Source organism: Pseudomonas arsenicoxydans, assembly GCF_006438915.1.
GTDB lineage: Bacteria > Pseudomonadota > Gammaproteobacteria > Pseudomonadales > Pseudomonadaceae > Aquipseudomonas > Aquipseudomonas arsenicoxydans_A.
In genome coordinates this window covers 56,538-266,416 of sequence record NZ_RCZE01000011.1, presented here as the reverse complement: position 1 = coordinate 266,416, position 209,879 = coordinate 56,538, and the positions used below count along the sequence as shown (strand labels likewise).

The 209,879-nt window shown below is 59.6% G+C and carries 196 protein-coding genes and 1 pseudogene (1 of these 197 only partly in view); 110 read left to right on the top strand and 87 right to left on the bottom strand.

Annotation, left to right across the window (positions count from 1 at the left end; genetic code table 11):
- Window positions 1-185, top strand: a pseudogene (locus EAH78_RS32465) (IS110 family transposase); the annotation flags it as partial.
- Window positions 186-376: 191 nt separating this feature from the next.
- On the opposite strand, the gene EAH78_RS23005 reads toward EAH78_RS32465, so the two are convergent.
- The 4 genes from EAH78_RS23005 to EAH78_RS22990 all read right to left on the bottom strand — a co-directional run bounded on the left by EAH78_RS23005 (window position 377) and on the right by EAH78_RS22990 (window position 3,599).
- The gene (locus tag EAH78_RS23005) at window positions 377-895 is read right to left on the bottom strand and encodes a DUF3299 domain-containing protein (protein ID WP_140669567.1); all 519 of its coding nucleotides are present in this window, start codon (window positions 893-895) and stop codon (window positions 377-379) included.
- Between the two features lie 11 nt (window positions 896-906).
- Window positions 907-2,172: an ABC transporter permease gene (locus tag EAH78_RS23000; RefSeq protein WP_140669566.1), complete on the bottom strand. Its 1,266-nt coding sequence runs from the start codon at window positions 2,170-2,172 to the stop codon at window positions 907-909.
- A gap of 1 nt (window position 2,173) precedes the next feature.
- Window positions 2,174-2,884, bottom strand: coding sequence for an ABC transporter ATP-binding protein (locus EAH78_RS22995; RefSeq protein ID WP_140669565.1), 711 nt, complete (start codon window positions 2,882-2,884; stop codon window positions 2,174-2,176).
- A 136-nt stretch (window positions 2,885-3,020) separates the two neighbouring features.
- On the bottom strand, window positions 3,021-3,599 hold the full coding sequence (locus EAH78_RS22990; RefSeq protein WP_140669564.1) for a DUF2796 domain-containing protein: 579 nt from the start codon (window positions 3,597-3,599) through the stop codon (window positions 3,021-3,023).
- Window positions 3,600-3,734: 135 nt separating this feature from the next.
- On the opposite strand from EAH78_RS22990, the gene EAH78_RS22985 reads away from it, so the two are divergent.
- The gene (locus tag EAH78_RS22985) at window positions 3,735-4,082 is read left to right on the top strand and encodes a hypothetical protein (RefSeq protein WP_140669563.1); all 348 of its coding nucleotides are present in this window, start codon (window positions 3,735-3,737) and stop codon (window positions 4,080-4,082) included.
- Window positions 4,083-4,152: 70 nt separating this feature from the next.
- Here EAH78_RS22985 and trxA read toward each other — a convergent pair whose 3' ends face one another.
- From trxA to EAH78_RS22970, 3 genes are all read right to left on the bottom strand, one after another.
- Window positions 4,153-5,025 (bottom strand): thioredoxin, encoded by an 873-nt coding sequence (gene trxA, locus EAH78_RS22980; protein ID WP_140669562.1) that lies wholly within the window; start codon window positions 5,023-5,025, stop codon window positions 4,153-4,155.
- Between the two features lie 197 nt (window positions 5,026-5,222).
- Complete coding sequence (locus EAH78_RS22975) at window positions 5,223-5,879, bottom strand: class I SAM-dependent methyltransferase (RefSeq protein ID WP_140669561.1); 657 nt, start codon at window positions 5,877-5,879, stop codon at window positions 5,223-5,225.
- Window positions 5,876-6,340, bottom strand: coding sequence for a YbaY family lipoprotein (locus EAH78_RS22970; protein ID WP_140669560.1), 465 nt, complete (start codon window positions 6,338-6,340; stop codon window positions 5,876-5,878). The genes EAH78_RS22975 and EAH78_RS22970 overlap by 4 nt, the downstream gene beginning before the upstream one ends.
- Window positions 6,341-6,467: 127 nt before the next feature.
- Between EAH78_RS22970 and nrdR the strand changes: the two genes are divergently transcribed.
- The 12 genes from nrdR to EAH78_RS22910 all read left to right on the top strand — a co-directional run bounded on the left by nrdR (window position 6,468) and on the right by EAH78_RS22910 (window position 15,269).
- Window positions 6,468-6,932, top strand: coding sequence for a transcriptional regulator NrdR (gene nrdR / locus EAH78_RS22965; RefSeq protein ID WP_003228656.1), 465 nt, complete (start codon window positions 6,468-6,470; stop codon window positions 6,930-6,932).
- Window positions 6,929-8,062 (top strand): bifunctional diaminohydroxyphosphoribosylaminopyrimidine deaminase/5-amino-6-(5-phosphoribosylamino)uracil reductase RibD, encoded by a 1,134-nt coding sequence (gene ribD, locus EAH78_RS22960; protein ID WP_140669559.1) that lies wholly within the window; start codon window positions 6,929-6,931, stop codon window positions 8,060-8,062. Before nrdR ends, ribD begins: the two co-directional genes overlap by 4 nt.
- 47 nt (window positions 8,063-8,109) lie before the next feature.
- Window positions 8,110-8,775: a riboflavin synthase gene (locus tag EAH78_RS22955; RefSeq protein WP_140669558.1), complete on the top strand. Its 666-nt coding sequence runs from the start codon at window positions 8,110-8,112 to the stop codon at window positions 8,773-8,775.
- A 30-nt stretch (window positions 8,776-8,805) separates the two neighbouring features.
- On the top strand, window positions 8,806-9,897 hold the full coding sequence (ribBA, locus tag EAH78_RS22950) for a bifunctional 3,4-dihydroxy-2-butanone-4-phosphate synthase/GTP cyclohydrolase II (protein ID WP_007944233.1): 1,092 nt from the start codon (window positions 8,806-8,808) through the stop codon (window positions 9,895-9,897).
- Between the two features lie 91 nt (window positions 9,898-9,988).
- Window positions 9,989-10,465: a 6,7-dimethyl-8-ribityllumazine synthase gene (ribH, locus tag EAH78_RS22945; RefSeq protein ID WP_003185938.1), complete on the top strand. Its 477-nt coding sequence runs from the start codon at window positions 9,989-9,991 to the stop codon at window positions 10,463-10,465.
- Window positions 10,462-10,962: a transcription antitermination factor NusB gene (gene nusB, locus EAH78_RS22940; RefSeq protein ID WP_123433383.1), complete on the top strand. Its 501-nt coding sequence runs from the start codon at window positions 10,462-10,464 to the stop codon at window positions 10,960-10,962. The genes ribH and nusB overlap by 4 nt, the downstream gene beginning before the upstream one ends.
- Before the next feature lie 21 nt (window positions 10,963-10,983).
- Window positions 10,984-11,949: a thiamine-phosphate kinase gene (thiL, locus tag EAH78_RS22935; protein ID WP_140669557.1), complete on the top strand. Its 966-nt coding sequence runs from the start codon at window positions 10,984-10,986 to the stop codon at window positions 11,947-11,949.
- Window positions 11,946-12,449: a phosphatidylglycerophosphatase A family protein gene (locus EAH78_RS22930; RefSeq protein ID WP_123433385.1), complete on the top strand. Its 504-nt coding sequence runs from the start codon at window positions 11,946-11,948 to the stop codon at window positions 12,447-12,449. The genes thiL and EAH78_RS22930 overlap by 4 nt, the downstream gene beginning before the upstream one ends.
- 21 nt (window positions 12,450-12,470) lie before the next feature.
- Window positions 12,471-13,199 carry a substrate-binding periplasmic protein gene (locus EAH78_RS22925; protein WP_140669556.1) on the top strand — a complete coding sequence of 243 codons (729 nt, stop codon included), beginning with the start codon at window positions 12,471-12,473 and terminating at the stop codon, window positions 13,197-13,199.
- A 236-nt stretch (window positions 13,200-13,435) separates the two neighbouring features.
- The gene (gene ribA, locus EAH78_RS22920; RefSeq protein WP_027924335.1) at window positions 13,436-14,053 is read left to right on the top strand and encodes a GTP cyclohydrolase II; all 618 of its coding nucleotides are present in this window, start codon (window positions 13,436-13,438) and stop codon (window positions 14,051-14,053) included.
- Complete coding sequence (locus EAH78_RS22915; RefSeq protein ID WP_140669555.1) at window positions 14,050-14,469, top strand: MFS transporter; 420 nt, start codon at window positions 14,050-14,052, stop codon at window positions 14,467-14,469. The genes ribA and EAH78_RS22915 overlap by 4 nt, the downstream gene beginning before the upstream one ends.
- Entirely contained in the window at window positions 14,469-15,269 is an 801-nt protein-coding gene (locus tag EAH78_RS22910) for a cobalamin-binding protein (RefSeq protein ID WP_140669554.1), read from the top strand. Before EAH78_RS22915 ends, EAH78_RS22910 begins: the two co-directional genes overlap by 1 nt.
- Before the next feature lie 120 nt (window positions 15,270-15,389).
- Here the strand turns inward: EAH78_RS22910 and EAH78_RS22905 are convergent, their stop codons facing one another.
- The 5 genes from EAH78_RS22905 to EAH78_RS22880 all read right to left on the bottom strand — a co-directional run bounded on the left by EAH78_RS22905 (window position 15,390) and on the right by EAH78_RS22880 (window position 21,967).
- On the bottom strand, window positions 15,390-17,273 hold the full coding sequence (locus EAH78_RS22905; protein ID WP_140669553.1) for a TonB-dependent receptor domain-containing protein: 1,884 nt from the start codon (window positions 17,271-17,273) through the stop codon (window positions 15,390-15,392).
- A 153-nt stretch (window positions 17,274-17,426) separates the two neighbouring features.
- Window positions 17,427-19,325: a 1-deoxy-D-xylulose-5-phosphate synthase gene (dxs, locus tag EAH78_RS22900; RefSeq protein ID WP_140669552.1), complete on the bottom strand. Its 1,899-nt coding sequence runs from the start codon at window positions 19,323-19,325 to the stop codon at window positions 17,427-17,429.
- Between the two features lie 92 nt (window positions 19,326-19,417).
- Entirely contained in the window at window positions 19,418-20,305 is an 888-nt protein-coding gene (gene ispA, locus EAH78_RS22895) for a (2E,6E)-farnesyl diphosphate synthase (RefSeq protein WP_140669551.1), read from the bottom strand.
- Window positions 20,302-20,544, bottom strand: a complete 243-nt coding sequence (locus EAH78_RS22890; RefSeq protein ID WP_007894317.1) for an exodeoxyribonuclease VII small subunit — start codon at window positions 20,542-20,544, stop codon at window positions 20,302-20,304. Before EAH78_RS22890 ends, ispA begins: the two co-directional genes overlap by 4 nt.
- Window positions 20,545-20,821: 277 nt before the next feature.
- Window positions 20,822-21,967 carry a Fic family protein gene (locus EAH78_RS22880; protein ID WP_140669549.1) on the bottom strand — a complete coding sequence of 382 codons (1,146 nt, stop codon included), beginning with the start codon at window positions 21,965-21,967 and terminating at the stop codon, window positions 20,822-20,824.
- 278 nt (window positions 21,968-22,245) lie between these two features.
- Here EAH78_RS22880 and EAH78_RS22875 point away from each other — a divergent pair, with 278 nt between their 5' ends.
- Genes EAH78_RS22875 through EAH78_RS22850 form a run of 6 tightly spaced genes read left to right on the top strand, consistent with a single transcriptional unit; the run spans window position 22,246 to window position 32,423 of the window.
- Window positions 22,246-23,037 (top strand): YfaP family protein, encoded by a 792-nt coding sequence (locus EAH78_RS22875; RefSeq protein WP_140669548.1) that lies wholly within the window; start codon window positions 22,246-22,248, stop codon window positions 23,035-23,037.
- Window positions 23,038-23,073: 36 nt separating this feature from the next.
- A complete protein-coding gene (locus EAH78_RS22870; RefSeq protein ID WP_140669547.1) occupies window positions 23,074-24,786 on the top strand; it encodes a DUF2138 domain-containing protein in 1,713 nt (570 codons plus the stop codon).
- The gene (locus EAH78_RS22865; RefSeq protein WP_140669546.1) at window positions 24,771-25,421 is read left to right on the top strand and encodes a DUF1175 domain-containing protein; all 651 of its coding nucleotides are present in this window, start codon (window positions 24,771-24,773) and stop codon (window positions 25,419-25,421) included. The genes EAH78_RS22870 and EAH78_RS22865 overlap by 16 nt, the downstream gene beginning before the upstream one ends.
- Complete coding sequence (locus EAH78_RS22860; RefSeq protein ID WP_140669545.1) at window positions 25,418-29,983, top strand: alpha-2-macroglobulin family protein; 4,566 nt, start codon at window positions 25,418-25,420, stop codon at window positions 29,981-29,983. Before EAH78_RS22865 ends, EAH78_RS22860 begins: the two co-directional genes overlap by 4 nt.
- A 1-nt stretch (window position 29,984) precedes the next feature.
- Window positions 29,985-31,604, top strand: a complete 1,620-nt coding sequence (locus EAH78_RS22855; protein WP_140669544.1) for a DUF2300 domain-containing protein — start codon at window positions 29,985-29,987, stop codon at window positions 31,602-31,604.
- Window positions 31,605-31,607: 3 nt separating this feature from the next.
- Window positions 31,608-32,423, top strand: a complete 816-nt coding sequence (locus tag EAH78_RS22850) for a YfaP family protein (RefSeq protein WP_140669543.1) — start codon at window positions 31,608-31,610, stop codon at window positions 32,421-32,423.
- Window positions 32,424-33,124: 701 nt separating this feature from the next.
- On the opposite strand, the gene EAH78_RS22845 is transcribed toward EAH78_RS22850, so the two are convergent.
- The 9 genes from EAH78_RS22845 to exaC form a co-directional block, all read right to left on the bottom strand.
- Window positions 33,125-33,871, bottom strand: coding sequence for a S24 family peptidase (locus EAH78_RS22845; RefSeq protein ID WP_140669542.1), 747 nt, complete (start codon window positions 33,869-33,871; stop codon window positions 33,125-33,127).
- 228 nt (window positions 33,872-34,099) lie between these two features.
- Window positions 34,100-34,627: an inorganic diphosphatase gene (gene ppa, locus EAH78_RS22840; protein WP_140669541.1), complete on the bottom strand. Its 528-nt coding sequence runs from the start codon at window positions 34,625-34,627 to the stop codon at window positions 34,100-34,102.
- Window positions 34,628-34,740: 113 nt separating this feature from the next.
- Window positions 34,741-35,553, bottom strand: a complete 813-nt coding sequence (locus tag EAH78_RS22835; protein ID WP_140669540.1) for a zinc-dependent peptidase — start codon at window positions 35,551-35,553, stop codon at window positions 34,741-34,743.
- Between the two features lie 6 nt (window positions 35,554-35,559).
- Window positions 35,560-36,216: a DedA family protein gene (locus tag EAH78_RS22830; protein WP_140669539.1), complete on the bottom strand. Its 657-nt coding sequence runs from the start codon at window positions 36,214-36,216 to the stop codon at window positions 35,560-35,562.
- 279 nt (window positions 36,217-36,495) lie between these two features.
- Window positions 36,496-36,957 (bottom strand): GNAT family N-acetyltransferase, encoded by a 462-nt coding sequence (locus EAH78_RS22825; RefSeq protein ID WP_027924319.1) that lies wholly within the window; start codon window positions 36,955-36,957, stop codon window positions 36,496-36,498.
- Between the two features lie 114 nt (window positions 36,958-37,071).
- The gene (eutC, locus tag EAH78_RS22820; RefSeq protein WP_193560095.1) at window positions 37,072-37,896 is read right to left on the bottom strand and encodes an ethanolamine ammonia-lyase subunit EutC; all 825 of its coding nucleotides are present in this window, start codon (window positions 37,894-37,896) and stop codon (window positions 37,072-37,074) included.
- Between the two features lie 8 nt (window positions 37,897-37,904).
- Window positions 37,905-39,299 carry an ethanolamine ammonia-lyase subunit EutB gene (locus tag EAH78_RS22815; protein ID WP_140669537.1) on the bottom strand — a complete coding sequence of 465 codons (1,395 nt, stop codon included), beginning with the start codon at window positions 39,297-39,299 and terminating at the stop codon, window positions 37,905-37,907.
- A 260-nt stretch (window positions 39,300-39,559) separates the two neighbouring features.
- The gene (gene eat / locus EAH78_RS22805) at window positions 39,560-40,930 is read right to left on the bottom strand and encodes an ethanolamine permease (RefSeq protein WP_027924316.1); all 1,371 of its coding nucleotides are present in this window, start codon (window positions 40,928-40,930) and stop codon (window positions 39,560-39,562) included.
- 217 nt (window positions 40,931-41,147) lie between these two features.
- The gene (gene exaC / locus EAH78_RS22800) at window positions 41,148-42,668 is read right to left on the bottom strand and encodes an acetaldehyde dehydrogenase ExaC (protein WP_140669535.1); all 1,521 of its coding nucleotides are present in this window, start codon (window positions 42,666-42,668) and stop codon (window positions 41,148-41,150) included.
- Between the two features lie 458 nt (window positions 42,669-43,126).
- Between exaC and EAH78_RS22795 the strand changes: the two genes are divergently transcribed.
- From EAH78_RS22795 to EAH78_RS22780, 4 genes are all read left to right on the top strand, one after another.
- Window positions 43,127-45,040: a sigma-54-dependent Fis family transcriptional regulator gene (locus tag EAH78_RS22795; protein ID WP_140669534.1), complete on the top strand. Its 1,914-nt coding sequence runs from the start codon at window positions 43,127-43,129 to the stop codon at window positions 45,038-45,040.
- A 213-nt stretch (window positions 45,041-45,253) separates the two neighbouring features.
- The gene (gene mpl / locus EAH78_RS22790; protein ID WP_140669533.1) at window positions 45,254-46,603 is read left to right on the top strand and encodes a UDP-N-acetylmuramate:L-alanyl-gamma-D-glutamyl-meso-diaminopimelate ligase; all 1,350 of its coding nucleotides are present in this window, start codon (window positions 45,254-45,256) and stop codon (window positions 46,601-46,603) included.
- A complete protein-coding gene (gene ubiX / locus EAH78_RS22785; RefSeq protein ID WP_027924312.1) occupies window positions 46,600-47,232 on the top strand; it encodes a flavin prenyltransferase UbiX in 633 nt (210 codons plus the stop codon). Before mpl ends, ubiX begins: the two co-directional genes overlap by 4 nt.
- Window positions 47,225-47,509 carry a YceK/YidQ family lipoprotein gene (locus EAH78_RS22780; protein WP_140669532.1) on the top strand — a complete coding sequence of 95 codons (285 nt, stop codon included), beginning with the start codon at window positions 47,225-47,227 and terminating at the stop codon, window positions 47,507-47,509. The genes ubiX and EAH78_RS22780 overlap by 8 nt, the downstream gene beginning before the upstream one ends.
- A gap of 128 nt (window positions 47,510-47,637) precedes the next feature.
- Here EAH78_RS22780 and EAH78_RS22775 read toward each other — a convergent pair whose 3' ends face one another.
- From EAH78_RS22775 to EAH78_RS22765, 3 genes are all read right to left on the bottom strand, one after another.
- The gene (locus EAH78_RS22775; protein ID WP_140669531.1) at window positions 47,638-48,279 is read right to left on the bottom strand and encodes an oxidoreductase; all 642 of its coding nucleotides are present in this window, start codon (window positions 48,277-48,279) and stop codon (window positions 47,638-47,640) included.
- A gap of 27 nt (window positions 48,280-48,306) precedes the next feature.
- Window positions 48,307-50,025 carry a C13 family peptidase gene (locus tag EAH78_RS22770; RefSeq protein ID WP_140669530.1) on the bottom strand — a complete coding sequence of 573 codons (1,719 nt, stop codon included), beginning with the start codon at window positions 50,023-50,025 and terminating at the stop codon, window positions 48,307-48,309.
- A 101-nt stretch (window positions 50,026-50,126) separates the two neighbouring features.
- Window positions 50,127-50,582: a MaoC family dehydratase gene (locus EAH78_RS22765; protein ID WP_140669529.1), complete on the bottom strand. Its 456-nt coding sequence runs from the start codon at window positions 50,580-50,582 to the stop codon at window positions 50,127-50,129.
- A 195-nt stretch (window positions 50,583-50,777) separates the two neighbouring features.
- Here EAH78_RS22765 and EAH78_RS22760 point away from each other — a divergent pair, with 195 nt between their 5' ends.
- From EAH78_RS22760 to EAH78_RS22750, 3 genes are read left to right on the top strand one after another with little or no spacing between them, the layout of a single operon-like run.
- A complete protein-coding gene (locus tag EAH78_RS22760; RefSeq protein WP_140669528.1) occupies window positions 50,778-51,140 on the top strand; it encodes a CidA/LrgA family protein in 363 nt (120 codons plus the stop codon).
- Window positions 51,141-51,142: 2 nt separating this feature from the next.
- Window positions 51,143-51,853 carry an LrgB family protein gene (locus EAH78_RS22755; protein WP_193560097.1) on the top strand — a complete coding sequence of 237 codons (711 nt, stop codon included), beginning with the start codon at window positions 51,143-51,145 and terminating at the stop codon, window positions 51,851-51,853.
- Between the two features lie 10 nt (window positions 51,854-51,863).
- Entirely contained in the window at window positions 51,864-52,454 is a 591-nt protein-coding gene (locus EAH78_RS22750) for an LON peptidase substrate-binding domain-containing protein (protein WP_140669526.1), read from the top strand.
- A 2-nt stretch (window positions 52,455-52,456) separates the two neighbouring features.
- Here EAH78_RS22750 and EAH78_RS22745 read toward each other — a convergent pair whose 3' ends face one another.
- The 5 genes from EAH78_RS22745 to EAH78_RS22725 all read right to left on the bottom strand — a co-directional run bounded on the left by EAH78_RS22745 (window position 52,457) and on the right by EAH78_RS22725 (window position 62,104).
- On the bottom strand, window positions 52,457-54,103 hold the full coding sequence (locus EAH78_RS22745) for a hypothetical protein (RefSeq protein ID WP_140669525.1): 1,647 nt from the start codon (window positions 54,101-54,103) through the stop codon (window positions 52,457-52,459).
- Window positions 54,104-54,371: 268 nt separating this feature from the next.
- On the bottom strand, window positions 54,372-56,195 hold the full coding sequence (locus EAH78_RS22740; RefSeq protein WP_140669524.1) for a hypothetical protein: 1,824 nt from the start codon (window positions 56,193-56,195) through the stop codon (window positions 54,372-54,374).
- Between the two features lie 73 nt (window positions 56,196-56,268).
- Window positions 56,269-59,730, bottom strand: a complete 3,462-nt coding sequence (locus tag EAH78_RS22735) for a calcium-binding protein (protein WP_240051923.1) — start codon at window positions 59,728-59,730, stop codon at window positions 56,269-56,271.
- Between the two features lie 266 nt (window positions 59,731-59,996).
- The gene (locus tag EAH78_RS22730) at window positions 59,997-61,313 is read right to left on the bottom strand and encodes a bifunctional DedA family/phosphatase PAP2 family protein (protein WP_140669523.1); all 1,317 of its coding nucleotides are present in this window, start codon (window positions 61,311-61,313) and stop codon (window positions 59,997-59,999) included.
- A gap of 92 nt (window positions 61,314-61,405) precedes the next feature.
- Window positions 61,406-62,104, bottom strand: a complete 699-nt coding sequence (locus tag EAH78_RS22725) for a DNA-3-methyladenine glycosylase (protein ID WP_140669522.1) — start codon at window positions 62,102-62,104, stop codon at window positions 61,406-61,408.
- A gap of 177 nt (window positions 62,105-62,281) precedes the next feature.
- Between EAH78_RS22725 and EAH78_RS22720 the strand changes: the two genes are divergently transcribed.
- From EAH78_RS22720 to EAH78_RS22660, 13 genes are all read left to right on the top strand, one after another.
- On the top strand, window positions 62,282-63,553 hold the full coding sequence (locus EAH78_RS22720; RefSeq protein ID WP_140669521.1) for a glutamate-5-semialdehyde dehydrogenase: 1,272 nt from the start codon (window positions 62,282-62,284) through the stop codon (window positions 63,551-63,553).
- 1 nt (window position 63,554) lies between these two features.
- The gene (gene nadD / locus EAH78_RS22715; RefSeq protein ID WP_275671738.1) at window positions 63,555-64,244 is read left to right on the top strand and encodes a nicotinate-nucleotide adenylyltransferase; all 690 of its coding nucleotides are present in this window, start codon (window positions 63,555-63,557) and stop codon (window positions 64,242-64,244) included.
- A gap of 71 nt (window positions 64,245-64,315) precedes the next feature.
- Complete coding sequence (gene rsfS / locus EAH78_RS22710) at window positions 64,316-64,810, top strand: ribosome silencing factor (protein WP_133837580.1); 495 nt, start codon at window positions 64,316-64,318, stop codon at window positions 64,808-64,810.
- A 9-nt stretch (window positions 64,811-64,819) separates the two neighbouring features.
- Complete coding sequence (gene rlmH, locus EAH78_RS22705; RefSeq protein WP_007937439.1) at window positions 64,820-65,287, top strand: 23S rRNA (pseudouridine(1915)-N(3))-methyltransferase RlmH; 468 nt, start codon at window positions 64,820-64,822, stop codon at window positions 65,285-65,287.
- A gap of 10 nt (window positions 65,288-65,297) precedes the next feature.
- Window positions 65,298-67,193: a penicillin-binding protein 2 gene (gene mrdA / locus EAH78_RS22700; RefSeq protein WP_140669519.1), complete on the top strand. Its 1,896-nt coding sequence runs from the start codon at window positions 65,298-65,300 to the stop codon at window positions 67,191-67,193.
- 31 nt (window positions 67,194-67,224) lie between these two features.
- Window positions 67,225-68,328, top strand: coding sequence for a rod shape-determining protein RodA (gene rodA, locus EAH78_RS22695; RefSeq protein ID WP_170219154.1), 1,104 nt, complete (start codon window positions 67,225-67,227; stop codon window positions 68,326-68,328).
- A 17-nt stretch (window positions 68,329-68,345) separates the two neighbouring features.
- Window positions 68,346-69,356 (top strand): lytic murein transglycosylase B, encoded by a 1,011-nt coding sequence (gene mltB, locus EAH78_RS22690; RefSeq protein WP_140669517.1) that lies wholly within the window; start codon window positions 68,346-68,348, stop codon window positions 69,354-69,356.
- Window positions 69,356-70,369, top strand: coding sequence for a septal ring lytic transglycosylase RlpA family protein (locus EAH78_RS22685; RefSeq protein ID WP_140669516.1), 1,014 nt, complete (start codon window positions 69,356-69,358; stop codon window positions 70,367-70,369). The genes mltB and EAH78_RS22685 overlap by 1 nt, the downstream gene beginning before the upstream one ends.
- Window positions 70,370-70,550: 181 nt before the next feature.
- Window positions 70,551-71,708 (top strand): D-alanyl-D-alanine carboxypeptidase family protein, encoded by a 1,158-nt coding sequence (locus EAH78_RS22680; RefSeq protein WP_027924295.1) that lies wholly within the window; start codon window positions 70,551-70,553, stop codon window positions 71,706-71,708.
- An 87-nt stretch (window positions 71,709-71,795) separates the two neighbouring features.
- On the top strand, window positions 71,796-72,071 hold the full coding sequence (locus EAH78_RS22675; protein WP_077045559.1) for a DUF493 domain-containing protein: 276 nt from the start codon (window positions 71,796-71,798) through the stop codon (window positions 72,069-72,071).
- Window positions 72,071-72,718 (top strand): lipoyl(octanoyl) transferase LipB, encoded by a 648-nt coding sequence (gene lipB / locus EAH78_RS22670; protein WP_140669515.1) that lies wholly within the window; start codon window positions 72,071-72,073, stop codon window positions 72,716-72,718. Before EAH78_RS22675 ends, lipB begins: the two co-directional genes overlap by 1 nt.
- Window position 72,719: 1 nt before the next feature.
- Window positions 72,720-73,745 (top strand): lipoyl synthase, encoded by a 1,026-nt coding sequence (gene lipA, locus EAH78_RS22665; protein ID WP_140669514.1) that lies wholly within the window; start codon window positions 72,720-72,722, stop codon window positions 73,743-73,745.
- A 174-nt stretch (window positions 73,746-73,919) separates the two neighbouring features.
- On the top strand, window positions 73,920-74,870 hold the full coding sequence (locus EAH78_RS22660) for a S66 peptidase family protein (RefSeq protein ID WP_140669513.1): 951 nt from the start codon (window positions 73,920-73,922) through the stop codon (window positions 74,868-74,870).
- A gap of 129 nt (window positions 74,871-74,999) precedes the next feature.
- Here the strand turns inward: EAH78_RS22660 and EAH78_RS22655 are convergent, their stop codons facing one another.
- The 5 genes from EAH78_RS22655 to leuS all read right to left on the bottom strand — a co-directional run bounded on the left by EAH78_RS22655 (window position 75,000) and on the right by leuS (window position 81,186).
- The gene (locus EAH78_RS22655) at window positions 75,000-76,322 is read right to left on the bottom strand and encodes a lytic murein transglycosylase (RefSeq protein WP_140669512.1); all 1,323 of its coding nucleotides are present in this window, start codon (window positions 76,320-76,322) and stop codon (window positions 75,000-75,002) included.
- A gap of 61 nt (window positions 76,323-76,383) precedes the next feature.
- A complete protein-coding gene (gene arfA / locus EAH78_RS22650; RefSeq protein WP_003176285.1) occupies window positions 76,384-76,548 on the bottom strand; it encodes an alternative ribosome rescue factor ArfA in 165 nt (54 codons plus the stop codon).
- A gap of 260 nt (window positions 76,549-76,808) precedes the next feature.
- Entirely contained in the window at window positions 76,809-77,846 is a 1,038-nt protein-coding gene (holA, locus tag EAH78_RS22645; RefSeq protein WP_140669511.1) for a DNA polymerase III subunit delta, read from the bottom strand.
- Window positions 77,847-77,885: 39 nt separating this feature from the next.
- Entirely contained in the window at window positions 77,886-78,491 is a 606-nt protein-coding gene (gene lptE / locus EAH78_RS22640) for an LPS assembly lipoprotein LptE (RefSeq protein ID WP_140669510.1), read from the bottom strand.
- Between the two features lie 88 nt (window positions 78,492-78,579).
- Window positions 78,580-81,186 carry a leucine--tRNA ligase gene (gene leuS, locus EAH78_RS22635; RefSeq protein ID WP_140669509.1) on the bottom strand — a complete coding sequence of 869 codons (2,607 nt, stop codon included), beginning with the start codon at window positions 81,184-81,186 and terminating at the stop codon, window positions 78,580-78,582.
- 279 nt (window positions 81,187-81,465) lie between these two features.
- Here leuS and EAH78_RS22630 point away from each other — a divergent pair, with 279 nt between their 5' ends.
- Window positions 81,466-81,786: a hypothetical protein gene (locus EAH78_RS22630; protein WP_140669508.1), complete on the top strand. Its 321-nt coding sequence runs from the start codon at window positions 81,466-81,468 to the stop codon at window positions 81,784-81,786.
- 116 nt (window positions 81,787-81,902) lie between these two features.
- Window positions 81,903-82,664, top strand: a complete 762-nt coding sequence (locus tag EAH78_RS22625; protein ID WP_140669507.1) for a YdcF family protein — start codon at window positions 81,903-81,905, stop codon at window positions 82,662-82,664.
- A gap of 134 nt (window positions 82,665-82,798) precedes the next feature.
- Here EAH78_RS22625 and lnt read toward each other — a convergent pair whose 3' ends face one another.
- The 5 genes from lnt to miaB all read right to left on the bottom strand — a co-directional run bounded on the left by lnt (window position 82,799) and on the right by miaB (window position 88,238).
- A complete protein-coding gene (lnt, locus tag EAH78_RS22615; protein WP_140669506.1) occupies window positions 82,799-84,322 on the bottom strand; it encodes an apolipoprotein N-acyltransferase in 1,524 nt (507 codons plus the stop codon).
- Window positions 84,323-84,330: 8 nt separating this feature from the next.
- Window positions 84,331-85,170, bottom strand: a complete 840-nt coding sequence (locus EAH78_RS22610; RefSeq protein WP_027924283.1) for an HlyC/CorC family transporter — start codon at window positions 85,168-85,170, stop codon at window positions 84,331-84,333.
- A 5-nt stretch (window positions 85,171-85,175) separates the two neighbouring features.
- Window positions 85,176-85,670 carry an rRNA maturation RNase YbeY gene (ybeY, locus tag EAH78_RS22605; RefSeq protein ID WP_140669505.1) on the bottom strand — a complete coding sequence of 165 codons (495 nt, stop codon included), beginning with the start codon at window positions 85,668-85,670 and terminating at the stop codon, window positions 85,176-85,178.
- Window positions 85,663-86,667 carry a PhoH family protein gene (locus EAH78_RS22600; RefSeq protein ID WP_140669504.1) on the bottom strand — a complete coding sequence of 335 codons (1,005 nt, stop codon included), beginning with the start codon at window positions 86,665-86,667 and terminating at the stop codon, window positions 85,663-85,665. The genes ybeY and EAH78_RS22600 overlap by 8 nt, the downstream gene beginning before the upstream one ends.
- A 242-nt stretch (window positions 86,668-86,909) precedes the next feature.
- Window positions 86,910-88,238 (bottom strand): tRNA (N6-isopentenyl adenosine(37)-C2)-methylthiotransferase MiaB, encoded by a 1,329-nt coding sequence (gene miaB, locus EAH78_RS22595; RefSeq protein ID WP_170219150.1) that lies wholly within the window; start codon window positions 88,236-88,238, stop codon window positions 86,910-86,912.
- A gap of 135 nt (window positions 88,239-88,373) precedes the next feature.
- On the opposite strand from miaB, the gene EAH78_RS22590 reads away from it, so the two are divergent.
- The gene (locus tag EAH78_RS22590; RefSeq protein ID WP_007894425.1) at window positions 88,374-88,703 is read left to right on the top strand and encodes a DUF1820 family protein; all 330 of its coding nucleotides are present in this window, start codon (window positions 88,374-88,376) and stop codon (window positions 88,701-88,703) included.
- 159 nt (window positions 88,704-88,862) lie between these two features.
- Here the strand turns inward: EAH78_RS22590 and EAH78_RS22580 are convergent, their stop codons facing one another.
- The 4 genes from EAH78_RS22580 to EAH78_RS22565 all read right to left on the bottom strand — a co-directional run bounded on the left by EAH78_RS22580 (window position 88,863) and on the right by EAH78_RS22565 (window position 92,396).
- Complete coding sequence (locus tag EAH78_RS22580) at window positions 88,863-89,417, bottom strand: tetratricopeptide repeat protein (protein ID WP_123433439.1); 555 nt, start codon at window positions 89,415-89,417, stop codon at window positions 88,863-88,865.
- Between the two features lie 224 nt (window positions 89,418-89,641).
- Complete coding sequence (gene hemL, locus EAH78_RS22575) at window positions 89,642-90,925, bottom strand: glutamate-1-semialdehyde 2,1-aminomutase (protein ID WP_140669502.1); 1,284 nt, start codon at window positions 90,923-90,925, stop codon at window positions 89,642-89,644.
- A gap of 17 nt (window positions 90,926-90,942) precedes the next feature.
- A complete protein-coding gene (thiE, locus tag EAH78_RS22570; protein ID WP_140669501.1) occupies window positions 90,943-91,566 on the bottom strand; it encodes a thiamine phosphate synthase in 624 nt (207 codons plus the stop codon).
- Window positions 91,567-91,598: 32 nt separating this feature from the next.
- Complete coding sequence (locus EAH78_RS22565) at window positions 91,599-92,396, bottom strand: hydroxymethylpyrimidine/phosphomethylpyrimidine kinase (RefSeq protein WP_027924276.1); 798 nt, start codon at window positions 92,394-92,396, stop codon at window positions 91,599-91,601.
- A 326-nt stretch (window positions 92,397-92,722) separates the two neighbouring features.
- Here EAH78_RS22565 and EAH78_RS22560 point away from each other — a divergent pair, with 326 nt between their 5' ends.
- The 4 genes from EAH78_RS22560 to EAH78_RS22545 all read left to right on the top strand — a co-directional run bounded on the left by EAH78_RS22560 (window position 92,723) and on the right by EAH78_RS22545 (window position 99,231).
- Entirely contained in the window at window positions 92,723-95,107 is a 2,385-nt protein-coding gene (locus tag EAH78_RS22560; protein WP_140669500.1) for a hybrid sensor histidine kinase/response regulator, read from the top strand.
- A gap of 74 nt (window positions 95,108-95,181) precedes the next feature.
- Window positions 95,182-96,831, top strand: coding sequence for an acyl-CoA dehydrogenase family protein (locus EAH78_RS22555; protein ID WP_140669499.1), 1,650 nt, complete (start codon window positions 95,182-95,184; stop codon window positions 96,829-96,831).
- Window positions 96,832-97,018: 187 nt separating this feature from the next.
- The gene (gene amn / locus EAH78_RS22550) at window positions 97,019-98,518 is read left to right on the top strand and encodes an AMP nucleosidase (RefSeq protein WP_193560094.1); all 1,500 of its coding nucleotides are present in this window, start codon (window positions 97,019-97,021) and stop codon (window positions 98,516-98,518) included.
- A gap of 71 nt (window positions 98,519-98,589) precedes the next feature.
- A complete protein-coding gene (locus tag EAH78_RS22545; RefSeq protein ID WP_140669498.1) occupies window positions 98,590-99,231 on the top strand; it encodes a pseudouridine synthase in 642 nt (213 codons plus the stop codon).
- Here EAH78_RS22545 and EAH78_RS22540 read toward each other — a convergent pair.
- Together EAH78_RS22540 and EAH78_RS22535 are read right to left on the bottom strand one after the other, a co-directional pair.
- On the bottom strand, window positions 99,226-99,435 hold the full coding sequence (locus tag EAH78_RS22540) for a DUF2788 domain-containing protein (protein ID WP_027924271.1): 210 nt from the start codon (window positions 99,433-99,435) through the stop codon (window positions 99,226-99,228). The two genes, EAH78_RS22545 and EAH78_RS22540, sit on opposite strands and share 6 nt — an antisense overlap.
- A 219-nt stretch (window positions 99,436-99,654) precedes the next feature.
- Complete coding sequence (locus EAH78_RS22535; RefSeq protein ID WP_007894448.1) at window positions 99,655-100,134, bottom strand: Lrp/AsnC family transcriptional regulator; 480 nt, start codon at window positions 100,132-100,134, stop codon at window positions 99,655-99,657.
- A 435-nt stretch (window positions 100,135-100,569) separates the two neighbouring features.
- Between EAH78_RS22535 and EAH78_RS22530 the strand changes: the two genes are divergently transcribed.
- Window positions 100,570-101,634 carry a DUF6515 family protein gene (locus EAH78_RS22530; RefSeq protein WP_140669497.1) on the top strand — a complete coding sequence of 355 codons (1,065 nt, stop codon included), beginning with the start codon at window positions 100,570-100,572 and terminating at the stop codon, window positions 101,632-101,634.
- Here EAH78_RS22530 and EAH78_RS22525 read toward each other — a convergent pair.
- Both EAH78_RS22525 and EAH78_RS22520 read right to left on the bottom strand, forming a co-directional pair.
- Window positions 101,619-102,524 carry a cation diffusion facilitator family transporter gene (locus tag EAH78_RS22525; protein ID WP_140669496.1) on the bottom strand — a complete coding sequence of 302 codons (906 nt, stop codon included), beginning with the start codon at window positions 102,522-102,524 and terminating at the stop codon, window positions 101,619-101,621. The two genes, EAH78_RS22530 and EAH78_RS22525, sit on opposite strands and share 16 nt — an antisense overlap.
- Before the next feature lie 29 nt (window positions 102,525-102,553).
- Window positions 102,554-102,973 carry a polyribonucleotide nucleotidyltransferase gene (locus EAH78_RS22520; RefSeq protein ID WP_140669495.1) on the bottom strand — a complete coding sequence of 140 codons (420 nt, stop codon included), beginning with the start codon at window positions 102,971-102,973 and terminating at the stop codon, window positions 102,554-102,556.
- 263 nt (window positions 102,974-103,236) lie between these two features.
- Between EAH78_RS22520 and EAH78_RS22515 the strand changes: the two genes are divergently transcribed.
- The 3 genes from EAH78_RS22515 (at window position 103,237) to hrpB (ending at window position 107,571) form a co-directional block, all read left to right on the top strand.
- Window positions 103,237-104,238, top strand: coding sequence for a hypothetical protein (locus tag EAH78_RS22515; protein ID WP_140669494.1), 1,002 nt, complete (start codon window positions 103,237-103,239; stop codon window positions 104,236-104,238).
- On the top strand, window positions 104,232-104,984 hold the full coding sequence (locus EAH78_RS22510; protein ID WP_140669493.1) for a nucleotidyl transferase AbiEii/AbiGii toxin family protein: 753 nt from the start codon (window positions 104,232-104,234) through the stop codon (window positions 104,982-104,984). Before EAH78_RS22515 ends, EAH78_RS22510 begins: the two co-directional genes overlap by 7 nt.
- Before the next feature lie 70 nt (window positions 104,985-105,054).
- Window positions 105,055-107,571 carry an ATP-dependent helicase HrpB gene (hrpB, locus tag EAH78_RS22505; protein WP_140669492.1) on the top strand — a complete coding sequence of 839 codons (2,517 nt, stop codon included), beginning with the start codon at window positions 105,055-105,057 and terminating at the stop codon, window positions 107,569-107,571.
- Window positions 107,572-107,759: 188 nt separating this feature from the next.
- Here the strand turns inward: hrpB and EAH78_RS22500 are convergent, their stop codons facing one another.
- The gene (locus EAH78_RS22500) at window positions 107,760-108,680 is read right to left on the bottom strand and encodes a LysR substrate-binding domain-containing protein (RefSeq protein WP_140669572.1); all 921 of its coding nucleotides are present in this window, start codon (window positions 108,678-108,680) and stop codon (window positions 107,760-107,762) included.
- 225 nt (window positions 108,681-108,905) lie between these two features.
- Here EAH78_RS22500 and EAH78_RS22495 point away from each other — a divergent pair, with 225 nt between their 5' ends.
- The 5 genes from EAH78_RS22495 to EAH78_RS22475 all read left to right on the top strand — a co-directional run bounded on the left by EAH78_RS22495 (window position 108,906) and on the right by EAH78_RS22475 (window position 114,819).
- Entirely contained in the window at window positions 108,906-110,396 is a 1,491-nt protein-coding gene (locus EAH78_RS22495; RefSeq protein ID WP_140669491.1) for an aldehyde dehydrogenase, read from the top strand.
- A gap of 33 nt (window positions 110,397-110,429) precedes the next feature.
- Entirely contained in the window at window positions 110,430-111,800 is a 1,371-nt protein-coding gene (locus tag EAH78_RS22490; RefSeq protein WP_140669490.1) for an aspartate aminotransferase family protein, read from the top strand.
- Between the two features lie 395 nt (window positions 111,801-112,195).
- Window positions 112,196-113,182: an ABC transporter substrate-binding protein gene (locus tag EAH78_RS22485; protein WP_140669489.1), complete on the top strand. Its 987-nt coding sequence runs from the start codon at window positions 112,196-112,198 to the stop codon at window positions 113,180-113,182.
- A 9-nt stretch (window positions 113,183-113,191) separates the two neighbouring features.
- A complete protein-coding gene (locus EAH78_RS22480) occupies window positions 113,192-113,995 on the top strand; it encodes an ABC transporter permease (RefSeq protein WP_140669488.1) in 804 nt (267 codons plus the stop codon).
- Entirely contained in the window at window positions 113,983-114,819 is an 837-nt protein-coding gene (locus EAH78_RS22475; RefSeq protein ID WP_140669487.1) for an ABC transporter ATP-binding protein, read from the top strand. The genes EAH78_RS22480 and EAH78_RS22475 overlap by 13 nt, the downstream gene beginning before the upstream one ends.
- 117 nt (window positions 114,820-114,936) lie before the next feature.
- Here EAH78_RS22475 and EAH78_RS22470 read toward each other — a convergent pair whose 3' ends face one another.
- Window positions 114,937-116,016, bottom strand: coding sequence for an endonuclease/exonuclease/phosphatase family protein (locus tag EAH78_RS22470; protein WP_140669486.1), 1,080 nt, complete (start codon window positions 116,014-116,016; stop codon window positions 114,937-114,939).
- Window positions 116,017-116,082: 66 nt separating this feature from the next.
- Entirely contained in the window at window positions 116,083-116,757 is a 675-nt protein-coding gene (locus EAH78_RS22465; RefSeq protein ID WP_140669485.1) for a YciC family protein, read from the bottom strand.
- A 179-nt stretch (window positions 116,758-116,936) separates the two neighbouring features.
- On the opposite strand from EAH78_RS22465, the gene EAH78_RS22460 reads away from it, so the two are divergent.
- The 3 genes from EAH78_RS22460 (at window position 116,937) to EAH78_RS22445 (ending at window position 119,036) form a co-directional block, all read left to right on the top strand.
- A complete protein-coding gene (locus EAH78_RS22460; RefSeq protein ID WP_140669484.1) occupies window positions 116,937-117,707 on the top strand; it encodes a DUF2076 domain-containing protein in 771 nt (256 codons plus the stop codon).
- 215 nt (window positions 117,708-117,922) lie between these two features.
- A complete protein-coding gene (locus tag EAH78_RS22450) occupies window positions 117,923-118,402 on the top strand; it encodes an NYN domain-containing protein (protein ID WP_007990686.1) in 480 nt (159 codons plus the stop codon).
- Window positions 118,403-118,424: 22 nt separating this feature from the next.
- A complete protein-coding gene (locus tag EAH78_RS22445) occupies window positions 118,425-119,036 on the top strand; it encodes a 3'-5' exonuclease (RefSeq protein WP_140669482.1) in 612 nt (203 codons plus the stop codon).
- 124 nt (window positions 119,037-119,160) lie between these two features.
- Here EAH78_RS22445 and EAH78_RS22435 read toward each other — a convergent pair whose 3' ends face one another.
- Window positions 119,161-119,619: an Lrp/AsnC family transcriptional regulator gene (locus tag EAH78_RS22435; protein WP_027924256.1), complete on the bottom strand. Its 459-nt coding sequence runs from the start codon at window positions 119,617-119,619 to the stop codon at window positions 119,161-119,163.
- 163 nt (window positions 119,620-119,782) lie between these two features.
- On the opposite strand from EAH78_RS22435, the gene yedA reads away from it, so the two are divergent.
- Together yedA and EAH78_RS22425 are read left to right on the top strand one after the other, a co-directional pair.
- Window positions 119,783-120,709: a drug/metabolite exporter YedA gene (gene yedA, locus EAH78_RS22430; RefSeq protein ID WP_140669480.1), complete on the top strand. Its 927-nt coding sequence runs from the start codon at window positions 119,783-119,785 to the stop codon at window positions 120,707-120,709.
- A 78-nt stretch (window positions 120,710-120,787) separates the two neighbouring features.
- On the top strand, window positions 120,788-122,122 hold the full coding sequence (locus EAH78_RS22425; protein WP_140669479.1) for a DEAD/DEAH box helicase: 1,335 nt from the start codon (window positions 120,788-120,790) through the stop codon (window positions 122,120-122,122).
- 123 nt (window positions 122,123-122,245) lie between these two features.
- Here EAH78_RS22425 and EAH78_RS22420 read toward each other — a convergent pair whose 3' ends face one another.
- Window positions 122,246-123,487: a TIGR03862 family flavoprotein gene (locus tag EAH78_RS22420; RefSeq protein WP_193560093.1), complete on the bottom strand. Its 1,242-nt coding sequence runs from the start codon at window positions 123,485-123,487 to the stop codon at window positions 122,246-122,248.
- A 194-nt stretch (window positions 123,488-123,681) separates the two neighbouring features.
- Window positions 123,682-124,602 carry a histone deacetylase family protein gene (locus EAH78_RS22415; RefSeq protein ID WP_140669477.1) on the bottom strand — a complete coding sequence of 307 codons (921 nt, stop codon included), beginning with the start codon at window positions 124,600-124,602 and terminating at the stop codon, window positions 123,682-123,684.
- A gap of 74 nt (window positions 124,603-124,676) precedes the next feature.
- Here EAH78_RS22415 and EAH78_RS22410 point away from each other — a divergent pair, with 74 nt between their 5' ends.
- From EAH78_RS22410 to EAH78_RS22400, 3 genes are all read left to right on the top strand, one after another.
- Window positions 124,677-125,246: a GNAT family N-acetyltransferase gene (locus EAH78_RS22410; protein ID WP_140669476.1), complete on the top strand. Its 570-nt coding sequence runs from the start codon at window positions 124,677-124,679 to the stop codon at window positions 125,244-125,246.
- A gap of 109 nt (window positions 125,247-125,355) precedes the next feature.
- A complete protein-coding gene (gene tesB / locus EAH78_RS22405) occupies window positions 125,356-126,225 on the top strand; it encodes an acyl-CoA thioesterase II (protein WP_140669475.1) in 870 nt (289 codons plus the stop codon).
- Window positions 126,222-126,815 carry an HAD family hydrolase gene (locus tag EAH78_RS22400; protein WP_140669474.1) on the top strand — a complete coding sequence of 198 codons (594 nt, stop codon included), beginning with the start codon at window positions 126,222-126,224 and terminating at the stop codon, window positions 126,813-126,815. Before tesB ends, EAH78_RS22400 begins: the two co-directional genes overlap by 4 nt.
- 114 nt (window positions 126,816-126,929) lie before the next feature.
- Here the strand turns inward: EAH78_RS22400 and EAH78_RS22395 are convergent, their stop codons facing one another.
- Complete coding sequence (locus EAH78_RS22395) at window positions 126,930-127,889, bottom strand: alpha/beta hydrolase (RefSeq protein WP_140669473.1); 960 nt, start codon at window positions 127,887-127,889, stop codon at window positions 126,930-126,932.
- Window positions 127,890-128,786: a KPN_02809 family neutral zinc metallopeptidase gene (gene ypfJ / locus EAH78_RS22390; RefSeq protein ID WP_140669472.1), complete on the bottom strand. Its 897-nt coding sequence runs from the start codon at window positions 128,784-128,786 to the stop codon at window positions 127,890-127,892.
- A 263-nt stretch (window positions 128,787-129,049) separates the two neighbouring features.
- Here ypfJ and EAH78_RS22385 point away from each other — a divergent pair, with 263 nt between their 5' ends.
- Together EAH78_RS22385 and EAH78_RS22380 are read left to right on the top strand one after the other, a co-directional pair.
- On the top strand, window positions 129,050-129,826 hold the full coding sequence (locus tag EAH78_RS22385) for an IclR family transcriptional regulator (protein WP_140669471.1): 777 nt from the start codon (window positions 129,050-129,052) through the stop codon (window positions 129,824-129,826).
- Window positions 129,827-130,056: 230 nt separating this feature from the next.
- Window positions 130,057-130,935 (top strand): DMT family transporter, encoded by an 879-nt coding sequence (locus EAH78_RS22380; protein ID WP_140669470.1) that lies wholly within the window; start codon window positions 130,057-130,059, stop codon window positions 130,933-130,935.
- Window positions 130,936-130,984: 49 nt separating this feature from the next.
- Here EAH78_RS22380 and EAH78_RS22375 read toward each other — a convergent pair whose 3' ends face one another.
- Window positions 130,985-132,241 (bottom strand): MFS transporter, encoded by a 1,257-nt coding sequence (locus EAH78_RS22375; RefSeq protein ID WP_240051924.1) that lies wholly within the window; start codon window positions 132,239-132,241, stop codon window positions 130,985-130,987.
- Between the two features lie 508 nt (window positions 132,242-132,749).
- Between EAH78_RS22375 and quiC the strand changes: the two genes are divergently transcribed.
- The gene (gene quiC / locus EAH78_RS22370) at window positions 132,750-134,651 is read left to right on the top strand and encodes a 3-dehydroshikimate dehydratase QuiC (RefSeq protein WP_140669468.1); all 1,902 of its coding nucleotides are present in this window, start codon (window positions 132,750-132,752) and stop codon (window positions 134,649-134,651) included.
- Window positions 134,652-134,753: 102 nt separating this feature from the next.
- Entirely contained in the window at window positions 134,754-135,431 is a 678-nt protein-coding gene (locus EAH78_RS22365) for a TetR/AcrR family transcriptional regulator (RefSeq protein ID WP_140669467.1), read from the top strand.
- A 48-nt stretch (window positions 135,432-135,479) separates the two neighbouring features.
- Here the strand turns inward: EAH78_RS22365 and EAH78_RS22360 are convergent, their stop codons facing one another.
- From EAH78_RS22360 to EAH78_RS22350, 3 genes are all read right to left on the bottom strand, one after another.
- Window positions 135,480-136,334, bottom strand: a complete 855-nt coding sequence (locus EAH78_RS22360) for a shikimate dehydrogenase (protein ID WP_140669466.1) — start codon at window positions 136,332-136,334, stop codon at window positions 135,480-135,482.
- Between the two features lie 5 nt (window positions 136,335-136,339).
- A complete protein-coding gene (gene aroQ / locus EAH78_RS22355) occupies window positions 136,340-136,780 on the bottom strand; it encodes a type II 3-dehydroquinate dehydratase (protein ID WP_140669465.1) in 441 nt (146 codons plus the stop codon).
- 141 nt (window positions 136,781-136,921) lie between these two features.
- Window positions 136,922-137,833, bottom strand: a complete 912-nt coding sequence (locus EAH78_RS22350) for a LysR family transcriptional regulator (protein WP_140669464.1) — start codon at window positions 137,831-137,833, stop codon at window positions 136,922-136,924.
- 116 nt (window positions 137,834-137,949) lie between these two features.
- Here EAH78_RS22350 and EAH78_RS22345 point away from each other — a divergent pair, with 116 nt between their 5' ends.
- From EAH78_RS22345 to EAH78_RS22335, 3 genes are all read left to right on the top strand, one after another.
- Entirely contained in the window at window positions 137,950-138,153 is a 204-nt protein-coding gene (locus tag EAH78_RS22345; RefSeq protein WP_140669463.1) for a tautomerase family protein, read from the top strand.
- 215 nt (window positions 138,154-138,368) lie between these two features.
- Window positions 138,369-138,797 (top strand): DUF4160 domain-containing protein, encoded by a 429-nt coding sequence (locus tag EAH78_RS22340; protein WP_140669462.1) that lies wholly within the window; start codon window positions 138,369-138,371, stop codon window positions 138,795-138,797.
- Complete coding sequence (locus tag EAH78_RS22335; protein ID WP_140669461.1) at window positions 138,794-139,240, top strand: DUF2442 domain-containing protein; 447 nt, start codon at window positions 138,794-138,796, stop codon at window positions 139,238-139,240. Before EAH78_RS22340 ends, EAH78_RS22335 begins: the two co-directional genes overlap by 4 nt.
- 54 nt (window positions 139,241-139,294) lie before the next feature.
- Here EAH78_RS22335 and trmA read toward each other — a convergent pair whose 3' ends face one another.
- Both trmA and EAH78_RS22325 read right to left on the bottom strand, forming a co-directional pair.
- On the bottom strand, window positions 139,295-140,374 hold the full coding sequence (gene trmA / locus EAH78_RS22330; protein ID WP_140669460.1) for a tRNA (uridine(54)-C5)-methyltransferase TrmA: 1,080 nt from the start codon (window positions 140,372-140,374) through the stop codon (window positions 139,295-139,297).
- A complete protein-coding gene (locus tag EAH78_RS22325; protein WP_140669459.1) occupies window positions 140,371-141,666 on the bottom strand; it encodes an NCS2 family permease in 1,296 nt (431 codons plus the stop codon). Before EAH78_RS22325 ends, trmA begins: the two co-directional genes overlap by 4 nt.
- A gap of 214 nt (window positions 141,667-141,880) precedes the next feature.
- On the opposite strand from EAH78_RS22325, the gene EAH78_RS22320 reads away from it, so the two are divergent.
- Window positions 141,881-142,336, top strand: coding sequence for a DUF4879 domain-containing protein (locus tag EAH78_RS22320; RefSeq protein ID WP_430539946.1), 456 nt, complete (start codon window positions 141,881-141,883; stop codon window positions 142,334-142,336).
- 80 nt (window positions 142,337-142,416) lie between these two features.
- On the top strand, window positions 142,417-142,968 hold the full coding sequence (locus tag EAH78_RS22315) for a DJ-1 family glyoxalase III (protein ID WP_140669457.1): 552 nt from the start codon (window positions 142,417-142,419) through the stop codon (window positions 142,966-142,968).
- A gap of 7 nt (window positions 142,969-142,975) precedes the next feature.
- Here EAH78_RS22315 and EAH78_RS22310 read toward each other — a convergent pair whose 3' ends face one another.
- On the bottom strand, window positions 142,976-143,263 hold the full coding sequence (locus EAH78_RS22310) for a HigA family addiction module antitoxin (RefSeq protein ID WP_059182122.1): 288 nt from the start codon (window positions 143,261-143,263) through the stop codon (window positions 142,976-142,978).
- A gap of 102 nt (window positions 143,264-143,365) precedes the next feature.
- Window positions 143,366-144,604 carry an MFS transporter gene (locus EAH78_RS22305; protein ID WP_140669456.1) on the bottom strand — a complete coding sequence of 413 codons (1,239 nt, stop codon included), beginning with the start codon at window positions 144,602-144,604 and terminating at the stop codon, window positions 143,366-143,368.
- A 484-nt stretch (window positions 144,605-145,088) separates the two neighbouring features.
- Here EAH78_RS22305 and EAH78_RS22300 point away from each other — a divergent pair, with 484 nt between their 5' ends.
- The 3 genes from EAH78_RS22300 to EAH78_RS22290 all read left to right on the top strand — a co-directional run bounded on the left by EAH78_RS22300 (window position 145,089) and on the right by EAH78_RS22290 (window position 147,772).
- Window positions 145,089-146,525: a cytochrome ubiquinol oxidase subunit I gene (locus tag EAH78_RS22300; RefSeq protein ID WP_140669455.1), complete on the top strand. Its 1,437-nt coding sequence runs from the start codon at window positions 145,089-145,091 to the stop codon at window positions 146,523-146,525.
- A 3-nt stretch (window positions 146,526-146,528) separates the two neighbouring features.
- Window positions 146,529-147,536 carry a cytochrome d ubiquinol oxidase subunit II gene (gene cydB, locus EAH78_RS22295; protein ID WP_109786316.1) on the top strand — a complete coding sequence of 336 codons (1,008 nt, stop codon included), beginning with the start codon at window positions 146,529-146,531 and terminating at the stop codon, window positions 147,534-147,536.
- 68 nt (window positions 147,537-147,604) lie between these two features.
- Window positions 147,605-147,772, top strand: a complete 168-nt coding sequence (locus tag EAH78_RS22290) for a DUF2474 domain-containing protein (RefSeq protein ID WP_140669454.1) — start codon at window positions 147,605-147,607, stop codon at window positions 147,770-147,772.
- A gap of 68 nt (window positions 147,773-147,840) precedes the next feature.
- On the opposite strand, the gene EAH78_RS22285 is transcribed toward EAH78_RS22290, so the two are convergent.
- The gene (locus EAH78_RS22285; protein ID WP_140669453.1) at window positions 147,841-148,965 is read right to left on the bottom strand and encodes a methyltransferase; all 1,125 of its coding nucleotides are present in this window, start codon (window positions 148,963-148,965) and stop codon (window positions 147,841-147,843) included.
- A 175-nt stretch (window positions 148,966-149,140) separates the two neighbouring features.
- Window positions 149,141-149,851 carry an autoinducer binding domain-containing protein gene (locus EAH78_RS22280; protein ID WP_140669452.1) on the bottom strand — a complete coding sequence of 237 codons (711 nt, stop codon included), beginning with the start codon at window positions 149,849-149,851 and terminating at the stop codon, window positions 149,141-149,143.
- 356 nt (window positions 149,852-150,207) lie between these two features.
- Between EAH78_RS22280 and EAH78_RS22275 the strand changes: the two genes are divergently transcribed.
- The gene (locus EAH78_RS22275; RefSeq protein WP_140669451.1) at window positions 150,208-150,984 is read left to right on the top strand and encodes a ferredoxin--NADP reductase; all 777 of its coding nucleotides are present in this window, start codon (window positions 150,208-150,210) and stop codon (window positions 150,982-150,984) included.
- Between the two features lie 45 nt (window positions 150,985-151,029).
- Here the strand turns inward: EAH78_RS22275 and mscL are convergent, their stop codons facing one another.
- A complete protein-coding gene (mscL, locus tag EAH78_RS22270) occupies window positions 151,030-151,443 on the bottom strand; it encodes a large-conductance mechanosensitive channel protein MscL (RefSeq protein WP_140669450.1) in 414 nt (137 codons plus the stop codon).
- A 285-nt stretch (window positions 151,444-151,728) separates the two neighbouring features.
- Here mscL and katB point away from each other — a divergent pair, with 285 nt between their 5' ends.
- Genes katB through radA form a run of 3 tightly spaced genes read left to right on the top strand, consistent with a single transcriptional unit; the run spans window position 151,729 to window position 155,285 of the window.
- Window positions 151,729-153,270 carry a catalase KatB gene (gene katB / locus EAH78_RS22265; protein WP_140669571.1) on the top strand — a complete coding sequence of 514 codons (1,542 nt, stop codon included), beginning with the start codon at window positions 151,729-151,731 and terminating at the stop codon, window positions 153,268-153,270.
- 59 nt (window positions 153,271-153,329) lie between these two features.
- Window positions 153,330-153,872: an ankyrin repeat domain-containing protein gene (locus tag EAH78_RS22260; protein ID WP_140669449.1), complete on the top strand. Its 543-nt coding sequence runs from the start codon at window positions 153,330-153,332 to the stop codon at window positions 153,870-153,872.
- 45 nt (window positions 153,873-153,917) lie between these two features.
- Window positions 153,918-155,285: a DNA repair protein RadA gene (gene radA, locus EAH78_RS22255; protein ID WP_140669448.1), complete on the top strand. Its 1,368-nt coding sequence runs from the start codon at window positions 153,918-153,920 to the stop codon at window positions 155,283-155,285.
- Between the two features lie 132 nt (window positions 155,286-155,417).
- On the opposite strand, the gene EAH78_RS22245 is transcribed toward radA, so the two are convergent.
- The gene (locus tag EAH78_RS22245; protein ID WP_140669447.1) at window positions 155,418-155,786 is read right to left on the bottom strand and encodes a PilZ domain-containing protein; all 369 of its coding nucleotides are present in this window, start codon (window positions 155,784-155,786) and stop codon (window positions 155,418-155,420) included.
- 160 nt (window positions 155,787-155,946) lie between these two features.
- Here EAH78_RS22245 and EAH78_RS22240 point away from each other — a divergent pair, with 160 nt between their 5' ends.
- From EAH78_RS22240 to yjiA, 3 genes are all read left to right on the top strand, one after another.
- Window positions 155,947-158,013, top strand: coding sequence for a carbon starvation CstA family protein (locus tag EAH78_RS22240; protein WP_140669446.1), 2,067 nt, complete (start codon window positions 155,947-155,949; stop codon window positions 158,011-158,013).
- 15 nt (window positions 158,014-158,028) lie between these two features.
- The gene (locus EAH78_RS22235; protein WP_007895266.1) at window positions 158,029-158,226 is read left to right on the top strand and encodes a YbdD/YjiX family protein; all 198 of its coding nucleotides are present in this window, start codon (window positions 158,029-158,031) and stop codon (window positions 158,224-158,226) included.
- 161 nt (window positions 158,227-158,387) lie between these two features.
- The gene (yjiA, locus tag EAH78_RS22230; protein ID WP_140669445.1) at window positions 158,388-159,362 is read left to right on the top strand and encodes a GTPase; all 975 of its coding nucleotides are present in this window, start codon (window positions 158,388-158,390) and stop codon (window positions 159,360-159,362) included.
- Between the two features lie 96 nt (window positions 159,363-159,458).
- On the opposite strand, the gene EAH78_RS22225 is transcribed toward yjiA, so the two are convergent.
- From EAH78_RS22225 to EAH78_RS22200, 6 genes are all read right to left on the bottom strand, one after another.
- On the bottom strand, window positions 159,459-160,148 hold the full coding sequence (locus EAH78_RS22225; RefSeq protein WP_140669444.1) for a GntR family transcriptional regulator: 690 nt from the start codon (window positions 160,146-160,148) through the stop codon (window positions 159,459-159,461).
- A gap of 24 nt (window positions 160,149-160,172) precedes the next feature.
- Entirely contained in the window at window positions 160,173-160,877 is a 705-nt protein-coding gene (locus tag EAH78_RS22220; protein ID WP_140669443.1) for a FadR/GntR family transcriptional regulator, read from the bottom strand.
- 57 nt (window positions 160,878-160,934) lie between these two features.
- Window positions 160,935-162,248, bottom strand: coding sequence for a C4-dicarboxylate transporter DctA (locus tag EAH78_RS22215; protein ID WP_140669442.1), 1,314 nt, complete (start codon window positions 162,246-162,248; stop codon window positions 160,935-160,937).
- 245 nt (window positions 162,249-162,493) lie between these two features.
- Window positions 162,494-163,057, bottom strand: coding sequence for a hypothetical protein (locus tag EAH78_RS22210; RefSeq protein ID WP_140669441.1), 564 nt, complete (start codon window positions 163,055-163,057; stop codon window positions 162,494-162,496).
- 245 nt (window positions 163,058-163,302) lie between these two features.
- Window positions 163,303-164,556, bottom strand: coding sequence for a serine hydroxymethyltransferase (gene glyA / locus EAH78_RS22205; protein ID WP_140669440.1), 1,254 nt, complete (start codon window positions 164,554-164,556; stop codon window positions 163,303-163,305).
- A 239-nt stretch (window positions 164,557-164,795) separates the two neighbouring features.
- Complete coding sequence (locus EAH78_RS22200) at window positions 164,796-168,644, bottom strand: bifunctional diguanylate cyclase/phosphodiesterase (RefSeq protein ID WP_140669439.1); 3,849 nt, start codon at window positions 168,642-168,644, stop codon at window positions 164,796-164,798.
- A gap of 285 nt (window positions 168,645-168,929) precedes the next feature.
- Between EAH78_RS22200 and ettA the strand changes: the two genes are divergently transcribed.
- Window positions 168,930-170,594, top strand: coding sequence for an energy-dependent translational throttle protein EttA (gene ettA / locus EAH78_RS22195; protein WP_140669438.1), 1,665 nt, complete (start codon window positions 168,930-168,932; stop codon window positions 170,592-170,594).
- Window positions 170,595-170,776: 182 nt separating this feature from the next.
- Here the strand turns inward: ettA and EAH78_RS22190 are convergent, their stop codons facing one another.
- The 4 genes from EAH78_RS22190 to EAH78_RS22175 all read right to left on the bottom strand — a co-directional run bounded on the left by EAH78_RS22190 (window position 170,777) and on the right by EAH78_RS22175 (window position 174,386).
- Complete coding sequence (locus tag EAH78_RS22190; protein WP_140669437.1) at window positions 170,777-171,271, bottom strand: GreA/GreB family elongation factor; 495 nt, start codon at window positions 171,269-171,271, stop codon at window positions 170,777-170,779.
- 70 nt (window positions 171,272-171,341) lie between these two features.
- On the bottom strand, window positions 171,342-171,698 hold the full coding sequence (locus EAH78_RS22185) for a hypothetical protein (RefSeq protein WP_140669436.1): 357 nt from the start codon (window positions 171,696-171,698) through the stop codon (window positions 171,342-171,344).
- Between the two features lie 253 nt (window positions 171,699-171,951).
- A complete protein-coding gene (locus tag EAH78_RS22180; protein WP_140669435.1) occupies window positions 171,952-173,805 on the bottom strand; it encodes a DUF4105 domain-containing protein in 1,854 nt (617 codons plus the stop codon).
- Between the two features lie 92 nt (window positions 173,806-173,897).
- Entirely contained in the window at window positions 173,898-174,386 is a 489-nt protein-coding gene (locus tag EAH78_RS22175) for a DUF3015 domain-containing protein (protein WP_123433504.1), read from the bottom strand.
- Between the two features lie 278 nt (window positions 174,387-174,664).
- Between EAH78_RS22175 and EAH78_RS22170 the strand changes: the two genes are divergently transcribed.
- Window positions 174,665-177,103, top strand: a complete 2,439-nt coding sequence (locus EAH78_RS22170; RefSeq protein WP_140669434.1) for a Lon protease family protein — start codon at window positions 174,665-174,667, stop codon at window positions 177,101-177,103.
- Window positions 177,104-177,411: 308 nt separating this feature from the next.
- Window positions 177,412-177,741 carry a hypothetical protein gene (locus EAH78_RS22165; protein ID WP_027924208.1) on the top strand — a complete coding sequence of 110 codons (330 nt, stop codon included), beginning with the start codon at window positions 177,412-177,414 and terminating at the stop codon, window positions 177,739-177,741.
- 4 nt (window positions 177,742-177,745) lie between these two features.
- On the opposite strand, the gene EAH78_RS22160 is transcribed toward EAH78_RS22165, so the two are convergent.
- On the bottom strand, window positions 177,746-179,575 hold the full coding sequence (locus EAH78_RS22160) for a hypothetical protein (protein WP_140669433.1): 1,830 nt from the start codon (window positions 179,573-179,575) through the stop codon (window positions 177,746-177,748).
- A gap of 171 nt (window positions 179,576-179,746) precedes the next feature.
- Between EAH78_RS22160 and EAH78_RS22155 the strand changes: the two genes are divergently transcribed.
- The 3 genes from EAH78_RS22155 to EAH78_RS22145 all read left to right on the top strand — a co-directional run bounded on the left by EAH78_RS22155 (window position 179,747) and on the right by EAH78_RS22145 (window position 181,496).
- Window positions 179,747-180,235, top strand: coding sequence for a TIGR00645 family protein (locus EAH78_RS22155; RefSeq protein ID WP_027924206.1), 489 nt, complete (start codon window positions 179,747-179,749; stop codon window positions 180,233-180,235).
- Window positions 180,236-180,445: 210 nt separating this feature from the next.
- Window positions 180,446-180,757, top strand: coding sequence for a DUF6482 family protein (locus tag EAH78_RS22150; RefSeq protein ID WP_140669432.1), 312 nt, complete (start codon window positions 180,446-180,448; stop codon window positions 180,755-180,757).
- 121 nt (window positions 180,758-180,878) lie between these two features.
- Window positions 180,879-181,496 (top strand): FKBP-type peptidyl-prolyl cis-trans isomerase, encoded by a 618-nt coding sequence (locus tag EAH78_RS22145; protein ID WP_140669431.1) that lies wholly within the window; start codon window positions 180,879-180,881, stop codon window positions 181,494-181,496.
- Between the two features lie 117 nt (window positions 181,497-181,613).
- Here EAH78_RS22145 and EAH78_RS22140 read toward each other — a convergent pair whose 3' ends face one another.
- From EAH78_RS22140 to EAH78_RS22130, 3 genes are all read right to left on the bottom strand, one after another.
- Entirely contained in the window at window positions 181,614-181,871 is a 258-nt protein-coding gene (locus EAH78_RS22140; RefSeq protein WP_140669430.1) for a PA4570 family protein, read from the bottom strand.
- 206 nt (window positions 181,872-182,077) lie between these two features.
- Window positions 182,078-182,419: a zinc ribbon domain-containing protein YjdM gene (locus EAH78_RS22135; protein WP_046028563.1), complete on the bottom strand. Its 342-nt coding sequence runs from the start codon at window positions 182,417-182,419 to the stop codon at window positions 182,078-182,080.
- 227 nt (window positions 182,420-182,646) lie between these two features.
- A complete protein-coding gene (locus tag EAH78_RS22130; protein ID WP_140669429.1) occupies window positions 182,647-183,615 on the bottom strand; it encodes a polyprenyl synthetase family protein in 969 nt (322 codons plus the stop codon).
- Between the two features lie 240 nt (window positions 183,616-183,855).
- On the opposite strand from EAH78_RS22130, the gene rplU reads away from it, so the two are divergent.
- The 5 genes from rplU to EAH78_RS22105 all read left to right on the top strand — a co-directional run bounded on the left by rplU (window position 183,856) and on the right by EAH78_RS22105 (window position 187,616).
- The gene (gene rplU, locus EAH78_RS22125; protein ID WP_003176051.1) at window positions 183,856-184,170 is read left to right on the top strand and encodes a 50S ribosomal protein L21; all 315 of its coding nucleotides are present in this window, start codon (window positions 183,856-183,858) and stop codon (window positions 184,168-184,170) included.
- A 34-nt stretch (window positions 184,171-184,204) separates the two neighbouring features.
- A complete protein-coding gene (gene rpmA, locus EAH78_RS22120) occupies window positions 184,205-184,480 on the top strand; it encodes a 50S ribosomal protein L27 (RefSeq protein ID WP_007943982.1) in 276 nt (91 codons plus the stop codon).
- A 193-nt stretch (window positions 184,481-184,673) separates the two neighbouring features.
- The gene (gene cgtA / locus EAH78_RS22115) at window positions 184,674-185,897 is read left to right on the top strand and encodes an Obg family GTPase CgtA (protein WP_027924200.1); all 1,224 of its coding nucleotides are present in this window, start codon (window positions 184,674-184,676) and stop codon (window positions 185,895-185,897) included.
- Between the two features lie 123 nt (window positions 185,898-186,020).
- On the top strand, window positions 186,021-187,139 hold the full coding sequence (gene proB / locus EAH78_RS22110) for a glutamate 5-kinase (RefSeq protein WP_027924199.1): 1,119 nt from the start codon (window positions 186,021-186,023) through the stop codon (window positions 187,137-187,139).
- Between the two features lie 12 nt (window positions 187,140-187,151).
- The gene (locus EAH78_RS22105; RefSeq protein ID WP_008022496.1) at window positions 187,152-187,616 is read left to right on the top strand and encodes a CreA family protein; all 465 of its coding nucleotides are present in this window, start codon (window positions 187,152-187,154) and stop codon (window positions 187,614-187,616) included.
- 184 nt (window positions 187,617-187,800) lie between these two features.
- Here the strand turns inward: EAH78_RS22105 and rpsT are convergent, their stop codons facing one another.
- Window positions 187,801-188,079, bottom strand: coding sequence for a 30S ribosomal protein S20 (rpsT, locus tag EAH78_RS22100; RefSeq protein WP_007942340.1), 279 nt, complete (start codon window positions 188,077-188,079; stop codon window positions 187,801-187,803).
- A 252-nt stretch (window positions 188,080-188,331) separates the two neighbouring features.
- On the opposite strand from rpsT, the gene murJ reads away from it, so the two are divergent.
- From murJ to ispH, 6 genes are all read left to right on the top strand, one after another.
- Window positions 188,332-189,870, top strand: a complete 1,539-nt coding sequence (murJ, locus tag EAH78_RS22090; protein WP_140669428.1) for a murein biosynthesis integral membrane protein MurJ — start codon at window positions 188,332-188,334, stop codon at window positions 189,868-189,870.
- Between the two features lie 128 nt (window positions 189,871-189,998).
- Window positions 189,999-190,949, top strand: coding sequence for a bifunctional riboflavin kinase/FAD synthetase (gene ribF / locus EAH78_RS22085; protein WP_027924197.1), 951 nt, complete (start codon window positions 189,999-190,001; stop codon window positions 190,947-190,949).
- Window positions 190,950-193,781 (top strand): isoleucine--tRNA ligase, encoded by a 2,832-nt coding sequence (ileS, locus tag EAH78_RS22080; protein WP_140669427.1) that lies wholly within the window; start codon window positions 190,950-190,952, stop codon window positions 193,779-193,781. It begins immediately after the preceding gene.
- Window positions 193,774-194,286, top strand: coding sequence for a signal peptidase II (gene lspA / locus EAH78_RS22075; RefSeq protein WP_140669426.1), 513 nt, complete (start codon window positions 193,774-193,776; stop codon window positions 194,284-194,286). Before ileS ends, lspA begins: the two co-directional genes overlap by 8 nt.
- A gap of 7 nt (window positions 194,287-194,293) precedes the next feature.
- Complete coding sequence (fkpB, locus tag EAH78_RS22070; protein ID WP_174602658.1) at window positions 194,294-194,731, top strand: FKBP-type peptidyl-prolyl cis-trans isomerase; 438 nt, start codon at window positions 194,294-194,296, stop codon at window positions 194,729-194,731.
- A 191-nt stretch (window positions 194,732-194,922) separates the two neighbouring features.
- Entirely contained in the window at window positions 194,923-195,870 is a 948-nt protein-coding gene (gene ispH / locus EAH78_RS22060) for a 4-hydroxy-3-methylbut-2-enyl diphosphate reductase (RefSeq protein ID WP_140669425.1), read from the top strand.
- On the opposite strand, the gene EAH78_RS22055 is transcribed toward ispH, so the two are convergent.
- Window positions 195,839-196,396 carry a GspH/FimT family pseudopilin gene (locus tag EAH78_RS22055; protein WP_140669424.1) on the bottom strand — a complete coding sequence of 186 codons (558 nt, stop codon included), beginning with the start codon at window positions 196,394-196,396 and terminating at the stop codon, window positions 195,839-195,841. The two genes, ispH and EAH78_RS22055, sit on opposite strands and share 32 nt — an antisense overlap.
- A gap of 130 nt (window positions 196,397-196,526) precedes the next feature.
- Between EAH78_RS22055 and EAH78_RS22050 the strand changes: the two genes are divergently transcribed.
- The 7 genes from EAH78_RS22050 to thiO are packed head-to-tail and all read left to right on the top strand — an operon-like array spanning window position 196,527 to window position 203,274.
- On the top strand, window positions 196,527-197,000 hold the full coding sequence (locus EAH78_RS22050; RefSeq protein WP_140669423.1) for a GspH/FimT family pseudopilin: 474 nt from the start codon (window positions 196,527-196,529) through the stop codon (window positions 196,998-197,000).
- Complete coding sequence (pilV, locus tag EAH78_RS22045; RefSeq protein WP_140669422.1) at window positions 196,997-197,446, top strand: type IV pilus modification protein PilV; 450 nt, start codon at window positions 196,997-196,999, stop codon at window positions 197,444-197,446. Before EAH78_RS22050 ends, pilV begins: the two co-directional genes overlap by 4 nt.
- The gene (locus EAH78_RS22040) at window positions 197,443-198,156 is read left to right on the top strand and encodes a PilW family protein (RefSeq protein ID WP_140669421.1); all 714 of its coding nucleotides are present in this window, start codon (window positions 197,443-197,445) and stop codon (window positions 198,154-198,156) included. The genes pilV and EAH78_RS22040 overlap by 4 nt, the downstream gene beginning before the upstream one ends.
- Window positions 198,153-198,623, top strand: coding sequence for a pilus assembly PilX family protein (locus EAH78_RS22035; RefSeq protein WP_140669420.1), 471 nt, complete (start codon window positions 198,153-198,155; stop codon window positions 198,621-198,623). Before EAH78_RS22040 ends, EAH78_RS22035 begins: the two co-directional genes overlap by 4 nt.
- Entirely contained in the window at window positions 198,610-201,702 is a 3,093-nt protein-coding gene (locus tag EAH78_RS22030) for a pilus assembly protein (RefSeq protein ID WP_140669419.1), read from the top strand. Before EAH78_RS22035 ends, EAH78_RS22030 begins: the two co-directional genes overlap by 14 nt.
- Window positions 201,703-201,716: 14 nt before the next feature.
- Window positions 201,717-202,118 carry a type IV pilin protein gene (locus tag EAH78_RS22025; RefSeq protein ID WP_140669418.1) on the top strand — a complete coding sequence of 134 codons (402 nt, stop codon included), beginning with the start codon at window positions 201,717-201,719 and terminating at the stop codon, window positions 202,116-202,118.
- Between the two features lie 55 nt (window positions 202,119-202,173).
- Entirely contained in the window at window positions 202,174-203,274 is a 1,101-nt protein-coding gene (thiO, locus tag EAH78_RS22020) for a glycine oxidase ThiO (protein WP_140669417.1), read from the top strand.
- A 113-nt stretch (window positions 203,275-203,387) separates the two neighbouring features.
- Here the strand turns inward: thiO and EAH78_RS22015 are convergent, their stop codons facing one another.
- The 4 genes from EAH78_RS22015 to EAH78_RS22000 form a co-directional block, all read right to left on the bottom strand.
- Window positions 203,388-204,734, bottom strand: a complete 1,347-nt coding sequence (locus EAH78_RS22015; RefSeq protein WP_140669416.1) for a sigma-54-dependent transcriptional regulator — start codon at window positions 204,732-204,734, stop codon at window positions 203,388-203,390.
- Entirely contained in the window at window positions 204,731-206,320 is a 1,590-nt protein-coding gene (locus tag EAH78_RS22010; protein WP_140669415.1) for a sensor histidine kinase, read from the bottom strand. The genes EAH78_RS22015 and EAH78_RS22010 overlap by 4 nt, the downstream gene beginning before the upstream one ends.
- Window positions 206,310-206,543 carry a PP0621 family protein gene (locus tag EAH78_RS22005; protein WP_027924182.1) on the bottom strand — a complete coding sequence of 78 codons (234 nt, stop codon included), beginning with the start codon at window positions 206,541-206,543 and terminating at the stop codon, window positions 206,310-206,312. The genes EAH78_RS22010 and EAH78_RS22005 overlap by 11 nt, the downstream gene beginning before the upstream one ends.
- A 122-nt stretch (window positions 206,544-206,665) precedes the next feature.
- Entirely contained in the window at window positions 206,666-207,688 is a 1,023-nt protein-coding gene (locus EAH78_RS22000; protein WP_123433526.1) for an outer membrane protein assembly factor BamD, read from the bottom strand.
- A 151-nt stretch (window positions 207,689-207,839) separates the two neighbouring features.
- Between EAH78_RS22000 and rluD the strand changes: the two genes are divergently transcribed.
- The 3 genes from rluD to clpB form a co-directional block, all read left to right on the top strand.
- Window positions 207,840-208,802, top strand: coding sequence for a 23S rRNA pseudouridine(1911/1915/1917) synthase RluD (gene rluD, locus EAH78_RS21995; protein WP_007942311.1), 963 nt, complete (start codon window positions 207,840-207,842; stop codon window positions 208,800-208,802).
- Complete coding sequence (pgeF, locus tag EAH78_RS21990; protein WP_140669414.1) at window positions 208,799-209,524, top strand: peptidoglycan editing factor PgeF; 726 nt, start codon at window positions 208,799-208,801, stop codon at window positions 209,522-209,524. The genes rluD and pgeF overlap by 4 nt, the downstream gene beginning before the upstream one ends.
- Window positions 209,525-209,654: 130 nt before the next feature.
- On the top strand, window positions 209,655-209,879 hold the 5' portion of the coding sequence (clpB, locus tag EAH78_RS21985) for an ATP-dependent chaperone ClpB (protein ID WP_140669413.1). The gene runs 2,340 nt beyond the window's last position; only the first 225 of its 2,565 coding nucleotides appear in the window; it begins with the start codon at window positions 209,655-209,657; the stop codon falls past the right edge of the window.

The following is a 209,879-nucleotide window of genomic DNA, read 5'->3' as shown; positions in this document are numbered from 1 at the left end:
GCGCGATGTACATGGCCTGTTGGGTGGTGATCCGGCGACAGCCTGAGTTCAAGGCTCGGTATCAAGCATTACGCCAGAAAGGTAAATGCGCCAAAGTAGCGCTGATCGCCTGCATGCGAGTGTTGTTGATACGGCTGAATGCCATGATTCGAGAGAAAACTGAGTGGCGAGAACAGGCAGCCTAAACAGGCTGCGTGTTTTGTAAGGAATTTGCATGGCCTGGAGCCGTGGGAGTTCAGCTGTCTTCCGATAAGCCTTAAAAATAAAGTCATCAAGACAGTTGCTCCCACATTTGATTTGTGCATTAACGCAACACGAATGTGGGAGCGGGCTTGCTCGCGAAGGCTATAGAACAAACACCACATGACTACCGGTTTCACTCCGGCAGTTCATACACATAAATCTTGTCCGCCTCCATCTGATACCCGGCATCCGCCAGCTCGCTGGTCGACGCCTTCACCTGCATCGCCCCCTCGATCCAGTACGGTTGATACAGCTCATCCAGCTTCACGCCGACTTCGCTTTTCACATGCACGATCTGGTTCGACGGCGGCGGTGGCACGTGGATGCAGGCGCCGAAATATGGCACCAGCAGAAAATCCGTGGTCCGTCCGTCCTCACTCACTTCCAGCGGCACGATGTAGCCCGGCAGGCGAATGTTTTGGCCATCCAGGCTTTTCACCACCGGCGCATTCGGCATGTCCTGTTTGGCGGCGGGTGCCGACTCGGCCGCCAGCGTGCTGCTCATCTGCGACAAGTCGTGCAGCGGCGTCATGTTCGGCACTTCTGGCGCGGCGTCCGGCGGGATCATTTCTGACCAGGTCAGGTCTTTCGGCTCGGCCGCCCACAGGGGCAAGGCGACCAGCATCAGCAGCGCAAGGATGGCGCGGGGCATGTTCAACGTCCTCATAGTCGGATCGACAGGCCATCGGCCAATGATTGGCGATACGCGCGCCAGGCCGGCACGCTGCCCATCAGCAAAGCGGCGATCAGGATGCCACCGAGCAGCGTCCATTCATACTCGCTCGGCCACGCCAGCGGCAGGTACAAGCCGTAATTGGCTTGCACGTAACCCTGGGCGGCGGCGATGCACACGTACAGTAGCGCCACACCGGCAATTACTCCGGACAGCGCAAGGGCGAACGCTTCCAGCACCAGCAACGTCGCGATGTGCCATGGCCGGGCGCCTACCGAACGCAGAATCGCCATCTCCCGGCGACGTTCGTTGAGGCTGGTGAGAATCGCTGTGAGCATGCCGATCAACCCGGTCAGCACCACAAACAGCGAGACCACGAACAAGGCTTTTTCCGCCGTGCTCATCAGGCTCCACAGCTCTTGAAGCGCCACGCCCGGCAGGATCGCCAGCATCGGCTCGCCACGGAATTCATTGATTTCGCGTTGCACTGCGAACGTCGAAATCTTGCTGTTGAGACCGAGCATGAACGCGGTGATCGCTTGCGGCGTGAGGTCCATGTTGCGCGCCTGATCGGCGCTGATCCGACCTTCGCCCCTGGCCGGAACGCCGTTGTGCCAGTCGATGTGAATCGCTTCCATGCCGCCGAGGCTGATGTGCAGCGTGCGGTCCACCGGGGTACCGGTTCGCTTGAGAATGCCGACCACGGTGAACGGTTTATCGTCGTGCTTGACCAGGCTGATCACCGCCACGCCGTGGGCCAGCACCAGTTTGTCGCCAAGTTTGTAATGCAACGCATCGGCGACTTCCGCACCGAGCACCACTTCAAACGGATCGGTGGCGAAGGCACGGCCGTCGGCCAGTTCAAGGTGTTGCTGATGGCCGTACTGGTAATGCTCGAAGTACGCCTCGGTGGTGCCCATCACTCGATAACCGCGATGGGAGTCGCCAAGGGACATCGGGATCGCCCACTTCACTTTCGGGTTGTTGGCGAAGTGTTCGAAGCTGTCCCAGCGGATGTTGTTGGTGGCGTTGCCGATCCGGAACACGGAGTAGAGCAACAGGTTCACCGAACCCGAACGCGCGCCGACGATCAGGTCGGTGCCGCTAATGGTGCTGGCGAAACTGGCTTTGGCTTCGGTGCGCACCCGTTCTACCGCCAACAGCAGGCACACCGACAGGGCGATGGCGAATGCAGTGAGGATCGCGGTGAAGCGCCGGTTAGCCAGACTGGCCATGGCTAGACGAAACAAATACATCTCAGACCTCGGACGGGTTGGCGGCGCGATTGAGCTCGGCCAGCGACAGGTTGCGATCAAACAGCGGCGCCAGGCTCTGGTCGTGGCTGACAAACAACAGACTCGACCCGGCTTCCCGGCATTCGGCGAACAGCAATCTAATGAAGTTTTCCCGAGCGTCGTAGTCCAGCGCCGACGTCGGTTCATCGGCGATGACCAATTCCGGCTGGCCGATCAGGGCGCGCGCGGCGGCCACGCGTTGTTGCTGGCCGATGGACAACGAGTCGGCGCGACGGCCGAGGATGCTTTCATCCTTCAAACCCAAGTGGGCGAGGAGGGTGGCCGCGGCTTGATCGACGCTGCCGTGGCGCTGCTTCGCCCGTTCGGCGCGCAACTTGGAGAAGTGGCAGGGCAGTTCGACGTTCTCGCGTACCGACAGGAACGGCAGCAGGTTGAACTGCTGGAAGATGTAGCCGGTGTGGTCGACGCGGAAACGGTCGCGCGCGCCGGCACCGAGTTCCGTCAGTTCCTGGCCAAGCAGGCGAATGCTGCCGCGATCCGGCTTCTGCACGCCACCGAGCAGGCCGAGCAGGGTGGTTTTGCCACTGCCGCTGGGGCCTTTGAGGAACAGGGTTTCGCCGGGCTCCAGGCGAAACGCCGGGATGTCCAGCAACGGCGGGTGACCGGGCCAGCTGAAGCCCAGGTCGGACAGTTCGATGAGTGCTTGGGTCATGTGAAACCGGTCAGGTGATAGGTGAACCCTGTGGGAGCGGGCTTGCTCGCGAAGGCGGTGTGACAGGCAACATTTCTGTTGAATGTGACGGCCTCTTCGCGAGCAAGCCCGCTCCCACATTGGATCTTTGGTGAACTCAGAATTTAAGGGCGGCCGCCTTGGCGGTCACTTCAACGCCTTGCTGCCCGCTCGGGCCGATCAGTTGTACCTGAATTTTCTGGGTGGCCGGGAACGTGTTGAAAATGTTCGCCAGGTCCAGGGTTTTCAGTGCACCGGGCGCTGCGCAGGTGAATTGATAGTGCGCGTGGATTTCGCTGTGGTCGTGATGATGTTCGTCTTTGGCCTCTTCATCGTGATCATGGTCGGCGTCCGGCTTGTCACCGAACAGCGGGCTTTCCAGTTCCTGCATGGCAACTACGCAACCAGCGGCTTTCGGCAGATTGAACAACGCCTGCGGTTTCTCCAGCAGCGCGCGGGTGGCGGCGACCTTGGCTTTGTCGGCATCCGTGGTGGCGGCGTGTTCGAAACCCACCAGGTTCATCGCCGGGCTTTCCAGTTCCAGCTCCAGAGTCTGGCCGTCCAGCGCTGCGTTCAAGCGGCCGACGCCATGTTCGTGGGCGCCGAGGCTGCCGTGCTCATGATCATGTTCATCGGCAGCGTGGGCGACGGCCAACGGCAACAAGGCAAACGGCAAAGCGAGCAGCAGACGACGCATGGCGGGGCTCCGGAAAGTAAAGTGAAGAGTTTGTTATGTAATCTTATAACGTAAGTGCGGAGAGTTTGACCGCCTGCTTGGCGTTGCACAAGTCCCATGGGAGCATGCAAGTCAGAAATGTGCAGGAGCAGAGCTATGTTGCGAATTCGCGGAAGCATCGGCGACTGGCCGGTGGATTTGACGCTGGAGATGGATGACGGCGACTGGGCAAAGCTCGGCGCGCAGTTGCAAGTAAGCAAGCCCGAGGCCAGTGTCGCCCCGGCCAAACCGGTGACTCAGGATGAGGCGCTGTGGCAGATCGCCAAGGACCTGCTGCGCCAGGCCGGGCAATTGAGCGGGCCGGATTTGCTCGATCAGCTGGAAGGGCTGACGGGCAGCGCGGCGTCGGGCAAACGCCTGTTGGTGCGCTTGCGCCATTGCGCCGATGTGAAAGTGTCGAGCAGCGGGGATACGCCGCTCTACAGCTGGATCGAACCGGCGTAGGAGCATAGCTTGCTAGCGATGGCGATTTCAGAGACGCCATCGCCGGCAAGCCGTGCTTCTACAAGGTGGCTTAGTACAGCGCAGCAAACAGCTTGCGGCGGTACGTGGTCACCAGCGGATGGTCATTGCCCAACAGTTCGAACACCTGCAGCAAGGTCTTGTGCGGCAAACCTTCGCTGTAGCTGCGATTGCGGATGAACAGCTTGAGCAACGCATCCAGCGCCGCATCGTATTGCTGGCGAGCCAGCTGCTGAATCGCCAGTTGATACACCGCTTCATCGTCCTGCGGGTCTTTCGCCAAGCGCGCTTTCAGGTCTGCCGCATCCGGCAAATCCTTGGCCTGACCGAGAAACTGGATCTGCGCCTTGGCGCCGGCCAAAGCTGCTTTGTGTTCATCGCTCTTGACCGCGTCGAGCACTGTTTGCGCTTCACCCAACTCGCCGCGTTCGGTGAGGCAGCGGGCGTAAAGGATCAGCGCCTTGGCGTTGGTGTTGTCCTCGCCCAACAGCACTTTGAGAATGGCTTCGGCGTCGGCAAAACGACTTTCGTCAAACAGTGCCTGAGCCTGCTCGAACGGGTCGGCGGCGGCCGGTGGCGGCATTTGAACGTGCGGCTCAAGCATCGCTCGAACAGCGGATTCCGGTTGCGCACCGGCAAAGCCGTCGACCGGTTGACCGTCCTTGAACAGCACCACGGTCGGCAGGCTGCGAATCCCGAAACGGGCGACGATGTCTTGTTCCAGGTCGCAGTTGACCTTGGCCAGCAGCAACTCGCCCTGATAACTCTCGGCGATGGTCTGCAGCAAGGGCATCAGCACTTTGCAGGGCGCACACCATTCGGCCCAGAAATCCACCAGCACCGGTTTGTGGAAAGAGTTCTCGATCACCGACTGGTCGAAATCAGCAGTCGTGGCGTCGAAGATGTACGGCGTTTCCTGACTCATGGGGGATCTCTTGGAAGCGTGGATGGGGCAACTATACGGCTTGGCGGGGTACGGCTGAAAGCGGGGTGGTGGTTAGGGATGTGTTGTCTGACAGGACGCCTTCGCGAGCAAGCCCGCTCCCACACTTGTTTTGTGTCGACCACAAAAGTTCGGTGCGCCGCAGAGCCAATGTGGGAGCGGGCTTGCTCGCGAAGCTTTTAGCCGCGCCGCGCATGATAGAGGCTCACATGCCGAAACTCTTCAGGCTCAGCCAGATCCGGCAAGGTCATCGCTTCCAGCATTTCAATGCGCTGGTACAACGGATGGCGGAAATCCCTCACACGCGAATCCGCCACCAATGCCTCTTTACCTCGGGTCAAAAATTCATCAAGCAACGGCAGGTTCGCCCGGTCGTAGAGCACGTCGGCAACCAGGATCAGATCAAATCGGTCCGCCTCGGCGAAAAAATCGGTCGAGTAGTTGAGCTGGACGTCATTGAGTTCGGCATTCGCCCGACACGAGGCAATCGCCAGCGGGTCGAGGTCACAGGCCACCACTTCCAGCGCGCCGGCCTTCACCGCGGCTATTCCCGCCACACCCGAACCGGCACCGAAATCCAGCACCCGTTTACCTTTGACCCACTCCGGGAATTCGGCGAGATAACGCGCCACCGCCAGGCCACTGGCCCAGCAGAAACTCCAGTAGGGCGGTTCATGCAGAATTCGTCGGGTTTCTTCGGGGCTGAAGGCGCGGTCCATCTTATCGCCGTCGATCAGCCAGAGTTTCAGGTCGGTCTCGGGCAATGCGACAGGCACCAGCTGCGCATCACCGAGCAGTTCACCCAAGGCTTGTTGCAGGTCGAGCGGTGCAATCATGGCGCTTTGACGAATTGCAGCTGACCCAGGGCCTGCGTGGTGGGCTGGGAGATGACTTGCGACGGCAGATGCAAAATCAGCTGGCCGGACTGGCTGGCGCGGCCGCGCAGTTCAACGCGGGCACCGTTCGGGAACGATTCCGGGTTGAAGCGCAGGTGAAACGGCAGCACTTGATTAGTGCCGATCAAGGTGGAACTGGCGAGCAATTGTTGTGGGCGATCTTTTTCGTCGATCACCAGCAGCGCCAGTTCGACCTCGGCGCCAGCCGGCACGCCTTGCAAGGCGCCACTCAATTCACGCTGGTACGCGGGCAGCGGCCCAAGATTGGCCGACTCCTGGGCTTTTTTCTGCGCAGCCTGCGGGGCGGGCCCGGGCGTCGGCGGCTGGGGCTTGGGCGCATCGCTGCCACAGGCCACCAGCAGGCTGAAAAGACTGAGCAAAACGAGCGGTCTTAAGGACATTTACGGCTCCAGCAAGGTGAAATCCATGGATCAAGCACTATAGCCGTCTGTATACCGCAAACCCTATGGCTTGTCTTGCCACCGGGATGCGCTACCATGGCCCTCCCTTTTTTTGTTGCCTGCCACCATGCACTGTCCCTTCTGCGGTGCCAACGACACCAAGGTCATCGACTCGCGTCTGGTCGCCGAGGGCGAACAGGTGCGCCGCCGGCGTGAATGCCTGGCCTGCGGCGAGCGTTTCACGACGTTCGAGACCGCCGAACTGGTGTTGCCGCGCCTGATCAAAACCGACGGCAGCCGTCAGCCCTTCGACGAAGAAAAACTGCGTGCCGGCATGCAGCGTGCGCTGGAAAAGCGCCCGGTGAGTGTCGAACGCCTCGAGTCGTCGCTGGTTCACATCAAACACAAACTGCGCGCCACCGGTGAGCGAGAGGTCAAATCCCTCGTGGTCGGTGAACTGGTGATGGCCGAGCTGCAGAAGCTCGATGAAGTCGCCTATATCCGTTTCGCTTCGGTGTATCGCCGCTTCCAGGACCTCAACGAGTTCCGCGAAGAGATCGATCGCCTGGCCCGTGAGCCGGTGAAAGAATGAATACGCCCGCGGAACACGCCGTCCTCGACGCCCATTACATGGCCCGCGCGCTGGAACTGGCGCGCAAAGGCCATTACACGACCCACCCCAACCCTCGGGTGGGCTGCGTGATTGTGCGGGACGGGCAGATTGTCGGCGAAGGCTGGCACGTGCGCGCCGGCGAGCCGCATGCCGAAGTCCATGCCCTGCGCGCCGGGGGCGACAAGGCCCGAGGCGCCACCGCCTATGTGACGCTGGAACCGTGCAGCCACCACGGCCGCACGCCGCCCTGCGCCGATGCGCTGGTGAATGCCGGAGTCGCCCGTGTCGTTGCGGCGATGCAGGACCCGAACCCGTCGGTTGCCGGACGTGGCATGCAACGACTGGCTCAGGCCGGGATTGCTACCGAAAGTGGCGTGCTGGAAGGCGAAGCGCGCAAGCTCAATCAAGGTTTTCTCAAGCGCATGGAGCACGGCTTGCCATTCGTGCGGGTCAAGTTGGCCATGAGCCTGGACGGTCGCACCGCGATGGACAGTGGCGAAAGCCAATGGATCACCGGCTCGGCCGCGCGTTCGGCGGTGCAACGCCTGCGTGCTCAGGCCAGCGTGGTGCTGACCGGCGCCGACACGGTGCTGGCGGACAACGCCCGGTTGACCGTGCGCGCGGACGAATTAGGCCTGGATGCGGAGCAAACTGCTCTGGCCATGAGCCGTCCGCCGCTGCGTGTGTTGATCGACGGCCGCCTGCGGGTGCCGCTGAATGCACCCTTCTTCAAGGCCGGCCCGGCGTTGGTCGCCACTTGCGTGGCGGTAGAGGAGCAGTACGCCAATGGCCCGGAATGCCTGATCGTGCCCGGTGTTGACGGTCAGGTCGATCTGCGCCAATTGCTGGTTGCGCTCGCCGCCCGTGACGTCAACGAGGTGCTGGTCGAAGCCGGGCCGCGCCTGGCCGGTGCTTTCGCGCAGCAAGGCCTGGTGGATGAATTCCAGATTTTCATTGCCGGCAAGTTCCTTGGTTCATCGGCGCGGCCGCTGCTCGATTGGCCGCTCGCGCAAATGAAAGATGCGCCCGAGCTCAAAATCACCGAAATTCGCGCGGTTGGCGATGACTGGCGGGTCACTGCCATTCCTTCGCCAGCCGCGAGCGTATAATTCCCGGCCATCGCTACAGCGCTGGCTTTGTTCTCGAGGAGAACCTCATGTTTACCGGCATCATCGAATCCATCGGCAGTATTCGTGCATTGACCCCAAAGGGCGGTGATGTGCGGGTCCACGTAGAAACCGGCAAGCTCGACCTGAGCGACGTCAAACTGGGCGACAGCATCGCGGTCAACGGCGTGTGCCTGACCGCGGTTGAACTGCCGGGCAACGGCTTTGCCGCCGACGTCAGCCGTGAAACCCTCGACTGCACCGCCATGAACGATCTCAAGAGCGGCAGTCCGGTGAACCTGGAAAAAGCCCTGACCCCGACCACTCGCCTCGGCGGGCACCTGGTCAGCGGTCATGTCGATGGCGTGGGCGAAGTGGTTGCCCGTACCGAAAACGCGCGTGCCGTGGAATTTCGCATCCGCGCCCCGAAAGAACTGGCCAAGTACATCGCCCATAAAGGCTCGATCACCGTCGACGGTACCAGCCTGACCGTGAACGCGGTCGATGGCGCCGAGTTCATGCTGACGATCATTCCGCACACCCTGAGCGAAACCATCATGGCGTCGTACCAGCCAGGTCGCCGGGTCAACCTGGAAGTCGACTTGCTGGCGCGTTATCTGGAGCGTTTGTTGCTGGGCGACAAGGCTGCAGAGCCGACTGCCGGCAGCACCATTACTGAAAGCTTTCTGGCCCAAAACGGCTACCTCAAATCCTGAAGCTCAAATTTCAAAGAAAGGGGGTGCCTTGTGGCGCTCAATAGCATCGAAGAACTGGTTGAAGACATCCGCCAAGGCAAGATGGTCATCCTCATGGATGACGAAGACCGCGAGAACGAAGGCGACCTGATCATGGCCGCCGAGTGCTGCAAGCCCGAGCACATCAACTTCATGGCCAAGCACGCCCGTGGCCTGATCTGCATGCCGATGAGCCGCGAGCGCTGCGAACTGCTGAAGCTGCCCTTGATGGCGCCACGCAACGGTTCCGGCTTCGGTACCAAGTTCACCGTGTCGATCGAAGCGGCTGAAGGCGTGACCACCGGCATTTCCGCCGCCGACCGTGCGCGCACCGTGCAAGCGGCCGCCGCGAAAGACGCCAAGGCTGAAGACATCGTCAGCCCCGGCCACATCTTCCCGCTGATGGCTCAGGCCGGCGGCACCCTGGCCCGCGCTGGCCACACTGAAGCCGCTTGCGACTTGGCGCGCATGGCCGGTTTCGAGCCGAGCGGTGTGATCTGCGAAGTGATGAACGATGACGGCACCATGTCCCGTCGCGCCGAACTGGAAGCGTTCGCTGCCGAACACGACATCAAGATCGGCACCATCGCCGACCTGATTCACTACCGGATGATCCACGAACGTACCGTTCAGCGGATTGCCGAACAGCCACTGGACAGCGAACTGGGCCAATTCAACCTGGTGACCTATCGTGATTCCGTGGAAGGCGACGTGCACATGGCCCTGACCCTGGGCACTGTCTGCGCCGAAGAACCGACGCTGGTTCGCGTGCACAACATGGACCCGTTGCGCGACCTGCTGATGGTCAAGCAACCGGGCCGCTGGAGCCTGCGCGCCGCGATGGCTGCGGTCGCCGAGGCCGGCAGCGGTGTGGTGCTGTTGCTTGGTCACCCGCTCGATGGCGATGTATTGCTGGCGCACATTCGCGAAACTGCCGACCAGGCGGCCGTGAAAAAACCGACCACCTACAGCATTGTCGGTGCCGGTTCGCAAATCCTTCGGGACCTGGGCGTACGCAAAATGCGCCTGATGAGTGCGCCAATGAAATTTAATGCGATATCCGGTTTCGATCTGGAAGTTGTAGAATACGTGCCCTCCGAATAATGACCGGTTGTTTCCAGTCCTTGATTCGCGGCTAACAAATCACTGAGGGACGCGTAGAAAGCGCGTCCCGGCTCTTTAAGAGATCTAACGAATGACCCTGAAGACCATCGAAGGTACCTTCATCGCCCCTAAAGGCCGCTACGCTTTGGTAGTGGGCCGTTTCAACAGCTTCGTCGTTGAAAGTCTGGTCAGCGGTGCAGTGGATGCCCTGGTTCGCCACGGCGTGAGCGAAAGCGACATCACCATCATCCGCGCACCTGGCGCCTTCGAAATTCCGCTGGTTGCGCAGAAGGTCGCTCAAAAAGGCGAGTACGCGGCAATCATCGCCCTGGGCGCGGTCATTCGTGGCGGCACTCCGCACTTCGAATACGTGGCAGGCGAATGCACCAAGGGCCTGGCCCAGGTGTCCATGGAGTTCGGCGTTCCAGTCGCTTTCGGCGTGCTGACCGTTGATTCCATCGAGCAAGCCATCGAACGTTCCGGCACCAAGGCCGGTAACAAAGGTGCCGAAGCTGCCCTGTCCGCTCTGGAAATGGTCAGCCTGCTGGCGCAGTTGGAGGCCAAGTGATTAGCGACGATAGCGATCGTTTCAACCCGCGCGATCCAAAGCCTGCGGATGCCGGCAAGCCATCGAAAAGCGTCAAGCGTCGTGAAGCCCGTCAGCTCGCGACTCAGGCGCTGTACCAATGGCACATGGCCAAGCAGTCTTTGAACGAGATCGAAGCGCAGTTCCGGGTCGATAACGATTTCAGTGATGTCGACGGTGCCTACTTCCGCGAAATCCTTCACGGGGTTCCGGCACAGAAGGACAAGATCGATGCAGCCCTGACGCCATGCCTGGACATCACCATCGACGAGCTGGACCCGGTTGAACTGGCCGTTCTGCGCCTGTCCACCTGGGAATTGCTCGAGCGTGTCGACGTTCCTTACCGCGTTGTGATCAACGAAGGTATCGAGCTGGCGAAAGTCTTCGGTTCCACCGACGGCCACAAGTTCGTCAACGGTGTACTCGACAAGCTGGCCCCGCGTCTGCGTGAAGCTGAAGTGAAGGCGTTCAAGCGCTAATTTGCGCTTGATAGCTGCCGCATGGGCGAGTTTGAGCTGATCCGCAATTTCTTCGCCGCCGCGCCCTGTGCGCAAGGCGGCGAAGGCGTTGCCCTCGGGATCGGCGATGACTGCGCCTTGCTGGCTGTTCCCCCCGGGGAACAGTTGGCCATTTCCACTGACACGCTGGTTGCCGGCGTGCATTTCGCAGACCCCTGCGACCCGTTTCTGCTCGGTCAGCGCTCGCTGGCTGTGGCGGTCAGTGACCTGGCTGCCATGGGCGCCACTCCCATTGCGTTTACCCTTGCCCTGACCTTGCCGACGGTGACCGCCGATTGGCTGGAGGCGTATTCCCGTGGTTTGAACCGCATGGCGCAACGCTGCGGCGTGGCATTGGTGGGCGGCGATACCACCCGTGGGCCGCTGAGCCTGACCATGACTGTGTTCGGTCGTGTACCGGCCGGTCAGGCGCTGACTCGCGGCGGCGCGCAGCCCGGCGATTTGCTGTGTGTGGGCGGCGAGCTGGGCAATGCTGCGGGGGCTTTGCCACTGGTGTTGGGTCAGCGAACCGCTGACGCAGCCATCGCCGAGCTGCTGCTGGCGCATTATTGGTCACCACAGCCGCAATTGGCGTTGGGGCAGGTGTTGCGCGGCAAGGCGACCTCGGCGTTGGACATCTCCGACGGCCTGCTCGCCGACTGCGGCCACATCGCGCTGGCGTCGAAGGTCGGCATTCAGGTTGAGCGGAGTAAGCTGCCCGTGTCAGCCGCGTTAGTGGCCTTCCTCGGTCAATCCGCTGCCGAAACCGCAGCCCTCAGCGGCGGCGACGATTATGTACTCGCCTTCACTCTACCGTCCGTCGAGTTGCCGGCATTGCTGGCAAGCGGCTGGCCGATCCATGTGGTCGGACGTGTCGTGACAGGGCTGGGCGTATCGCTGCTGGATGCCGATGGACAAGACATCACCCCGCAAACCCGGGGCTATCAACATTTTCGGGAGACACCGTGACAGATCATCCCAAACAGGTCCCGGCGGAGTTCGTACCGCCTTCGGTCTGGCGCAATCCCTGGCATTTCCTGGCGTTCGGTTTCGGTTCGGGCACCCTGCCAAAGGCGCCGGGCACCTGGGGTTCTTTAGTTGCGCTACCCTTCATCCCGTTGTGGCAAATGATGCCCGATTGGGCCTACTGGCTGATGCTGGGCATCACCATGCTGTTCGGCTTCTGGCTGTGCGGCAAAGTAGCCGACGATCTGCGCGTGCACGATCACGAGGGCATCGTCTGGGACGAAATGGTCGGGATGTGGATCACCTTGTGGTTGGTGCCGGAAGGTTGGTACTGGTTGCTCGCGGGTTTCCTGATGTTCCGCTTCTTCGACATTCTCAAGCCATGGCCGATTCGCTGGATCGACCGGCATGTGCATGGCGGCGTCGGAATCATGCTCGACGACGTGCTGGCCGGCGTATTTGCATGGTTGGCGATGCAAGGGCTGGTAAGGATTTTCGCCTGACGGGCGAAGCAGGGGACTGGGATGGCTCGGCGCTGGTTGGCGGTTTTTTTCGCAATGGTTTGTTCCCTCGCCCTGGCGGGGGAAGCAGCGCCGACGCCATCGGTGATTCATCTGGCCAGCGAAGAATGGGAAGACTACACCGCCGCTGACGGGCATGGCCTGGGCTGGGACGTGTTGCGGGCGATCTTCGAGCCGGCCGGAGTCAAACTGGACATCCGCACCGAACCTTATACCCGCGCCGTGGGCCTGGCCCAGCGCGGTGAAGTGGATGCCTGTGTCGGTTCCTATCGTGACGAAGTCAGCGAGGTGCTTTATCCACGCTGGTATTTCGATACCGATCACATCTACGCCCTGGGCCTTGCCAGTAATCCGGCACCGAACCCGCGGACTCTCGGCAGCTATCGACTGGCCTGGGTTCGCGGTTATGAGTACCAGAAGTACCTGCCTGACGTGCAGCGCTATAACGAGGTCGTGCGGCGCACCGGTATTTTGTCGATGCTGACCCACAACCGCGCCGACTATTACATCGACGCGCTGACCGAGATCGATTACGTCCTCAAACGGGCCAAGGATCCTGCCCAGTTCCGTCGCACGCATATCGCTGAATTGCCGCTGTACCTGTGCTTCGCCAATACGCCCAAGGCCCGAACGTTGATGGCGTTGTTCGACCAGCGCATGGACCTGTTGGTAAAAAACGGCGCACTGAAACCCATCTTCGAACGCTGGAAACAGCCTTACCCGTTCGATTGACTGACACCGATCCCCTGTAGGAGTGAGCCTGCTCGCGATGAGGCCGTGTCAGTCAACACAGATGTGGGCTGTGACACCGCTATCGCGAGCAGGCTCACTCCTACAGGGACAGGGTGGGGCTGAGATCTAACATTTTGATCGTTATGCCCCACAATTCAGCCTAAGCGTCTGTAGGAACCTGCTGTTACAATGCCGCGTCTGCGAATCTCCAGTACTTATTGATCAGGAGCACACCGGTGCCTGTCGTTTTCGTCGCCGCTTCCAAGCTGCCAACGCCTTTTGCGCAATTCACCATGCACGGCTTTCTCGATGAAGAAAACGGGCGCGAGCACGTGGTGCTGAGCCTGGGTGAGTTCGCCGACGGTGCCCCGGTGCTCGGCCGGTTGCACTCCGAATGCCTGACGGGCGATGCCTTGTTCAGCCAGCGTTGCGACTGCGGCTCGCAACTTGAAGCCGCGTTGCAGGCCATCGCCCGTGAAGGCCGTGGCGTGTTGCTGTACTTGCGTCAGGAAGGCCGTGGTATCGGCTTGCTGAATAAGATCCGTGCCTATGAGTTGCAGGACGGCGGCGCCGACACCGTTGAAGCCAACGAGCGCCTGGGCTTTGCTGCCGACCAGCGTGATTACGCCATGTGCCTGCCGATGCTTGAGCACCTGGGCGTGAAATCCCTGCGCCTGATGACCAACAACCCGCGCAAGGTCAAAGCCTTGACCGACATGGGCATCGTGGTCGCCGAGCGCGTGCCGCTGCACACCGGCCACAACCCGCACAACAAACTCTACTTGGCTACCAAGGCCAGCAAGCTCGACCACATGATGGGCAACGAGCATCAGGGCGAGGCGGATCGGGCGTGACCCGCGGTCAGGTTCGGCGGCGGTTGTCGTTCAGTTGGTGGCAATACCTGGCGCTGGCCTTGTTGCCGCTGTTCGTGATCAATGGCGTGTTCGGCCAGGGCGAGGCGATTCTGCCGGTGCTGGCGATGCCGTTGTTTATCGTCGGTGTGGCGTCGATGTTTGTCAGCCTGAAGTTTTTCGGTGGCTACAAGCACGCGCTGATCGCTACGCAAAAAGCCCTCGATACACCTGAAGAACCCGCCGCCTGGATCGTCCTGGCCGCCAAGCGACGTACCGCGTTCCTGGCGGCTGCATTGCCGGCCTGGATTGGTGCGCTGGCGGTGTTCGTCGGCCTCGAAGCCGTACCGTTGGTGCTGCTGGCGTTGTCGACCACGGTGCTGTTCTACCTCTACCGTATTCCGCGTCAACTCGGCTGATGCGTCGGGCCTGGCTGGCGGTTTTACTGTTGGCCGCCAGCGGCTCGGCGGTGGCCGTCGAACGGGTCGTCAGTCTCGCGCCGTCTCTCTCTGAAATCGTGGTTGAACTGGGTTCAGCCGACCTGCTGGTCGGGGTGCTGGATGCCGGTGAGCGTCCGGCCGAACTCAAAGACCTTCCTTCCGTTGGCCGCTATGGTCAGTTGGACATGGAGCGTTTGCTCAGTCTCAAACCCGATTTGCTGCTGCTCTGGCCGGGCAGCGTTGGCCCGGCTCAACGTGAGCAGCTCAAGCACTTGAACATTCCCACGTTCGTCGCCGAACCGCACACCCTCGACCAACTTGCGGCACAAATCGAAGCCATCGCCACGCAACTCGGCCGGCCCGAACGGGGCGTGACGTTGGCTACCGGCCTGCGGCAAAAACTCGATAACCTGCGTCAGCGCTATCGAAGGGATGAGCCGTTGCGGGTGTTTTATCAGGTCTGGGATCGGCCGCTGTACACCGTGGGTGGAGGGCAGATCATCAGTGATGCGCTGGAAGTCTGTGGGGCGCGCAACGTGTTTGCCGACCAGTCATTGCCGGCGCCGCAGGTCAGTGTCGAGGCAGTGTTGCAGCGTAATCCCGAGGTGATTCTGGCCAGTGATCAGGCGCAGCTCGAGGCGTGGAAGGCGTGGCCGCAGGTGGCGGCGGTGGCGCGGGGGCAATTGCTGCTGGTGACGGACAAGGGGCTGGAACGGCCGAGTGGGCAGATGGTCGAGGCGACGGCCAAGCTTTGCCAGCTTATCGCACCGGACCAGTGATACCCAGGTGCGGCCTTCGCGAGCAAGCCCGCTCCCACATTGGATTTGTGAGCGCCACAACACCCCTGTGGGAGCGGGCTTGCTCGCGAAGAGGCCGGCCCAATCACCACAAATTTCAGATCAGATTTCGGGTGTCCAGGTCACCCCAACCATCAACGCCCGACCTTCCTCGCGATACCCGTACTCACTGCCATCATGGCTATACAGCGCCCGGCTATAGCCTTTATCCAGCAGGTTATCGAGCTTCAGCTCCAGCTTGATCTCACGGTCTAGCTCCCAGCTGCTGCGCAACCCCAACAAGGCATAGCCACCCAGCGGCTGTTGATTGTTCAAGTCGTCATAGCTGCTGCTGACCGCTTGCCAACTGGCGCCGAGGCCCAGGCGATCAAATTGTCGATCCAGATCCAGGCTCAACGTCCTTCGTGCACGACGGGCCAGGGTATGGCCAGTATCGCGGTCGCGCGGGTCGATGATCGCCACGCCAAGGTTGCTCTGCCAGCCGAACAGCTCCTGTTTCAGGGCGGTTTCGAAACCGTTGATCCGTGCCGACGCCACGTTCTCTGGCCGCGAGTTGCTGCCAAAAATAATCGCGTCTTCGAGGTCGGTACGGTACAGCGAAGCTTCCAGGCGACTGTTTTCGGTTAGTTGGCTGCGCCATTGCAGTTCATAGCTTTTCGAGGTTTCAGGTTTCAGGTCCGGGTTGCTGAAATCCGGGTAGTACAAGTCATTGAAGGTTGGTGCGCGAAAGCCTTCGCTGTAGGTCAGCAGCACGTCGTTGTCCGGGTTCACCGGCAAGGTGAGGGTGCCGCTCCAGCTGTTCTGGCCACCGAACTGCTGATTCTCGTCGTGACGAAGACGCAGCTCAGTGGAAAAACTGTCCGCCCGATAGTGATGCTGGATAAACGCTGCACGGTTCCAGCGGCTGTCTTCATCGAACGCTGTGCTGCTGTTGATTCGGTCTTCGTACCAGTCGCCGCCCACAAGCAGGCTATTGCGGTCGTTGAGCGTCAGGTCGTTCTGCCAGTTCACCGAGTCGCGGTAGGTGTTGAAGACACTGCGTTCATCGCTGAGCTTGTCGAGGGTCTTCTCGCGGTTTTCGCTGTGGCCGAATTCGACGCGAGTCTTCCAGATATCGTTAACCCGCGCATCGACATAGCTGCTGACGCTGCTCACCTCGAAATCACTGTAAGGCTGCTGCTGGACAGACTCGAAGGTGGTGGTGTCGAAGCGGCCGAACGGATTATCGAACTCGCTCTTTCCCCGGTTATCCAGGACATTGGCGCCGATTTCCAGGTCATCGGTGAGCGCGTGGCTGACGCTGAAACTGACCGATTGGTTGCGGTATTCATCATGATCGCTGTCGCTGGGATAGGACTCGTGCGTGCGATTGATCCCGGCGGTTTCATTGAGGCTGGCGCCAAGGTTGAAGCGGGTTTTCTCATCACCGCCGGACAAGCCAAGGCTGCGCTCCCAGGTCTGGTTGCTGCCAAACCCCACGTGCATCCGTGGTTGCAGACCTTGCTCGTCGCCACGGCGGGTGAAGATCTGAATCACCCCGCCAATCGCATCGCTGCCATAAATCACCGAACGGGAGCCGCGCAACACTTCCACGCGCTCGACCTGTTCGATGTTGATGTGCTGCAGGTTGCTGTCGCCCGAGGTCGAATTGCCGATGCGCTGGCCATCAACCAGTACCAGGCTCTGCGCCGACTGGGTGCCACGGATGTAAACCCCCGGCAGACTGCCGCGCCCACCGGTTTGCGCGACTTGCACGCCCGGCACCCGGTTGAGCAGGTCGGTGATGCTGTTCGGTTGCAGACGGTCGATGTCTTCGCGGGTGAACACTGTGTTGGCGGCGCTGCTGTCGTTGCGCGCTTCGACCTGGCGGTTGGCGGTGATCAGCACGTCGGGCAGTTTCAACGCTTGATCGCGTTCGAAGGTGTCGGCCAGCAACTGGCCGGCCGGCAGCAGGGTCAGCGTCAGGGCGAGGGGGGAGAGTTTCATCGGGAAGTCCGTGGTATTTCGGGGTAAGCACAAATCAAATGTGGGAGCGGGCTTGCTCGCGAATGCGGTGTGTCAGTCAACATTGATGGCGACTGATCTACCGCATTCGCGAGCAAGCCCGCTCCCACAAGGGGGTTTGCATAAGTCTGAGGTTTAGAGGTTCAGCAGTTGCAGGCGCTCACGCACCGCCGCTTCGATCCCGGCCTCGTCCAGCCCGCACTCGGCCAGCATCTGCGCAGGCTTGGCGTGTTCGACGTAGAGGTCTGGCAAGCCCAGGTGCAGTACCGACTTGAGGATGTTCTCGCGGGCGAGGAATTCGCTGACCGCGCCGCCGGCGCCGCCCATGATCGCGTTTTCTTCGACGGTCACCAGTAGCTCATGACTTGCGGCGATCTCGCGAACCAGCGCTTCATCCAGCGGTTTGACGAAACGCATATCGACCACCGTCGCATCCAGCGTCTCGGCGACTTTCAGCGCTTCGGCCAGTTGTACGCCGAACACCAGCAAAGCGACTTTGCTGCCCTGACGACGAACAATGCCTTTGCCGATTTCAATCGGTTGCAGGTCTTTCTCGATAGTCGCATTTGGACCCGCGCCGCGCGGGTAACGCACCGCCGCCGGGCCGTTGTACAGATGACCGGTGGTGAGCATCTTGCGCAGTTCGTTTTCGTCGCTCGGGGTCATCACCAGCATGCCGGGGATGCAGCGCAGGAACGACAGGTCGAAGCTACCCGCGTGTGTCGGGCCGTCTTCGCCCACCAGCCCGGCGCGGTCGATTGCGAACAATACGTCGAGATTTTGCACCGCGACGTCATGAATCAATTGGTCGTAGCCGCGTTGCAGGAACGTCGAATAAATCGCCACCACTGGTTTCGCGCCTTCGCAGGCCATGCCGGCGGCGAGGGTCACGGCGTGTTGCTCGGCAATCGCCACGTCGAAGTAGCGCAGTGGGAAACGCTCGCTGAACGCTACCAGGTCGGAGCCTTCCTTCATGGCCGGTGTAATCCCGACCAGGCGCGGATCGGACGCGGCCATGTCGCACAGCCATTCGCCGAACACACCGGAATACTTCGGTCCGCTGGCCTTTTTCGGGGCGGCGGCCGGTGCGTCCAGCGGTTCGAGCTTGGTGATCGCGTGGTAACCGATCGGGTCGACTTCCGCCGGGGCGAAGCCTTTGCCTTTCTTGGTGACGACGTGCAGGAACTGCGGGCCTTTGAGGTCACGCATGTTACGCAACGTCGCGATCAAGGTCGGCAGGTCGTGGCCGTCGATAGGACCGATGTAATTCCAGCCCAACTCTTCGAACAGCGTGCCGGGAACCAGCATGCCTTTTGCGTATTCTTCAGTGCGACGAGCGATTTCCCAGGCGCCGGGCAGGCGCGACAGGACCTTTTTGCTGCCTTCACGCATGCTGGCGTACGTGCGGCTGGAAAGGATCTTCGCCAGGTAATTCGACAGACCACCGACGTTGCGCGAGATCGACATGTCGTTGTCGTTGAGGATCACCAGCATGTTGGCGTTCACTTCCGGCGCGTGGTTCAGCGCCTCGAAGGCCATGCCGGCGGTCAACGCGCCGTCGCCGATCACGGCAATCGCCTTGCGATCACTGTTTTGCAGGCGGGCGGCAATGGCCATGCCCAGCGCAGCGCTGATCGAGGTGCTGGAGTGGCCGACGCCAAAGGTGTCGTACTCGCTCTCGGAACGGCGCGGGAAGGCGGCGACGCCGTCCTTCTGGCGCAGGGTGCCCATGCGCTCGCGACGGCCGGTGAGGATTTTGTGCGGATAAGCCTGATGACCCACGTCCCACACCAGCCGGTCGTCCGGGGTGTCGAAAACGTAATGCAACGCGATGGTCAGCTCGATGACGCCCAGGCCGGCACCGAAATGCCCGCCGGTCTGACCGACCGTGTAGAGCAATTCCAGGCGCAACTCATCGGCCAGGGTTTCCAGCTCGGCTTCGCCTAACCGGCGCAGGCCGTCCGGCGTGTTGGCACGGTCGAGCAGGGGCGTGGTCGGGCGCTTGCGGGGAATCTCATGAAACGTCGTGGGCATCAGGCGAATCGTTATAGGTATAAAAGATGCGGCAGTTTACCTGATGCATCGTCCCCTGCCCACGCGTTGCTTTTAACTTGGCCGATACGCTGTCAGCTACGCCGGTCGACGATGTAGCGGGCGAGGTCGCGCAAGGGCTCGGCGGCCGCGTCAAACGGTCGCAGCGCGTGCAGGGCCTGATCGCGCAGTTCCAGGGCGTAAGCCTTGGCCGCGTCGAGGCCGAGCAGGGCCGGGTAGGTCGGTTTGTCGCGAGCGATGTCGGCACCCTGGCGTTTGCCGAGGGTTTCGGTATCGCTTTCAACGTCGAGAATGTCGTCCTGCACCTGAAACGCCAGGCCGATGGCCCGTGCATAGGTCTGCAACGCCTTCAGCTCGTCCTTCTCCGCGCGGCCGCTGGCCAGGGCGCCGAGTTTGACGCTGACTTCAATCAGCGCGCCGGTCTTGTGCCGGTGCATGTACTCAAGGGCTTTTTGATCGAGCTTGAGGCCGACCGAACCGAGGTCGATGGCTTGACCGCCGACCATGCCCGCCGGGCCTGCCGCAACGGCCAGGGCGCTGACCATCTGCAGGCGGATCTCGGCGTCCGCCCCGTTCAGACTCGGGTCGAGCAGGGCGCTGAACGCCAGGCTCTGCAAGCCGTCACCGGCGAGGATGGCGCAGGCTTCATCGAATTTTTTGTGCGTCGTCGGCTGACCGCGACGCAGATCGTCGTCGTCCATGGCCGGCAAGTCGTCGTGCACCAGGGAATACGCGTGAATCAGCTCCACCGCGCAGGCCGCGCCGTTGGCTTGCTCGGCCTTGCCGCCCAGCGCTTCGCAGGCTGCGTAAGCCAGCAATGGACGTACGCGTTTGCCGCCATTCATCACGCTGTAGCGCATGGCTTCGTACAGACGCGCCAACTCAGGGCTCGGTGCGTTGAACAGGGTCTCCAGTGCCGCGTTGACACGGGCCTGACTGGTCGCCGAATACGCTGCAATCATTCTGGCTGATCCGCGTCGAAGGGTTCCTCGGCCAACTCGCCATCACGCTCGAGCAGCACTTGAACCTTTTGCTCGGCCTGGGCCAGCGCCGCCTGGCAATCACGGGTCAGACCGATGCCTTGCTCGAAAGCGGTCAGCGAGTCTTCCAGCGACAGTTCGCCGTTCTCCAGACGCTCCACCAGCGTTTGCAGGTCAGCGAGAGATTGTTCGAAATCCAGTGCAGCTTTTTTGCGGGCCATGGCGGCTATTTCCGGTTGACGTTAAACCGGCGCGACACTAGCAGACATGGGGGTTATGGGCAAATGAGCCGGGCATTTCGGCCAGTGAGTTGCAGGCGTGAGCACCGTCTCTGTGGCGAGGGGGCTTGTCGGACCGCCGCATCGCCCCGTTCGGCTGCGAAGCAGTCGCAAATCGCTGAATGCGGTATGCCTGAAGACATGCGGTGTCTGGATTTGGGGTCGCTTCGCAACCCAACGGGGGCAAGCCCCCTCGCCACAGGTAGGTGTTGACGCAGATTTATTGTATTGAGTCATCGGGATAGCTGACTTGATAGCGAGTACTACGCCCACCGCCAGGCAGGCGATGCAGGCAACCCTTCTCCAGCAACTCTGCCAAATGACGGGTCGCGGTGGCTTTCGATACTTTTGCCACGGCTTGATATTGAGCCGCGCTGATCCCGTCCACGAAGCCTCGCTCCCCACCGTCCAGCAAGCGGTTCAGTACCTTGATCTGCTCGGCTGACAGTTTTGCCTCCCGGTGCGCCTGCCAGAACCGCGCCTTGCCCAGTACCGCTTCGATCCGTGTCATGGCCTGCTGCATGCTGCGCAGCAGGGTTTGCAGAAACCATTGCAGCCACTCGGTAATGTCCGTGGAGCTTTTCTGGCTGGTTTCCAGCACGCGGTAATAACCGGAGCGATCCTCAAGGATGCTCGCCGACATGGCGTAGAACCGGATGGCCTGCGCCTCCCCCTGAGCCAGCGCCAGATCGGTGAGGGTTCGCGTGAGGCGACCATTGCCGTCGTCAAAGGGGTGCAAGGTGACGAACCAGAAGTGTGCGATGCCGGCCCGCAGCAATGGGTCGAGCCCGTCCTGCTTCTGGCTGGCTGCAAACCAGGCAAGAAATGTATCGAGCTGCTGTTCAAGCCCAAGGCGTGGCGGTGCTTCGAAGTGAATGGTCGGTTTGTCCAGCCGCCCGGACACCACCTGCATCGGTTCATCGCCACGCAACTCGCCGACATGGATCGAGCGGGCGCCGAAATTCATGTCCTGATCTGGAAACAGCCATGTATGCCATTCCAGCAATCGCGGCAGAGTCAGCGGTTGTGCAAAGCGTTGCGTGACGTCGAGCATCAACTGCGCCAGCCCTTCGCTGCGTTGGCTGACTTTATCGCCATCGACGACCTCCAGACCCAGGCGCCGCGCCAGCGATGAGCGGACCGAGCCCACATTGAGCTGCTCACCCTCGATGGCTGAAGACGTCACGATGTTTTGTAAGAGTGCATCCAGTTCGCTCTGTGCGCTGAGTGAGCTGTCCACGGAACTGGCCATGCCCATCAACCGGCCTTGCGCCTGCACGCACTCACGCAATAGTGGCGTCAGGCGTTCGGATTGCCAGGTGAAATTCGGCCAGTCGGGCTGTTGCCAAATCCAGTGAGGTGCCATGACCACGGGTAACTCCAGAGTGAATGAGCCGAATAATAGTCTTATTCGGCTCATCTTGTGAGCCGAATAAGATCGCTATTCGGCTCACGCCCAAACTTCTTCGTGATGCTCGCAGCAAATCAAGATGTATCCGATTGTTAAAATTCCACCAAATGGCTAACCTTCGCGCCTTCCAGGACCCACTATTCACGGGTCTTTCTGACGAAACGCAGTATTTGGATCTGTAACGCGCCGAGGATCGGGCGCAAGGTTTCGTTATGCATGGCAGGAGGCGTCACATGCGTTCATTTCTTTTGCTGCTGATGGGGCTGGTCTGCGCGAGCGCTGTCTGGGCCGAGCCGACGGCTGAGCTGTCGGAACCGGTGGGGGGCTGGCGCTATAACGGCCTGCTCGACCGCAGCGAAAACCCGCAAGTCGCCTATCCCACACCGCCCATCGACCGCGGTGTGCAGCGCAATCGCACGATGATCGAAGGCCAGCTCAAGGCCATCGGCACGCAACGCGGGCCGCACACCCTGGCGGTCAACGGCAATCCACTGAATCTGTACACCGACGATGAAGGGCGTTTCGCCCGGCCGTACGCGTTTGGCGCGGGTTCCAACAGCGTCGAAGTGCGCAGTGCCGAAGGCAAGTCGCTCAAGCGCGTTCAATTCTATGAAGCCAATGACTTGCGCACGCCGGCACGGATTCGCGTGGTGCTCGGTTGGGACGACCCGAAAGCCGAGCTCGACCTGCACATCATCACCCCCGACGGCCAGCATGCGTTTTTCGCCCACACGGCGTTGACCAATGGCGGCGGCCTCGACCCGGACGGCGTCGATGGCCCCGGTCCGGAAATGTTCACCATGACCGCGCCGCTGCATGGCACCTATCTGGTTTACGTGAACTATTGGGGCAACTTCGGCAGCGAAGGCTATAACTTCGATGAGACCAGCAACCAGAACGAGGTCATCACCTCGCAGATCAACCTGGTGCTCAACGAAAACACCGTCGACGAAAAACGCGAGACCTTCATCGTGCCCCTGCGGGCCATCGGTGACCTGTTGCTGGTCAAGACTTTCAACTATTAAGCATCCCGCACCACGGATGAATTGGGCGTTGTGAACATGAGCGATAACACAGTATCTCCGGCTGCGGAAACACCAGCCGCCAAAACTCCTCGCCGCTGGCCGGCGCTGCTGGTCGGCCTGGCCCTGGTGGCCGGCGTCGCGGGCGGATTGGGGTGGTTCATGCACAAACCCAAGGCTCCGCCGGCGCAATTGGCCAGCGACAAACTGGGCATGAGCCGGCCGGACGGTCTGCTCGAAACCCACTCCTTGAGCCAATTGCCCAAGGACCTGCTGGCAGTGCCGTTCCTCAAGGAAACCCTGACCGAGGATTTCGTCTTCTATTACGAAGCGCACGTCGATCGCCTCGGCTTGATCGGCAGTCTGCGGCGGATCATCTACGAGCATGACTTGAAGTTGCAGGACAGCCTGATCGAACAACTCTTCGATCAACCCGCCGACGTGGCGCTGTGGCGCGGGGCGGATGGCCGGCTCAAGGATTTCCTGTTGGTGATGGATCGCGGTGGTTTGGCCAAGGTGCTGGAACCGCTGGCCAAAGTGGCGCTGGACGATTCGCAGCTGACCCAACTCAGTGAGGTGAAAGTCGGCGCCGACGACGTGGCGCTGTATCAGCTCACCTACAACAACAGCAAAGCGCTGGTGTTCGCCTCCCATGGCGACAAACTGGTGGTGCTGTCCAATCCTTCCAAGCTCTACGACCCGAGTAACGGCCCAAGCGATGAGCGCGGCACTGTCTCAACCACGGCCATCGCCGCGTTGCTCAACGGCGACAAACTGTTCCCCGAAGCCTTCGGCCTGCCACCCCGTGCACCGGAAGTGAAACAACGCCTGTCGGTCAATTCCAGCGTCCTGGCCATGGGTTACCAGCGCTTCATCCCGAATTTCGCCGGGCTGCGTTTCGACATGGACGACAAGGGCTGGCACAGCTTCCTCGCCATGGATGAACTGGACGATCAACCGGACTTCGATTTCAAACCGATCTGGCAAGCCATGCCGATGGGCGCCAGTGCTTGCGTGGCCTTGCCGCTAGCCGCCGAACAACAGAAACCACTGCTGGTGAAACTCGGCGCCGAAGAACCGGTAGCCCAGGCATTGACCGAACACATGGCCGGCGCGGCGGGCCTGTGCTGGTACGCCGATTCGCGCCTCTACACGCCGTTGCTGGTGGCCAGCCTGAACGACAAGGACAGCGCAAAGCTGGATGGCGACCTCGGCAGTTTGTTCAGTTCGATGGTCGGCGCCTATGAGCCCAATGTCGAAGAACACGCGTTCCCGGTGGTCGAGAAACAGGACGGCCCGACTCATCAGTGGCAGCGTCAGGTCAGCTCCAACTTCGGTCCTTACAAAGCCAAGGAGGCTGAAAATCCGGACGCAATCTCCGGCAAGGCCTTCATGAAAGTCAGCCTGGCCCGTCACGGTTCGACGCTGCTGTTTTCCCTTGACGACAAGCTCGTGGACAAGGCCCTCGGCACGCTCGACAAGCGCTTCCCGCCGATGGCTGACGTGGTGCCGAAAGACCTGCTGATGCCGGTGTATTTCGGCCCGGATGCGATGGCGCAACTGATGCAACAGGAAACCCTCGACAGCCTGCCGCAGGACATGGAGCCGGTGTTTTACAACGCCGCGCAAACCTACCTGATTCCGAAACTGCGCAAGCTCGGCGGCTACGGCAAGTACGCCCTGACCTTGCCCGAAGGCAGCGAGCCTGACGGCCACTGGCAATGGCTGCCGCTGGAATGGAAAGCCCTGTGACCGCACTCATCCGCGGCCTCGGCCTGCTGGCGATGTTGCTGGGCAGTCGCGCCTTTGCCACTGAGGCCGCGCCGCTGGATCCGCAGCAATCCCAGGTATTCCGCGCCTGGTTCGTGCGCATCGCCCAGGAACAGCTGACCCAAGGCCCGAGCCCGCGTTGGTATCAGCAGGACTGCGCAGGCCTGGTGCGGTTCGCCGCCAACGAAGCGCTGAAAGTCCATGACGATAAATGGCTGCGCAGCAACGGGCTGTCCAATCGCTACCTGCCGCCGGAGTTGCAATTGAGCGAGGCGCAACGCGGTCTTGCCCAGCAGTGGCAGCAGGGCGGCGGCAAGGTCGGGCCGTACGTCAATGCGATCAAACTGATTCAGTTCAACAGCCATCTGGTGAGTCGGGACGTGGCGCAAGCCCGGCCCGGGGACCTGATGTTTTTCGATCAGGGCGACGACCAGCACCTGATGATCTGGATGGGCCGCTACATCGCCTATCACACCGGCACCACCACCCCCACTGACAACGGCATGCGATCCGCGAGCCTGCAGCAACTCATGACATGGAAGGACACCCGATGGATACCCGACGCAGCCAACCCCAACTTCATCGGCGTCTATCGACTGAACTTTCTCTCCCAATGATCGGTGCCCGCATGCTGCGTTTTCTGCCTTTGCTGTTGGTTATGGTGCTGCCGTTTTCAGCGGTCAACGCCGAAGACACCGTCGAGCCGAGCGGCTACACGCCGATGGCTGGTGAAAGCTTTTTCCTGCTGGCCGACAGCAGCTTCGCCAGCGACGAGCAGGCGATGGTGCGCCTCGAAGCACCGGGTCGTGACTATCGCCGGTTCCGCATGGAGCCCTACGGCGGCGCCGATATTCGCGTGTACCGCATCGACAAGCCGCTGGATTTCCTCAAGCGTCAGAAGAACCTGCACCGCGTGGTCAGCGACGGCCAGTTCAAGGGCGAAGGGCTGTCGAATACCCTCGCGTACCTGTGGGACAACTGGTACCGAAAATCCCGTCGCGTGATGCAACGGGCGTTTTCCTACGAGTCCCGTCAACAAGTCACCGAAGAGGTGCCGGAACTGAAGATGGGCACCGCCATCTCCGCGCCAACGCCTTACGACGCACAGCCGCAATTTGCACTGATCCCGGGCCTGCCGGTGGTCAGTCAATTCCGCTACCCGCTGTGGCAAGCCAAACCGATCCAGCCGCCTGAAGGCGTGAACCTGGCGGGCTCTTCCAGCGAGTTCGTCAGCGTCGCGCCGGGTAACGTCTACATTCCGTTGGGCAACCTGAAACCGGGTCTGTACCTGGTGGAAGCGCTGATCGGCAAGTACCGCGCGACCACCATGGTCTTCGTCTCGAACACCGTGGCGGTGAGCAAGATCGCCGGTGATGAATTGGTGGTCTGGGCCGCGCGCAAACACGAAGGCAGTTCGGTGCCGAAAGTGAATGTGCTGTGGACCGATGGCCTCGGCGTGATGAGCAGCGGAGCCACCGATAGCGATGGTTTACTGCGTCTGAAACACGTCAGTCCCGAGCGTTCGTTTGTGATCGGCGAGGATGAAGAGGGCGGGGTGTTTGTCTCCGAAAACTTCTACTACGACAGCGAAATCTACGACACCAAACTCTACGCCTTCACCGACCGACCGCTGTACCGGCCGGGGGATTGGGTGTCGCTGAAAATCGTCGGGCGCGAATTCAAGAATGCCCGGGATTCCGTCGCGCCGACTGCGGCCGACGTCAACGTGACCGTGCTCGATGCCACCGGCACGGCGCTGCAATCGCTGGCGCTGAAACTGGATTCCAAGGCCGGCACCCAAGGCCGATTCCAGTTGCCGGACAATGCGGTGGCGGGCGGTTACGAACTGCGTTTCAGCTACAAGGATCAGGCCTACAGCAGTGCGTTCCGTGTGGCTGAATACATCAAGCCACACTTCGAAATATCGCTGAACCTGGCCAAGCAGGATTACCGCACCGGCGAACCGGTGAAAGGCAGCCTGGTGCTGCTGTACCCGGACGGCAAACCGGTGGCGAACGCCAAGTTGAGCCTGAGCCTGCGTGCCCAGCAGCTGTCGATGGTCGACAACGAACTGCAATACCTCGGGCAATTCCCGGTGGAGCTGACCAGTACCGAACTGACCACTGACGCCAAGGGCAACGCGACCCTCGACTTGCCGGCCGCCGAGAAACCGAGCCGCTACATGCTCACCGTGTTTGCCAGCGACGGCGCGGCGTATCGGGTCAAGACCACCAAGGAAATCCTCATCGACCGTGGTGCGGCGAGTTTCAGCTTGAGCGCGCCGCAACGGTTCAGTGCGGTGGGCGACAAGGTTGCGTTCAGCTACGTCAACGAGGGCGCCAACGAGCAGAGCAAAACCGTGACGCCAAGCAGCTACAGCTGGGTGCGTCTGGAAGATCAGACCTCCGGCGACGGCAAACTGGCCGCCAAAGATAAAGGCTTCACCGTGGCCTTCGACCGTCCCGGCACTTACAACCTGACGTTGAAAGATGACCATGGCCGCGTGGTCGGTGCGACCGGTCATTCGGTCACCGGCGATGGCGTCAAAGCCGTGCCGGGCACCGTGGAAATCGTCCTCGATAAACCCGAGTACAAGGCCGGTGATGAAGCCCTGGCATTGATCACGTTCCCGGAGCCGGTCAGCGATGCATTGCTGTCGCTTGAGCGTGACAAGGTCGAGGCCACCGCGCTGCTGTCCAAGGGCGGCGACTGGCTGAAGATGGAAAAACTGAGCGACACTCAATACCGCGCGCGCATCCCGGTGAAAGACAATTTCGCACCGAACCTGACCTTCTCCGTGCTCTACACCAAGGGCGGCCAATACAGCTTCCAGAACGCCGGGATCAAGGTCGTCGCGCCGCAAATCGACGTGGCCATTGCCACCGATAAAGAGACGTATCAACCGGGCGATACCGTGTCGGTCGACCTGACCACGCAGTTCGCCGGCAAGCCGATTCCGGCGCACCTGACCGTCAGCGTGGTCGACGAAATGGTCTACGCGCTGCAACCGGAAGTCGCGCCGACCATCGACCAGTTCTTCTACCACCCGCGCCGCAACAACGTGCGCACCAGCGCCAGCCTGTCGTTCATCAGCTACGACGTGGCACTGCCGGGCAGCCCCGGCGCACCGGGCAAAGCCAACCGCAGCGAGCGCGGGGTGAAAGTGCTGGAGCGACCGCGTCGTGAAGACGTCGATACCGCCGCGTGGCAGCCGGAATTGATCACCGACGCCAATGGCAAAACCCGCTTTACCTTCAAGATGCCGGACTCGCTGACCCGCTGGCGCATCACCGCCCGGGCTATCGCCGATGACGGGCAGGTCGGGCAGAAGAAGCAGTTCGTGCGTTCGGAAAAACCGCTGTACTTGAAGTGGAGCGGCCCGACCAAATTCCGCAGCGGCGACAAGCCGAGTCTCGGGGTGTTCGCCTTCAGTCAGGCCGAGAAACCGGTCAAGGCGGAGCTGGTGATTCATGTCGGCGGCGCCGATCAGCGTGTGCCAGTGACCCTGAACAACGGCATCAACTACATCGCGCTGCCGGAGTTCCCGTTGGCCAGTGGCGAGTGGGCCGCCGAACTGGTGCAGGACGGCAAAACCGCTGACGCGCTGGCCGTGCGCCTGACTGCCACCGGCGATGGTTGGCAGGTCACGCAAAGCCAAAGTCTGGACGTGGCCAGTGGTGATACGCCGCTGAGCTTGCCGGCCGATGCGACGGATATCCGCCTGCGTCTGGATGACAGTCCGCAAGCGCTGTTCCGTTCGGCACTGGATGATCTGCTGAGCTATCCGTACGGCGGCGTCGAGCAGACCGCCAGTCGTTTGCTGCCGCTGAGCATTGCCTATCCGACCTTGGCGTCTAACCCGCAGATTCGCGACCGCTTGCGCCTGATCATGCAAAACAGCCGTCTGCGCCTGGTGCAAATGGCCGGGCCGTCCGCGAGCTTCACTTGGTGGGGCATGGACGGCGAGCCGGATGCCTTCCTCACGGCTTACGCTTATTACGCCGACTGGAACGCCAGCAAGGTGCTGGATCTGAGCTTGCCGCCGGAGCATTGGCAGCGGGTGCTGGAGGTGTATTCGAAACAGGCCAAAAACACGCCGCTGTTGCAGCGGGCGTTGATCCTGTCGTTCGCCAAACAGATGCAATTGCCGGTGAACACCTTGCTCAGCGGCTTGATGGATGACCTGGCGAAAGCGGGCGAGGGTAATGCCGCGAACCTGATGGAGGATGGCGAAGACAGCCTCGTCATGAGCGACCCGGACTCAGCGCTCGGTCTGGCCGCTGCGCGCGTGTTGACGGCATCGCTGGCGCGGCAGTCCAAGGTGACGTTGCCGGAGGCTTTCAATCGTCAACTGGCGGATGCGCAACAGCGTTTGGCAGTCAGCTCGCAGCCGTTCGCCGAAGCGCTGAACCTGTCGCTGCAACCCTTCGATCAGGCCCACGCTCAAGCGTTGTTGCAACGCTTGCTGCCACAGCAATCGACGCTGGAACGCGCCCTGGCGCTGACCTGGTTGCAACGCAGCATCGAACAAGCTTCACCGACCATGGCACTGGCGCCGGGTGAAGGCTGGAAGAAACAGTACGGCGATACCGGTGAGATGTATTGGACGTGGCAGGGTTCTCCGTCGGTGCCGGCCGTATTGTCGTTGACCGGAACGCAGGAGCGGCCATTGCGCGCCGCGTTGAGCTACCAGACCAAACAACCTTCGGTTGATCCGATGGCCGTGACCATCACTCGGCGCTTGTCTCGATTGGTGCCGGGTGACGAAGCCTTCACCTTCAAACTCGAAGCGGTTGGTACCCAGCCGTTGTCCAGCGACAGCCTGTACCTGGACGAAGTGATCATCACCAGCAAAGCGGCGAAACCACTGCGCTACGGCATGCTCGAAGTGCCGTTGCCGCCGGGCGCCGATGTTGAGCGCACGACGTGGGGCATCAAGTTGATGGGCAAGGCCGGCACCGAACCGACGGCGCTGGAGAAGGCGCGTTTTGAGCCGGGTCAGATGGCTTATGCGATTCCGGTGGATGCCTTGAGCGGTGAGTTGCGCCTGCGTCATCTGGTGCGCTTCTCGCAGAAAGGTCAGTTCAATCTGCCGCCGGTGCGCTTCACTCAGGTCTACGCGCCGCAACATCAGGCGCAGGAACAGAAACCGGCCCTCGGTCAGGTCACGGTCAACTGACATGACCCGGCCTCTGGTCTGGCTGCTGTTATGTTTGATTCCTGCGCTGGCGACAGCGCAGGACGAACCGTTGCGGCTGGGCTACAAGGGTGAATTGATTTCGTTGAACCGGACTCAGGTGATTTCACGCGAGCCCTTGCCTGCTGACTTGCAGGCACCGTTGGGCAGTTTGTGGAAGTTGTTTGTGTTCGGTTGGCTGGTGGATACCGGCGCCCGTGAACCTGCTTATGAATGTCGTGGGCAATCGAAAGACGAAGTTTATTGCTGCACGGCCGGCGGCAAGATTGAACGGGATCAGGCGTTGGTGAAATCGTGTGGTTTGTATTTTGAGCCGGCACGTTTGGGCATCACTGCCGCCGACTGGCGCACGTATTGGCAAGCACGACAGGCGCCGCAGTGGTTGCTGGACCTGCCGTCGTTAAAGCCCTCTACGCGAGTGTCCGTCGCTGAACTGCTCAAGGTGTTGGCCGAGATGCCGGCGCAGGATCAGGCGCGGCGGGTGTTGCTCGATGTGGTACTCAATGCCGCCGACGGCAATGTTGTGGGTGAACTCGGTGGCCGGTTGCGGGTGAAAACCTGGAGTTGGCTGGGGGATCAGGATCGGTCATCGCGTCAGGGCGGTTTTGCCGGTTGGACGGCGGATGGCACGCCGATCTGGGCCGGTGGGCGCGGGACCAGTCAAATGGTGCTGCGTCATTACGGTGAGGCGTTGGCTTCAGTATTGCCGACTGAATGGCCGGCGGATGCGGGGCGCTGTGTCGAAGTCGGACTGTTTTCTCGATATCCGATTGCGCGGGTTCTGGCGGGGGACCGTGTTGTCTATTCCGGGCCATTGCAGGGCGACTACCGCGTCGAGTTTGCAAACGGCAACCAGCTCGATATCCACAGCGGCGGCGAACTCTTCTTGCTCAAGGATCAGCTCGTCGCGCGCCTGGATCGCGAAGAATACGTCGCCCGCGTCCTCCAGCGCGAAGCCAAGCCTGAACCCGCCGAAGCCGCCAAAGCCCTGGCCATCGCGATCCGCACCTACCTCCTGCAAAACGCCACGCGCCACGGTGACTGCCTGAGCATCGACGACAGCAGCAGCCGTCAACGCGTCGCCCCACGCCCGGCCACCAGCGAGTCACGCCAAATCGCCGCCTGGACCAGCGACCTCGTATTGGCCGGCAGCACCGTCACCTACCACTCCGATCAACCCGGCCCGGACAAACTCTCCTGGCAGCAAGCCGTCGAACAAGCCAACGCCGGCCAGCGCTACGACGCCATCCTGCTGCACGCCTACCCGCGCGCCAGCCTCAGCCGCTGGGACAACCCCGTCGCCTCCTGCGAAGCACTGCCCGCCGCGCAAGACTGGCTGCAAACGCAACGCCGCGGCTGGCGTGCACGGTTGGAAAGCGAGGTCGGCTACAACGAAGTCAGCACCTTCGCCGTCTGCCGCCTGGCCTTCGGCCGCCCCTACGTCGACCGCGAACGCCAGCGCATCTACGTGCGCGGCGTACTGTCGCTGCAAGACCGCCTCGACCTGACCCACGAATACCTGCACCTGGCCTTCGAAGCACACCCCAACGGCCAGGATGAAACCTACATCGAAGGGCTCGCCCGCCACTTCTTGCTGGAATAGGCCATGAAACTCCGTTATCCACAGGTCTTCCTGTTCCTTTGTACTTTTTGCGTGATGCCGACAATTTTCGCCGCAGACGCCGCCGTCAAACTCGACACCCCCGTCGGCGGTTGGCGTACGGGCGCGGTTGAAGGCGAAGGTGAAAACTTCCGCCAGACCGTCAACTATCCCGCTTCATCGGTGAACACCCCGGTGGGGCAGGCCAATACCGCGCGTATCAGCGGCCAGATCAAATCCACGCCCAAGTCGACGGAGCCTGGTCGGTTGATCGTCAACGGCGTGAGCATGCCGCTGAAGATCGATCCGGCCGGGCGCTTTGATCGCCCGTTCTCGTTTCCCAATGGCAGCAACAGCGTCGAAGTGCGCAGCCCTGATGGACAGCAGCGGCATCGCACGCAGTTTCTTAATGCCAGCGGTGGCGCGACGCCGGCGAAATTGCGAGTGCTTTTGTCCTGGGACAGCGATAACACCGACTTGGATTTGCACTTGATCACGCCCGATGGTGCACACATCTGGTACGGCGACCGAGTCGCACCCAATGGCGCGGCGCTTGATGTGGATGTGACGACAGGGTACGGCCCGGAAATCTTCGCCATGCCGGCGCCGATCAAAGGGCAATATTTGGTGTACGTGAACTACTTCGGCGGCGGGTATCGGAGTGATGAGGAAGGGCAGGAGGATGCGGTTCAGCCGCTGACGACGGCGCAGGTGACGGTGATTACGGAGGAGGGGACGCCGAGCGAGAAGATGGAGACGTTTTTGGTGCCTATGCGGGCGGTGGGGGAGTTGACGTTGGTTAAGTCGTTTAGTTATCCGTGATAGGGGGAATTTCGCGGTACTGCAGGGGCTTTCCAATTGGGCAGCAGCTTGCTGCACAATTGCAGTCAGGCAAAATTGGTCAGCAGGCTGCTGACCGATTTCGGGCGATTCAGACGTTTTCTGAGGCCCTGGCTGAACTGTCGAGATCGTCCAGACTGACTCTTACTCGCAATGGCGCTTCAAGTCGTTTCGAAACCACCGCTACAAGCACGTAATCTTCTTCGTTGAACATCTTTTGCTTTGTTGGGGGGCGTTGACTTGAGCCTTTTTCGGCTAGGGGCTTGAGGGGGGCGATGAGGAAACTACCTCCAATAATGGCTTTCTTCCAGACAATTAAAAAGCCGGCTTGTGGCCGGCTTCTCGGGGACTGGCTTGGTTCATTTTTGGTAAACCGCGCCAGCCTTCAAAACGTACACCCGGATCTTGCGTCCGGCTGTGGGACTTGGCGAGAAAATCATCTGCCGTGTCGGTGCGATCTGAGCCGCGGGGCGGGTCGATGCGCAAATGTGGGGCGCAGCATACTGATTTTTTGGGGAGATTCCCAGCTTGGTGTGCGTCTTCTTAGAGCTGTCCGGCTCGGGATTCAGTGACCCGTCCGGATTTTCAGGTGAATGTTCCATTGCTTTCGCGGGCAAGCCCGCTCCCACAGGGATAGTGTGATGCCTGTGGGCGTGGGCTTACCTGTAAAAATGCTCAGGTGTTTACAGGAACGGCACCGCCGGCCGCCGTTTGTTAAGTGTCGACCACCAAAACACCCACCCCAGCACCCTGATGTTCTGCTTATCAATCTGCTCGGCACTGAAGATCTCATCCGGGTGCTCGGTTTTGTTGTAGCTGCGCAACCGCAGCGCATTCCCCGGCATCCGGTGCAGGTATTTGATGCGCAGCATCCCGTCGTGGTCGATGGCGTAGATCTCCCCATCAATCACCTTGGTCAGTCCGCGATCGATGGCGAGGGTGGAGCCATCCTCAATCCTCGCGCCCATGCTATTACCGAGCATGTAAACGCAGATCACATCGGCATGGTTGATCTCCAGGGAGTCGAGGTGGTTTTTGGGTAGGCGGATGAATTGGCCGGTGTCTTCCACGATGTGGGTTTTGTAAGAGCCCGGGGCGATGGGTGTTTCTTTGTAGAGGGGCAGTTCGACGTCGGTCCGCTCGATGACCGTGTAGATGCCACGAATCGCCTGGGCGTCGAAGGTGTTGCCGGACTCGTCGAGCAGGCGCAGGTGTTTGGCGTCTTCCGGACCTTCGCCGGTTTTGAGCCAGTGGCTGTTGACCGAGAGTAATCTGGCGACCTCTTCCATGCGGTAAGCGGGTACACCGCGGGTGTACCAGTTGTGGATGTTTTGAGCTTCCGTGTCGAAAAAAGCGGCAAATCCTGTCGTCGTGATCTTGGCTTTTTCAAGCAATGCTTTGAACCGTGGGCCGCTAGTGTTCTTTTTCATAAACACGAGTCTACGGGCGCAGGGCGGGGCTTTGAATAAACGAACCGTTCAAATTTCGAGGGAAATTTACGACCGGATGTAAGACGTATTTGGAACAAATTAAACAGAAAAAAACCGCATCATTGAAAAGATAAACGCGTTGTTTAAAACCCTTTATGAGCGCCCACAAAAAACCCCGGATCAACCGGGGTTTTTTCAAGTCGTCAGTGGCGCAAGGCCATTGGCGTCTTAGCCTTTATAGGCAGCAACCGACTTGGTGATCGCTTCGCGGGCGGCATCGGCGCCGGCCCAGCCTTCGATTTTTACCCACTTGCCTTTTTCGAGATCTTTATAGTTCGCGAAGAAGTGCTCGATCTGCTGGATCAGCAGTGGAGGCAGGTCGGTGTATTCCTTCACGTCGACGTACAGCTGGGACAGCTTGTCGTGTGGGACTGCGATGACTTTGGCATCGCCGCCGCCGTCGTCGGTCATGTTCAGGATGCCGACTGGACGAGCGCGGATGACCGCGCCTGGAGCGACCGGGTAAGGGGTCACAACCAGCACGTCGAGGGGATCACCGTCGTCAGCCAGGGTGTTCGGGATGTAACCGTAGTTGGCCGGGTAGAACATCGGGGTGGCCATGAAACGGTCAACGAACAGGCAATCGCTGTCTTTGTCGATTTCGTATTTGATCGGCGCGTGGTTGGCCGGGATCTCGATCGCGACGTAGATGTCGTTCGGCAGGTCTTTGCCAGCCGGAATCTTGCTGTAGCTCATTGGGCGGTGCCCCCGTTAGTTGACCAAAAACACTTGGCCGGATTGACCAAAAAGTGGCGGCGATTATAGGCATATTCCGCCGATGACGCCATGTGCCAGAAGTCGTGTAGACCTTAGTCGCGTGCCTGATAGACCGGGTCTTCGGCCAGAAGTTGCCGCAACCGGGCCAGCGGATCCTGTCGGTAAAACAACTTCAGCTGTTCATACACCTTCGGATAAGCCTCGTGCAGCAAATCCGGAGCGCTGAAGAAGTATTCACTGGTGACGGCAAAAAACTCGGCAGGGTTTTCCGCTGCATAAGGATCAATCGCAGTTTCGGCGTCCGGATTGCGCTCCAGTTGCCGGTCGAGGTCATCGTAGGCCTCTTGCATCACCTTGGCCCAGTCGCTGACCCGCATGTCCGGGTGCAGCGGCGGCAGGCCGTTGGCGACGCCATTGAGCATGTCGAGTTTGTGCGCGAGTTCGTGGATGACCAGGTTGTAGCCTTCCCAGCCACCACTGGCCATCACGCCCGGCCAGGCGAGGATGATCGGGCCTTGCTGCCACGCCTCGCCACTGTGTTCGCCGTCCCACTCGTGCTCGACGCCGCTGGCATCGCGATGGCGCTGGGGGCTGAGGAAGTCGTCGGGGTAGAGGATGATTTCGTGGAAACCCTGGTACCAGTTCAAATCGCCTAGATTCAACAGCGGCAGTTGCGCTTGCGCGGCCAGCAACAGGCGCTGCTCCTGGTGCAGCTCGACACCGGGCAGTGCGGTCAGGTGTTTGTCTTCGAGGAACAGCACGCAGGCTTCGCGCAGCCACTGGTCTTCAGTGGCGCTGATGCCGTCAAGAAAGCTCAAGTGATGGCGCACCCGTTGCCACATGTCGTCGGCAATCGGGTGCTTGGCCAGGGTGCGCCGGCGACGCCAGGCGCTAAGCGACCACATCGCAGATCAGCGCGATTGGGCTTTGGACGCGGCGTTGCCGAGGCGGCTGCGGACCATGCCAATGATCATCGGCACGAGTGACAGCAGGATGATACCCACCACCAGCAACGACAGATTTTTCTTGATGAACGGTACGTTGCCGAAGAAGTAACCGAGGGTCACCAGGCCACCGACCCAGAGAATCGTACCGAGCACGCTGAAGAAAAAGAAACGCGCGTAAGGCATATTGCCGACACCGGCGACGAACGGTGCAAAGGTGCGGATGATCGGCAGGAAACGCGCCAGCGTTACGGTTTTGCCGCCGTGCTTGTCATAGAAGTCGTGGGTTTGTTGCAGGTAGTCGCGGCGGAAGATCTTCGAGTTCGGGTTGCTGAACAGTTTTTCGCCTGCCGTTCGACCAATGAGGTAGTTGGTGCTGTCGCCGAGAATCGCCGCGAGCATCAGCAGGCCGCCCAGCAATACCGGGTCCATGCCGCCACCGGCCGCAACGGCACCGGCGATGAACAGCAAGGAATCGCCCGGCAGGAATGGCATCACCACCAGACCGGTTTCACAGAAAATCACCAGAAACAGGATGGCGTAGATCCAGGTTCCATAGTTGGTAACCAGCATGTCGAGGTAAACATCGAGATGCAGAATAATGTCGATCGGGTTGAAATCCATGGGGGCACCTGTGGTGACGGCCCGACTCAGCAGGCCTGTGCGGATGACTGCGCATAAGACTACACGGGGGTGTAGTTTTTCTTACAAGTCGGAAAGATCGGGATTATACGGACTGAAAAGTGAAAAGAGCGTTCAGTTTGTAGCGGGGGATGTCGCAGTAGACCGATGGTTGATGCAGGGCTTTTGTAGGCGTTCGCCTGCTCGCGATAGCTTCACCCAGGTATGACTGACACACCTAGGTGAGGCTATCGCGAGCAGGCGAACGCCTACAGAACGGGCTCAGAGCTCGTCGCTGATCGGCAGCACGTAGTTCTTGAACTCGGTATCTTCCTTGAACCCGATGGATTCATAGGTTTTACGCGCAACTTCGTTGTTGCTGCTGGTGGAAACGCGCATGCGCACGGCATTGGTTTCCTTGGCCATTTTCTTCGCGGTACGGATCAGGTTGTCGGCCACCAACTGGCGGCGAGCGTCTTCGGCGACATAAATGTCGTTGAGGATCCATACACGCTTCAGCGAAAGGGACGAAAAGCTCGGGTACAACTGACAGAAACCCATCAGTTTGTTGCTGTCGTCATCGGACAGCGCCAGATAAATCACCGATTCCTTGCGGCGCAGGCGTTTTTCGAGGAACGCTCGGGACGAGTCCGGGTACGGCAGGGATCCATAAAACTCACGATATTTCACGAACATTGGCGCCAATAGGTCCAAGTGTTCGAGGGTCGCTTGAATAATCCGCATGGTAGGTCTCGTCTTCAAGTGGCTGTCTTACTGCATTGACGGCGATGGGAAACCCGTGGCGGCCGTTCGTCGATCCTGCCTGAAACTGGTTCGCAAACGCAATGCGGAAACGGTTCAGGCATCTGTCTGACCCAACAGAAAGTTTCGTTTCATGTCCGTTCCGGCGTCAGATTCCAGTGTCTGAAGCTGCGCCTCGTCCTTGAGATTGACCCCCGACAGCTGTCTACGACAGGCCTCGCGCATCAAATACAACAAGCGATGGGCCGCCATTCCATAACTCAGGCCTTCAAGTCGAATATTGGAGATGCAATTGCGATAAGCATCCGTCAGACCGACCTTTGGATTGTAGGTGAAATATAAACCCAGACTATCAGGGGAACTGAGCCCGGGGCGTTCACCGATCAGGATGACCGTCATCTTCGCGCCCATCAGTTCACCGATTTCGTCGGCCACCGCGACGCGGCCCTGTTCCACCAGCATCACCGGTGCCACGGACCAGCCTTCGGCCAATACCTGTTCCTCCAGACGCGCGAGAAACGGCAGGGTATGGCGATGCACCGCCAGTGCCGACAGCCCATCGGCCACCACGATCACCAGATCGACACCGCCGGGATTTGCGGCCGCATAAGTGCGCAGGGTCTGCGCCGACTCATCGCTGAGCTTTCGCCCCAGATCAGGGCGCTGCAAATAGCTGTCCCGGTTCGTGGCGGCACTGTGCAGCAACAGACTGTCGCGTCCGATCTCGGTCAGTTGAGCGCTGAGCCCCGCCGAGTCGAACGGCAAATGCACGGCATCCCGCGCCTGCGCATGGGCGTACTGGAAATCCAGTTGGGCGCTGGTCGGCATGCTGGTGCCCGTGCGACCCAAGGCAATGCGCGCGGGTGTCAGCCGGCGCAATTCCAGCAACGGATTTTGTGAATCAACGGGTGGTTTTTCCATGAAAGCACTCATCCCAATTGCGCCATCGCCTGGCGGAAGGCCGGGGGCAGGCTGTCGCCGAAGTGAATTTTGCCGTCCGCCTGGGTAAAGATGCCCATTTTCGTCAGCCACTGCTCGAATTCCGGCGCGGGTTTCAGGCCCAGGGTCTGGCGGGCATAGAGGGCGTCGTGGAACGAGGTGGTCTGGTAGTTGAGCATGATGTCGTCGGAACCGGGGATGCCCATGATGAAGTTGATCCCGGCCACGCCCAGCAAGGTCAGCAGGGTGTCCATGTCATCCTGGTCGGCTTCGGCGTGGTTGGTGTAACAGATGTCGCAACCCATCGGCACGCCCAGCAACTTGCCGCAGAAGTGGTCTTCGAGGCCGGCACGAATGATCTGTTTACCGTTGTAGAGGTATTCCGGCCCGATGAAGCCGACCACCGTGTTCACCAAAAACGGTTTGAAATGCCGGGCCACGGCATAGGCGCGGGTTTCGCAGGTCTGTTGGTCGATACCGTGGTGGGCGTTGGCTGACAGCGCGCTGCCCTGACCGGTTTCGAAATACATCAGGTTCTGGCCCAGCGTGCCGCGATTCAGGCTCAAACCGGCGTCGTAACCTTCCTTCAACACATTCAGGTTGATGCCGAAACTGGCGTTGGCCGCTTCGGTGCCGGCGATCGACTGGAACACCAGGTCCAGCGGCACCCCGCGATTGATCGCCTCGATCGACGTGGTGACATGGGTCAGCACACAGGCCTGGGTCGGGATTTCGTAGCGCTGGATGATTGCGTCGAGCATTTCCAGCATGGCGCAGATCGAGGCGATGCTGTCGGTGGCCGGGTTGATGCCAATCATCGCGTCGCCGTTTCCGTACAGCAGGCCGTCGAGGATGCTTGCCGCGATACCGGCGGGCTCGTCGGTGGGGTGATTGGGTTGCAGGCGCGTGGATAAGCGCCCGCGCAAGCCCATGGTGCCGCGAAATTTGGTGACCACGCGGATTTTCTGCGCCACCAGCACCAGGTCCTGGACGCGCATGATCTTCGACACGGCGGCGACCATTTCCGGTGTCAGGCCGGGGGCGAGCGCGCGCAGGCTTTGTTCATCGGCGGCATCGCTGAGCAGCCAGTCGCGGAAACCGCCGACGGTGAGGTGGCTGACCACGGCAAAGGCGTGTGGGTCGTGGGTGTCGATGATCAGTCGGGTGACCTCATCGGCTTCATAAGGAATCAGTACTTCCTGCAGGAAGTGGGTCAGCGGGATATCAGCCAGGGCCATCTGCGCGGCCACACGCTCGCCATCATTGAGCGCGGCGACGCCCGCCAGGAAATCGCCGGAGCGCGCCGGACTGGCTTTGGCCATGACGTCTTTAAGGCTCTCGAAACGGTAGGTCTGAGCGCCGACGGAGTGGGCAAATGCGGCCATGGGATGGTGTCCTCCTGATTCTCTGAATAACTAAAATTCACCACTTACCCCTTGTGGGAGCCTTTGTGGCGAGGGGGCTTGCCCCCGTTGGGCAGCGAAGCGGCCCCAGCATTTCGGCGACAAACCGCGTTAATTGCGTTTACGGCTGCTACGCAGCCGAACGGGGGCAAGCCCCCTCGCCACAAAGGCTCGCTCCCACAGGGGGCTGCATGCACTTCAATAGCGCAGGCGCCAGGCTGCAAGCCCGGCGCCGGTGCAACTTAAATGCCTTCAAGCATCGCATCGGCCGGCGCGTCGGCGCGTTGCTTGGCGGTCAACTGGAAATACAGGTAGCCGGCGGCCATGAAACCGAGAAACACACAGCCGATCAGCGTGTTGAACCAGGCCATGGCCACCAGGCACACCACCGCCAGGAACAGCGCGATTCCCGGAACAATCGGATAACCCGGTGCACGGAAGGTGCGTTCCAGGTTCGGTTCGGTTTTACGCAGTTTGAACAGGCTCAGCATACTGATGATGTACATCACGATGGCACCGAATACCGACATGGTGATCATCGCCGCCGTCAGGGTCATGCCTTGCAGGTTGACCAGGCCATCGCTGTAAATCGCTGCGATGCCGATCACGCCGCCGGCCAGAATGGCGCGGTGCGGGGTCTGGAAGCGCGAAAGTTTGGCCAGGCCGCTCGGCAGGTAACCGGCCCGCGCCAGGGCGAAGAACTGGCGCGAGTAGCCGAGGATGATCCCGTGAAAGCTCGCCACCAGACCGAACAGGCCGATCCAGACCAGCATGTGCATCCAGCTCGAATTGTTGCCGACCACGGCTTTCATCGCTTGGGGCAGTGGATCGTTGATGTTCGACAGTTGGCGCCAGTCGCCGACGCCGCCGGCCATCACCATCACGCCGATGGCCAGGAACACCAGGGTCAGAATGCCGCTGACGTAAGCCTTGGGAATCGTGCGTTTCGGGTCCTTGGCTTCTTCCGCAGCCATCGCCGCACCTTCGATCGCCAGAAAAAACCAGATCGCGAAGGGAATGGCGGCAAAGATCCCGGGAATGGAGGCGATGGTGAATTCGTTGGAACCCGACCAGCCATTGAGCACGAAGTTACTGAAGCTGAAGCCCGGCGCCACGACGCCCATGAACACCAGCAACTCGGCGACCGCCAATACGGTGACCACCAGTTCGAAGGTGGCCGCGATGCTGACCCCGAGGATATTCAGGCCCATGAACACAAAATACGCGCCAACCGCCGCGATCTTGGGGTCAAGTTCCGGGTATTGCACGTTGAGATAGGCGCCAATCGCCATTGCAATGGCTGGGGGCGCAAACACGAATTCGATCAGGGTGGCGATGCCGGCGATCAATCCGCCTTTCTCGCCAAACGCTCGCCGGCTGTAGGCAAACGGCCCTCCAGCGTGGGGAATTGCAGTCGTCAGTTCGGTGAAGCTGAAAATAAAGCAGGTGTACATCGTCGCCACCATCAGGGCGGTGACGAGAAAGCCCAATGTGCCTGCGGTGCCCCAGCCGTAACTCCAGCCGAAGTACTCGCCGGAAATCACCAGGCCGACGGCAATACCCCATAAATGCAGGGTGCCGAGTGTGGGTTTGAGCTGTGTAGAAGAAGTCATAAGTCCTCGCTGTCTTTTTTATTGTTTGATCTTCTGGACTTGCGGTACGACGTTTCAGGTGTGAAGCGGGCACGCAAAGCCCGTGCCAGAGCGGCCAGGGCGATGTTGGTGTGTCATGGAGGGCGCCATCGCTGGCAAACCATGCTCCTACAGGTACAACGCAATCCTGTAGGAGCCGAGCTTGCTCGCGATGGCCGTTACTCGATATCGCGCCGGGTTAGAAGAAGCCCAGCGGATTGATGTCGTAGCTCACCAGCAGGTTTTTGGTCTGCTGATAGTGGTCGAGCATCATCTTGTGGGTTTCACGGCCGACGCCGGACTTTTTGTAACCGCCGAACGCGGCGTGCGCCGGGTACAGGTGGTAGCAGTTGGTCCACACACGACCGGCCTTGATGGCGCGGCCCATGCGATAGGCGCGGTTGATGTCGCGGGTCCAGAGGCCGGCACCGAGGCCGAACTCGGTGTCGTTGGCGATGGCCAGGGCTTCGGCTTCGTCCTTGAAGGTGGTGATGCTCACCACCGGGCCAAAGATTTCTTCCTGGAACACGCGCATTTTGTTGGTGCCCTTGAGCAGGGTCGGCTGGATGTAATACCCGGTCGCCAGGTTGCCCTCGAGTTTTTCGATTTTACCGCCGGTCAGCAGCTCGGCACCTTCGCCCTTGGCGATTTCCAGGTACGAAAGGATTTTGTCGAATTGCTGCTCGGAGGCCTGGGCGCCGACCATGGTGTCGGTGTCCAGTGGGTCGCCACGTTTGATCGACAGCACTTTCTTCATCACGACTTTCATGAAGTCGTCGTAGATCGACTCTTGCACCAATGCACGGGACGGGCAGGTGCAGACTTCGCCTTGGTTGAAGAACGCCAGCACCAGGCCTTCGGCGGCTTTTTCGATGAAGGACGGTTCGGCCTTCATGATGTCTTCAAAGAAGATGTTCGGCGATTTGCCACCCAGCTCCACGGTGGACGGAATGATGTTTTCGGCGGCGCATTTCATGATGTGCGAGCCGACCGGGGTCGAGCCGGTGAAGGCGATCTTGGCGATGCGTTTGCTGGTGGCCAGCGCTTCGCCGGCTTCTTTGCCGAAGCCTTGCACGATGTTCAGCACGCCCGGTGGCAGCAGGTCGCCGATCAGTTCCATCAGCACGGTAATGCCCAGTGGGGTCTGCTCGGCGGGCTTGAGCACTACGCAGTTACCGGCGGCCAAGGCCGGGGCGAGTTTCCAGGCGGCCATCAGGATCGGGAAGTTCCACGGGATGATCTGCCCGACCACGCCCAGCGGTTCATGGATGTGATACGCCACGGTGTTGCCGTCGATCTCGGCGGCGCTGCCTTCCTGCGCACGGATGCAACCGGCGAAGTAGCGGAAGTGGTCAGCCGCCAGCGGGATGTCGGCGTTGAGGGTTTCGCGAACGGCTTTGCCGTTGTCCCAGGATTCGGTGATTGCCAGCAATTCCAGGTTCTGCTCGATGCGGTCGGCAATTTTCAGCAGCACCAGCGAGCGCGCCTGGGCGGACGTGGCGCCCCAGGCATCGGCGGCGGCGTGGGCCGCGTCCAGGGCCTTATCAATGTCTTCGGCGGTGGAGCGTGGGAATTCGGCAATCGGTTGGCCATTCACTGGCGAGGTATTGGTGAAGTACTGACCTTTGACAGGCGCGACGAACTCGCCGCCGATGTAGTTACCGTATTTGCTCTTGAACGAAACGATAGCGCCTTCAGTACCGGGGTGAGCGTAACGCATGGTGATGTTCTCCTTGGCTTTGTACTTATTAGAGAAACGCGCAAGTGCGCTTGCTATAAGCGTAGAGCAAAGGTCGGGCCACTGCCTTGCAGGTCAGGCAAATCAAGGTCTTGCGCGCTTTTTGTCGGACCGGCGGATGCGTGCTGTGACGCTTTCGGTACAGCCCCTGTGACACTTTGTACCGCTTGTGGCACAGCGTGTGACTGGCGGGTCTTGCCAGCATTGCAATGCGTCGATGGCTGGAGGATGCTGGGCCTCAATTTGCCATGCATGGATATCTTTGTGGCGAGGGGGCTTGCCCCCGTTGGGCTGCGAAGCAGCCTCAATCCTGTCACCTCGATGTACCAATCAGGCGACGTGCTCAGAATTTGCGACTGCTGCGCAGCCGAACGGGGGCAAGCCCCTCGCCACAGGAATGGCCACGGTAAGTACTCACCTTTCGGGGAGAATAATAAGAAATGCACGACAACCATTTGAGTCGCCATGCCCGACAAGTCCTGACCGTTACTCAGGGCAAATCGCACCTGCACGGTCCCGGCAGCGATCCCTCCATCGCGCGCTCCTGGCTGCGCTGTCTTGAGGACTATCACCTCGACCCGGCCCTGAGCATCGCGCCCACGGTGCTGGAGCATGGCCGAGTACTGGAGAGCCGCGAACGCTTGCAGCAAGTGCTGCACATCGCTGGCAACGAAATGACCAGCCTCCATCAGCAACTCTCCGGCGCCGGGCATGCGGTGCTGCTGACAGATGCCCGTGGCGTGATCCTCAATTGCGTCACCGCCCCCGCCGAACGGAAGATTTTCGAGCGCGCCGGCCTCTGGCTGGGTGCCGACTGGAGTGAAGCCTGCGAAGGCACCAACGGCATCGGCACCTGCCTGGTTGAGCGTCAGTCGCTGACCATCCATCAAGACGAACATTTTCGCGGTCGCCACACTGGCCTGACCTGCTCGGCGAGCCCGGTGTTCGACCCCCATGGCGAACTGCTGGCGGTGCTCGACGTGTCATCGGCGCGCCACGATGTCTCGCGCCAGAGCCAGTTTCACACCATGGCCCTGGTCAATCTGTCGGCGAAGATGATCGAGAGCTGCTATTTCCTGCGCTACTTCGACAATCAATGGCTGCTGCGTTTTCACTTGCAGGCCGAATCGGTCGGGCTGTTCAGCGAAGGGCTGCTGGCGTTCGACGGGGAAGGGCGGATCTGTGCGGTCAATCAAAGCGCGCTGAACTTGCTAGGGCACATTCGTGGCGGCTTGCTGGGCAAACCGGTGGAAGCGTTTTTCGACTGTTCGCTGGATGAGTTGCTCGGTCGCGCCAGCGTGAACGCCAGCGCCAGTTGGCCGCTACGCACCCGTGACGGTCGTAGCCTGTTTGCCGTTTTACGCGGGCAACCACGCAGCATCCCGATGCCGGTGGTGCAAAGCCCGGCCATTGCCGAGCGTCCGCGGCTGTCGGGCATCTGCATCGGTGATGCCGCGCTGCAGGAAGATTTTCGCAAGTCGCTGCGGGTGTTCGAGCGCGATGTCCCGCTGCTGATCAACGGCGAAACCGGCTCCGGCAAAGAGGCGTTCGCCAAAGCCGTGCACCAGGCCAGTCAACGGGCGGAAAAAGCCTTCGTTGCCCTTAACTGCGCGGCCATTCCCGAAAGCCTGATCGAGAGTGAACTGTTCGGTTATCGCGGTGGCAGCTTCACCGGCGCGCGCAAGGAAGGCATGCGGGGCAAGTTGCAGCAGGCCGATGGCGGGACCCTGTTTCTCGACGAAATCGGCGACATGCCCCTGGCGTTGCAGACCCGGCTGTTAAGGGTGCTGGAAGATCGACAGGTGGTGCCGATCGGCGGGGAGCCGGAGGCGGTCAACGTGCGGATCATCAGCGCGACTCACCGTAATTTGCTGGATCGGGTGCAGGACGGCAGCTTCCGGGAGGATTTGTATTATCGGCTCAACGGGCTGGAAGTCGCGTTGCCGGCATTGCGTGATCGCAGTGATAAATCCCAATTGCTCGATTTCTTGCTGTCGGAAGAGGCGGGCGGGGAAACGGTTGTGATCGACGGGCCGGCGCGGGAAGCCTTGTTGGGGTTTGCCTGGCCGGGCAACGTGCGGCAGTTGCGCAATGTGCTGCGTACGTTGGCGGCGCTGTGTGACGGTGGGCGGATCGGGCTGGAGGATTTACCGGCGATGATTCGTCAGGCGCGGCCGGCGGTTGCATTGACGGTCGAAGAACCTTCCGAGCATCCGTTGGACGATGCCGAGCGGGTGGCGTTGTTGAATGCGCTGGAGCATACGCGTTGGCACATGACTCATACGGCTGAGCAGTTGGGCGTCAGTCGTAACACGCTTTACAGAAAGCTGCGTAAACACGGTATCGAGCGCTAAATCTGCTTTTTGTGGCGAGGGGGCTTGCCCCCGTTCGGCTGCGCAGCAGACGTTATCCAGTCACCACATACTGCCGGAATGAAATCCTAGGGCCGCTTCGCAGCCCAACGGGGGCAAGCCCCCTCGCCACAGAGGTCGCGGTGAGTCTCAGCTAAAGGGTGCGATTTTCCCCTCCCTACGCTAACCTGCGGCCATGTTTTACGAGGTCGACTAATGCACATTCATATTCTGGGTATCTGCGGCACCTTCATGGGTTCGATGGCGGTTCTGGCCAAGGAACTGGGCCATCACGTGACGGGTTCCGACGCCAACGTCTATCCGCCAATGAGCACTCAGCTTGAGGCTCAGGGCATTGAGTTGACCCAAGGCTACGATCCTTCCCAGCTCGATCCGGCCCCGGACCTGGTGGTCATCGGCAATGCCATGTCGCGCGGCAACCCGGCCGTCGAATACGTGCTGAACAAAGGCCTGCCGTACGTCTCCGGCCCGCAGTGGCTGGCGGATCACGTGCTGCAAGGTCGCTGGGTGCTGGCTGTCGCCGGTACTCACGGCAAGACCACCACCAGCAGCATGCTGGCCTGGGTCCTGGAACATGCGGGCATGAGCCCGGGCTTCCTGATCGGTGGCGTGCCGCAGAACTTCTCGGTGTCGGCACGCTTGGGCGGCACGCCGTTCTTCGTGATCGAAGCCGACGAATATGACAGCGCCTTCTTCGACAAACGCTCCAAGTTTGTTCACTACCGCCCGCGCACGGCGATCCTGAACAACCTTGAGTACGATCACGCTGACATCTTCCCCGATCTGCCAGCCATCGAGCGGCAATTCCACCACTTGGTGCGGACCATTCCAAGCGAAGGACTGGTGATCCATCCGACCACCGAGTCGGCGTTGCTGCGTGTCATCGAAATGGGCTGCTGGACCCCGGTGCAAACCACCGGTGCCGGCGGTCAGTGGCAGGTCAAACTGCTCAGCGAGGACGGTTCGAAGTTTGAAGTGATGTTCGAAGGCGTGGCCCAAGGCGTGGTCGAGTGGGGCATGACCGGTCAGCACAACGTCGCTAACGCCCTGGCCACTTTGGCAGCAGCGCGTCATGTTGGCGTGGTGCCTTCCATGGGCATCGCCGCGTTGAGCGCCTTCAAAAGCGTGAAGCGCCGTATGGAAAAAGTTGCCGAAGTGCGCGGCATCACCATCTACGACGACTTCGCTCACCACCCGACTGCCATTGCCACGACCCTCGACGGTCTGCGCAAACGCATCGGCGATGCGCCGTTGATCGCGATCATCGAGCCGCGCTCCAACTCCATGAAGCTCGGCGCGCACCGCGACGGTTTGCCGGAAAGTGTGGTCGATGCCGATCAGGTGATTTGGTACGCACCCGCCAACCTCGGCTGGGACCTTGCCGGCACTGCCGCGCTGTGCACCGTTCCGTCGATTGTCAGCGATTCACTGGAAGGCATCATCGAACGCGTGAAGAGCCAGGCCCAGCCCGGCACCCACGTGGTGATCATGAGCAACGGCGGCTTCGGCGGCCTGCACGGCAAACTCGCCGAGGCGCTGCAATGAGCAGCGGCCCGGATCGGATCACGCTGGCGATGACCGGCGCTTCCGGCGCCCAGTATGGTTTGCGTCTGCTCGATTGCCTGGTGCGTGAAGATCGCGAAGTGCACTTCCTGATTTCCAAGGCTGCGCAACTGGTGATGGCCACCGAGACTGACGTTACGCTGCCGCCCAAGCCGCAGATGATGCAGGCCTTCCTCACCGAATACACCGGCGCCGCTGCCGGGCAAATCAAGGTGTATGGCAAGGAAGACTGGATGTCACCGGTGGCCTCGGGTTCCGGTGCGCCGGCGGCGATGGTGGTGGTGCCGTGTTCCACGGGAACACTGTCGGCCATCGCGACCGGTGCCTGCAACAACCTGATCGAACGTGCGGCCGATGTGACATTGAAGGAGCGTCGCCAGTTGATTCTGGTGCCGCGTGAAGCGCCATATTCGAGCATCCATCTGGAGCACATGCTCAAGCTGTCGAACATGGGTGTGACGATCTTGCCGGCCTCGCCGGGCTTCTATCATCAACCGCAGACCATCGATGACCTGATCGACTTTGTCGTGGCGCGGATTCTCAATCTGCTGAACATCCCGCAAGACATGCTGCCACGCTGGGGCGAACACCATTTGAGCAGCGATGAATAAGCTACTGACCCTTCTGCTGGTATTGCAACTCACCGGCTGCGCCACGGCGCGCACCCTTGATGCCGCCAAACCCGGTGCACCCTTGGTGTATGCGGGGACGCGTCTGGATGTGTATGCCATGAACGGCGGGTGCTGTGCCAAGGACCACTTTGGCGCCGAGGCGCCGAGTTACCCTGGCGTGGACCTGCCAGCCAGCGCGTTGCTCGATACGCTGCTGTTGCCGTTGTCGCTGTTGACGGTGCTCGGGGTGAGTTTTCAGGCGACGGGCGGGTTGTAGCGTTCGGCTAATGTGGCGAGGGAGCTTGCTCCCGCTGGACTGCGCAGCAGGCCCCTGCTTTTTGGGTGAAGAGAGGGCCGCTTCGCAGCCCAGCGGGAGCAAGCTCCCTCGCCACAAGGGTCAGCAGTCTATTTACCTAGTTTGCGCAACTCATCCGACTCAACAATCCGCACCCCATCCTGCTCTTCCAGCGCCAACCGCCACATCGCCCGGGCCAGTTGGCAGGCTTCGATGCCGTGGTATTTGCCCGGGATCAGGCGTGACAGCGGGCCGGCGACTTTCTCGCCCATGCGCGGCTCGATGCGATCGCCCAGCAACAGAGACGGGCGGCAAATGGTCAGTTGCGGCCAGTCCTGCGCGCGCAATGCGTATTCCATCTCGCCTTTGACCCGGTTGTAGAAAATCGAGGACCTGCGATCAGCGCCCAGGGCACTGATCACGATCAGGTGGCGTGCGCCCATTTCCCGCGCACGTTTGGCAAACGCCACAACCATGTCCAGATCCACGGCACGAAACGCTTCTTCGGAACCGGCCTGTTTGATCGTGGTGCCCAGGCAGCAATAGGCGATATCGACGCGGCCGTTCAACTGTGGCAGAAACACCGCCGGGTCGCCAACCGGGTTTTCCAGGTGCGGGTGTTTGGCGAGTGGACGGCGCGAGGGGGCCAATACCCTTGAAATCGTAGGCTCGTTCAACAGGCGATCAAGCAGACGTTCACCGGTCAACCCGGTAGCTCCGGCAAGCAATACATGCTGAGGCGTCAAGTACATAGTGTTTCTCCCTTGATACTGTTCAGCTTAGTTGCTCTTTAAATCCTTGCTGTCGATCGAGACACTTTGTAGTGCTTTTCGTGCCTGCTGCTTGCGTAACAACTGCCAGTGCGAGATGACCGTTTTCGGTGCCCAGATCTGCGGTTCAGAGGCTTCGAAGCCGTCCGCCAACTCGCGCTCGGCAACGGTGGCCTTGGCCAGTTTGAAGGCTTGCTCCAGGTCGTCGGTCTGGTTCAGCGCCTGGGCAAACAGCGCGTCGCCAAAGTAGGTGAAGTTGGCTTCTTCAGAGCAGCCGAAGGACACACGGTCCGCCCGCGAGGCGGTCATGATCAGCGTGCGTTCGTCTTTCAACGCCGGAATGAAGCCGCCGGAATAGCAGGACGAAATCACGATGATCTTGTCGCGATTCTTCAACGGCGCCAGTACCGCGGCGAGTTCATCGGCCTGCAGGTCGGACAGTTCCATGCGCGGCTGGTCGAGCACCAGTTCGTGCTCGCTGGTGCCGTGGCTGGTCAGATAGATGAAGATCAAATCTTCCGGGCCGCTGCGTTCAGCCAGTGTCAGCGCAGCGCGGCGCAGGTTTTCGCGGGTGGCCATCGGCCGGTCGACCATGTGGTCCCGATGATTTACCAGACGGATCTGGCCAAATGCACCGAAGCGGCTGCTGAGCATGTTGCTGACGTAATCGGATTCGCGCAGGAACACGCTTTGCTTGCCGTCACCGCCTAAGGTCAGGGTGTACAGCTCGACGGCCGGAGTGGAGGTCGGCACGTTGAACAGGGCGTCCTCGAGCAAGCGGCCCTGAGCCAGCAAACCGAGCTCCAGGCTGTCGGGCAGCAACTTGCCATCCGCGTCACGCACACGCTGGCCATTGTTCCACGTGCCGCTTTGCACGGTGCCGTCAGTCAGCACCAGTGTGCCGCGTCCCGAGTAACTGTCGCTGTCGAACTGGCCGATGTAGAAGCTGCCATCCGGCAGGTTCAAGCGGCCCTGGCCGGTGAAGCGCCAGTCACTGAACTGGCCGACGTAGTGGCTGCCATCCGCGCCGATCAACTCGCCCTTGCCGTTCAGCGAGCCTTCCTTGAACTGACCGAGCCAGACATCGCCGTCGGCATTCTCGTAGCGACCCTTGCCGTGCAATTGATTGTTCTTGAAGCCGCCCACGTAGATGTCGCCGTCAGCGCTGTTGAAGGTCCCGTTACCTTCCAGTTGCCCGTCGACGAAATGCCCGGTGAACTGATTGCCGCTGGCGTCGCCGCGCTGGCCTTCACCGTTGGGTTTGCCATGGGCGAACTGGCCCTGGTACGAGCTGCCGTCTTCGAGTTCGAGATGGCCGAGCCCTGAATATTGATCGGCCTTGAATTCGCCGCGATAGGTCATGCCGTTTTCTTTGAGCGTGCCTTCACCCTCGCGCCGACCGAGTTTGAAACCGCCGGTGTAACTGCTGCCCGATGTGGTCAGCGTGCCCTGGCCGTCGAACAGGCCCTGGTTGAAATTCCCGCGAAAGACTTCGCCGTTGCTGCCATGCCATTCACCCTGGCCATGCCATTGACCCTTGTCGAACTCGCCGGCGTACCAGCTGCCGTTCGGGTAGTCGATGCGCCCCTGACCTTGCAGCAGGCCGTTGACCAGATCACCGCGATAGCGCCCCCCGTCCGGCAGCCGGGCATCGGGAGGCAGCAGCGATTCGCCATCGCCGCAAGCGGTGAGTAACAGGGTCAAGGCAAGGAGTGCAAGTGAGCGCATAGCGGGATCCGGGCAATTAGGCGACCGAGTATGCCGCAGCTATGTGTCGTATATATAGAGAGGGTCGCGAAACAGCGTGAGCTGCTTCGCATCCGGATGAGTTACACGAAACAGAGGGACAGGGATTCAGCGATATAGGCCGGTTTGTCCGAGCCGTCTATCTCAAGGGTGCAGGTGGCCTTGAGCAGCCATTGGCCAGGTTTTTTCTCGGTAGCGTCACTGAGTTCGACCTTCAGCCGCACGTTCGAATCGACCTTGACCGGTTGAATGAAACGCACGCTGTCGAGACCGTAGTTGACCACCATCTTCGCGCCTTCGGGGAGGATGAGGATGTCTTCCATCAGTTTCGGGATCAGTGACAGCGACAGGAATCCATGGGCGATGGTGCTGCCAAATGGCGTTTGCGCGGCTTTGACCGGGTCGACATGAATAAACTGATAATCACCTGTGGCTTCTGCGAACAGGTTGATGCGCTCCTGATCGATGGTGAGCCATTGGGAACGTCCGAGTTCCTTGCCGACATAATCTTTGAGCTCTGCAACGGGAACATAGGGCATTGAGACTCTCCTTGGGTTTCATCGGATTTATAGTTTTTCGAGTGGGGGGATTTCACCTCCCTGTGAACCACTTTAGATCAACATGGCAAATGGCTCCGGTCAACTGTCCATGCTTTTGGCGAATGCCGATCCATAGCGCTGACGTGCTTATAATGCTCGGCCCCTGCTTTGTGGGGCGAGTGCGGGAGATGCCGGATGTTGTTACGTGGCCTGACCTGGCTGGTGCTGTTCCAATTGCTGGGCACAGCCATCAACCACTTGTTTCTACCGGTGCTGCCGGGGCCGATTATCGGTTTGCTGTTGTTGCTGGTGTACCTGATTTCACGCGGACAAGTCGGCGAGCCGCTGAGCCTGGCCGCCAGCAGTCTGCTGCGTTACTTGCCGTTGCTGCTGGTGCCGCCGGCCGTGGGCGTGATGGTGTACTTCAAGGACATTGCCGCGGATTTCTGGGCCATCGTCGGCGCATTGGTGTTGTCGCTGCTGCTGTCCATGGCCTTCGCCGGGGTACTGATGCAGCGCATGGTCAAGCGCCACGCCCCTCGCGGAGATGACCAATGATCCTGGATTGGCACGGCGCGCTCGACTCGGTGATTCATCATCCGTTGTTCGGCATCGGCATTACGTTGGGCGCTTATCAACTGGTGTTGGCGGCCTTCGAGAAAACCCGTTGGATCTTTTTGCAACCGGTGCTGGTCTCGATGCTGGTAGTGATCGGAGTTCTGGTGACCTGCGGCCTGACGTACGCCGAGTACCGCAAGAGCACCGAGATCCTCAGCATCTTGCTCGGGCCTGCAACCGTTGCGTTGGCCGTGCCGCTTTACCTCAATCTGCGACGGATTCGGCAGTTGTTCTGGCCGATATTTACTACGCTGGTGATAGGCGGCGTGGTCGCCACGGGCATGGGCGTGTTGCTGGGCTGGTGGTTCGGTGCCGAACACATGATCCTGATGACCATGGCGCCCAAGTCGGTGACGTCACCGATTGCCATGCTGGTGGCCGAGCAGATCGGTGGCGTCGCGGCGCTGGCCGCGGTGTTCGTGTTGATCACTGGCGTGATCGGTGCGATCTTCGGCCCGAGCCTGTTGACCCGGCTGGGTGTGCACAGTCCCGAGGCGCGCGGTATGGCACTGGGCATGACCGCCCACGCGGTCGGCACCTCGGTGGCCTTGCAGGAAAGTGAAGAGTGCGGCGCGTTTGCGGCGCTGGCGATGAGTCTGATGGGCGTGGCCACGGCGGTGTTCCTGCCGTTGGCGGTGTCGATGGTGGTGTAAGGAAATGTCTATGAGCTTGCCGCTTTTCCCGCTGAACACAGTGCTGTTTCCTGGCTGCATCCTCGACTTGCAGATCTTCGAGGCGCGCTATCTGGACATGATCAGCCGTTGCATGAAACAGGGCGGCGGCTTCGGCGTGGTGTGCCTCCTCGAAGGCGAGGAGGTCGGCATCGCGCCGGCAGGGTATGCCCTGGTGGGATGCGAAGCGCTGATCACCGATTTCAAACAGCAGGACAACGGCCTGCTAGGTATTCGGGTGCAGGGTGGGCGGCGCTTTCATGTCTTGAGCACCGAGGTGCAGCGCGATCAGTTGACCGTCGCCGAGGTTGAGTGGCTGGAAGATGAACCGGAGCAACCGTTGCAGGATGAAGACGCCGATCTGGTTGCACTGCTCAAGGCGTTGGCCGAACACCCGATGGTTGAAGCGTTGAACATGGGCACCGAGGCGACCGGCCAGCAGTCGCTGGCCAATCAGCTCGCGTATCTACTGCCGTTTGCCGAAGTGGACAAAATCGACCTGCTGCAACTCGATGACCCGCAACAGCGACTGGATGCGATCCAGGCGCTGCTCGATGAGTTGCAAGGTGAGTTGTTTGCCTGATTTCAGGTGATTGATTGCGGGGGCAAGTCGAGCGCCGCGTTAGTGCTGATTTCCGACAGTGAAGGCCAGACGATATCGTTGGCAAACCACTCCTTGTCGCCACTGAGCGAAAGGACCGGTTTGCCAGTCGCTGCCACTTCAGCAATCAGCCGGTCATACTCATCTTTGTTGTCGACGCCGGAGTGTGTTCGTTCTTCTACTCTTCTGGCGTAGGCGTCATCTGTGTCGTCGGCGTGATCCTGGAGATCTTTGACTCGCACCGCTTTTTGATGGCTGGAATCAAATACCCAGATCCGATCGGCGCTGATGCCTCGTCTCGAGACTGACAGCAGTGCTTCCAGATCATCCTCGGGGAACCAGTTCGGGCCGTTTGCTGCGCGGTTGAACGCATGGTTTTCTTCGCCCAGTACGATTTCCATGTTTCGGCTGTCGATTGCATAAACAAACTGAATTTGTTGTTTGTGCCTGGTCGTTTCGTAGTTGCGCTCCAGGTCGAGTTGCAGCGAACTGTCCGACTCTGAGCCGCTGCTGGCGATTTTCGAGGTAGTGGAAACATCGGAGGCATCGGAGGCATCGGAGTCGCCACTGGCGTCATCGGGTTGCTTGCCCGGGTATTTATTGGTTTGACTGTTGTAAAGCAGATACTCCGGATCCGGCTCGTCTTCGCCATACATTTTTGCCGCCTTCAAACTCACTGTGACGCTCATGGCTTTTTGGGTGGTTGCATAGGGTTTGTGGTTGTAGCGGGGCAGCATCCAGCCATCATTTGCCAGTTCAAATGGCGTGCGTTCATCGCCCCTGAATACAGCAGGGATGTCGGTCCGGTACAGGCAGTTGTTTCTGTTTCGCGAGTATCCAGCCTTTACCAGAAAGCTATCGAGATACTCGTGGGTCAAACTGAGATGAAGCTCATAGAGGCCGGTAGTTGCTGTTCCGTTCCTCAGGTGACGCAGGTTTGGCTCTATCTCGCTATACAGCAGGTCGTGTCGACGAGGATTGCCAGTATCCCTGCTCATCTGCTTATGCTGTTCAGCCCATTCGGGAATCTTGAGATTTTCCAGCATGTCCTTGTGCAGACGCGTTTGCTGTCCCGGGGATAAATTGTAAGACCTTAGAAATGTTTCCAGCTCGTTGGCTGTTTTGTCTGGATAGAGCGACTGGAGCGGACCGTCGATCAATTGAGCCCGTAGGTTCTGACTCAGTTCCGGGCGTGGGCTTGCAGGGGGGGGCTCAACGCTCCGTTGCGGACCTGGAGACTGGACTCTTGGGTGTTTGCCGGGGAGGGTTGTCTCAGGCACTGGCTCATCGGCCAAGGAGCGTTTCAGCGTGACGGTTTCTCTCGCCTGAGGCCGCTGACTCCAGGTGGCTTCCCCATCGTTTTTGTAAAGCGCAGGTCCTTGCGGGTGCTTTTTGTAAAGGTCTGTCGCGCGATAAGCCGCCGTCGCGTCATCGAATTCCACATAGACGGTTCCTTCGTTTTTAACGTCCACAAATTTGCGTGCGACGATTGTCCGAAACCCCTGTTCGTCAGGCCGCGGCATGGTTCGCAGCATGGCAGGGCGCAATAGATAGGCGGCCAGGTTCGAGTCTGCCGAGGGTTGTAAAAGTTGTCTTACGGGGATTTCCGTAATGTCCAGTTTCGTAGGCACTGGAACCCCTCTGTCGAGGGTTATTGCGACAGGAGCGCCGCCCCCGTATTCAGGCCTCGCCGGACTTGGCGATTGCCCATGATGAAAAACGGAGCTGCCTGGCATCGCAGGTGTCGGAAGTAGGGCGTCTGGCCGTAAGCGCGGCGGATTGACGTTGATTGTAGAGATGTCAGTAGCAGGAAATTTTGTAGGCGGTTTTACAGGCATGGTAGAGGTGCTCAAATCCGTTTAAGCAAAGAAGTTTTATAGGGTTTATGTAACAAATGACTTACGCAGTGGATTCTACGGTCGGCCAAACAATATCGTCGGAAGAGATTGCCTGGTTTTCCGGGAGTTTGATCCCCCAGCCTTTGTCCACGACTTGATCGACCAACTGATCATAACGATCCCGGTTATAAGTACCGATCCAGGTTTCATGTTCTATGGCATCAGCGTTGTTACCTGCCTGTTCGTAAACAGCATTGACGGGGGCGGCACGTGTCAGATCGGAATTGACCAGCCATACGCGGTCGGAACTCAAACCTCTTTTCGAAATAGAGATAACGCCTTCCAGCGCGTCGGGCTGGAAGCTTGCCGAGCCCTCACTATTGAGATAGAGGTTTTCTCGTCCCGGCACCACCTCAATACCTCGGGTGTCGATCATGTAGATAAAACCAACATGCTGCCTGTATCTGATGGGTTCATAGTCTCGCGACTTATCAAGTGTAAATGAGCTGTCGGAATCCGAATTCGACGACTCGTTACGGTAGTCCTCGTCAGAATCATCATCATTCCTGCCTTTTGGAAGCTTTCGCACTCCAGGAAATAGATTGGCCTGTGCGTTGTATCGCAGCTTGTCGTTTTTCGCGTGCCCTCCCAGGTTGCTTGCATATTCCTTCGCATCCGACAGCAGAAAGGTAGCGCTTTGTGCTCGTTGTGTGACCGTTTCGGGAAGCCCTTCGCGCGCGATCATTCGCCGATCCCTTGCCAGTTCGAACGGCGTTCGATCATCGCCCCTGAACATGGCGGGAATATCGGTACGGTATAAAAGACCGTGGGTGTTGCGCTGATAACCGATCGACGCGGAAAAATGCTCGAGAAACTCACTGGAGCAATATAAGTCGTGAGGAGAATAATCGTCTTGCGGTTGACGTCTTAGTTGGGGGATAACCAGAGCAACCTGTGCAGCGATGAGGTCGAATCTTTGAGCGTTGTCCGCTTGTGAAGATAAGCGCTTATGACTTTCCGCCCACGCAGGAAAAGTGCGAGTTTCGTTCATGTCTCGATGTAAACGTGTCAGTTGGCCGCTGCTTAAGTTGTACGATTCAAGTAACTCGTAGCGTTCGCTGCTCGTCTTGCTCGGGTATAGCCTTTTCAATGGCCCATCGATTAACAGCCTTCCCGCATCAATAGAGTCGACGGTATCAGGTGTGTTCGACTGAACGGTCACGCCAGACTCTGTTTTTTTTGTACCGGGTTGGGAGGCTAGTGATTCTTGCTCCAGGGAGTCTGAGCGACTCCTGCTGTGTCCGGGTTGCGCCTCGACAACCGGACGTTGATGCACTGCAGATTGATCAGGACTGCCTTCGGTGATCGTTTCTTTTTGACGCCAGGTCAGTGCTCCCTCATTTTTGTACAGGGCGGGACCGGAAGGGAGCTTCCGGTAGAGATCAGTCGCACGGTAGGTTCCGGTTCCGATGTCGAATTCCACATACGCGGTTCCCTCATTTTCGATATCTACAAACTTGCGCCCTTTCATCCACCGCAACCCCTGGCCATCGGGTGGTTGCATGCCGCTTAGCAGGGCAGGTGGCAGCAAGTAAGTCTCCAGGCCGTACTGGGCTGCCAGTTCACCGGAGCCCAACCCTGGAGTATCCGAGATCTCGACCCCCGACTCGGACGCTGATACGCCTTCGACACTGGTTGCTGCGCTGATATTTCTTTCATCTGGCAGGAGTGGCTGCCGACCTTGAAGATGAAAATCATGTGGGTTGACGATGTTTGAATGTTGCCTCGTGGGCGCTTCGTTTCCGGGCAATCTGGGTGGCTCCAGCGAGTCAGGTGATAAGTTGACTCCGTCTGGTTTTAATCGATGTGGCGGTTTTGGACGCATGTTGGCGCTCCTCAATGTTAATACTTTGGGGGAATTGAATAAGCGTGGAATGAAGGTTTAAGACGGGGCCAGGTTATTCCACAATCTCCAGGTTTTCGATTCTGAAGCTGCGCGACCAATCCGTGTCGATAGTCCAGTTGTCAATTTCTGTGTCGTAATAAATTTTTCCTTGCGTGGCGTCATTCGTTCGAAGGTTTTCGATGCTGATCAGTTCGGCGACCAAACCGTCATTTCGTTTGTGTTTAATGATATCCGCTACAACAGCGGCAATGCTTGGGTAGCTTTTTGCATTAATGGCGTGCAGGACTGAAACTTCGAACAAGGGGTCGATGCGATAGCGACTCCCTGTAGAAACAATAACGTTGATCGTTTCCAGCGGTATGTCAGACGCTTCGGTATTTGGCAGTTGAATATGGACACTTCCAATTTTCAGGAAGTTGTTATTAATGTTTATCCCTTCCCGAGTGATGTTCTCTGCAAGGCGAAGTGTGTAAATGTTCCAGGTCGAGCCGCTGGAGGTTTTGGCCGCGGCACCGGGAGTCGACAGCCGCAGGGATGTATTGTCTGTCGGGTAGAGGTCATAGGATGAGGCTTGCCCTTCCAGCGAATAAACGGAGCTGTGGGCCACGGAATCGAATTCGACACGCTGCGCAACCGCTTTCAAAAGACGTCTATCGAAAGCAGGTTTGGCGAACACGTATTTTCCCGGTTTTTCACGCAATGAGCCGGTGCTGTCGATGACTCGGTACCCGGGATGTTTGTTGTCATCGAGGTAGGCGTTTTTTGGGAAGTCCAGCCAGTAGGATTTACCGTTACGCATGACCAGGGTGAACGGGTGGCAGGTCCTCCAGCCCGAGGACATGATGCCAGCGCCCCTGTCGGTTTTTTTTCCAGAATGCTCTTCGACACTGCCGTGAATAAGAAGAGCGCTACCGTTCTTGAACGAAATCTGGAACTGCGTATTTGAGTAACTCAGGTAGCTAACGCTGTTTCGAGGCGTAGAGGTCACTGTGTAAATGGCGTCGACCGCTGTGATTTCGTCACTGTCAAAGTCTATGTATAAAACGCTAGGCGTATGGCTTCCTGGCTTGTCAACAAAGAAGACGGTTGTGTAAGTCTCACGGGCCACAAAATAGGATGAAAGGCTGGCGCCGGGCACTCGTTGAACACGGCTGTTGACAATGAAGGGCGGTGTTTTTGGTGTTCCCATCACCACCACAATGACGTTGACACTCTGTTCGGTCAGACCGTTTATCTGGGCGGGGAGATCGACCTTTAGTTGGTACCCATCCTCGGTGACAAATAAAAGGTTGGGGTTTCGTAATGAGCGTTTGTCCGTCAGCGTTTCATACACGTCACTAATGACCAGCTGTCTTTCCGGCTGGAAAGACTCCGCGTTTTGCAGGGATGAAATGACCAAAGCGTTATCGCGGATACGCCAGTCCTGCACAAACTCAAGCGTTACACCAAGATGAATGACACTAAGATCTTCGCCATCCTCTGCAATGGATACCGTATGCGTCATGCCATTGAGGTAGTAGGTATCCGCACCGCTACCGCCATTGACGCTGCAGTCGTTGCCTCGAACGACGATCTGATCGTTGCCCGCGCCAGCATTGATGCGGTCGTGGCCGTTCGCAATGATGTAGTCAGCCTCGTCGGAACCCGTAACAAGGTTATGCGCGCCGGCCAGGGTTTCGACCTTTTCGATAGAGTGGATGTTTGAGTGCAGGACTGGAGCGGTGGCGTTATCGGGTGAGCGTAACCCGAGCTTTCCACTCTTCAGATTGATGTCGTACCCAACATATACCGTGTCATCCGGCCCATGGCGAACCGGAACATGCTTACCCTGAAGCGATAACGTGTCTGTGCCGGCTCCGCCTCGTAATGTATTGACCTGCCCGGTTGACGGCGCTTTCTTTAGGCTTTGAGCGGCGGACTGGAAAAGGAAAGAATCGTTCTTGTCGCCTCCGTTCAGCGTTTTAATACCGAAGGAATAGTTGAAGTAGTTCGGTTTGCTTCGAACGCCAATGATGCTGTCGTTACCGCCGCCCAACTGCCAGAGGACGCCTTTGGAAGGACCCGTTTCGCCGACAAGGGCATTAGGAATGCCTGTCGGAAGGCCGTCGGTGGCGTCGTAGACGTCATCGGTCTCTTTGATCACGGGGACGTTGACCGTTACAAAGGAGGATTCACCGTTGGCTTCATCCCATTGAAACTTATGGTGCCGGGTGGATTTTAAATGAACTTCAAATCGCCCGTTCACCACCGCTTCGACACTGTCCTTCAGTTCATTTTTGAGCCATTCGGTGCCGGTGCTATCGAGCGCCTTGGCATAATCGCTGTAGGTTTTGGCGACGGCAAATCGGTCCAGAACCTCTTGGTCCTGATTCTGACCGGTAAAGGCAAACCAACCCGACCGCCAGCGTTCATGCATGCTCAACTCGATGTAATCGTCGATGTCGTCAACCGTCCGCGCGGCACCATAAATTCTGGCGCCGACAATCAATATTGCAGCAGCGGCGATGCCCACGGGGCCGGCGGCTTTGAAGCCGAGTAGCGCGGCGCACCCCAGTATTGTGGAAAGACCTGCACTGGTCAGGCTGAGGGCGGCATTGAAGTAATGGTCCTGCGCTTCTTTTCCCTTGGCATCGGCCGCATCGTTGAAAGATTTGATGGCAGTGTAGAGATCGAAGGGCAGCGTCAGGACGCTGGCCATCAGGCCGGCTCCTTTGCTCAGTACCTGTCCAACGGTTGTTCTGCTGAAATGTTCAAAAGTTTTTGCTCCACTGCGAATCATGGCCTCGCCGGTTTTCGCCAGGCCGCGTTCAATAATCAACGAGCCGATTTCTGCTGTGCCGCCGCCGATATTGATTGCCGCTTCGTCCCAATGGCCTTTTTTGATCGCTTCCGCTGTGCCGACAATCGCGCTGTAGAGTCCGTATGCCTGAAGACCGACGCCCATGGAGCTCATGCCATAACTCTTGGTCCTGTCGATCCAGGCAGGCAATTGATCGGGCAATGGATTTTTGTGGATGTCCAGGCGCTGGGTCGATTTCAACAAGCTACCGATTTTCTGGACGGGGCCTGTCGAGGTGTCTGACTCTTTTAACAAGGGAGCTGCCGTGGTTGAGCGTTGTGTGGCGATTTCGAAAAGCAGAATGGCGGGAATGTGGCTCTGGTGTCCTTCCACCGTTTTGATACGGTGTTCGACTTTGGCAGGATCAAACTCCAGTGAATCGATGAAAGCCTGATCAGGTAGTGCAAAGTAAGTGTTGGTGCTGGTGATAAATTCACCGTTAATCATGGCGCCCATCGCATGAAGTTCTACGCGACTGACTGAAAGCTCTCCGATGTGCAGAAAACCAAATAATGCGTCGAGATCTTGAAGGTTGGGTTTTAGTACGGGGGATTTGTTGGCTGAAGTTTGCGTAGTATGACCGGATTCAACCAGGGGGGGAGTGGAGAGGGGCGTTAATATATCTGTGATGTTTACCGCGTTGTTTCTATTTGTCAGCGTGACGGGTAGGGGCATGATTTTTTATCTTTCGTGATTTGTTTTTGATTGATGAGTGCTCCGTGAGTGGCAATGAATATTGCATGGTGTTATGTCTATTTCGATAGTATTTGTTTTGCTGGATGTTTGTTGTTTTTGATAGTTGTGCGAGGTGCTGTTTAAGAAAATACCGATAACGGTAGATGATCCATTAGATAGCGGTGAATGCGATAGGATATGGGCGTTTCAATACTGGTCGCGTCCAATAAAACCCGAGCGTTGCGCCCGGGTTTTTGTAGTTGCACTCAGTAGGCATACCGCAACATGGCAGCCGGCAAATGTCGCAACGCAAAGAACCCGAACAGTGCCACCATGGGAGGCAATACCAGCCACCAAACCTTGGGTGGCATCGGGTTCAGCGGTGTCTGGCGCTGGCTCAGCCACAGGCTCGCCGCGCACACGCACGCCGCCAGCATCGCCCCGGCCAGCACATCCGTCGGCCAATGCGCGCCCAGATACACCCGGGAAAGGGAAATCGCCAGCGCCGGCAAGCAGCCGAGCAGCAACCACGTCAGGCGCATGCGCGACGGTTGGCCGCGACCGGCCAGCACGGCGAGGGTCAGGAACAAGGCGAATGACCCCGAGGCGTGACCGCTAGGCATGCTGTAGCTGGTGAGCGGGTCGCTAAGTATTTCCGGGCGCACGCGGGCGAAAAACTGCTTGGTGAACGTATTGCCAAGAGCGGTGAAGAGCAGGGTGCCGCCGGCGAAGATAGCCTGGCGCCATTGCCGGGTGAGCAGGAGCAAACCGGTCAGCAAGGCACTGAACACCAGCATATTGCGGAACTCGCCGATCAGCGTGAAGAGCACGGCCACTTCATCAAGCATCGGGCTGCGGTGTTCCTGTACCAGAGTCATGACGCCCTGATCGAGCGCGGTCAGGTGCGGATAACCGATAAACAGTCCCAGCAGAATCAGCAAGCTCATCCCGGCAATCAACATCGTCGCCTTGCGATGGCGGCGCATGCTGCTGGTGATACTCAGACCGACCATGGCTGCAATGGCGCCAGCGAAGACACCCGCCTCGGGCCAGAAACCTTCCGGCAACGGCAAACGAATCGCCGCGCCCGTGGCCCAGCCGGGCAGCAGGTACGCCACACTCCAGCCTGCGGCAGCCAATAGACTGACGGCAAAAAATCGCGGGAAGGGCATGTCGAACATCCCGGCGACCATCGGCAGCATCGGGCGCAGTGGTCCGATGAAACGCCCGACCAACAGGCTGGCAATACCATAACGCTGGAAATACGCCTCGGCCCCGGCAATCCATTCCGGATGATGGCGCAAGCCGGGCAGGCGCCGGATGTTCTGGTGGAAATGTCGACCGATGAAGTAGGACACGACATCGCCCAGTACACCGGCGATGAATCCCAGCAGCAGCGTTTCGCTCAACGACAATGCACCGCTGCCGGCCAGTACCGCCACGGCAAACAGCAACACCGTGCCGGGCACGATCAACCCGGCAATCGCCAGGCATTCCACAAAGGCCACGATGAACACCGCCGCCGCCAGCCATTGCGGGTTAACCGTCAACCAACCGGTCACGCTATCGAGCCATGGGCCCATAAAAACAACTCCATCGAATGTTCATTGGTCCCATGGGGGACGAGTGCAATCTTCCAGACACCACAGAAAACCTGTGGGGGAAATATCCATCATCAAGGCAGCAAAATATAATCGCGTCCTTCGACCTGCCCCCGTCGCAGCGGGTTCCGCGTGCAATACGGCGCATAAGCGGCATCGACGAAGCGATACATCAAGTGTTCATCGCGCCCATGGGGGATGCCCAGGCGTGTGGTCTGGATGATATGAGCAGGCGCCGGACCGACGTCCTCAACCAGCAACACCTCATGGTCGAAACGCTTGGCATCCCACACCGGTACTTTCAAGCCCAGCGCCTTGCACAGCAATGTCTGCCCGGCGCACAGCTTTTGCGAAGGGCGAGGGCGACCTTGGGCGTCGGGATTGTTCAATAACATCTGCGCCAGGCTCGCCGGCCCGCTCAATTCATCGACCCACGGATAGGCGGATTTGATCAATACCGCATTGCCCGGACCTTGAGCGCTGAAGTTCAGGGAGTCGCCGCCGCGGGCGTAATACATATAGATGTGGCCGCCATCCAGAAACAAAGCCTTACGCTTTTCTGTGTAGCCGAGGGAGGCGTGGCTGCCTTTTTCTTCGAAGTAATAGGCTTCGGTTTCGATAATCCGGGCGCTGAGCCACAGGTCGCCGACCCGGTGACGGATGACTTTGCCGAGTAATTCCCGGGCCAGGGTTTGGGCGTCGCGGTTGAAAAACGCATCCGGGAGCCCCGTGGGCAGGCTCGCAGCGGACGCTCGAACAGTCAGGTTGGACATGATGAACGGCGTTTATCAGGGCTGATTGAGCGGTGATGATAACAATCTGCAGCTTAATCACGGCTGAACGTCGGCAAATTGCCCTCGATTTCGACCATCCGCCCGTCACCGCTGTTAGTCGGGAGACGCGACAGCTATAATCTGCCGCTTTCCTCTTTACCAAGACCACAGCAGACAATGACTGAGTCCGTTCTTGACTACATGACCCGCCTGGGACGCGCTGCCCGCGAAGCCTCTCGCGTCATCGGCTGTGCCAGCACCGCGCAGAAAAACCGCGCCTTGCAGGCCGCTGCCAATGCGCTGGACGCTGCACGCGCCGAGCTGACGGTTGCCAACGAACTGGATTTGGCCGCAGGTCGTGCCAATGGTCTTGAACCTGCCTTGCTGGAACGTCTGGCGCTGACCCCGGAACGCATCGACGGCATGATCGTCGGCCTGCGCCAGGTGGCCGCATTGCCGGACCCGGTCGGCGCGATTCGCGACATGAGCTTCCGCCCGTCGGGTATTCAGGTTGGCAAAATGCGCGTGCCGTTGGGCGTAATCGGGATCATCTACGAATCCCGGCCGAACGTGACCATCGATGCCGCCAGCCTGTGCCTGAAGTCCGGTAACGCGACGATCCTGCGTGGCGGTTCCGAAGCTATTCATTCCAATCGTGCCATTGCCGCCTGCATCCAGCGCGGTCTGGCCGAAGCCGAACTGCCGGCCGCCGTGGTGCAAGTGGTCGAAACCACCGACCGTGCCGCCGTTGGCGCGCTGATCACCATGCCGGAATACGTCGACGTCATCGTGCCCCGTGGTGGCCGTGGCTTGATCGAACGTGTCAGTCGTGACGCCCGCGTTCCGGTGATCAAACACCTGGACGGCATCTGCCACGTTTACGTGAGTGAACATGCCGATCTGGCGAAAGCCCAGCGCATCGCGTTCAACGCCAAGACGTACCGTTATGGTATCTGCGGCGCGATGGAAACGCTGTTGGTGGATCAATCCGTTGCCAAGGATTTCCTGCCGTCGATGGCTGCCCAGTTCCGCGAAAAAGGCGTTGAGCTGCGGGGTTGCGCACGCACGCGGGCAATCATCGATGCGGTAGCGGCTACTGAAGAAGACTGGACCACCGAATACCTGGCGCCGATCCTGTCGATCCGTGTGGTCGACGGGCTGGACCAGGCCATCGAACATATCAATAAGCACGGCTCCCATCACACCGACTCGATCGTCAGCGAAAACCTCGCCGACACGCGGCGTTTCGTCGCACAAGTCGATTCATCCTCGGTGATGATCAACACCCCGACGTGCTTCGCCGATGGCTTCGAATACGGATTGGGTGCCGAGATTGGCATTTCTACTGATAAGCTGCACGCCCGCGGCCCGGTGGGTCTCGAAGGTCTGACCTGCGAGAAGTACATCGTGGTCGGTGATGGCCAGTTGCGCGGCCAGGCGTCGGTCTGACTTGGGCGACCTCGATCCGACAGCCCCAGCCACCGCAGACGAGCCTAAACCTCGGCGCATCGGCATGCTGGGCGGCACGTTCGACCCGGTGCACATCGGCCATCTGCGTGGTGCGCTGGAAGTCGCCGAATCGCTGGCGCTCGATGAATTGCGCCTGACACCCAGTGCCAGGCCGCCGCATCGCGGTACGCCGCAGGTGTCGGCAAAAGACCGTCTGGCGATGGTCGAGTGCGCGGTGGCCGGTGTGGCACCGTTAGTGGTGGATGCCCGCGAATTGCAGCGGGACAAACCGTCCTACACTATCGATACCCTGGAACTGATGCGTGCCGAACTGGCCGCCCAGACCCAGGTTTTTCTACTTTTGGGCTGGGACGCATTTTGCGGCCTGCCCACTTGGCACCGCTGGGAAGAGTTGCTCCAGCATTGCCACATCCTGGTGCTGCAACGCCCGGATGCCGACAGCGAACCGCCGGATGCCTTGCGCAACCTGCTGGCAGCGCGCTCGGTGAGCGACCCGCTGGCCCTTCAAGGGCCGAGCGGACAGATTGCATTCGTCTGGCAGACACCGCTCGCGGTATCCGCCACCCAGATCCGTCAACTGCTGGCCAGCGGTAAGTCGGTACGTTTCCTGGTGCCCGACGCGGTCCTGGCCTACATCGATGCGCACGGACTTTACCGTGCGTCGAACTGAAAAGAGGCGCGCTTCAAGCACGTGATCACGTGTATCGAAGCCCCCGAACATACGAGCAAAACGAGTTTTATATGACGAACAAAGACGTAACTAAAGTAAAGCGCAAAGGCACGTTCAAAAGCGCCCCGCTGCCTGAGCCGGTTCTCACCACCGAGCCACTGAAAGGTGATGAGCTGGTCAAGGTTGCCGTAGCTGCCCTGGAAGACGTGAAGGGTCAGGATATTCAGGTCATCGACGTTCGCGAGAAGCAGAGCATCACTGACTACATGATCATCGCGACCGGTACCTCCAACCGCCAGATCGGCGCGATGCTGGACAAGGTTCGCGAAGCCGTCAAAGCCCTGGGCGTCAAGCCGTTGGGTGAAGAAGGCAAGGGCGACAGCGACTGGGTCCTGCTGGATATGGACGATGTGATCGTACACATGATGACGGCTTCGGCTCGTCAGTTCTACGACCTGGAACGTCTGTGGTCCGGCGCTGAACAGAGCCGTGCGCTGAACGCGGCTCACCACAGCCCGGAAAACACCCACGAGCATTTCATCAAGCTCAACAAAGACCAGCTATAAGGGCCCGCTGTGCGACTGCGACTGATCGCCGTCGGTTCACGGATGCCCAAGTGGGTGGAAGAAGGCTGGCATGAATATGCCAAGCGTCTTCCGTCCGAGCTGGCGCTGGAACTGGTGGAAATACCGCTCAACACCCGTGGCAAGAACGCCGACGTGGCGCGCTTCATCCGTCAGGAAGGCGAAGCCATGCTGGCCAAGGTCGGGCCGAATGAGCGTGTTGTCACCCTCGAAGTCCATGGCAAGCCCTGGAGCACTGAACAGCTGGCGGTCGAGCTCGATCGCTGGCGCCTGGACTCGCGTACGGTGAATTTCATGGTCGGCGGCCCCGAAGGGCTGGCGCCGGAAGTCTGTGCCCGAGCCGATCAGCGCTGGTCATTGTCGCCGTTGACGTTGCCGCACCCGCTGGTGCGTATTCTGATCGGCGAACAGCTGTATCGTGCCTGGACAGTCTTGTCCGGCCACCCTTACCACAAGTAGTTCTGCCCTCATGTCTCAGCCGATCCGTATCAAGGACCACGAAAAAGACGCCCGTCTGGTGCGTGGCCGTGTCGTGTTCGGTGCCATTGCGGTCGTGACGCTGATTTGTGTGCTGATCGCGCGCCTGTATTTCCTTCAGGTCATCCAGTACGAGTACCACTCGACGCTGTCGGAAAACAATCGGGTGCATGTGCAGCCGATTCCGCCGCCCCGTGGGTTGATTTACGATCGCAACGGTGTGGTCATTGCCGACAACCGGCCCAGCTTCAGCTTGAGCATGACCCGCGAGCGCTCTGGTGATTGGCAGCAAGTGCTCGATGTGATTGTCCAGGTGCTGGAGCTGACGCCCGAGGATCGGGTGATTTTCGAGAAGCGCATGCGCCAGGGGCGTCGGCCGTTCGAGCCGGTCCCGATCATGTTCGAATTGACCGAAGAACAGATTGCCCGTATCGCGGTGAACCAGTTCCGTCTGCCGGGTGTGGAAGTGGTCGCGCAGCTGGTTCGTCACTATCCGCAGGGTGCGCACTTTGCGCACTCGGTGGGTTATATGGGACGGATCAACGAGAAAGAGCTCAAGTCTCTGGACCCGGTGAGTTACAGCGGCACCCATCAAATTGGCAAAACCGGCATCGAGCGCTTCTACGAGCCGGAGTTGCACGGTCAGGTCGGTTACGAGGAAGTCGAGACCAACGCCCGTGGCCGCGTACTGCGCGTGCTAAAGCGTACCGACCCGATTCCCGGCAAGGACATCGTCCTGAGCCTGGACATCAAATTGCAGGAAGCTGCTGAAACCGCATTGGGCGGTCGCCGTGGTGCGGTGGTGGCGCTGGACCCGAAAACCGGTGAAGTGTTGGCGATGGTCAGTCAGCCGAGTTTCGATCCCAACCTGTTCGTCACCGGTATCAGCTTCAAGGCCTATTCCGAGCTGCGCGACTCCATTGATCGGCCGCTGTTCAACCGCGTGCTGCGCGGTCTGTACCCGCCGGGTTCGACCATCAAGCCGGCGGTGGCGATTGCCGGTCTGGATTCCGGCGTGGTCACGGCCTCGACCCGAGTCTTCGATCCCGGTTACTACATGCTGCCCAACTACGATCACAAATACCGTAACTGGAACCGTACCGGTGACGGCTATGTGGATCTGGACACGGCGATCATGCGATCCAACGACACCTATTTCTATGACCTGGCCCACAAGCTGGGGATCGATCGGTTGTCGTCCTATCTGGGCAAGTTCGGCATTGGCCAGAAGGTCTCGCTGGACATGTTCGAAGAATCGCCGGGCCTGATGCCGTCCCGCGAATGGAAGCGTGCGACCCGTCGCCAGGCCTGGTTCCCGGGTGAAACCCTGATTCTGGGGATCGGCCAGGGCTACATGCAGTCCACGCCGCTGCAACTGGCCCAGGCCACGGCGCTGGTAGCCAACAAAGGTGTGTGGAACCGTCCGCACCTGGCCAGGACCGTCGAAGGCGAGAAGCCGAAAGATGAAAACCCGATGCCGGACATCGTCCTGCGCGATCCGTCGGACTGGACCAAGGTCAATCACGGTATGCAGCAGGTGATGCACGGCGCTCGCGGTACGGCGCGCAAGGCATCGATTGGTGCGCAATACCGGATCGCCGGTAAAAGTGGTACGGCCCAGGTCGTTGCGATCAAGCAGGGTGAGAAGTACGACCGCTCCAAGGTTCAGGAACGTCACCGCGACCACGCCTTGTTTGTCGGCTTTGCGCCGGCGGACAACCCGCAAATCGTGGTGTCGGTGATGGTCGAGAACGGCGAGTCCGGTTCCGGGGTCGCCGCGCCAGTGGTGCGTCAAGTCATGGACGCCTGGCTCCTGGATCAGGACGGACGCCTTAAAGCCGAGTACGCCAGCCCTATCAGCGCAGAGGCTACAGCCCGTGATGAATAATTTTGATCGCATGCTCTCCAGTGAGGATGTGATGCGTCGCCGTGCCACGCTGCTGCAGCGCCTGCACATCGATGGCCCATTGTTGATTCTGCTGCTGACCCTCGCGGCCGGCAGCCTGTTCGTGCTGTATTCGGCTAGTGGCAAAAGCTGGGACCTGCTGGCCAAGCAAGCCACGTCGTTCGGCATCGGCCTGGTATCGATGGTCGTCATCGCGCAATTCGAACCGCGATTCATGGCGCGCTGGGTGCCGGTCGGTTATGTGCTCGGTGTGCTGTTGCTGGTGGTGGTAGACGTCATGGGCCACAACGCCATGGGCGCGACGCGCTGGATCAACATCCCTGGGGTGATCCGCTTCCAGCCCTCGGAGTTCATGAAGATTCTGATGCCGGCGACCATCGCCTGGTACCTGTCCAAGCGCACCCTGCCGCCACAGCTCAAGCACGTCGCGGTCAGTCTGTTCCTGATCGGCTTGCCGTTCATCCTGATCGTGCGTCAGCCGGACCTGGGGACATCGCTGCTGATTCTGGCTGGCGGTGCGTTTGTGCTGTTTATGGGGGGCTTGAAGTGGCGCTGGATCATCAGCGTGATCGCCGCCGCCGTGCCGGTGGCCGTGGCGATGTGGTTCTTCATCATGCACGACTACCAGAAACAGCGAATCCTGACCTTCCTCGACCCGGAGAGCGATCCGCTGGGGACTGGCTGGAACATTATTCAGTCGAAAGCTGCCATCGGTTCCGGTGGTGTATTCGGTAAGGGCTGGCTGCTGGGCACCCAGTCGCACCTGGACTTCCTGCCGGAAAGCCACACCGACTTCATTATTGCGGTGATGGGCGAAGAGTTCGGCCTGGTGGGCATTTGCGCGTTGCTGCTGATCTACCTGCTGTTGATCGGTCGAGGGCTGGTGATTACCGCTCAGGCCCAGACATTGTTCGGCAAATTGCTCGCGGGCAGCCTGACCATGACGTTTTTTGTTTACGTTTTCGTCAACATCGGTATGGTCAGTGGCCTGTTGCCGGTGGTGGGGGTGCCGTTGCCGTTCATTAGCTACGGAGGAACTTCGCTGGTAACGCTGCTGTCAGCGTTTGGGGTTTTGATGTCGATCCATACCCATCGTAAGTGGATCGCACAAGTTTGAATAAGGTGAAGATTTCAATGCAAGTAATGCGTGGCTGGGCGACTCGATACGCGCCATGGGTCGGCCTGGTAAGCATCCTTGGCACAGCGCAGGACGCGCTGGCCGGCGATTACGAAGGCTCACCCCAGGTGGCCGAATTCGTCGGTGAAATGACCCGCGACTACGGTTTCGCCGGTGAACAGCTGATGGGCGTGTTCCGCGAAGCCGAGCGCAAGCAGTCGATTCTGGACGCTATCTCGAAACCCGCCGAACGGGTCAAGCAGTGGAACGAATACCGGCCGATGTTTATCACCGACGCGCGCATTGCCCGTGGTGTGGACTTCTGGCGTCAGCACGAAGCGGTGCTGGCGCGTGCCGAGCAGGAATACGGCGTACCGGCGCAGGTGATTGTCTCGATCATCGGTGTTGAAACCTTTTTCGGCCGCAATACCGGCAATTACCGGGTGATCGATGCGTTGTCGACCTTGGGTTTCGACTATCCTCCCCGTGCCGAGTTTTTCCGCAAGGAATTGCGTGAGTTCTTGTTGCTGGCCCGGGAAGAGCAGGTCGATCCGTTGACCCTCAAGGGCTCCTACGCCGGTGCCATGGGCTTGCCGCAGTTCATGCCGAGCAGTTTTCGCGCCTATGCCGTGGACTTCGACGGCGACGGCCACATCAATATCTGGAACAACCCGGACGATGCCATTGGCAGCGTCGCCAGTTACTTCAAGCGTCACGGCTGGGTGGCCGGCGAGCCGGTGGTCAGCCGTGCCGATGTTCGGGGCGAGCAGGTGGACGAAGGTTTGACCACGGGCATCGAGCCGGTTAAAACCGTCGGGGAGTTGCGGGCGCTGGGGTGGTCAAGTCATGATGCGCTGCGCGATGATATGCCGGTCACGGCTTTCCGCCTGGAAGGTGACAATGGCCCCGAGTACTGGATGGGCCTGAAGAATTTCTACGCGATCACGCGTTATAACCGCAGCGTGATGTACGCCATGGCCGTACATCAACTGTCTGAACAGCTGGTCCAAGCACGGGGCGTCAAGTAATGCGGGCATTGCCTATGAATAAACCCCTGAAGCTCATGGCTTTCGCCGCGTTGGCGGTGCTGCTTGCCAGTTGCTCGACCAGTCGCGCGCCGGCTCAGAAATCTTCGTCCACTGCCGTGCGCTCGACGCCGGGGCTGGACATCAACCGCGCCCACAAAGATGGCGCGCCGTGGTGGGATGTCGACGTATCGCGCATCCCGGATGCCACGCCGACCCTGCACAGCGGTCCTTACAAGGCCAACCCGTACACGGTGCTGGGCAAGACCTATTTCCCGTTGCAAGAATCCAAGACCTACGTCGCCTCGGGTACGGCGTCCTGGTATGGCACCAAGTTTCACGGCCAGAACACCGCCAATGGCGAGGTGTATGACCTGTACGGCATGAGTGCCGCACACAAGACATTGCCACTGCCAAGTTACGTTCGGGTGACCAACCTGGACAACAACAAGAGCGTGATCCTGCGGGTCAACGACCGTGGGCCGTTCTATTCGGACCGCATCATCGACTTGTCCTATGCCGCCGCCAAAAAGCTCGGTTACGCCGAAATCGGCACGGCGCGGGTCAAGGTCGAGGGGATCGACCCGCAACAGTGGTGGGCACAAAAAGGCCGTCCGGCGCCTTTGATGCTCAACGAGCCGCAAGTCGCGCAAAATAGCGCCCCGGTGATTACGGCCTCGGCCGGCACCGTCGAGCAATGGACGCCGCCGCCGCAGCAACACGCCGCGGCCGTAGTGCCTGTTCAGCTTGATGCAAAAAAAAACGCTTCTGTACCAGCCTCTGGCCAGTATCTGCAGGTGGGCGCGTTCGCCAACCCGGACGCTGCAGAACTCCTGAGATCGAAGCTCAGCGGGATGGTGAGCGCTCCGGTGTTCATCAGCTCGATAGTGCGCAACCAACAGACACTGCATCGGGTGCGCCTGGGGCCGATCGGTTCTCCGGGTGAAATCCAGCAAGTGCAGAACAGCGTGCGCATGGCCAATCTCGGTTCGCCGAGCCTGGTCACCGCCGAGTAATACGTAGTACTTGATTGACGGTTCGCTTGCGGTTTGGGGGGCGGACCTGGTTGTTGGCTCATGAAGAACAAAAGCCCGGCAAGGGTTACAGAGTGAACGACTGAACACGCGATGGCCCGTCAGAAGGCCATCTGATTAGTTTTGCCCCCGGGCAGTTTCCATTAGCGATTTCGAGAGACGGATGAACATCACCACCTTTGCCAAACGCCTGTTCCTGTTAGTCCCGCTGCTCCTCTCGCCCGCAGCGTTCGCGGTCGAGGTGATGCCATCACCGCCACAACTGGCCGCCAAGGCCTATGTGCTCATGGATGCCAGCAGCGGCAACGTGCTGGTCGAGAACAATGGTGATCAGCGTCTGCCGCCGGCCAGCCTGACCAAGCTGATGACCGCGTACATTGCGACCCTGGAAATCCGTCGTGGCCAGATCGGCGAAAACGACCCGGTAACCGTCAGTGAAAACGCGTGGCGTACCGGCGGTTCGCGGATGTTCATCAAGGTAGGCTCGCAGGTTACGGTCAGCGACCTGCTGCACGGCATCATCATTCAGTCGGGTAACGACGCCAGTGTTGCGCTCTCCGAGCACATCGCCGGCAGCGAAGACGCTTTCGCCGACGTGATGAACAAAACCGTGGCCGACCTGGGCATGACCAACACCCACTTCATGAACCCGACCGGTCTGCCAAACCCTGAGCACTACTCGTCGGCTCACGACATGGCCGTGCTGGCTCGCGCGATCATCCACGAAGACCCGGCTCACTACGCGATCTACTCGCAGAAAGAGTTCTTCTGGAATGGCATCAAGCAACCTAACCGCAACCTGCTGCTGTGGCGCGACAAGACTGTCGACGGTCTGAAAACCGGTCATACCGACGAAGCCGGCTACTGCATGGTGTCTTCGGCTGTCCGTGATGGCATGCGCCTGATCGCCGTGGTGTTCGGCACCAACAGCGAAGTGGCTCGCGCCGCCGAAACCCAGAAGCTGCTGACTTACGGTTTCCGTTTCTTCGAAACCCAGACCTTCTATCAGAAAGGCGCCGAGCTGGCTCAGGCCCCTGTCTGGAAAGGCGCGACCAATCAAGTCAAGGCCGGCCTGGCTGAAGACCTGACCATGACCCTGCCAAAAGGCCAACTGAAAAAGCTCGCGGCCAGCATGACCATGAACCCGCAACTGGTTGCGCCTATCGCCAAGGGCGACGTGATCGGTAAAGTCGAAGTGAAACTGGACGACAAAGTGGTGCACAGCGCCGATCTGATCGCTCTGGACGCTGTCGAGGAAGGTGGTATCTTCCGCCGCATGTGGGATAGCATCCGTCTATTCTTCTACAGCATCTTCAACTGAATACAGTGTGCACCTGCATGACTCCGCGCTGATCCGGCGCGGGGTCATGCCCGTCGCCACGGCTTACGCTTACGAGGCCGTTACGCCATGACCGATACCGAAGTAAAGGCGCCAAAGATCGAATTCCCTGCCAATGATTACCCGGTTAAGGTGATCAGCGACACCGGCGTGGGGAATAAGGACAAGATCATCGACATCGTCAGGAAGCACGCAAAAATCAATGATGAGCGTGTAGACGAACGTCAAAGCAGCAACGGCAAATACACCACGATTCAATTGCACATCGTCGCCACTGACCAGGACCAGCTGTACAACATCAACAGCGAACTGCGGGCTACCGGCTTCGTGCACATGGTGTTGTGATGTCTGGCACGCTGGGCTTTCGTGAGCTCGGCCAGATGGCTTACGAGCCGGTCTGGCATGCCATGCAACGCTTCACCAACGAACGCGGCACTGATGCCGCCGACGAGATCTGGCTGGTCGAGCACCCGCCGGTGTTCACCCAGGGGCAGGCCGGCAAGGCCGAGCACCTGTTGCTCCCGGGGGAAATTCCGGTGGTGCAGGTCGACCGGGGCGGGCAGGTGACTTATCACGGGCCCGGCCAACTGGTGGCTTATCTGCTTCTGGACGTACGCAAACTCGGGTTTGGTGTGCGTGACCTGGTCACCCGCATGGAACTGTGCCTGATCGAACTGTTGGCGAGTTACGGCGTCACTGCCGCCGCCAAGCCGGACGCACCGGGTGTCTACGTCGACGGGGCGAAAATCGCGTCTCTGGGTTTGCGGATCCGCCACGGTTGTTCCTTTCATGGCCTGGCCCTGAACGTGGACATGAACCTGGAACCGTTTCGACGGATTAATCCCTGCGGCTACGCCGGGCTGGCGATGACCCAGCTAAGCGATCACGCAGGACCGATTGAATTTGCCGAGGTAAGTGCCCGGCTGCGCGCGCAGCTCGTCAAACACCTCGACTATGCTGAGCAGACGACCCTAATGGGCGGAATCGACTGATATGACTACTGATGCAGTGCAAACCATGATCCCGACGCTCGATGTCACTGAGCGTCCGGCCCCGCGTGCCAAGGTTGAAGCCGGCGTCAAGCTGCGCGGCGCCGAGAAGGTTGCACGTATCCCGGTGAAGATCATTCCGACCACCGAACTGCCGAAGAAACCCGACTGGATTCGCGTGCGCATCCCGGTTTCCCCGGAAGTCGACCGCATCAAGGCCCTGCTGCGCAAACACAAGCTGCACAGCGTGTGCGAAGAAGCGTCCTGCCCGAACCTGGGCGAGTGCTTCTCCGGCGGCACCGCGACGTTCATGATCATGGGCGACATCTGCACCCGTCGCTGCCCGTTCTGCGACGTCGGCCATGGTCGTCCGAAACCACTGGACGTCAACGAGCCGCAAAGCCTGGCCATCGCCATCGCTGACCTGAAACTCAAGTACGTGGTGATCACCTCGGTTGACCGCGACGACCTGCGTGACGGCGGTGCCCAGCACTTTGCCGACTGCATCCGCGAGATCCGCAAGCTGTCGCCGAACGTGCAGCTCGAAACCCTGGTCCCGGATTACCGTGGCCGCATGGACGTGGCGCTGGAAATCACCGCCGCCGAGCCGCCAGATGTGTTTAACCACAACCTGGAAACAGTACCGCGCCTGTACAAGGCTGCCCGTCCGGGTTCGGATTACCAGTGGTCGCTGACCCTGCTGCAACGCTTCAAGCAGATGATGCCGCACATTCCAACCAAGTCCGGCCTGATGCTGGGCCTGGGCGAAACCGACGAAGAAGTCATCGAAGTCATGAAGCGCATGCGCGAACACGACATCGACATGCTGACCCTGGGCCAGTACCTGCAACCGTCCCGCAGCCACTTGCCGGTGCAGCGTTTTGTGCACCCGGACGTCTTCGCCTGGTTCGCCGAGGAAGGTTACAAGATGGGCTTCAAGAACGTCGCGTCGGGCCCGCTGGTACGTTCCTCGTACCACGCCGACGAGCAAGCGAAGCTGGTTAAAGCCGAGCTGATATCGTCCCTGTAATCTGGCGATGACTTAAAAGGCGCCCGCATGGCTTTTCAGCCTTTGCGGGCGTTTTTTTGCCTGGCCTACGCCAGCCAGTGTGTTTTCCTGCAATCTGCGGGCGACTGACCCTCTTCTGTTTGTCCCCGTTCCTGACTACTGTGTGCTGAAGATTTCGCGCAGGGAGATTCATGGATGACCGTTCGACCGACCCACACGCTGTATCCGCATACACCTGTTCCGGCCTTGCCGTCGGAAGGGTTGATCGGCGTGATTGCACCCGCCGGCCCTGCCGGGCTGGACACTGACAAAGCCATCGCCTGGATGCGCGCCCGCGGCTATGCGTTGCGGGTGTTTCCCGGGGTGTATGAGACGGAGGGTTATCTGGCCGGCAGTGACGAGGTGCGACTCAATGATCTGCACGCGGCGTTCGCTGACACCGAAGTGGATGCCATCATTTGCCTGCGCGGTGGTTACGGCACGCCCCGGTTGCTCGACCGTATCGATTTTGAACTGCTGCAAAACAACGCTAAACCGTTCATCGGCTACAGCGACATCACGGCGTTGCACCTGGCGATCAGTCGTTATGCCGGTTTCGTGACCTTCCATGGTCCGCTGCTCAATGCCGATTTGCTGGGCGACAAACAGAAGCCTACCGAGTCGTCGTTTTTCAACATGCTCAGAGGCCAGGTGAAGGCCGGTAGCGTTATTTCGCACCCGGTGGCCTGGCCGCTGACCACGATCGAGCCTGGCATCGCTCACGGGCGTTTGCTCGGCGGCAACCTGTCGATGATTGCGGCGACCATGGGCACGCCCTACGAATTGGAAGCCGAGGGCGTGATCCTGTTGATCGAGGACGTCAACGAGCCGCTGTATCGCATAGACCGGCTCCTGACCCATCTGCGGCTTGCTGGCGCGCTGGGCAAGCTGCGCGGGGTTCTGGTAGGGGATGTGGCGGGGGTTGATGCGGTTGCGCTGGAGCGGTTGCTCAAGCAGACGTTCGAGCCGTTGCGGATTCCGGTGCTGGCCGGGTGGCGCAGCGGGCATTGTGATCCGAACCTGACATTGCCGATGGGGGCTTTGGTTCGATTGGATGCGGGGAAGAAGGAGTTGGTGTTGGAGCAGGATGTGGTGGTCAGGCGCTAGAGTTTCGTTGCCTGATAGTCACCATTCGCGAGCAAGCCCGCTCCCACATTCGATCGAGTTCTTCCATGGAAATACGGTCGAATGTGGGAGCGGGCTTGCTCGCGAAGGCGGCATCAGCCATACGGCTATCTAGCGGCTACGCAGTCCTTCCAGCAATTTGTGCGTCGGATACCCATCCGCCGGCCAGCCAAACGACTGCTGTGCGCTGCGAATCGCCTTACGCGTGTTGGCGCCGATAATGCCATCCGGTGTGCCCGCGTCGTAGTTCTGGGCACTCAGCAGGCTTTGCAGTTCCATGCGCTCGGTGCGGCTCAACGGCAAATCATCTTTGGGCCAGGTGCCGCTGATCAGCCCCGCACCATTGAAACGTTCTGACAACAGACTGACCGCCAACGCATAGGACGACGAGTTGTTGTACTTGAGAATCGCGCGGAAGTTGTCGAGCACCAGGAATGCCGGACCGCGATAACCGGCCGGCAGCAGCAGGGCGGCGGAGAGGTGTTCCGAGCCTGCTGGAACCCGAGCGCCAGCGGGCAGCGAAACCCCGAGTTGCATCCACTCGGCGACACTTTTGCGAATCGTGCCATCGGCCAGGACGTAGTTGAAACTGCCCGGCAGTTGCACTTCAAATCCCCACGGCTGGCCTTTCTGCCAGCCGGAGCTTTGCAGGTAGTGCGCGGTTGAGGCCAAGGCGTCGGCGGAGCTGTTCCAGATGTCACGGCGACCGTCGCCATCGAAGTCGACAGCGTGGGTGTTGTAAGTCGTCGGGATGAATTGGGTCTGGCCCATGGCGCCGGCCCAGGAGCCGAGCATCTTCTCGGGCGTGATGTCGCCCTGTTGCAGGATTTGCAGGGCGGCGATCAGTTGATCGTGGGCAAAGCCCGGGCGCCGGCCTTCGTAAGCCAGGGTCGCCAGCGAGTTGATGACCGACTTGCTGCCCTGGAACTGACCGAAGTTACTCTCCATGCCCCACACCGACACCAGTGCCTGGCGGTCGACGCCATAACGCTGTTCGATGCTTTGCAGGAGGGCCGCGTTTTCGCTGAGCAGCGCTTGGCCTTTACGTACTCGCAGCGGAGAAAGGGCGCCGTCGAGGTATTCCCATACCGGACGGGAAAATTCCGGTTGGCTGCGGTCGGCCCGGATCACGCTCGGGTCGAAGCTGACATCGGCAAAGGCGCGGTCGAACAGATCGGCGCGGATACCGGCGGCCAGCGCGTCTTTGCGGAAACCCGCTTGCCACTCGGCGAACGTCTGGGTGGGCTGGATGTCGAGGTTTTCTCCGGCCGGCACCACGGGCGGAATGACCGCAGGGGCTGTCGCGACGGGAAGGGTTTGCAGCGGCTGGGCGTCGGCGGCGGTCGGTTTTTCCGCGCAGGCGACAAGCAAAATGAGGCTGGAGGCAGCGATCAGTTGGCGAACGGGCCAACGACGGGAAAGACTAAGGGGCATGCACAGGTCCAGAGGATACGAATCAGGTACAGACCTTAACATGTAGAAGGGGGGTTCTGCTTTACGCAGCCAGAAAGTAAGAAGCCTCCCAGCTATTAGACTGGAAGGCTTCGCGGCGGTAGCTGCCTTTGCCCTTGCCGGCTCGTTCCTGACGGCTGCGGAACAGTGGCTGGGCGATGATGGACTTGGCCTTGTTCGGGCCATGCTTCGATGGCTTTTTGCTCATGATGATTCTCGCGAGTAAGTGGGTTTTGCGGGGCAAATCATCGGCCGAAGTTGGGGTTCTGTCTAGTCCCCACATTGTGTAGGACCTTTCGCGATTGTCCCGGCTGAACGCTATCTTGTGGCGAGGGAGCTTGCTCCCGCTCGGGTGCGCAGCAGCCGCAGATCCGTTGAATGCGGTCTACCTGAACAAGTTGTGTGACTGGTTTTGGGGACGCTTCGCGACCCAGCGGGAGCAAGCTCCCTCGCCACAGAGACTGCGGGTTATTCGGCGGGTAAGGACAGGCGTTGACCGGCCATCAGCAAGGACAATCGACTGAGACTCATCCACGGCGAGCCCGCCGCCTGACCCTTGATTTGCGCGTCAATGCGCTGTGCTTCCAGCAACAACTGCGCCCAGCGTTGCGCCGAGTAACGTTGCAGCGCCTTGCTCATCAGGGGTTTGCGTTTGTCCCAGACTGGCGGTCGGGCCGAGCTGAAGGCTTTGTCCAGTGGCACGCCCTGGCTGTATTGCAGCGACAGGTTGGCCAGCAGACGCAGTTCCCGGGCCAGCGCCCAGAGAATCACCGGCGGTTCGACACCCTCGCCACGCAGCCCTTCGAGCATGCGCAGCGCGTGGGCCGCTTCGCCATTAAGGATGGCGTCGGTCAGGCCGAATACGTCGAAACGTGCACTGTCGGCCACGGCGGCCTGAACGGTTTCGACGGTGATCTGCCCACCTTCGGCCATCAATTTAAGCTTTTCGATTTCCTGTGCGGCGGCGAGCAGGTTGCCCTCGACGCGGGCGGCAATCAGTTCGACAGCGTCCTGGCTGGCTGACAACCCGGCTTGGGACAGACGCTGGCGAATCCAGCTTGGCAGCTGGTTGGCATCCACCGGCCAGATTTGCACGAACTGCGTGTACTGACCTTCGACCAGCGCCTTGCCCCACTTGGTCTTCTGCGCACTGCCATCGAGCTTGGGCAGGCTGATCAGCAATATCGTGTCTTCAGCCGGGCGCGAGCAGTATTCGATGAAGGCCGCGGCACCCTTGTCACCGGGTTTGCCGGAGGGCAGTCGCAGTTCCAGCAAGCGCTTTTCGGCGAACAACGACATGCTCGCACCCGCCTGCAACAACGTGCCCCAGTCGAAACTGGCATCGGCGGCGAAGACCTGACGTTCATCGAAGCCTTGTTGGCGAGCGGCGGTACGAATGGCATCGGCCGCCTCCTGGCACAACAATGGGTCATCGCCGCTGATGATGTAGACGGGCGCGAGGACACCTTGCAGGTGTTTACCGAGTTGGGCGGGGGCAAGTTTCATAAGAGAGGGCCAACGGGGCGCTGGAGCGCCCCGAAAGTCTTACTGTTGCGGGATCTGGACAGGCGACTGGCGCGGCGTATTCGCTTCAGCCTTCTGTGCAGCTTCCAGCGCCTGGGCTTCGGCCTTGGCTTTGGCTTCGGCGGTCTGCTGCAACTGGTCCAGTTGCGCCGGGGTGATTTGTTGGAGACGCAGCATCATGCGCTGAATCAGCTCGCGACGGGTTTCTGTGCGGGCAGTGACGGCGTCTTGGTCGGAACCCGCCAGGTTGTTGCCGTCATGCATGTAGATCTTTTGCACTTCGATCTTGTCGCTCAACAGCGGCAGGTCATGAGCCCCACGAATGTCGTAGTTCAGAACGGTGTTGAGCTGATACTCGCCAGTATGGCCGCCGCCTGCGTAGCTGATGATGCGCTGGCTTTCCTGCTCATCGGTCAGCACCAGTTTGTAAGGTGCACCGGCGTAGACCTTGACGCCATTGCCTTCCAGCACCTGACGCATTTGCTTCACGGTTTCGCCGTAGGCGTTACGGGCGCTCAGGTCGAGTTCCTTGATCGCCAGTTCAGTGGTGCCGGTGCCGCGCAGCTGGAAACCGCAGGCGCTCAACAGGACCGCAAGGCCCATCACCAGCAGATTGCGTTTGATCATTTTGTTGCTCCCCTTGAAACCATGTGGGCCGATCGTGCGGCCCGAAAGGTTTTACTCGGCGCCGGGCATGGCCCGGCGCCTGATCCAATTAGCTGGCGACGATGTTGACCAGTTTTCCAGGCACGACGATCACTTTGCGAATAGTCAGGCCGTCGACAAAGCGCAGCACGTTCTCATTGATACGGGCCGCAGCTTCGACTTCTTCGCGCGTTGCGCTGGCCGGCATTTCAATCTGGCCGCGCAGCTTGCCGTTGACCTGGATGACCAGCGTCAGGCTGTCCTGCACCAACGCGTTCTCGTCCAGCACCGGCCAGGCGGCGTCGATCACCGGGTCAGCGTGACCCAGTTGATTCCACAGCTCGTGGCTGATGTGCGGGGTGATTGGCGCCAGCAGCAGCGTCACGGTTTCCAGACCTTCATGGACCAGTGCGCGATCCTGTTCGGTGCCTTGCGGGGCTTTTTCCAGCACGTTCATCAGCGTCATCACCTGGGCGATGGCGGTGTTGAATTTGTGGTTCTGGCCGACATCGTGGCTGGCCTGCTTGATGGCCTGGTGGATCGAACGGCGAATGACTTTCTGCTCATCGTTCAGGCCGGCGACGTCCAGTTTGCCCGGCAGGCCCTGAGTGACGTGGGCTTGAGCCAGACGCCAGACGCGCTTGAGGAAACGGTGCGAACCTTCTACGCCGGAGTCGGACCATTCCGCGCTCATGTCGGGTGGCGAGGCGAACATCATGAACAGGCGGCAGGTGTCGGCGCCGAACTGATCAATCATCGATTGTGGGTCAACGCCGTTGTTCTTCGACTTGGCCATTTTCTCGGTGCCGCCGATTTCCACCGGCAGACCGTCTGCGATCAGCTTGGCGCTGATGACCTTGGCCTTGCTGTCACGCTCAAGTTCGACGTCAGCCGGGTTGAACCAGGTGTAGGCGCCATTGGCTTCGCGACGATAGTAAGTCTCGGCGATCACCATGCCTTGGGTCAGCAGGTTCTTGAACGGCTCGTTGGAGCTCACCAGGCCTTCGTCACGCATCAGCTTGTGGAAGAAGCGCGCGTACAGCAGGTGAAGAATTGCGTGTTCGATACCGCCGATGTACTGATCCACCGGCAACCAATGGTCGGCTGCGGATTTTTCCACCAGGCCGCCTTCATAGTGTGGCGAGGCGTAACGGGCGTAGTACCACGAGGACTCGACGAAGGTGTCCATGGTGTCGGTTTCACGCTTGGCAGGCTGGCCACATTTAGGGCAGCTGCACTCGTAGAACTCGGGCATGCGCGCCAGTGGCGAACCGGCGCCGTCGGGTACGACGTCTTCCGGCAGCACAACAGGCAATTGGTCTTCCGGCACCGGCACATCACCGCAGGTCGTGCAGTGGATGATCGGGATCGGGCAACCCCAATAGCGCTGGCGGCTGATGCCCCAGTCGCGCAGGCGGAACTGGGTGCGCGAGGCGCCAAGGTTTTTCTTGATCAGCGCGACTTCAATGGCGTCGAACGCGCCGGCGAAATCGAGGCCGTCGAACTCGCCGGAATTGATCAGCGTGCCGTGCTCGCCATACGCGTCCTGCCACGGAGCCGGGTTGGTGTCACCGGAACTGGTGCGCACCACGGATTTGATCGGCAGGTTGTATTTGGTGGCGAACTCGAAATCGCGTTCGTCGTGCGCCGGGACAGCCATCACCGCGCCATCGCCGTAGTGCATCAGCACGTAGTTGGCGACCCACACCGGCAGTTTCTCGCCAGTCAGCGGGTGCTCGACGAACAGCGAGGTCGGCAGACCTTTCTTCTCCTGGGTGGCGACGTCGGCTTCAGCGACGCTGCCGCCCTTGCATTCCGCGATGAACGCTTGCAGCTCAGGACTGTTCTGCGCGGCCAGGGTGGCCAAGGGGTGTTCGGCGGCCACGGCGACGTAAGTCGCTCCCATTAAAGTGTCCGGACGGGTGGTGAAGACTTTCAGCGCGCCGGCTTCGCCGATGGAGTCGACGTTGTACGGGAACTGCACTTCCATGCCGCGGGATTTGCCGATCCAGTTGCGCTGCATGGTCTTGACCTGTTCAGGCCAGCCAGTCAGTTCGTCGAGGCTCTCCAGCAGCTCATCCGCGTAGGCGGTGATCTTGAAGTAGTACATCGGGATTTCGCGCTTTTCGATCAGCGCGCCGGAACGCCAGCCGCGACCGTCGATCACCTGTTCGTTGGCCAGAACGGTCTGATCGACCGGGTCCCAGTTCACGGTGCCGCTTTTTTTGTAGATCACACCTTTTTCGAACAGGCGAGTGAACAGCCATTGTTCCCAGCGGTAGTAATCCGGCTTGCAGGTGGTCACCTCGCGCGACCAGTCCACCGCCAGGCCCAGGCTGCGCAGCTGGCTCTTCATGTAGGCGATGTTTTCGTAGGTCCACTTGGCGGGCGCTACGTTGTTCTTCATCGCGGCGTTTTCCGCCGGCATGCCGAAGGCGTCCCAACCCATGGGTTGCAGAACGTTCTTGCCTTGCATGCGCTGGTAGCGGGAGATCACGTCGCCGATGGTGTAGTTGCGCACGTGCCCCATGTGTAGCTTGCCGCTGGGGTAAGGGAACATCGACAGGCAGTAGAAAGTCTCCTTGCCTGGCTGTTCACTGACTTCAAAGGACTTTTGCTCGTCCCAGAACGACTGGGCGGCGGCTTCGATTTCACGGGGCTGATATTGTTCGTGCATGGCTACTTTTGAACTGAATAGGGGTGGCCTAATCCTCTTCAATGCAACGCTGGACGGTGATCACGCCAAATCGGCGTTTCGGTGCCCAGCCGCGCTGGAAGTGGAGTTACAGGAAGCGCCGTAGCATACATGACCGCACTCTACCGAGGGAAACCCTGATTACGCCCGCGCGTCTCGCAAAAACGGCTGCGAGGGCCGTTGGTCGCAGTGTTCAGCCGGTTTGTTCATGGAAGCTAAGCTCTAAATGGGGAGCGAGTCTTATCTTCAATGAGGTGAGGGATGGTTGAGTCACAGCAAAAAGTCACAAAACCGGAGCTGTATGAAAGACTGATCGATCGTCTGGGAATGGCCTTGGACGCTGCAAAAACCGCAGGCCGGCTGCGCGATGAGCGTCCCCTGGAGCTGGAATTGCGCGGCCTGAGCCCCGCAGAGTTTGAATTGGTCAAAGCCTATCTGGATCGCAGTGAACGTGAGACACACGGATGCTTGTCAGCAGCAGTGAAGCAACTCGACGCACCACGTTCGGCCAAAGTCATCTGGCTCAAGGACAAAGCACCAGGCAGGGACGCGGTAAAGGTCCGGTCTCTGCAATTCAAGTAAGGGCACTTGAGGTCATGACGCGGCTTCTTATTAACTCTTGTGAAGCATAGTCCTTCCATATCTGTTGTCGCATTGCGTCAACCCACTTAGGCTTCGGGCATCTCTGGAGATGCTCGATGCCTTTTCGATATTTTGTGAAACAACTTCTGTTACCTCCTGGCATTCTTTTGCTGCTGCTGGTCCTCGCGTGGTGGTTGCGCCGCTCAAGACCAAGGCTTGCGAGTGTGTGCTTTGCCTTGGGATTTGGTGGTTTCTGGCTGATGAGTTTGCCCGTGGCGGTGCAGTGGAGCGCCAAGGCGCTTGAACGCGAACCGCCGCTGTCACGCGACGAATGGGCGACCTTGGACCAGCGCGCGGACGCCATCGTGGTGTTGGGTTCCGGGCGCGAGCGCGGCGACGTGGCGTGGGGCACCGACCAGCCGACTGGCGTGGGGTTGGAGCGTGAGCGCTATGCGGCGCGTCTGGCCAAGGCTTCCGGTCTGCCCGTGTTGACCAGCGGTGGCTTGCATTACGGTACGCCACCCACCGAAGCGAAGTTGATGGCGGACTCGCTGCTCGATGATTTTGGCGTGACGGTACGCTGGCAGGAAGGGCGCAGCCGCACGACGTGGGAAAACGCGCAGTTGAGTGCCGAAGTGTTATTGCCTCAGGGCATCAAGCGGGTGGTGGTCGTGACTCAGGCGTGGCACATGCCGCGGTCGGTCTGGAGCTTCCAGAAGGCAGGGTTTGAAGTGGTGCCCGCGCCAGTGGGGTTTTTAGGTGTGGACAATGCCCGGCCGCTGGGCGGCTGGATGCCGGAATTCAAATCGATCTGGCAGTCCGGGCAATTGATGAACGAGGCGGTGGGGCAGATCGGGTATTCGCTTTTCTACCGATAAATCTGTCGAACGATACCCTGTGGCGAGGGAGCTTGCTCCCGCTGGGTCGCGAAGCGGCCCCTCATTCTGAAAAGTTTGGGACTGCTGCGCAGTCCAGCGGGAGCAAGCCCCCTCGCCACAAAAGCTCAGCAGGGTCAGACGGTTTTTGCCATCCGGCTGGCAATCAACGCCCAGCCAAACAACAGCACACAAACGATAATCAGCGGCCACGAACGCCATTGCAGGTACGGCGTCAGGTTGTGCATCGGCACCACTTCGCCGTAGAGGATGCCGCGTTCGAATTGCGGGATCTGCGCGGTAATCTGGCCAAACGGGTTAATCAGCCCGGACACGCCATTGTTGGTGGCGCGGATCATCCAGCGGCCTGCCTCAAGTGCGCGCATCTGCGCCATTTGCAAATGTTGCAGCGGGCCGATGGAGGTGCCGAACCAGGTGTCGTTGCTGATGGTCAGCAGCAAATCACTGCGGGCCGCGAGGCTGGCGGCAAATTCCGGATAGACCACTTCGTAGCAGATGAACGGCGCAATCTGATAACCCTTGGCCTGCAGCATCGGCTGGTCGGCCGGTCCACGGGCGAAATCAGACATCGGCAGGTCGAAGAACGCGATCAGCCCGCGCAGTACATCCTGCAACGGCACGTATTCGCCGAACGGCACCAGTTTCTGCTTGAGGTAGGTGCCATCGCCTTCACCGACGACCGTAATGCCGTTGAAGAAGCGTTTCTCGTGACGCACTTCCTGGCGGATCGGCACGCCGGTAATCAACGCCGAATTACGCTCGGCGGCGAAGGTACCCATCATGTTCAGGTAGCCCTCGGCGGACGACTTGAGCACCGGCACTGCGGTTTCCGGCCAGATCAGCAGGTCGACGCGTTTGGAGCTGAAACTCATGTCACGGTACAGCTCCAGTTGCGCGTTGAGCTGCGCCGGGTCCCACTTCATGCTTTGTTCGATGTTGCCTTGAATCGCTGCAACGCTGAGCGCTGGGCCTGCCGGGCTGGTCCAGGCGTGTTCTTTCAGGGCCATGCCAGCCACCCACGGGCCGACCAGCAACAACGCGCCTGCCGCGATAAACCCTTTACGTCCGGTGCGCACCAGACGCAACCCGTTGCAGATCAGCGCGGCCGTCAGGGCGAGCGTGAAGGAGATTAGCCACATCCCGCCCAAAGGTGCGAGCCCGGCCAATGGGCCATCAAGTTGGCTGTAGCCGGAATAGAGCCACGGGAAACCGGTGAGGAACCAGCCGCGAAATGCTTCCTGGCCGACCCACAATGCTGCAAACGCCAAGGCATCTGCCAGCGGTGCTTCATTGCGACGCAACCAGCGCGCCCAAATCCAGGCGGGCAGGGCAAAGAACCAGGCAATCGCTGCGGTGAACGCCAGCATCAACAAGCCTGCCAGCAGCACCGAAGCGCCGCCGAAGTTATGAATGCTGTAGTAGATCCAGCTAGTGCCGGCGCCGAACAGACCAAAACCGAAACACCAGCCACGACCCAGGGCCTGACGTGGGCTCAGTTCGCGTAAACCAGCGTAAAAGAAACCGACCGCCAGCAACGCCAGCGGCCAGATATCGAACGGCGCCAGCGCCAGGGTGGTGATTGCACCGGCCGCCACGGCCAGCAGATTACCGGGCCAGCCGGGACGGGTCAGACGGTGCATTTCAATCCTTAGCGTGCAATTGGTGTCAGGCGCAGCAGATGAATCCGACGGCTGTCGGCGTTCAGGATGCGGAAGCGATAAGGGCCGATTTCAGTGATTTCGTTGCGTTTTGGCAAGTGCCCGAACGCGCTCATCACCAGGCCGCCAACGGTATCAAACTCGTCGTCGGAGAATTCACTGTCGAAAAACTCGTTGAAGTTTTCGATCGGCGTCAGCGCCTTGATCAGGAAGTCACCGCTGGGCAGCGGCTTGATGTAGCTGTCTTCCTCGACGTCGTGCTCGTCTTCGATGTCGCCGACGATTTGTTCCAGCACGTCTTCGATGGTCACCAGGCCAGCCACGCCGCCGTACTCGTCAATGACGATGGCCATATGGTTGTGGTTGGCGCGAAATTCGCGCAGCAGCACATTCAGGCGCTTGGACTCGGGCACGAACGTGGCCGGGCGCAGCAGGTCCTTGATGTTGAAGCTGTCGCCGTTCTCCTTGAGGATCAACGGCAGCAAGTCCTTGGCCAGCAACACGCCCATCACGTCATCGTGGCTTTCGCCGATCACCGGGTAGCGGGAGTGGGCCGAGTCAACCACGGCGGGCAGGAACTCGCGAGGGGTCTGGGTCGCCTTGATGCTGACCATTTGCGAGCGCGGGACCATGATGTCCCGTACTTGCAGGTCCGCAACCTGGATGGCGCCTTCGACGATGGCCAGCGCTTCGCTGTCCAACAGTTTGTTCTGGTGTGCATCGCGCAGCAGCTCCAGCAGCTCCTGACGGTTTTTCGGCTCGTGGGCAAAAGCCTGGGTGAGCTTACCCAGCCAAGACTTCTGCCCGTTGCTCGATCGATCTTCGCTCATAGCGATTACTCTGAATCCTTTGTTGTAACGATAGGGGATGTTTCGGTTTCGTCGTCCGCATACGGGTCGGGATAGCCCAACTCTGCAAGCAACGTTCGTTCCAGTGCTTCCATTTCTTCGGCTTCGTCGTCATCTATATGGTCGTAACCCAACAGATGCAAACAGCCGTGAATCACCAGATGTGCCCAGTGCGCCTTCAGTTCCTTGCCTTGTTCGGCCGCTTCGCGCTCGACCACGGCCACGCAGATCACCAAGTCGCCCAGCAGCGGTATATCCAGAAACTCGTCGGGCACGTCGGCGGGGAACGACAGAACGTTAGTGGCGTAATCCTTTTGCCGCCAGGTGTGATTCAGTTCGCGGCCTTCTTCTTCGTCGACCAAACGGATGGTCATTTCGGAGTCGGCGGTGCGCTGGCGCAGGGCGAGTTCGCACCATTGGCGGAACTCGGCTTCGCTGGGGGCGGACGCTTGTGTAGCCAGTTGCAGATCAAGCTCAAGCATCGCGGCGGTTGTCCTTGGGTGCTTCTTCGGTCACGCGATTTTCGAAACGCTCGTAGGCTTCGACAATGCGCTGCACCAGTGGATGGCGCACAACGTCCTTGGGCATGAAATGGGTGAAGCTGATGCCCGGCACGTCCTTGAGCACCTCGATCACATGGTGCAGCCCGGACTTGGTGCCTTTCGGCAGGTCGACCTGGGTAATGTCACCGGTGATGACCGCATTGGAGCCAAAGCCGATACGGGTCAGGAACATCTTCATTTGTTCGACGGTGGTGTTCTGGCTTTCGTCGAGAATAATGAAGCTGTTGTTCAGCGTGCGACCGCGCATGTAAGCCAGCGGTGCCACTTCGATGACCTGACGCTCGATCAGCTTGGCGACGTGTTCGAAGCCGAGCATTTCATAGAGCGCGTCATAGAGCGGGCGCAGGTACGGGTCGATCTTCTGCGACAAATCGCCGGGCAGGAAGCCGAGCTTCTCGCCGGCTTCAACCGCCGGACGAACCAGCAGGATGCGGCGAATCTGCTCGCGTTCGAGCGCGTCTACCGCGCAGGCCACGGCCAGATAGGTCTTGCCGGTACCGGCTGGGCCGATGCCGAAGTTGATGTCATTACCGAGAATTTCCTTCACATAGCGCAGCTGATTCAAGCCGCGAGGGCGAATCATGCCTTTTTTGGTGCGCAATGCGACGGAGGGTTCGGAAGGGGAGACGTTGTCCATCTCTTCGACGGCCGATTCCTGCAGGAACAGGTGCACCATGTCCGGCGACAGCTCGGTACCCTTGGTTTCCCGGTACAGACGGCGCAGGAGGTTTTCCGCGGAGGAGGTGTGTTTAGGCTCGCCGATCAATTCGAACTGGTTTCCGCGGTTGCGGATCTCGATGGTCAGGCGCTGTTCGATCAAGCGCAAATGCTCGTCGAATTGCCCGCACAGATTGGCGAAGCGGCGAGCCTCAAAGGGCTCGAGGATGAAACGATGCGGTTCTATGGGTGCGTTCAAGGTCGTATTTAGCCGCCCTGGGGCAATTAAGATGAAATCAAGGATAACGCCAGTGGCGCGGGTGCGAAAGCTCTTAAATAAGATGCCGGATTTCGGCACTTAATCTGTGGCGAGGGGGCTTGCCCCCGTCCGGCTGCGAAGCAGTCGCAAAATACTTGGGACCGCTTCGCGATCCAACGGGGCGATGCGGCGTTCCGACAAGCCCCCTCGCCACAAAGCTCGGCTCCTACAGGGATGTGGTGTTACGAGATCAGCGAGCCTCGCAGCGAGTGCGGTTGTGCGGCATCGATGTGCACGTCGGCGAACTGGCCAATCAAGTTTGGATTGTCGCAGCGGAAGTTGACGATTCGGTTATTTTCGGTCCGGCCTTGTAGCTCGCCGGGGTCTTTTTTCGAATAATCGGTCACCAGGATCCGCTGAATCGAACCGACCATTTGTCGGCTGATTTCGAAACCTTGCTGATTCAGGCGATGTTGCAGGGCGTTCAGACGCTCTTTCTTCAACGCTTCCGGTGTCTCGTCAGCCAGGTCGGCCGCCGGTGTACCGGGGCGTTGGCTGTAGACGAACGAGTAGGAGAAGTCGAAACCGACGTCTTCGATCAGCTTCATGGTCTGTTCGAAGTCTTTCTCGGTTTCGCCCGGGAAGCCGACGATGAAGTCCGAACTGATGCAAATACCCGGCACGGCGGCCCGCAGCTTGCGCAGTTTGGATTTGTATTCCAGCGCGGTGTGGTTGCGCTTCATCGCCGAGAGAATCCGGTCCGAACCCGACTGCACCGGCAAATGCAGGTGTTTGACCAGTTCCGGCACATCGGCGTGGGCCTGGATCAGGCTGTCGGAGAACTCCAGCGGGTGCGACGTGGTGTAGCGAATCCGGTCGATGCCATCGACGGCGGCCACGACGCGGATCAGTTCGGCCAGATCGGCCAGGCGGCCGTCATGCGTGGTCCCGCGATAACCGTTGACGTTCTGCCCCAGCAGCGTCACTTCGCGCACGCCGTTTTCGGCCAGGTGGATGATCTCCGCAATGACGTCGTCGAACGGGCGGCTGACTTCTTCACCGCGGGTGTACGGCACCACGCAGAAGGTGCAGTACTTGCTGCAGCCTTCCATCACCGACACATAAGCGCTTGGGCCGTCGATACGCGGCTCGGGCAAATGGTCGAACTTTTCGATTTCCGGGAACGAGACGTCCACTTGCGGCAGCTTGGTGGCGCGGGCGGCGTCGATCATTTCCGGCAGGCGGTGCAGGGTTTGCGGGCCGAACACCACGTCAACGTACGGGGCGCGATCGCGAATCGCCGCGCCTTCCTGGCTGGCCACGCAACCGCCGACGGCGATCACCATGTCCGGATTGGCGAGTTTAAGTTCGCGCCAGCGGCCGAGCTGGGAATACACCCGGTCCTGGGCGCGTTCGCGAATGGAACAGGTGTTGAGCAAGATCACGTCGGCATCTTCAGCGCGAGCGGTGACTTCCAGGGCCTGGTGTTCACCCAGCAAGTCGACCATGCGCGAGCTGTCGTACTCGTTCATCTGACAACCGTGGGTTTCGATGTAAAGCTTCTTGGCCATGGACAGAGTCATCACGTGATTCAAAGAACCGCGCATTATAGGGAACATGTCCCAAGGTTCCTACCGCTGTGCGTCCGGTGGCTATGCTATAGTTCGCGCCCTCATTTTTATCCCCAAATGTGTTGCTCGCCCACCATGACCAAACGTGAAGCTCCAATCTACAAGGTGATTTTCCTCAACCAGGGCCAGGTGTACGAAATGTATGCCAAGCAGATCTATCAAAGTGATCTGTGGGGCTTTCTGGAAGTGGAAGAGTTCGTCTTTGGCGAGCGCACGCAAGTGGTCGTCGATCCGAGCGAAGAGAAGCTCAAGGCTCAGTTCGAAGGCGTGGTGCGCAGTTTTGTGCCGATGCATTCGATTGTGCGCATCGACGAGGTGGAGCGTCTGGGTACACCGAAAATCAGCGAAGCTCGTGGCGCGGTCGGCAATGTCATGCCGTTTCCGATGCCGATGCCTGAGAAGTAGGCGCGAGCCCCTGTGGCGAGGGAGCTTGCTCCCGCTCGGCTGCGAAGCAGTCGCAAGCCTGCCACCGTGGTATGTCAGAAAGAATTCTATTGAAGGTTTTGGGGCCGCTTCGCGCCCCAGCGGGAGCAAGCTCCCTCGCCACAGGGGGCCTTGTGCGGTTTAGGGCAGCGGTGCAAACGGCGTTCGCCCATCCGCACTCTGCAACTCCATCAGGTATTTACGAAAGATTTGCCCCAGCACCTGAGTCGCCACTTCCAGCTCTTCGCGCGGCATTTTCTCGGTGACTTCGTCGGCAGTGTCCAGCGCATCTTCAGCACCGTTGACCGCAGCCATTTTCAGCAGAATGTAAGCCTGAACGTTATTGGCCTGAACGCCTTCGCCTCTGAAGAACATCGTGCCCAGCTTGAATTGCGCCTGGGCGTGGCCTTGCAGCGAGGCTTTTTCGAAATAGCTGAGGGCCTGATTGAGATCGCGTGGCGCGTTTTTGCCTTCGTAGTAGAACTCACCCAACTCGTATTGCGCTTGCGCATCCCCTTCATCCGACGCTTTCTGGCAGGCGGCGAGCGCTTGCGTCAGATCTTGCGGCTGAGTATTGAGGGTGCAGCGACCCATCGCTGGGATTAACAACGAGTTGCCGCCCGCTTGTGCGTGCGCGAGCAGGGGCTGAAGGAGCAACAGGCAGCCCAGTGCAAGGGCGCGGCCGGTGCGGTTCATGAGAATCGACTTACCTCTGAAGGGCGCGCGGACCCATCGAGGGATCCAATAAGCGCGCATTATGAAATAAGCAGGGCCAACCTTACAAAGTCTTTACTCGTTTTTCTGCTGCGCGGGGAATATATCGCCCGATTTGCGGGAGATTATTGGCAGAAGCGTAGGAATAACGATGTGTATGTAGGTAAAAGCTGACGCTGGCAGTCGCCAACGTCAGCGGCACTGCGTTATTTCAATGCTGCGAATGCGCGTTCGGCGGCATCCAGCGTCAGTTTCAACTCGGCTTCGCCGTGAGCGATCGAGGTGAAGCCGGCTTCGAATGCGCTCGGCGCCAGGTACACGCCGCCTTCGAGCATCAAGTGGAAGAAGCGGCCGAACAAGGCTGCGTCGCTGGCCATTACGTCATCGAAGGTCACGATGTCGTCGGCGCCACTGAAGTACAGGCCAAACATGCCGCCCGCCTGCGTGGTCACGAACGGAATGCCTGCCGCATCGGCGCGTTGTTGCAGGCCGTCGAGCAGTCGGCTGGTGTAGTCGCTCAGCTCGGCATGGAAGCCTGGACGGCTGATCAGGCGCAGGGTGGTCAGGCCGGCAGCCATGGCCAACGGGTTACCCGACAATGTACCCGCCTGGTACACCGGGCCCAGTGGCGCGATGTGCGACATGATTTCGCGTTTGCCGCCGAAGCAGCCGACCGGCATACCGCCGCCGATGATCTTGCCAAAGGTGCTCAGGTCCGGCTTCACGCCGAAGTGCGCTTGTGCACCGCCGAGGGCGACGCGGAAACCGGTCATCACTTCGTCGAAAATCAGCACCACACCGTGCTTGTCGCACAGGGTCCGCAGGCCTTCGAGGAAACCGGGGGCCGGCGGTACGCAGTTCATGTTGCCGGCCACTGGCTCGACGATGATGCACGCCACGTCCTGACCGACTTCGGCGAGCATGGTTTCCACCGCGTCGATGTCGTTGAACGGCAGGGTCAGGGTGTGTTTGGCGAAGTCCGCCGGAACGCCGGCCGAGCTCGGTACGCCTTGGGTCAATGCGCCGGAGCCGGCCTTGACCAGCAGGCTGTCGGAGTGACCGTGGTAGCAGCCTTCGAACTTGATGATGTTGTCGCGACCAGTGAAGCCACGGGCCAGACGGATCGCGCTCATGGTCGCTTCGGTACCGGAGCTGACCATGCGCACCATTTCCATCGACGGCACGATCGAGCAGACCAGGTCCGCCATCTCGGTTTCCATCGCGGTCGGGGCGCCGTAGGACAAACCGTGTTCCAGCTGTTTACGCACCGCGTCCAACACGTCCGGATGGCTGTGGCCGAGGATCATCGGGCCCCAGGAACCGACGTAATCCACATACCGCTTGTCGTCTTCGTCGGTGACGTAGGCGCCTTCAGCGTGTTTGAAAAACAGTGGGGTGCCGCCGACGCTTTTGAACGCGCGCACAGGCGAGTTCACGCCACCGGGAATATGTTTCTGGGCATTGGCAAACAGGGTTTCAGAACGAGACATGATCGGGCTCTCAAAAATCAGGATTTGAACAACTCGTTAAAGGCGCGCGCGCGGCGGGTCACTTCAACCGCGCTGTCGGCGCCGAACAGGCCATGCACCACGGCCAGCAGATCGACCCCATGGGCCACCAGCGGCGCAGCGTTCTCCAGGGTGATGCCACCAATCGCACAGATCGGCAGGTGCAATTTGCTGCGGGCCTGCTCGAGCAGTTCGAGGCTGCACGTCGGGGCGCCGGGTTTGGTGTTGGAATTGAAGAAACGACCAAACGCGACATAACTGGCGCCTTCCTTGGCCGCTTGTTCGGCGAGTTCGAGTTGCGCGTGGCAGGTCGAACCGATAATGGCTTTGGAACCGAGCAGAGCGCGGGTCGGCGACAACGGACCATCGGTCTGGCCCAGGTGCACGCCGACGTTCAGGCGTGCGGCCAATTCGGCATCGTCATTGATGATCAGTTGGGTTTTATAGCGGTCGCACAGATCGCGCAAGGCTTCGGCCTCACGCAGGCGCCGGGCCTCGTCGCTGCTCTTGTCGCGGTATTGCAGCAGGGTGACGCCGCCTTCCAGCGCCGCCTCCACGTACGAAAGAAATTTACCGGCCAGCAACTGGCTATCGGTAATGGCGTACAGGCCACGTAGTTTCATCGGACAAGCCTCGGCGCTTTACGCATCAAAAGTTACGAACAGAAATCCAGCGGCAGGCGGCGCGGCACAAACTGGCCTTTGCCCAGTTGCTCCGCATCACGCAGGGTGCGCCATGTGTAGTTAAGCGCGGTCTGTACGGCGCTGGCGAGGTTTTCACCCTGGGCCAGACGACCGGCCAGGGCGCTGGCCAGCGTACAACCGGAACCGTGATAGCTGCCGGGCAAGCGCTGGCAGGTGAAGGTTTCGCGGCGACCGTCGCGGCTATAGAGGCGGTTGTGGATTTCGTGTTCGTCGCCATGGCCGCCGGTGATCAGCAGGTGTTTGACGAACGGCAGCAGTTTTTCGGCGCATTCGTCGGCCGTGCCTTCTGGCAGTTCGGCGAGGATGCGCGCTTCGGGAAGGTTAGGGGTCGCGATGATGGACAGGGGCAGCAAGCGTTCGCGCATGGCGTAGCCGACTTCGTCCTTGCCCAGTCGTCCGCCGCCGCCGGCGCGCAGCACCGGGTCGCAGACCACGGGCAAATGCGGGTGCGCCGAGAGCAGTTCGACAACGGTGTCGACCATTTCCAGGGAACCGAGCATGCCCAGTTTGACCGCGGCGACTTCGGAATCGTTGAGCACGGCATTGGCCTGGGCCAACACCCACTCACGGTCGAGGACGCGAAAGTCAGTGACGTTGACCGTGTCTTGCACGGTCAGGGCGGTGACGGCCGGGGCCGCATGACAACCCTGAGCGAGCAGGGCTTCGATATCTGCCTGCAAGCCGGCGCCACCACTTGGGTCGTGGCCGGAGAGACAGAGGACAACGGGGCGAGAGCTGTAGATATTCATGGTGCGCGAGCTTACCACCAGTCGACCAGCGAGTCATGAGACGGACCCTGTAGCCGCTGGCGAAGCTTGCGTCCGGTTGCTACAGGAATGTGCAAAACGGCCGATGCATTGATACAACCTGACCAATCAAGTTGTTTTTACGTGAAATTTGTCGCTGGAACGCCCGTACTAGAGCCTCCACAGTAAATTTTTCAATGGTGTTCAATGGCCATCAACGGCTATGCTAGAGTGGATCCAAACCAATAACAGGTAATACCGGTTTTACGTCTACTCAAAGGGAATGAGGGGCTTCCTGAGATAACCGGACAGGCCACGCTGGGGCTTAAATGCGCTATTTGCTGATGTTGCTGCTTTGCTTGCCCCTCATGGCGAGCGCCGTCGAGTTCGACGAATTCACCCAGAGCCTTCCCCTGGGCCGAGTCATGCAAGTGTACGAAGACGCGGGTGGTCAGGCGACCATCGCCGATGTTCGTGCCCAAGCCGCGGCCGGAAACTTCAAACCCCACGACAAAGCCACGCTCAACGCCGGGTACTCGCGTTCGGTGTTCTGGCTGAAAATCGAGCTGCATTACCGCCCGACCAACCCTGCTGCGCAACGCACCTGGTTGCTCGAACTGGCCTATCCGCCCCTCGATCATCTTGATCTGTATTTGCCCGATGCAACCGGCAGCTATCAATTGGTGCGGCAGACCGGCGATGCCTTGCCGTTTGCCACTCGCGAAATCCGCCAGAACAACTACCTGTTTGATTTGAACTTCACCCCTGACCAGGCCCAAACCGTCTACTTGCGCCTGCAAAGTGAAGGCTCGATCCAGGCGCCGGTCACCTTGTGGTCGAGCACCGCGTTCCTCGAAGAACAGCCGGTGCGCCTCTATGTGTTGGGGCTGATCTACGGTGTGTTGCTGGGAATGCTGGTGTACAACCTGTTCATCTACCTCAGCGTTCGCGACACCAGCTACCTCTATTACATTTTCTATATCGCCTCGTTCGGGTTGTACCAGTTGTCGGTCAACGGTGCGGCTGTGGAATATTTCTGGCCGGACAACCCGTGGTGGGCCAACGCCGCTACACCGTTCTTCATCGGTTGCGCAGGACTGTTCGGCAGCCAGTTCGCCCGTAGCTTCTTGCAGACAGGGTCTTACGGACGCTGGCTCGATCGCTTGCTGCTGGCGTTGATTGCATTCAGCGCGGTGGTGATCGGGCTGTCACTGATGGCCAGTTACGCCCTGGCCTTGCGCCTGGCCACCGCGTTGGCCTTGACCTTCACCGTGGTGATTTTCGCCGCCGGGTTGTGCGCCTGGCTTCGGGGCCTGCGGGTGGCGCGCTACTTCATCATTGCCTGGTCGGCGTTTTTGCTCGGTGGCATCGTCAATACCTTGATGGTGCTGGGATACCTGCCCAACGTGTTCCTGACCATGTATTCGAGCCAGATCGGCTCGGCGATCGAAGTCGCCTTGCTGTCGCTGGCCCTGGCCGATCGCATCAACGCCATGCGCGAGCAGCAAGCGCAAACGCTGTTTGATGCCGGTCAAAAGCTGGAAGTGCTCAACCAGCAACTGGCCCACAGTAACAAGCTCAAGGACGAGTTCCTCGCGACACTGACCCACGAATTGCGCACCCCCATGAACGGTGTGATCGGTTCGCTGGAATTGATGCAGACCGTCGAGATGGACCCCGAACTTGAGCAATATCAGCAAACCGCCGCGGGTTCCGCGCGGGACATGATGCGCATGGTCAACGGCATCCTGACCCTGACCGAATTGCAGGCCGGCAAGCTCAAGGCCACCCCGGCAACGTTCAGCTTGCGCGGTGTGGTCGATGCCTTGCGGGCGCAGTTCGAGGGTAATGCCTCGAGCAAGTCGCTGGACTTCAAAGTCGACGTCACGTCGGGGCTGCCGGACCGCTTGCACGGCGACAGCGTCAAACTGGCGCAGTGCCTGGAATGCCTGCTGGACAACGCGATCAAATTCACCCGGGTCGGTGGGATCGCGCTGCGGGTGACGGGTAAACCGGTGGAAAACGGGCGACTGTCGTTGTCGTTTGCGGTAATCGACACCGGCATCGGCTTTACCGATTTGGGGGAGGCGACGATGTATCAGCGTTTCTTCCAGCTCGACGGTTCGATGACTCGCGAATACGGCGGTTTGGGTGTGGGCCTGGCGATTTGTCGGCAACTGGTCGAATTGCTCGGTGGGCGCCTGACGCACCGGTCGGAGCCGGGCAGTGGCAGTCGCTTCCAGCTGGATGTCGACTTTGAAGTGCCCGTGGTAGAACGCTCGCCCGTGCCGTTGATGAGTGGCGATCCTGCGCGTTTGCGCCTGCCTCAGGATTGCAGCGTGTTGCTGGTCGACGATAACAGCGTCAACCAGTTGGTGATGCGCGGCATGTTGCTCAAGCTCGGGTTTCGGGTGCGCTCCGCGGAGAATGGCCTGGCCGCGCTCGATCAGTTGCAGCGTGAAACCTTTGACGCGGTATTGCTCGACTGCCAGTTGCCACCCCAGGACGGCCTCTCTTTGTGCTGCCGGATCCGCGACTTGCCAGGTTGCGCCGAGTTACCGGTGTTCGTGGTCGCCCTCAGCATTGATCGTGAACGCTGCCCGACCGGTGACATGATCGATTACCTGAACAAACCGGTGAAATTTGAAGATTTGCAGGCAGCGCTCTATCGTCGCGTATTGTGCCCAAGGCATGGCGAAAGCGCCGACAGTTAGGCGGTTATGCCACTTTTTTCAGCCTCGGGGCAGTGCTTAACTGAATCCCTTGGCTGACCTAAAGGAGCCCCGTCATGAACCTGCATCAGTTCGCCGAAACCCACGAAGTCACCAACCAGCCACCGTCGCTGGACGGCACCAACCTCTACCGCATCGACCTGCCGCTGCAAGAATGGTCGCGGCGGTTCGGGGCTGGTTGGGCCGAGTCGCGGATCGATGCGTATGGCGCACTGGCCGGCGGACCGCTGATGGAAGCCGGGTTCCTCGCCAATCAGAACAAACCGGTGTTCGTCAGTCATGACCGTTATGGCCATCGCATCGATCTGGTGGAATTCCACCCGGCCTATCATCAATTGATGCGCACCGCGGTCGAACACGGGCTGACTTCGTTGCCTTGGGCGCATCCGCAATCCGGTGCGCATGTGGCCCGCGCGTCCATGAGCTATCTGCACAGCCAGGCCGAGGCCGGCAGCGGTTGCCCGTTGACCATGACCTTCGCCAGCGTCCCGGCGATGCGCCTGCAGCCGGATCTGGCCGAGCAGTGGCTGCCGAAAATCCTCTCTACCGAATACGACCCGCGCAACGTCGGCATGGCCCACAAGTCCGGTGTGACCATCGGCATGGCCATGACCGAGAAGCAGGGCGGCACCGATGTGCGCGCCAACACCACCAAGGCTTATCCGGTCGGCGCCAGCGGCCCGGGCCAGGCTTACGAATTGGTGGGGCACAAGTGGTTCTGCTCGGCGCCGATGTGCGATGCCTTCCTGACCCTGGCACAGACCGACAAGGGCCTGACCTGTTTTTTGCTGCCGCGCCATCGCCCGGACGACACGCGTAATCAGTTCTACATCCAGCGCCTGAAAAACAAACTGGGCAATTGCTCCAACGCTTCCAGCGAAGTGGAATTTCGTGGGGCGCTGGCGTGGATGATCGGCGAAGAAGGGCGGGGCGTGCCGACCATCATCGAAATGGTCGCCATGACCCGCTTCGATTGCATGGTCGGCTCCAGCGCGCTGATGCGTCAGGCGCTGACCCAGGCCAGCCATCACTGCGCTCACCGCAGCGTTGGCGGCAAGCTGCTTAGCGAACAACCGTTGATGCAAAACGTGCTCGCCGATCTGGCGCTGGAAAGCGAAGCCGCCCTCGCGTTGAGCCTGCGCATGGGCAAGGCGCTGGATCATCTGGACGACAGCCATGAAGCGAAATTCGCCCGGCTGGTGACAGCGGTGGGCAAATACTGGATCTGCAAGCGCGCACCCGCGATGATCAACGAAGCGGCTGAATGCATGGGCGGCGCCGGGTATGTCGAAGAAAGCATCCTGCCGCGGCTGTATAGAGAGGCGCCGGTCAATTCGACGTGGGAGGGTTCCGGCAACGTGCAATGCCTGGATGTGTTGCGTGCCTTGTCGAAGGAGCCGGGTGTGCTGGATGTGTTGTTCAGCGAACTGGGTGATGGTCATGGCGACAAACGCCTGGCCGCGCACATCAGCCAGTTGCAGGCGGCGTTCAAGGACACCGGCGACATTCAGTACCGCGCGCGGCAATTGACCGAAGACATTGCATTGGGGCTTCAGGCCAAGCTGTTGCTGGAGGCGGGGAATGCGGCGGTCAGTGATGCGTTTATTGCCAGTCGCCTCGGCTCGGCGGGGCGGGTGTATGGCGCGTTGCCGCGTGGGCTGGATTTAGAGGCGATTGTGGTCCGGTCGACTCCGCAAGGTTTTTGAACACAGCTTGATGAACACCACAAAACCAATGTGGGAGCGGGCTTGCTCGCGAAAGCGATTTAACATTCAGCATGGATGTCGGCTGACACTCCGCTTTCGCGAGCAAGCCCGCTCCCACATTGGATCTGCGCTGGACTTGGCATTTGTGTAGCCACCACTGTTCCCGTGAAGCGACGATGCAGGCAAGATGAAGGTCTGCAAGTCAGAACACAGGATGCTGATCGTGACCGAAGCTTTTATTGTCGTTCAAACCGCCGAGCAAGCCGTGGACCGGCTTGCGCTCTTGCACAATCGTGCAACCACCGCGCTGAATCAGGCGCTCAAGCGTTACCTCAAGGATCGTGTCGAGCCGGACGCCGAGCAGCGTGCGATGTTTCGATATCCCGAACTGCGTCTGACCTATCACTGCCAGGGCGAAGTCCCGCAGACCACGCGTGCCTACGCCAAGGTTCAGCTGCCGGGGACCTACAGCGTCACCGTCACCCATCCAGCCGCTTTCCGTAAATACCTGCTGGAACAACTCGTGCCATTGATGCACGACTTCACCGTGACCGTCGAAGTCGGCATCAGCCAGCAGAACATTCCTTATCCGTACGTGGTCGAGCAGGGCGATGAACTGGCCGGCTCCGGCGTGACCGCTGCCGTGCTGGCGCGGGTGTTCCCGAGCACCGATTTGTCGGCCGCCACCGATGGCATCGCCGATGGCTTGTACGATTGGGAAAACACCGACCCGCTGCCGTTGGCACTGTTCGACGCCGCGCGGGTGGACTTTTCCCTGCGCCGACTGGTGCATTACACCGGCAGCGACTGGCGTCATGTACAGCCGTGGATCCTGCTGACCAACTACCACCGCTACGTTGACCAGTTCATCGTCCATGGTTTGGAGCAATTGCGCAGCGACCCGCGTTTTGTGCGCATGGTCTTGCCGGGCAACGTCATCATCGAAAAAAGCATGGACCATGGCGAAGCCTCGGCGATTGCGGCGGGTGTGGTCTGGCACCGTTACCAGATGCCGGCCTATCACCTGATCGCCAGCGATGGCCACGGCGTGACGCTGGTGAACATCGGCGTCGGTCCGTCCAACGCCAAGAACATCACCGACCACCTGGCGGTGTTGCGTCCGCATTGCTGGCTGATGATCGGCCATTGCGGTGGCTTGCGTCAGTCGCAGACCATTGGCGACTACGTGCTGGCGCACGCTTACATGCGCCGCGACGGGATTCTCGACCGGGTCGTGCCGCCGAACATTCCGATTCCGGCCCTGGCTGAAGTGCAGATGGCGTTGCAGCAAGCGGCGGCCAACATCACCGGCGAAAAAGGCGACGAGCTGAAAAAACGCCTGCGCACCGGTACGGTACTGACGTATGACGACCGTAACTGGGAACTACGCTGGGCGCAGGAGCGTCCGTTGATCAACCTGTCTCGCGCCGTTGCAGTGGACATGGAAAGCGGCACCATCGCCGCCCAGGGCTATCGTTTGCGGGTGCCTTACGGCACGTTGCTGTGTGTTTCGGACAAACCGTTGCACAGCGAAATCAAGCTGCCGGGCTCGGCCAACGCCTTCTATGAACGCGCGGTCAGCCAGCACTTGAAGATCGGTATCGAGGCGGTGGATCTGTTACGCACCGAACTCAACTCGCTGCACTCGCGCAAACTGCGCAGCTTCGACGAGCCGCCGTTCCGCTAACGGTTGTCATGGTCATTTGGCGGTCAGGGCACTAGCATTAGCAGCCCTGACCGTTAGATGTTCCTTTTCCCATGTCTCGTCCACCACGTCCCGTTTCTCGCCGCCCTGGCGCGAAGCCTGCGCCATCCCCCTCAGCCCTGCGCCGTGTCGCCAAGGCGCCGCCGGCCGAGCCGAAGTTGATCCTGTTCAATAAACCGTTCGACGTCCTGACCCAGTTCAGCGACGGCGAAGGGCGGGCGACGCTCAAGGACTACATCGAGATTCCCGGAATCTACCCGGCAGGACGGCTGGACCGCGACAGCGAAGGCTTGCTGCTGTTGACCAACGACGGCCAGCTTCAGGCGCGGATCGCCGACCCGAAACACAAACTGGCCAAGACTTATTGGGTGCAGGTGGAAGGCGAACCGAGTGCCGAGCAATTGCAGCGGTTACGTGATGGCGTTGAACTGAACGACGGCATGACGCTGCCAGCCGAGGCGCGACAGCTTGAAGAACCGCAGCTGTGGCCACGCAATCCGCCGGTACGCTTTCGCAAAAGCGTACCCACGAGTTGGCTGGAGTTGGTGATTCGCGAGGGGCGAAACCGTCAGGTGCGGCGCATGACGGCGGCGGTCGGCTTGCCGACATTGCGTCTGGTGCGGGTCAGAATCGGCGACTGGACGATCGAAGGGCTCGATCAGGGCCAGTGGAAGGAAGTACCGGCGCGTTTATAACGTGCCGGATTCGATCAGGCCGATCACCACGCTTTTGATCACGAACGCGGCCACGCCCAGACCCAGCACAAAGAACAGAATCATCGAGCCAAAGCGCCCGGCCTTGGACTTCTTCGCCAGATCCCAGACGATGAAACCCATGAAAATGATCAGGATGCTGACCAGGCCAGTCATCATCCACTCTTCAAATACTGCAGGATCCATCGAACATCTCCAGCGCAGGCGCGGCTAAAAGGGCGCGACGAGTATACGCCATGCTTGGTTGGCGCAGCATTGACCTGCGTCGGATTGTGGCGAGGGGGCTTGCCCTCGTAGGGTTGCGAAGCAGCCCCTAAAGCAACCACTGAGTTTTACCTGATGCAGTGCATATTCTGGTTTTACGACCGCTGCGCAGCCGAACGGGGGCAAGCCCCCTCGCCACAATCAGCTGCGCAGATGAGTCAGCGGTAACTCAGTACTATTGAGCACCTGATTCAACACAAAACTCGACCGCACACTCGTCACCCCTTCAATTCGGGTCAAATGCCCCAGCAGCAATTTCTGGTAGTGATCCATGTCCGGCACCACCACCTTCAACTGATAATCCGCATCCATCCCCGTCACCAGGCTGCATTCCAGCACCTGTGGCAAGGTACGAATCGCCGCTTCAAAGTTCTCGAACCGCTCGGGTGTGTGTCGGTCCATGCCGATCAGCACGTAGGCCGTCAGGCTCAAACCGAGCATTTTGCGGTCGAGCAGGGCGACCTGACGGGTGATGTAACCGTCGTCTTCCAGCTGCTTGACCCGGCGCGAGCATGGCGAAGGCGACAGGCCAATGCGTTCGGCCAGTTCCTGGTTGGAGATGCGCGCGTCACGCTGCAATTCCGCCAAAATGCTCAAGTCGTATCGGTCGAGTTTGCTCATCAATCAGGCCTTTGTCGTAACTATTGCGGCAGATTATCTATCCAGGGTTAAAAATTGCGCAAGTTATGTTTATTTGAGCAATCTTCGCAATCCTCTGCCGACGCCCCAGGCCTATTCTTATCACCAGAATCACTGCTCGGACAAACAGTCCACAGCGACTCGCCCAATCAGGCCAGTCGCGGCCGCCACCCCCACCGGGGATGTGCCGGCCCCCGAGCTACACACTGTCCAGAAGACGGCGTGAGGTGAGCCGGCGTCATAAGCGTCGAGCACGGACGAAGTTCTCAAAGGGAGGCCGACGGGTCTCCCTTTTCTTTTGCGTGCGATTTCTGTTCTGCCCTCAATAAATAAGTTTCGCGACTGATAACCTGTTGCAGAACCGGCCTGTGCTTTTCCAGTCTTACGTACAGGCCCTAACCCGCAGTGAGGAAAAGCATGAAGTCGCGCATCTGGCGTTTGGCCGGTGTTGGTTTGCTGTGTGTCAGTGTCGCTGCGCAATCGCTGGCCGATGATCAGCAAAACCGTGGAAACGATGGCGGGCAGCAGGGGTCGAATGGCCATCAGGGCAACGGTCAGGGGCATGGCAACAATCAGCAACGTCCGCAGAGCGATCAGCAGAATAATCAGCCGCGCCCGCAGAACAACGAGATCATTCGTGGCGAAAACAGCCGCCAGTTCGAACATAACGGCCAAAACCAAAACAACGGCCAATGGCAGAACCAGAACCAGCCACGGCCACAGCACGACTACAACAATCCGGTTCGCTCGCCGCCACCACCACCGCAATTACCCGCCAACGACCTGCCGATCCAGGGCCGGCCCGATACTGTGCGCCAGACCCAGCAGCCGCAGCGTGGCTACTATCAGGACAATCCGCGCAACAACGGGTACAACCAGCAGTGGCAAACCGGCGGCATGGGTGCACGGCCCAATGATCATTACTGGGCCGGTCGCCCGAATGGTCACGGCAACGGTTGGGGACCCGGTCCGCAGTATCGGCCTGGTCAGGTGATCGATCGCTTCCCGGATCGCGATTACCGCGTGCCTTACGGCGGCCGGGATTATTTCTATTCCGGCGGCTACTGGTATCGCCCGCAAGGCCCGCGTTACGTGGTGGTGCAGCCGCCGCGCGGGATTCGCGTCAGCTACTTGCCCGATTACGCCCAGGAAGTGTGGATTGGCGGGTCATTGCTGTTCCTCGCCGCCGGCTCGTATTACGCCTATCAAGAGAACAGTCAGGATTACGTCGTGGTCGAACCGCCGGGACAACCGCTGCCGCAATCGTCCAGCAATGGCTATGACGTCGAGGCGTACCCGGCCAACGGCCAGTCGCCGGAACAGGTCAGTCAGGACGGTTACGAGTGCTATCAATACGCGGTGCAGCAGAGCGGTTTTGATCCACGCGCCGACACTTACCAACCTGACCCTTCGGTGGTGCAAGCCTACCGTCAGGCCCAAGGCAATTGCCTGGGCAGTCGCGGTTATCAGGTCAAGTTCTGAGCCGTGGCGGCTTTCACCACTTCCTGCGGGTCGGCGTGCACCAGCACTTCGGCTCGCGGGTACGCGGCGTGGATGGCATCGGCGGCTTGATCGCTGATGCCGTGGGCGACTGACAACGTCAGATCCCCCGGCAATTCCAGGTGCAGCTGCACGAACCACTGGTTACCGGAAATCCGCGTGCGCAAATCATGCGCCCCCAGAACACCCGGCACGCTGCAGGCCAGTTCAAGCATGTGCTGACTGACATCCGTCGGCAGTTCCTCGTCCATCAGCACCGTGAAGCTTTCCCGGGCGATCTGAATCGCGCTCCAGAGAATGTACGCGGCAATCCCCAGGCCGAACCACGGGTCGACCTGATGCCAGCCAAACCCGGCCAGCACCAGCGCCACCAGAATGCTGCCGTTGAGCAGCAGGTCCGAGCGGTAATGCAGCGAGTCCGCGCGCACCGCGTTGGAGCCGGTGGCTTTGACGACGCGATGTTGCAACATCAGCAACGCCAGCGTCAGCACCAGGGAAAACACGATCACGCCGATGCTGATCCACGGCGCCCCCACCGGTTCCGGATGTCGCAGCCGGTCAATCGCCTGCATGGCAATCAACGCTGCACTGCCGCCAATGAACAACGCCTGAGCCATGCCCGCCAGCGACTCGGCCTTGCCATGCCCGTAACGATGGTCGTCATCGGCCGGGCGCAAGGCGTAATGCACCGCCAGCAGGTTGAGCAGCGACGTGACGCCGTCGAGCGCCGAGTCGGTCAACCCGGCGAGCATGCTCACCGAGCCGCTCAACCACCAGGCGATGGCTTTGGCGACGATCAGCGTACACGCCACCGCCACCGAGGCACGGGTCGCCAGCCGCAGCAGGCGGGCGTGTTCGGAGCTGGAAGTCATAGGGGCAGCTTTTCCTTTGGGTGCACCGATTACGCGGCGGGCTGCAGGCCGAGCAGGGCCAGTTGCTGGGTGCTGCCTTTGTGTTGGATCAGGCGCGGGTCGTCCAGCGGGAAGCTGCGGCCCAGCTCTGTTTCGAGAATAGTCTGCAACTTGTGGTTATCGACTTTGCCGTCGGCACCGATCGCTTCCTTGAGTTTTTCCGGGTCTACCTGGGCAGTCTTGCCTGGCTCGAAGTAAATCGCGCCGGTGGCGAAGTCGACCGCAAACGCGATCAGGCCGGGGATGATGTAGAACAACAGGCCCACGGCATCCAGCGCGGCGATGGCGGGGTCGATCTTGCCGTCGATTTGCCCACGGCGGTCGGGGTAGAAAATCGAGCCGCAAGCGCTAACCTGGGTCAGCAGGGTTGCGACCAATACACCGCCAATCAGGCGAAAGGGAACACGCATATGAAATCTCCTGGGTAATTTCAAAACGAAAAGGCGTCGGTATGAATTAGGACCCTGACGAACGCCTGGCAGTTCGCCGTTATACCCGGCCCTCTGTTCGGGGGCTAGTAGATTGATGTTGTTTTACCAGATCAGCGTGAAGCGTTGACGACACGTGAAGAAACGCGGCTGAAACCATGCCGGAATCCACGTCGTGTAACGTGATTATTGCACGGTAACATTATGTGCGTTACTGTGCGTTAATCGTGTTATTGGGCGCCGATGTGAATACTAACAGACAAGACATTCAAGATTACTTCGAATCGGTTTTCGGGGCGAAACCCGAGATCAGGCGCTGGGCGAAGTCCAAGGGTTTGCCCTTTTTTCTCCTGGATGAATACACCTTCGACACCGTGACGCTCTTTGGCTGCCAGTGCCTTTTACTGCTTGCTCACGAACCCTTTGAAAACGTCGCGAAGATTCGCAAGCACCTCGATGTTTTGAAACCGATGGTGGATCACCCGATCCTCTATACCACCGACGCCCTCAAATCCTACGAGCGCAAACGCCTCATCGAGGCGGGGATTCAGTTCGTGGTGCCCGGCAATCAACTCTTCGCGCCACAGCTTGGAATGGATTTACGCGAGTACTTTCGCGGCAGGCATGTCCAGAAAGCAGTTATGGGGCCTGCAAGCCAGGCATTGCTTATCGCCGCCATTGTTCGTGGATGGGGCAAGGATTTTACTTTTCGAGGTGTGGACCTGGCGGATGGAGCGTTGTATTCCAAGATGACGATGTCCAGGGCGATGAAGGAGTTTGAATCGTTCGGATTGATAGAGCCGGCCTCGAATGAAAAATCACCTCGTTGGCGATTTGTAGCGACGCCAGAAGCCACGTGGGAAAAAGCGCTGTCGGCGTTGCAAAACCCGGTCAAACGCGTGGTGTACGCCGACCGCCATCCCTTGTTACAGCGAGCAGCTGGACAGTCTGCCCTCAGCAAAGTATCGATGCTCGCGGAACCCTTGATCCCCGTAATCGCGTTCTCCAAAGACGAATGGGATCAGGAAGTCCAACGCTCTGGCTGCAAGGAAGTCGGTCAATTTGACGAGCCGGTTTTTGAGGTCGAGATCTGGAGTTACTCCCCTGATCATATCGGCGGCAACAACGGTCTTCCAGCGTTGAGAGAAGGCGTCGACCCGCTTTCTCTCTACCTCAGCTTAAAGGACGACGTTGATGACAGAGTCCAGATCAGCCTCGATGAAATGATGGAGAAAATTGAATGGTAAAAGGACTGGATACCTTTCGCGCAGCCTTCGCCGGCCATGCGGATCGATACGTGCTTATTGGCGGCGTTGCTGCGAGCCTGACGCTTGAAGAAGCAGGTATACCCTTCAGGGCTACCCGCGATTTGGACATTGTCCTGATCATCGAAGCGCTGGATGACGTGTTCGGTAGCGAGTTCTGGGAGTTCGTAAAGCGCGGAGGTTACACCGAGCGTCACGAACTTGATGGACCGACGAGGCGCTACAGATTTGGCAATCCCGTCGATGACAGCTACCCGGCACTGTTGGAGTTATTCTCTCGGGCTCCTCAAGGCTTATCGCTGCCCGAAGGTGCTCATCTGACTCCGATCCCCGTAGGCGCAGAGGTGTCAGATTTGTCTGCGATTCTGCTGGACGATACTTATTACGATTTCATCGTCGAGGGTCGCAACGACACAGAGGACCTGTCCTGCATTGGTGTCGATCGATTAATTCCGCTTAAAGCACAGGCATGGACCAACCTCACTCATCCTGAGTGCCAGGAACCGAACGCTGGCCGCAAGAGCAATAAGCATCTGAAGGATGTTGTTGTTTTGTCCCGTCTTCTTTCCGAGGAACCAGCATTTGATCTGCCAACGAGCATTGCAGAAGATTTGCGAAGGTTTCTGGAAGTCATGCCTTCGCTGGATGTCGACATGAAGGCCATCGGGTTACGTGGAGTTACCATCGCTGAAGTAGCGGAACGCATCCGCATAGCATTCAAAATCTAGATTCTGAACGTCCGGTTGCATTGAGCCAGGTGCTTCGCCGTTATACTTCCCGGCTTGCCTGGGAGCCAGCATGATTTCTTTGCCGATTGATGAAGTTTTACCCGCGCTGCGTGAAGCCTTGGCGACACGCCACGAAGCCGTGCTCGAAGCACCGCCCGGCGCCGGTAAGACCACCCGTGTGCCATTGGCCCTGCTCAACGAGGCCTGGCTGGCCGGGCAGACCATTCTGATGCTTGAGCCGCGCCGGTTGGCTGCGCGGGCGGCGGCGGAGCGGTTGGCCAGTGAATTGGGTGAGAAGGTTGGCGAAACGGTTGGCTATCGCATTCGTCTCGACAGCAAAGTCGGCCCCAAGACCCGTATCGAAGTGGTCACCGAAGGCATCCTTACCCGTCGTTTGCAGGATGATCCGGCGCTGGAAGGCGTTGGCCTGCTGATCTTCGATGAATTCCACGAGCGCAGCCTCGACGCCGACCTGGCGTTGGCCCTGAGCCTGAATGGCCGGGAGCTGTTTCGCGACGATCAACCGCTGAAAATTCTGCTGATGTCGGCAACCCTGGAGGGCGAGCGCCTGGCCGGGTTGCTCGACGATGCGCCCATCCTGCGCAGCGAAGGCCGCATGTACCCGGTGGCGATGCGCTGGGGACGGCCGTTCCAGCCGGGTGAATTCATCGAGCCGCGTCTGGTGCAAACCATCCTCGAAGCCTTGAATGATGAAAGCGGCAGCATCCTGGTATTCCTGCCGGGACAAGCGGAAATCCGGCGTGTGCATCAACAATTGGCCGACGCCTTGTGCGATAGCCCGCAGGTGCTGCTTTGCCCGCTGCACGGTGAGCTGGACCTGAATGCCCAACGCGCGGCAATTGATCCGGCGCCGGCCGGCCAGCGCAAAGTGGTGCTGGCAACCAACATCGCCGAGACCAGCCTGACCATCGACGGCGTGCGCGTGGTGATTGACGCCGGGTTGGCGCGGGTGCCGCGTTTCGACCCCGGCAGCGGCATGACCCGCCTCGACACCCAACGCATCTCCAAGGCCAGCGCCACGCAGCGCGCGGGCCGGGCGGGGCGTTTGGAACCGGGTGTGTGTTATCGCTTGTGGTCACAGGATCAGCACGAACAATTGGCGGCTTATGCCAGCGCAGAAATACTCTCGGCGGACCTCGCCGGCCTGGCGTTGCAACTCGGTCGCTGGGGCGTGACGCCGGGTCAGTTGGTCTGGCTGGATGTCCCTCCCGCCGCCGCTTATGCCCAGGCTCAGGATTTGCTGGATCGACTGGGCGCGTTGGAGGGCGAAGCGCTGACCCGTCACGGTCAGGCCATGGCCGAACTGCCGGCGCACCCGCGTATCGCGCATTTGTTGTTGCGCGGTCAGGCGCTCGGTTTGGCCGACATGGCCTGCGATGTCGCGGCGTTACTCGGTGAACGCGATATCTTGCGCGGCGCTGGCGCCGATCTGCACAGCCGCTTGGTGTTGTTGTCCGGCGAAGAACGCGCCGCGCGAGGGGCTCAGGGTGGCGTTCAGCGTGCCCGGCAACTGGCGCGGCAATATCGTGGTTATCTGCGCGGTAAAGCCTCGGAGCCGGTCAGCGATCCGGATCACCCGCGCTGGCTCGGCGCACTGCTGGCGTTGGCCTATCCCGACCGCGTTGCCCAACAGCGCCGTGCCGGTGGCGCGGAATACCGCTTGGCCAACGGCCGCGCCGCGCTGTTCGCCGAAGCCGACAGTCTGATGAAACAGGCCTGGCTGGTGATCGTCGATCTCGGCAGTCGACAGGGTCAGCGCGAGGAACGAATCTACCTGGCGGCGGATTTCGATCCGGCGCTGTTCGACTCGGTGCTCGCCGAGCAAGTGCGCGTCGTCGATCAACTGGATTGGGATGAGCGTGAAGGTGTGTTGCGCGCCGAGCGTCAGCGCAAGGTCGGTGAACTGATCCTCAGCCGCGAACCGTTGACCGGTCTCGATGAAACCGCGCGCAGCCAGGCCTTGGTCAATTTGGTCCGGCGAAAAGGTCTGGAGCTGTTGCCGTGGACCCCGGAACTGCGACAGTGGCAAGCGCGAGTGGCCTTGTTGCGTCAGTTGGATATGGCCGGCAAGGGCGAAAGTGAGTGGCCGGATGTCAGTGATGCCGCGCTACTCAAAAGCCTCGAAATCTGGCTGATGCCGTATCTGGGCAAGGTCTCGCGGCTCAGCCACTTTGCCAACCTGGACCTGTCGAGCATCGTTCATAACCTGCTGCCGTGGCCGCTGCCGCAACGGCTCGATGAACTGGCGCCGCATCATCTGAGCGTGCCGTCGGGGTCGTCGATTCGTCTGGATTACAGCGAACAGCCGCCGATTCTGGCGGTGCGACTACAAGAGTTGTTCGGCTTGGCCGAAACCCCACGGATTGCCGGGGGCCGGCAGGTGGTCAAACTGCATTTGCTGTCCCCGGCACGGCGGCCGGTGCAGGTGACCCAAGACCTGGCGAATTTCTGGCGCAGCACGTATGCCGAGGTGAAGAAGGATTTGAAGGGGCGGTATCCGAAGCACTACTGGCCGGATGATCCGTTGGTGGCCGAAGCGACTGCGCGGATCAAACCCCGCAAATAATCCCCAAGACTAAACACAAATCTTGTGGTGAAGAGGTTTACCTGTGGCGAGGGGGCTTGCCCCCGTTGGGTGGCGTAGCCGCCCCAATGCCTGCAACAGAGGTGTGTCAGGTACACCGCATGCAAAGGTTTTGCGACTGCTGCGCAGTCGAACGGGGGCAAGCCCCCTCGCCACAGGGGGCATCAGACTCAAACGCTTGTCGCAGCCTTGGCAGTTAACTGCTCCCGGCAATAATCCGCAAACAACTGCGCCGGCTTGGTCAACTGCCCGCGCTTGAGCCACGCGGCCACCAGTCCTGATCCGGTGACGTCTTCGACAATGTCCACGCACACCACTTTCTGCCCGTCGTAGGTGCACTCCGAATGCGGTCGCGTGACCAGGATCGAGAAGCCGAACCCTTGCCCGACCATGCCACGGACCATCTCGATGGACGGTGAGCTGAAGGCAATGTTCGGCGACAGGTTCAATTCCTCGAACAGGCTGACGAAGTACGTCCGGCTCGGTTGCACGTCCAGCAGGATCATTGGCTCCAGGCACAGATCGCGCAGCGACACCTGCTTGAGCTGGGCAAAGCGATGGTCCGCCGGCAGCAACGCATAAGGTCGCTGTGCCGGCATCAGCGGTTCGGTCTGGATGGTGGCGTCGAGGTCGTGTTCATACAGGATCGCCAGGTCGAAGGTGCCCGACGTCAGGCCTTGCACCAGCTCTTGCTGCTCGCCGTCGCGGATGCGGATTTTCACCCCCGGATACAGCGCCGAGAACCCGGCAATCAATTGCGGCAGGTACAGCGGCGCGACCGTTTCAAAACAGCCGATGTCGATCTGTCCGCAGACCACGTCATTGTCGGCCAGGGCGTTCTGTTCGAACTCCTTGGCCATTCGCAGCAATTCCTGGGCCTTGCGGTAGAAGCGCGCGCCGCTTGGCGTCAAGGACACCCCCTGGGCGTGATGACGGATCAGCAGTTGCACGCCGAAGCTGTCTTCCAGGCCTTTGATCGCCGTGGAGATCGCCGGCTGGGCGATGTACAGCTTGCGCGAGGCCTCGGCGACGCTGCCGCATTCGACGGTGGTGATGAAGTATTTCAGTTGACGCAAGTTGTAGGCAGCCACGGCAAACCTCGGGGTGGATGATCCAGGCATCCAGGCAAATTTCGCGCCGACGGCGTCCGTTCTGACGACGGTGTTGTTGTGCTTGAACAATAACCACATACCGCGCCACGGGGGAGGTTGGCTGCCCAGTTTTTTCATGGTCTGCGAAAACATTTTTACTATTTTTCCTGGACACGGGCGTGGGCCACCATCCAGTCACAAGAAAAGCCCTTGGAGCATCTGAACGTGTTCGAGCTTGCATATTGGCAAAACAAAGCCGCAGCGCTGCAGTTTCCTGTCCAGGCCGTGATCGACGGTAAACGCCGTTCGGCGCAGTCCGGCCAGACGTTCGCCGCGATCAACCCGGCCACCGGGCAATGCCTGGCCAACGTGACTGCGTGTGGCGATGAAGAGGTCAACGCCGCCGTCAGCAATGCGCGGCAGGTATTTGAAGCCGGCACCTGGTCGGCGCGTTCGCCCGGTGAGCGCAAACAGGTGCTGCTGCGCCTCGCTGAGCTGATCATGGCCAATCGCGAAGAACTGGCACTGCTTGACTCACTGAACATGGGCAAACCGGTCATGGATGCCTACAACATCGACGTGCCGGGCGCCGTCGGGGTGTTTCGCTGGTACGCCGAAAGCCTCGACAAACTCTACGACCAGATTGCCCCCAGCGCGCAGAACGTCCTGGCGACCATCACCCGTGAAGCCCTCGGCGTGGTCGCTGCCGTGGTGCCGTGGAATTTCCCGCTGGACATGGCTGCGTGGAAACTCGCACCGGCCCTGGCCGCCGGCAACTCGGTGATTCTGAAACCCGCCGAGCAATCACCGTTTTCCGCCCTGCGTCTGGCCGAGCTGGCGCTGGAAGCTGGCCTGCCAGCGGGTGTATTGAACGTGCTGCCGGGCCTCGGCGAGCAGACCGGCAAAGCCCTCGGTTTGCACCCGGATGTCGATTGCCTGGTGTTCACCGGCTCTACCGAAGTCGGCAAATACTTCATGCAGTATTCCGCGCAATCGAACCTCAAGCAGGTGTGGCTGGAGTGCGGTGGCAAGAGCGCAAACCTGGTGTTCGCCGATTGTCAGGACCTCGATCGGGCCGCTGAAAAAGCCGCGTTCGGGATCTTCTTCAATCAGGGCGAAGTCTGTTCGGCCAACTCGCGTTTGCTGGTGCAGCGCTCGATCCACGACGCGTTCGTCGAGCGCCTCAAAGCGCACGCCGAACGCTGGTTGCCGGGCGATCCACTGGACCCGTCGAGCAGCGCCGGGGCGATTGTCGACAGCCGCCAGACCGCGCGCATCATGAAGTTCATCCAGCAAGCCGAGCGCCAGGGTGCGACCAAAGTGTGCGGTGGCCGGCAGTCGATCTTCAACGGCTCTGACAACTTCATCCAGCCGACGATTTTCACCGGCGTGACCCCGGACATGCCGCTGTTTCGCGACGAAGTGTTTGGCCCGGTGCTCGCGGTTACCGCATTCGATGACGAGGCCCACGCCTTGCAACTGGCCAACGACAGCGTCTACGGTCTGGCGGCTTCGCTGTGGACCGATGACCTCAACCGCGCCCACCGTGTGGCGCGGCAATTGCGAGCGGGGACTGTCTCGGTCAACAGCGTCGATGCACTCGACGTGACCGTGCCTTTCGGCGGCGGCAAGCAGTCCGGTTTCGGCCGTGACTTGTCGCTGCATTCATTTGATAAATACACCCAGTTGAAGACCACCTGGTTTCAGCTGCGCTGATAACAGCCGCTAATAAAAAACGGAGAACTGGCGATGACCACACCACGTGAAACCCGCGACTACCAGGCCGCCGACGCTGCGCACCACATCCACGCATTCGTCGATCAAAAGGCACTCAACGACGAAGGACCCCGGGTGATGGTTCGTGGCGAACGCCTGCACCTGTGGGACAACGACGGTCGGCGCTACCTCGACGGCATGTCCGGGCTGTGGTGCACCAACCTCGGTTACGGGCGTAAAGACCTGGCGGCGGCAGCGACTCAACAACTTGAACAGCTGCCGTACTACAACATGTTTTTCCACACCACTCACCCGCAGGTGATCGAGCTGTCGGAGCTGTTGTTCAGCCTGCTGCCGGGGCACTACAGCCACGCGATCTACACCAACTCCGGCTCTGAAGCCAACGAGGTGTTGATCCGCACTGTGCGCCGTTACTGGACGATTCTCGGCAAGCCCGAGAAGAAAATCATGATCGGTCGCTGGAACGGTTATCACGGCTCGACCCTGGCTGCGACGGCGCTCGGCGGCATGAAATTCATGCACGAAATGGGCGGCATGATTCCGGACATCGAGCACATCGACGAGCCGTATTTTTTTGCTCACGAAGGCAACCTGACCCCGGCCGAATTTGGCCTGCGGGCGGCGCAGCAACTGGAAGCGAAGATTCTTGAACTGGGCGCGGACAAGGTTGCAGGTTTCATTGCCGAACCGTTCCAGGGCGCGGGCGGGATGATTTTTCCGCCAGAGAGCTACTGGCCGGAAATTCAGCGCATCTGCCGCAAGTACGATGTGCTGCTGTGCGCTGATGAAGTGATCGGCGGCTTTGGTCGCACCGGCGAATGGTTCGCCCACGAGTACTTCGGTTTCGAGCCGGACACCTTGTCCATCGCCAAGGGTTTGACCTCGGGTTATATCCCGATGGGCGGGCTGATCCTGTCGAAGAAAATGGCCCAAGTGCTGGTGGAGCAGGGCGGGGTGTTTGCCCATGGCCTGACCTATTCCGGGCACCCGGTGGCGGCGGCGGTGGCGATTGCCAACCTCAAGGCGTTGCGTGATGAAGGCGTGGTGACGCGGGTCAAGGATGACATCGGCCCGTACCTGCAACAGTGCTTGCGCGAAGTGTTCGGTAATCACCCGTTGGTGGGTGATATTCAAGGCGTCGGCATGGTCGCGGCGCTGCAATTGGCCGAGGACAAAACCAGCCGTAAGCGCTTTGCCAATGAGAACGACATTGCGTGGCGGTGCCGCACGATCGGCTTTGAAGAGGGGGTGATTATTCGCTCGACGCTGGGGCGGATGATCATGGCGCCGGCGTTGATTGCCAGTCGGGAGGAGATTGATGAGCTGGTGGGCAAGACCTTGAAAGCGGTTGATCGTACGGCGCAGGAGTACGGCCGGCTCTGATCTTTTAGCGCTCTTGCGGGCCTCTTCACGAGCAAGCCCGCTCCCACATTAGATCGGTGTCGTACACAAATTCTGTGACCGGCATAGATCAAATGTGGGAGCGGGCTTGCTCGCGAATGCGGTAGCCAATTCACCGCACCTCTCATCTTTTGCACCCACCTCGAGCACCCCCGCCCACACCGCCCTTTTCCAGTGCGCGCTACACAGCTTTTTCATCATTCGCCTCGACATATTTCCTAATTTTCCTTCTCCCCGCACTGGGCCAACATCGACTTCGCCAGTCAGCCCGATACTGCCCACCGCAAGGTCCATCAGAGACCTGAGGTGACAGCTGATTTCAGGGCCGCTGGCCGTACTGCCCATCAAAACTAAATCAACAGCTTTGGGAGTGCTCCATGATCAAGTCCTTGCTAACCCGCATCGCTCATCCATTGGCGATCACCGCCATCGCCGCCACGGTCGCCACCAGCGCCCAGGCCGGCACCCTGTCCATCGGTCACACCACCTGGGTCGGCTACGGCACCCTCTACCTCGCCCAGGACCTGGGCTACTTCAAGGAAAACGGCTTGACCGTCGAATTGCCCGTCGTTGAAGAGGCGTCGATGTACATGGCCGCCCAAGCCTCGGGCGAGTTGTCAGGCTCGGCGTCGACCATTGATGAAGTGCTGAAATACCGTCCTCAATTCTGCTTCAAGGCTGTGGCCGCGCTGGATGACAGCCATGGCGGCGACGGCGTTCTGGTGGGCAAGGACGTCAAGAGTCTGCAGGAGCTCAAAGGCAAAGCGGTGGCGGTGAACGAAGGGTCGACCTCGCAGTTCTGGTTGTCGTATTTGCTGAAGAAACACGGCATGAGCATGAGCGACATCACCGTGCAGAACATGACGGCCGACGATGCTGCCACCGCGTTCATCGCCGGTCGCGTGCCGGCCGCCGTGACGTGGGAGCCGCACCTGTCGATGGTGCGTGACAAGAAACAGGGCAAGGTGCTGATCGACAGCAGCAGCACGCCGGGCGTGATTGTCGACGTGGTTGCGCTGAACTGCTCGGTCATCGAAAAGCAGCCGGAAGACGTCAAGGCGTTGGTCGCCGGTCTCTACAAAGCCGTGAAATACACCCAGGACCACCCGGAAGAAGCCTACAAAATCATGGCCAAAGGCGTTGGCGGTTACCTCGCCGATCCGAAGGAACTGGCCGCCGCCGCACAAGGCGTGCGCTTCTACGATCAGGCCATGAGCGAAAAACTCCTCGGCTCGCCAGGCAAACCGGGCGACAGCGAACCGCTGATCAAACTGGCCAATGAAACCGCCAGTGAATTGCAGGGCAAACCCTACAACGTCAGCAATGACGACCTGATCGACAACCGTTTTGTCACCCCGCTGTAGGAGGTTTGCATGTTCAAGCGCAATTCATGGCTGAGCCGCTGCATCACGCCCAAGACTGGCCTGCCGGTGCAGGTCATCTGGAGCGCGAGCGGTCTGGCCTGGGTACTGTTGATCGGCCTGTGGGCCGGTTTGTCTTACGGTGGCGTGGTGCCGGGCATGTTCTTGCCGACACCGGGCGCAGTGGTCGAGGCCGCCGTGCGCCTGGGTCGCGACGGCACCCTTGGCCTGCATGTGTGGGCCAGTCTGGAAGTAGTGATGGTCGGTTTCATTGTCTCCTCGCTGGTGGCGGTGCCGCTGGGGTTGCTGATGGGCAGCTTCCGTATCGTCCAGGCGTTCCTTGAGCCGATGGTCAATTTCATTCGCTACTTGCCAGTGACCTCGTTCGTGCCACTGTTCATTCTATGGATCGGTATCGGCCTGGAGCAGCGGGTCTCGGTGATCATCTTCGGTGTGTTCTTCCAGCAACTGGTGATGATCGCGGACGTTTCCAAAGGCATCTCCAAGGATTTGATCAACGCGTCCTACACCTTGGGCTCGACCCGTCGCGACGCGGTGCTGCATGTGATCGCCCCAGCCTCCTTGCCGGGTGTGCTCGACACCTTGCGCGTGACCATGGGCTGGGCCTGGACCTACCTGGTGGTCGCCGAACTGGTCGCCGCTTCCAGTGGCCTTGGTTACTTGAGCCTTAAAGCCATGCGTGGTTTTCAAGTGGATGTGATTTTCCTGGCAATCGCGATCATCGGCCTGTTGGGCCTGGTCACCGATCAACTGTTCCGTTTCCTACGTCTGAGGATCGCCGCATGGGCTCAGTAAGCGCCGTCAACCCTCGCTTCGTCACACCTTTGGCCACCCCGGTGCAGGCCGCTCCAAGGCTGCAAGTGGACAAGGTCAGCCTGCGCTATCAGAAACCTGACGGCGGCATGTTCACAGCGCTGGAGCAAGTGTCGTTCGAGGTGCCGGACCAACAATTCGCCGTGCTGGTCGGACCTTCGGGTTGCGGCAAATCGAGTTTGCTGTACCTCACCGCCGGCCTCAACGAACCCACCGAGGGCGAGATCTACGTCGGTGGTCAGCAAGTGCAGGGGCCGGGTGCGGACCGTGGCATGGTGTTCCAGAGCTATACGCTGTTCCCGTGGCTGACCGTGCGCCAGAACGTCGAGTTCGGTCTCAAGCGTCGCGGCATGGCGGCTGCCCAGCGCAAGGAGATCGTCGACTACTACGTCAATGAAGTGGGCCTGACCGGGTTTGCCGACAACTACGCCAAGCAGCTGTCCGGCGGCATGATGCAGCGTGTGGCGATTGCCCGAGCGCTGGCCAATGATCCGCAAATCCTGCTGATGGACGAACCTTTCGGCGCGCTCGACAGCCAGACGCGCCTGCAAATGCAGCAGCTGTTGTTGCGGGTCTGGGGCAACAGCAAGAAGACCGTGTTGTTCGTGACCCACGATATCGACGAGGCGGTTCTGCTCGGCGATCGGGTCTACGTGATGGGCGCGCGGCCTGGGCGGATCAAGCAGATTCTGGATGTGCCGATCGAACGCCCACGGACCCTGGACATGGTCATGGAGCGCTCGTTCATCGACATGAAGCGCAAGATCTTCGGGCTCTTGCATGACGATCTGGAAGAGGTGCATTGAGTTGCACCCAATACCTGTAGGAGCCGAGCTTGCTCGCGATGAGGCCAGCATATTCAGCATTGATGTGGCTGACACAACGCCATCGCGAGCAAGCTCGGCTCCTACAGGTTCCAGTTGTTAAGGAGTTGCAGGCAACAGGAACCGCGCAATCACCGGCAAGTGATCGGAGATGCGCAACGTATCGTCCTGCCTAACCATCGCCTCGACCCGTTTGATGCGCGCACTGTAGAACAGGTAGTCAACCGTGCGGTCCGGGCCGTTCAGCCCCGGATCATTCGGGTAATGCGTCAGCCACTGGGCCCGATCCGCGCCACTGGCTTCGTTGTTGGTCGGGATCATCGGGTACTTGTCCCACAGCACATGCAGCGCGCTGTCGGCCGAGTAGGGCGTGCGTTGCTCTTCTGGCAGTCGGCGAAACTGCCCGAGCGGCAACAAATTGAAATCGCCACCGATCAGCCACGGCGTGCCGCGGCCTTCGAGTTTGTCGAGCACTTTGGCGACGGCCGTCACTTCGGCTTGCAGCGTTTCGTCTGGCTGGATGACGCGGTCCAGATGGGTATTGAGCACCGCCATCTGACCGCCGTCGTTCAACGGCAGATAAGACACCAGCAAGGCGTTTTTCGGTTTGAACTGGCGGCTGATCAGGTTGGCCGGCGCGACCGGCAATTGCAGGCGTTCGGCGTGTTCGATCTGGTAGCGGCTGAGCGTTACCAGTTGCCGGCCAACGCTGCCGAAGATGTGCGGATCCGGCACGAAGTCGGCCTTCCAGTCGAAGGCTTGAGCACTGCACGGATACAGGTCGGCGACCCGCTCTTGCAGCAGTTTGAACTGGTGTTGGTAATCGCTGGCCTTGGCGTTGTCATCGAGTTCCTGCAGCATCACGATGTCGGGGGATTCATCGCGAATCACCCGTGCCACTTCGTCGAGGCTGAAGGCCATGTCTTCGGGGGTGGGGGTTTCATCGGTGCCCTGCGCAAGGTCGTTCCAGAACACATAACGTTTACCGGCCAGGTACTGGACATTCCAGGTCATCACTTTCAATGCCTGACCGGGGACCAGGGTGGGCGCTTGAGCCGAGCAACTGACCGGCAACACTTCCTTGGAGTCGGGGCGCCAGGTCAGGTTGTAGATCAGTAATGCGATCACGCCGGTCGCGATCAACAGGCTCAGCAGGGTGTAGCGCAGTAGACGGGTCATGGCTCGGCTTATAGCGTTACAAAAGATGACCCCGAGCATAACCGAGACTAGAGCTGAAGCCCACGGTCAGCGCGGCCCCTCAATCTTCTCGGGTGTATCGCCGATCAGCATGAACAAGCGGAACAACACCACGCTGGTGAACAGTTGCAGGAAGCTGTGGGCACTGTCGATCAGCAGGGAAATCACCGGGTTCTGCGGGTCCGGGTACACCGCGAGCGTGGCGCCTTTGAGCACCCACAGCGGACCCATCACACACAGGATGCACACCAGAATGCGCATGAAGTGGCCGCGGGTCAGGCGCAGGCTTTCTTTCATGGCCGCCAAGGGGGCCATGCCACGCAGCACCAGCAGGTACTCTGCGAACGCCAATGTCACCATCAGATAGATACCGGGCAGGAAGTACAGCGACAGACCGAGCAGGATCAGCAGGGTATTGAGCGCCGTGAGCAGGGCGAAGCGCGGCCACAGGTACGCCGACCGTGTCAGCAGATCACGGTTGCGCGGCGACTCACCGCGGCTGCGGGCGTCGAGGAACAGAATCAGGGCGGCGGTGTACAGCGGATAAACCAGCAAGCCAACGATCACGCTGACGCCGGGAAAACTGTCCGGCTCGGTGGAGTGGTCGACAATTTGTTGCAACAGCGCCTCAAAGATCACCAGTGGCAGGCACAGTTGCACGATCTGTCCCAGATTGCGCTTGAAGAAGTACAAAGAGTCACGCAGTACATCGAACGGATTCATCAGTCGGTATCGCAGGTTGGAAGCAGTGGCCCACTTTAACCGATGAAACACTTGGAAACGCAAACGTAAACGTTAGGTAAAGCTCATTGAAACAACTTGTTTCAGCCTCCATTAAGGTCGAGCACCTTATCCTCTTTGGAAAAGGACAACGATTTCCCCCGGCAATCTACGAGGTCGCCATGAACAGCGAAGAACAAACCCTGATCGATGGACTGTTTTCCCGGCTGCAACAGGCCGAAACGGACTCAGCCCCGCGCGACGCCCTGGCTGAGGCGCGGATCAAGGAACACCTGACTCGCCAGCCTGCGGCCGGCTATTTCATGACCCAGGCAATCCTGGTTCAAGAAGTCGCCATCAAGAGCCTCGACGAACAAAACAAGCAACTGACCCGGCAAGTGCAGCAATTGCAGGCCGAACTGCAAGCGGCCAAGGCGCAGACAGCGGCACCGGCGCCGAGCGGTGGTGGCTTTTTGTCGAGCATCTTCGGTGGCAGTGCCCGAGACGCGCAATCTGCACCGACCCCCAGTGCTGTGCCCGCAACGGGCGGCTGGCGTGAATCGGCGCGGCCGTCGTTCAACCCGCAACCGGCGCCGCAAAACTTCGGCGCGGCACCGCCTCAACAAAATTACGCTCCCCAGCAGCAGGCGCCGGCAGCGATCGGCAGCGGTTTTCTCGGCGGTGCGCTGAAGACCGCAGCCGGTGTCGCGGGTGGCGTGATGCTGGCACAAGGCATCAGCAGCCTGTTCCATCACAATCAGCAGCCGGAAGTGGTTGAAGTGATCAAGGAAGAGCCGGCTCAGGTCAACGATCAGAGCGACAGCGGCAATGGCTGGGGCGATGAGCAGCGCATGGCTGACAACTCCAGCAATCAGGGCGGTTTTGCCGACACTGATTACAGCGATGACAGCTCGTCATACTTCGGCGGCGATGACGACGACTCCTTCGTCTGACACCCTGTGGCGAGGGAGCTTGCTCCCGCTGGACTGCGTAGCAGGCCCCTCGGCTTCGAATTTCAGGGGACCGCTTCGCGGCCCAGCGGGAGCAAGCTCCCTCGCCACATGGCCGATTATTCGCGGAACAATCCTTCGGGCTGGCATACTGGGCGACTTTTCGGGCCAGGTGCCCGATCTCGCCTGCGCGCCTGTGCGCCAAGAGGAAACCCGCGGTGAAAAAAATCGCAGTGTTCGCCGATGTTCAAAACCTCTATTACACCGTGCGTCAGGCCTATGGTTGCCACTTCAACTACGCCGCGTTGTGGGCTGACATCAGCAAACAGGGCGAGATCGTCGAGGCCTATGCCTACGCGATCGATCGTGGCGACAGCAAACAGCAGCAGTTTCAGCAGATCCTGCGCAACCTCGGCTTCACCGTGAAGCTCAAACCCTACATCCAGCGCAGCGACGGCTCGGCCAAGGGCGACTGGGACGTGGGCATCACCCTCGACATCATGGACGCCGCCGATCACGTCGACGAAATCGTGCTGGCCTCCGGTGACGGTGATTTCGACATGCTGCTGGAACGCATCATCAGCAAGCACGGGGTGCAAGCGGTGGCCTATGGCGTACCGGGGCTGACCGCCAACTCGCTGATCCGCGCCGCCAGCCGCTACGTGCCGATCGAAGGCGCGTTGCTGCTCAAGAATTGATTTTTACGGAGTTGAAACAGGTTTGGAACGCATAGCAGTCATCGACTTTGAAACCACCGGGATCTCCCCGAGCAGCAGCTGCCGGGCCACGGAAATTGCCGTGGTGATCCTTGAACAGGGGCGCATCGTCGAGCGTTACCAAAGCCTGATGAACGCCGGCGTGCGCGTGCCGGCCTTCATCGAGCAACTGACCGGCATCAGCAACGCCATGCTGCGCACCGCGCCGTCGGCGGAGCAGGTGATGAACGAGGTCAACGAGTTTGTCGGCATCACACCGTTGCTGGCGCATAACGCTGCGTTCGACCAGAAGTTCTGGGACTTTGAGCTGGGGCGGATCAAGCGCACGCGTTTGCAGAACTTTGCCTGCTCGTTGCTATTGGCCCGTCGGCTGATGCCGGCAGCGCCGAATCACAAACTTGGCACCCTCACTACGTTCGCCAACTTGCCCAACACCGGCAAGGCTCACCGGGCGATGGCTGACGCCGAGATGGCCGCCAACCTGACAACGCACTTGATGGACGAGTTGCAGCGCAAGCATGGGTTGCGCGAGTTGTCCCATGATTTGCTATGCGGCTTGCAGAAAGTGCCGGCGGCGAAGATCAACGAACACCTCAAGCGCCATCGCGGTTTTTGAAACCACCACAGGTCGAGTGTGGGAGCGGGCTTGCTCGCGAAAGCGATTTATCATTCAACATTGATGTCGACTGATACACCGCTTTCGCGAGCAAGCCCGCTCCCACATTTGATCTCCTGCACCTTTAGATGGTCTTGCCATTGCCTTCGATGTGCCCCAACGGCACGCGCTTCTCTATTGCGCTCGACAACACAATCGACGTCTTGCTGAACCCGAACTTGGCAATCCGGTTGATCAACTCTTCCAGCTCCGGCATCGAACCCACCGCCGCTTGCATGATCACGCAAGGATCGCCGGTCACCCGGTGGCACTCGGTCAACTGTGGGATTTTGATCAAATCGTCGTAGGCCTTCTGATTGCCGTGCTGGTTCAGGCGCAGTTCGATCACGCACTGGATCGGCAAGCCGAGCTTGGCCATGTCGACTTTCGCCTGGTAACCGGTGATCACGCCACTGGCTTCCAGCTTGGCCACGCGTTCGGCCACGGCCGGGGCGGACAGGTTGACCTTGCGCGCGAGGTCGGCGTAGGACGCACGACCGTTTTCCAGCAGGGCGCTGAGGAGCATGCGGTCGTATTTATCCATCGGCGTATTCCTTGAAAATGACTGACTTTCGAAAGCACGGTTTATAGCGCTGATCTCCGTGTTTTGAAAAGTGTACCGGCGCTATAAACAGGTTTTGTAACTTATTTTTAGCCCTTGGCCTTTCTAGAATAGCGGTTCACATTGTTCTGTCATCGAGCTGCCCATGCCTGGCTTACGTCGTTTTCCCTTACCGTTGATCGCCGCCTTTTTCGCGCTGTACGTGATTTGGGGCTCGACCTATCTGGTGATCCGCATCGGCGTGGAGTATTGGCCGCCATTGCTGCTCGCCGGGATCCGCTTTGTGCTTGCCGGGACGTTGATGTACGCCTTCCTGCGCTGGCGCGGGGCGCCGGCACCGACGTGGGCGCAGTGGAAAGCGGCCGGCATGATCGGGATCTTGCTGCTCGCCTGCGGTAACGGCGGCGTCAGTGTCGCCGAGCACATGGGTGTGGCCTCCGGTGTGGCCGCGTTGGCGATTGCGACGGTGCCGTTGTTTACCTTGTTGTGCGGATATTTCTGGGGCGCACGTAATACCCGCCTCGAATGGGCCGGGATTGCGCTCGGGCTGATCGGCATTGCCATGTTGAATCTCGGTTCGAACCTGCAATCGAGCCCCTTGGGCGCGCTGTTGCTGGTGTTCGCGGCGGCGTCCTGGGCGTTCGGGTCGGTCTGGAGCAAACACGTGCCGTTGCCGGCGGGGGCGATGGCCAGCGCCGTGGAAATGGTGGTCGGCGGCGTGGCGCTGCTGATCGGCAGTGCCGTGAGCGGCGAGCATCTGCAAGCCATGCCACCGATCGAAGGCTGGGCGGCCCTGGCGTATCTGACGTTCTTCGGCTCGATCATCGCGTTCAACGCTTACATGTACCTGTTGAAAAACGTGCGCCCTGCGGCGGCGACCAGTTATGCCTACGTCAACCCGGCCGTGGCGGTGTTGTTGGGGATCGTGTTTGTGGGCGAAACCATCGGAATCGAAGAAGGGTTAGCGATGCTGGTGATCATCAGCGCCGTGGTGTTGATCGGATTGCCGCAGTGGCGGCGGGCGCCTGTGCAGCCGGGTGTAGTCGCGCCGACAGAATCCCGTGTGAATTAGGGTAAACTGCGCGCCATTGCATCTTGTTTTGCACACTTGTTTTGAAAAACCCGCGCTGAATTTTCCTACGGTAATCCCATGACTTTCGCCACCCTTGGCCTGATCGAACCCTTGCTGCGCTCTCTCGAGACGCTCGGCTACCAGACCCCGACGCCGGTTCAGGCGCAAGCCATTCCGGCGGTGCTGGCCGGTCGCGACCTGATGGCTGCGGCCCAGACCGGCACTGGCAAGACGGCCGGTTTCGCCTTGCCGCTCCTGCAATTGCTGGCTATGGAAGGGCCGAAAGTGGCGTCTAACTCGGTGCGCGCACTGATCCTCGTGCCGACACGCGAATTGGCCGAACAGGTTCACGAAGCCGTGCGTCAGTACGCCGAGAACCTGCCGTTGAGCACTTACGCGGTGTACGGCGGCGTCAGCATCAACCCGCAAATGATGAAGCTGCGCAAGGGTGTTGACGTGCTGGTGGCGACGCCGGGTCGTTTGCTCGATCTGTATCGCCAGAAGGCCCTCAAGTTCAATCAGCTGCAAACCCTGATTCTGGACGAAGCCGATCGCATGCTTGATCTGGGTTTCTCCGAGGAGCTGGGGAATATCTACCGCGTGCTGCCGAAGCAACGTCAGACGCTGCTGTTCTCCGCGACTTTCTCCGACGCGATCCGCTTGCTGGCCGGACAAATGCTCAACGATCCGCTGAGCATCGAAGTCAGCCCGCGTAACGTGGCAGCCAACACGGTTAAGCAGTGGGTGGTGACGGTCGACAAGAAGCGCAAGCCTGAGCTGTTCGTTCACTTGCTGCGCAAAGGTAAGTGGAAGCAGGTGCTGGTATTCGCCAAGACCCGCAACGGTGTGGACGCGCTGGTGGAAAAACTCCAGGGCCTTGGCATCAATGCCGACGGCATCCACGGTGACAAACCGCAGGCCACGCGTCAGCGTGCGCTGGACCGTTTCAAGGCCAGTGAAGTGCAGATTCTGGTGGCTACCGACGTCGCGGCCCGTGGTCTGGACATCGAAGATTTGCCGTTGGTGGTCAACTTCGACCTGCCGATCGTGGCCGAGGATTACATCCACCGCATCGGGCGTACCGGCCGTGCGGGTAACACCGGGCAGGCGATTTCGCTGGTCTGCGCCGATGAAGTGAATCTGCTGTCGGCCATCGAGACGTTGACCCGTCAGACTTTGCCTCGGCAGATGGAGCATGACTTCGAGCCTGAACACCGCGTACCGGACACCGATGCCAGCGGTCTGGTGGTGAAGAAGCCTAAAAAACCGAAAAAGCCAAAGACCTCCAGTGGCGGCAAGCGCAACCTGGGCAAGTGGGTTGAGAGTGGGGATGCTTCGGTGCCGGAGCCTTCGATCAAGCCTGTGCGAAAAGTGCCGGTGTTCAATACTGGACCGCGTAAGCGTAAGCCTTAAGTATCGGCGGCGTCTGTCAGGACGCCTTCGCGAGCAAGCCCGCTCCCACATTCGATCGCATTCTTCTGGGAGAACTCGGTTAAATGTGGGAGCGGGCTTGCTCGCGAAGGGGGCAACTCGGTCTCAAGCCTTGCGCTTCAACCACCCCACCATCCCGATCCCCGCCGCACGCCCACTGGCGAAACACGCGGTCAGCAGATAGCCGCCCGTCGGCGCTTCCCAATCCAGCATCTCCCCCGCGCAGAACACGCCAGGCAATGGCTTGAGCATCAAGCGTTCATCCATCGACTCGAACATCACACCGCCGGCGCTGCTGATGGCTTCGTCCAGTGGGCGGGTTTTCACCAGCGTCAGCGGCAGTGCCTTGATCGCTTTGGCCAGCAACGCCGGGTCGCTGAAACAGTCGGCCGGCGTCAGTTCACGCAACAACGCGGCTTTCACGCCATCAATGCCCAGATGACTGTGCAGGTGTTTGGACATCGAGCGTGAACCGCGCGGTTTGCTCAGCGCTGTCTGTACTTTATCCACAGGCTTGCCCGGCAGCAGGTCCAGATGAATGGTCGCGGAACCGTTGAGGTTGATCGCTTCACGGATCGGAGCCGACAGGGCGTAGATCAGACTGCCTTCAATCCCGGTCGCCGTGATCACGCATTCCCCCAGCCGTGGCACATCGTCATTGAGACCAATGGCGATGTTTTTCAGCGGCGCGCCGGCGAACTTACTGACCATCAAATCGCTCCAGGCCTGCACCTCGAAGCCGCAGTTGCTTGGTTGCAACGGCGCAAGCCCTACGCCGCGTTGCTCCAGCGGCAGCATCCACGCGCCATCCGAACCGAGACGCGACCAACTGCCGCCGCCGAGGGCTAGCAGGGTGGCGTCAGCCTTGACGGTTTTTTCGCCCTCGGGGCTGTCGATTCGCAAATCACCGCTGTCATCCCAACCGAGCCAGCGGTGGCGGGTGTGGATAACTACGCCGGCATCACGCAACCGTTTGAGCCAGGCGCGCAGCAAGGGCGCGGCTTTCATGTCGGTCGGAAACACCCGGCCGGAACTGCCGACAAAGGTTTCGATGCCCAGGTCATGAATCCATTGGCATAGCGCGTCGGCGCCAAAAGCGCGCAACAGCGGCGCAATCTGTGGTGCGCGCTCGGCGTAGCGCGAGAGAAACGCCGGGTAGGCTTCGGAGTGGGTGATGTTCATGCCGCCGACCCCGGCCAAGAGGAATTTGCGTCCCACCGAGGGCATGCCGTCGTACAGGTCGACCTTGATCCCGGCCTGGCTCAACACTTCAGCCGCCATCAGGCCAGCAGGGCCGCCACCGATGATGGCGACTTGGGAGGAGAGGGTGGATGAAGATCGGGTCATGGAATGCGCTGCGGTTTGGCGGGATAAGCCGGGCATTCTACCAGCACAGATCCCACAGGGGATTGATGATGGATTCAGTGTCTGGTTAAAAAACAACCACCGCTGTGTAGGCTATATACCGCAGGGGCTGTAGGCGCTTTCACTCAGGTTATCCACAGGCAGTTCCACAGGCATTGTGGGTAAACACCCACGGCTCAATGACAACCTGATGACTGCCACACCCGTTGCGCACTGTGATGCAGAATCCCATGGCGCCGCGCCAACGCCTTGCGGTCCTTGCTGTAGCCACCGCCAATCACCCCGACCACCGGAATATCCCGGCCCAGGCAATGACGCATCACGCTTTCATCACGCGCCGCCACGCCTTCGTCCGTCAGGTTCAAATAACCCAGGGCATCGTCCTTGTGCACATCGACGCCAGCGTCATACAACACCAGATCCGGTTGATAAAGCGGCAGCAAATAGTTGAGCGCATCGTCGACCACTTTCAGGTAATCGGCATCGCCCATGCCCTTGGGCAGCGGAATGTCCCAGTCACTTTCGGCTTTGCGTGCAGGAAAGTTCTTCTCGCAGTGCAGGGAAACGGTCACAGCGTCCGGGGTGTTGTGCAGGATCCGTGCAGTCCCGTCGCCCTGATGCACGTCGCAATCGAAGATCAGCACCCGATTCACCCGGCCGCTTTCCAGCAGGTAATGGCTGATCACTGCCAGGTCATTGAAGATGCAGAAGCCCGCCGGGTAGTCGTAGTGCGCGTGATGCGTGCCGCCGGCCAGGTGACAGGCCAGTCCGTGCTCCAGCGCCTGTTCCGCCGCCAGCAACGAACCGCCGACCGCGCGCACCGTGCGCCGGGCCAGGGCTTCGCTCCAGGGCAGGCCGAGGCGCCGCTGGTCTTCACGGGACAACTCGCCACTCATGTAACGTTCGATATAGGCAGCGTCATGGGCGAGGGCGAGAATCTGCGGGGGGCAGAGGTCCGGGCGCAGCAGGTCGGCGTCCCGGGTCAGGCCGCTGTCCACCAGGTGATCGCGCAACAGGCGAAACTTGTCCATGGGGAAGCGGTGATCGGCCGGAAACTCGGGGCTGTAGTCTTCGTGATAAATCAGCGGCAGCGGCATGATGATTTCATGTAGGAATGAGAGAAGGATCCTACCAGCGATGTAGACTTGCGGCATGGAAACGGGGGAACGCAATGGAGCCAATACTGCAACTTGAAAGTGCGCGACTGCTGTTGCGGCAGTGGTGCGATGAGGATTTGCCGGAGTTTGCGGCGATGTGTGCCGATCCGCAGGTGATGCGTTATTTTCCGGCGCCGTTGAGTCGCCTGGAAAGTGCCTCGCTGATCGGCCGCATTCGCGGGCATTTTGCCGAGCACGGTTTTGGCCTGTGGGCGCTGCAACGCAAGGACACCGGCCAATTCATCGGGTTTACCGGGTTGGGCGTGGTCGGCTTCGACGCGCCATTCACCCCCGCGACCGAAATCGGCTGGCGCCTGGCCCGCGAGCATTGGGGCCTGGGGTACGCCAGTGAAGCCGCGTGGACCGCTCTGCGTTGCGGGTTTGACCGCTTGGGGCTGACCGAAGTCGTGTCCTTCACCACGCAAACCAACACGCCTTCCGAGAAAGTCATGCAGGCGATCGGCATGCACCATGATCCAGCCGATGACTTCGAGCATCCGAAGCTCGCCGCCGATCACCCCTTGCGTCACCATGTGCTGTACCGCATCACCCGTGAACAATGGCTGCAAACCTTGCATGGATAAGCCGCCGCGGACGTTTACAATGGCCCCCATATTACTGGCACGGGCCAGAAACTGAATCGACCGTCGCAGCCATGACTGCGCGGCAATGTTTTGCGTGAGGAGAGTCTGAATGAGCCAAGTGTTGGATGATCTGGTCGACCTGTTGACCCTGGAACCGATCGAAGAAAATCTGTTCCGTGGCCGCAGCCAGGACCTGGGTTTTCGCCAGTTGTTCGGCGGTCAGGTGCTCGGCCAGTCGCTGTCGGCGGCGAGTCAGACGGTAGAAGAAGCGCGCCACGTGCATTCGATGCACGGTTATTTCCTGCGTCCGGGCGATGCCGGGTTGCCAGTGGTGTATCAGGTTGACCGGGTACGCGATGGCGGCAGTTTCAGCACGCGCCGGGTAACGGCAATCCAGAAAGGCCATCCGATTTTTACCTGCAGCGCCTCGTTTCAGTACGACGAAGAAGGCTTCCAGCACCAGCTCGAGATGCCGGTGGTGGTCGGGCCAGAAAACCTGCCGTCGGAACTGGAGCTGACCCAACAACGCGCGCACCTGATCCCGGAAAAAATGCGCGAAAAACTGCTGTGCCCGAAACCGATCGAATTCCGCCCGGTGACCGAGAAAGACCCTTACAACCCGCAGCCGTCCGACCCGATCAAGTACGTGTGGTTTCGTGCCGACGGTGCCTTGGCCGACTCACCGGCGCTGCACAAATACTTGCTGGCCTATGCGTCCGACTTCGGCCTGCTGGTGACCTCGATGCAGCCCCATGGCAAAACGGTCTGGCAGAAAGACATGCAGGTCGCCAGCCTCGATCACGCGCTGTGGTTCCATCAGGATCTGCGTGCCGATGACTGGTTGCTCTACGCGATGGACAGCCCGTGGGCCGGTAACTCTCGCGGCTTCAGCCGTGGCAGCGTGTTCAATCGTGCTGGGCAACTCGTGGCCTCGGTCACGCAGGAAGGCCTGATTCGTCATCGCAAGGATTGGGCATGAGCCTGGCCGAGGTGCGTCATTGGGTGTTCGACATGGACGGCACCCTGACGGTAGCCGTGCATGACTTCGCGGCGATTCGCGTGGCATTGGCGATCCCGGCCGAAGAGGACATCCTCACGCACCTCGCGGCGCTGCCAGCCGATGAAGCGGCGGCTAAACATGCGTGGCTGCTGGAGCATGAACGTGATCTGGCGCTAGGGTCGAAACCGGCACCGGGCGCGGTGGAGCTGGTGCGTGAGTTGGCCGGGCGCGGTTATTGCCTGGGCATTCTCACGCGCAATGCCCGGGAGCTGGCACACGTAACGCTGGAGGCCATCGGCCTGGCCGACTGTTTCGCGGTGGAGGATGTGCTGGGGCGTGATGAAGCACCACCCAAGCCGCATCCCGGTGGTTTGCTGAAACTGGCCGAGGCCTGGAAGGTGCCGGCGAGCGAGATGGTGATGGTCGGTGATTACCGGTTTGATCTGGATTGTGGACGGGCGGCGGGGGCGCGGACGGTGTTGGTGAATTTGCCGGACAACCCGTGGCCGGAACTGACGGATTGGCATGCGGCGGATTGCGTGGCGTTGCGGGAAATGTTGTTGGCTTGAGGGCCTCTTCGCGAGCAAGCCCGCTCCCACATTTAACCGAGTTCTCCCAGAAGAATGCGGTCGAATGTGGGAGCGGGCTTGCTCGCGAAAGGGCACTTTCAGGCACCACAAATCTCACTGCCCAAACAAAGCCTTCTGCCCCTCAGGCGACGTCAACATCCCATCCCCGTTATGCCCAACCCCAGGCACTTCCACCAGTCGCTGGTTCACCCCACGCGGGTTACGACGCAGCAAATAATCAAAGTAAAAATGCCCGCGAGCCAGCCGATTGGTGCCCTGGGCTTCAGCCTCGCACCCCTTGTCCAGCGCCGGCTGCTGCGGGTCTGTGTCTTGCTGCCCGAGCAGATACGTCACGTCACGCTTGACGTAATTGCCTTCAATTTGTGGCGCCGTTTGCCCACTGGCATAGAGCGGTAAATCCGTCATGCCATACTTCCAGCGGTTGAAACCGGGGCATTTCGCGTGATCGAACGCAACAGGACGGCGCTCATCGAAATACGCATACGAGGAAGGGTTGGCGACCACATAACGGACTTTCACACCAGCAGCGGTCAGCGTGGGTTGATCGTGAGCCAGCAAGGCATAGCGCTGAACCACCTGGGCACCCCCAGAGTGACCGGCGATAACGATTTGTTTCACGTCCGGAAACTGTTGGCGGTCGCTGACTCTCGCGATGATCTGATCCAGCGCCCCAAAAGAACTCAGTGCAAACGGAGCTGTGGATAAACCGCCGGCCATCCAGTCGTTGCCCTGCCAGCGCAGAACGGAATCCGCCACGGGATGCAGGGCGACATCGGTTTCATTGAGAAACTGTGGGGCGATGACCAGCGTGGTCTGGCTTTGCCCTGCCAGTTCAGCCGCCTGCTCTGCGCTCTGGCGGTAGGTTTCAGCATTGCGTAAACGGCCGTGGATGATGATCAGCACCCGTTCGATGTTCGCCGGCGCGGCGCCGAGGCTCACCGCCATCTCGCCTTCTTTGAGCAACAGCCGGCCGGGGCTCAGTTGTTTGACCGCATGCTCGGCGGCTTGGGTGCTTGCGCAGGTAAACAGGACAGCTAACAGCCACTTATTCATTTACAGGTTTTTCGCCGCGAAGGTGTCGCACTGGCCCACCTGGCCTTGTGCAAATCCGGTTTTAAACCAGCGCACCCTTTGCGCTGACGTGCCATGGGTAAACGAGTCTGGCACCACGCGGCCCTTACCTTGCTGTTGCAAGCGGTCGTCGCCGATGGCGTTGGCGGCGTTCAGGGCTTCTTCGATGTCACCCGGTTCCAGCCAGTTCAGACGCTTTTGTGCATTGTTGGCCCAGACGCCGGCCAGGCAATCGGCCTGAAGTTCCTGACGCACGAGTAAACCGCCGTCGCCTTCCATTTGTCGGCCTTGGGCGCGGGCAGTCTGAATTTTCGCAGAAACACCGAGCAAGGTCTGAACGTGGTGTCCGACTTCGTGAGCAATCACGTAGGCCTGGGCGAAGTCACCGGCGGCGGAGAAACGTTGCGACATTTCCTGAAAGAACGCCATGTCCAGGTAGACCTTCTGGTCGGCCGGGCAATAGAACGGACCGGTCGCCGAGGTCGCCAGACCGCAGGCGGAATTGACGCGATTGCTGAACAGCACCAGGGTCGGGTTCTTATATTGCTTGCCGGCCTGCTGGAAAATCTGGCCCCAGGTGTCTTCGGTATCGCCGAGGATCGAACGCACGAATTCGGCGCCTTCGTCATTGGCCGGTGGCGCCTTGCGCGTTTGATTGGTGGCTGGCGCTGACTGCTCGCTCATTTGGCCGGTGAGTTGTCCGAGGATCTGCATCGGATCCTGGCCGGTGATCCAGCCGATGCCGACAATCAGGATGATCGCGGTCAGGCTCAGGCCCTTGCCGCCACCAAAGCGCATCCCGCCACCACCACCGCCGCCGACATCATCACCACGGGCGTCCACCACGTTGTCGCTGCGTCGGCCTTTTTTCCATAGCATGTGGGAATCCTCTGAGTGTCCGTGGGGATGAGTGTTGCTGGTGTGGGGGAGCTGCGCCAGTCCGGTCGTCCGGGTTTCGACGCGATTCCCGGCAGTCTTGGGGATGCGCCAGCAGTATTCCAGACTTGTATGAACGTGGACTCCCCATCGAATTCCGTCAGGCAACCAGTTTTTATCGAATGAACCTGACGATCGTCGAGTTCCAGATTTCGCATTGCCGGGTTCGTCTTCTAGAATCAGGCAAATTGTGTGTGGAACTTCCCATGGCCGGCAGTCAGATCGAACGTGTTTTCAACGTGCTGGAAAGCCTTACCAGTGACCCGCGCGGTGTGCCGATGCAAGCGCTGGCGGAACAATTGGATATTCCCAAAAGCGCGACTCATCGCTTGCTCGCCGAGCTGATTCGGCTGGGGTATGTGCGGCAGAATCCGGACAACCTGCGTTATCACCTGACCACCAAATTGGTGGCGATGGGGTTTCGTTATCTCTCGGGCAGCGGCGCCGATATTGTGCAACCTGTGCTGGATCGCCTCGCGCAGGAGACCGGTGAACTGGTGCGCCTGGGCGTCATTGAAGGCGAGCGGCAGGTCTGGATCGCCAAGTCGCAAGGTGCCCGGTCCGGCCTGCGTTACGACCCGGACATGGGCCGTGATGCGCCGTTGTTCTACACCGCGTCGGGCCATGCGTGGCTGGCGTGCATGAGCGATGCCGAGGCATTGTCGCTGGTAGAACGCCAGGGCGGTGAGCGACCCAAGGACCTGGGGCCGAATGCGCCGCGTTCCAACATTGAACTGCTGGAGCGTATGCGTCTGGCGCGTGAGCAGGGTTATGCCTGGGTTGAAGAGAGTTCGGCGGTGGGCACCTCGGCGATTGCTGCCGTGGTGCGGCACCCCAGCGAGGGGCGGGTGATGGGGGTGCTGAGCATCGCCGGGCCCAGTGCACGCATGCCGGGCGCGCGGTTGCATGAGTTGGCGCCGCTGTTGTTGAGGTATACCGAAGAGTTGTCGGCGGCCAGTTTGGCGTCGGAGTTGTTCAGCTAATTTGGGATGCACCATTACTTTAATGTGGGAGCGGGCTTGCTCGCGAAAGCGGTGTATCAGTGAAGTAAGTGTTGCCTGGCACCCCGCTTTCGCGAGCAAGCCCGCTCCCACATTTTGATCGTTGTCGACTGTAAAGCCGTGCGATGTTCGAACACTTTCGGCCTATGCTTGTATAGGAATCTGGAACCAGGTTCTAAATTATTGGAATTCGCCAGGCGCAAGGGAACCCCATGACCGTCAGCACACCGCTCTCCGGCGTAAACCAGCCCTTCAAAGGGATTTTGCTGATCGTCGTCGCCACCTTCCTCTTCTCCAGCCACGACGCCTTGTCCAAATACCTCTCCGGTTTCTACCCGATCATCATGGTCGTTTGGGCGCGCTATGTGGTTCACACCTTGTTGATGGCCGGGATTTTCCTGCCGCAATCCGGGCTGCGTGTCCTGCGGACTAAACGTCCTGTGCTGCAGTTGATGAGGGCGTTATGCCTGTTGGGCACCAGTCTGTTTTTCACCACCGGTTTGCAATACATCCCGCTGGCAGAAGCTACGGCGGTCAACTTTCTTGCGCCGGTGCTGGTCACCGCGTTGTCGGTGCCGTTGTTGAAGGAACACGTCACCCGTGGCCAATGGATCGCGGTGATTTGCGGATTTGCCGGCGTGTTGATTATCGTCCATCCCGGCGGTGATCTGTTCACCCCCGCGGTGCTGTTGCCGCTCTGCTCGGCGCTGTTTTTCTGCTTCTATCAATTGCTCACTCGCAAGCTCAGCAACATCGACAGCCCGACCACCAGCAACTTCTTCGCCGGCCTGTGCAACACCCTGGTGATGAGCGCGCTGGTGCCGTTCTTTTGGCAAGTGCCGACTCTGGGGCATGGACTGATGATGGTGGCGCTGGGGGCGTGCGGGATGACGGCTCACTTGTTTCTGACCCAGGCGTTTCGCTACGCCGCGCCGGCGTTGCTGGCGCCGTTCGGCTATTGCCAGATTGTGTTTGCCGGTCTGCTGGGCTGGCTGCTGTTTGCCCACACGCCGACCCTGACTACCGTGGTCGGGATCGCGGTGATTTGCTGCAGCGGGTTGGCGGCGGCCTGGCAACAGAGTCGTCGGTAGGACAAACAAAAAGGCAGGCCTGGAATCAGGCCTGCCGGGGGAAGGACATTTACTCGGTAACGGTAGGAATTTTGCGCGGTGCCATGAAGTACATCCAGGTCAGGGCAATGAAATACATCGCCGGGATCAGGGTGAACAGCACGGTGTAGTTGTTGTTGGTGACGGTCAGGATGTGGCCGACCAACTGCGTCATGAACATCCCGCCGATGGCTGCGCACATTCCGCCAAAACCAAACACCGTGCTCATCATGTGTTTAGGCGTGTAGTCCATCACCAGGCTCCAGATGTTCGCGGTCCAGGCCTGGTGCGCGCCGATGGCCAGGGAGATGGCAAACACCGCAACCCAAAGACTGCTCGCCCCGGCCGCCATGATCACGCCGATGATGCAGCAGGCAAACAGGAACATCGACATCAGCCGCGCCTTGATCGGGTTGATCCCGCGACCGATCAGGAATGAGGAGAGGATCCCGCCACCGACGCTGCCGAAGTCGGCGGTCAGGTAAATGATGATCAGCGGAATCCCCATCTGGGTCACGTTGATCCCCAGGTTGTATTGCTGATTGAGGAACGGTGGCAGCCAATACAGGTAGAACCAGAACACCGGTGCGGTCATCGAGTAGGCGAGGGCGAAGGCCCAGGTGCCACGCATGCGCAGGATTTTCGAGAACGGCACGCGGGCTTGTTCCGGTTCGACTTCGTTCTGGATGTAGTCCAGTTCCGATTGTTTGACGCTCGGATGATCTTCCGGGTTGAAGTATTTCAAACCCCAGAACAGCAACCAGATCCCGCCCAGTGCCGACATGCACAGGAACGCGGCCTGCCAGCCCCATACGTGCAGGATCAGCGGCAGCAACATTGGGGTGAACATCGCACCGACGTTGGTCCCGGCGTTGAAGATGCCGGTGGCCACCGCGCGTTCGCCGGCCGGGAACCACAGCCGCGTGGTCTTCACGCAGGCCGGGTAGTTGGCGGCTTCGGTCAAGCCAAGGATCAATCGGCAGACCATGAAGCCTACCGCCGAAGTGGCCAGGCCGTGAGCGCCGGTGGCAATGCTCCAGAGCAGCACCGCGCAGAAGAACACGCGCTTGACGCCGACCCGGTCGATCAACCGGCCTTGCAGCACGAAACCAATCGCGTAGCCGACCTGGAACCAGAAGTTGATGTTGGCGTAGTCCATCGCCGTCCAGCTCATTTCCTTGGCGAGGATAGGCTGCATGACGCCGAGGGCGGCGCGGTCGATGTAGTTCAGGGTCGTCGCGAAAAACACCAGCGCCAGCATGCCCCAACGGGTTTTGCCGACTGCCATGGCGCCGCGGATCTTGTCGCCGATGCCGCCGCTGGCAGGAGTTATGGAGGCGTGCTCCACGGGAGAACTTTGAGAAGGAGTCATGTAGTCCACCGATTATTTTTATGTGGTGTTCTGGGTCTTTGGTAACCGAGCCCGACGGTGCATGACCGGTCTCAATGTGGAGTCGATGTTGCGCAGTGGACAAAAAATCGTCAATTCGCCAACGGCCATTGTGTTCGATAATCGAACACAAAACTAACCGGGTAGTACACTTTAAATTGCTGTGCGAGTTCGTCCAGCCAATAATTCCCCTCAAGCTAAACGCAGACCTTGGCGAAGTGTGGCGAGGGGGCTTGTCGGAACGCCGCATCGCCCCGTTCGGCTGCGAAGCAGTCGTGTAATCAGGCAACGCGGTGCACCAGAAAGATCATGCAATGCGCATTTACGACTGCTGCGCAGCCGAACGGGGGCAAGCCCCCTCGCCACAACGTCCAATAAGACTGTCTCCACCACCGGGAGTCGAAACATGCAGCGTTCCATTGCCACCGTGTCCTTGAGCGGTACCCTGCCGGAAAAACTCGAAGCCATTGCCGCCGCCGGTTTTGACGGGGTGGAGATTTTCGAGAACGACCTTCTCTACTACGACGGTAGCCCACGGGAAATCAAACAGATGTGCGCCGATCTCGGGATCGCGATCACGCTGTTTCAACCGTTCCGGGATTTCGAGGGCTGCCGCCGTGATCGGCTTTCGCGCAATCTGGAACGCGCCGAGCGCAAGTTCGACTTGATGCAGGAACTGGGCACCGATCTGGTGCTGGTGTGCAGCAATGCATCTGCCGACTCCATTGGTGATGAACAAATCCTCGTCGACGATCTGCGCCTGCTGGCCGAACGCGCTGGAGCTCGCGGCTTGCGTATCGGGTACGAAGCGTTGGCTTGGGGCCGGCATGTGAACACTTATCAACAGGTGTGGAACATCGTTCGCCAAGCCGATCACCCAAGTCTCGGGGTCTTGCTGGACAGTTTTCACACGCTGTCGCTGAAGGGTGATCCGAGTGCCATCGCCGACATTCCAGGCGACAAAATCTTCTTCGTACAAATGGCCGACGCGCCGATCCTCGCCATGGATGTATTGGAGTGGAGCCGGCATTTCCGCTGCTTCCCGGGCCAGGGCGAATTTGATCTGCCGGGTTTCCTCGCACCGATCATCAAGAGTGGTTACACCGGGCCGCTGTCGCTGGAAATTTTCAACGACGGTTTCCGCGCCGCGCCACCTCGGGCCAACGCCGCCGATGGTTTGCGTTCTTTGCTGTATCTGGAAGAGAAAACCCGCCTACGCCTGGCGCAGGAAACTCAACCGGCGCCCAACCTCGACATCCTGTTCGAGACACCCACTGCCAGCGAATACAACGGTATCGAGTTTCTCGAATTTGCAGTGGATGAAAGCCTCGGCGCCAAGCTTTCCCATTGGCTGGAGCGGCTGGGTTTCGTCAAGGCCGGGCAGCATCGCTCCAAGAGCGTGAGCCTGCTGCGTCAGGGTGATATCAACCTGATTCTCAACTCCGAACCTTACTCGTTCGCTCACAGTTTTTTTGAGGCACATGGTTCATCGCTGTGCGCCACCGCCGTGCGGGTCAGGGACAGCACCAGCGCGCTGGCCCGGGCCGTGGCTTACAAAGGCCAGCCGTATCGTGGACTGGTCGGCCCCAATGAACTGGAATTGGCGTCGGTGCGCGCGCCGGACGGCAGCCTGATCTATCTGGTGGATCAGGAGGCCGACGTCTACGGCACCGACTTCAATCTGTACCCGGCCGCCTTGGCCGGTGGTGGCCTCAAGCGTATCGACCACATGGCCATGGCATTGCCCGCCGACAGCCTCGACAGTTGGGTGCTGTTCTACAAGAGCCTGCTGGATTTCGAAGCCGACGACGAAGTGGTCCTGCCCGACCCGTATGGCCTGGTAAAAAGCCGTGCGCTGCGCAGCCGCGACAGTTCGATCCGCTTGCCATTGAACATTTCCGAGAACCGCAACACCGCGATCTCACACGCGCTGTCGAGTTATCGCGGCTCCGGTGTGCATCACATCGCGTTTGATTGCGATGACATCTTTGCGCAAGTCAGCCGTGCGAAAGAGGCGGGCGTGCCGTTGCTGGACATCCCGCTCAATTACTACGATGACCTCGCCGCGCGGTTCGACTTCGATGACGAGTTCCTCAGCGAGCTGGCGTATTTCAACGTGCTGTATGACCGCGATGCCCAGGGTGGCGAGCTGTTTCATGTGTACACCGAGCCGTTCGAAGGGCGGTTCTTCTTTGAAATCATTCAGCGCAAGAACGGCTATGCCGGTTACGGCGCGGCCAATGTCGCGGTGCGACTGGCGGCGATGGCCAAATCCCGCAGCGGTGCCATTCGTCAGGCCAAGTTGTAGGAAAATCGTAAACGCCGGGACAAACCGCTGCCGCGCGGCTTCCTTCACTGTGCGCAGCGGCCCATAATCGCCAGCCTGTGCAGTGATGGCCGTGAGCCCGCAATGACAATGACTTCAGAACGCTCCGCAGTGCCCGCCGAACCGATCGTCGAGCCTCGAAAAAGCCGCAAAAACAACCCGGAAAAGACCCGCGAGAACATCCTTCAAGAGGCGATTGTCGAGTTCGTCCAACAGGGGCTTTCCGGTGCTCGCGTCGATGCAATCGCCGAGCGCATCCACACCTCAAAACGCATGATCTATTACTACTTCGGCAGTAAGGAACAGCTCTACGTCGAGGTGCTGGAAAAACTCTACGGCGACATTCGCAGCACCGAAAACCGCTTGCACCTGACAGAGCTCGCGCCGGTGGAGGCGATTCGGCGTCTGGTGGAATTCACCTTCGATCACCATGATCACAACGTCGATTTCGTGCGCATCGTCAGCATCGAAAACATTCACAATGCCGAATATGTGAAGCGCTCTGATGCGATCAAGGCAATGAACAATACGATCCTCGATTCACTGGGCGAGATTCTGCGTCGCGGTGCCGAGGAGGGGCTGTTCCGCGCAGGGCTTGTGCCGCTGGATGTGCATCTGCTGATCAGTTCGTTCTGCTTCTATCGCGTGTCGAACCGTCATACTTTCGGTGAGATTTTCCAGATCGACTTGCCGGACGAAGCCATCAAGCAGCGTCACCGGGAGATGATTTGCGAGTCGGTTCTGCGATACTTGCAAGCCTGAATCAGGTGAGGGGGCTATTCCCTCACTGCAGCCCCTCACCGCATCCCCTCAGTCGTTCATGCTCTGAAAATGCGCGAGCATTCGTTGCGCATCCGGCACTACGCCGCTGAACAATTCGAACGCCTTCACCGCCTGAAACACCGCCATATTGCCGCCATCCAGCGTGCGGCAACCCAGCGCGCGGGCGTTGCGCAGCAGTTCGGTTTCCAGCGGGAAGTAAACGATCTCCGCCACCCACAATGCGGTACGAAGTAACTCGACCGGTACCGGCATGCCCGGCAGTTTTTTCATGCCCATGGGTGTGGTATTTACCAAGCCGTCAGCCTGGCCCAAGGTGCTCGGCAAATCGTGCCCGGCCACCGCCCGTCCAGCACCGAAGTGTTGATTGAGATTGTCCGCCAGCGCCTGCGCGCGGCTTGGCTCCACGTCAAAAATACTCAGCAGTTGTACGCCTTCGCTCAACAGCGCGTGGGCCACTGCCGCACCTGCGCCACCGGCACCCATTTGTACGACACGTTGACGGGCAGCGTCCTTCAAGCCACGGCGAAACCCTTCGGCAAAACCCAGGCAATCAGTGTTGTGGCCGATGCGTTTGCCGTCCTTCAACACCACGGTGTTCACCGCGCCGATGCCGCGGGCTTCCGGCGACAGTTCGTCGAGCAGCGGGATGATCGCCTGCTTGCATGGGAAGGTGATGTTCAGCCCGGTGAAGTTCATTCGTTCGGCGGCCATCAGCAAGTCGGGCAGGGCGTTGCTGTCGAGCTTCAGCTGATCCAGATCGATCAGGCGATAGAGGTAGCGCATGCCCTGCGCTTCGCCTTCGTGCTCGTGCAGCGCCGGCGTGCGGGAGGCTTGAATCCCGGCGCCGATCAGCCCGGCCAATACAGTGTTGTGCTGAGTCATCGTGCTCATCCCTTCAATTTCAGACTGAAATGTTCCAGCGCCAGGCGATAGCCGTGGCTGCCGAAACCGGCCATCACCGCGGTGGCGATGGCCGAGACAAACGAGTGATGCCGGAAAGGTTCGCGAGCATGGACGTTCGACAGGTGGACTTCGATCACGGGCAGTTCACTGGCGACGAGGGCGTCGCGAATCGCCACTGAGGTGTGGGTCCACGCGGCTGGATTGATGACAATGCCGGCGCAACGACCGCGAGCGGCGTGAATCCAGTCGAGCAATTCACCTTCGTGGTTGGTCTGGCGAAACTCCACGGCCAGGCCGAATTCTTCAGCGGCACGTGCGCACAGTGCCGAGATGTCTGCCAGGGTTTCGTGGCCGTAAGTCGCCGGTTCACGGGTGCCGAGCAGGTTCAGGTTCGGGCCGTTGAGCACCAGAACGATAGGGGGCATCGAGGGTCTCTCCACTTATTATTTTTGGAATCGGCTGTAGGTTTCAGCCTGTGGAGATAAATTGTACTAGCTGGTTAGTTCGGTCAATTGAAGAGACGTCTCGATGGGGATTTGTGTGCGGTGATCGAACAGTTGCTCGGTTTATCGCGGCAGATGCTCAACCAGGAAATCGATAAAGGCGCGCAACCTCAGGGGCACATGACGGCTTTGTGGATACAGCAACGTGAACGGTCGCGAGCGGCCGCCGTAAGGCTTCAATACTTCCAGCAGCGAGCCATCGGCCAGTTCGTTTTCGACGATAAACCGATACGTCTGAAACAGCCCCGCCCCGTGTTTGGCCAGGGTCACGCCACCCAACACATCGTCGGAGCAACTGAAACTGCCCTCGGCAAGAATCTCCCGCGGTGTGCCGTTTTCATTGAATAGCCAGGCGATCCGCCGGCCGCTGCTAGGCAGTTCGTACTGGATGCATTCGTGCTGCGCCAAGTCGTCGAGTGTCTGTGGGACGCCTGCACGCTTGAGGTAATCGGGGCTGGCAATCAGCACCAGCGCGGCGTCCTCCAGATGTCGGGCGATCAGTCCTGAATCCGGAATAGCCCGCACGCGGATCGCCATGTCATAGCCTTCGCCGACGAAATCGATGTTGCGATTGCTGATGTGCGACTCGACCTTCACGTCGGGAAAGCGCGCCCGAAACGCCGGCAGCAACGGCAGAATCCGGTGGTGTGCATAGGTTGTTGGGATGCTGATGCGCAAGGTGCCGGACGGTTGCTGCTGCTGGCCCATGACCTCGCGCTGAGCCTCGATCAGTTGCGCGAGAGCCTGACGACATTCTTCGTAGTAACGACGACCGCTGTCGGTCAACTTGACGCTGCGGGTGGTGCGTGCAAACAGCCGCACGCCCAAGCGTTCTTCCATGCGCGATACCGAACGGCTGACGGCGGCCGGTGTCACGCCCGCCACCAGTGCAGCGGCCGTAAAGCTGCCGGCCTCGGCGGCGAGGCAAAACAGCTCGATGCTGCCCAACTGAAGATCATCGAAGACACGCTGCATGATTGATTACACCGGGGATCAAATGAGGGGCTGAATGGCGTCACTGTAGATGAAATCACCGTGGCAGTGTTTTACTGGCGCGGCGTCTTTTTTGATAACCGGACAGGAGCAGCATCATGCCTTTCGTCAGTGTGCGTATTACCCGTGACGGTGTTACCCGAGAGCAGAAAGCCCAGGTCATCGCCGAAATCACCGAGACGTTGCAGCGCGTCCTCGGCAAGCCTCCGGAGCTGACCCACATCGTGATCGAGGAAGTGGATAAGGATAACTGGGGGCATGCGGGCCTGACTGTTTCTGAGCATCAGAAGTCCGGAGATTGATGGATTACAGATCAAGAAGGCCGCCCTTGTGGCGGCTTTTTCGTGGGCACAGTGAAAGGATTGCTTACTATTTTGGCGCCGTTATCGGCGAGTCAAAAAACGTTCAAGCGCTAGGCTGATCACCGAGTCGATCTTCAAACGGATCAACCGCCAATTATCGGGTTCTTCAAGGAATGGAGAATCTTTGCACTCTATAACCTAACGGATGGGTTAGCATGAACGTATGTCGCTACAAGGGTTTTTCATTGGTCATCATGTTGCGTGATGAACATTGCCCGCCGCATGTCCATGTTGATGCACAGGCGTGGAGCGCACGCTTCAAATTCAGTTTCTGGCACAACGGCGTGGAGCTTTGGGATGTCGTTCCTCATTCACAGCGACCCCCTTCAGCGTTGCTGGAGGAATTGCGTCTGGCGTTGCGGCAACCGGCGCATTTACGGCGAGCGCGTAGCCTCTGGTGGAGCAAATTGCACACCGCCTGCCTCGATAATCAGTGGTGGGATTGGGAGGGCAATGAAGTGGTCGTGATGAAACGAATCGCCAGCACGACTTACCTGATTGGCTCGGCCAGTTACGAGCCCGAAGCGAACAAAACGCTGCTGTCCCTGGCAGGGGCTGCGGAAGGAGTGGAAATCGAATTATGAAAACAATACAGGCGAGCATTCAGGCGGATCGCCCCGTCACCGAAGAAACACTGGAACAGGCCATTGCGCGAGGCGAGTTGAGCCGTCGCAGCGGTTTGAATGCGAGAGCCGTGACCTGGACCGGACATAGCCTGGTCATCAGCTTCGAAGACGGCAGCGGCGTGCTCCTGCCGGCGAAGAATTACCCGGAGTTCGATGGCTTTGACGATGAGGACTTCGCGGGCTTGAAGGTAGGCTTTGCGGGAACCGCGCTCTGCCATGAGGGCAGTGATTTACAGGTGTCCATCGCAGGACTGATTTCAGCGAGCAAGCCGCTGATGGACATGGCGTCTTCCGTCATTGCCTCGCGCAATGGTCGCCAAAGCAGTGTCGCCAAGGCCGAGGCTGCGCGGGCCAATGGCAAGAAGGGCGGGCGCCCGCGCAAGATCGATACGGCACTTTGATTCGCCCACAAAAAAGCCGTCGTCATGACGGCTCATTTGTATTGGCAACTGCAATCAACGACGGGTCAACAACACTCCGGATTCCATGTGATGCGTCCACGGGAACTGGTCAAACATCGCGCACTGAGTGATGTGGTGTGTGTCGTGCAACTGGGCGATGTTCGCCGCCAGCGTTTCCGGATTGCAGGAAATGTAGAGGATGTTGTCGAAGCGGCGGGTCAGCTCGCAAGTGTCCGGGTCCATGCCGGCGCGGGGCGGGTCGACGAACACGCTACCGAACTCGTAGCTCTTGAGGTCGATGCCCTGCAGGCGGCGGAACGGGCGGACTTCGTTCAGCGCTTCGGTCAGCTCTTCGGCGGACAGACGCACCAGGGTGACATTATCCACCGCGTTTTCGCTGAGGTTGCTCAGGGCTGCGTTGACCGAGGTCTTGCTGATTTCGGTGGCCAGCACTTTGCGTACGCGGGTCGCGAGCGGCAGGGTGAAGTTGCCGTTGCCGCAGTACAGCTCGAGCAAATCGTCCGTGCGATCACCGAGCGCGTCATAAGCCCAGTTGAGCATCTTCTGGTTCACGGTGCCGTTGGGCTGGGTGAACGCGCCTTCCGGCTGGCGATAGCTGAAGGTGCGGCCGCCGACGTCGAGCTGCTCGATCACGTAATCGTGACCGATCACTTCACGTTTGCCTTTCGAGCGACCGATGATGCTGACGTTCAGGTCGGCGGCCAGTTTCGTGGCCGCAGCATGCCAGTGCTCGTCCAGCGGGCGGTGATAGCACAGGGTGATCATCGCATCGCCGGCCAGGGTGGTCAGAAACTCCACCTGGAACAGTTTGTGGCTCAGGGCGGCACTGGCTCTCCAGGCTGCCTTGAGTTGTGGCATCAGTTCATTGATGCGCAGGCTGGCAATCGGAAACTCTTCGATCAGGATCGGCGTGCGTTTGTCTTCCTGGGAAAACATTGCGTAGTGCCGTTCACCACCTTCACGCCACAGGCGGAATTCGGCGCGCAAGCGGAAGTTCTTCAGCGCAGAGTCGAACACCGCCGGTTCTGGTGCACCGAACGGGGCCAGAAGGTCACGCAGGCGTGTGACCTTTTCTTCGAGCTGAACGGCGTAGGCCTGGGAATCAAAAGTCATGCGTTGAACCAACCCAACTTGATCACGAACAAAATCGACAGAATCACCAGCGCCGGGTTCAGCTCACGGCCGCGACCGGACATCAGCTTGATGGCGGTCCAGGAGATGAAGCCGAAGGCGATGCCGTTGGCGATGGAATACGTGAACGGCATGGCCAGCGCGGTGACCACGACCGGTGCGGCAACGGTGATGTCGTCCCAGTCTATTTCGGCCAGGCCGGATGTCATCAACACGGCGACGAACAGCAGCGCCGGTGCGGTAGCGAATGCCGGAATGCTGGACGCCAATGGCGAGAAGAACAGCGCCAGCAGGAACAGAATCGCGACCACCACAGCGGTCAAACCGGTACGGCCACCGGCACTGACGCCGGCTGCGGACTCGATGTAGCTGGTTGTGGTCGAGGTGCCCAGCAGCGAACCGGCCATGGCCGCGGTGCTGTCGGCGATCAGGGCGCGACCCATTTTCGGCATGTGGCCGTCCTTGCCCATCAGGCCGGCGCGCTTGGCGACGCCGATCAGAGTGCCGGAGTTGTCGAACAGGTCGACAAACAGGAAGGCGAAAATCACGCTGACCAGACCGATGTCCAGTGCGCCTTTGATGTCCAGTTGCATGAAGGTCGGGGCCAGCGACGGTGGCATCGATATCACGCCGCCGAACGGGGTGAAGCCCATCACGATGGAGACGATGGTCACCACCAGAATGCCAATCAGTACGGCGCCGCGTACGGCCAGGGCTTCGAGGGCAACGATCAGTGCAAAACCCAGGGTCGCGAGGATCGGGGCCGGTTGTTTCAGGTCACCGAGGCCGACCATGGTCGCCGGGTTGCTGACCACGATGCCTGCGTTGTGCAGGGCGATCAGTGCCAGGAACAGGCCGATACCGGCGGCAATCGCTGAGCGCAGCGGCAGCGGGATGCTGTTGATGATCCATTCACGGATGCGGAAGATCGACAGCAGGAAGAAGCACACCGCCGAGATAAACACCGCACCCAGCGCCACTTGCCAGGTGTGGCCCATGTGCAGGACCACGGTGTAGGTGAAGAAGGCGTTCAAGCCCATGCCCGGCGCGAGCGCGATCGGGTAGTTGGCGATCAGGCCCATGATCGTGGAGCCAATCGCTGCGGCCAGACAGGTGGCGACGAACACCGCGCCCTTGTCCATGCCGGTCTCGCCGAGGATGCTCGGGTTGACGAACAGAATGTAGGCCATGGCCAAGAAAGTCGTGACGCCCGCCAGAATCTCGGTCCGCACGTTGGTGTTGTGTGCCTTGAGTTGAAACAGCCTTTCCAGCATGTCTGCTCCCCGTGGCGCGCCCGGCGCCGTGAATGTATCGACCTCAACAGCAAAGCACAGACCGCTGAACGCGCCTGGGAAATTACTGTGGGCCGGAAAAAGCCGCGCATCATACCAGCAGCGTGGGGTTATGGCTGCTTATGGCTGCGATCGTCGTCGATGTTTTGCCGTCAAGCGAAGTGAGCCATACTGCGCGCTGATTTTGGGGGTAGTTATGTATTGCATGAAAACGCGTGTGATCGCCGTGATTGGCGTCGTGATGGCCATGTTGCTGGGGGCGCAAAACGCCTCGGCTGCGATGGCGCCAGCGTTGAGCCAGCTGAAAGTGCTCAAGGTCGAATCGCCCGGTTGCGGGTTTGAAGACATCGCCGAGGGGCAGGACCAGACGCGCTGCGACCACAGCGGACCGCACATCAAGGTCTACGTGCTGGAGGTCGGCTATGGCCGTCAGGCGTATGTCGCACTGGACGGGTTCGAAGTGAACGGCACACGCACGCCGGTGTGTGCGTTTGATACCGGTAACCTGACCGAGTGTACTGTCGGGAGAAAAACCGTCGGCTATCTGTACGTCATGGACCTGGACGGCAAGCAGAGCGGCAACTTCACCTTCAGCAACACCTCGATCAACCCGCCGGGCAACACGATGTCGACGCAGCTCTACATCAAATAACGGCAGCAAGTAACGGCTGCGCTCGAACATGCGTCAGGAAAGCTGACTACGCTTTAAAGATCATTCTGTGGACTGCCCCCATGACCTTTAGAGCTCTGATTACCCTCGCCGAGGGCATCGATGACCTGCAAACAGTAACCCTCGTCGATGTGCTGCGCCGCGCCAAGGTTGAAGTGGTGGTGGCCAGCATCGAGGGGCGGCGCATGCTCACCTGTGCCCGTGGCACCCGGCTGACGGCCGATGCCATGCTGGTCGACTTGCTGGCCCAGCCGTTCGACCTGATCGCCTTGCCGGGCGGCGCCGTGGGCGCGCAACACCTGGCGGCCCATCAACCCCTGCAACAACTGATCAAGGATCAAGCCGCCGCCGGGCGCCTGTTCGCAGGCATCGCCGAGGCCCCGGCGGTCGCGCTGCAACACTTCGGCGTATTGCGTCAGCGGCGCATGACGTGCCTGCCCTCCGCCAGCCATCAGCTGTCAGGTTGCAACTTCATCGACCAACCGGTGGTGGTCGACGGCAACTGCGTGACCGCCCAGGGTTCCGGGGCCGCCTTGGCATTTGCCCTGACACTGGTGGAACAGCTCTGCGGCAAAGCCACACGCATGGCGGTGGCGGGGGAGATGCTGGCGTGAGGAGATGTCAGGCGTGGATGGCGATGGGCTTGATCGCCGGTTGTTCGCGCTGCTCCGCTTGCCAGAGATCGTAATCAGTCTGAACCCCTAGCCACATGCGAGCCTTGCCAATCCCTGCCCGCTCCAGGCGCACGGCCAGATCCGGGCTGATGGGTGCGTGGCCATGCAGAACCCGAGAAAGGTGCGGTCGTGCAAAACCAAGATGACGGGCCAGTTCCGTGACGCTGATGCCGAGTTCAGGTAATACATCCATCAAGAGTGTTTCGCCAGGGTGTGGCGGGTTGTGCATGGGCATTGCCTGCCTCTTGATTACGGAACAAGTGTAAGGCGATACATTACACCTGATGCGGTATCTATGTATTGCACCTGGTCGGCAAATTTGTGCCAGGCACCTGCTTCAGACCTTCACTTCCTCCACCGGCATATGCATGCGGTCGCGGTTGGCCAGGGTCGGGAACAGTTTCACCCAGGCCCCGGTGACCACCAGCGTGCCGATCCCGCCCATGACCACCGCCGGCACGGTGCCGAACCAGTGGGCGGTCAGCCCGGATTCGAATTCGCCCAACTGGTTCGACGCGCCGATGAACAGGCCGTTCACGGCGCTGACCCGGCCGCGCATTTCGTCCGGAGTTTCCAACTGCACGAACGAGGCGCGGATCACCATGCTGATCATGTCGGCCGCGCCCAGCACCACCAGCACCGCCAGCGAGAACCAGAAAGAGGTCGACAGACCGAAGGCGATGGTGGCGACGCCGAACACACCGACAGCGGTGAACATCACCCGTCCGACGTTGCGTTCAACCGCGAACCGCGCCAGGAACAGCGACATCATCAGCGCACCGACGGCTGGCGCAGAACGCAGCAGGCCCAGTCCCCACGGGCCGGTCAGCAGGATGTCCTTGGCAAACACCGGCAGCAGCGCCGTGGCGCCGCCGAGCAAGACCGCAAACAGGTCCAGAGAAATCGCCCCGAGAATGTCCGGGCGACTGCGAATGAAGCGGATGCCCGCCAGCAGCGAATTCAGCGTCGCCTTGCCCTTGTTCAGCGGCGTCTGCCGGCTCGGCAAGTTGAGCATCAACCCACAGGCAATGATGTAGAGGATCACGGTCGGGCCATACACCCAGACGCTGCCGAAGGCGTAGAGCAAACCGCCGAGCGCCGGGGCGACGATAGTGGCTGACTGCTGCGCCGATTGGGCGGCGGCCACCGCGCGAGGAAACAGCGCACTGGGCACGATGCTCGGCAACAGGGCCTGGGTGGTGGGCATTTCGAAAGAGCGCGCAGCGCCGAGCAGGAACGCGAGGATGAAGATCATCTCGCGGGTGACGTGATCGGTGGCGCTGCCGATGGCCAGCGACAGGGCGATCAACGCTTGCAGCGACTGGCAGATCGCCGCGACTTTGCGCCGGTCATAACGGTCCGCGACGTGCCCGGTGTGCAGCATGAACAGCACGCGCGGGGCAAATTCCACCAACCCCACCAGGCCCAGATCGAGCACGTTGCCGGTCAGCTGGTACAGGTTCCAGCCAATGGCCACGGTGAGCATCTGAAAACCACTGGCGGTGAACACCCGAGCCAGCCAGAACGCGATGAAAGGACGGTGATGACGTAACAGCAAGGGCTCTTGGCTGGGCATCTGCGGGGAAATCTGGGAGAGGGGAAGGGCGAGGTTATCACCAACCTGTAACCAGAAGTTGCAGCCACCGAAAATATAGTTAGCTAGACACCGATCTTGAAATCACGCCCATTCCCCCTGTGGGAGCGAGCTTGCTCGCGATGGCCGCCTATCAGTCGATACCGAACTGCCTGACACACCGCTTCGCGAACAGGCTCGCTCCACAGGGGAAATGTGTCTGCCTGTAACGATCGCCATGAGGCAACTTGTCACGCGGCAAAAGACCACGCGGTTCATCCCCGGAAATGGGACTACTCTTTCAACGATGATTGACCCAGATCAAAACCCCACCAGGAATTGATCCGGCGGCCATCTGGCCAGACTCCCTGCGTTGTGCGGCTTTCAATAAAAAGAACGAATTCGAATTCGCCGCACTCCATAGCCGTGGGGGCCGTTGGGTGCAGGCTTCCAGCCAGCAGCCGTATTACCTGACAGAGGAAGACTTATGTTCGGTTTAGAGGCACTTGATCTCGCCCGAATGCAGTTCGCGTTTACCATTTCTTTTCACATTCTGTTTCCGGCCATCACCATTGGCCTGGCGAGTTACCTGGCGGTGCTCGAAGGTTTGTGGCTGAAAACCCATAACGACACTTACCGCGACCTTTATCACTTCTGGTCGAAGATTTTTGCCGTCAACTTCGGCATGGGCGTGGTTTCCGGCCTGGTGATGGCTTATCAGTTCGGCACCAACTGGAGCCGTTTCTCGGACTTCGCTGGCTCGGTGACCGGGCCATTGCTAACCTACGAGGTGTTGACCGCGTTCTTCCTCGAAGCCGGTTTCCTTGGGGTCATGCTGTTTGGCTGGAACAAGGTCGGGCGCAAGCTGCACTTCTTCGCCACCGTTATGGTGGCGATCGGCACGCTGATCTCGACCTTCTGGATCCTGGCCTCCAACAGCTGGATGCAAACGCCGCAGGGTTTCGAAATCGTCAACGGTCAGGTGATCCCCACCGACTGGCTGGCGGTGATCTTCAACCCGTCATTCCCGTACCGTCTGATGCACATGGCGACGGCGGCATTCGTCGCCACTGCGTTCTTCGTCGGCTCTTCGGCGGCCTGGCACTTGCTGCGCGGCAAGGACAACCCGGCGATCCGCACCATGCTGTCGATGGCCATGTGGATGGCCTTGATCGTGGCACCGATTCAAGCCGTCATCGGCGATTTCCACGGCCTCAATACCCTCAAGCATCAGCCGGCGAAAATCGCGGCGATCGAAGGGCACTGGGAAAACATCGGCGATGAACCGACGCCGCTGATCCTGTTCGGCTGGCCGGACATGAAAGCCGAGAAAACCAAATTTGCCGTCGAGATTCCTTATCTGGGCAGCCTGATTCTCACTCACTCGCTGGACAAGCAAGTCCCGGCGCTCAAGGAGTTTCCGCCTGAAGACCGGCCCAATTCGACCATCGTGTTCTGGTCGTTCCGGATCATGGTTGGCCTCGGCTTCCTGATGATCTTCACCGGGTTGTGGAGCCTTTGGCTGCGCAAGAGTGACAAGCTCTACACCTCGCGACCGTTCCTTTACCTGGCGTTGTGGATGGGGCCGTCGGGCCTGATCGCGATACTCGCGGGTTGGTTTACCACCGAAATCGGTCGTCAGCCGTGGGTGGTGTACGGTTTGATGCGTACGGCGGACGCCTCTTCCAACCATAGTTTCATGCAGATGAGCATCACGTTGATTCTGTTCGTGGTGGTGTATTTCGCGCTGTTCGGTGCGGGCCTGGGCTACATGATGCGCCTGGTGCGCAAAGGGCCGAAGATCGACGAAGGCAAGGAAACCAACGACGGTGGGCCTGGGCAGAAACGCACACCGGCCCGTCCGCTGTCCGCCGCTGATGATGATGGCGCCGACAGTGACCACAGCCTGACCAAGGAGATTTGAGTCATGGGTATTGATCTTCCGCTGATCTGGGCCGTGATCATCATCTTCGGCATCATGATGTACGTGGTCATGGACGGTTTCGACCTGGGGATCGGGATTCTCTTCCCGTTCATCCCGGGCAAGACCGACCGTGATGTGATGATGAACACGGTCGCCCCGGTCTGGGACGGTAATGAAACCTGGCTGGTACTGGGCGGTGCCGCGTTGTTTGGCGCTTTCCCGCTGGCCTATTCGGTGGTGCTTTCGGCGTTGTACCTGCCGCTGATCCTGATGCTGATCGGCTTGATCTTCCGGGGCGTGGCCTTCGAGTTTCGCTTCAAGGCCAGGGACGACAAGCGCCACCTCTGGGACAAGGCCTTCATCGGCGGCTCCGTCACCGCGACCTTCTTCCAGGGCGTGGCATTGGGCGCCTTCATTGATGGGTTGCCAGTGGTCAATCGCCAGTTCGCCGGTGGCTCACTGGACTGGCTGACGCCGTTCACCCTGTTTTGCGGTGTGGCGCTGGTGGTGGCTTATGCGCTGCTCGGTTGCACATGGCTGATAATGAAGACCGAAGGCAAGTTGCAAGAGCAGATGCACGACCTGGCGCGGCCGCTGGCCTTCGTGGTGTTGGCGGTGATCGGTATCGTCAGCATCTGGACGCCCTTGGCCCACGCTGAAATCGCCGCCCGCTGGTTCACGCTGCCCAATCTGTTCTGGTTCATGCCGGTGCCGATTCTGGTGCTGGTGACCATGTACGGTTTGATCCGCGCCGTCGCCCGCAATGCGCACTACACGCCGTTCCTGTTGACGCTGGTGCTGATCTTCCTTGGCTACAGCGGTCTGGGTATCAGCCTGTGGCCGAACATCGTGCCACCGTCGATCTCGATCTGGGACGCCGCCGCGCCACCGCAAAGCCAGGGCTTCATGCTGGTGGGCACGTTATTCATCATCCCGTTCATCCTGGGCTACACCTTCTGGAGCTACTACGTGTTCCGCGGCAAGGTCACCCACGAAGACGGTTATCACTAACTGTGGGAGCGAGCGTGCTCGCGATGGCGCCCTGAAAGGCGCCATTGATCTACCTGAGGATCGATGCAATGACCGGTAAACATTCCCTGCACGACATTGAAGATGCCGAAAAAAAACCGCTGTTGCAGCGGCTTGGATGGCTGGCCCTGATCTGGGCCGGTAGCGTCGGCGCCCTGTTTATCGTGGCCAGTCTGATGCGCATGTTCATGAATGCGGCAGGCCTGACCACCCACTGAAGATCCCATCCCGTTGCCTTGGAGGCACGGATTCACAACCCTCCCGCATGGAGGGTTTTTTTTCCGGTTTATTTGCGGGCTTTGAGAATCACGAATTTTGGCGTGGCGGCCACTTGTTCGACGCCGCGAAACAGCCGGGCGAGTTTGCTGTGGTAACCCAGGTGACGGTTGCCGACGATGTACAGCGCGCCCCCCACCACCAGCGCCTCCCGGGCCTGCTGGAACATGCGCCAGGCGAGAAAGTCGCCAACGACTTGTTGTTGATGGAACGGCGGATTGCACAACACCACGTCCAGGGATTGAGCTTCCTGCCCGGCCAGACCGTCGCCGGCCCGCACAGTGACCGCTCTGTCACCCAGCGCGGCGCGCCAGTTCTCGGCAGCCGATTGCACCGCCATGAACGACTCGTCCACCAGCGTGTACTGCGCCTCGGGGTTTTGCAGCGCACTGGCGATGGCCAGCACGCCGTTACCACAACCGAGGTCGGCGACTCGCGCGGTGCCGAGGTTTTTCGGCAGGTGCGGCAAAAAGGCCCGGGTGCCGATGTCCAGCCCTTCGCGGCAGAACACATTGGCGTGGTTCAGCAGTTCAATGGCGGGTTCATCCAGCTGATAGCGCGAAGGGTAGGGGGACACGACCGGGGCTTTTGCTTCTGGTATGGCGATCAACAGGCGGGCCTTTTTCACCGCCAGGGAAGCTTGTACCGGGCCGATATAGCGTTCCAGCAGATCACCGGCAGCCCGTGGCAGGTGCTTGATCATCGCTGCTGCAATCACCTGCGCGCCCGGTGCCAGTTGGCCTTGCAGTCGAATCAGTTGTTCTTCCAGCAACGCCAGGGTTTTTGGCACCCGGATCAACACCCGGTCAAACGGGCCACTGAACGCTTCGCTGGCGGGCACGCTTGGCACGGCGTCAAACGCCTGGCCGTTACGGATCAGATTTTTTTCCAGTCCCTGAAAGGCCAGGAACGAGTCGCCACTGCTGATCACCCGGACCTTGCCCGCGAGGCTGGCGGCCAATGCACCAAAACTGTCGTTCAACACCAGTACCCGAGTCTCGGCCGAGGGCTGTTGGTCGGCGAGGTGGTTGAGCAGGTATTCGTCGGCGGCATCGAACGCTTGCAGCGGTTCGTTCTGCTGTTCTGGCTGACGGATCAGGTCGAGTTGGGCGAAGGGTGTTTCGAGCAGGGGCATGAGGCGGGCTCTGGGTAGTCAACGGGGGTGTGTCCCGCTGCCGGAGGCGTTGTAGCGGGCGGGACCGTCCGAGTGCACGGCGTCGTTAAGTTATACACGACATCACTCAGGGGACCGCAAATGGTACGTTTTTTTCGGCTCGTTTACTCGCGGGTTTTCCGCAACTCGTGTGGTTTCAGATGGCGCCAGCCCTCACTGCCTTTATCACTGCTGCAATCTTGTTGTTCACACCAAATTTCTGGATTGCGCTGCGCACGTGAAAATTGACGGTGCGCTCAGCGATGTTGAGGATCATGGAACACTCGCAAGCCGTCTTGCCGTCGGCAGACAATTTCAGGATTTCGATTTCGCGCGTCGATAAATGAGGCGTGCTCGCCGCCGGCAGGCGTTGTCGCAGCTTTTGAGCCACGAGCCCATTCAAATGGCGGTTGATTAGAATGGCGTAGCCCAGATGTCCATACCATTCATCGGCAGTAATCGGTTCGTTGCTTCTGGCCAGGCTAAACATGCTGCGCAGACCGCTGCGGTCATGAATCGACTGTGACCAGCCAAACTGCAAGCCTTGTTTTTTTTGCGTCTGTCTCAGCTCAGGTACGTTTGCGAAGAACTTTTCGTCCCAAAGGATCGGCAGCTCTGATTGATTGCAATGAGCCAGTATTGGGTCTATGTCACCGAAATGGCCATGTTCATAGGTCGTATTCCAATCAACTGGGTAGTTGTTAAAACTGACGGTGTCGTGATGAAGCATAACCACGGGGGATGTTATTGAAAAAGCACAAAAATTGAATCCAAGACTCTGGGCCAGCTTGAGTGAAATCTCATAGGCGGGCTTAACGTCCTTGGCTTCTAATATCTTTCTTAACTGTGACTCCTTCCACATTTCCATTGCAGTAACTCCATGCGGACATCTTTGGGGTGCTAATTGGATCCGAGATCCAGCACGCCCCGAGTGTAGGAGCAATCCTACAAATACGCTGCAATTTTTTTGCTCTTGAAAATTATCGAAAATGCATATCTGGTTCTTAGCTGTTCAGATTCACAAGATTATTTCACATGGCGTATATCATTCTCTTTTGTTGTGTTTTGTACAACTTTGATAAATACCATTGACAATACAAAAGTAACTGTACAACTAAAATCAAAACTAGCAGTGGATCTCATTTCCAAAGACACTACAAATCACCGGTGTTTACATCGCCTGCTTTGCGCGACACTGGTGATGTGAGTTCAATGGAGCGTCCCATGACCGCCAGTGCCGAAAAATTTACTCGCCAAACCTTGCTCGACGTCCAGCCGTTGACCCCAAACCTGTTTACGCTGCGAGCCACGAGAGATCCGGGCTTTCGCTTCAGGGCCGGGCAGTTCGCCCGGCTAGGTGTCACCAAGGCCGATGGCAGTACGGTCTGGCGTGCCTATTCGATGGTGTCGTCACCCCATGACGAGTTTCTCGAGTTCTTCTCCATCGTGGTGCCGGGGGGGGAGTTCACCAGCGAGCTGAGTCGACTGGAGGTGGGGGACACCTTGCTGGTCGATCGCCAGGCCTTTGGTTATTTGACCCCGGACCGCTTCGTCGATGGGCGTGATCTCTGGTTGTTATCCACAGGCACCGGCATTGCCCCGTTCCTGTCGATCCTGCAGGACTTCGAAGTGTGGGAAAAATTCGAACGCATCATCCTCGTCTACAGCGTGCGTGAGGCCCGGGAACTGGCATATCAGGCGCTGATTGCCGAGTTGGGAACGCGCGATTATCTGGCCGAAAACGCCCACAAACTGCAGTTCATCGCCACCGTTACTCGTGAACAACATTCCGGTGCGCTGAACGGACGAATCACCACGCTGATCGAAAATGGCGAACTGGAGCGGGCAGCAGGCGTGGCGCTGACACCCGAGCATTCGCGGGTCATGCTCTGCGGTAACCCGCAGATGATCGATGACACGCGCAAGCTGCTCAAGCAGCGCGACATGCACCTGAGTCTCAGTCGACGACCCGGCCAGGTGGCTGTGGAAAACTTCTGGTAAAAAAAAACGGCGCCTCAAGGGCGCCGTTTCTGATTGCAGCCGCCTTCAGGGCCGATTGTTCTGGGCCTTGAGCAGATCGCGGATCTCACTCAACAACTCTTCTTCCTTGGTCGGAACCGGTGGCAGTGTCGGGGCCGCGGCCTCTTCGCGCTTCAGTTGGTTGATCGCTTTGATCCCCATGAAAATCGCGAACGCGACAATGACAAAGTCAATCATGCTCTGGATGAATTTGCCGTAGGCCAGCACCACGGCCGGGGCATTGCCTTCGGCAGCCTTGAGCGTAATGGCCAGATCACTGAAGTCCACCCCGCCGATCAACAAGCCAATAGGCGGCATGACCACGTCGCCGACAAACGAGGTTACGATCTTGCCGAAGGCGGCGCCGATGATGATACCCACGGCCATGTCGATCACATTACCTTTGACCGCGAAGGCCTTGAACTCATTTATCACGCCCATAGGTTATTTCCTTGTTACAGATGAGGTTGGTGAACGCAGTGTAATTCAGCAAAAGGGCTCGTGCCCGAAACACCTCATTACAATGCTCGTGACTATCGACCTGTCTGCCGGCAATTAGTTTGCAAAGTGCCAGCAATCGCGCGCGAAATACGCGCTAACTGACTGATTAGCGACATAAATATCTGAATCATCACGTTGCGTTATTTCTATTTAAGTTTTACCGGTTCGACCTCTAGCCTCGGGTCAGCGCACTGGGAGTGCGCCTTGAAAACAGAGGAACCTGATATGACTTCTACCCTTGGCCTTGGGACTTTTCCCCATCGGCGTACCCTTGGTGTTTTAACCGCCAGCCTGCTGTCCTTCTCCGTCCATGCTGCCAACCTGACCCGTGATAACGGCGCTGCCGTGGGCGATAACCAGAACTCGCAAACCGCGGGCGCTACCGGCCCGGTGCTGTTGCAGGACGTGCAGCTGATCCAGAAGCTGCAGCGCTTTGACCGGGAGCGCATTCCTGAACGTGTGGTGCATGCTCGTGGCACCGGCGCTCACGGCTCTTTCACAGTGTCCAATGACCTGAGCGACCTGACCAAGGCGAAAGTCTTTGCTGGCGGTCAGAGCACACCAGTGTTCGTGCGTTTCTCCGCCGTCGTTCATGGCAACCATTCACCGGAAACCTTGCGCGATCCTCGTGGTTTCGCCACCAAGTTCTACACCGCCGACGGCAACTGGGACCTGGTGGGAAACAATTTCCCGACCTTCTTCATCCGTGATGCGATCAAGTTTCCAGACATGGTCCACGCGTTTAAACCAGACCCGCGCACCAACCTCGACGATGATTCGCGGCGATTTGATTTCTTCTCCCATGTTCCTGAAGCCACTCGCACCCTGACCGAGTTGTATTCGAACGCTGGCACACCGGCCAGTTATCGGGAGATGGACGGAAACGGTGTGCACGCCTACAAGTTAGTTAATGCCAAAGGCGATGTGCATTATGTGAAGTTTCACTGGAAGAGTTTGCAGGGAATTAATAATCTCGATCCTGAGTCGGTGTCGAAAGTTCAAGGAAAAGACTACAGTCATATGACCAATGACTTGGTCGCTCATATTAACAAGGGTGACTTTCCGAAATGGGACTTGTACGTCCAGGTTGTAAAATCTCAGGACTTGTACAAGTTTGACTTCGATCCATTGGATGCGACGAAGATCTGGCCTGGAATTCCTGAACGAAAAGTTGGACAAATGATCCTCGATCGTAATCCTTCAAATGTCTTCCAGGAAACTGAACAAGTGGCGATGGCTCCGGCCAATCTGGTTCCCGGTATCGAACCTTCGGAAGATCGTCTATTGCAAGGGCGAGTGTTCTCCTATGCCGATACTCAACTCTATCGTTTGGGTGCCAATGCGCTGCAGTTGCCGATCAACGCGCCAAAAGTTGCCGTGAATAACGGTAATCAGGACGGTGCGATGAACATCGGTCACAGCAGCACAGGCGTGAACTATCAGCCGAGCCGATTGATGCCCCGTGAAGAGCCGCAAACGGCGCGTTACAGCCAAGCGGCGCTGACGGGCAGCACCCAGCAGGCGAAGATCCAGCGCGAGCAAAACTTCAAGCAGGCCGGTGATTTGTATCGCTCCTTCAGTAAAAAGGAGCGGAACGACCTTATCGAGAGTTTTGGCGGTTCGCTCGCGACAACTGATGACGAGAGCAAGCACATCATCCTGTCGTTTCTGTACAAAGCCGACCCGGAATACGGGACAGGCGTGACCAAGGTGGCCAAGGGTGACCTGAGCCGGGTCAAGGCGCTGGCGGCCAACCTGGTCGACTGACCGCGTTTGCCTGAAATGCGGGACCTCCGGTGAGGTCCCGTCGGGTCAAGGAGTTTGCAATGCGTATTTATCTGTTTGTGTGGCTGGCGTTGCTCTCGACCAGTGCCTTTTCCACGACACCCGACGACTCGACGGCGCTGTCTGCTCAACTGCAGGATTACTACTTCGACGCCGCCCGCCGTGGCGATGTGCCAATGCTCGATACCTTCATTGAGGCTGGATACTCACTCGATACCCGCGACAGTAGGGGTTACACCGCGCTGATCCTGGCGGCCTACCACGGCCAGACCGCTGCAGTGGAGCGTTTGCTCGCCGCCGGCGCGGATGCCTGCGCTCAGGACCAGCGAGGCAACACGGCATTAATGGGGGCGATTTTCAAAGGGGAAATGCAGATTGCCCGGACCTTGCTGTTGGCCAATTGCAGCCCCGACCAACGCAACGGCGCGGGGCAAACGGCTGCGATGTACGCCGGTTTGTTCAAGCGTGCCGAACTGCTCGACGCACTCAAGGCCAAAGGCGCAGACCTGGAGGCCGAAGATCCATTGGGCAACAGTGCCACGCGTCTGGCCAGCGGCGAAATCCGTACCGCCACGCCGCGCTGATTGACGCCAGCTGAGCTATCATCGCGGTTTTTGCCGGGAGTTCAGATGGCCAAGGCCAAGCGCATGTACGGCTGCACTGAGTGTGGCTCAACCTTCCCCAAGTGGGCCGGCCAGTGCGGCGAATGCGGGGCCTGGAACACGCTGACCGAAACCATGGTGGAAAGCGGTGGTGCCGCCCCCCCGAGCGGTCGGACCGGCTGGACTGGCCAGCAGGCCCAGATCAAGACCCTGGCCGAAGTCAGTGTCGAAGAAATTCCGCGTTTTTCCACCGCCTCCAGTGAACTTGATCGAGTGTTGGGCGGTGGCTTGGTCGACGGTTCGGTGGTGCTGATCGGCGGTGACCCGGGCATCGGTAAGTCGACCATCCTGTTGCAAACCTTGTGCAACCTCGCCAAAAGCATGCCGGCGCTGTACGTCACCGGCGAAGAGTCGCAGCAACAAGTGGCCATGCGCGCCCGCCGCCTGGGCTTGCCGCAGGACCAACTGCGGGTGATGACCGAAACCTGCATCGAAACCATCATCGCCACGGCCCGGGTAGAAAAGCCCAAGGTCATGGTGATCGACTCGATCCAGACGATCTTCACCGAACAACTGCAATCGGCGCCGGGCGGCGTTTCTCAGGTTCGCGAGAGTGCGGCCTTGCTGGTGCGTTATGCCAAGCAGAGCGGCACCGCGATTTTCCTCGTCGGTCACGTGACCAAGGAAGGCGCGCTGGCCGGTCCGCGTGTTTTGGAGCACATGGTCGATACCGTGCTGTATTTCGAAGGCGAATCCGATGGGCGTTTGCGTTTGCTGCGAGCGGTGAAAAACCGTTTCGGCGCGGTCAACGAATTGGGTGTGTTCGGCATGACGGACAAGGGTCTGAAAGAAGTCTCTAACCCGTCAGCGATTTTTCTCACACGCGCGCAGGAGGAAGTCCCAGGGAGTGTGGTCATGGCGACGTGGGAAGGGACGCGGCCCATGCTGGTGGAAGTCCAGGCCTTGGTGGATGACAGCCATTTGGCCAACCCGCGCCGGGTCACGCTGGGGCTGGATCAGAATCGCCTGGCGATGTTGCTGGCGGTTCTGCACCGTCACGGCGGTATTCCGACCCACGATCAGGACGTGTTTCTCAACGTGGTCGGTGGTGTGAAGGTGTTGGAGACGGCGTCTGATCTGGCATTGATGGCGGCCGTCATGTCCAGTTTGCGCAACCGGCCATTGCCCCATGATCTGTTGGTGTTTGGCGAAGTCGGCCTGTCTGGCGAAGTACGTCCGGTGCCCAGCGGTCAGGAACGCCTGAAAGAAGCCGCCAAGCACGGCTTCAAGCGCGCCATCGTGCCCAAGGGCAATGCGCCGAAAGAAGCGCCACCGGGGTTGCAGATTATTGCCGTTACCCGACTGGAACAGGCACTCGACGCCTTGTTCGAATAACCTTCCAGATAGAACACAATCCATGTGGGAGCGGGCTTGCTCGCGAAGGCGGACTGACATTCGGTAATGATGTTGTCTGACACGCCGCCTTCGCGAGCAAGCCCGCTCCCACATTGGATTGGTGTTGGGCCGTCAGATTTCGATCAAGGCGCCCAGCTCGCGTTCCAGCTCCTCTGGGTCTCCCAAGTTGAACTCGATCAATCTCCGCAGGCGTTCGATGGATTCCAGGCTGATGTGTTTGCAGACGAAGCCGAGTTGGCCACGGTCATCGTGGGTCAGTAGCACATCCATCTTGATCGCGACTTCAGGCGTCAGATGAATATCGACGCAAAAGTGATGCTCCCGATTGCCCAGCCACGGCTCGGGCTTCTCGACCAACAGCCCCTTGAGCGACAGATCAATCAACTTCACCTGCCAGATGTATTCGTCCTGGCGCAGTTCGGTTTGGGCATCGAACGCGATACGTTTGAAGCGGCGACGGTCGGCAGCGTGTTCGCTCATGGCGCAATCCTCGGAAAGGTACGCTGACTATAGACCCGCATTATTAAAGCCTGCCAGCGCAGGCGGGTGTCTAGACCAATGTCGGGGTATGGCCTTTGCCGTCAGGAGCGCTAAACTCGGGGTGGCTGTCTTTCTTGTCCACTCTGGCTGGAATCATAAAATGAAAAATAATAATAGCCCGCTACGCCATTTACCCTGGCTGCTGCTGGCAATCGTCGGCGCGTGTGCCCTGGGTGTGGTGGCATTGCGCCGAGGTGAGGCGATCAACGCCTTGTGGATTGTGGTCGCTGCCGTGGCCATTTATCTGGTTGCGTACCGTTACTACAGTCTGTTCATCGCTAACAACGTTATGCAACTCGACCCGCGACGGGCGACCCCCGCCGTACTCAATAATGACGGTCTGGACTACGTTCCGACCAACAAGCACATCCTCTTCGGTCACCACTTCGCGGCCATCGCTGGCGCGGGTCCCTTGGTCGGGCCGGTGTTGGCGGCGCAGATGGGGTATCTGCCTGGCACGCTGTGGCTGATTGCTGGCGTGGTGCTGGCCGGTGCCGTTCAGGACTTCATGGTGTTGTTCATGTCGACCCGCCGCAATGGCCGGTCCCTGGGCGACATGGTCCGCGAAGAAATGGGCCGCATCCCCGGCACCATCGCGCTGTTTGGCTGCTTCCTGATCATGATCATCATCCTCGCGGTGCTGGCGCTGATCGTGGTGAAAGCCCTGGCCGAGAGCCCTTGGGGCATTTTCACAGTGATGGCGACCATCCCGATTGCGATGTTCATGGGCATCTACATGCGCTACATCCGCCCGGGCCGCATCGGTGAAATCTCTGTGGTCGGCGTGGCGTTGCTGCTCGGGTCAATCTGGCTCGGTGGGCAGATTGCGGCTGATCCGGTCTGGGCCAAGGCGTTCAGCTTCACCGGGATCCAGATTACCTGGATGCTGATCGGCTACGGTTTTGTCGCCGCGGTATTGCCGGTGTGGCTGATCCTCGCCCCGCGCGACTACCTGTCGACGTTCCTGAAGATCGGCACCATCATCGCGTTGGCGATCGGCATTCTGGTGACCATGCCCGAGCTGAAAATGCCCGCGCTGACCCAGTTCATCGACGGCACCGGCCCAGTGTGGAAGGGCGGCCTGTTCCCGTTCCTGTTCATCACCATCGCCTGTGGCGCGGTCTCGGGTTTCCACGCGTTGATCTCTTCCGGCACCACGCCGAAGCTGCTGGATAACGAAGTCAATTCCCGTTACATCGGTTACGGCGCGATGTTGATGGAATCCTTCGTTGCCATCATGGCAATCGTTGCCGCCTCGGTGATCGAGCCGGGCGTGTACTTCGCCATGAACAGCCCGGCTGCCGTCGTCGGTGGTGACATCGTAGCGGTCGCGCAAACCGTCAGCAGCTGGGGCTTTGCGATTACCCCGGAAGCCCTGCAAGCGGTGGCCCATGACATTGGCGAAACCACCATTCTGGCCCGTGCCGGCGGTGCGCCGACCCTGGCGGTGGGGATCGCGCAGATCCTGCACAGTGTCCTGCCGGGTGAAAACACCATGGCGTTCTGGTACCACTTCGCGATCCTGTTCGAAGCGCTGTTCATCCTGACCGCGGTCGACGCCGGGACCCGTGCCGGTCGCTTCATGCTCCAGGATTTGCTCGGCTCCTTCGTGCCGGCGCTGAAACGTACCGAGTCCTGGACCGCCAACCTGATCGCCACCGGCGGTTGCGTGGCGATGTGGGGCTGGTTGCTTTACCAAGGCGTGATCGACCCGTTGGGCGGCATCAACACCTTGTGGCCGCTGTTCGGTATCTCCAACCAGATGCTGGCCGGTATCGCGCTGATGTTGGCAACGGTTGTGCTGATCAAAATGAAACGCCAACGCTATATCTGGGTGACCATGCTGCCGGCGGTCTGGCTGCTGATCTGCACCGTGACCGCAGGCTTCATCAAGCTGTTCGACGCCAACCCGGCCATCGGTTTCCTGTCGCTGGCGAAGAAATACAGCGATGCGCTGGCCAATGGTCAGCTCCTCGCCCCGGCCAAGGACATCACGCAGATGCAGCACGTGATTTTCAATGCCTACACCAACGCAACGCTGACAGCGCTGTTCCTGTTCGTGGTCTTCAGTATCCTGTTTTACGCACTCAAGGTCGGCATCGCCTCTTGGGGTACGAAAGAACGTACGGATAAAGAAGCGCCATTCCAGGCCCTGCCGGACGCGTAATCGAGGATTGCAAACATGTTCAATGACCTGAGTCGCCTCGGTAAATACCTCGGTCAGGCCGCGCGCCTGATGGTCGGCATGCCCGACTACGACAACTACGTCGAGCATATGCAAACCAAACACCCGGACAAACCGGTGATGAGCTACGAAATGTTCTTCCGCGAACGCCAGGAAGCTCGTTACGGTGGCAAGGGTGGGCCGAAGTGCTGTTGATCCGACAGCGAGGTTGATGCAATCCCTGTGGGAGCGGGCTTGCTCGCGAAGAGGCCGTGTCAGTCGACATCAATGTTGAATGACATACCGCTTTCGCGAGCAAGCCCGCTCCCACATTTGTTTTGTGTTGTTTTTTAACTCTGTAAAACAGGAGAAACCGTTTGTCCTCTCCCATCCCGGTAACTATCCTCAGCGGCTTCCTCGGCGCTGGTAAGACCACGCTGTTGCGCCATCTGCTCAAAGCCGAGCACGGGCTGAAAATCGCCGTGATCGAAAACGAATTCAGTGATGCCGGGATCGACACCCAACTGTTGGGTGATGAGCCGGTACAAGTCATGACGTTGTCCAACGGCTGCGTCTGCTGCACCATCCACACTGATCTGACCAAAGCCCTGTACCTGTTGCTCGAACGCCTGGACAGCGGCGACATCGCCTTCGACCGCCTGGTGATCGAATGCACCGGGCTGGCCGATCCGGCGCCGGTGGCGCAAACTTTCTTCATCGATGAAGAGCTGCGCGAGCGCTACATCCTCGACGGCATCATCACCCTGGTGGACGCGGCGCACGCCGAGACTCACCTGACCCAAACCATCGCCCAGGCGCAAATCGGTTTCGCCGACCGCTTGCTGGTGAGCAAACGTGATCTGGTGGACGAGCCGACCTTCACCGCATTGAGTGAGCGCCTGACCCGCATCAACCGACGCGCACCGATCCGCGTGGTCGATCACGGCAATATCGATCTGGCTGAATTGCTCGACGTGCGAGGTTTTAACCTGAATGCCGACCTCGGCGGTGGCGTCAGCCTGCGTCCAGTGAGCAAAGCGCCGTCCATTGACCGCATTTCCAGCCTGGTGCTGCGCACCGACAAGCCGCTGGATATCGACAAACTCAGTGAGTTCATGAACGAGTTGCTGGAAGACCATGGCAAGCAATTGTTGCGTTACAAAGGCGTGTTGAACATTGCCGGCGAACCGCGACGGATGGTGTTCCAGGGTGTTCTGAAGTTGTACGGATTTGACTGGGATACGGAATGGGCGGAGGGCGAGACGCGGGAAAGTGTGATCGTGTTTATTGCGGATGATTTGCCGGAAGAGAAGATTCGAGAGGGGTTTGCGCGGGTGGCGGCGCAGCACTGACATTATCGGTGGCTGATAGGGCCTCTTCGCGAGCAAGCCCGCTCCCACATTTGGAATGCATTCCCTTGTGGGAGCGCGCTTGCTCGCGAAGGCGGCCTAACCGGCAACACGATTCTGGCTGAGTAGCAGTTCTGAGCTCACCAACGCCTCTTCCAAATGATCCAGATGCTGATTCAGCAAGGCGACCGCCTTGACCTCATCCCGATACTCCACAGCCTCCAAAATCCCCTGATGCACCTGCCAATCGCAATAACCCGCTACATTTCCCTCAAACTGGGCAACAGCCAACGCCGTCAGCGGCACCAGACTGTCCAGAAAATGCGCCAAAGGAGCATTCCCGGCCATTTTCGCCAGCTGTAGGTGAAATTCCCCAGATAACCGAATTGCCGAACCACGCGCGTTACATTCGCGCTCGCTATCGATCAACGCTCCCAGGCTTTTCAAGTCTTGCGGACACGAATGCTGACAGGCCAAACGCACCAAGGTGATCTCCGTCAGCCGCCGTGCATGCAACGTTTGTCGGACCTGCTCGACCTCCAGCGCAGCAACACGAGGCCGATGATTCACCCGCAGTACGATGATCTGCTGATGAGCCAATCGCGTCAGCACACACCGGATATCACTGCGTCGAACGCCAAACACCTGCGCCAGGCTTTCTTCGGTAAAACGACTGTCTGCATCGATGTGCTGTTCGAGAATGGCGTCGAAAACCCGTGAATACAGGTCCTCCTCCCGGTTGGGAAAGGGCAGGGCAACAAGCGTCTGCGGTGAAGCGAAGCTGTTCATGGCCGGTCTCCGGTTCCAAAGGTTTCAACTGCCGAGGTTGTCGTCCGGGATGTTCAATTCGATGCCCATCCGCCGTCCTTCGCGAAGGATGTGCCGGCGCATTTCGGCACTGGCCTGTGCGCTGTTCTTGCTACGGATTGCGCGCACCACGGCTTCGTTTTCTTCAAGACGTTCGGCCAGGTGTTCCGGTGAATTACGCAGCACTTCAGCGCTTTGCTTGAGTGCGTTACTGGTCTGCTGCACCACGCTCTGGAAAATCGGATTGGAGGTCAGCGTGAACAATTCTTCGTGGAAGGCGATATAGGCGTTGACCCCGGCGTCGGCGTCGTTGGCTTCGAGTGCTTCGCGCATGTCCATCAGGGTCAGGCGCAGTTGCCCGACTTCTTTGCTGCTGATCGACTGCGCCACCAGACCGACAATGAACGGCTCAAGGGTGTAGCGCAGTTGCAGCACGTCTTCCAGGCTCGCGCCGGCCACTGCGCTGTCATGGCTTTGGCTGTCGCTGAGGTTCGCGTCCAGCACCACCACGCCTTTGCCCGGCATTGAACGCACCAGACCAAGGGTTTCCAGCACGATCACGGCTTCGCGCAGGCTCGGGCGACTGATGCCCAGTTGCTCGGCCAGTTCACGCTGCCCCGGCAACATCTCGCCGGAGCGCCACTGACCACGGGCCAGTGCCGCCCGAAGTTTTTCTACGACTGAATTGACGACCGTTGAAGTGGTAATCACGGGTTGCTCCATGGATAAAGGCAGGGGAGCCCGCCGTCTGGCAGGCTCCCGTTTTATTCAAAATTCCTGCTGATGCGTCGGCGCGACCGGTTTTCGCGGCTGGAAGGTATAACCCACCTGACCGGAAAGCACCTTGTTCGCGCGCTGGATATCGATGTCTTTCTCCCAGCGGGCGATGGCCACGGTGGCGACGCAGTTGCCGATCAGGTTGGTCAGCGCCCGACCGATGCCCATGAACCAGTCCACCGCGAGCACCAACACCAGGCCAACCACCGGAATCGCCGGGATCGCTGTCAGGGTGGCCGCCAGGATCACCAGCGCTGAACCGGGAATCCCGTGGGCGCCTTTGGAGGTGATCAGCGACACCAGCAAAATGGTCAGCAGGTCAGTCATGGCCAGCGGCGTGCCGGTGGCATTGGCGATGAACACGATGGCGAGGGTCAGGTAGATCGAGAAACCGTCGAGGTTGAACGAGTAACCGGTGGGGATCACCAGCCCGACCGTGGAACTGCCGATGCCCAGATGCTCAAGTTTGCGCATGATCTGCGGCAGCACGGCATCAGACGAAGCGGTGCCCATGACGATCAGCAGTTCTTCGCGCAGGTACTTGAGCAGCGGCCACATCCGCAAGCCGGACAGGCGCATCACCAGACCGAGGATCAGCGACACAAATGCAGCGCACGTCAGGTAAAACAGGCCGACCAGGCTGCCCAGATGCTGCAGCGAATCCAGGCCATATTTACTGGTGGTGAAGGCGATGGCGCCGAACACGCCAATCGGCGCCAGGCGCACGATCATGCCCATGATGCGGAAAATGACGTGGCTCAGTTCATTGATCAACCGGGAGATGCCCGAGGCCGCTTCGCCCACCAGGTTCAACGCGCTGCCGAACAGCACCGAAAACAGCAGCACTTGCAGAATGTTGTTATCGGCGAAGGCGCCAATCACCGAGGTCGGGATCAGGTCCATCAGAAATTGTGTGGTGGTGTGCATGTGCTGGCCGCGCTGGGCGATGTCGCCCATGTCGGCGGCGGAGAGCTGCTCCAGATGAATGTTTGCGCCGCTGCCGATGCCGGTGCTGAAGGCGAACACCAGGCCGATCACCAAGGCGATGGTGGTCAGCACTTCAAAGTAGATCACCGACTTCAGGCCGATGCGCCCGACTTTCTTCAAGTCGCCGGCACCGCTGATGCCGCTGACCACCACGCAAAACACGATCAGGCCGATGAGCATCTTGATCAGTTTGATGAAACCGTCGCCGAGCGGTTTGAGCTGGGCCGAGTATTCAGGAAGGGTCAGCCCGCAGACGATGCCGAGCACCAGTCCGAGAACCACTTGAAGGAAGATTGAACGCGAGCACCATCTGAGCATGGGAGGAATCCTGGTCGGTGTCCTGGCGGCCTGATGCTTATGCGCAGCAGATTCAGGACTTAATTATTGTGGTCTTACCGGTATGTCCAGTGCAGGCGCAGTCTAGGCGCAGGTTTTGGGTGATCGCAAGCGAAAATTGCACTAGTGGCATGACCGGTCTTACCAGTAGGGCTGAATGTCCCGACCTTGAGCGGTTGTCCAAAAAACCGGCACTGGCTGCCGATTTTTATGAAGAGTGTGGCGTGTCAATTTTTAGTGTGAGGTACTTTCCTTTCAAGAATACTCAGGATAAAAGTGATCTTTGAACGCTCTTCGGTTTTTCCAAGATAAACATACGGCGAACCTTTGATCTTGATGCCGCCTAAGTAGTGTTTGTCTTTTATTCTGAGAGAGATGGGTGAGTGAGCGGGCTGTAAGTTGTCCAGTGTAATAGCGACGCCTTCATGGTCGAGAAGGGTGAAAGTTGTCGGGTCGTCGGTGTCTGAATCCACGGCTTCAACAGTATCCAGTCCGTTCTTGCTAATGAGCTGATTGTAATAGTCGCCCTTGTTTTTTATGGTGAGGATGTAGCCATCAGGGGTATGCCTGAAGTGCAGCTTCAACGGTATTACCCTTCCGATCTGCTCGTTGAGTCGTAGGCCGAGCAGGTGGGAATGATCCCGTGTTTGCGGGCTTCCGGTAAAGAAACCACCGCTGAACAGGCTGATGGTGGCCAACGCCGGCTTGCCATGCAGCTGTTGAAGAAAGCCTACTTTATGGTCGAGCATTCTCAGTGTCGCGATGAAAGATTTATCAATGCTGCTTGTCATGGTGTAACCCGTTTGTCAGAGGTTGTTTGTTGAGTCGGGTTTTAGACTAAGCGGTTTTTATTTTTGGCGGGATTTGTGTGTGTTGCAAGAGTTTTTGTTTGTAGAAGGGTAGAGGGTGTTTCGTGGGTGTTACTGGTGAGTTGTAAATTGTGATGCTGTTCTGGGGAAGTATTAACTGGTTAATGTCGGCAATAAAAAACCGGCCATCTCTGGCCGGTTTCTTTACTGCGGTTTAGCGGGGCTTATTAAGCGCCGTACACCGGCAGCTTCTTGCAGATGGCCTTGACCTTCTCACGAACGGCGTCGATCACCGCTTCGTTGTTCAGGTCAGCCAGGATGTCGCAGATCCAGCCGGCCAGTTCCTTGCACTCTGCTTCCTTGAAGCCGCGAGTGGTCACAGCCGGAGTGCCGAAGCGCAGGCCGGAGGTGACGAACGGGGAGCGAGGGTCGTTTGGCACGGAGTTCTTGTTCACGGTGATGAATGCTTTGCCCAGAGCGGCGTCAGCGTCTTTACCGGAGATTTCCTGCTTGATCAGCGACAGCAGGAACAGGTGGTTCTCGGTACCGCCGGAGACCACGTCGAAACCGCGCTCGATGAACACGCCGGCCATGGCCTTGGCGTTTTTCACTACCTGTTGCTGGTAGGTCTTGAACTCAGGCTGCAGAGCTTCCTTGAAGCAGATCGCTTTAGCGGCGATCACGTGCTCCAGCGGGCCACCCTGGGCGCCCGGGAATACCGCGGAGTTCAGCTTCTTCTCGATGTCGGCGTTGGCGCGAGCCAGGATCAGGCCGCCACGTGGACCGCGCAGGGTCTTGTGCGTGGTGGTGGTCACGACGTCAGCAAATGGCACCGGGTTCGGGTAGACGCCAGCGGCGACCAGACCGGCCACGTGGGCCATGTCGACGAACAGGTAAGCGCCCACTTTGTCGGCGATTTCGCGGAAGCGTGGGAAGTCCAGGATCTGCGAGTAGGCAGAGAAACCGGCCACGATCATTTTCGGCTTGTGCTCAACTGCCAGACGCTCGACTTCGTCGTAGTCGATCAGGCCGTTGGCGTCGATGCCGTACTGGATGGCGTTGTACAGCTTGCCGGAGGACGAAACGCTGGCGCCGTGGGTCAGGTGACCACCGTGGGCCAGGCTCATGCCCAGGATGGTGTCGCCAGCCGACAGCAGGGCCAGGTAAACGGCGCTGTTGGCTTGCGAACCGGCGTGCGGTTGAACGTTGGCGTAATCGGCGCCGAACAGTTGTTTGGCTCGATCAATTGCAAGCTGCTCGACGACGTCAACGAACTCGCAACCACCGTAGTAGCGCTTGCCCGGGTAGCCTTCGGCGTACTTGTTGGTCAGTACCGAGCCTTGAGCTTCCATCACCGCTGGGCTGGTGTAGTTTTCCGAAGCGATCAGCTCGATGTGTTCTTCCTGGCGCTGAGCTTCTTGCTCCATGGCGGCAAAAAGATCGGCGTCGTACTTGGCAATAGTCAAATCACGGCTGAACATGGCGGTCCTCAAGGATCGGGGCAGAAAAGGGGGGCATTCTAACCCAACGGGTTTTAGATGGCATATGAAAGGAGATCATGTCGCAGACAAGTGGGCTTCATGACCAGATATGCGGTGCCTGTCAGGGCCCCTTCGCGAGCAAGCCCGCTCCCACATTCAACCGAGTTCTCACTGGAGAATGCGATTAAATGTGGGAGCGGGCTTGCTCGCGAAGGGGCTGGTCGCCGCACCACAAAATCTCAGTCGAACATGAACAACGCATCATTGCTGAACTGCGCTTCAAACCGGGCCGGCGGCATCGGCCGGCCGAACAGATACCCCTGAACCTCATCGCAACCATGCTCACGCAGGAAGTCGAGCTGTTCGTGGGTTTCCACGCCCTCGGCGATTACCGCCAGGTTCAGGCTGTGGGCCATGGCGATGATCGCCCGGGCAATCTGCGCGTCCTGTTCACCGGACGGCAGGCCATCAACAAACGTGCGGTCGATTTTCAGCACGTCGATCGGGAATTGCTTGAGGTAGTTGAGCGATGAATAACCGGTGCCGAAGTCGTCGACCGCGATGCTCAGGCCAAGGTTTTTCAACCCGGCAAGAATCTGCATCGCCTCGCTGACTTCGCGCATCAGGATACTTTCGGTCAGTTCCAGCTCCAGGCACGCCGGCGGCAAACCGGTTTCCTTGAGGATGTTGGCGATCCGCGTGCCCAACTGGCCATCGGAGAACTGCCGCGCCGAGATGTTGACCGACACCTTCGGCACACGGACCTTGGTCTGGTGCCAGGTCTTGAGTTGGCGACAGGCTTCGCCGATCACCCAGTCGCCGACATCCACCACCAGCCCGAGCTCTTCGAGCACTGGAATGAAATCCCCCGGCGGCACCAGTCCGCGTCGCGGATGGCGCCAGCGCAGCAAGGCTTCGGCACCGGTCAAGCGTTTACCATCGCCGCTGAACTGCGGTTGGTAATAGAGCACGAATTCGTTCTGTTCCAGAGCGTGGCGCAAATCGCTTTCCAGCTCCAGACGCTCAAGGGCGCTGGCGTTCATGTCCGCCTGATAAAACTGGAAGTTGTTCTTGCCGCGTTCCTTGGCGTGGTACATCGCCGTGTCGGCGTTTTTCATCAACTGACTGAGTTCGTTGCCGTCCTGCGGGCTCAGGGCGATGCCGATACTGGCCGTGACGAAGAACTCGCGACCCTCCAGCACAAAGGGTTTCACCAGGCTGGCGAGGATCTGTTCCGCCACGTGGATCGCCCGGTTCAGCGCGATTTCACGATTGACCTTCGGTTGCAGCAACAAGGTGAATTCATCGCCGCCCATGCGTGCAACGGTGTCGTCATCGTCGACGCAGCCGAGCAGGCGCGTGGCCATTTCCTGGAGCATGCGGTCGCCGGCAGCGTGACCGAGGGAGTCGTTGATCGGCTTGAAACGGTCGAGGTCGAGGAACATCAGCACCACCCAGGACTTCTGCCGTTCCGCCGATTGCAGTGCGGTGTGCAGGCGATCCTGGAACAACGTGCGGTTGGGCAGGTGGGTCAGGGCGTCGTAGTAAGCGAGGCGGTGAATCCGCTGCTCACTCGCCTTGCGTTCGCTGATGTCGCTGAAGAAGCACACATAGCTGGCCAGGTCGCCTTCGTCGTCGAGCACCGCCGTGATGCCGACCCAGGCCGGGTAGTGTTCGCCGCTGCGGCGCTTGAGCCAGACCTCACCTTCCCAGGTGTTGTTCTGATGAAGTTGCTTGAGCACGTAGCGCAGATGCGCTTCCTGCTGCTCGTCGACGGTCAGCATGTTCGGCAACTGGTCGAGCACTTGTTCTACGGCGTAACCGCTGACGCGACTGAATGCTTCGTTGGCCTGCACGATGTAACCGGCCGGGTCGGTGATCAGGATCGCCGAGGTCGAGTGCTCAAATACCGTGGCCGCCATGCGCAGGTCTTTCTCGGCGCGGCGCTGCTGGCTGATGTCGCGACCGACACCGAGCACGCCTTCGAATGCGCCGTGTTCGTCCCAGACCAGCACCAGCCGCAGCTCGATGGGAATCTTGCGGCCGTCGGCCCGCAGGCAATCGAACAGGAACAGCTGGGTCTGCACCTGGCTGCGCAACAGCGCCAGTTGCTCGGGTTTATCCAGCGCTTTGCTGACCCGGTCCATCAGGGCGAAGATGCCGGTCAGTTGTTGCGGGTTGGCGACAATCGATTGCCAACCGTTCTGGAAGATCCACTCTGCGTCATAACCCAGCACGGCTTGCACCGAGGGGCTGACGTAATTGAGCGACAGCTTGCTGTCGGTGGAGAAAATCACGTCGCTGATGCTTTCAGCGAGCATCCGGTAGCGCTGCTCGCTATCGCGCAACGACTCACTGGCCTCGATCTGATCGGTGATGTCCTTGGCCACACCGATGATGCGCGTGACCTGATTGTGCTTGTCGCGTGCCAGGGCCTGTTCGCGAATCTCGAACGGTCGCCATTTACCATCGCGATGTCGGAAGCGCAGTTGGCATTGCATCAATTGGCTGTAACCCGCCTGACGCTGGGTCTGGCGCGAACGGTGGTAGAAATCGGCGTCTTCGGGGTGCAGCAGGATTTCCCAGAAATACTCACCCATTTGATGCAGTTCAGTACGGTCGTAACCCAGGGTCTGCCCCAAGTGGTGGTTGCTGTAAATCATCCGCTGGCTGATGACGTCCTGCACGTACAGGTGATCCGGCACGGTGCGCACCACATCGGACCAGAAACCTTCACGTTCCAGCAGCGACAGCTCGATCAGCTTGCGGCTGGTGATGTCGGTGATGCTCAGGATCACCGCTTTATAGTCGTCCTGATCGGCCGGCAGGCGCAGTACCAGCCACAAATGCTGATCGCGGTCATTGGCGCCCTGCAATTTGATTTCCAGCTCAAGCTGGTTTTGGTGATTGAGCACCGCTTCAAGCACTTGATTGCCGATGGCCGTGCCGTCCAGCGGGTTGCCATCGATCAGCAGGTTCCAGGCTTGATCGCAGGAATTGACGTTAAGCAGTTGCAGGGCAACCTGGTTGACCTCGGTGACGCGCAATTCCCGAAGCAGTTGCCGGCGTTGTTCCGGGCTCTCGAGCCAGGCCTGCAGTTGTTCGTTGCTGTGCAGGTGCGCCTTGTCGAAAACGCCCTTGAGCCCGGAAACGTCGAGCACGCAGAGGGCAACACCGGTGCCTTCGAAAATGTCCTGATAGCGTCGACGACCCTCGTGCACCTGGCGTTGACGCCGGCGCATGTTCAGCAGCGCAATGAATGGCAGCAGCGAAAGCGCCAGGCCCAGCAGGCACTTGCCGATGAAGGCCGGCAGCAGGTCTTCGAGCACGCGTTGCCGATCGAACAACCCGCGCAACTGCCAGTCGCTGCTGCTCAAGGGAACGGTCAGTACACTGCTGGCCAGTTCATCGGGTGTCAGCACCGCTGGCGTGCTTGAAGGCAATGCGTCATCGCGGCTGATGATCTGGCGATTGACCCGGTTCTCCACCAGCCACAGCGGGCGGATGCCGGCTTCGTTTTGTTTGGTCAGGGTCGAGAAAAAGGTCGGTGTCAGGCGCAGCGCCCAATAGCCTCGCGTGCTGCCGCTGGCCTGATGCAATAGAAGATGCACCACGGAACCGTCATCAGCATTACTGAAATAGTGAGCCTGGGCGTGGCTGCGCCGCACCAGATCACTCAGGTAGTCGGCGTCCTGACTGTCAGCGGCGCTGTCGCTGATGATTTTTCCGGAGGGGCTGAGCAATGCCAGGCTGCGCAGCTCGGGCAATGACTGTTGCAGCTTGCGCAGCAACGCCTGTTGTTCGTCGGCGCTTTGCGGCTGTTCGACGATCGGTAGCAGGTTGAGGGCGATCTGGGCGTTGAGCGCCATGTTCAGGCTGACTTGCGCGGCCAGGTCGGCGGTGTAGTCGATGGTGTATTGGCGCTGATGTTTCTGGGTTTCACGCAGCTGATCCAGGAGCTGCCAGAACAGCAGGGCGAGCAGCAACAGGACGAGGGTGGCCAGTGCGCCTTTCAAGGTTCCGCGCAGGGGCGAGCCGGTCGCAGGACTGGGGGCGCTCACGGAAACGGGCGGAGTGGCATTAGGCAAACTGGAATCCTGCGGTTTGACTGGACTGGCGCGACGTGCACTATAAGCCTGACGCCCGAAGGGCGGCTAGCATGCCTTGAGTTGTGGCGAAGTGCCAGTCCCTGTCGGCTGGACTGCCTTCCGTCATTAAGGTAGCTTTGCCGGTTACGCGGGAGCGTTCCAGCTCCTAGAATCAGACTTTTTCAGCGCGCACGTATTGATAGCCATCAATCGGACGACGCGCACAGTCTGGCCGGGCTTCGCCTGCGCTCCAATCATTCATCTGTCACTGACCCAAGGTTCTCCATGGCTCAATACGTCTTCACCATGCATCGGCTGGGCAAAGTTGTTCCGCCGAAGCGGGAAATCCTGAAAAACATTTCTCTGTCGTTCTTCCCTGGCGCCAAGATCGGTGTACTCGGCCTCAACGGTTCGGGTAAGTCCACGCTGCTGAAAATCATGGCCGGCGTCGACACCGAGTTCGAGGGCGAAGCCCGTCCGATGCCGGAGCTGAACATCGGCTACCTGCCACAGGAACCCATCCTGGACCCGACCAAGACCGTGCGTGAAGTGGTCGAGGAAGCGGTCAGCGTGATCAAGAATGCCCAGGCGCGCCTGGACGAGGTCTACGCGGCTTACGCTGAAGAAGATGCCGACTTCGACAAACTGGCGGCAGAACAGGCCAAGCTCGAAGCCATCCTGCAAGCCAGCGACGGTCACAACCTGGATCGCCAACTGGAAGTCGCCGCCGATGCGCTGCGCCTGCCGGCGTGGGATGCCAAGGTCGAATTCCTGTCCGGTGGTGAAAAGCGTCGTGTGGCCCTGTGCCGCCTGCTGCTGTCCGCCCCTGACATGCTGCTGCTCGACGAACCGACCAACCACCTGGACGCCGATTCCGTCGCCTGGCTGGAGCACTTCCTGCACGATTTCCCGGGCACCGTGGTTGCGATCACGCACGACCGTTACTTCCTGGACAACGTTGCCGGCTGGATCCTCGAACTCGACCGCGGCGCCGGTATCCCGTACGAGGGCAACTATTCGGGTTGGCTTGAAGCCAAGTCCAATCGTCTGGCGGCCGAATCCAAGCAGCAATCGGCTCACGAAAAGGCCATGAAGGAAGAACTGGAGTGGGTGCGCCAAGGCGCCAAGGCCCGCCAGTCCAAATCCAAGGCTCGTCTGCAACGCTTCGAAGAAATGCAATCGCAGGAATTCCAGAAGCGCAGCGAAACCAACGAGATCTACATCCCGGCCGGTCCGCGCCTGGGCGACAAGGTCATCGAGTTCAAGAACGTTTCCAAGGGCTACGGCGATCGCGTGTTGATCGACAACCTGTCGTTCTCCATGCCTAAAGGCGCCATCGTTGGCGTGATCGGCGGTAACGGTGCCGGTAAATCGACCCTGTTCCGCATGCTGATGGGCAAGGAACAACCAGATTCGGGCAGCATCGAAGTCGGCGAAACCGTGCAACTGGCGTGCGTCGATCAGAGCCGCGAAGACCTGGACGGCAGCAAGACCGTGTTCCAGCAGATCTCCGACGGTTCCGACCAGATCCGCATCGGCAACTACGAAATCCCGTCGCGTACCTACGTCGGTCGCTTCAACTTCAAGGGCGGCGATCAGCAGAAGTTCGTCAAGGACCTGTCCGGTGGTGAGCGCGGTCGGTTGCACCTGGCCCTGACCCTGAAGGAGGGCGGCAACGTCCTGCTGCTCGACGAACCGTCCAACGACCTCGACGTTGAAACCCTGCGTTCCCTGGAAGAAGCCCTGCTGGACTTCCCGGGCGCAGCCATTGTGATCTCTCACGATCGGTGGTTCCTTGACCGCGTCGCGACGCACATCCTGGCGTACGAAGACAACTCGCAAGCGGTGTTCTTCGAAGGTAACTACACCGAATACGAAGCCGACCGCCGCAAGCGTCTCGGCGAAGCGGCTACCCAGCCGCACCGTGTACGGCACAAAAAACTGGCCTGATATCGGGTGAGTTGCACAAAAAGCGGAGCCTTCGGGGCTCCGTTTTTTTAAGGGCATTCAGTGACACCGTGGTGCGACTTTCGCGAGCAAGTCGAATCGTCGCACCGCCGCTCCCACATTTGATCTGTGGCGTTCACAAGACCAATGTGGGAGCGGGCTTGCTCGCGAAGGCGGCCTGATGGTCACTCAATATCTATCTGCAAAACCTCAATCACCAAATCCCCCACCGGCCGCTTCCAAACCACCTCATCCCCCACCTGCGCGCCCAACAACGCCCGCCCCAACGGCGAGCCCCAATTGATCAACCCGCTGGCCGCATCCGCCTGATCCTCACCCACTAACTGCACACGCTGCTTGCTGCCATGTTGATCGGCAAAGGTCACCCAGGCGCCAATCTGCACCTTGTTGGTCGAGGAGGCCGGCACCACCAGTTGAGCGCTTTGCAGGCGCTGATTGAAATATCGCCAGTCACGCTCAAGGTCGGCCTGGCGCTGTTTGTCGGCCAGTTCACCTTTCGCGCTCTGTTCGTTGATCAGGTTTTGCACCTCGGCGACTTTCGCCTGCAACTGTGCAAGCCCCGCCGGCGTGACGTAATTGGGTTGGGTGCTGACCTGCCGTTCAACCGGCTGATCGGCTTGCTCGGCGGCGTTATCTTCGTTGACGAATGCCCGGCTCATGGTCTTCTCCCGTTATAGGGTTTGGGCCATGGTTGCAGGCTTTTAGTTTCGGCGGATGTCTGTAAGCGACTCATGGCGAGTGATAGGCACGGGCGGTGTCCTGGTCTTTTTGTTGCTGCCAGGCTTTTTCGCGGTCGTCCCAGTGGTGGCTGCGATAGTCCTCGCGGTCATGGTTCTCAAGCATGGCCTGGCACTGACGGAAGCCATCGCTCCAGCCTTCGGCGTACGGCTTGTCCTTGAGATAGCGCGGGACGTTTTTGCGAAATTCGCCACTCATTGCCCCAGCGGCTTGCCGGCCACTGCTGCACCCGTCATCGAAGCCATCGGCGAATGCCGGTGGATAACCTTTTGAGATCAACTCTTCGTGGGTTGTCTGGCAACCTGCGATCAACATCAACCCACCGATTACTGCCACGCACCGCCACATCTCAAACTCCCGGGCCGTGCAACGGCCTATAAGGGAAGTCTAGAAGTGGATTCGTGAGGCGTGTGTGAAAGGCCTGTGATGAATCTGTCGGAGCCTGCGGCACTCGATGGAAAAAATGAGATTTTTGAACACCACAAAACGAATGTGGGAGCGGGCTTGCTCGCGAAAGCGATGTGTCAGTCAATACCTATGCTGACTGACACATCGCTTTCGCGAGCAAGCCCGCTCCCACAAGGGATGGTGGTGTGACAGATCAATAGTGATACCACTTCACCTCAAGCATCACTTCGTTCTCGGGTGTGGCGAGGTGGCTGAAGTCGCGCTGGGCGCTCAGGCGCAGGCCCAGGTTTCGCGACAGTTCCCACTGCTGATTCAGGCTGATGTTGCGGCGCACTTCGCCATTGGTGAAGAAATCGCCTTTGGTCTCCAGGCTGAAGTTACCCAGCGGGTTTTTCCACAGCACGCCGGTGTTGAAGCCCGCCGCCGGGGCGATGAATTCGGCGAAGTCATTGTTGTGCTCGACGCGCACCGTGCCCAGCGCAAAACCGAGCATGTCCTCGCCCAGTTGCCAGGTACCGCCGCCACCGCCATTGACGTGGCTGACCAGGGTTTCGTCGTCATGCTTGCCCGGCACCCGTTCCAGGCCACCCGTCACCTGCCACGACAGCGGCTGCAGCAGCTCGTTACGCGGGGTCAGGGAGCGAATCGTCGCCAGATCCAGTTGTTGAAACTGCCAGTGATTGCCTTCGTACTGGCGCAGTTTCATTTGCAGGATTTCAATCTGGGCGCCGAGCGGGAAACTCTCGGCGTTGTCGTTGAGGTCGTGATACGCCATGCGCAGGCCATATTCGCCAAACGCCTTGTCACCCCGGGTACCGATGCCCGCCTGCCAGGTGCGGGATTCATGGCCATCCTCGGGCAGGCCCGGTTGCGGGATGACCAGCTCCGGCGCCGGGTTCTGGTTGATCGCCCGCAGCAGCTCGAAGCTTCGTTGAGCCCGCGCCGGGTCACGTTCCTGGCCATTGGCGCGGTAGCGCTCAAGACGATAGGCCGCATCGATGATCAGCGCCTGGCGATCCTTGGGTTGCGACTTGAACGCGGGTTCCTGTAACTGTTTCTGGTCGGCGCTGACCTTCAGCACCCATTGCTGTTCTTCAGGGTTCAGCGGCTCGACACGACTCAACAACTCGCGTTCGCGGGACGGGCGATATTGAATGGATTCCACCAGGCCGGCTTCTTTCACGGCTTTGACGGTGTCGGTCGGAATCGCGGTCAACGGGAATTGCTCGGTCAGGCGCAGGCTCGGTCGCGCCACTTGCAGCAATTCCAGCAGGCGATAGGAGCAGTTTTCGTCGAAGAAGTAATAGTCGAACTTGATCTGCTTCAACTCCCAGACGTGCTCGACCATGCGTGCGGTTTCTGCCTGTGTCAGGTTCAGCCGGTATTCCCACAAGTCACGGTTTTCGAGGCTGCGATATTCCGAGAGTTTTTCCTGATAGGGCACCAGCGCGAACAGTCCTGGATAGCCGCCCATCAAGCCTTTCCAGGCGTAGAGGATGCTGTTATCCGAACCCTCGATGTAGGCGCCGAAGTTGATCGCGTAACTGAGCAGGGCGGTGTGGTCGCTTTGTACATCGGCCTGGTCGATACGCAGCAGCGTGTGGCCGAACATCGATGACGGACTGTTCAGGTACGCCGCCGGGAAAATCATCACCGCACTGTGGGGCGAGACGTCCTTGAACCATTGCTTGAATTCGCTGCAGTCCAGTGTCGGCAGATCGCTCAGGTTGAGCTGCGTCTTCAGCCAGCGAGTGCGGGCCGGGTAGACGCATTGGGCGTGGTGTTCGCCGGCACTGGCCGGGACGTACAACGCTTGGACGGTGGCCGCCAGTTCATGATCGGGGTGTTCATTGCCGTCGGGTGCGAGGAAGAATTTCTTGTCGCTGACATAGCTGCGCCAGCCACCAAGCTTGGCGGTTTCGTAGTGCCCCAGGGAAATCCAGAAGGGGTCATTGGCCAGTTGCTGCAAACGTTGAGGGTCGATGTGCGGCGCGGCGGCCAGCGGGGCGCAGACACAGAGCGCCAGCCAGGCAAGGCGTTTGAGCATAGTGGGCAACTTAAGTCGAAAAAAACAAAGACCCAAAGAGGGACGGGCCAAAAAAACAAATCCGCTCCCCGAAAGGAGCGGGCGCTTCGAGATTAAGCTTGAGTGGCGTACTTGGCCAGACGCGGATCGCTCTTGAGAACGGCCAGGGTATTGGTATGCACGTCTTCAGCGGTCACGTCAGCCTTGCTGAAGATTTGCTGGAAGTGCTCGTGAGTGACAGCGGCGAAATGCGCGCGGTCTTCCGGTGCTACGCCCAGGACCACGGCGTAGGTCGTCAGCGCTTCGCCCTGACCTTTGGCCATGTCTTCGGACAGCTCGTTCATCATGCCATTCATGGCAAACCAGGATTTGCCGCCGTAGGTCAGCGACGCATTCGTTGCGCAGCCGTTGGTGCCGGAGGTCATACCGAAGGTTGCGTTGCCGGAGGTGCCGTTGGTGGTGGAGGCCATGAAGTGAGCCGGGGTGCCACGCTGACCTTCGAACAGCATGTTGCCCCAACCGCAATCCGGGCCGCCTGGCGCTTGCGCCATGGCGTTGAGGGATACAACGGTGAAGAGAGTACCGAGAAGAATCCGTTTCATAGCTATGTTCTCTTAGTGTGCATACCGATGGACAAGGGGTTTTGGCCCGTGTCGGCGCCAATTGGGCCGGTTATTAGTCCAGCCGCGCAGTTTGGAGTTTAGGCACGATCACGGGGTTCCGTGATTTTTTGTAAAACATTCGCCGAAATCATTGATTTAGCCCCGCCCCGCCTGGGGATAGCAGTTTGTCTATGCTTTGGCAGGAGGCGCGCCTTGCAAGTGAAGTATGAGCAGCGCCAGAATGCCGCTATCTGCCCCGCCTGATGTAAGGAAGCCCGATGCCTGATCCTGTTGCTGCCAGCTTGCGTCTAGCGCCTGAAGCGCTGACCCGTCCGTTTTCCGCTGAACAGTTCAGCTTCTCTACCACCAATGATCTGGAGCCCTTCCGCGGTGTGCTTGGCCAGGAACGTGCGGTCGAAGCCTTGCAGTTCGGTGTGGCCATGCCACGCCCCGGTTACAACGTGTTTGTCATGGGTGAGCCTGGCACCGGCCGGTTCTCGTTCGTCAAACGCTACCTGAAAGCCGAAGGCAAGCGCCTGCAGACTCCGGCGGACTGGGTCTACGTCAATAATTTCGATGAGCCGCGCGAGCCTCGCGCCCTGGAATTGCCGTCGGGCACCGCTGGTGCATTCATCGGCGACATCAACGGTTTGATCGATAACCTGCTGGCGACCTTTCCGGCGGTGTTCGAACACCCGTCCTACCAACAGAAGAAAAGCGCCATCGACCGCGCTTTCAATCAGCGTTACGACAAGGCACTGGACATCATCGAGCGCCTGGCCCTGGAGAAAGAAGTCGCCCTGTATCGCGACGCCAGCAACATCGCGTTTACCCCGATGAGCGAAGGCAAGGCGCTGGACGAGGCGGAGTTCGCCCAGTTACCGGAAGCCGATCGCGAGCGCTTCCACGAGGACATTTCCGGCCTGGAAGAGCGCCTGAACGAAGAGCTCGCCAGCCTGCCGCAATGGAAGCGTGAGTCGAGCAATCAACTGCGTCACCTCAACGAAGAAACCATCACCCTGGCCTTGCAGCCGCTGCTGTCGCCGTTGTCGGAGAAGTACGCCGAGAACGCCGCTGTGTGCGGTTACCTGCAGGCGATGCAGGTTTACCTGTTGAAGACGGTGGTCGAGCAACTGGTCGACGACAGCAAGACCGACGCCATTGCCCGCAAGCTGCTGGAAGAGCAATACGCGCCGAGCCTGGTAGTCGGGCATTCGGCCAGCGGCGGTGCGCCGGTGGTGTTCGAGCCGCACCCGACGTACGAAAACCTGTTTGGCCGGATTGAATACAGCACCGATCAGGGCGCGCTGTACACGACCTATCGGCAACTGCGACCGGGCGCCTTGCACCGGGCCAACGGTGGTTTCCTGATTCTTGAAGCGGAAAAAATGCTCAGCGAGCCGTTCGTTTGGGATGCGCTCAAGCGTGCCCTGCAATCGCGCAAGCTGAAAATGGAATCGCCGCTGGGTGAGCTGGGACGACTGGCCACGGTGACCCTGACGCCGCAACACATTCCATTGGCGGTCAAAGTCATCATCATCGGTGCCCGTCAGCTGTATTACACGCTGCAAGACCTCGATCCGGACTTCCAGGAGATGTTCCGCGTCCTGGTGGATTTCGACGAAGACATCCCGATGGTCGACGAGAGCCTGGAGCAGTTCGCCCAGTTGCTCAAAACCCGCACTTCCGAAGAAGGCATGGCGCCGTTGACGGCAGATGCCGTCGCACGTCTGGCCACGTACAGCGCGCGTCTGGCTGAACACCAGGGGCGTTTGTCGGCGCGCATCGGCGATCTGTTCCAACTGGTCAGCGAGGCGGATTTCATTCGCCACCTGGCGGGCGACGAGATGACCGACGCCGGGCACATCGAACGTGCGCTCAAGGCCAAGGCTACCCGTACCGGGCGAGTTTCGGCGCGGATTCTCGACGATATGCTGGCCGGGATCATCCTGATCGACACCGATGGTGCCGCCGTCGGCAAGTGCAACGGCCTGACAGTGCTGGAAGTCGGCGACTCGGCCTTCGGTGTGCCGGCGCGGATTTCCGCCACCGTGTATCCGGGCGGCAGCGGCATTGTCGACATCGAGCGCGAGGTCAACCTCGGGCAGCCGATTCACTCCAAAGGCGTGATGATCCTCACCGGGTATCTGGGCAGTCGTTACGCCCAGGAATTCCCGTTGGCGATTTCCGCGAGCATCGCCCTGGAGCAGTCCTACGGTTATGTCGATGGTGACAGTGCGTCGCTGGGTGAGGCTTGCACGTTGATTTCGGCCTTGTCGAAAACCCCACTCAAGCAGTGCTTTGCGATCACCGGTTCAATCAACCAGTTCGGTGAAGTGCAGGCGGTGGGCGGGGTCAACGAGAAGATCGAAGGTTTCTTCCGCCTCTGTGAAGCGCGCGGGCTGACCGGCAAGCAAGGTGCAATCATTCCGCAGGCGAACGTTGCCACGTTGATGCTCGACGAGAAGGTGTTGGCCGCAGTACGCGCGGGGCAGTTCCATGTGTACGCGGTGCGTCAGGCGGACGAGGCGCTGAGCCTGTTGGTCGGCGAGCCGGCGGGTGCGCCGGATGAGAATGGCGAATTCCCTGAAGGCAGCGTCAATGCACGGGTGGTGGAGCGCCTGCGGGTGATCGCGGAAATGATCAGCGAGGAAGACCTCAAGGAAGCCGAGAAAGAAGCGGCGCAGGAAGCGTTGGTCGAGGCCAAGCCTGCCTAAGGACATCTCGGTTTAATGTGGGAGCGGGCTTGCTCGCGAATACGGTCTTTCATTCAACAGATAAGTTGACTGACATACCGCTTTCGCGAGCAAGCCCGCTCCCACATTGCGTTCGACGTTGAATTTAAAAAGTGCCGTCACTCTGGCGTCAATATTCACACTATGACCATTCGGCGCCTTCTGGTCTCGCCTGACGTGCTGGCCAGACTTTTCTTCTATTCTCTGGTTCAAGGATATCGACAGTCATCACAGGATCGAAACAGCCTTCCCACGGGGGCTGAATACCGGATCTACCGAGGGTCGCCGCCATGTCGCGCAACCTCTGCCTTACCCGTCAATGCCTGGGTCTCGTGACCCGTATCGAGTGTGCCATCCGCCCGCTGGCGGGAGATACGGGCATGTGGACCTTGCTCTTCGCCGCCGGAATGGCTGGCGAGCAACCTTCAGCCATCAAGGCACAAGGCCCGTTTCATGGCCCTTTCGTGGCTGAATCAATTCTCGACACCATCGTTGAAAGCCTGACGCTGCACGGCTACGAACTGGCCGATGATCCACAAATCTGGTGCTTGCACCTGCAAGCCCAGTTGCGGGAAATCAACGGGGGTCGTTGCCGCAACCTGGGTGGCTTCGAGCACTGACGGGTTATTGATCCAGCTGGCTCAGATCAGCCTTGGCCAATTTGACCTCGAAACCATATTGCACAGTGGTAAGGTCGGTTCGCTGATAAGTTTCCAGACGTGTGGGCTGGCCATAGAAGTAGTGCACGTCAAATAACGCCGGCCCTTCGGCGCTGGCGTCATGGGTGACCGCAAGAATCTCCTTCAGGTAGTTGCCGCTGTCGTCCCTGGCGAAAAATCGCCAGTCTTGCGCAGGAAACAGTTTCGCATCCACCACCAGCGCATTGCCTTTGAGCTCAAGACCCTTGGGTAATTTCTGGGCGTCGAGCGTTTGCTTGTCGACCGTGGCCAGGAACAACGGCATGGAGCCCACGGCGAACGCTGGTGTTTGCGGAAACAGGTTCAAATCGTAGGTGATCGTGCCGCGCAGAGGGTCGACCTGATAGGCCTCCGGTGGCAGTTCGATCGGCTCGTCGCGTTTACCGTTGTTGTCCGCGGTAAAGAAACTGACCGGGCTATCGCCGGGGCTGAATGAGGTGCCGAGTAACTCGTCATTGAAGCTTCTGGGGTGATCGAATTCGATGCGCGCTGCACTCGGGTCTTCCACCGACTGATTGACGTTAATGCTTTTCTTCAGCTGTTCCTCACTCAGTGTCGCGCCCTTGAGCCAGATTGGCGTCTGATCGTCATACACCACCACCGGCAAGGTCAGCGGCTGGACGGTTTTTGCGGTGGTGTGCGGGTCGAAGCGGCGCACCGGCAGGTCGAGGTCTTTGCGAGTGACGGTGGCGGTCGAAAAATCCAGCAGGCTGACTTCAAGGGTCTCGATCGGCCCGTTGAAGTACACCTTGGAATAATGCTGGCCCTGCTGCTGCTCGAACGTGCGCTGTTCGTCATTGAGCTGTTTTTCGAACGCCTCGCTCCAGGTTTTCTGTTGCTGCATTTTCGCCAGTTGTTTTTGGTAGAAGGCAATTTGCTTGGCAGTTTCGTTGATCGAACCGGAGCGCGAGAGAAATTGCCCTGTGCTGTCCTTGGCCTGGACGATCAGTGGGTTCAACAGGGTTTCAACGACTTCAGGCGCCACGGGAGCGCTGTTGTTGTATTCAATCTCGGCGTAGTTCTTTCCAAGCTTCAACAGGGTAACGCTGAGGTTGTCGTTGGTGCGGGTCTGGCCGACGTCCTTTTTGCCCAGGTCGAAGCTGTAGAGCCGGCGCGGCGCGATCACTTCGACTTTGCCTTGCAGGCTCACCGGTTGCGGCTGGTTTTTTTTGTCGACATCCAGGCCATCGATGAAAGGGTAGGTCACCGTCAGGTCATCGGGGTTGGTCAGGTTGGAACTGGAAGGACTGAGTTGAATGCCGGGATCGGTTTCCGACCATTCGGGCTGGAAGGGGATGACTCGTTTGTTGCTCAGTGTCACCGATTGCCATTCCAGGCCATGGGGGAAAAGGAATGCCGCCGGAATATTGAAGTTGAACGGGAATACCGGTTGCAGGTCGGTCAGGTAATCGGAGCTGGAATCCTTGTGCAACACGAACAGGCCATTGATGTAGGTGTCGACCAGGGCTTGGGGCGTGGGGTAGTGCTTAAGCACGGCGAGGGCGTCTTCGCCGTATTCGGTGTCCACCGGTTTGCTGTCGAGCTTGAGCTGCGCGCGTTCGAGCAACAGCAGTGAGCCGCCGAGCTCGGACACGGCGTCCTTGAGCTTCGGGTCCTGGATCTGATCCAGAGATTGTTCAAACTGCGCGGTTTTTTCCTCGAGACTGACCTGATGCTTGTCCTCGCCGGGCGAGCAACCGCTCATCAGCAACGTCAGGCAGATGCCGGCACTCGTTAAAGGCAATCGCACATCCATTTTCCCGTCTTCCTGTCCAATGTCGCTGAGCGGTCAATAGTCTGGACACTAGCAGAAAAACTTTGTGACACACGCGCAGGTGGCGGATTTTTCGACGGTTTCTGGCAGCTTCTGGATAGCGACAGGTGGCTGGTATACTCGCGGCCATTTTCAACCCCTGTGTGAGATTCAATGGAACGCTTTATCGAAAATGCAATGTACGCCTCCCGCTGGCTGCTGGCGCCGATCTACTTCGGGTTGTCGCTTGGGCTGTTGGCGCTGGCGCTGAAGTTCTTCCAGGAAGTTTTCCACGTTATCCCCAATGTGTTCTCGATGGCGGAATCGGACCTGATCCTGGTGCTGCTGTCGCTGATCGACATGGCGCTGGTAGGCGGTTTGCTGGTGATGGTGATGATTTCCGGTTACGAGAACTTCGTTTCTGAACTGGATATCGATGACCACAAGGAAAAGCTCAACTGGCTGGGCACCATGGATTCATCTTCCCTGAAGATGAAAGTGGCCGCTTCCATCGTGGCGATTTCCTCTATCCACCTGCTGCGGATATTCATGGACGCCAAGAACGTCGATCCCGAGCATTTGAAGTGGTACGTGATCATCCACATGACGTTCGTCGTGTCGGCCTTCGCCATGGGCTACCTGGACAAGCTGACCAAGCACTGACTCCGCACAACCTCTGTAGGAGCAAGGCTTGCCCGCGATGGCATCACCGCGGTTTGTCGTCAGATCGAGCTGACGCCATCGCTGGCAAGCCAGGCTCCTACAGGTGATTGGATCGAACCGGACGGGCGGTGGCGTTGCTGGCTTGTGCTTTGATGCGCCGGGGCCTATCCCTGTAAGTAGTCTTGGCTCGCCATTGTCTGAGGTGCCTTTATGAATCTTGTTGAACTACGCGCTTATGCCATCGCAGGGAAAGTCGATGAGTTGAACCTGATCTCCATGGAAGGCGGGATCTATCTGCTGGAGGCGCGCATGCACGGTGCCGCGTATCCCTTGAGCGATGCCCACGACCATATGTTCCAGGTGCGCTCGGTCGAGCATGCGCGTCAGGTGCTGCATGACTTCCCTTCTTTACCCTTCAACCTTGTTCACGCCTCGGTTCATGATGAGATGTGCGGGCTGGGCGCGAGTGTGGGGGAAAGCTTGAAGGTGCCGATTGCCTTCCGCTCTTCCTGGCAACACTGACAGCCCTCATCAGGACGATGTCATCTGTGCTAGTCTGCTGGCCCTTTTGGTTCCGGGCGCTCCGGGACGCGCTGTGCACGCACGGCAAGTTCCCGGGCCGTCCGCACAGCGGAGCAGTGTCATGTCCGAAGTAAATCTGTCCACCGACGAAACCCGCGTCAGCTACGGTATTGGCCGTCAGCTGGGCGACCAGCTGCGCGACAACCCGCCACCGGGCGTTAGCCTGGACGCGATCCTGGCAGGTCTGACCGATGCCTTCGCCGGCAAGGAAAGCCGTGTTGGCCAGGAAGAAATGTCCGCGAGCTTTAAGGTGATTCGCGAAATCATGCAAGCCGAAGCGGCTGCCAAAGCTGAAGCGGCTGCTGGCGAAGGCCTGGCTTTCCTGGCTGATAACGCCAAGCGTGAAGGCATCACTACCCTGGCTTCCGGCCTGCAATTCGAAGTGCTGACTGCCGGTGAAGGCGCCAAGCCGACCCGTGAAGATCAAGTGCGTACTCACTACCACGGCACCCTGATCGACGGCACTGTGTTCGACAGCTCCTACGAGCGCGGTGAGCCTGCTGAATTCCCGGTTGGCGGCGTGATCGCTGGCTGGACCGAAGCCCTGCAACTGATGAATGCCGGCAGCAAATGGCGTCTGTACGTGCCGAGCGAACTGGCTTACGGCGCTCAAGGCGTTGGCAGCATTCCGCCGCACAGCGTACTGGTGTTCGACGTCGAACTGCTCGACGTTCTGTAAGCAATTGATCCTGTAGGAGCAAAGCTTGCTCGCGAATGTATCACCTCGGTTTCAAGTCGGAATCTAGTCGTCTGCATCGCGAGCAAGCTCTGCTCCTACAGGGTTTTGCGGTGAGCTTCATACTTCGAACTTTGTGTTCAGTTCATTCGACGGGCGCAACGCCCGGGCATAACAGAATAGAAACAGATTACGCACCAGTTCCTTGAGCACCACCGGCTCGCTGGAACTCAGGCCGCTGACATCCAGATCCCCCTGATCCTGCAGTTCGCTCAAGGCTTCTTCTTCAAGCACCGCACAGACTTCCCCGGTTTCCCGATGCAGGATCCTCAGGTAAGGGTGTGGGCGATCCAGCCAGGCATCGATCAAATAAGTCATGTCTCATCTCCATTGATTTGGGTTTCAATGAGAATAATTCTTATTCATCAAATAGCAAGGACCTATTGGCGGTTTGTGCTTTTTTCCGGGTAAAGGTTGCGTAAGGTCAAATCGGCTGGCGTTTGGCTATTGCGCGTGCAGGCGGGTTGAAGCGGGGGAGGGCGAAGCACCATCCCACGCAAGGCGCGGGATGGAATACAGCAGATTCAGACTTTTCTGACGAACTCGGATTTGAGCTTCATCGGGCCGATGCCGTCGATCTTGCAGTCGATGTCGTGGTCACCATCGCACAGGCGGATGTTCTTGACCTTGGTGCCGACCTTGACCACCAGCGATGTGCCCTTGACCTTGAGGTCCTTGATCACAGTGATGGTATCGCCGTCCTGCAGGACATTGCCGACCGAATCCTTTTTCACGGTGTCATCGGACGCCACGTCGGCTTCGCCGCTGGCGGACCACTCGTGCGCGCACTCGGGGCAGATCAGCTGTGCGCCGTCTTCATAAGTGTATTCGGAATTGCATTTTGGGCAGGGTGGCAACGTGCTCACTAAAGCTCCTTGGATTGAGGAATCGCTAAAAGTCGCACATTGTATAGGGTTTTAGGCGGGAGAGGACTGGACGCTGATAAACCTGTGGAAGCGACCTGTGGCGAGGGGGCTTGCCCCCGTTCGACTGCGAAGCAATCGTAAACCCATTGAAATGCCGGGGGCGCTTCGCGACCCAACGGGGGCAAGCCCCCTCGCCACAAGTCGCCCCACAGGGTATTGCGGTGTCGTTAGTGCGTGCGGGCTACCGCAAATTCACTCAACTCAACCAATGCATCGCGGTACTCGCTGGCAGGCAGCGCGTCGAGGCATTTGATCGCACGGGCCACGTAATCACGGGCCAGTTTTGCGGTGTATTCCAGCGAGCCAGAGGCTTCTACCGCTTCACGGATGCTTTCCAGGTCTTCGATACCGCCTTTCTGGATCGCCTTGCGCACCAGGGCTGCCTGTTCCGGTGTGCCTTCACGCATGGTGAAGATCAGTGGCAAGGTCGGCTTGCCTTCGGCCAGGTCGTCACCCACGTTCTTGCCCAGGGTTTGCGCGTCGCCTTTGTAATCCAGCAGGTCGTCGACCAGTTGGAAGGCTACGCCCAAGTGGTCGCCAAAGGTGCGCAGGGCTTCGGCCTGTTCCGCTGTGGCTTCGCAAAGAGCGGCAGCACTGTGGGTCGAAGCCTCGAAGAGCATCGCGGTCTTGCCGCGGATGACTTCCATGTAGGTTTCTTCGGTGGTGCTGGCGTCACGGACTTTCGACAGCTGCAACACTTCGCCTTCGGCGATGATGCGGGTCGCTTGCGAAAGGATCTTCATCACCGGCATGGAGCCCAGTTCGACCATCATTTCGAAGGAGCGCGAATACAGGAAGTCGCCGACCAGCACGCTCGGGGCGTTGCCCCACATGGCGTTGGCGGTCGAGCGGCCACGGCGCATGCCGGACATGTCGACCACATCGTCATGCAGCAGGGTGGCGGTGTGCAGGAACTCGATGGTCGCGGCCAGCAGACGCAGGTCGTCGCCTTCGCGGCCCAGCGCCTTGCCACACAGCAACACTAATAAAGGACGCAGGCGTTTACCGCCAGCCGAGGTAATGTAATCGCCGATTTTCGATACCAGCGGCACTCGGGAAGTCAGCTGCTTCTTGATGATGCCGTCGACGGCGCTAAAATCGTCCGCCACCGCGCGGTAGAAAGCTTGGGGTTGCATCAGCGACAGTTGCTCCAGAAGGGTTGCGCGGCATGCTAGGACCCACGTCGGCGAGTGTCAAGGCGCGATGGACGGCCTCTTGCATCACTCCGGCAGCTTGCGTACAATCGCGCACCCTGAACTTCCTGGGCAGCACCTGCCTTACGCAATTGCAAACCGGCCTTCCAGCCCTATGCAGCCATGCCAGCCAATACCTCTTCTTATAAAGAGCTGGGTGAGCAGGATTATCGGAGAAATACCATGTCGTACGCAGTAATTGTTACTGGTGGCAAGCAATACAAGGTCGCCCCAGGTGAATACCTGAAGATCGAAAAACTGGAAATCGCTACCGGCGAATCCGTTACTTTTGATCGCGTTCTGTTGGTCGCCAATGGCGATGACGTGAACATCGGCGCTCCAGTTGTTGCTGGCGCTACCGTTGTGGCTGAAGTGATCTCCCAAGGTCGTCACGATAAAGTCCGCATCATCAAGTTCCGTCGTCGTAAGCACCACATGAAGCGTATGGGCCACCGCCAGTGGTACACCGAGATCAAAATCACCGGTATTCAGGCTTAATTTCAGCCTAATTCCTCACTAGGAGAATTGACTCATGGCACACAAAAAAGCTGGTGGTAGTACCCGTAACGGTCGCGACTCAGAAGCCAAACGCCTTGGCGTGAAGATGTATGGCGGCCAGGTTATCATTCCGGGCAACATCATCGTGCGTCAGCGCGGCACCCAATTCCACGCCGGTTACGGTGTTGGCATGGGTAAAGATCACACTCTGTTCGCTAAAATCGACGGCGTGATCAAGTTTGAAGTAAAAGGCGCTTTCAATCGCCGTTACGTAAGCATTGTCCCGAAGACTGACGTCGTCGCGGCATAATTACGTGGTTGCTGGAAAAGCCCTGTCTTGCGACGGGGCTTTTTCGTTTGTGGGGTGAGTCTCTTGCAAAGCTGTTTGTGATGGGCTCCAGCGCAGTTTTTGCGGTCGTTGATTGAGGTCGCTGCGCTCATTTTTGCAAGAGTCTTATGTCTAGATATTTTCGGCTCGTCCGTATGGCGAGAGGCGTTTTGTTATGAAGTTTGTTGATGAAGTATCGATTCGAGTAAAGGCCGGCGACGGCGGCAACGGTTGCATGAGCTTCCGTCGCGAGAAATTCATTGAAAACGGCGGCCCGAACGGTGGTGACGGTGGTGATGGCGGCTCGGTCTACATGATCGCCGACGAAAACCTCAACACCCTGGTCGACTACCGTTACACCCGTCACTTCGATGCCGAGCGCGGCTCCAACGGCGGCAGCACTGACTGCACCGGCAAGAAAGGTGAAGAGCTGGTGCTGCGCGTGCCGGTCGGCACTACCGTCATCGACGCCGCTACTCAAGAAGTGATCGGCGACCTGACCAAGGCTGGCCAGAAGCTGCTGGTGGCTCACGGCGGCTGGCACGGTCTGGGCAACACCCGTTTTAAATCCAGTACCAACCGCGCTCCGCGTCAGACCACTCCGGGTAAGCCGGGTGAGGCGCGTGACCTCAAGCTGGAAATGAAAGTGCTGGCTGACGTCGGCCTGCTGGGCTTGCCGAACGCCGGTAAAAGTACCTTCATCCGCTCGGTATCGGCCGCCAAGCCGAAAGTCGCCGATTACCCGTTTACCACCTTGGTGCCGAACCTGGGTGTGGTCAGCGTCGATCGTTGGAAGAGCTTCGTGGTCGCGGACATTCCGGGTCTGATCGAAGGTGCTTCCGATGGTGCTGGCCTGGGGATTCGTTTCCTCAAGCACTTGTCGCGTACCCGTTTGCTGCTGCACCTCGTGGACATGGCGCCACTGGATGACACCAGTGCCCCGGATGCCGCTGAAGTGATCGTCAGCGAGCTGACCAAGTTCAGCCCGTCTCTGGCTGAGCGTGATCGTTGGCTGGTGCTGAACAAGTGCGACCAGATCCTTGAAGAAGAGCACGATGCTCGCGTCAAGGAAATCGTTGATCGCCTGGAGTGGACGGGTCCGGTCTACGTGATCTCGGCCATCTCCAAGCTCGGCACCGAGCGTTTGTGCCACGACATCATGCGATACATGGAAGATCGTGCTGACCGTCTGGCTGCCGACCCGGCCTACAAGGAGGAGCTGGCAGAGCTCGATCAGCGCATCGAAGACGAAGCCCGTGCTCAGCTGCAGGCCCTGGATGACCAGCGTGCCCTGCGCCGTAGCGGCGTGAAGTCGGTCCACGACATCGGCGACGATGATTGGGATGAAGAAGATGTGGATGACGAAGACGGTCCGGAAATCATTTACGTGCGTGACTGATTCGTTGCGATAAACTTAAACGCCGCTTGCTAGAGCGGCGTTTTAGTATCTGGAAATCGGTAGTCACGAATAACGTCATGGGCAGTGCCAGGTCGCGCTGTCCTCAAGCTAAGGTTGAAGATGATGCGGAGCAAGGTGACAGGTGCGCAGCGTTGGGTCGTGAAGATCGGCAGCGCTTTGCTGACGGCGGACGGCAAGGGCCTGGATCGCGCGGCAATGGGCGTCTGGGTCGAGCAGATGGTGGCTTTGCATGAAGCTGGTGTCGAACTGGTGTTGGTGTCTTCCGGGGCCGTGGCCGCGGGCATGAGCCGCTTGGGCTGGACCGTACGACCCAGTGCGATGCATGAATTGCAGGCCGCCGCCGCCATCGGTCAGATGGGCTTGGTGCAGGCCTGGGAGTCGAGCTTTGCCGAGCATGGTCGGCACACCGCGCAGATTCTCCTGACGCACGATGACTTGTCCGATCGCAAGCGCTACCTGAACGCCCGCAGCACCTTGCGCGCCCTGGTTGAGCTGAAAGTGATTCCGGTGATCAACGAAAACGACACCGTGGTGACCGACGAAATCCGTTTCGGCGACAACGACACGCTGGCGGCGCTGGTGGCCAACCTGGTTGAAGCCGATTTGCTGGTGATCCTTACGGATCGCGATGGCATGTTCGACGCTGATCCGCGCAACAACCCTGACGCCAACCTGATTTACGAAGCCCGCGCTGATGATCCGGCGCTGGATGCGGTGGCCGGCGGTACCGGCGGTGCGCTGGGGCGCGGCGGTATGCAGACCAAATTGCGTGCGGCGCGTCTGGCAGCCCGTTCCGGGGCGCACACCATCATCGTCGGTGGGCGCATTGAGCGCGTGCTGGATCGCCTGAAGGCGGGTGAGCGCATCGGCACCTTGCTCTCGCCTGAGCGCGGCATGCTGGCGGCGCGCAAGCAATGGCTGGCCGGGCATCTGCAAACCCGTGGCACGCTGGTCTTGGACGGTGGCGCGGTGAAAGCGCTGGCCCAGGATCATAAAAGTTTGCTGCCGGTGGGCGTCAAACTGGTGCAGGGCAGCTTCCGTCGCGGCGAAATGGTGGTGTGTGTGGCGCCGGATGGTCGCGAGATCGCCCGTGGCCTGGCCAATTACAGCGCGCTGGAAGCGCAAAAAATCATCGGTCAGTCGTCTGAGGCGATTGTCGGTCTGCTGGGTTACATGGCTGAACCGGAACTGGTTCACCGCGATAACCTGATTCTGGTCTGAAGGAATACCTGAATGCGTGTGGCAAAAGGATTATTGGGTCTGCTGCTGGCGATGCCGCTGCTGGCTTCGGCTGAGGAAATTGGCCAGGTATCGACGGTGTTCAAGTTCGTCGGCCCGAACGACCGTATCGTCGTCGAGGCGTTTGATGATCCTAAAGTCGACGGTGTGACGTGCTATCTGTCGCGCGCCAAGACCGGCGGCGTGAAGGGTGGTTTGGGTCTGGCGGAAGATCGCGCCGAGGCCTCTATCGCTTGTCGTCAGGTCGGTCCCATCAGTTTCAAGGGTGAGCTGAAGGATGGCGATGAGGTGTTCAAGGAGCGCACGTCGCTGGTGTTCAAGACCATGCAGGTGGTGCGTTTCCTCGACAAGAAGCGCAATACGCTGGTGTATCTGGTCTACAGCGATCGTTTGATCGAGGGCAGCCCGCAGAATGCGGTGACGGCGATCCCTATCCTGCCGTGGGCGCACGCTCAATAATCTGACGAAAATCGAAATGTGGGAGCGGGCTTGCTCGCGAAAGCGGTGTGTCAGGCGACATTAATGTCATCTGATACTCCCTCTTCGCGAGCAAGCTCGCTTCCACATTTTTTTGTGGTGCTTTTACTAAATCGCAGGCAATAAAAAACCGACCCTGAGGTCGGTTTTTCAACAAGCTTATCGCTTAAGCGGCAACAGCAAGGTTCAGAGCCTTGACGTGACCGTTCAGGCGGCTCTTATGACGAGCAGCCTTGTTCTTGTGGATGATGCCTTTATCGGCCATACGGTCGATAACTGGCACGGCCAGAACGTAAGCAGCTTGAGCTTTAGCAGCGTCTTTTGCGTCGATGGCTTTAACTACATTCTTGATGTAGGTACGAACCATGGAACGCAGGCTGGCGTTGTGGCTGCGACGCTTCTCAGCCTGTTTTGCACGTTTTTTGGCGGAAGGTGTGTTGGCCACCGTCGAGCTCCTCGAAAGACTTTTTAGGAAATAGCAAACAAAATAGGCCGCGAATCATGCCGATGAGTTGATGTCTTGTCAAGGGCGGTTGAGACGTTCCGCTAAGTGGTAGGTATAAAGAGGCGGGATATTTATTTCCGGCGCTTGACCTGTAAACTCGCGAGCTTTGGCTCTGTGCTGCTGCGGCGCGGAGTATCGCATAAGTAGGCGCTTTGTTCGCCTGCTGTTTATCGACAGGCACAAACTCTTTCAATGAATCTGCTCAAATCGTTGGCCGCCGTCAGCTCTATCACGATGATCTCCCGGGTTCTGGGGTTTGTTCGTGACACGCTGATTGCACGTACATTTGGTGCCGGAATGGCGACGGACGCCTTCTTTATCGCCTTCAAATTGCCCAATCTGTTGCGGCGAATCTTCGCCGAGGGGGCGTTTTCCCAAGCCTTCGTGCCGATTCTGGCTGAATACAAAAGCCAGAAGGGCGAGGAGGCGACGCGAACATTCATTGCTTATGTCTCGGGCCTGCTGACACTGGCACTGGCGCTGGTCACGGTGTTGGGGATGATTGCGGCACCCTGGGTGATCTGGGCGACTGCACCGGGTTTTACCACTACACCGGAAAAATTCGAGCTGACCTCGAGCCTGTTGCGCGTCACCTTTCCCTACATATTGCTGATCTCCCTATCGTCGCTGGCCGGTGCGATCCTCAATACCTACAACCGTTTTTCGGTGCCGGCCTTCGTGCCGACCTTGCTTAACGTCAGCATGATCGTGTTTTCGGTGTTCCTGACGCCGTACTTTTATCCGCCAGTCATGGCGCTGGGATGGGCGGTTCTGGTGGGTGGCCTGGCGCAATTGCTTTATCAGCTGCCGCACCTGAAAAAAATCGGCATGCTGGTGTTGCCGCGTCTGAACTTGCGCGACAGCGGTGTGTGGCGAGTCATGAAGCAGATGCTGCCGGCGATTCTCGGCGTATCGGTCAGCCAGATTTCCCTGATCATCAACACCATTTTCGCGTCCTTCCTGGTGGCAGGCTCGGTGTCCTGGATGTACTACGCCGACCGCTTGATGGAGTTGCCGTCCGGCGTATTGGGCGTGGCGCTGGGCACGATTCTGTTGCCGACACTGGCCAAAACCTACGCCAGCAAGGACCGTCACGAATATTCGCGCATCCTCGACTGGGGCCTGCGCCTGTGCTTTGTGTTGGTGTTGCCGTGTTCGCTGGCCCTGGGGATTTTGGCTGAGCCGCTAACCGTTTCGCTGTTCCAATACGGCCAGTTCAGTGCCTTTGATGCGTCGATGACCCAGCGTGCACTGATCGCTTATTCCGTCGGCTTGCTCGGGATTATCGTGATCAAAGTGCTGGCGCCGGGTTTTTATGCGCAACAAAACATCCGCACGCCGGTAAAAATCGCAATTTTCACCCTTGTGGTGACACAGTTGTTCAACCTGGTGCTGATCGGTCCGCTGGCCCACGCCGGGCTGGCCCTGGCCATCAGTGCCGGTGCCTGCATCAACGCCGGGCTGTTGTTCTATCAACTGCGCAAGCAGCAGATGTACCAGCCGCAACCGGGCTGGGCGAAGTTCGGCGCCAAGCTGGTTATCGCCGTGTTGGTGATGTCCGCGGTGTTGTTGCTCGGCATGCATTTCATGCCAGCGTGGGATCAGGGGCCTATGCTGGAGCGGTTCCTGCGCCTGGGTGCCTTGATCGGCGCCGGCATCGTCGCTTACTTCGGGATGTTGCTGCTGATGGGCTTCCGTTTGCGCGACTTCAATCGCAAGGCGTTGAGCTGAGGTTGCAGCCTCGATAAACACGGGCGAGCCGGTGGTTTTGTCGGCTCGATCACTTTGGTTACGGTGTTGCCTGTCGTCGGCCGCCGGGTGTGGTTATAATCGACCACTTTATGAGCAAGAAGCGCGTTATGCAGCTGGTTCGAGGCCTCCAAAATCTGCGCCCCCAGCATCGGGGCTGTGTCGCCACTATTGGCAACTTTGACGGTGTTCACCGTGGCCACCAGGCTATCCTGGCGAGGCTGCGTGAACGTGCGCTCGAGTTGGGCGTGCCTAGCTGCGTGGTGATTTTTGAGCCGCAGCCGCGAGAATTCTTCGCCCCGGATACGGCTCCGGCCCGTCTGGCCCGGCTGCGGGACAAACTGCAGCTGCTGGCCGACGAAGGTGTCGACCGCGTCCTGTGCCTGGCCTTCAATCAGCGGCTGAGCAAACTCAGCGCCAGCGAATTCGTCGATACCATTCTGGTGGACGGCCTTGGTGTACAGCACCTCGAGGTCGGTGACGACTTCCGCTTCGGCTGCGACCGCGTAGGCGATTTCGATTTCCTGCAACAAGCCGGCATCGTTCAGGGCTTTACCGTCGAAGCTGCGCAAACCGTCGAGCTGGACGGTATTCGCGTCAGCAGCACCCAGGTTCGCAATGCCCTGGCCGCTGCCGATTTTGTCCTGGCCGAGCGACTGCTTGGGCGTCCGTTCCAGATTACCGGGCGGGTGCTGCATGGCCAGAAGCTGGCGCGCCAGTTGGGGACACCCACGGCCAACATACAACTCAAGCGCCGTCGCGTGCCGCTGACCGGGGTTTACCTGGTCAACGTCGACATCGATGGCAAGACCTGGCCAGGCGTCGCCAATATCGGCGTGCGGCCAACGGTTCAAGGTGATGGCAAAGCCCACCTCGAAGTGCATCTTTTAGATTTTGCCGGCGATCTGTATGACCGGCGTTTGACGGTGGTCTTCCACCATAAGCTGCGTGAAGAGCAGCGTTTCGCCTCTCTGGAGGCGCTTAAGACGGCGATCAATGCGGATGTCGCCGCCGCCCGTGCCCTGTCGCACCTAGCGCCAATCGCTAATGAAGAGCCTTAAATGACCGACTATAAAGCCACGCTAAACCTTCCGGACACCGCCTTCCCAATGAAGGCCGGCCTGCCTCAGCGCGAACCGCAGATTCTGCAGCGCTGGGACAGCATTGGCCTGTACGGTAAGTTGCGCGAGATTGGCAAGGATCGTCCGAAGTTCGTCCTGCACGACGGTCCTCCGTACGCCAACGGCACGATTCACATCGGTCATGCGTTGAACAAGATTCTCAAGGACATGATCATTCGCTCGAAGACCCTGTCGGGTTTCGACGCGCCTTATGTTCCGGGCTGGGACTGCCACGGCCTGCCGATCGAGCACAAAGTCGAAGTGACCCACGGCAAGAACCTGGGCGCGGACAAAACCCGCGAACTGTGCCGTGCCTACGCCACCGAGCAGATCGAAGGGCAGAAATCCGAATTCATCCGTCTAGGCGTGTTGGGCGACTTCGCCAACCCGTACAAGACCATGGACTTCAAGAACGAAGCCGGTGAAATCCGTGCCCTGGCGGAAATCGTCAAGGGCGGCTTCGTGTTCAAGGGCCTCAAGCCCGTGAACTGGTGCTTCGACTGCGGTTCGGCTTTGGCTGAAGCGGAAGTCGAGTACGAGAACAAGAAGTCCTCGACCATCGACGTAGCGTTCCCGATTGCCGACGAAGCCAAACTGGCGGCCGCATTCGGTCTGCCGTCGCTGGCCAAGCCGGCTTCGATCGTGATCTGGACCACCACCCCGTGGACCATCCCGGCCAACCAGGCGCTCAACGTTCACCCGGACTTCAACTACGCCCTGGTCGACGTCGGCGACAAACTGCTGGTACTGGCTGAAGAACTGGTCGAGTCGTGCCTGGCCCGTTACAGCCTGGAAGGTTCGGTCATCGCGACCACCACCGGTAAAGAACTGGAACTGATCAATTTCCGTCACCCGTTCTACGATCGCCTGTCGCCGGTTTACCTGGCCGAGTACGTCGAACTGGGCGCTGGCACCGGCGTGGTTCACTCCGCACCGGCCTACGGCGTAGACGACTTCGTGACCTGCAAGAAGTACGGCATGGTCAACGACGACATCCTTAATCCGGTGCAAAGCAACGGTGTCTACGCGACCTCGCTGGAGTTTTTCGGCGGCCAGTTCATCTGGAAGGCCAACCCGGGCATCGTCGACAAACTGACTGAAGTCGGCGCGCTGCTGCACACCACCATCATCGAACACAGCTACATGCACTGCTGGCGTCACAAGACCCCGCTGATCTACCGCGCCACCGCGCAGTGGTTCATCGGCATGGACAAAGAGCCCGCGACCGGCGACACCCTGCGCAAGCGTGCGATCAAAGCGATTGAAGAGACCAAATTCGTACCGGCCTGGGGCCAGGCGCGCCTGCACTCGATGATCGCCAACCGTCCGGACTGGTGCATCTCCCGTCAGCGCAACTGGGGCGTGCCGATCCCGTTCTTCCTGAACAAGGAAAGCGGCGAACTGCACCCACGCACTGCCGAGCTGATGGAAATCGTTGCCAAGCGCGTCGAAGTCGAAGGCATCGAAGCCTGGTTCAAGATGGACGCCGCCGAACTGCTCGGTGACGAAGCGCCGCAGTACGACAAGATCAGCGACACCCTGGACGTCTGGTTCGATTCGGGCACCACGCACTGGCACGTCCTGCGCGGTTCGCACCCGATGGGCCACGAAACCGGCCCACGCGCCGACCTGTACCTGGAAGGCTCGGACCAACACCGTGGCTGGTTCCACTCGTCCCTGCTGACCGGTTGCGCCATCGACAACCACGCGCCGTACCGCGAACTGCTGACCCACGGCTTCACCGTCGATGAGTCCGGTCGCAAGATGTCCAAGTCGCTGGGCAACGTAATTGCACCGCAAAAGGTCAACGACACCCTGGGCGCCGACATCATGCGCCTGTGGGTGGCTTCCACCGATTACTCGGGTGAAATGGCAGTGTCCGAGCAGATCCTGCAACGCAGTGCGGACGCCTACCGGCGTATCCGTAACACCGCGCGCTTCCTGCTCTCGAACCTGACCGGCTTCAACCCGGCCACCGACATCCTGCCGGCCGAAGACATGCTGGCACTGGACCGTTGGGCCGTGGACCGCACCCTGCTGCTGCAACGTGAGCTGCAAGAGCACTACGGCGAATACCGTTTCTGGAACGTCTACTCCAAGATCCACAACTTCTGCGTGCAGGAGCTGGGTGGTTTCTACCTCGACATCATCAAGGACCGTCAGTACACCACTGGCGCCAACAGCAAGGCTCGCCGTTCGGCGCAAACCGCGCTGTATCACATCTCCGAAGCGCTGGTGCGCTGGATCGCGCCGATCCTCGCGTTCACCGCTGACGAACTGTGGGAATACCTGCCGGGCGAGCGTAACGAATCGGTGATGCTCAACACCTGGTACGAAGGTTTGACCGAGCTGCCGGAAGGCGTCGAGCTGGATCGCGCCTACTGGGAGCGGATCATGGCCGTCAAAGTGGCCGTCAACAAGGAAATGGAAATCCAGCGCGCGGCCAAGGCCGTCGGTGGCAACCTGCAAGCCGAAGTGACGCTGTTCGCCGAAGAAGCGCTGAGCGCCGACCTGGCCAAGCTGAGCAACGAACTGCGCTTTGTCCTGATCACTTCGACCGCGACCGTTGCGCCGTTTGTACAGGCACCGGCTGATGCTGTGGTCACCGAAGTCAGCGGCTTGAAGCTGCAAGTGGTCAAGTCGAGCCACGCCAAGTGCGCCCGTTGCTGGCACTGCCGTGAAGACGTCGGCGTGAACCCGGAGCATCCGGAAATCTGCGGTCGTTGCGTCGATAACATCAGCGGCGCTGGCGAGGTTCGTCACTATGCCTAATGCCGTTGGCCGTTTCGGACGGCTGAGCTGGCTCTGGTTGAGTTTGCTGGTCCTGGTCATCGACCAGGTCAGCAAGTTCTACTTCGAAGGCAAGCTCCAGATGTACCAGCAAATCGTGGTGATCCCCGATTACTTCAGCTGGACCCTGGCTTATAACACCGGCGCAGCGTTCAGCTTCCTGGCTGACAGCTCCGGCTGGCAGCGCTGGCTGTTCGCCCTGATCGCCGTGGTGGTCAGTGCGGTGCTGGTGGTGTGGCTCAAGCGTCTTGGGCGTAACGAAACCTGGCTGGCCGTCGCCTTGGCGCTGGTGCTGGGTGGCGCGCTGGGCAATTTGTATGACCGCATCGCCTTGGGCCATGTGATCGATTTCATTCTGGTGCATTGGCAGAACCGCTGGTATTTCCCGGCGTTCAACTTTGCCGACAGCGCAATTACTGTCGGTGCAGTGATGCTGGCACTGGATATGTTCAAAACCAAGAAGACCGGAGAAGCCGTTCATGACTGAACAGGTATTGGCTGAGCAACGCATCCGCCAGAACACGGAAGTCACCTTGCACTTTGCACTGCGCCTGGAGAACGGCGACACCGTCGACAGCACCTTCGACAAAGCCCCGGCGACCTTCCAGGTCGGCGACGGCAACCTGTTGCCAGGTTTCGAAGCGGCACTGTTCGGCTTCAAGGCGGGCGACAAGCGTACGCTGACGATTCAGCCAGAAAACGCTTTCGGCCAGCCGAACCCGCAAAACGTGCAGATCATCCCGCGTTCGCAGTTCAAGGACATGGACCTGTCGCCGGGTTTGCTGGTGATCTTCAACGATGCGGCGAATACTGAGCTGCCTGGCGTGGTGAAAGAATTCGATGACGAGCAAGTGACCATCGACTTCAACCACCCGCTGGCCGGCAAGACATTGACCTTTGACGTCGAGATCATCAGCGTCAAATCGTTGTAAGTAACTACGCAGATCCAATGTGGGAGCGGGCTTGCTCGCGAATGCTGACTGACATTCAATATGGATGTCATCTGATACACCGCTTTCGCGAGCAAGCCCGCTCCCACATTGAACCCTCGCTGTTTTTGGGCCTTGAGTATGGCCAACAGCAGGGCATTTCTAATTCTTGCGCGCAAGACACGAGGCACAGCATGCAAATCAAACTCGCCAACCCCCGTGGCTTCTGCGCCGGCGTGGACCGTGCGATCGAAATCGTCAACCGCGCCCTGGAAGTGTTCGGGCCGCCGATCTACGTGCGCCACGAAGTGGTCCACAACAAATTCGTCGTCGAAGACCTGCGCGCTCGCGGGGCGATCTTCGTTGAGGAACTGGATCAGGTCCCGGACGACGTCATTGTGATCTTCAGTGCCCACGGCGTTTCCCAGGCCGTGCGTACCGAAGCCGCCGGCCGTGGCCTCAAGGTGTTCGACGCGACCTGTCCGCTGGTGACCAAGGTGCACATCGAAGTCGCGCGCTACAGCCGCGATGGCCGTGAATGCATCCTCATCGGCCACGCCGGTCACCCGGAAGTCGAAGGCACCATGGGCCAGTACGATGGCAGCAATGGCGGCGCGATTTACCTGGTCGAAGACGAGAAAGACGTCGCCGCGTTGCAGGTGAACAACCCTGAAAAACTCGCCTTCGTGACCCAGACCACCCTGTCCATGGACGACACCAGCCGCGTGATCGACGCGCTGCGTTCACGCTTCCCAGCGATTGGTGGTCCGCGCAAGGACGACATCTGCTATGCCACGCAAAACCGTCAGGATGCGGTCAAGCAACTGGCCGAAGAATGCGACGTGGTACTGGTGGTCGGCAGCCCGAACAGCTCAAACTCCAATCGCTTGCGTGAACTGGCCGAGCGCATGGCCACCCCGGCTTACCTGATCGACGGCGCCGAAGACCTGCAAAAGAGCTGGTTTGAAGGTGTCGAGCGTATCGGCATTACCGCCGGCGCCTCGGCTCCGGAAGTGTTGGTGCGGGGTGTGATCCAGCAATTGCAGGCATGGGGCGCAACCGGTGCCGATGAACTGGCCGGTCGTGAAGAGAACATCACGTTCTCCATGCCTAAAGAGCTGCGCGTGCGCTCTTTGCTCTGAAGCGTTTCCCTCCCGGACATAGCGCCTGCTCGGCTTTATCGCTGCGCAGGCTGACACGACCCGTAGCGGCCAGCACCACCTGGAGCTGGCTGACGGGCTCGCGGGCTGCGCAAAAGTGCACTGTCCCCGCTTGAAAGGCCCGCCCGGGCATCTGTGGTTCACCTATTGCGCTGAATCGAACGTATCGTCTGACCGGCCCATTGCCGACAATCGCCCCCCGAGCGCTACCCGTGCGCTCAACCAGCAGCGGATTACTGCTGTCTTTCGGCCCTTTGCCGCTGATGTCCAGAATGATCCGCCAGCCCTGTCCCCAATCCCCGTTGATGCCATGAATCACAACGGCCTGATTGCGTGTGATGGCCAGGGTTCTGGCGTTGCGAATACCGCTGACCAGAGCGTTCGCCGCCGCTTCGCGATGATTCGATTCAGTGAGTGCTGCGAACGCCGGACTGACCAACAGCAGAACAATTGCGGCAATCGCCAGTCCCATAAGCAGTTCGATCAGGCTGAAACCTTGCTGATGCATGGCATTTCCCTCCCTGGAGTGGTGTGACCCGCGCAATCCTTGCGCGAGTAATGGCAAATCAACCTGCCGGGGCCGGTCGAATGTTCTAGCGTGTAGAAGCAGGTATAGCCGACGGCAACGGAGGGCACCGATGGATCATCGTACAAAAGGTTTCACTCTGATCGAGTTGTTGATCACGCTCGCGGTGTTTCTGATCCTCATCACCTTGGCCGTGCCGGCGTTTACCCGCTCGGTGCAAACCACCCGGGCCGATACCGAAATCGGCGACTTGCAGCGTGGACTCAATTTCGCCCGGCTGGAGGCCATCGACCGTGGCATCACCACCCGGGTCCGCCCGACGGCCGGCGGCGGTGTGTGGACCGGTGAATTGACGGTCTATGACGGTACTGGCACACCGGCCAATGTATTGCGGGTTGTTCCAGCGATGAGCAGCGGCGCCACTCTGACGCTAACCTCAGGAGTGACCGCGCTGGACTTCAACAACCTGGGCGGTTTGTCTGCACCGTCTACCGCTGTGGTCATCAACTATGTATCGGGGACGCAAAGCCGGACGCTGAATGTGTGTTTGAACGGACGAATTCTATTGGGTGGTAGTTGCGGATGAGGGAAGGGAGCAAGCGTGCACAGGAGGGCATGACGCTGATCGAAGTCTTGGTGGCGTTGTTGATACTGACCGTGGGGCTATTGGGGGCGGCGGCGATTCAGCTCAATGCGCTGAAGTACACCGACAGTTCTCGGATGACCAGCCAGGCGAGTTTTATCGCCTACGACATGATGGACCGCATCCGCGCCAATTCCGCCGCCGACTACACTGTCACGCCTCCGACCTCGGGCAACCTGAGTGTCGCTCGGGACCAGGACCTCTACGACTTCACCACCAACATCGTCAATTTCGGCGGCGCGACGGCCACCGGCAGCGTGACGCTGAACCAGCGGGTCTACACCATTACTATCAATTGGGATGACGCGCGCGCCGCCAATACCGCCAGCTCGCGCCGCAGCTTCGTCCTGACCAGTCGCGCCTCGGTCGACCCGGTGTCCACGCCATGAACCACTCCAGCCGAGGGTTCGGTTTGATCGAGTTGCTGATTGCGCTGGCGTTGAGCCTGATCGTGGTCCTGGGTGTGGCGCAGATTTTCATTGCGGCGAAAAATACCTACGTCAGCCAGAACGTGTCTGCCGGGATGCAGGAAGACGCGCGTTTTGTGTTGAGCAAAATGATTCAGGAAATTCGCATGGTCGGCATGTTCGGCTGTTTGGGGAACATCACCGATTCAAGTACGGGGGGCAGCTTCGCTGTCAGTCAGACAACACCGATCAGCTGGGATAATGCCAACCTCAAATTGACCCTCGTGACCGCCGATGTGGGAGCGGGTGGCGGGGCGCCAGTCTGGACAGTGGTTTCCGATTGTCGAAACACGGCGACGGCCTATACAAGTCCACCGGCACTGACATCGGGGCAGTTGGCATTTCCGATCCGCCGGTTGATCTACAGCTTCAGCAACAACCAGATATTGATGGGGGCGGGTGCCGGCACGCCCACCCAGTACGTGCTGGTGAACAACGTGAGGGCGTTCAATGTGAGCTTCGGCCTCGCCAGTTCCGCCACTGATGTGGCAGCTTCCAGTTACAGCAGCAACCCGTCGGACCCCGCACGCATCCGCAGCGTACGCTTGAGCCTGATCCTCACCGACCCGAATGGCCGGGTCCACGACCAGACCTTCAGCGTGGTTGCCGCCTTGCGCAACCGCCTGCCATGAGGGCGGCCGCCATGACGTCTCACGCGCAGAGTGGCATGGCGCTGCTGGTCAGCCTGGTGTTTTTGCTGTTGCTGACGCTGATCGGCCTTTCTTCGATGCAGAACGCCACCCTGCAGGAAAAAATGGCCGGCAGCGTGAGCCTGCGCAACCAGTCATTCCAGGGCGCCGAAGCGGCATTGCGCGTGGGTGAAAGCGCGGTGCAACTCGCCAGCTATTCATTGCCGGTCTGCAGCCAGTGCGCGCCGCCTGCCGAGGCCACGAGCATCACGGCCGCCGGGCTCAACTCCAGCTCTGGCGTGACGTGGATTGCTTCCGGCACTGGCTTTTACGGGGTGCAAAACATCGGCACCACACTCAACGCCGTCAATGTGCCGAGCAACACCTCGGCGACGCTTTACCGGGTGACCGCCGTCGGCATTGCGGGCAACTCGCGCAGCGTCGTGGAGAGTATTTATGCGAAGTTCTGAAGGGTGTACCCGCATTTGGCGGCTGCTTTGCGGCGTTGTGTTCGGACTTTATCTTTCGGCCCCGGCGTATGCGTTCACGCCTTCTGATTCACCGCTGTTAAGCGCTGCGGCTGTTGCGCCGAACGTGATGTTGCTGATCGACGATTCGGGCAGCATGAACAGCATCCTTTACGCCGCCGGGTTCGATCCCGCCGTCACGGGGCGCACGCCCGCCAGGCAGTGCAACTTTTTCCTCGGGCTGTGTTTGAGCGGCAGCGACATCGTCGGGGATTCGATCTTCCTGTCCAGCCTGCCGCAGTCCGGATGTTCGGGTGGGGGCTACGCGTTTTACAACAACAGCCTGGCGCCGTTGTGCCTGAAGTTGCCGGACCCGGTGGGCAATGAAAACACCCGGTACTCCGACGATTACCTGTCGTACCTGGTGGGCCTGGCCAACGGCAGCAACCGAGACTTCACCACCGGTTCAATCCCCAACGACTACCGCATGAACGTGGCGCGAAACGTGTCCACGGCACTGGTCAGCAGTAACCGCGGCTTGCGCATGGGGCTTGCGACGTTTAATCCGGTGAACAGCAGCAACTCCGGCAACGGTGGCTTTATCGCCCGCTCGATCAGTGATCTGTCGGTGGTGAGCGGCAGCGTGACCCAGTCGCAGGCCGACAATAATTACAACAATCTGATCACCTCCATCAACGGCTTGAGCGCCGTGGCCAACACGCCACTGGCGGAAACCTATTACGAAATCACCCGCTACTTCCGGGGCCTGGCGCCGTACTACAACTCGACGCCGGCCACGTACACCAGCCCGATCCAGTACCGTTGTCAGAAAAACTACGGCGTGGTCATCACCGATGGCCTGCCGACGTTTGACCGCAGCTTCCCGACCAATGATCCCTTGGGTGGCACCCGGCTTCCAAACTGGGATGGTGTGAACAACGATGGCAACAATCTCAATGGTGACAGCGAAGGCGACACGCTTTACCTCGACGACATCGCCAAGTTTGCGTTCGACATCGACATGCGCTCCACCGGCACTGACGCGGCGGGCAAAAGCTGGAATGCGGTGGACTTCCCGAAACAGAACATGAACACCTACACCGTAGGGTTTACCGCCGCGAATCAGATGCTGTCGGACGCGGCCAGCTACGGGCAGGGCAAGTACTATCAGGCGACCGATAGCCTGGGGCTCAACAGCGCGTTGTCTTCGGCGTTGAGCGAGATCACTTCCAAGGCCGGTTCCGGGGGGAGTGGGGTCACCAGCGGCACCACCCTGACCAGCGGCTCCAGTTATTTTCAGACCAGCTATGACCCGAAGGACTGGCGCGGCACGATCAAGTCCTTCGGTTTCACTCCCGCTGGAGCGGTGAACACTGGCGCCGTGCAGTGGACCACCGACACCACCATCGTCCCCGGCACGACCGCACCGACCTTTCAATCCTGGAACACCCTGAGCAACACCGCCGTCACGCTGGCCTACAGCAGTTTTTCCGCGGCGCAGCAGACATCGTTGAGTCAGAGCTTGCCCAACGGCATCACCGGCAGTGATCTGGTGGAGTGGAGCAAAGGCACCAATAAAACCGGGCTCAAGGTGCGCAGCGTATTGCTCGGCGACATCATCAACTCGCCGCTGGTGCTGGCATCCCCTGTGGATAAAACCGCCTCTGATTTGCTGGGCGACACCACTTACAGCACCTACCTGACCACCAAAGCCACCAATATGAGTGCCAGTCTGGTGGTGAACGCCAACGACGGTTTTGTGAATGTCATAAATTCCACCAATGGCGTCAGGCGCTATGCCTACATGCCGTCCAGCGTTTTACCCTCGCTGCGCTACATCGCCGACCCGACCTACATCAACGGTGTGAGCCACAAATACCTGGTCGACGGTCAGGTCGGTGTGTTCGATGCCCAACTCAGTGGCGCCTGGAAAACCCTGGCCATTGGCGGCACTGGGGCGGGCGGCAAAGTCTTCTATGCGTTGCAACTGTTCGATGCCTCGTTGGGTAACGCGTTCAAGGCGCTGTGGGAAATCGCTGCGCCCACCACGCCGAGTACGGCGAACGTCTTCAATGACCTGGGTTATGCCTACGCGCGACCGGAAGTGGCACGCTTGGCCGATGGTCGATGGGCTGCGTTTATTTCCAACGGCTATGGCAGCAACTCCGGGGTCGCGGCGCTGTACGTGGTGGATGTGCGTGACGGCTCGTTGATCAAGAAAATCGTGGTCGACAGCACTGAAACCACCAATGGTCTGTCGTCGGTGAAACTCAAGGTCAACTCGCAGAATGTGGTGCAAGCCGCCTATGGCGGAGACTTGAAAGGGCGGTTGTGGAAGTTCGATCTGAGCGCCCCGGCCCCCGATACCTGGGGCGTCGCCTTTTCCGGCAAGCCGCTGTTTACCACGGCAGGCGGGGCCACTCAGCCCATCACTGCGCAACCGTTGCTGGCGGACAATTCACTGGGCGGCAAGGTAGTGTTTGTCGGCACCGGTAAATTCAACGAGACGGCCGACAAGACCAACAAGGATTTACAGGCGTTTTATGCGGTGTGGGATGCGGACGGCGGATCGGGTCAAATCACCGTGGCCAGTTTGCAGGCTCAGGCAATAACGGGGGTGTTTGCGGGCAGCACCGATCAATTCATCACCACCAGCCAGAACGACGTAACTTACCCGGCGGAAAAGGGCTGGTACTTGCCACTGGTGTACAACAACGTGCTGACCGGCGAGCGGGTGATCAATCAAGCGAGTCTGGTGCTGGGGCGGATCGTTTTTACGACGGCGAGTGTGGACACCACCGACCCGTGCGCCAGCTTCGGCACCGGCAAACTGGTCGAACTGGAGGCGTTCAGCGGTAAGATGCTCAACTATGCGGTGCTTGATACCAACGGCGACGGTGTGGTCGACAGCATCGACATGGTGTCGAGCGGGGTGGTTTCCACCGGCGGCATTTCGACCCTGAACGCCATCGTCAATGGCGGAACCGGTAAGATTACTAACGATTCCAGTGGCAGCATCAAAACGCTAGTAGAAAAAGGTGGCGGCGGCAGCCGTCGCATCATGTGGCGACAAATACAGTAAGTGAGAGTTGAGGCATGCGTAGATCCAACCGAGGTTTTACCCTGATCGAAATCATGATCGTGATTGCGATCATCGGCATCGTCATGACCATTGCCGCCCCGAGCTTCACCGAGTATCTGAAGAAGGGCCGGCGCAGCGAAATCGCCGGGGTGTTGTCGGAGCAGGCGCAGATCCTTGAACGGTTCTACACCAAGAGCAATGTCTACACTGGCGCCACAGGCCTGAGCGTCGGCAATGATTATTACACCATCACCCCGACGATCACTGACCAGACCTTCCTGCTGACCGCCGTGCGCAAGACCGGCTCGAGCATGGCCACCGACAAGTGCGGGGATTTCACCCTCACCAATACCGGCGTCCGGAACATGGTCAACGCCACAGCCGGTTTGACCGCCAAGGATTGCTGGGGGCGCTGAGTTTCCTTTCGGGCGCCTTTTGCGCCCTCTGTCTATTTAACGGTTGGATCTGAACATGACCAGGCAACAGCAAGTGGTGATTGTCGGCGGCGGCGTGATCGGGCTGCTGACGGCGTTCAATCTCGCGTCCGAAGTGCGCAGCGTGGTGCTGCTGGATCGCTCGAACGTCGGGCAGGAGTCTTCATGGGCGGGGGGCGGGATTGTTTCGCCGCTCTATCCGTGGCGCTACAACCCGGCGGTTACTGCGCTGGCGCATTGGTCCCAGGATTTTTATCCACAGCTTGGTGAGCGATTGTTCGCTGCGACCGGGGTCGATCCGGAGGTTCACACCACTGGCCTGTACTGGCTGGACCTGGATGACGAAGCTGAGGCGCTGGCGTGGGCCAAACGGGAAAGCCGTCCACTGCGGGCTGTGGATATCTCGGCGGCACACGATGCGGTGCCGGTGTTGGGAGCGGGGTTCTCGCGGGCGATCTACATGGCCGATGTGGCCAATGTGCGCAATCCGCGGCTGGTGAAGTCGCTGAAGGCTGCGTTGCTGGCGCTGCCAAATGTGACCATCCATGAGCAGTGCGAAGTCAGCGGGTTTATTCGTGAGGGCGATCAAATCGTTGGCGTGCAGACGTCGACGGGTGCCATTGAGGGTGATCAAGTGGTACTGACCGCCGGCGCCTGGAGTGGTGATTTACTCAAAGAGCTGGGCCTGGCGCTGCCGGTCGAACCGGTGAAAGGCCAGATGATTTTGTACAAGTGCGCGGCGGATTTTCTGCCGAGCATGGTGCTGGCCAAGGGGCGTTACGCGATTCCTCGCCGCGACGGGCACATTCTGATCGGCAGTACGCTGGAGCATGAAGGCTACGACAAGACGCCGACCGATTCAGCTTTGGAGAGCCTTAAGGCCTCGGCGGTGGAGTTGATTCCCGCGTTGGCGGATGCCGAAGTCGTCGGGCACTGGGCCGGATTGCGGCCGGGCTCGCCGGAAGGCATTCCTTACATCGGTCAGGTGCCCGGGTTTGAAGGGCTTTGGCTCAATTGCGGGCATTATCGCAACGGGCTGGTGCTGGCGCCGGCGTCGTGTCAGTTGTTTGTGGATGTGATGCTGGGGCGAGAGCCGATTATTGATCCTGCGCCCTATGCACCGGTCGGGCGGATCTAGTCGCTGGATCTCTGGCGCCTGTCATATTGCCTTCGCGAGCAAGCCCGCTCCCACATTGGATCTGTGAACGACGCAGGTCCAGTGTGGGAGCGGGCTTGCTCGCGAAGGGGCCCTCAATCCAGCCCGAGTTTTTTGAGCCTGTAACGCATCGACCTGAACGAAAGATTCAACCGTTGAGCCGCCGCCGTGCGGTTCCAGCGGGTTTCCTCCAACGCCTGGAGGATGACTTTGCGTTCAATGTTTTCCAGATAATCTTCCAGATTGTCGATCTGCGTCAGGTCCGGCACCCCGCCTTCCGCCGCACAATTTCCATCGGCCAGTCTTAAATCGCTGGCTTCAATCTGCTTGTTCTCGCACAAGGTGTGAGCCCGTTCGAGCACGTTCTCCAGTTCCCGCACATTGCCCGGAAACCGATAGCTTTTCAGCGCATCCAGTGCAAGCGCATGGAGTGTCGCGGGAGGTCGACCGCTGTCGGCCGCCAAGCGCTTGAGCACATGGCTGGCCAATGCCTCGATGTCGTCACGGCGTTCGCGCAAGGGCGGAACCCGAAGCTCAATGACGTTGAGTCGGTAATACAGATCCTGACGAAAACGCTCTGCGGCGATTTCGGCATCAAGGTCTTTGTGGGTGGCGCAGAGGATGCGCACATCGACCACCGTTTCCTGTTGCTCACCAATACTGCGCACGGCTTTTTCCTGAATCGCACGCAGCAGTTTGACCTGCATCGCCAACGGCAAATCCGCGACTTCGTCGAGGAACAGCGTACCGCCCTGTGCTGCCTGGAACAGCCCGCGCTTGTCTTCGACGGCGCCGCTGAAACTGCCTTTGCGATGCCCGAAGAACTCGCTTTCCATCAGCTCCGACGGAATCGCCCCACAGTTGACCGGGACGAAGGGGTGATGGGCTCGCGGTCCTTGCTCGTGTATCAGCCTGGCGACCAATTCCTTACCGCTGCCGGATTCGCCGCTGATGTACACGGGCGCCTGGCTGCGGGCGAGTTTGTCGATGTGTTTGCGCAGGTTGCGCATGGGCAGTGAGTTGCCCAGCAGCCGGCGATCAATCGCCGTAATGGCGTCGGCTGGAGCAGGCAGGCGCAGGGCGCTGGTGACCAGTTCCCGCAGGCGAGTGAGGTCGACCGGTTTGGTCAGGAAGTCGAAGGCGCCGGCCTTGAGCGCGGTAATGGCTGTTTCAAGGCTGCCGTAGGCGGTGATCATCGCCACCGGCACTTGTGCGTAACGCTGCTGGATGTGCTGCACCAGCTCAAGGCCGGTGCCGTCGGGCAGGCGCATGTCGGTCAGGCAAAGATCGAAGGTTTCCCGGGCCAGCAAGGCTTGGGCGTCGCCCAGGTTACGGGCACTGAAGGTATCGAGTTTCATCCGTCCCAGGGTGATTTCCAGGAGTTCGCGGATATCCGGTTCGTCGTCGACGATCAGGACTTTGGGCCGTGGGCTGATGTTCAACTTTGTTTCCGTCCGTGAGCAAAAGTGATGCGAAAGCAACCGCCGCCTTGGCGTGGTTTGAAGTCTAGGCGGGCCTGGTTGCTTTCGCACAGCTCACGGGACAGATAAAGCCCCAGGCCTGTGCCTTGGCTACTGGTGGTAAAAAACGGTTCGAACAAATGCCCCTGCTGGTCTGGCGCCACGCCGGGGCCGTTGTCCACAACCTCGAGAATCGGCAATTGGCTGTCGGCATCGACAAACAACTCGAGCCAGACCTGAGCCGTGTCGTGATTCAGGGCGCTGTGGCGCCAGGCATTACGCAACAAATTGTCCAGGACCTGGGTGAGCTGGTTCGGGTCCATCAAGGTGTTGAAGTCGCCGGAACCCACACGCAGGTGGATATGGTGGGCGTCGTTCGCGTTCTCACGGGTTTCAGCAACGAACTTTTCCAGCCACGGCTTCAGGTCCAGCCGTTGCGGGATGGTTTGCTGGCGACGGGACAGTTGCAGGACGTTTTCGATAACCCGATTCATTCGCTGAGAGTGGTCTTGAATAATCTGGGTCAGACGCCGATCCGCCCCGTTGAGTTCCTCAGATTCGCGCAGCAACTGCGCGGCATGACTAATGGCACCCAATGGATTGCGGATTTCATGGGCGATACCCGCCGTCAGTCGACCGAGGGCGGCGAGTTTAAGTTGCTGTGCCTGTTGAGCGACCTGAGCGATGTCTTCCAGGAAAACCAGGGTCTGAGGATTCGGGCTTTGGTCCAGGGCAATGAAGCTGGGTTGCAGCTCCAGGCCGCTGCCGGGGATTTTCAGGCTTTGCGGGCGCAAGGTCGGATTGTTGAGCCACAGCTGGAGACGTTCGACCAGCGTCGGGGAAAAATCGTCGATCAGCCGTCCGTCGAGTGCCTTGTGCCCCAGCAGGATCAATGCGCTGTGATTGGCCAGTTGCACTCGTCGCTGTTCGTCGAGCACCAGAATGCCCGTGCGCATGCGCTGCAGGATCAGTGCGTTGAGCGTTTCGAGCCCCATTACTTCGCTGGCCCGCTGTTCGGCGAGGTGTTCGCTGACTTCCAGGCGCCGGGTCAGGCCTTGCACGAGCAATGCCGCGGCAAAACACAGGGCGCCGAGCATGCCTGCTTGCAGGTAATCGTTGGGGCTGGCCGGATGGCTGAAGCTGAGAAGGAAACTCAAACCGACGATGCCCAGTGCGCCAACTGCGGCGATTAACAGGCCGACACGTCCACGCAGAAGGGTATTGCTGATGGCCACCGACACAATCAATAGATTGCCGATGGCGCTGGCCACGCCGCCAGCGGCGTAGAACAAACCGCAGAGCAGCAGGACATCGACCAGCGCCAGGCTGAACAGCTGCGTCGGCCGATGGGTGTTTTCCAGAAACACCACCAGCAGAATGTTCAGCACCAGGTACAGCCAGCTGCCATTGCGCAACAGGTCGTCATTGGCGAATGCCAGCAACTGGTTGTCCAGGTTGCTGGTCATCAACAGCACCAGGGTGATGCCGATACTTAAACGGTAGAGGTGATAGAGGCGCAGCAGTCGCTGAGCCTGTTTGCCGCCGGGACTGGAGGTCTCAGCGACCACTTGGGCCCGGGCCTTGCTCGAGGTGAGCCTGGCTGCAATACCACTGTTGTTGAAGGCTCAGCGCGCGGTCGCGGGGTAAGTGCACGCCGCAATGGGCGCAACGGACCATGGGCGCAGCCTCCAGCTCGGCGGAGGACCTTGGGGCGTTAGCCGCGCCCTTGAACTTGCGCCAGAACCATACTGCAGCGGCAATCAGGGCGATCCAGAACAGTAAACGGAGCATGGTGAGCTGCTTTATGACGAGTGATTCAGCAGTTTAGCCAAGGTCATGCCGAGCGCACAGCGTAATCATCACGCCCACAAAAAAGGAGCCTCGCAAGGCTCCTTTTTATACAACCAGAGGTGTCAGTCGAACACGCCAAAGGTCATGTAGCTGAACCACGAACGGTCGCTGTTGTTGCCTTCGGACTCGTGTTGCTCTTCCTCAACTGCATCGCCATTGCCATCTTTAGGCTTCAGCTCGCTCGGAATCGCGTCTTTGGCATCCTGGTACTGCTTCTGCACGTCCTGGTTGGCGCGGGTTTCGCCCGGCGGCAGCGGCGGACGGGATTCGATCAGGCCCAGGGTGGCCTTGCTCAACCACGAACGGTTGTCGGCTTCGGCAACCGAAGGCTGGAACTGACCGTCCACCAAGCTTGGGTGGTTCGGGTAGTTGAGCTTCAGGGTTTCGAGGCTGGTGGCTGCCAGTTCGTCCAGGTGCAGGCGCTGGTAGGCTTCGGTCATGACCGCCAGGCCGTCACCGACGGACGGGGTTTCCTGGAAGTTTTCCACCACGTAACGGCCACGGTTCGCGGCGGCGACATAGGCCTGACGGGTCAGGTAGTAGTCGGCAACGTGAATTTCGTAGGAGGCCAGCAGGTTGCGCAGGTAGATCATGCGCTGCTTGGCATCCGGCGAGTAGCGGCTGTTCGGGAAGCGGCTGGTCAGTTGGGCGAACTCGTTGTAGGAGTCGCGAGCGGCACCCGGGTCACGCTTGGTCATGTCCAGCGGCAGGAAGCGCGCCAGCAGGCCGACGTCCTGGTCGAAAGACGTCAAACCCTTCAGATAGTAGGCGTAATCCACGTTCGGATGCTGCGGGTGCAGGCGAATGAAACGCTCGGCAGCAGACTTGGCGGCTTCAGGCTCGGTGTTCTTGTAGTTGGCGTAGATGAGCTCGAGTTGAGCCTGATCAGCGTAGCGACCGAACGGATAGCGCGATTCCAGAGCCTTCAGCTTGGCAATAGCGCTGGTATAGCTACTATTGTCCAGATCGTTCTGAGCCTGCTGGTACAGCTCGACTTCGCTAAGGTTTTCGTCTACGACTTCCTTCGATGAGCAAGCAGCGGTCAATGCGAGGATGGCGATCAGCAGCAGGTGTTTCACTTGCATGGCGGCTTGCGTCCCTATGACGGCCGCTGTCTTGGGCGGGGCCGTCCTGTTATGATGAGCGCCCCGTTGAATAGCCTCGGGGCAAAAGACGCCGTATTTAACCACAAGCGCGCAGCCGAAACCAAAGGCTGTGCCGACGCCTAGTCTGAGCATGTCCGATAAAATTGAACTTCGCGCAGAGGTGCCGTCCGAATTGGGCGGCCAACGCCTCGATCAAGTCGCCGCACAATTATTCGCTGAGCACTCGCGCTCGCGCCTTTCCGCCTGGATCAAAGACGGCCGCCTGACTGTGGATGGGGCGGTTATCCGCCCGCGAGACATCGTTCACGGTGGCGCCATTCTTGAACTGACCGCCGAGCAGGAAGCTCAGGGCGAATGGATCGCTCAAGACATCGAACTGGACATCGTCTATGAAGACGACGACATCCTGGTGATCAACAAACCTGCGGGTCTGGTGGTGCATCCTGCTGCCGGCCACGCTGATGGCACCTTGCTCAACGCCTTGCTGCACCATGTGCCGGACATTATCAATGTGCCCCGCGCCGGTATCGTGCATCGCCTGGACAAGGACACCACCGGTCTGATGGTGGTGGCCAAGACCATTCAGGCGCAGACACAGCTTGTCACGCAATTGCAGAGCCGCAGCGTAAGCCGGATCTACGAATGTATCGTGATCGGCGTGGTGACGGCAGGCGGCAAGATCAATGCGCCTATCGGTCGTCACGGCCAGCAACGCCAGCGCATGGCGGTGATGGAAGGGGGCAAGCAAGCCGTCAGCCACTACCGCGTGCTCGAGCGTTTCCGCTCCCACACTCACGTGCGGGTGAAGCTGGAAACCGGTCGTACCCACCAGATTCGTGTACACATGGCCCACATCAACTACCCGTTGGTCGGAGACCCTGCCTATGGCGGTCGCTTCCGTATCCCGCCGGCAGCCAGTGTGACCATGGTCGAATCGTTGAAGGCGTTCCCGCGTCAGGCACTGCACGCGCGGTTCCTTGAGCTGGATCACCCGACCACCGGTAAACGCATGAGCTGGGAATCGCCACTGCCGGACGACTTCGTCTGGTTGCTGACCCTGCTCAAGCAAGACCGTGAGGCGTTCATCGGATGAGTGACTGGCTGATTCCCGACTGGCCTGCGCCTGCCGGGGTGAAAGCCTGTGTGACCACCCGTGCGGGCGGCGTCAGTCTGGCGCCGTTCGACAGCCTCAACCTCGGCGATCACGTCGACGACAGCCCCGAAGCTGTGGCCGAAAATCGCCGTCGTCTCACCGATCATTTCTCTATTCAACCGGCCTGGCTGCAACAGGTCCACGGAATTGCCGTGGCCCACGCGGACCCAAGCCTGGTAGCCACTGCCGATGCCAGCTGGACAGCCACGCCCGGTATTGCCTGCGCGGCGATGACGGCTGACTGTTTGCCAGCGCTGTTTTGTGACCGTGCCGGCACTCGTGTCGCGGCGGCCCATGCCGGTTGGCGCGGGCTGGCGGCGGGTGTGCTGGAAGCGACGCTCGACAGTCTGGACGTGCCGCCCACGGACGTACTGGTCTGGCTCGGCCCGGCCATTGGCCCCAACGCCTTTGAAGTCGGCCCGGAAGTGCGCGAAACCTTCATTAAGCAATTGCCTGAAGCCGCCAAGGCCTTTGTGCCGAGTGCCAATGCGGGCAAGTTCATGGCTGATATCTACGAGCTGGCGCGTTTGCGTCTGGCGGCTCGTGGTGTCACCGCTGTTTACGGTGGCGGTTTCTGCACCGTGACCGATCCGCGCTTCTTTTCTTACCGGCGCAGTCCCAAAACCGGTCGGTTTGCCTCCTTGATCTGGCTCGAACGCTAGACTTTCCTGATCTGCATCAACCTTGTGACGCTTGAAACTCCCAGAATCGACCACATCTAATGAGGTATCTGGCAGGTTTCTTCATTCAGGATGTTTTATCGGTCCGGCCTGCTCAAAAGGAAGGTGACCCATGCGTATAGATCGTTTAACCAGCAAATTGCAGTTAGCACTGTCCGACGCCCAATCCCTGGCTGTCGGCCTCGACCATTCCGGCATCGAGCCGGCGCACTTGATGCAGGCCATGCTCGAACAGCAGGGTGGTTCGATCAAACCCCTGCTGATGCAGGTCGGTTTCGACGTCAACAGCCTGCGTAAAGAGCTGACCAAAGAGCTCGACCAGCTGCCGAAAATCCAG

What these genes read in the sequence shown, in the direction of transcription:
- EAH78_RS23005 (WP_140669567.1), bottom strand. Translation starts at nt 895, where the DNA reads ATGCCCCGCGCCATCCTTGCGCTGCTGATGCTGGTCGCCTTGCCCCTG.
- EAH78_RS23000 (WP_140669566.1), bottom strand. Translation starts at nt 2,172, where the DNA reads ATGTATTTGTTTCGTCTAGCCATGGCCAGTCTGGCTAACCGGCGCTTC.
- EAH78_RS22995 (WP_140669565.1), bottom strand. Translation starts at nt 2,884, where the DNA reads ATGACCCAAGCACTCATCGAACTGTCCGACCTGGGCTTCAGCTGGCCC.
- EAH78_RS22990 (WP_140669564.1), bottom strand. Translation starts at nt 3,599, where the DNA reads ATGCGTCGTCTGCTGCTCGCTTTGCCGTTTGCCTTGTTGCCGTTGGCC.
- EAH78_RS22985 (WP_140669563.1), top strand. Translation starts at nt 3,735, where the DNA reads ATGTTGCGAATTCGCGGAAGCATCGGCGACTGGCCGGTGGATTTGACG.
- trxA (WP_140669562.1), bottom strand. Translation starts at nt 5,025, where the DNA reads ATGAGTCAGGAAACGCCGTACATCTTCGACGCCACGACTGCTGATTTC.
- EAH78_RS22975 (WP_140669561.1), bottom strand. Translation starts at nt 5,879, where the DNA reads ATGATTGCACCGCTCGACCTGCAACAAGCCTTGGGTGAACTGCTCGGT.
- EAH78_RS22970 (WP_140669560.1), bottom strand. Translation starts at nt 6,340, where the DNA reads ATGTCCTTAAGACCGCTCGTTTTGCTCAGTCTTTTCAGCCTGCTGGTG.
- nrdR (WP_003228656.1), top strand. Translation starts at nt 6,468, where the DNA reads ATGCACTGTCCCTTCTGCGGTGCCAACGACACCAAGGTCATCGACTCG.
- ribD (WP_140669559.1), top strand. Translation starts at nt 6,929, where the DNA reads ATGAATACGCCCGCGGAACACGCCGTCCTCGACGCCCATTACATGGCC.
- EAH78_RS22955 (WP_140669558.1), top strand. Translation starts at nt 8,110, where the DNA reads ATGTTTACCGGCATCATCGAATCCATCGGCAGTATTCGTGCATTGACC.
- ribH (WP_003185938.1), top strand. Translation starts at nt 9,989, where the DNA reads ATGACCCTGAAGACCATCGAAGGTACCTTCATCGCCCCTAAAGGCCGC.
- thiL (WP_140669557.1), top strand. Translation starts at nt 10,984, where the DNA reads ATGGGCGAGTTTGAGCTGATCCGCAATTTCTTCGCCGCCGCGCCCTGT.
- EAH78_RS22925 (WP_140669556.1), top strand. Translation starts at nt 12,471, where the DNA reads ATGGCTCGGCGCTGGTTGGCGGTTTTTTTCGCAATGGTTTGTTCCCTC.
- EAH78_RS22910 (WP_140669554.1), top strand. Translation starts at nt 14,469, where the DNA reads ATGCGTCGGGCCTGGCTGGCGGTTTTACTGTTGGCCGCCAGCGGCTCG.
- EAH78_RS22905 (WP_140669553.1), bottom strand. Translation starts at nt 17,273, where the DNA reads ATGAAACTCTCCCCCCTCGCCCTGACGCTGACCCTGCTGCCGGCCGGC.
- dxs (WP_140669552.1), bottom strand. Translation starts at nt 19,325, where the DNA reads ATGCCCACGACGTTTCATGAGATTCCCCGCAAGCGCCCGACCACGCCC.
- ispA (WP_140669551.1), bottom strand. Translation starts at nt 20,305, where the DNA reads ATGATTGCAGCGTATTCGGCGACCAGTCAGGCCCGTGTCAACGCGGCA.
- EAH78_RS22890 (WP_007894317.1), bottom strand. Translation starts at nt 20,544, where the DNA reads ATGGCCCGCAAAAAAGCTGCACTGGATTTCGAACAATCTCTCGCTGAC.
- EAH78_RS22880 (WP_140669549.1), bottom strand. Translation starts at nt 21,967, where the DNA reads ATGGCACCTCACTGGATTTGGCAACAGCCCGACTGGCCGAATTTCACC.
- EAH78_RS22875 (WP_140669548.1), top strand. Translation starts at nt 22,246, where the DNA reads ATGCGTTCATTTCTTTTGCTGCTGATGGGGCTGGTCTGCGCGAGCGCT.
- EAH78_RS22870 (WP_140669547.1), top strand. Translation starts at nt 23,074, where the DNA reads ATGAGCGATAACACAGTATCTCCGGCTGCGGAAACACCAGCCGCCAAA.
- EAH78_RS22865 (WP_140669546.1), top strand. Translation starts at nt 24,771, where the DNA reads ATGGAAAGCCCTGTGACCGCACTCATCCGCGGCCTCGGCCTGCTGGCG.
- EAH78_RS22860 (WP_140669545.1), top strand. Translation starts at nt 25,418, where the DNA reads ATGATCGGTGCCCGCATGCTGCGTTTTCTGCCTTTGCTGTTGGTTATG.
- EAH78_RS22855 (WP_140669544.1), top strand. Translation starts at nt 29,985, where the DNA reads ATGACCCGGCCTCTGGTCTGGCTGCTGTTATGTTTGATTCCTGCGCTG.
- EAH78_RS22850 (WP_140669543.1), top strand. Translation starts at nt 31,608, where the DNA reads ATGAAACTCCGTTATCCACAGGTCTTCCTGTTCCTTTGTACTTTTTGC.
- EAH78_RS22845 (WP_140669542.1), bottom strand. Translation starts at nt 33,871, where the DNA reads ATGAAAAAGAACACTAGCGGCCCACGGTTCAAAGCATTGCTTGAAAAA.
- ppa (WP_140669541.1), bottom strand. Translation starts at nt 34,627, where the DNA reads ATGAGCTACAGCAAGATTCCGGCTGGCAAAGACCTGCCGAACGACATC.
- EAH78_RS22835 (WP_140669540.1), bottom strand. Translation starts at nt 35,553, where the DNA reads ATGTGGTCGCTTAGCGCCTGGCGTCGCCGGCGCACCCTGGCCAAGCAC.
- EAH78_RS22830 (WP_140669539.1), bottom strand. Translation starts at nt 36,216, where the DNA reads ATGGATTTCAACCCGATCGACATTATTCTGCATCTCGATGTTTACCTC.
- EAH78_RS22825 (WP_027924319.1), bottom strand. Translation starts at nt 36,957, where the DNA reads ATGCGGATTATTCAAGCGACCCTCGAACACTTGGACCTATTGGCGCCA.
- eutC (WP_193560095.1), bottom strand. Translation starts at nt 37,896, where the DNA reads ATGGAAAAACCACCCGTTGATTCACAAAATCCGTTGCTGGAATTGCGC.
- EAH78_RS22815 (WP_140669537.1), bottom strand. Translation starts at nt 39,299, where the DNA reads ATGGCCGCATTTGCCCACTCCGTCGGCGCTCAGACCTACCGTTTCGAG.
- eat (WP_027924316.1), bottom strand. Translation starts at nt 40,930, where the DNA reads ATGACTTCTTCTACACAGCTCAAACCCACACTCGGCACCCTGCATTTA.
- exaC (WP_140669535.1), bottom strand. Translation starts at nt 42,668, where the DNA reads ATGCGTTACGCTCACCCCGGTACTGAAGGCGCTATCGTTTCGTTCAAG.
- EAH78_RS22795 (WP_140669534.1), top strand. Translation starts at nt 43,127, where the DNA reads ATGCACGACAACCATTTGAGTCGCCATGCCCGACAAGTCCTGACCGTT.
- mpl (WP_140669533.1), top strand. Translation starts at nt 45,254, where the DNA reads ATGCACATTCATATTCTGGGTATCTGCGGCACCTTCATGGGTTCGATG.
- ubiX (WP_027924312.1), top strand. Translation starts at nt 46,600, where the DNA reads ATGAGCAGCGGCCCGGATCGGATCACGCTGGCGATGACCGGCGCTTCC.
- EAH78_RS22780 (WP_140669532.1), top strand. Translation starts at nt 47,225, where the DNA reads ATGAATAAGCTACTGACCCTTCTGCTGGTATTGCAACTCACCGGCTGC.
- EAH78_RS22775 (WP_140669531.1), bottom strand. Translation starts at nt 48,279, where the DNA reads ATGTACTTGACGCCTCAGCATGTATTGCTTGCCGGAGCTACCGGGTTG.
- EAH78_RS22770 (WP_140669530.1), bottom strand. Translation starts at nt 50,025, where the DNA reads ATGCGCTCACTTGCACTCCTTGCCTTGACCCTGTTACTCACCGCTTGC.
- EAH78_RS22765 (WP_140669529.1), bottom strand. Translation starts at nt 50,582, where the DNA reads ATGCCCTATGTTCCCGTTGCAGAGCTCAAAGATTATGTCGGCAAGGAA.
- EAH78_RS22760 (WP_140669528.1), top strand. Translation starts at nt 50,778, where the DNA reads ATGTTGTTACGTGGCCTGACCTGGCTGGTGCTGTTCCAATTGCTGGGC.
- EAH78_RS22750 (WP_140669526.1), top strand. Translation starts at nt 51,864, where the DNA reads ATGAGCTTGCCGCTTTTCCCGCTGAACACAGTGCTGTTTCCTGGCTGC.
- EAH78_RS22740 (WP_140669524.1), bottom strand. Translation starts at nt 56,195, where the DNA reads ATGCGTCCAAAACCGCCACATCGATTAAAACCAGACGGAGTCAACTTA.
- EAH78_RS22735 (WP_240051923.1), bottom strand. Translation starts at nt 59,730, where the DNA reads ATGCCCCTACCCGTCACGCTGACAAATAGAAACAACGCGGTAAACATC.
- EAH78_RS22730 (WP_140669523.1), bottom strand. Translation starts at nt 61,313, where the DNA reads ATGGGCCCATGGCTCGATAGCGTGACCGGTTGGTTGACGGTTAACCCG.
- EAH78_RS22725 (WP_140669522.1), bottom strand. Translation starts at nt 62,104, where the DNA reads ATGTCCAACCTGACTGTTCGAGCGTCCGCTGCGAGCCTGCCCACGGGG.
- EAH78_RS22720 (WP_140669521.1), top strand. Translation starts at nt 62,282, where the DNA reads ATGACTGAGTCCGTTCTTGACTACATGACCCGCCTGGGACGCGCTGCC.
- rsfS (WP_133837580.1), top strand. Translation starts at nt 64,316, where the DNA reads ATGACGAACAAAGACGTAACTAAAGTAAAGCGCAAAGGCACGTTCAAA.
- mrdA (WP_140669519.1), top strand. Translation starts at nt 65,298, where the DNA reads ATGTCTCAGCCGATCCGTATCAAGGACCACGAAAAAGACGCCCGTCTG.
- rodA (WP_170219154.1), top strand. Translation starts at nt 67,225, where the DNA reads ATGCGTCGCCGTGCCACGCTGCTGCAGCGCCTGCACATCGATGGCCCA.
- mltB (WP_140669517.1), top strand. Translation starts at nt 68,346, where the DNA reads ATGCAAGTAATGCGTGGCTGGGCGACTCGATACGCGCCATGGGTCGGC.
- EAH78_RS22685 (WP_140669516.1), top strand. Translation starts at nt 69,356, where the DNA reads ATGCGGGCATTGCCTATGAATAAACCCCTGAAGCTCATGGCTTTCGCC.
- EAH78_RS22680 (WP_027924295.1), top strand. Translation starts at nt 70,551, where the DNA reads ATGAACATCACCACCTTTGCCAAACGCCTGTTCCTGTTAGTCCCGCTG.
- EAH78_RS22675 (WP_077045559.1), top strand. Translation starts at nt 71,796, where the DNA reads ATGACCGATACCGAAGTAAAGGCGCCAAAGATCGAATTCCCTGCCAAT.
- lipB (WP_140669515.1), top strand. Translation starts at nt 72,071, where the DNA reads ATGTCTGGCACGCTGGGCTTTCGTGAGCTCGGCCAGATGGCTTACGAG.
- lipA (WP_140669514.1), top strand. Translation starts at nt 72,720, where the DNA reads ATGACTACTGATGCAGTGCAAACCATGATCCCGACGCTCGATGTCACT.
- EAH78_RS22660 (WP_140669513.1), top strand. Translation starts at nt 73,920, where the DNA reads ATGACCGTTCGACCGACCCACACGCTGTATCCGCATACACCTGTTCCG.
- EAH78_RS22655 (WP_140669512.1), bottom strand. Translation starts at nt 76,322, where the DNA reads ATGCCCCTTAGTCTTTCCCGTCGTTGGCCCGTTCGCCAACTGATCGCT.
- arfA (WP_003176285.1), bottom strand. Translation starts at nt 76,548, where the DNA reads ATGAGCAAAAAGCCATCGAAGCATGGCCCGAACAAGGCCAAGTCCATC.
- holA (WP_140669511.1), bottom strand. Translation starts at nt 77,846, where the DNA reads ATGAAACTTGCCCCCGCCCAACTCGGTAAACACCTGCAAGGTGTCCTC.
- lptE (WP_140669510.1), bottom strand. Translation starts at nt 78,491, where the DNA reads ATGATCAAACGCAATCTGCTGGTGATGGGCCTTGCGGTCCTGTTGAGC.
- leuS (WP_140669509.1), bottom strand. Translation starts at nt 81,186, where the DNA reads ATGCACGAACAATATCAGCCCCGTGAAATCGAAGCCGCCGCCCAGTCG.
- EAH78_RS22630 (WP_140669508.1), top strand. Translation starts at nt 81,466, where the DNA reads ATGGTTGAGTCACAGCAAAAAGTCACAAAACCGGAGCTGTATGAAAGA.
- EAH78_RS22625 (WP_140669507.1), top strand. Translation starts at nt 81,903, where the DNA reads ATGCCTTTTCGATATTTTGTGAAACAACTTCTGTTACCTCCTGGCATT.
- lnt (WP_140669506.1), bottom strand. Translation starts at nt 84,322, where the DNA reads ATGCACCGTCTGACCCGTCCCGGCTGGCCCGGTAATCTGCTGGCCGTG.
- EAH78_RS22610 (WP_027924283.1), bottom strand. Translation starts at nt 85,170, where the DNA reads ATGAGCGAAGATCGATCGAGCAACGGGCAGAAGTCTTGGCTGGGTAAG.
- ybeY (WP_140669505.1), bottom strand. Translation starts at nt 85,670, where the DNA reads ATGCTTGAGCTTGATCTGCAACTGGCTACACAAGCGTCCGCCCCCAGC.
- miaB (WP_170219150.1), bottom strand. Translation starts at nt 88,238, where the DNA reads ATGGCCAAGAAGCTTTACATCGAAACCCACGGTTGTCAGATGAACGAG.
- EAH78_RS22590 (WP_007894425.1), top strand. Translation starts at nt 88,374, where the DNA reads ATGACCAAACGTGAAGCTCCAATCTACAAGGTGATTTTCCTCAACCAG.
- EAH78_RS22580 (WP_123433439.1), bottom strand. Translation starts at nt 89,417, where the DNA reads ATGAACCGCACCGGCCGCGCCCTTGCACTGGGCTGCCTGTTGCTCCTT.
- hemL (WP_140669502.1), bottom strand. Translation starts at nt 90,925, where the DNA reads ATGTCTCGTTCTGAAACCCTGTTTGCCAATGCCCAGAAACATATTCCC.
- thiE (WP_140669501.1), bottom strand. Translation starts at nt 91,566, where the DNA reads ATGAAACTACGTGGCCTGTACGCCATTACCGATAGCCAGTTGCTGGCC.
- EAH78_RS22565 (WP_027924276.1), bottom strand. Translation starts at nt 92,396, where the DNA reads ATGAATATCTACAGCTCTCGCCCCGTTGTCCTCTGTCTCTCCGGCCAC.
- EAH78_RS22560 (WP_140669500.1), top strand. Translation starts at nt 92,723, where the DNA reads ATGCGCTATTTGCTGATGTTGCTGCTTTGCTTGCCCCTCATGGCGAGC.
- EAH78_RS22555 (WP_140669499.1), top strand. Translation starts at nt 95,182, where the DNA reads ATGAACCTGCATCAGTTCGCCGAAACCCACGAAGTCACCAACCAGCCA.
- amn (WP_193560094.1), top strand. Translation starts at nt 97,019, where the DNA reads ATGAAGGTCTGCAAGTCAGAACACAGGATGCTGATCGTGACCGAAGCT.
- EAH78_RS22545 (WP_140669498.1), top strand. Translation starts at nt 98,590, where the DNA reads ATGTCTCGTCCACCACGTCCCGTTTCTCGCCGCCCTGGCGCGAAGCCT.
- EAH78_RS22540 (WP_027924271.1), bottom strand. Translation starts at nt 99,435, where the DNA reads ATGGATCCTGCAGTATTTGAAGAGTGGATGATGACTGGCCTGGTCAGC.
- EAH78_RS22535 (WP_007894448.1), bottom strand. Translation starts at nt 100,134, where the DNA reads ATGAGCAAACTCGACCGATACGACTTGAGCATTTTGGCGGAATTGCAG.
- EAH78_RS22530 (WP_140669497.1), top strand. Translation starts at nt 100,570, where the DNA reads ATGAAGTCGCGCATCTGGCGTTTGGCCGGTGTTGGTTTGCTGTGTGTC.
- EAH78_RS22525 (WP_140669496.1), bottom strand. Translation starts at nt 102,524, where the DNA reads ATGACTTCCAGCTCCGAACACGCCCGCCTGCTGCGGCTGGCGACCCGT.
- EAH78_RS22520 (WP_140669495.1), bottom strand. Translation starts at nt 102,973, where the DNA reads ATGCGTGTTCCCTTTCGCCTGATTGGCGGTGTATTGGTCGCAACCCTG.
- EAH78_RS22510 (WP_140669493.1), top strand. Translation starts at nt 104,232, where the DNA reads ATGGTAAAAGGACTGGATACCTTTCGCGCAGCCTTCGCCGGCCATGCG.
- hrpB (WP_140669492.1), top strand. Translation starts at nt 105,055, where the DNA reads ATGATTTCTTTGCCGATTGATGAAGTTTTACCCGCGCTGCGTGAAGCC.
- EAH78_RS22490 (WP_140669490.1), top strand. Translation starts at nt 110,430, where the DNA reads ATGACCACACCACGTGAAACCCGCGACTACCAGGCCGCCGACGCTGCG.
- EAH78_RS22485 (WP_140669489.1), top strand. Translation starts at nt 112,196, where the DNA reads ATGATCAAGTCCTTGCTAACCCGCATCGCTCATCCATTGGCGATCACC.
- EAH78_RS22480 (WP_140669488.1), top strand. Translation starts at nt 113,192, where the DNA reads ATGTTCAAGCGCAATTCATGGCTGAGCCGCTGCATCACGCCCAAGACT.
- EAH78_RS22475 (WP_140669487.1), top strand. Translation starts at nt 113,983, where the DNA reads ATGGGCTCAGTAAGCGCCGTCAACCCTCGCTTCGTCACACCTTTGGCC.
- EAH78_RS22470 (WP_140669486.1), bottom strand. Translation starts at nt 116,016, where the DNA reads ATGACCCGTCTACTGCGCTACACCCTGCTGAGCCTGTTGATCGCGACC.
- EAH78_RS22465 (WP_140669485.1), bottom strand. Translation starts at nt 116,757, where the DNA reads ATGAATCCGTTCGATGTACTGCGTGACTCTTTGTACTTCTTCAAGCGC.
- EAH78_RS22460 (WP_140669484.1), top strand. Translation starts at nt 116,937, where the DNA reads ATGAACAGCGAAGAACAAACCCTGATCGATGGACTGTTTTCCCGGCTG.
- EAH78_RS22435 (WP_027924256.1), bottom strand. Translation starts at nt 119,619, where the DNA reads ATGGATAAATACGACCGCATGCTCCTCAGCGCCCTGCTGGAAAACGGT.
- yedA (WP_140669480.1), top strand. Translation starts at nt 119,783, where the DNA reads ATGCCTGGCTTACGTCGTTTTCCCTTACCGTTGATCGCCGCCTTTTTC.
- EAH78_RS22425 (WP_140669479.1), top strand. Translation starts at nt 120,788, where the DNA reads ATGACTTTCGCCACCCTTGGCCTGATCGAACCCTTGCTGCGCTCTCTC.
- EAH78_RS22420 (WP_193560093.1), bottom strand. Translation starts at nt 123,487, where the DNA reads ATGACCCGATCTTCATCCACCCTCTCCTCCCAAGTCGCCATCATCGGT.
- EAH78_RS22415 (WP_140669477.1), bottom strand. Translation starts at nt 124,602, where the DNA reads ATGCCGCTGCCGCTGATTTATCACGAAGACTACAGCCCCGAGTTTCCG.
- EAH78_RS22410 (WP_140669476.1), top strand. Translation starts at nt 124,677, where the DNA reads ATGGAGCCAATACTGCAACTTGAAAGTGCGCGACTGCTGTTGCGGCAG.
- tesB (WP_140669475.1), top strand. Translation starts at nt 125,356, where the DNA reads ATGAGCCAAGTGTTGGATGATCTGGTCGACCTGTTGACCCTGGAACCG.
- EAH78_RS22400 (WP_140669474.1), top strand. Translation starts at nt 126,222, where the DNA reads ATGAGCCTGGCCGAGGTGCGTCATTGGGTGTTCGACATGGACGGCACC.
- EAH78_RS22395 (WP_140669473.1), bottom strand. Translation starts at nt 127,889, where the DNA reads ATGAATAAGTGGCTGTTAGCTGTCCTGTTTACCTGCGCAAGCACCCAA.
- ypfJ (WP_140669472.1), bottom strand. Translation starts at nt 128,786, where the DNA reads ATGCTATGGAAAAAAGGCCGACGCAGCGACAACGTGGTGGACGCCCGT.
- EAH78_RS22385 (WP_140669471.1), top strand. Translation starts at nt 129,050, where the DNA reads ATGGCCGGCAGTCAGATCGAACGTGTTTTCAACGTGCTGGAAAGCCTT.
- EAH78_RS22380 (WP_140669470.1), top strand. Translation starts at nt 130,057, where the DNA reads ATGACCGTCAGCACACCGCTCTCCGGCGTAAACCAGCCCTTCAAAGGG.
- EAH78_RS22375 (WP_240051924.1), bottom strand. Translation starts at nt 132,241, where the DNA reads ATGGCAGTCGGCAAAACCCGTTGGGGCATGCTGGCGCTGGTGTTTTTC.
- quiC (WP_140669468.1), top strand. Translation starts at nt 132,750, where the DNA reads ATGCAGCGTTCCATTGCCACCGTGTCCTTGAGCGGTACCCTGCCGGAA.
- EAH78_RS22365 (WP_140669467.1), top strand. Translation starts at nt 134,754, where the DNA reads ATGACAATGACTTCAGAACGCTCCGCAGTGCCCGCCGAACCGATCGTC.
- EAH78_RS22360 (WP_140669466.1), bottom strand. Translation starts at nt 136,334, where the DNA reads ATGACTCAGCACAACACTGTATTGGCCGGGCTGATCGGCGCCGGGATT.
- aroQ (WP_140669465.1), bottom strand. Translation starts at nt 136,780, where the DNA reads ATGCCCCCTATCGTTCTGGTGCTCAACGGCCCGAACCTGAACCTGCTC.
- EAH78_RS22350 (WP_140669464.1), bottom strand. Translation starts at nt 137,833, where the DNA reads ATGCAGCGTGTCTTCGATGATCTTCAGTTGGGCAGCATCGAGCTGTTT.
- EAH78_RS22345 (WP_140669463.1), top strand. Translation starts at nt 137,950, where the DNA reads ATGCCTTTCGTCAGTGTGCGTATTACCCGTGACGGTGTTACCCGAGAG.
- EAH78_RS22340 (WP_140669462.1), top strand. Translation starts at nt 138,369, where the DNA reads ATGAACGTATGTCGCTACAAGGGTTTTTCATTGGTCATCATGTTGCGT.
- EAH78_RS22335 (WP_140669461.1), top strand. Translation starts at nt 138,794, where the DNA reads ATGAAAACAATACAGGCGAGCATTCAGGCGGATCGCCCCGTCACCGAA.
- trmA (WP_140669460.1), bottom strand. Translation starts at nt 140,374, where the DNA reads ATGACTTTTGATTCCCAGGCCTACGCCGTTCAGCTCGAAGAAAAGGTC.
- EAH78_RS22325 (WP_140669459.1), bottom strand. Translation starts at nt 141,666, where the DNA reads ATGCTGGAAAGGCTGTTTCAACTCAAGGCACACAACACCAACGTGCGG.
- EAH78_RS22320 (WP_430539946.1), top strand. Translation starts at nt 141,881, where the DNA reads ATGTATTGCATGAAAACGCGTGTGATCGCCGTGATTGGCGTCGTGATG.
- EAH78_RS22315 (WP_140669457.1), top strand. Translation starts at nt 142,417, where the DNA reads ATGACCTTTAGAGCTCTGATTACCCTCGCCGAGGGCATCGATGACCTG.
- EAH78_RS22310 (WP_059182122.1), bottom strand. Translation starts at nt 143,263, where the DNA reads ATGCCCATGCACAACCCGCCACACCCTGGCGAAACACTCTTGATGGAT.
- EAH78_RS22305 (WP_140669456.1), bottom strand. Translation starts at nt 144,604, where the DNA reads ATGCCCAGCCAAGAGCCCTTGCTGTTACGTCATCACCGTCCTTTCATC.
- EAH78_RS22300 (WP_140669455.1), top strand. Translation starts at nt 145,089, where the DNA reads ATGTTCGGTTTAGAGGCACTTGATCTCGCCCGAATGCAGTTCGCGTTT.
- cydB (WP_109786316.1), top strand. Translation starts at nt 146,529, where the DNA reads ATGGGTATTGATCTTCCGCTGATCTGGGCCGTGATCATCATCTTCGGC.
- EAH78_RS22290 (WP_140669454.1), top strand. Translation starts at nt 147,605, where the DNA reads ATGACCGGTAAACATTCCCTGCACGACATTGAAGATGCCGAAAAAAAA.
- EAH78_RS22285 (WP_140669453.1), bottom strand. Translation starts at nt 148,965, where the DNA reads ATGCCCCTGCTCGAAACACCCTTCGCCCAACTCGACCTGATCCGTCAG.
- EAH78_RS22280 (WP_140669452.1), bottom strand. Translation starts at nt 149,851, where the DNA reads ATGGAAATGTGGAAGGAGTCACAGTTAAGAAAGATATTAGAAGCCAAG.
- EAH78_RS22275 (WP_140669451.1), top strand. Translation starts at nt 150,208, where the DNA reads ATGACCGCCAGTGCCGAAAAATTTACTCGCCAAACCTTGCTCGACGTC.
- mscL (WP_140669450.1), bottom strand. Translation starts at nt 151,443, where the DNA reads ATGGGCGTGATAAATGAGTTCAAGGCCTTCGCGGTCAAAGGTAATGTG.
- katB (WP_140669571.1), top strand. Translation starts at nt 151,729, where the DNA reads ATGACTTCTACCCTTGGCCTTGGGACTTTTCCCCATCGGCGTACCCTT.
- EAH78_RS22260 (WP_140669449.1), top strand. Translation starts at nt 153,330, where the DNA reads ATGCGTATTTATCTGTTTGTGTGGCTGGCGTTGCTCTCGACCAGTGCC.
- radA (WP_140669448.1), top strand. Translation starts at nt 153,918, where the DNA reads ATGGCCAAGGCCAAGCGCATGTACGGCTGCACTGAGTGTGGCTCAACC.
- EAH78_RS22245 (WP_140669447.1), bottom strand. Translation starts at nt 155,786, where the DNA reads ATGAGCGAACACGCTGCCGACCGTCGCCGCTTCAAACGTATCGCGTTC.
- EAH78_RS22240 (WP_140669446.1), top strand. Translation starts at nt 155,947, where the DNA reads ATGAAAAATAATAATAGCCCGCTACGCCATTTACCCTGGCTGCTGCTG.
- EAH78_RS22235 (WP_007895266.1), top strand. Translation starts at nt 158,029, where the DNA reads ATGTTCAATGACCTGAGTCGCCTCGGTAAATACCTCGGTCAGGCCGCG.
- EAH78_RS22225 (WP_140669444.1), bottom strand. Translation starts at nt 160,148, where the DNA reads ATGAACAGCTTCGCTTCACCGCAGACGCTTGTTGCCCTGCCCTTTCCC.
- EAH78_RS22215 (WP_140669442.1), bottom strand. Translation starts at nt 162,248, where the DNA reads ATGCTCAGATGGTGCTCGCGTTCAATCTTCCTTCAAGTGGTTCTCGGA.
- EAH78_RS22210 (WP_140669441.1), bottom strand. Translation starts at nt 163,057, where the DNA reads ATGACAAGCAGCATTGATAAATCTTTCATCGCGACACTGAGAATGCTC.
- glyA (WP_140669440.1), bottom strand. Translation starts at nt 164,556, where the DNA reads ATGTTCAGCCGTGATTTGACTATTGCCAAGTACGACGCCGATCTTTTT.
- ettA (WP_140669438.1), top strand. Translation starts at nt 168,930, where the DNA reads ATGGCTCAATACGTCTTCACCATGCATCGGCTGGGCAAAGTTGTTCCG.
- EAH78_RS22190 (WP_140669437.1), bottom strand. Translation starts at nt 171,271, where the DNA reads ATGAGCCGGGCATTCGTCAACGAAGATAACGCCGCCGAGCAAGCCGAT.
- EAH78_RS22185 (WP_140669436.1), bottom strand. Translation starts at nt 171,698, where the DNA reads ATGTGGCGGTGCGTGGCAGTAATCGGTGGGTTGATGTTGATCGCAGGT.
- EAH78_RS22180 (WP_140669435.1), bottom strand. Translation starts at nt 173,805, where the DNA reads ATGCTCAAACGCCTTGCCTGGCTGGCGCTCTGTGTCTGCGCCCCGCTG.
- EAH78_RS22175 (WP_123433504.1), bottom strand. Translation starts at nt 174,386, where the DNA reads ATGAAACGGATTCTTCTCGGTACTCTCTTCACCGTTGTATCCCTCAAC.
- EAH78_RS22170 (WP_140669434.1), top strand. Translation starts at nt 174,665, where the DNA reads ATGCCTGATCCTGTTGCTGCCAGCTTGCGTCTAGCGCCTGAAGCGCTG.
- EAH78_RS22165 (WP_027924208.1), top strand. Translation starts at nt 177,412, where the DNA reads ATGTCGCGCAACCTCTGCCTTACCCGTCAATGCCTGGGTCTCGTGACC.
- EAH78_RS22160 (WP_140669433.1), bottom strand. Translation starts at nt 179,575, where the DNA reads ATGGATGTGCGATTGCCTTTAACGAGTGCCGGCATCTGCCTGACGTTG.
- EAH78_RS22155 (WP_027924206.1), top strand. Translation starts at nt 179,747, where the DNA reads ATGGAACGCTTTATCGAAAATGCAATGTACGCCTCCCGCTGGCTGCTG.
- EAH78_RS22150 (WP_140669432.1), top strand. Translation starts at nt 180,446, where the DNA reads ATGAATCTTGTTGAACTACGCGCTTATGCCATCGCAGGGAAAGTCGAT.
- EAH78_RS22145 (WP_140669431.1), top strand. Translation starts at nt 180,879, where the DNA reads ATGTCCGAAGTAAATCTGTCCACCGACGAAACCCGCGTCAGCTACGGT.
- EAH78_RS22140 (WP_140669430.1), bottom strand. Translation starts at nt 181,871, where the DNA reads ATGACTTATTTGATCGATGCCTGGCTGGATCGCCCACACCCTTACCTG.
- EAH78_RS22130 (WP_140669429.1), bottom strand. Translation starts at nt 183,615, where the DNA reads ATGCAACCCCAAGCTTTCTACCGCGCGGTGGCGGACGATTTTAGCGCC.
- rplU (WP_003176051.1), top strand. Translation starts at nt 183,856, where the DNA reads ATGTCGTACGCAGTAATTGTTACTGGTGGCAAGCAATACAAGGTCGCC.
- rpmA (WP_007943982.1), top strand. Translation starts at nt 184,205, where the DNA reads ATGGCACACAAAAAAGCTGGTGGTAGTACCCGTAACGGTCGCGACTCA.
- cgtA (WP_027924200.1), top strand. Translation starts at nt 184,674, where the DNA reads ATGAAGTTTGTTGATGAAGTATCGATTCGAGTAAAGGCCGGCGACGGC.
- proB (WP_027924199.1), top strand. Translation starts at nt 186,021, where the DNA reads ATGCGGAGCAAGGTGACAGGTGCGCAGCGTTGGGTCGTGAAGATCGGC.
- EAH78_RS22105 (WP_008022496.1), top strand. Translation starts at nt 187,152, where the DNA reads ATGCGTGTGGCAAAAGGATTATTGGGTCTGCTGCTGGCGATGCCGCTG.
- murJ (WP_140669428.1), top strand. Translation starts at nt 188,332, where the DNA reads ATGAATCTGCTCAAATCGTTGGCCGCCGTCAGCTCTATCACGATGATC.
- ribF (WP_027924197.1), top strand. Translation starts at nt 189,999, where the DNA reads ATGCAGCTGGTTCGAGGCCTCCAAAATCTGCGCCCCCAGCATCGGGGC.
- ileS (WP_140669427.1), top strand. Translation starts at nt 190,950, where the DNA reads ATGACCGACTATAAAGCCACGCTAAACCTTCCGGACACCGCCTTCCCA.
- lspA (WP_140669426.1), top strand. Translation starts at nt 193,774, where the DNA reads ATGCCTAATGCCGTTGGCCGTTTCGGACGGCTGAGCTGGCTCTGGTTG.
- ispH (WP_140669425.1), top strand. Translation starts at nt 194,923, where the DNA reads ATGCAAATCAAACTCGCCAACCCCCGTGGCTTCTGCGCCGGCGTGGAC.
- EAH78_RS22055 (WP_140669424.1), bottom strand. Translation starts at nt 196,396, where the DNA reads ATGCATCAGCAAGGTTTCAGCCTGATCGAACTGCTTATGGGACTGGCG.
- EAH78_RS22050 (WP_140669423.1), top strand. Translation starts at nt 196,527, where the DNA reads ATGGATCATCGTACAAAAGGTTTCACTCTGATCGAGTTGTTGATCACG.
- pilV (WP_140669422.1), top strand. Translation starts at nt 196,997, where the DNA reads ATGAGGGAAGGGAGCAAGCGTGCACAGGAGGGCATGACGCTGATCGAA.
- EAH78_RS22040 (WP_140669421.1), top strand. Translation starts at nt 197,443, where the DNA reads ATGAACCACTCCAGCCGAGGGTTCGGTTTGATCGAGTTGCTGATTGCG.
- EAH78_RS22035 (WP_140669420.1), top strand. Translation starts at nt 198,153, where the DNA reads ATGAGGGCGGCCGCCATGACGTCTCACGCGCAGAGTGGCATGGCGCTG.
- EAH78_RS22030 (WP_140669419.1), top strand. Translation starts at nt 198,610, where the DNA reads ATGCGAAGTTCTGAAGGGTGTACCCGCATTTGGCGGCTGCTTTGCGGC.
- EAH78_RS22025 (WP_140669418.1), top strand. Translation starts at nt 201,717, where the DNA reads ATGCGTAGATCCAACCGAGGTTTTACCCTGATCGAAATCATGATCGTG.
- thiO (WP_140669417.1), top strand. Translation starts at nt 202,174, where the DNA reads ATGACCAGGCAACAGCAAGTGGTGATTGTCGGCGGCGGCGTGATCGGG.
- EAH78_RS22005 (WP_027924182.1), bottom strand. Translation starts at nt 206,543, where the DNA reads ATGCTCCGTTTACTGTTCTGGATCGCCCTGATTGCCGCTGCAGTATGG.
- EAH78_RS22000 (WP_123433526.1), bottom strand. Translation starts at nt 207,688, where the DNA reads ATGCAAGTGAAACACCTGCTGCTGATCGCCATCCTCGCATTGACCGCT.
- rluD (WP_007942311.1), top strand. Translation starts at nt 207,840, where the DNA reads ATGTCCGATAAAATTGAACTTCGCGCAGAGGTGCCGTCCGAATTGGGC.
- pgeF (WP_140669414.1), top strand. Translation starts at nt 208,799, where the DNA reads ATGAGTGACTGGCTGATTCCCGACTGGCCTGCGCCTGCCGGGGTGAAA.